The organism is Sphingomonas montana (assembly GCF_001956315.1).
Lineage (GTDB): Bacteria > Pseudomonadota > Alphaproteobacteria > Sphingomonadales > Sphingomonadaceae > Sphingomonas_R > Sphingomonas_R montana.
Genome location: NZ_MOLY01000046.1, coordinates 115344 through 342103 on the forward strand (window position 1 = coordinate 115344; position 226760 = coordinate 342103).

The 226760-nt window shown below is 68.3% G+C and carries 206 protein-coding genes, 4 tRNA genes and 2 pseudogenes (2 of these 212 cut by a window edge); 124 read left to right on the forward strand and 88 right to left on the reverse strand.

Features of this window, described 5'->3' with window-relative positions:
- The 8 genes in view from BKY59_RS15630 to BKY59_RS15665 are tightly spaced (at most 56 nt apart) and all read left to right on the forward strand, a layout consistent with a single transcriptional unit that may run on beyond the window.
- A protein-coding gene (locus BKY59_RS15630; protein WP_206362093.1) for a DUF4129 domain-containing protein crosses the window boundary here: on the forward strand, window positions 1-650 show its 3' portion. 34 nt of this gene lie to the left of the window's left edge; only the last 650 of its 684 coding nucleotides appear in the window; its start codon lies off the left edge, out of view; it ends in the stop codon at window positions 648-650.
- Entirely contained in the window at window positions 647-1864 is a 1218-nt protein-coding gene (locus BKY59_RS15635; RefSeq protein ID WP_076073080.1) for a hypothetical protein, read from the forward strand. Before BKY59_RS15630 ends, BKY59_RS15635 begins: the two co-directional genes overlap by 4 nt.
- Window positions 1861-2817, forward strand: a complete 957-nt coding sequence (locus tag BKY59_RS15640) for an AAA family ATPase (protein WP_076073081.1) — start codon at window positions 1861-1863, stop codon at window positions 2815-2817. The genes BKY59_RS15635 and BKY59_RS15640 overlap by 4 nt, the downstream gene beginning before the upstream one ends.
- Before the next feature lie 14 nt (window positions 2818-2831).
- Window positions 2832-4124: a DUF58 domain-containing protein gene (locus BKY59_RS15645; protein ID WP_338056552.1), complete on the forward strand. Its 1293-nt coding sequence runs from the start codon at window positions 2832-2834 to the stop codon at window positions 4122-4124.
- The gene (locus tag BKY59_RS15650) at window positions 4121-5143 is read left to right on the forward strand and encodes a stage II sporulation protein M (RefSeq protein ID WP_240500147.1); all 1023 of its coding nucleotides are present in this window, start codon (window positions 4121-4123) and stop codon (window positions 5141-5143) included. The genes BKY59_RS15645 and BKY59_RS15650 overlap by 4 nt, the downstream gene beginning before the upstream one ends.
- Window positions 5121-5984 (forward strand): RDD family protein, encoded by an 864-nt coding sequence (locus BKY59_RS15655; RefSeq protein ID WP_076073083.1) that lies wholly within the window; start codon window positions 5121-5123, stop codon window positions 5982-5984. The genes BKY59_RS15650 and BKY59_RS15655 overlap by 23 nt, the downstream gene beginning before the upstream one ends.
- A 56-nt stretch (window positions 5985-6040) precedes the next feature.
- Window positions 6041-6577: a DUF4166 domain-containing protein gene (locus tag BKY59_RS15660; protein ID WP_083672194.1), complete on the forward strand. Its 537-nt coding sequence runs from the start codon at window positions 6041-6043 to the stop codon at window positions 6575-6577.
- Entirely contained in the window at window positions 6570-6968 is a 399-nt protein-coding gene (locus BKY59_RS15665) for a thiol-disulfide oxidoreductase DCC family protein (protein WP_076073084.1), read from the forward strand. The genes BKY59_RS15660 and BKY59_RS15665 overlap by 8 nt, the downstream gene beginning before the upstream one ends.
- A gap of 15 nt (window positions 6969-6983) precedes the next feature.
- On the opposite strand, the gene BKY59_RS15670 is transcribed toward BKY59_RS15665, so the two are convergent.
- Window positions 6984-7925 (reverse strand): 3-keto-disaccharide hydrolase, encoded by a 942-nt coding sequence (locus BKY59_RS15670; protein WP_076073085.1) that lies wholly within the window; start codon window positions 7923-7925, stop codon window positions 6984-6986.
- A 22-nt stretch (window positions 7926-7947) separates the two neighbouring features.
- Window positions 7948-8964 carry a LacI family DNA-binding transcriptional regulator gene (locus BKY59_RS15675; protein ID WP_240500148.1) on the reverse strand — a complete coding sequence of 339 codons (1017 nt, stop codon included), beginning with the start codon at window positions 8962-8964 and terminating at the stop codon, window positions 7948-7950.
- A 141-nt stretch (window positions 8965-9105) separates the two neighbouring features.
- On the opposite strand from BKY59_RS15675, the gene BKY59_RS15680 reads away from it, so the two are divergent.
- The 11 genes from BKY59_RS15680 to BKY59_RS15730 all read left to right on the forward strand — a co-directional run bounded on the left by BKY59_RS15680 (window position 9106) and on the right by BKY59_RS15730 (window position 20303).
- A complete protein-coding gene (locus tag BKY59_RS15680; protein WP_076073317.1) occupies window positions 9106-10341 on the forward strand; it encodes an MFS transporter in 1236 nt (411 codons plus the stop codon).
- Entirely contained in the window at window positions 10338-11393 is a 1056-nt protein-coding gene (locus tag BKY59_RS15685) for a sugar phosphate isomerase/epimerase family protein (RefSeq protein WP_076073086.1), read from the forward strand. Before BKY59_RS15680 ends, BKY59_RS15685 begins: the two co-directional genes overlap by 4 nt.
- Window positions 11390-12535: a Gfo/Idh/MocA family protein gene (locus BKY59_RS15690; protein WP_076073087.1), complete on the forward strand. Its 1146-nt coding sequence runs from the start codon at window positions 11390-11392 to the stop codon at window positions 12533-12535. Before BKY59_RS15685 ends, BKY59_RS15690 begins: the two co-directional genes overlap by 4 nt.
- Window positions 12532-12918 (forward strand): c-type cytochrome, encoded by a 387-nt coding sequence (locus BKY59_RS15695; RefSeq protein ID WP_083672196.1) that lies wholly within the window; start codon window positions 12532-12534, stop codon window positions 12916-12918. The genes BKY59_RS15690 and BKY59_RS15695 overlap by 4 nt, the downstream gene beginning before the upstream one ends.
- Complete coding sequence (locus tag BKY59_RS15700) at window positions 12915-13841, forward strand: hydroxypyruvate isomerase family protein (RefSeq protein ID WP_076073088.1); 927 nt, start codon at window positions 12915-12917, stop codon at window positions 13839-13841. Before BKY59_RS15695 ends, BKY59_RS15700 begins: the two co-directional genes overlap by 4 nt.
- Window positions 13842-13867: 26 nt before the next feature.
- The gene (locus BKY59_RS15705; RefSeq protein WP_240500149.1) at window positions 13868-14671 is read left to right on the forward strand and encodes a 3-keto-disaccharide hydrolase; all 804 of its coding nucleotides are present in this window, start codon (window positions 13868-13870) and stop codon (window positions 14669-14671) included.
- Entirely contained in the window at window positions 14668-15246 is a 579-nt protein-coding gene (locus BKY59_RS15710; RefSeq protein ID WP_076073090.1) for a gluconate 2-dehydrogenase subunit 3 family protein, read from the forward strand. Before BKY59_RS15705 ends, BKY59_RS15710 begins: the two co-directional genes overlap by 4 nt.
- Window positions 15243-16076, forward strand: a complete 834-nt coding sequence (locus BKY59_RS15715; protein ID WP_076073091.1) for a sugar phosphate isomerase/epimerase family protein — start codon at window positions 15243-15245, stop codon at window positions 16074-16076. The genes BKY59_RS15710 and BKY59_RS15715 overlap by 4 nt, the downstream gene beginning before the upstream one ends.
- Before the next feature lie 21 nt (window positions 16077-16097).
- Window positions 16098-17780, forward strand: a complete 1683-nt coding sequence (locus BKY59_RS15720) for a GMC oxidoreductase (protein WP_076073092.1) — start codon at window positions 16098-16100, stop codon at window positions 17778-17780.
- Window positions 17781-17953: 173 nt separating this feature from the next.
- Window positions 17954-18571: an OB-fold-containig protein gene (locus tag BKY59_RS15725; protein WP_076073093.1), complete on the forward strand. Its 618-nt coding sequence runs from the start codon at window positions 17954-17956 to the stop codon at window positions 18569-18571.
- A gap of 34 nt (window positions 18572-18605) precedes the next feature.
- A complete protein-coding gene (locus tag BKY59_RS15730) occupies window positions 18606-20303 on the forward strand; it encodes a flotillin family protein (protein WP_076073094.1) in 1698 nt (565 codons plus the stop codon).
- A gap of 133 nt (window positions 20304-20436) precedes the next feature.
- Here the strand turns inward: BKY59_RS15730 and BKY59_RS15735 are convergent, their stop codons facing one another.
- Window positions 20437-21258 carry a hypothetical protein gene (locus BKY59_RS15735; protein WP_076073095.1) on the reverse strand — a complete coding sequence of 274 codons (822 nt, stop codon included), beginning with the start codon at window positions 21256-21258 and terminating at the stop codon, window positions 20437-20439.
- Window positions 21259-21387: 129 nt separating this feature from the next.
- On the opposite strand from BKY59_RS15735, the gene BKY59_RS15740 reads away from it, so the two are divergent.
- The 9 genes from BKY59_RS15740 (at window position 21388) to BKY59_RS15780 (ending at window position 32681) form a co-directional block, all read left to right on the forward strand.
- On the forward strand, window positions 21388-21813 hold the full coding sequence (locus BKY59_RS15740) for an SH3 domain-containing protein (RefSeq protein WP_206362094.1): 426 nt from the start codon (window positions 21388-21390) through the stop codon (window positions 21811-21813).
- A 37-nt stretch (window positions 21814-21850) separates the two neighbouring features.
- Window positions 21851-22327 (forward strand): hypothetical protein, encoded by a 477-nt coding sequence (locus BKY59_RS15745; protein WP_076073096.1) that lies wholly within the window; start codon window positions 21851-21853, stop codon window positions 22325-22327.
- A gap of 9 nt (window positions 22328-22336) precedes the next feature.
- Window positions 22337-22696, forward strand: a complete 360-nt coding sequence (locus BKY59_RS15750) for a hypothetical protein (RefSeq protein ID WP_076073097.1) — start codon at window positions 22337-22339, stop codon at window positions 22694-22696.
- Window positions 22697-22771: 75 nt separating this feature from the next.
- On the forward strand, window positions 22772-28486 hold the full coding sequence (locus BKY59_RS15755; protein WP_240500150.1) for an alpha-2-macroglobulin family protein: 5715 nt from the start codon (window positions 22772-22774) through the stop codon (window positions 28484-28486).
- A gap of 38 nt (window positions 28487-28524) precedes the next feature.
- Window positions 28525-30627, forward strand: coding sequence for a penicillin-binding protein 1C (pbpC, locus tag BKY59_RS15760; protein ID WP_076073099.1), 2103 nt, complete (start codon window positions 28525-28527; stop codon window positions 30625-30627).
- A gap of 118 nt (window positions 30628-30745) precedes the next feature.
- Window positions 30746-31165: a hypothetical protein gene (locus tag BKY59_RS15765; RefSeq protein ID WP_076073100.1), complete on the forward strand. Its 420-nt coding sequence runs from the start codon at window positions 30746-30748 to the stop codon at window positions 31163-31165.
- A gap of 76 nt (window positions 31166-31241) precedes the next feature.
- Entirely contained in the window at window positions 31242-31559 is a 318-nt protein-coding gene (locus BKY59_RS15770) for a hypothetical protein (RefSeq protein ID WP_076073101.1), read from the forward strand.
- On the forward strand, window positions 31556-32140 hold the full coding sequence (locus BKY59_RS15775; RefSeq protein ID WP_076073102.1) for a hypothetical protein: 585 nt from the start codon (window positions 31556-31558) through the stop codon (window positions 32138-32140). Before BKY59_RS15770 ends, BKY59_RS15775 begins: the two co-directional genes overlap by 4 nt.
- 64 nt (window positions 32141-32204) lie before the next feature.
- A complete protein-coding gene (locus BKY59_RS15780) occupies window positions 32205-32681 on the forward strand; it encodes an HD domain-containing protein (RefSeq protein WP_076073103.1) in 477 nt (158 codons plus the stop codon).
- A 33-nt stretch (window positions 32682-32714) separates the two neighbouring features.
- Here the strand turns inward: BKY59_RS15780 and BKY59_RS15785 are convergent, their stop codons facing one another.
- The 5 genes from BKY59_RS15785 to BKY59_RS15805 form a co-directional block, all read right to left on the reverse strand.
- Complete coding sequence (locus BKY59_RS15785; RefSeq protein WP_076073104.1) at window positions 32715-33131, reverse strand: hypothetical protein; 417 nt, start codon at window positions 33129-33131, stop codon at window positions 32715-32717.
- Between the two features lie 186 nt (window positions 33132-33317).
- Window positions 33318-33680 carry a hypothetical protein gene (locus BKY59_RS15790; RefSeq protein WP_076073105.1) on the reverse strand — a complete coding sequence of 121 codons (363 nt, stop codon included), beginning with the start codon at window positions 33678-33680 and terminating at the stop codon, window positions 33318-33320.
- Window positions 33677-34621, reverse strand: coding sequence for a DUF6999 family protein (locus BKY59_RS15795; protein WP_076073106.1), 945 nt, complete (start codon window positions 34619-34621; stop codon window positions 33677-33679). The genes BKY59_RS15790 and BKY59_RS15795 overlap by 4 nt, the downstream gene beginning before the upstream one ends.
- The gene (locus BKY59_RS15800; RefSeq protein WP_129586435.1) at window positions 34614-35291 is read right to left on the reverse strand and encodes an iron-containing redox enzyme family protein; all 678 of its coding nucleotides are present in this window, start codon (window positions 35289-35291) and stop codon (window positions 34614-34616) included. The genes BKY59_RS15795 and BKY59_RS15800 overlap by 8 nt, the downstream gene beginning before the upstream one ends.
- Window positions 35288-36433 (reverse strand): 3-oxoacyl-[acyl-carrier-protein] synthase III C-terminal domain-containing protein, encoded by a 1146-nt coding sequence (locus BKY59_RS15805; protein WP_076073108.1) that lies wholly within the window; start codon window positions 36431-36433, stop codon window positions 35288-35290. Before BKY59_RS15805 ends, BKY59_RS15800 begins: the two co-directional genes overlap by 4 nt.
- 244 nt (window positions 36434-36677) lie before the next feature.
- On the opposite strand from BKY59_RS15805, the gene BKY59_RS15810 reads away from it, so the two are divergent.
- From BKY59_RS15810 to BKY59_RS15815, 3 genes are all read left to right on the forward strand, one after another.
- Window positions 36678-37637, forward strand: a complete 960-nt coding sequence (locus BKY59_RS15810) for a hypothetical protein (RefSeq protein WP_076073109.1) — start codon at window positions 36678-36680, stop codon at window positions 37635-37637.
- Between the two features lie 150 nt (window positions 37638-37787).
- A complete protein-coding gene (locus BKY59_RS17865) occupies window positions 37788-37940 on the forward strand; it encodes a hypothetical protein (RefSeq protein WP_165374877.1) in 153 nt (50 codons plus the stop codon).
- Between the two features lie 104 nt (window positions 37941-38044).
- A complete protein-coding gene (locus BKY59_RS15815; protein ID WP_076073110.1) occupies window positions 38045-38626 on the forward strand; it encodes a hypothetical protein in 582 nt (193 codons plus the stop codon).
- A gap of 198 nt (window positions 38627-38824) precedes the next feature.
- Here the strand turns inward: BKY59_RS15815 and BKY59_RS15820 are convergent, their stop codons facing one another.
- The 4 genes from BKY59_RS15820 to BKY59_RS15835 all read right to left on the reverse strand — a co-directional run bounded on the left by BKY59_RS15820 (window position 38825) and on the right by BKY59_RS15835 (window position 42822).
- Entirely contained in the window at window positions 38825-39388 is a 564-nt protein-coding gene (locus BKY59_RS15820) for a hypothetical protein (protein WP_076073111.1), read from the reverse strand.
- A complete protein-coding gene (locus BKY59_RS15825; RefSeq protein ID WP_165374878.1) occupies window positions 39385-40251 on the reverse strand; it encodes a peptidoglycan-binding domain-containing protein in 867 nt (288 codons plus the stop codon). Before BKY59_RS15825 ends, BKY59_RS15820 begins: the two co-directional genes overlap by 4 nt.
- A 169-nt stretch (window positions 40252-40420) precedes the next feature.
- On the reverse strand, window positions 40421-41599 hold the full coding sequence (locus BKY59_RS15830; RefSeq protein ID WP_076073113.1) for a M24 family metallopeptidase: 1179 nt from the start codon (window positions 41597-41599) through the stop codon (window positions 40421-40423).
- The gene (locus tag BKY59_RS15835) at window positions 41596-42822 is read right to left on the reverse strand and encodes an NAD(P)/FAD-dependent oxidoreductase (RefSeq protein ID WP_076073114.1); all 1227 of its coding nucleotides are present in this window, start codon (window positions 42820-42822) and stop codon (window positions 41596-41598) included. Before BKY59_RS15835 ends, BKY59_RS15830 begins: the two co-directional genes overlap by 4 nt.
- A 72-nt stretch (window positions 42823-42894) precedes the next feature.
- Here BKY59_RS15835 and BKY59_RS15840 point away from each other — a divergent pair, with 72 nt between their 5' ends.
- The 4 genes from BKY59_RS15840 to BKY59_RS15855 are packed head-to-tail and all read left to right on the forward strand — an operon-like array spanning window position 42895 to window position 46819.
- The gene (locus BKY59_RS15840; protein WP_076073320.1) at window positions 42895-43809 is read left to right on the forward strand and encodes a dihydrodipicolinate synthase family protein; all 915 of its coding nucleotides are present in this window, start codon (window positions 42895-42897) and stop codon (window positions 43807-43809) included.
- 24 nt (window positions 43810-43833) lie between these two features.
- A complete protein-coding gene (locus BKY59_RS15845; RefSeq protein ID WP_076073115.1) occupies window positions 43834-44832 on the forward strand; it encodes a 4-hydroxyproline epimerase in 999 nt (332 codons plus the stop codon).
- Window positions 44833-44881: 49 nt separating this feature from the next.
- Entirely contained in the window at window positions 44882-45535 is a 654-nt protein-coding gene (locus BKY59_RS15850) for a GntR family transcriptional regulator (protein WP_076073116.1), read from the forward strand.
- 54 nt (window positions 45536-45589) lie between these two features.
- Window positions 45590-46819, forward strand: a complete 1230-nt coding sequence (locus BKY59_RS15855) for an NAD(P)/FAD-dependent oxidoreductase (protein WP_076073117.1) — start codon at window positions 45590-45592, stop codon at window positions 46817-46819.
- A 201-nt stretch (window positions 46820-47020) separates the two neighbouring features.
- Here the strand turns inward: BKY59_RS15855 and BKY59_RS15860 are convergent, their stop codons facing one another.
- Window positions 47021-48259: a CaiB/BaiF CoA transferase family protein gene (locus BKY59_RS15860; protein WP_076073118.1), complete on the reverse strand. Its 1239-nt coding sequence runs from the start codon at window positions 48257-48259 to the stop codon at window positions 47021-47023.
- Between the two features lie 293 nt (window positions 48260-48552).
- Here BKY59_RS15860 and BKY59_RS15865 point away from each other — a divergent pair, with 293 nt between their 5' ends.
- Window positions 48553-49554, forward strand: a complete 1002-nt coding sequence (locus BKY59_RS15865; protein ID WP_240500151.1) for a sensor histidine kinase — start codon at window positions 48553-48555, stop codon at window positions 49552-49554.
- A gap of 122 nt (window positions 49555-49676) precedes the next feature.
- Here BKY59_RS15865 and BKY59_RS15870 read toward each other — a convergent pair whose 3' ends face one another.
- Together BKY59_RS15870 and BKY59_RS15875 are read right to left on the reverse strand one after the other, a co-directional pair.
- The gene (locus BKY59_RS15870) at window positions 49677-50147 is read right to left on the reverse strand and encodes a hypothetical protein (RefSeq protein WP_076073120.1); all 471 of its coding nucleotides are present in this window, start codon (window positions 50145-50147) and stop codon (window positions 49677-49679) included.
- Between the two features lie 89 nt (window positions 50148-50236).
- Window positions 50237-51409: a zinc-dependent alcohol dehydrogenase gene (locus BKY59_RS15875; protein WP_076073321.1), complete on the reverse strand. Its 1173-nt coding sequence runs from the start codon at window positions 51407-51409 to the stop codon at window positions 50237-50239.
- A gap of 268 nt (window positions 51410-51677) precedes the next feature.
- Here BKY59_RS15875 and BKY59_RS15880 point away from each other — a divergent pair, with 268 nt between their 5' ends.
- From BKY59_RS15880 to BKY59_RS15890, 3 genes are read left to right on the forward strand one after another with little or no spacing between them, the layout of a single operon-like run.
- Window positions 51678-52343, forward strand: coding sequence for an HAD family hydrolase (locus tag BKY59_RS15880; RefSeq protein ID WP_076073121.1), 666 nt, complete (start codon window positions 51678-51680; stop codon window positions 52341-52343).
- Between the two features lie 46 nt (window positions 52344-52389).
- A complete protein-coding gene (locus tag BKY59_RS15885; protein WP_076073122.1) occupies window positions 52390-53406 on the forward strand; it encodes an SDR family oxidoreductase in 1017 nt (338 codons plus the stop codon).
- The gene (locus BKY59_RS15890; protein ID WP_076073123.1) at window positions 53403-54443 is read left to right on the forward strand and encodes a patatin-like phospholipase family protein; all 1041 of its coding nucleotides are present in this window, start codon (window positions 53403-53405) and stop codon (window positions 54441-54443) included. The genes BKY59_RS15885 and BKY59_RS15890 overlap by 4 nt, the downstream gene beginning before the upstream one ends.
- Window positions 54444-54751: 308 nt before the next feature.
- Here BKY59_RS15890 and gmk read toward each other — a convergent pair whose 3' ends face one another.
- Complete coding sequence (gene gmk, locus BKY59_RS15895) at window positions 54752-55435, reverse strand: guanylate kinase (protein ID WP_083672199.1); 684 nt, start codon at window positions 55433-55435, stop codon at window positions 54752-54754.
- Window positions 55436-55548: 113 nt separating this feature from the next.
- Between gmk and BKY59_RS15900 the strand changes: the two genes are divergently transcribed.
- Window positions 55549-56145: a DUF2585 domain-containing protein gene (locus tag BKY59_RS15900; protein WP_076073124.1), complete on the forward strand. Its 597-nt coding sequence runs from the start codon at window positions 55549-55551 to the stop codon at window positions 56143-56145.
- 88 nt (window positions 56146-56233) lie between these two features.
- Here BKY59_RS15900 and BKY59_RS15905 read toward each other — a convergent pair whose 3' ends face one another.
- Window positions 56234-56440, reverse strand: a complete 207-nt coding sequence (locus BKY59_RS15905) for a hypothetical protein (protein ID WP_076073323.1) — start codon at window positions 56438-56440, stop codon at window positions 56234-56236.
- 106 nt (window positions 56441-56546) lie between these two features.
- Here BKY59_RS15905 and BKY59_RS15910 point away from each other — a divergent pair, with 106 nt between their 5' ends.
- Together BKY59_RS15910 and BKY59_RS15915 are read left to right on the forward strand one after the other, a co-directional pair.
- A complete protein-coding gene (locus BKY59_RS15910; protein WP_076073324.1) occupies window positions 56547-58277 on the forward strand; it encodes a gamma-glutamyltransferase in 1731 nt (576 codons plus the stop codon).
- A 206-nt stretch (window positions 58278-58483) separates the two neighbouring features.
- A complete protein-coding gene (locus BKY59_RS15915) occupies window positions 58484-59668 on the forward strand; it encodes an acetyl-CoA C-acyltransferase (RefSeq protein WP_076073125.1) in 1185 nt (394 codons plus the stop codon).
- A 138-nt stretch (window positions 59669-59806) separates the two neighbouring features.
- Here BKY59_RS15915 and BKY59_RS15920 read toward each other — a convergent pair whose 3' ends face one another.
- Complete coding sequence (locus BKY59_RS15920; RefSeq protein ID WP_076073126.1) at window positions 59807-60889, reverse strand: glycosyltransferase; 1083 nt, start codon at window positions 60887-60889, stop codon at window positions 59807-59809.
- Between the two features lie 81 nt (window positions 60890-60970).
- Between BKY59_RS15920 and BKY59_RS15925 the strand changes: the two genes are divergently transcribed.
- From BKY59_RS15925 to BKY59_RS15935, 3 genes are read left to right on the forward strand one after another with little or no spacing between them, the layout of a single operon-like run.
- Window positions 60971-62134 carry a sugar-transfer associated ATP-grasp domain-containing protein gene (locus BKY59_RS15925; protein WP_076073127.1) on the forward strand — a complete coding sequence of 388 codons (1164 nt, stop codon included), beginning with the start codon at window positions 60971-60973 and terminating at the stop codon, window positions 62132-62134.
- A gap of 42 nt (window positions 62135-62176) precedes the next feature.
- The gene (locus tag BKY59_RS15930; protein ID WP_076073128.1) at window positions 62177-63265 is read left to right on the forward strand and encodes a D-alanine--D-alanine ligase family protein; all 1089 of its coding nucleotides are present in this window, start codon (window positions 62177-62179) and stop codon (window positions 63263-63265) included.
- Window positions 63265-64131: an NTP transferase domain-containing protein gene (locus BKY59_RS15935; protein ID WP_076073129.1), complete on the forward strand. Its 867-nt coding sequence runs from the start codon at window positions 63265-63267 to the stop codon at window positions 64129-64131. Before BKY59_RS15930 ends, BKY59_RS15935 begins: the two co-directional genes overlap by 1 nt.
- A gap of 178 nt (window positions 64132-64309) precedes the next feature.
- Here the strand turns inward: BKY59_RS15935 and BKY59_RS15940 are convergent, their stop codons facing one another.
- Both BKY59_RS15940 and BKY59_RS15945 read right to left on the reverse strand, forming a co-directional pair.
- The gene (locus tag BKY59_RS15940; protein ID WP_076073130.1) at window positions 64310-65086 is read right to left on the reverse strand and encodes a molybdopterin-dependent oxidoreductase; all 777 of its coding nucleotides are present in this window, start codon (window positions 65084-65086) and stop codon (window positions 64310-64312) included.
- The gene (locus tag BKY59_RS15945) at window positions 65083-65940 is read right to left on the reverse strand and encodes a cytochrome b/b6 domain-containing protein (RefSeq protein ID WP_076073131.1); all 858 of its coding nucleotides are present in this window, start codon (window positions 65938-65940) and stop codon (window positions 65083-65085) included. Before BKY59_RS15945 ends, BKY59_RS15940 begins: the two co-directional genes overlap by 4 nt.
- A gap of 176 nt (window positions 65941-66116) precedes the next feature.
- Here BKY59_RS15945 and BKY59_RS15950 point away from each other — a divergent pair, with 176 nt between their 5' ends.
- The 4 genes from BKY59_RS15950 to BKY59_RS15965 all read left to right on the forward strand — a co-directional run bounded on the left by BKY59_RS15950 (window position 66117) and on the right by BKY59_RS15965 (window position 72001).
- On the forward strand, window positions 66117-67451 hold the full coding sequence (locus BKY59_RS15950) for a cation:proton antiporter (RefSeq protein ID WP_129586453.1): 1335 nt from the start codon (window positions 66117-66119) through the stop codon (window positions 67449-67451).
- Between the two features lie 78 nt (window positions 67452-67529).
- The gene (locus BKY59_RS15955; RefSeq protein ID WP_076073133.1) at window positions 67530-68615 is read left to right on the forward strand and encodes a LacI family DNA-binding transcriptional regulator; all 1086 of its coding nucleotides are present in this window, start codon (window positions 67530-67532) and stop codon (window positions 68613-68615) included.
- 110 nt (window positions 68616-68725) lie between these two features.
- On the forward strand, window positions 68726-70504 hold the full coding sequence (locus tag BKY59_RS15960; RefSeq protein ID WP_076073134.1) for an IlvD/Edd family dehydratase: 1779 nt from the start codon (window positions 68726-68728) through the stop codon (window positions 70502-70504).
- A 54-nt stretch (window positions 70505-70558) separates the two neighbouring features.
- A complete protein-coding gene (locus BKY59_RS15965; protein ID WP_076073135.1) occupies window positions 70559-72001 on the forward strand; it encodes a sugar porter family MFS transporter in 1443 nt (480 codons plus the stop codon).
- A 349-nt stretch (window positions 72002-72350) separates the two neighbouring features.
- Here the strand turns inward: BKY59_RS15965 and xylB are convergent, their stop codons facing one another.
- The 5 genes from xylB to BKY59_RS15990 all read right to left on the reverse strand — a co-directional run bounded on the left by xylB (window position 72351) and on the right by BKY59_RS15990 (window position 78431).
- Window positions 72351-73136, reverse strand: a complete 786-nt coding sequence (gene xylB, locus BKY59_RS15970) for a D-xylose 1-dehydrogenase (RefSeq protein ID WP_076073325.1) — start codon at window positions 73134-73136, stop codon at window positions 72351-72353.
- Between the two features lie 11 nt (window positions 73137-73147).
- A complete protein-coding gene (locus BKY59_RS15975; protein WP_129586436.1) occupies window positions 73148-74296 on the reverse strand; it encodes a fumarylacetoacetate hydrolase family protein in 1149 nt (382 codons plus the stop codon).
- Window positions 74297-74312: 16 nt separating this feature from the next.
- Window positions 74313-75227, reverse strand: coding sequence for a polysaccharide deacetylase family protein (locus BKY59_RS15980; protein ID WP_240500163.1), 915 nt, complete (start codon window positions 75225-75227; stop codon window positions 74313-74315).
- A gap of 210 nt (window positions 75228-75437) precedes the next feature.
- Complete coding sequence (locus BKY59_RS15985; protein WP_076073136.1) at window positions 75438-77183, reverse strand: glycoside hydrolase family 9 protein; 1746 nt, start codon at window positions 77181-77183, stop codon at window positions 75438-75440.
- A 69-nt stretch (window positions 77184-77252) separates the two neighbouring features.
- A complete protein-coding gene (locus tag BKY59_RS15990) occupies window positions 77253-78431 on the reverse strand; it encodes an endo-1,4-beta-xylanase (RefSeq protein WP_076073137.1) in 1179 nt (392 codons plus the stop codon).
- A 237-nt stretch (window positions 78432-78668) separates the two neighbouring features.
- Here BKY59_RS15990 and BKY59_RS15995 point away from each other — a divergent pair, with 237 nt between their 5' ends.
- The gene (locus BKY59_RS15995; RefSeq protein ID WP_076073138.1) at window positions 78669-79289 is read left to right on the forward strand and encodes a L,D-transpeptidase family protein; all 621 of its coding nucleotides are present in this window, start codon (window positions 78669-78671) and stop codon (window positions 79287-79289) included.
- Window positions 79290-79387: 98 nt separating this feature from the next.
- Window positions 79388-80482 (forward strand): AI-2E family transporter, encoded by a 1095-nt coding sequence (locus BKY59_RS16000; protein WP_076073328.1) that lies wholly within the window; start codon window positions 79388-79390, stop codon window positions 80480-80482.
- 60 nt (window positions 80483-80542) lie between these two features.
- On the opposite strand, the gene BKY59_RS16005 is transcribed toward BKY59_RS16000, so the two are convergent.
- The 4 genes from BKY59_RS16005 to hppD all read right to left on the reverse strand — a co-directional run bounded on the left by BKY59_RS16005 (window position 80543) and on the right by hppD (window position 84057).
- Entirely contained in the window at window positions 80543-80905 is a 363-nt protein-coding gene (locus BKY59_RS16005) for a Rieske (2Fe-2S) protein (RefSeq protein ID WP_076073139.1), read from the reverse strand.
- Window positions 80902-81540: a maleylacetoacetate isomerase gene (maiA, locus tag BKY59_RS16010; RefSeq protein ID WP_076073140.1), complete on the reverse strand. Its 639-nt coding sequence runs from the start codon at window positions 81538-81540 to the stop codon at window positions 80902-80904. Before maiA ends, BKY59_RS16005 begins: the two co-directional genes overlap by 4 nt.
- On the reverse strand, window positions 81537-82823 hold the full coding sequence (hmgA, locus tag BKY59_RS16015) for a homogentisate 1,2-dioxygenase (protein WP_076073141.1): 1287 nt from the start codon (window positions 82821-82823) through the stop codon (window positions 81537-81539). The genes maiA and hmgA overlap by 4 nt, the downstream gene beginning before the upstream one ends.
- Before the next feature lie 169 nt (window positions 82824-82992).
- The gene (gene hppD, locus BKY59_RS16020) at window positions 82993-84057 is read right to left on the reverse strand and encodes a 4-hydroxyphenylpyruvate dioxygenase (protein ID WP_076073142.1); all 1065 of its coding nucleotides are present in this window, start codon (window positions 84055-84057) and stop codon (window positions 82993-82995) included.
- Window positions 84058-84142: 85 nt separating this feature from the next.
- Between hppD and BKY59_RS16025 the strand changes: the two genes are divergently transcribed.
- The 3 genes from BKY59_RS16025 (at window position 84143) to BKY59_RS16035 (ending at window position 86670) form a co-directional block, all read left to right on the forward strand.
- Complete coding sequence (locus BKY59_RS16025; protein ID WP_076073143.1) at window positions 84143-84619, forward strand: MarR family winged helix-turn-helix transcriptional regulator; 477 nt, start codon at window positions 84143-84145, stop codon at window positions 84617-84619.
- A gap of 60 nt (window positions 84620-84679) precedes the next feature.
- Entirely contained in the window at window positions 84680-85084 is a 405-nt protein-coding gene (locus BKY59_RS16030; RefSeq protein ID WP_076073144.1) for a hypothetical protein, read from the forward strand.
- Between the two features lie 155 nt (window positions 85085-85239).
- Window positions 85240-86670, forward strand: coding sequence for a PepSY-associated TM helix domain-containing protein (locus BKY59_RS16035; RefSeq protein WP_076073145.1), 1431 nt, complete (start codon window positions 85240-85242; stop codon window positions 86668-86670).
- On the opposite strand, the gene BKY59_RS16040 is transcribed toward BKY59_RS16035, so the two are convergent.
- Complete coding sequence (locus BKY59_RS16040) at window positions 86653-88815, reverse strand: TonB-dependent siderophore receptor (RefSeq protein WP_076073146.1); 2163 nt, start codon at window positions 88813-88815, stop codon at window positions 86653-86655. The two genes, BKY59_RS16035 and BKY59_RS16040, sit on opposite strands and share 18 nt — an antisense overlap.
- 121 nt (window positions 88816-88936) lie before the next feature.
- On the opposite strand from BKY59_RS16040, the gene BKY59_RS16045 reads away from it, so the two are divergent.
- From BKY59_RS16045 to BKY59_RS16055, 3 genes are read left to right on the forward strand one after another with little or no spacing between them, the layout of a single operon-like run.
- Window positions 88937-89695 (forward strand): ABC transporter ATP-binding protein, encoded by a 759-nt coding sequence (locus BKY59_RS16045; RefSeq protein WP_240500152.1) that lies wholly within the window; start codon window positions 88937-88939, stop codon window positions 89693-89695.
- The gene (locus BKY59_RS16050) at window positions 89692-91128 is read left to right on the forward strand and encodes an ABC transporter permease (protein ID WP_076073147.1); all 1437 of its coding nucleotides are present in this window, start codon (window positions 89692-89694) and stop codon (window positions 91126-91128) included. The genes BKY59_RS16045 and BKY59_RS16050 overlap by 4 nt, the downstream gene beginning before the upstream one ends.
- Entirely contained in the window at window positions 91128-92390 is a 1263-nt protein-coding gene (locus BKY59_RS16055; protein WP_076073148.1) for a DUF3526 domain-containing protein, read from the forward strand. The genes BKY59_RS16050 and BKY59_RS16055 overlap by 1 nt, the downstream gene beginning before the upstream one ends.
- Before the next feature lie 41 nt (window positions 92391-92431).
- Here the strand turns inward: BKY59_RS16055 and BKY59_RS16060 are convergent.
- A tRNA-Ala gene (locus BKY59_RS16060) sits at window positions 92432-92507 on the reverse strand.
- A 153-nt stretch (window positions 92508-92660) separates the two neighbouring features.
- On the opposite strand from BKY59_RS16060, the gene BKY59_RS16065 reads away from it, so the two are divergent.
- Window positions 92661-93653 carry an NADP-dependent oxidoreductase gene (locus BKY59_RS16065; protein WP_076073149.1) on the forward strand — a complete coding sequence of 331 codons (993 nt, stop codon included), beginning with the start codon at window positions 92661-92663 and terminating at the stop codon, window positions 93651-93653.
- Between the two features lie 118 nt (window positions 93654-93771).
- Here the strand turns inward: BKY59_RS16065 and ypfJ are convergent, their stop codons facing one another.
- Complete coding sequence (ypfJ, locus tag BKY59_RS16070) at window positions 93772-94659, reverse strand: KPN_02809 family neutral zinc metallopeptidase (RefSeq protein ID WP_076073150.1); 888 nt, start codon at window positions 94657-94659, stop codon at window positions 93772-93774.
- Window positions 94660-94854: 195 nt separating this feature from the next.
- On the opposite strand from ypfJ, the gene BKY59_RS16075 reads away from it, so the two are divergent.
- From BKY59_RS16075 to BKY59_RS16095, 5 genes are all read left to right on the forward strand, one after another.
- The gene (locus tag BKY59_RS16075; protein ID WP_076073151.1) at window positions 94855-97491 is read left to right on the forward strand and encodes a M1 family metallopeptidase; all 2637 of its coding nucleotides are present in this window, start codon (window positions 94855-94857) and stop codon (window positions 97489-97491) included.
- Window positions 97492-97523: 32 nt separating this feature from the next.
- Window positions 97524-98690: a patatin-like phospholipase family protein gene (locus tag BKY59_RS16080; protein WP_076073330.1), complete on the forward strand. Its 1167-nt coding sequence runs from the start codon at window positions 97524-97526 to the stop codon at window positions 98688-98690.
- A 162-nt stretch (window positions 98691-98852) separates the two neighbouring features.
- Window positions 98853-99638 carry a 3-hydroxybutyrate dehydrogenase gene (locus tag BKY59_RS16085; RefSeq protein ID WP_076073152.1) on the forward strand — a complete coding sequence of 262 codons (786 nt, stop codon included), beginning with the start codon at window positions 98853-98855 and terminating at the stop codon, window positions 99636-99638.
- A gap of 74 nt (window positions 99639-99712) precedes the next feature.
- On the forward strand, window positions 99713-100357 hold the full coding sequence (locus tag BKY59_RS16090) for a DUF4893 domain-containing protein (RefSeq protein ID WP_076073153.1): 645 nt from the start codon (window positions 99713-99715) through the stop codon (window positions 100355-100357).
- Window positions 100358-100373: 16 nt separating this feature from the next.
- A complete protein-coding gene (locus BKY59_RS16095; protein WP_420822102.1) occupies window positions 100374-101693 on the forward strand; it encodes an amidohydrolase in 1320 nt (439 codons plus the stop codon).
- 249 nt (window positions 101694-101942) lie between these two features.
- Here BKY59_RS16095 and BKY59_RS16100 read toward each other — a convergent pair whose 3' ends face one another.
- Complete coding sequence (locus BKY59_RS16100; RefSeq protein ID WP_076073155.1) at window positions 101943-102506, reverse strand: outer membrane beta-barrel protein; 564 nt, start codon at window positions 102504-102506, stop codon at window positions 101943-101945.
- Window positions 102507-102827: 321 nt separating this feature from the next.
- Between BKY59_RS16100 and BKY59_RS16105 the strand changes: the two genes are divergently transcribed.
- Window positions 102828-104234 (forward strand): helix-turn-helix domain-containing protein, encoded by a 1407-nt coding sequence (locus tag BKY59_RS16105; protein ID WP_076073156.1) that lies wholly within the window; start codon window positions 102828-102830, stop codon window positions 104232-104234.
- 22 nt (window positions 104235-104256) lie between these two features.
- Here BKY59_RS16105 and BKY59_RS16110 read toward each other — a convergent pair whose 3' ends face one another.
- On the reverse strand, window positions 104257-105204 hold the full coding sequence (locus BKY59_RS16110; protein WP_076073157.1) for an aldo/keto reductase: 948 nt from the start codon (window positions 105202-105204) through the stop codon (window positions 104257-104259).
- Between the two features lie 194 nt (window positions 105205-105398).
- Here BKY59_RS16110 and BKY59_RS16115 point away from each other — a divergent pair, with 194 nt between their 5' ends.
- Both BKY59_RS16115 and BKY59_RS16120 read left to right on the forward strand, forming a co-directional pair.
- Entirely contained in the window at window positions 105399-106787 is a 1389-nt protein-coding gene (locus BKY59_RS16115) for a TIGR03013 family XrtA/PEP-CTERM system glycosyltransferase (protein WP_076073158.1), read from the forward strand.
- 89 nt (window positions 106788-106876) lie between these two features.
- On the forward strand, window positions 106877-109261 hold the full coding sequence (locus tag BKY59_RS16120) for a DUF3772 domain-containing protein (RefSeq protein ID WP_076073159.1): 2385 nt from the start codon (window positions 106877-106879) through the stop codon (window positions 109259-109261).
- Window positions 109262-110075: 814 nt separating this feature from the next.
- On the opposite strand, the gene ctrA is transcribed toward BKY59_RS16120, so the two are convergent.
- Entirely contained in the window at window positions 110076-110777 is a 702-nt protein-coding gene (ctrA, locus tag BKY59_RS16130) for a response regulator transcription factor CtrA (RefSeq protein ID WP_076073160.1), read from the reverse strand.
- A 272-nt stretch (window positions 110778-111049) separates the two neighbouring features.
- On the opposite strand from ctrA, the gene wrbA reads away from it, so the two are divergent.
- The 5 genes from wrbA to BKY59_RS16155 all read left to right on the forward strand — a co-directional run bounded on the left by wrbA (window position 111050) and on the right by BKY59_RS16155 (window position 114508).
- The gene (gene wrbA / locus BKY59_RS16135; RefSeq protein ID WP_076073332.1) at window positions 111050-111649 is read left to right on the forward strand and encodes an NAD(P)H:quinone oxidoreductase; all 600 of its coding nucleotides are present in this window, start codon (window positions 111050-111052) and stop codon (window positions 111647-111649) included.
- 139 nt (window positions 111650-111788) lie between these two features.
- A complete protein-coding gene (locus tag BKY59_RS16140) occupies window positions 111789-112481 on the forward strand; it encodes an RluA family pseudouridine synthase (RefSeq protein WP_076073161.1) in 693 nt (230 codons plus the stop codon).
- Between the two features lie 117 nt (window positions 112482-112598).
- Window positions 112599-113024: an alternative ribosome rescue aminoacyl-tRNA hydrolase ArfB gene (gene arfB, locus BKY59_RS16145; protein ID WP_076073162.1), complete on the forward strand. Its 426-nt coding sequence runs from the start codon at window positions 112599-112601 to the stop codon at window positions 113022-113024.
- A 19-nt stretch (window positions 113025-113043) separates the two neighbouring features.
- Window positions 113044-113541 carry a GAF domain-containing protein gene (locus BKY59_RS16150; RefSeq protein WP_129586438.1) on the forward strand — a complete coding sequence of 166 codons (498 nt, stop codon included), beginning with the start codon at window positions 113044-113046 and terminating at the stop codon, window positions 113539-113541.
- A 121-nt stretch (window positions 113542-113662) separates the two neighbouring features.
- A complete protein-coding gene (locus BKY59_RS16155) occupies window positions 113663-114508 on the forward strand; it encodes an RcnB family protein (RefSeq protein ID WP_076073163.1) in 846 nt (281 codons plus the stop codon).
- Between the two features lie 247 nt (window positions 114509-114755).
- Here BKY59_RS16155 and BKY59_RS16160 read toward each other — a convergent pair whose 3' ends face one another.
- Window positions 114756-115211, reverse strand: a complete 456-nt coding sequence (locus BKY59_RS16160; RefSeq protein WP_076073164.1) for a universal stress protein — start codon at window positions 115209-115211, stop codon at window positions 114756-114758.
- Between the two features lie 137 nt (window positions 115212-115348).
- Between BKY59_RS16160 and BKY59_RS16165 the strand changes: the two genes are divergently transcribed.
- The 11 genes and pseudogenes from BKY59_RS16165 to BKY59_RS16215 all read left to right on the forward strand — a co-directional run bounded on the left by BKY59_RS16165 (window position 115349) and on the right by BKY59_RS16215 (window position 128928).
- On the forward strand, window positions 115349-116695 hold the full coding sequence (locus BKY59_RS16165) for a pyruvate dehydrogenase complex dihydrolipoamide acetyltransferase (protein ID WP_076073165.1): 1347 nt from the start codon (window positions 115349-115351) through the stop codon (window positions 116693-116695).
- A 189-nt stretch (window positions 116696-116884) separates the two neighbouring features.
- Entirely contained in the window at window positions 116885-117670 is a 786-nt protein-coding gene (locus tag BKY59_RS16170; protein WP_076073166.1) for a succinate dehydrogenase iron-sulfur subunit, read from the forward strand.
- Complete coding sequence (locus tag BKY59_RS16175) at window positions 117667-118167, forward strand: PaaI family thioesterase (RefSeq protein ID WP_083672205.1); 501 nt, start codon at window positions 117667-117669, stop codon at window positions 118165-118167. The genes BKY59_RS16170 and BKY59_RS16175 overlap by 4 nt, the downstream gene beginning before the upstream one ends.
- Window positions 118164-119282 (forward strand): cell division protein ZapE, encoded by a 1119-nt coding sequence (gene zapE, locus BKY59_RS16180; RefSeq protein ID WP_076073335.1) that lies wholly within the window; start codon window positions 118164-118166, stop codon window positions 119280-119282. Before BKY59_RS16175 ends, zapE begins: the two co-directional genes overlap by 4 nt.
- A gap of 195 nt (window positions 119283-119477) precedes the next feature.
- Window positions 119478-120440, forward strand: coding sequence for a malate dehydrogenase (mdh, locus tag BKY59_RS16185; RefSeq protein WP_076073167.1), 963 nt, complete (start codon window positions 119478-119480; stop codon window positions 120438-120440).
- A gap of 114 nt (window positions 120441-120554) precedes the next feature.
- Window positions 120555-120845 (forward strand): annotated as a pseudogene (locus tag BKY59_RS18160) (GIY-YIG nuclease family protein).
- 49 nt (window positions 120846-120894) lie between these two features.
- The gene (gene sucD, locus BKY59_RS16195; RefSeq protein ID WP_076073168.1) at window positions 120895-121779 is read left to right on the forward strand and encodes a succinate--CoA ligase subunit alpha; all 885 of its coding nucleotides are present in this window, start codon (window positions 120895-120897) and stop codon (window positions 121777-121779) included.
- Between the two features lie 82 nt (window positions 121780-121861).
- Complete coding sequence (locus BKY59_RS16200) at window positions 121862-124822, forward strand: 2-oxoglutarate dehydrogenase E1 component (RefSeq protein ID WP_076073169.1); 2961 nt, start codon at window positions 121862-121864, stop codon at window positions 124820-124822.
- A 38-nt stretch (window positions 124823-124860) separates the two neighbouring features.
- Window positions 124861-126096 carry a 2-oxoglutarate dehydrogenase complex dihydrolipoyllysine-residue succinyltransferase gene (odhB, locus tag BKY59_RS16205; protein WP_076073170.1) on the forward strand — a complete coding sequence of 412 codons (1236 nt, stop codon included), beginning with the start codon at window positions 124861-124863 and terminating at the stop codon, window positions 126094-126096.
- Window positions 126097-126224: 128 nt separating this feature from the next.
- Window positions 126225-127622, forward strand: a complete 1398-nt coding sequence (gene lpdA / locus BKY59_RS16210; protein WP_076073171.1) for a dihydrolipoyl dehydrogenase — start codon at window positions 126225-126227, stop codon at window positions 127620-127622.
- A gap of 667 nt (window positions 127623-128289) precedes the next feature.
- Window positions 128290-128928: a trimeric intracellular cation channel family protein gene (locus tag BKY59_RS16215; RefSeq protein ID WP_076073172.1), complete on the forward strand. Its 639-nt coding sequence runs from the start codon at window positions 128290-128292 to the stop codon at window positions 128926-128928.
- A gap of 427 nt (window positions 128929-129355) precedes the next feature.
- On the opposite strand, the gene sppA is transcribed toward BKY59_RS16215, so the two are convergent.
- A complete protein-coding gene (gene sppA / locus BKY59_RS16220; protein WP_076073173.1) occupies window positions 129356-131242 on the reverse strand; it encodes a signal peptide peptidase SppA in 1887 nt (628 codons plus the stop codon).
- A gap of 319 nt (window positions 131243-131561) precedes the next feature.
- Between sppA and groES the strand changes: the two genes are divergently transcribed.
- From groES to BKY59_RS16240, 4 genes are all read left to right on the forward strand, one after another.
- On the forward strand, window positions 131562-131849 hold the full coding sequence (groES, locus tag BKY59_RS16225) for a co-chaperone GroES (protein ID WP_076073336.1): 288 nt from the start codon (window positions 131562-131564) through the stop codon (window positions 131847-131849).
- Window positions 131850-131933: 84 nt separating this feature from the next.
- Entirely contained in the window at window positions 131934-133589 is a 1656-nt protein-coding gene (gene groL / locus BKY59_RS16230) for a chaperonin GroEL (protein WP_076073174.1), read from the forward strand.
- Window positions 133590-133751: 162 nt separating this feature from the next.
- Window positions 133752-134603: a hypothetical protein gene (locus BKY59_RS16235; protein WP_076073175.1), complete on the forward strand. Its 852-nt coding sequence runs from the start codon at window positions 133752-133754 to the stop codon at window positions 134601-134603.
- 46 nt (window positions 134604-134649) lie between these two features.
- Window positions 134650-134871, forward strand: a complete 222-nt coding sequence (locus tag BKY59_RS16240) for a hypothetical protein (protein ID WP_129586439.1) — start codon at window positions 134650-134652, stop codon at window positions 134869-134871.
- Between the two features lie 213 nt (window positions 134872-135084).
- Here BKY59_RS16240 and BKY59_RS16245 read toward each other — a convergent pair whose 3' ends face one another.
- Window positions 135085-138384, reverse strand: coding sequence for a TonB-dependent receptor (locus tag BKY59_RS16245; protein WP_076073177.1), 3300 nt, complete (start codon window positions 138382-138384; stop codon window positions 135085-135087).
- Between the two features lie 378 nt (window positions 138385-138762).
- Here BKY59_RS16245 and BKY59_RS16250 point away from each other — a divergent pair, with 378 nt between their 5' ends.
- Window positions 138763-139482 carry a prepilin peptidase gene (locus tag BKY59_RS16250; RefSeq protein ID WP_240500153.1) on the forward strand — a complete coding sequence of 240 codons (720 nt, stop codon included), beginning with the start codon at window positions 138763-138765 and terminating at the stop codon, window positions 139480-139482.
- 19 nt (window positions 139483-139501) lie between these two features.
- Here the strand turns inward: BKY59_RS16250 and BKY59_RS16255 are convergent, their stop codons facing one another.
- Window positions 139502-140527 carry an SPOR domain-containing protein gene (locus BKY59_RS16255; RefSeq protein WP_076073178.1) on the reverse strand — a complete coding sequence of 342 codons (1026 nt, stop codon included), beginning with the start codon at window positions 140525-140527 and terminating at the stop codon, window positions 139502-139504.
- Window positions 140528-140811: 284 nt separating this feature from the next.
- Here BKY59_RS16255 and BKY59_RS16260 point away from each other — a divergent pair, with 284 nt between their 5' ends.
- Complete coding sequence (locus BKY59_RS16260) at window positions 140812-142215, forward strand: SPOR domain-containing protein (RefSeq protein ID WP_076073179.1); 1404 nt, start codon at window positions 140812-140814, stop codon at window positions 142213-142215.
- Window positions 142216-142299: 84 nt separating this feature from the next.
- On the opposite strand, the gene BKY59_RS16265 is transcribed toward BKY59_RS16260, so the two are convergent.
- Genes BKY59_RS16265 through BKY59_RS16280 form a run of 4 tightly spaced genes read right to left on the reverse strand, consistent with a single transcriptional unit; the run spans window position 142300 to window position 146179 of the window.
- Window positions 142300-143523 carry a dihydroorotase gene (locus tag BKY59_RS16265; protein ID WP_076073180.1) on the reverse strand — a complete coding sequence of 408 codons (1224 nt, stop codon included), beginning with the start codon at window positions 143521-143523 and terminating at the stop codon, window positions 142300-142302.
- Complete coding sequence (locus BKY59_RS16270; RefSeq protein ID WP_076073181.1) at window positions 143520-144536, reverse strand: aspartate carbamoyltransferase catalytic subunit; 1017 nt, start codon at window positions 144534-144536, stop codon at window positions 143520-143522. Before BKY59_RS16270 ends, BKY59_RS16265 begins: the two co-directional genes overlap by 4 nt.
- Window positions 144537-144569: 33 nt before the next feature.
- Window positions 144570-145073 carry a Holliday junction resolvase RuvX gene (gene ruvX, locus BKY59_RS16275; RefSeq protein WP_076073182.1) on the reverse strand — a complete coding sequence of 168 codons (504 nt, stop codon included), beginning with the start codon at window positions 145071-145073 and terminating at the stop codon, window positions 144570-144572.
- Entirely contained in the window at window positions 145070-146179 is a 1110-nt protein-coding gene (locus BKY59_RS16280; protein WP_076073183.1) for a DUF3089 domain-containing protein, read from the reverse strand. Before BKY59_RS16280 ends, ruvX begins: the two co-directional genes overlap by 4 nt.
- Window positions 146180-146288: 109 nt before the next feature.
- Here BKY59_RS16280 and gatC point away from each other — a divergent pair, with 109 nt between their 5' ends.
- From gatC to gatB, 6 genes are read left to right on the forward strand one after another with little or no spacing between them, the layout of a single operon-like run.
- On the forward strand, window positions 146289-146576 hold the full coding sequence (gatC, locus tag BKY59_RS16285) for an Asp-tRNA(Asn)/Glu-tRNA(Gln) amidotransferase subunit GatC (RefSeq protein ID WP_076073184.1): 288 nt from the start codon (window positions 146289-146291) through the stop codon (window positions 146574-146576).
- Entirely contained in the window at window positions 146576-148054 is a 1479-nt protein-coding gene (gene gatA, locus BKY59_RS16290) for an Asp-tRNA(Asn)/Glu-tRNA(Gln) amidotransferase subunit GatA (RefSeq protein ID WP_076073338.1), read from the forward strand. Before gatC ends, gatA begins: the two co-directional genes overlap by 1 nt.
- Window positions 148048-148461, forward strand: a complete 414-nt coding sequence (locus tag BKY59_RS16295) for a hypothetical protein (protein ID WP_206362096.1) — start codon at window positions 148048-148050, stop codon at window positions 148459-148461. Before gatA ends, BKY59_RS16295 begins: the two co-directional genes overlap by 7 nt.
- A 50-nt stretch (window positions 148462-148511) precedes the next feature.
- Window positions 148512-148814 carry an AbrB/MazE/SpoVT family DNA-binding domain-containing protein gene (locus tag BKY59_RS16300; RefSeq protein ID WP_076073185.1) on the forward strand — a complete coding sequence of 101 codons (303 nt, stop codon included), beginning with the start codon at window positions 148512-148514 and terminating at the stop codon, window positions 148812-148814.
- Window positions 148811-149230: a type II toxin-antitoxin system VapC family toxin gene (locus BKY59_RS16305; protein WP_076073186.1), complete on the forward strand. Its 420-nt coding sequence runs from the start codon at window positions 148811-148813 to the stop codon at window positions 149228-149230. Before BKY59_RS16300 ends, BKY59_RS16305 begins: the two co-directional genes overlap by 4 nt.
- Entirely contained in the window at window positions 149223-150701 is a 1479-nt protein-coding gene (gatB, locus tag BKY59_RS16310; RefSeq protein WP_076073187.1) for an Asp-tRNA(Asn)/Glu-tRNA(Gln) amidotransferase subunit GatB, read from the forward strand. The genes BKY59_RS16305 and gatB overlap by 8 nt, the downstream gene beginning before the upstream one ends.
- 135 nt (window positions 150702-150836) lie before the next feature.
- On the opposite strand, the gene BKY59_RS16315 is transcribed toward gatB, so the two are convergent.
- The 4 genes from BKY59_RS16315 to BKY59_RS16330 form a co-directional block, all read right to left on the reverse strand.
- Window positions 150837-152366: a DHA2 family efflux MFS transporter permease subunit gene (locus BKY59_RS16315; protein ID WP_076073188.1), complete on the reverse strand. Its 1530-nt coding sequence runs from the start codon at window positions 152364-152366 to the stop codon at window positions 150837-150839.
- A gap of 2 nt (window positions 152367-152368) precedes the next feature.
- Window positions 152369-153529: an efflux RND transporter periplasmic adaptor subunit gene (locus BKY59_RS16320; RefSeq protein WP_076073189.1), complete on the reverse strand. Its 1161-nt coding sequence runs from the start codon at window positions 153527-153529 to the stop codon at window positions 152369-152371.
- Window positions 153530-154945, reverse strand: a complete 1416-nt coding sequence (locus BKY59_RS16325; protein ID WP_076073190.1) for an efflux transporter outer membrane subunit — start codon at window positions 154943-154945, stop codon at window positions 153530-153532.
- 207 nt (window positions 154946-155152) lie between these two features.
- Window positions 155153-157207, reverse strand: a complete 2055-nt coding sequence (locus BKY59_RS16330; protein WP_129586440.1) for a TonB-dependent receptor — start codon at window positions 157205-157207, stop codon at window positions 155153-155155.
- A gap of 176 nt (window positions 157208-157383) precedes the next feature.
- Between BKY59_RS16330 and BKY59_RS16335 the strand changes: the two genes are divergently transcribed.
- Window positions 157384-158391: a fumarylacetoacetate hydrolase family protein gene (locus BKY59_RS16335; protein ID WP_076073192.1), complete on the forward strand. Its 1008-nt coding sequence runs from the start codon at window positions 157384-157386 to the stop codon at window positions 158389-158391.
- 48 nt (window positions 158392-158439) lie between these two features.
- Here the strand turns inward: BKY59_RS16335 and BKY59_RS16340 are convergent, their stop codons facing one another.
- The 10 genes from BKY59_RS16340 to BKY59_RS16385 form a co-directional block, all read right to left on the reverse strand.
- A complete protein-coding gene (locus tag BKY59_RS16340) occupies window positions 158440-158808 on the reverse strand; it encodes a hypothetical protein (protein WP_129586441.1) in 369 nt (122 codons plus the stop codon).
- Window positions 158809-158974: 166 nt separating this feature from the next.
- Entirely contained in the window at window positions 158975-159346 is a 372-nt protein-coding gene (gene rplL, locus BKY59_RS16345; RefSeq protein ID WP_076073194.1) for a 50S ribosomal protein L7/L12, read from the reverse strand.
- Window positions 159347-159401: 55 nt separating this feature from the next.
- The gene (rplJ, locus tag BKY59_RS16350; protein ID WP_076073195.1) at window positions 159402-159917 is read right to left on the reverse strand and encodes a 50S ribosomal protein L10; all 516 of its coding nucleotides are present in this window, start codon (window positions 159915-159917) and stop codon (window positions 159402-159404) included.
- A gap of 345 nt (window positions 159918-160262) precedes the next feature.
- Window positions 160263-160961, reverse strand: coding sequence for a 50S ribosomal protein L1 (gene rplA / locus BKY59_RS16355; protein WP_076073196.1), 699 nt, complete (start codon window positions 160959-160961; stop codon window positions 160263-160265).
- 4 nt (window positions 160962-160965) lie between these two features.
- On the reverse strand, window positions 160966-161397 hold the full coding sequence (gene rplK / locus BKY59_RS16360; protein ID WP_076073197.1) for a 50S ribosomal protein L11: 432 nt from the start codon (window positions 161395-161397) through the stop codon (window positions 160966-160968).
- A gap of 151 nt (window positions 161398-161548) precedes the next feature.
- Window positions 161549-162088, reverse strand: coding sequence for a transcription termination/antitermination protein NusG (gene nusG, locus BKY59_RS16365; protein ID WP_076073198.1), 540 nt, complete (start codon window positions 162086-162088; stop codon window positions 161549-161551).
- Window positions 162089-162096: 8 nt separating this feature from the next.
- The gene (secE, locus tag BKY59_RS16370; protein ID WP_076073199.1) at window positions 162097-162300 is read right to left on the reverse strand and encodes a preprotein translocase subunit SecE; all 204 of its coding nucleotides are present in this window, start codon (window positions 162298-162300) and stop codon (window positions 162097-162099) included.
- 119 nt (window positions 162301-162419) lie between these two features.
- Window positions 162420-162495: transfer RNA gene (locus BKY59_RS16375), tRNA-Trp, on the reverse strand.
- A gap of 63 nt (window positions 162496-162558) precedes the next feature.
- Window positions 162559-164919: a putative bifunctional diguanylate cyclase/phosphodiesterase gene (locus BKY59_RS16380; RefSeq protein ID WP_083672207.1), complete on the reverse strand. Its 2361-nt coding sequence runs from the start codon at window positions 164917-164919 to the stop codon at window positions 162559-162561.
- A gap of 106 nt (window positions 164920-165025) precedes the next feature.
- A complete protein-coding gene (locus tag BKY59_RS16385) occupies window positions 165026-166762 on the reverse strand; it encodes a fatty acyl-AMP ligase (protein ID WP_076073200.1) in 1737 nt (578 codons plus the stop codon).
- A gap of 140 nt (window positions 166763-166902) precedes the next feature.
- Between BKY59_RS16385 and BKY59_RS16390 the strand changes: the two genes are divergently transcribed.
- From BKY59_RS16390 to BKY59_RS18165, 5 genes and pseudogenes are all read left to right on the forward strand, one after another.
- The gene (locus tag BKY59_RS16390; protein ID WP_240500154.1) at window positions 166903-167565 is read left to right on the forward strand and encodes a RecX family transcriptional regulator; all 663 of its coding nucleotides are present in this window, start codon (window positions 166903-166905) and stop codon (window positions 167563-167565) included.
- A gap of 103 nt (window positions 167566-167668) precedes the next feature.
- Window positions 167669-168289: a cold-shock protein gene (locus BKY59_RS16395; RefSeq protein WP_240500155.1), complete on the forward strand. Its 621-nt coding sequence runs from the start codon at window positions 167669-167671 to the stop codon at window positions 168287-168289.
- A gap of 82 nt (window positions 168290-168371) precedes the next feature.
- Entirely contained in the window at window positions 168372-168773 is a 402-nt protein-coding gene (locus tag BKY59_RS16400; RefSeq protein ID WP_076073202.1) for an NADH:ubiquinone oxidoreductase subunit NDUFA12, read from the forward strand.
- Entirely contained in the window at window positions 168770-169273 is a 504-nt protein-coding gene (gene mlaD, locus BKY59_RS16405; protein WP_076073203.1) for an outer membrane lipid asymmetry maintenance protein MlaD, read from the forward strand. The genes BKY59_RS16400 and mlaD overlap by 4 nt, the downstream gene beginning before the upstream one ends.
- A gap of 296 nt (window positions 169274-169569) precedes the next feature.
- A pseudogene (locus tag BKY59_RS18165) lies at window positions 169570-169734 on the forward strand (DUF2155 domain-containing protein); the annotation flags it as partial.
- A gap of 35 nt (window positions 169735-169769) precedes the next feature.
- Here BKY59_RS18165 and aat read toward each other — a convergent pair.
- Window positions 169770-170501, reverse strand: coding sequence for a leucyl/phenylalanyl-tRNA--protein transferase (gene aat, locus BKY59_RS16415; RefSeq protein WP_076073205.1), 732 nt, complete (start codon window positions 170499-170501; stop codon window positions 169770-169772).
- Between the two features lie 290 nt (window positions 170502-170791).
- Window positions 170792-172435, reverse strand: a complete 1644-nt coding sequence (locus BKY59_RS16420) for a M28 family metallopeptidase (protein WP_076073206.1) — start codon at window positions 172433-172435, stop codon at window positions 170792-170794.
- Window positions 172436-172551: 116 nt separating this feature from the next.
- Between BKY59_RS16420 and BKY59_RS16425 the strand changes: the two genes are divergently transcribed.
- On the forward strand, window positions 172552-173553 hold the full coding sequence (locus tag BKY59_RS16425; protein ID WP_076073207.1) for a threonine aldolase family protein: 1002 nt from the start codon (window positions 172552-172554) through the stop codon (window positions 173551-173553).
- 29 nt (window positions 173554-173582) lie between these two features.
- Window positions 173583-174515 carry a DMT family transporter gene (locus BKY59_RS16430; protein ID WP_076073208.1) on the forward strand — a complete coding sequence of 311 codons (933 nt, stop codon included), beginning with the start codon at window positions 173583-173585 and terminating at the stop codon, window positions 174513-174515.
- Here BKY59_RS16430 and BKY59_RS16435 read toward each other — a convergent pair.
- Window positions 174440-175270, reverse strand: a complete 831-nt coding sequence (locus BKY59_RS16435; RefSeq protein WP_076073209.1) for a Rossmann-fold NAD(P)-binding domain-containing protein — start codon at window positions 175268-175270, stop codon at window positions 174440-174442. The two genes, BKY59_RS16430 and BKY59_RS16435, sit on opposite strands and share 76 nt — an antisense overlap.
- A gap of 179 nt (window positions 175271-175449) precedes the next feature.
- Here BKY59_RS16435 and pepN point away from each other — a divergent pair, with 179 nt between their 5' ends.
- Window positions 175450-178038: an aminopeptidase N gene (gene pepN, locus BKY59_RS16440; RefSeq protein ID WP_076073210.1), complete on the forward strand. Its 2589-nt coding sequence runs from the start codon at window positions 175450-175452 to the stop codon at window positions 178036-178038.
- A gap of 303 nt (window positions 178039-178341) precedes the next feature.
- Here pepN and BKY59_RS16445 read toward each other — a convergent pair whose 3' ends face one another.
- From BKY59_RS16445 to BKY59_RS16460, 4 genes are read right to left on the reverse strand one after another with little or no spacing between them, the layout of a single operon-like run.
- Complete coding sequence (locus BKY59_RS16445; protein WP_076073211.1) at window positions 178342-178938, reverse strand: ABC-type transport auxiliary lipoprotein family protein; 597 nt, start codon at window positions 178936-178938, stop codon at window positions 178342-178344.
- A 1-nt stretch (window position 178939) separates the two neighbouring features.
- Window positions 178940-179911, reverse strand: coding sequence for an MlaD family protein (locus tag BKY59_RS16450; RefSeq protein ID WP_076073212.1), 972 nt, complete (start codon window positions 179909-179911; stop codon window positions 178940-178942).
- Window positions 179911-180804, reverse strand: a complete 894-nt coding sequence (locus BKY59_RS16455) for an ABC transporter ATP-binding protein (RefSeq protein WP_076073213.1) — start codon at window positions 180802-180804, stop codon at window positions 179911-179913. The genes BKY59_RS16450 and BKY59_RS16455 overlap by 1 nt, the downstream gene beginning before the upstream one ends.
- Window positions 180801-181895: an ABC transporter permease gene (locus tag BKY59_RS16460; RefSeq protein ID WP_076073214.1), complete on the reverse strand. Its 1095-nt coding sequence runs from the start codon at window positions 181893-181895 to the stop codon at window positions 180801-180803. Before BKY59_RS16460 ends, BKY59_RS16455 begins: the two co-directional genes overlap by 4 nt.
- Before the next feature lie 160 nt (window positions 181896-182055).
- Between BKY59_RS16460 and BKY59_RS16465 the strand changes: the two genes are divergently transcribed.
- On the forward strand, window positions 182056-182730 hold the full coding sequence (locus tag BKY59_RS16465) for an HAD family hydrolase (RefSeq protein WP_076073215.1): 675 nt from the start codon (window positions 182056-182058) through the stop codon (window positions 182728-182730).
- A gap of 168 nt (window positions 182731-182898) precedes the next feature.
- Here the strand turns inward: BKY59_RS16465 and BKY59_RS16470 are convergent, their stop codons facing one another.
- The 4 genes from BKY59_RS16470 to BKY59_RS16485 all read right to left on the reverse strand — a co-directional run bounded on the left by BKY59_RS16470 (window position 182899) and on the right by BKY59_RS16485 (window position 187002).
- Window positions 182899-184236, reverse strand: coding sequence for a cystathionine gamma-synthase family protein (locus tag BKY59_RS16470; protein ID WP_076073216.1), 1338 nt, complete (start codon window positions 184234-184236; stop codon window positions 182899-182901).
- Window positions 184237-184327: 91 nt separating this feature from the next.
- A complete protein-coding gene (gene pgeF, locus BKY59_RS16475) occupies window positions 184328-185089 on the reverse strand; it encodes a peptidoglycan editing factor PgeF (protein ID WP_076073217.1) in 762 nt (253 codons plus the stop codon).
- Window positions 185086-186111: a UDP-glucose 4-epimerase GalE gene (galE, locus tag BKY59_RS16480; RefSeq protein WP_076073218.1), complete on the reverse strand. Its 1026-nt coding sequence runs from the start codon at window positions 186109-186111 to the stop codon at window positions 185086-185088. Before galE ends, pgeF begins: the two co-directional genes overlap by 4 nt.
- 33 nt (window positions 186112-186144) lie before the next feature.
- Window positions 186145-187002, reverse strand: a complete 858-nt coding sequence (locus BKY59_RS16485) for an ABC transporter substrate-binding protein (protein WP_076073219.1) — start codon at window positions 187000-187002, stop codon at window positions 186145-186147.
- A gap of 401 nt (window positions 187003-187403) precedes the next feature.
- Between BKY59_RS16485 and BKY59_RS16490 the strand changes: the two genes are divergently transcribed.
- The 3 genes from BKY59_RS16490 (at window position 187404) to BKY59_RS16500 (ending at window position 190481) form a co-directional block, all read left to right on the forward strand.
- Window positions 187404-188420, forward strand: coding sequence for a FecCD family ABC transporter permease (locus tag BKY59_RS16490; RefSeq protein ID WP_240500156.1), 1017 nt, complete (start codon window positions 187404-187406; stop codon window positions 188418-188420).
- On the forward strand, window positions 188414-189187 hold the full coding sequence (locus tag BKY59_RS16495) for an ABC transporter ATP-binding protein (RefSeq protein WP_076073220.1): 774 nt from the start codon (window positions 188414-188416) through the stop codon (window positions 189185-189187). Before BKY59_RS16490 ends, BKY59_RS16495 begins: the two co-directional genes overlap by 7 nt.
- Window positions 189188-189260: 73 nt before the next feature.
- Entirely contained in the window at window positions 189261-190481 is a 1221-nt protein-coding gene (locus BKY59_RS16500) for a YihY/virulence factor BrkB family protein (RefSeq protein WP_083672208.1), read from the forward strand.
- An 80-nt stretch (window positions 190482-190561) separates the two neighbouring features.
- Here the strand turns inward: BKY59_RS16500 and BKY59_RS16505 are convergent, their stop codons facing one another.
- The 5 genes from BKY59_RS16505 to aroQ all read right to left on the reverse strand — a co-directional run bounded on the left by BKY59_RS16505 (window position 190562) and on the right by aroQ (window position 194492).
- Window positions 190562-190951 carry a hypothetical protein gene (locus BKY59_RS16505; protein WP_076073221.1) on the reverse strand — a complete coding sequence of 130 codons (390 nt, stop codon included), beginning with the start codon at window positions 190949-190951 and terminating at the stop codon, window positions 190562-190564.
- Window positions 190952-191107: 156 nt separating this feature from the next.
- A complete protein-coding gene (locus BKY59_RS16510; RefSeq protein WP_076073222.1) occupies window positions 191108-191839 on the reverse strand; it encodes a ParA family protein in 732 nt (243 codons plus the stop codon).
- Window positions 191840-192165: 326 nt separating this feature from the next.
- A complete protein-coding gene (gene accC / locus BKY59_RS16515; protein ID WP_076073223.1) occupies window positions 192166-193536 on the reverse strand; it encodes an acetyl-CoA carboxylase biotin carboxylase subunit in 1371 nt (456 codons plus the stop codon).
- A 2-nt stretch (window positions 193537-193538) separates the two neighbouring features.
- Window positions 193539-194021: an acetyl-CoA carboxylase biotin carboxyl carrier protein gene (accB, locus tag BKY59_RS16520; RefSeq protein WP_076073224.1), complete on the reverse strand. Its 483-nt coding sequence runs from the start codon at window positions 194019-194021 to the stop codon at window positions 193539-193541.
- A 30-nt stretch (window positions 194022-194051) separates the two neighbouring features.
- Window positions 194052-194492 carry a type II 3-dehydroquinate dehydratase gene (aroQ, locus tag BKY59_RS16525; protein ID WP_076073225.1) on the reverse strand — a complete coding sequence of 147 codons (441 nt, stop codon included), beginning with the start codon at window positions 194490-194492 and terminating at the stop codon, window positions 194052-194054.
- Window positions 194493-194866: 374 nt separating this feature from the next.
- Between aroQ and thiS the strand changes: the two genes are divergently transcribed.
- Complete coding sequence (gene thiS, locus BKY59_RS16530; RefSeq protein ID WP_076073226.1) at window positions 194867-195874, forward strand: sulfur carrier protein ThiS; 1008 nt, start codon at window positions 194867-194869, stop codon at window positions 195872-195874.
- 103 nt (window positions 195875-195977) lie between these two features.
- Window positions 195978-196169, forward strand: coding sequence for a CsbD family protein (locus BKY59_RS16535; RefSeq protein WP_076073227.1), 192 nt, complete (start codon window positions 195978-195980; stop codon window positions 196167-196169).
- Between the two features lie 157 nt (window positions 196170-196326).
- On the opposite strand, the gene BKY59_RS16540 is transcribed toward BKY59_RS16535, so the two are convergent.
- The 7 genes from BKY59_RS16540 to dapB form a co-directional block, all read right to left on the reverse strand.
- Complete coding sequence (locus BKY59_RS16540) at window positions 196327-196932, reverse strand: hypothetical protein (protein WP_076073228.1); 606 nt, start codon at window positions 196930-196932, stop codon at window positions 196327-196329.
- Between the two features lie 168 nt (window positions 196933-197100).
- The gene (locus tag BKY59_RS16545) at window positions 197101-198765 is read right to left on the reverse strand and encodes a thiamine pyrophosphate-dependent enzyme (RefSeq protein WP_076073344.1); all 1665 of its coding nucleotides are present in this window, start codon (window positions 198763-198765) and stop codon (window positions 197101-197103) included.
- Window positions 198766-198827: 62 nt separating this feature from the next.
- Window positions 198828-199016, reverse strand: a complete 189-nt coding sequence (locus tag BKY59_RS16550) for a hypothetical protein (protein WP_076073229.1) — start codon at window positions 199014-199016, stop codon at window positions 198828-198830.
- A gap of 326 nt (window positions 199017-199342) precedes the next feature.
- Entirely contained in the window at window positions 199343-200782 is a 1440-nt protein-coding gene (locus BKY59_RS16555) for an NAD-dependent succinate-semialdehyde dehydrogenase (RefSeq protein WP_076073230.1), read from the reverse strand.
- A 125-nt stretch (window positions 200783-200907) separates the two neighbouring features.
- Window positions 200908-200984 (reverse strand) — tRNA-Arg (locus BKY59_RS16560).
- Window positions 200985-201027: 43 nt separating this feature from the next.
- Window positions 201028-201705, reverse strand: coding sequence for an endonuclease III (gene nth, locus BKY59_RS16565; RefSeq protein ID WP_076073345.1), 678 nt, complete (start codon window positions 201703-201705; stop codon window positions 201028-201030).
- 14 nt (window positions 201706-201719) lie between these two features.
- Window positions 201720-202514: a 4-hydroxy-tetrahydrodipicolinate reductase gene (gene dapB / locus BKY59_RS16570; protein ID WP_076073231.1), complete on the reverse strand. Its 795-nt coding sequence runs from the start codon at window positions 202512-202514 to the stop codon at window positions 201720-201722.
- A 212-nt stretch (window positions 202515-202726) separates the two neighbouring features.
- On the opposite strand from dapB, the gene BKY59_RS16575 reads away from it, so the two are divergent.
- The 4 genes from BKY59_RS16575 (at window position 202727) to BKY59_RS16590 (ending at window position 208180) form a co-directional block, all read left to right on the forward strand.
- Window positions 202727-202800, forward strand: a tRNA-Gly gene (locus BKY59_RS16575).
- 448 nt (window positions 202801-203248) lie between these two features.
- Complete coding sequence (locus BKY59_RS16580) at window positions 203249-203740, forward strand: Fur family transcriptional regulator (protein WP_076073232.1); 492 nt, start codon at window positions 203249-203251, stop codon at window positions 203738-203740.
- Window positions 203741-203765: 25 nt separating this feature from the next.
- Complete coding sequence (katG, locus tag BKY59_RS16585; RefSeq protein ID WP_206362099.1) at window positions 203766-205970, forward strand: catalase/peroxidase HPI; 2205 nt, start codon at window positions 203766-203768, stop codon at window positions 205968-205970.
- A gap of 680 nt (window positions 205971-206650) precedes the next feature.
- The gene (locus BKY59_RS16590; RefSeq protein ID WP_076073234.1) at window positions 206651-208180 is read left to right on the forward strand and encodes a hypothetical protein; all 1530 of its coding nucleotides are present in this window, start codon (window positions 206651-206653) and stop codon (window positions 208178-208180) included.
- A gap of 22 nt (window positions 208181-208202) precedes the next feature.
- Here BKY59_RS16590 and BKY59_RS16595 read toward each other — a convergent pair whose 3' ends face one another.
- Window positions 208203-209378, reverse strand: a complete 1176-nt coding sequence (locus BKY59_RS16595; protein WP_083672209.1) for a TonB family protein — start codon at window positions 209376-209378, stop codon at window positions 208203-208205.
- Window positions 209379-209552: 174 nt separating this feature from the next.
- Between BKY59_RS16595 and BKY59_RS16600 the strand changes: the two genes are divergently transcribed.
- The 3 genes from BKY59_RS16600 (at window position 209553) to leuD (ending at window position 213078) form a co-directional block, all read left to right on the forward strand.
- A complete protein-coding gene (locus tag BKY59_RS16600) occupies window positions 209553-210848 on the forward strand; it encodes a serine hydrolase domain-containing protein (protein WP_129586442.1) in 1296 nt (431 codons plus the stop codon).
- Between the two features lie 212 nt (window positions 210849-211060).
- Window positions 211061-212500: a 3-isopropylmalate dehydratase large subunit gene (gene leuC / locus BKY59_RS16605; RefSeq protein ID WP_076073237.1), complete on the forward strand. Its 1440-nt coding sequence runs from the start codon at window positions 211061-211063 to the stop codon at window positions 212498-212500.
- Window positions 212497-213078: a 3-isopropylmalate dehydratase small subunit gene (gene leuD / locus BKY59_RS16610; protein ID WP_076073238.1), complete on the forward strand. Its 582-nt coding sequence runs from the start codon at window positions 212497-212499 to the stop codon at window positions 213076-213078. The genes leuC and leuD overlap by 4 nt, the downstream gene beginning before the upstream one ends.
- Before the next feature lie 18 nt (window positions 213079-213096).
- Here leuD and BKY59_RS16615 read toward each other — a convergent pair whose 3' ends face one another.
- Both BKY59_RS16615 and BKY59_RS16620 read right to left on the reverse strand, forming a co-directional pair.
- The gene (locus BKY59_RS16615) at window positions 213097-213963 is read right to left on the reverse strand and encodes a hypothetical protein (RefSeq protein ID WP_076073239.1); all 867 of its coding nucleotides are present in this window, start codon (window positions 213961-213963) and stop codon (window positions 213097-213099) included.
- Window positions 213964-214260: 297 nt separating this feature from the next.
- Complete coding sequence (locus tag BKY59_RS16620) at window positions 214261-215187, reverse strand: hypothetical protein (protein ID WP_076073240.1); 927 nt, start codon at window positions 215185-215187, stop codon at window positions 214261-214263.
- A 496-nt stretch (window positions 215188-215683) separates the two neighbouring features.
- Between BKY59_RS16620 and BKY59_RS16625 the strand changes: the two genes are divergently transcribed.
- Window positions 215684-216679, forward strand: a complete 996-nt coding sequence (locus tag BKY59_RS16625) for an SDR family oxidoreductase (protein ID WP_076073241.1) — start codon at window positions 215684-215686, stop codon at window positions 216677-216679.
- 224 nt (window positions 216680-216903) lie between these two features.
- The gene (locus tag BKY59_RS16630; protein ID WP_076073242.1) at window positions 216904-217266 is read left to right on the forward strand and encodes a hypothetical protein; all 363 of its coding nucleotides are present in this window, start codon (window positions 216904-216906) and stop codon (window positions 217264-217266) included.
- Between the two features lie 52 nt (window positions 217267-217318).
- On the opposite strand, the gene BKY59_RS16635 is transcribed toward BKY59_RS16630, so the two are convergent.
- From BKY59_RS16635 to rnc, 3 genes are read right to left on the reverse strand one after another with little or no spacing between them, the layout of a single operon-like run.
- Complete coding sequence (locus tag BKY59_RS16635) at window positions 217319-217756, reverse strand: c-type cytochrome (protein WP_076073243.1); 438 nt, start codon at window positions 217754-217756, stop codon at window positions 217319-217321.
- Window positions 217757-217767: 11 nt separating this feature from the next.
- Window positions 217768-218694, reverse strand: a complete 927-nt coding sequence (gene era / locus BKY59_RS16640) for a GTPase Era (protein ID WP_076073346.1) — start codon at window positions 218692-218694, stop codon at window positions 217768-217770.
- Between the two features lie 2 nt (window positions 218695-218696).
- On the reverse strand, window positions 218697-219365 hold the full coding sequence (gene rnc / locus BKY59_RS16645; RefSeq protein WP_076073347.1) for a ribonuclease III: 669 nt from the start codon (window positions 219363-219365) through the stop codon (window positions 218697-218699).
- Between the two features lie 28 nt (window positions 219366-219393).
- Here rnc and BKY59_RS16650 point away from each other — a divergent pair, with 28 nt between their 5' ends.
- The 4 genes from BKY59_RS16650 to BKY59_RS16665 all read left to right on the forward strand — a co-directional run bounded on the left by BKY59_RS16650 (window position 219394) and on the right by BKY59_RS16665 (window position 223481).
- On the forward strand, window positions 219394-219675 hold the full coding sequence (locus BKY59_RS16650) for a DUF4169 family protein (RefSeq protein WP_338056553.1): 282 nt from the start codon (window positions 219394-219396) through the stop codon (window positions 219673-219675).
- A gap of 66 nt (window positions 219676-219741) precedes the next feature.
- On the forward strand, window positions 219742-220335 hold the full coding sequence (locus BKY59_RS16655) for a DedA family protein (RefSeq protein ID WP_076073245.1): 594 nt from the start codon (window positions 219742-219744) through the stop codon (window positions 220333-220335).
- A gap of 183 nt (window positions 220336-220518) precedes the next feature.
- On the forward strand, window positions 220519-223092 hold the full coding sequence (locus tag BKY59_RS16660; RefSeq protein WP_076073246.1) for a sensor histidine kinase: 2574 nt from the start codon (window positions 220519-220521) through the stop codon (window positions 223090-223092).
- Complete coding sequence (locus BKY59_RS16665) at window positions 223089-223481, forward strand: response regulator (protein ID WP_076073247.1); 393 nt, start codon at window positions 223089-223091, stop codon at window positions 223479-223481. The genes BKY59_RS16660 and BKY59_RS16665 overlap by 4 nt, the downstream gene beginning before the upstream one ends.
- On the opposite strand, the gene BKY59_RS16670 is transcribed toward BKY59_RS16665, so the two are convergent.
- The gene (locus tag BKY59_RS16670) at window positions 223417-224562 is read right to left on the reverse strand and encodes a mechanosensitive ion channel family protein (protein WP_083672211.1); all 1146 of its coding nucleotides are present in this window, start codon (window positions 224560-224562) and stop codon (window positions 223417-223419) included. The two genes, BKY59_RS16665 and BKY59_RS16670, sit on opposite strands and share 65 nt — an antisense overlap.
- A 224-nt stretch (window positions 224563-224786) precedes the next feature.
- Between BKY59_RS16670 and BKY59_RS16675 the strand changes: the two genes are divergently transcribed.
- Window positions 224787-226295, forward strand: coding sequence for an MDR family MFS transporter (locus BKY59_RS16675; RefSeq protein WP_076073248.1), 1509 nt, complete (start codon window positions 224787-224789; stop codon window positions 226293-226295).
- Window positions 226296-226336: 41 nt separating this feature from the next.
- Complete coding sequence (locus BKY59_RS16680) at window positions 226337-226528, forward strand: hypothetical protein (RefSeq protein ID WP_076073249.1); 192 nt, start codon at window positions 226337-226339, stop codon at window positions 226526-226528.
- A gap of 163 nt (window positions 226529-226691) precedes the next feature.
- Here BKY59_RS16680 and BKY59_RS16685 read toward each other — a convergent pair whose 3' ends face one another.
- Window positions 226692-226760, reverse strand: the 3' end of a protein-coding gene (locus tag BKY59_RS16685; protein ID WP_129586445.1) for an amidase. 1476 nt of this gene lie beyond the right edge of the window; only the last 69 of its 1545 coding nucleotides appear in the window; the start codon falls outside the window, past its right edge — the gene reads right to left on this strand; the stop codon is at window positions 226692-226694.

Consider the following 226760-nt stretch of genomic DNA (forward strand, 5'->3'; position numbering starts at 1 on the left):
ATGCCGCTTTGCGCGCCGATCCGTCGATCCAGTTCACGCTGACGCGCGCGCCACCGCCGCCGGAAACACCGGAATGGCTGAAGGCGGTCGGGCGGGCGATTGCCGGCATGTTCCGGCCGATCGGCCGATTCTTGCGCTGGGTGGCGAGCCTGATGCCGGATGCGCCCTACGCCCGTATCCTGTTGTGGGCGCTGCTGGCGGCGCTGGCCGCGGCGGTCGTCTGGATGGTCGTCGATCGGATCCGGTCGGGCGAATGGCGTCTGCCGGCGCGGCGGCGGCGCGGCGACGAGCCCGCGTCCGATGCATCCGAGGAGGGTTGGACCCCCGATGCGGCCCCGGCCCGCGCCTGGCTGCGCGAGGCGGACCGGTTGGCCGCGGAGGGGCTTTATGCCGACGCGATCCATTACCTGCTGTTCCATTCGATCGACGATATTGCGCGTCGCCGTCCGCAATGGCGACGACCGTCCCTGACCAGCCGCGAGCTTGCGTCGGCGCCGCTGCTTCCGGCTGCCGTCCGTGCATCGTTCGCGGGCATCGCCATGCTGGTCGAACGCAGCCTGTTCGGCGGGCGCCCCGTGGCGGACGACGACTGGCAGTCCGCGCGGGCCGCCTATGCCGATCTGGCCCTGCCACGGCAGTGGCGCGCATGAGCGAGGTGGCGATCGGACGACGGGTCCCGAACGGCAATACCCTGTTCGCGCCGCGGACGATCGCGCTGCTGCTGTTCGTCGGCCTGCTGGGTTTTGCCGGTTCGATGCTGCTCGGGGCCTATGCCCCGGATTTCAGCGCCGGGCGGAGTGCGGGTCCCCATGCGCTGTCCAGGGCGGCGACCGGCTATTCCGGCATCGTCAGGTTGACCCAGGCGATCGGGCGCAATCCGCGGCTGATCCGCGCGGAAGCGGGCTGGGATACCGAGGATCTGGTCATTGCGACGCCGGAACATGGCACGGTCGATATCGGCAAGTTCGTGACCGCACGCCGCGGCCGGGCGACGCTGATCGTGCTGCCGAAATGGGCGACGACGCCGGACGAGCAGACCAAGGGCTGGGTGGACATGAGCGGCCTGTTGCCTGCGAAGGACCCGGCGGCCATGCTGGAACCGGGCACGACAATGCCGGTCACGCGGCGTCGAAGCGGTGCGCGTCCGCTCCGTCCCATGCGCTGGGTGCCGCAGTCGCTGGCGGTCGCGGCGCCGCGACCGGTGCAGACCGTCCGGTCGGCGGCGCTGACGGCGCTGGTGGAGGATGACGCCGGCGGTATCGTGCTCGGGCGGCTCAACGATACCAACATCTATATCCTGGCCGATCCCGACCTGCTGAACAATCACGGCATCCGCCGGATCGCGCGGGCGCGGGCGGCGGTCGACCTGCTCGATTTCATCAACGCGACCGGTGCGCAGGGCATGGCGTTCGATGTGACGCTGAACGGCCTGGGCCATGGCCGCAGCCCGTTGCGACTCGCGTTCGAACCGCCGTTCCTGGCGATGACGCTGGCGATCACGGCCGCGCTGGTGCTGGTCGGATGGCAGGCGCTGGTGCGGTTCGGGCCGGCCCGTCCGCCCGTGCGCGCCATCGCGTTCGGCAAGACCGCGCTGATCGACAACAGTGCTATGATCGTCCGCAAGGCAGGTCGCGAAGGGGGGCTGGGCGGACGCTATGCCGCATTGGTCCGCGAACGTGCGCGGACCATCTTCGGCGTACCCGCGCACCTGACCGACGAGGCGGCGGACGGCTATCTCGACCGGCTGCAGGGGACGGCACGGTTCACCCAGCTGGCGGCCGATGCGCAGCGTGCGTCGCATCCCGCCGATATGCTCGCGGCCGCACAGGCGCTGCATCAATGGCAACAGGAGAAGACACGGTGACGGTTGACGACGTCCGGGCACTTGGACAGGCGATCCGCGCCGAAATCGGCAAGGCGGTGATCGGCCATGACGACACCGTCGACCTGTTGCTGATCGCGCTGTTCGCGGGCGGGCACATCCTGATCGAGGGACCGCCCGGCACCGCCAAGACGTTGCTTGCGCACAGCTTCGCGCAGGCCGTGGGGTTGGCGTTCGGCCGCATCCAGTTCACCCCGGACCTGATGCCGGGCGACATCATCGGCGCGAACCTGTTCAATTTCCAGACGTCGACGTTCACGCTGACGCGCGGACCGATCTTCACGGAACTGCTGCTGGCCGACGAGATCAACCGTACGTCGCCCAAGACGCAGGCGGCGCTGCTCGAGGCGATGCAGGAGCGCACCGTGACGATCGACGGCGAGAGCCTGCCGCTGAGCAACCGTTTCACCGTGGTCGCGACGCAGAACCCGATAGAGCAGCAAGGCGTCTATCCGCTGCCCGAGGCGCAGCTCGATCGCTTTCTGTTCAAGCAGACGATTTCCTATCCGAGCGCGGACGAGGAACGGCGGATCGTGGCCGGCCATAGCGCGCAGCAGGCGGCGATGTCGCCCGCCGACTGGGGCGTGGCACGGCGCGCGGATGCGGCGATGATCGACGCGGCGGTGGAGACGGTCACGACGGTCCGGCTGGTCGATGCGGTAATCGACTATATCGTCGCGCTGATCCGCGGGACGCGCGGTGTCGCCGATCTGGAAAGCGGTGCCTCGCCGCGTGCGGGCGCGATGCTGGCGCGCGCCGCCCGCGCCCGCGCGGCACTGGACGGACGCGATTTCGTCATTCCCGACGATGTGAAGGCGCTGGCCCCCGCGCTGCTGCGCCACCGGCTGATCCTTTCGCCGGCGGCGGAAATCGGCGGACGTGCGATCGAGGATGTCGTCGCGCAGATCATCGAGACGATCGAGGCGCCGCGTTGATCTACCCGACCCGCATGGCGGTCGCGACTGCGGCGGTCGGTGCGCCGGTCACGCTGCTTGTGGCGATGATGTTCCCGGCAAGCTGGTATGCGGGATTGGCGTGGCCGCTGGCGGTGCTGCTGCTGACGATTGCCGATGCGGTGCTGAACGCGGGCGAAGCGGGCGCGACGCTGGAATTGCCGCGCTCGGCCGCGGTCGGCGTACCGCTGACCCTGACCGTCGCGGTGACGATCGCCGGGCGGCGGATCGGCAGCGCGGCGCAGCTGGCGCTGTCCGCCGACCCGCTGGTGACGATCGCCGACGACGGAACGCTGGACGTGATGCTGGTGGAAGGTCGCGGCACCGCGGCGGTGTCGATGATCCCGCAACGGCGGGGCACCGCAGTTTTCGACGCTGTCTGGCTGCGGTGGCCCGGGCCGTTCGGCCTGGCGTGGCGACAAGCGCGGATCGACCTGGGGCGCGCATTGCCGATCCTGCCCGATATCGAGACGGTGCGCCGGCAGGGTGCGCAGGTGTTCGAACGCCATGCGGTGCAGGGTCTGCTGGCGCAGGGCGACCGCGGCGACGGCACCGATTTCGAGGCGCTGGTCGAGTTCCGGCCGGGCATGGACCGGCGCAAGATCGACTGGAAGCGATCGAGCCGGCATCACAAACTATATGCCAAGGAATATCGCACCGAACGCAACAGCCAGATCGTGTTCGCGATCGATGCGGGACGGCAGATGTCCGATCCGGTCGGCGGGATCCCACGCATCGACCGCGCGGTGTCGGCCGCGCTGCTGACGGGATGGCTGGCGCTGAAGCTGGGCGACCGCGTCGCGCTGCATGCGTTCGACTCGCGCCCGCGTGTCGCGAGCGGTTTCATCAGCGGGGCGGGGGCCTTTGCCGAACTGCAACATCTGGCGGCCGCCATCGACTATAGCGGCGACGAGACGAACTACAGCTTTGCGCTTGCCACGCTTGCGGCGCGGCTGTCGCGACGGTCGATGATCGTGCTGTTCACTGAAATCACCGATCCGACGTCCGCTGAATTCATGGTGCGGGCCGTTGCCCGGTTGCTGGGAAAACATCTCGTGCTGGTTGTCGTCCTGCGCGACGATGTGCTGGAGACGATCGTCGATCGGGCGCCGGAGCAGGCCGCCGATGTGACACGGGCGGTGACCGCGGCGGCACTGCTGCGTGACCGTCGGCTGGTGCTGCTGCGCCTGCGCCATCTGGGCGTCCACGTCATCGAAAGTGCGCACGACCAGGTCGCCGAGCGGCTGGTCGAAGGCTATGTCGACCTCAAGCGGAGGAGCCTGCTGTGAGCGCGATCGTCGATGCCGCCCGGCCACTGATCAACGCAAGCCGTTTCCGCGCCGCGCACGAGGCGGAATGGATGCGGCTGGAAGCGCTGCTCAAGCAGATCGAGAAACGTTCGGTTCGGGTCCTGTCCGACGACGATCTGCTGGCCTTGCCGCTGCTGTACCGCGCGACATTGTCGTCCCTGTCGGTTGCGCGCGAAACCTCGCTCGACCGCGCGCTGACCGCCTATCTCGAACAATTATGCGCGCGCGCCTATTTCCAGCTCTACGGCGTTTCGGACCTGGCGTGGCGCGATCTGGGTCGGTTCTTCACGCAGGGCTGGCCCGGTGCCGTCGCGTCGCTATGGCGCGAAACGCTGGCCATGGCGTTCCTGACGTTGGCCGGTGCGCTGGCCGCCTATTTCCTGGTCCGGTCCGACCCGACATGGTTCTTCGGCATCATTCCCGAAGGCCTGGCGGGCGGGCGGGATCCGAGCGCGTCGGCTGAGGTGCTGCGTGCCACCTTGTACGGCAAGCAGGAGGACGGACTGGGGATCTTCGCCAGCTTCCTGTTCAATCACAATGCGCAGATCGCGATCTTCGCCTTCGCGCTCGGTTTCGCCTTCGTCGTGCCGACCGCGCTGCTGATCCTGTACAACGGGCTGATGCTGGGGGCGATGGTGGCCGTGTTCGCCGACAAGGGGCTGGGCCTCAACTTCGGTGCCTGGCTGGCGATCCACGGCACCACCGAACTGTTCGCGATCATGATCGCGGGTGCGGCGGGCACGCGCATCGGCACGGCGATCGCCTTTCCCGGCCGGCAGGAGCGGATGGCGGCGGTCGTCGCGGCGGGCCGCCCGGCCGCGATCGCCATTGCCGGCGTCGTCCTGATGCTCGCGGTCGCGGCGGTCCTCGAAGGCATCGGGCGGCAGGTGGTGACGAGCGATGCGGCGCGGGGAACGATCGGGATGGCGATGCTGGTGGCATGGCTGCTCTATTATTACGGGATCGGGAGGCGTCATGCGAACCGATCGCGCGACTAGGGCGGCCGCCACGTTACGGCGCGGTTTCGTGACCCCCGAGGGCGTCGACCTGCAGCTTGAGTTGGGCGGGGCGGGCACGCGTGCGGCGGCGTTCCTGATCGACGTCATCCTGATGCTGCTGCTGCTGGTCGCGGCAACGATCGCGCTCTTCGCGATCGATCAGGCCCTGCGGGCCGAGATCGCCGGCATCCTGTGGCTGATCGGCGCCTTCATCCTGCGCAACGGCTGGTTCGTGCTGTTCGAGATCGGTGGACGCGGGGCGACACCGGGCAAGCGGCTGATGGGGCTTCGCGTCGTCGCGCGCGATGGCGTGCGGCTGACGGCAGGGGCGGTCCTGGCACGGAACGCGATGCGCGAAATCGAGGTGTTCCTGCCCCTGTCCTTTCTCGGCGCGCAGACGGCGACTGGGACTGCGGACGCGTTCCTGACAATCTTCGCGTTACTGTGGAGCGGCATTTTCCTGCTTTTTCCGCTGTTCAACCGGGACCGGTTGCGGATCGGCGATATCGTGGCGGGGACATGGGTGGTGCAGACCGCGAACCGCACATTGTCCGCCGACATGGCCTCGGATGCCGAGCGGGTCCGCCGCGTGTTTCCGGAAGCCGCGCTGACGCTGTACGGCATCTACGAGCTGCAGACGCTGGAAGACGTGATCCGTGGCGGCGATCCGGCCGCGCAATCGGCGGTTGCGACGATGATCCGTCGCAAGACCGGTCTGGCGGACGATGCGGACGATGCGGCGTTCCTGTCCGATTATTATCTGGCGCTGTGCGTGCGGCTGGAAAGCGGGCTGCTGGTCGGCCGTCGTCGCCTCGACAAGTTCGGGACAGTCGAACAATAGAATGTTCCGGCGTCGCGGTCATCGTCTGGCGGATGGTGGCCCAACCCGGAGTTTGCGTGGTAACCCCATCGTTGTTCCGCCGCCTGCTCGGCCCTGCGATCGACGCGATGGCGCCAGCGCTGCGCGCCGTCCATGATAGCGACGCGGACCAGATCCTGTCCGGCTTCGCCACGATCGAAGCCAGCCGCGATCCGGTCGCGCGGCTGTTGTGCCGGGTGATGCGGCTGCCGGCCCCGGGTTCGGACGTGCCGGTCACCGTGCGGTTCGCGCGGCGCGGCGGGATCGAGCATTGGCACCGGACCTTCGGCGACCGGCATTACAACAGCACGCTGCACGCCCGGCGGGGCCTGCTCGTCGAGCGAATGGGGCCGGCGACCAACGTCTTCCACATATCGGTCGTCGCGGGCGCGCTGCATCTGGATCTGATCGGTTTCCGCTTTCTCGGCATACCGTTGCCGCGGCATATGAGGCCGGCCTGCAACGCGGTCGAGCGGGACCGCGACGGGGCGTTCACTTTCGATATTCCGGTCGGCCTGCCGGGTCTTGGCCGGGTCATCCACTATTGCGGTCGACTGGAGACGATCCATGACTGAGCATCCGATCATCCTGTTCGATGCCGAGTGCGTGCTGTGTTCGGCCAATGCGCAGTTCGTCCTGACATATGATCGCGCACGACGTTTCCGGCTGGCGGCCATGCAGGGTCCGGTTGGTGCGGACATTTCGCGCCGCCATGGGATCGATCCCGCGAACCCCGCTACGATACTCGTCGTCCAGGGCGGCCACGCGCTGCGCGACAGCGACGCCGTGATCGCAATCTATGCCGGCCTGGGCTGGCCGTGGCGGCTTGCCGGGATCGCGCGGCTGATACCACGGGCCCTGCGCGATCCCGCCTATCGTTGGGTGGCGCGGAACCGCTACCGGTTCTTCGGCAAGCGTACGACGTGCTGGATGCCGCGACCGGAGGATGCCGATCGCGTTCTGTAACGCTTCGGAATCCGGTCAGTCCTTCGCGATGACGATCTTCGGTAGGCTGGCAATGGGTTCGATGGTCATTGCCCGGAACCACGTCTCGGCGCCTTCCGACTGAAGCTGGATCTGTCCGTGCGTCAGTGGGCGTCGCGTTCCGTCTGGGGCGATGGTCGCGATATCCGTGACCGCCGCGACCGGTATGCCGTTCACGACATGCACGGCCCGATCGCCCAGCACGTAGAGATCGAGCGTATTCCATTGTCCGATCGGCCGTTCGGCGTCGGTGGCGGCCTCGACATTCCAGGTCGGGGTGCCGTTGACCATGTCGACCGGTCGTCCGCCGACGCGGAAACGGAGATGCGGCGCGATGATCGTAGGGTCGGACGTGACGGTCGTCCGGCCACGCACCTTGCCGCCGACGACGACGGCCATGCCGGTCGAACCCTTCATAATCTCGAATTCCAGTGATGGTTGCCATGTCCCGAACACGTCGCCCGGCGTGCCGTGCGTATGGTAGAGCAGGCCGTTGTTTGGGGGCTGCCGATCGCGCGGTGCCCAGGTCCTGGCACCCCATTTATACTGGAGCCGCAGATGGTAGTTGCCGAGGTCGGCCCGGTGGACGAGGCTGCCCCAGGTTTCGCCCTTGATCCAGATCGCCGGCCCGCCGTCGACCCGACGGACCGCGAAGTCGCCGGTCCTGCTCCGCGGCGCACCGATCGGCTTGCTGCCGGGATTGCCCTGATAGGTCACCGCCGGATCGGCGTAACCGAGCCACGGCCGCCAGTCGTCCAGCGTACGGCCGTCGAACAGCGTCATCGTCTTGCCGGTGGCCCGCGGCAGATCGGTCAGGACAAGTCGCTGACGGGCGGTAGCCGGTTCGCCGCCTATGGCCCGTGCCTGTTCGATCGAACTTTGTGCCAGGGCCGCTACGGGCAGGACGCAGACGGCAAGGAACGCCCGATATCCGAACATGACAATCTCTCCCTGAATATCGTTAACTGCGGTCCGGGGCCGCGGTGCTGTGTCTTACCACGAGTTCGTGACGGAGCGTGACCTGCTTCCGGGGACCGTCGATGCCGCGCAGGACATCGACGAGCAGTTCCACCGCGCGGCGGCCGATCATGCCCTTGGGTTGCGCGATGGTCGTGAGCGGAGGCTGGAAATAGCGGGCGAGCGGCAGGTCGTCGAAGCCGATGACCGAAACGTCCCGCGGGCAGGACAGGCCCGCGTCGCCGATCGCGCTGAGTGCGCCCATCGCCATCTCGTCGCTGAAACAGAAGATCGCCGTCACGTTGCAGGCCAGCAGTTCGCGGGTCGGGGCGACCGCCGAGCCGGCGGAATAGTCGCCGACCCGGACATGCAGGCCGTCGCGGAGGCCCGCACGGTGCGCGGCGTCGATCGCGCCGGCCAGGCGGTCGCGGCTGATCGGGCTGATCCCGGTGCCGGTGACGATGCCGATCGTGCGGTGGCCGAGCGCGATCAAATGGTCGATCGCATCGGCACCCGCGGCGGCATTGTCGATATGCACGCTGGGAACGCCGAGATCGGGGCTGTATTCGCAGCCGTTGACGATCGGGGCGGCGGCACCCTTGCGCGCCAGCAGCGGCCCAAGACTGGCGGGCAGGCGATGGCCGAGGAAGATCAGGCCGTCGACCTCGCGGCGCGACAGCATGTCGGCATATTGATCCTCGACCTCCGGATCGTGCCGCGTGTCGCCGACGACGACGGCGTAACCGGTGTCGCGCGCGGCTTCTTCCGCACCGCGGATGACGCTGGCGAAGAACGTGTTGGAGATGTCGGGTACGGTCAGCAGGATCTTGGCGGCGCGCAACGTCCGCAGGCTGCGCGCGGCGACGTTGGGGGTGTAGCCGGAAGACCGGACGATTTCGAGCACGTGCCGGCGGGTTTCGGCGGATACCTGTTCGGGACGGCTAAGCACGCGCGAGACGGTCGCGGTGGAGACGCCGGCCATCGCGGCCACTTCGATGATCGTCGGCATGCGCGTCGTCATGGATCCGGCCGTTCGCCCTGTCGATATCTATCCGATGTAATCCTTTACATGCGTTTCGTCTTTCCATAGCTTTCGCGTCGACAAGCAGTAAAACTGCGATCGGAGAGGTGGCGAATGGCCGTTGCAGACACTGCACCCCACGTGACGGCCGTGCCCCGGGCCGACGGCCTGCTGACCGGTCGCCTGAGCGTGATGATGTTCATGCAGTTCTTCGTCTGGGGCGCCTGGACGGTCACGCTCGGCCTCGTCATGCAGACGGTGGGTATCGGCTCTCTGATCGGCAATGCGTTTTCGGTCGGGCCGATCGCGTCGATCGTCGGGTCGTTCCTGCTCGGCATGGCGGCGGCGCGCTATGTCAGCCCGCGGATGCTGATGGTGATCCTGCACCTGATCGGCGGCGTGATCCTGTTCGTGCTGCCGTCGTTCATCACGCCCGCGGCCGGCAACGACTTCGTCTGGCTGCTGCTGTGCTACATGATCCTGTACATGCCGACGGTCGGCCTCGCGAACACGATCGCGCTGAAGAGCTTCGGTGAGCGGACCGACAAATTCCCGTTCGTCCGCGCGTTCGGGACGCTCGGCTGGATCACCGCGGGCCTCATCATCGGCTGGGCGGGCCTGTCCGCAAGCCCGGAGATCTTCCGCGTCGCGGCGGTCGTCTCGATCGCGCTGGGACTCTACAGTATCACGCTGCCGAACGTCACCGCGGACGCGCCGCGCGACGAGAGCGTGATGCGGCAGGTGTTCTGCGTCGAGGCGTTCGGACTGCTCCGGCAGCGCTCGTTCCTGATCTTCATGACCTGCGCGACGCTGATCTCGATCCCGCTGGCGATGTATTATGCCTATGCCTCGCCCTATATCGGCGCGGCGGGCATCAGCAATGTCGGGGGCACGCTGGCGATCGGTCAGATGTCCGAGCTGCTGTTCATGTTCTCGATGCCATGGCTGTACCGCCGGTTCGGGGTGAAGCCGCTGCTGCTGGTCGGCATGGCCGCCTGGGCGGTGCGTTATGTGCTGTTCGCGATCGGCGACGGCGGGTCGTCTCTGTGGGCGGTGTATCTCGGCGTCGCGCTGCATGGCGTCTGTTACGACTTCTTCTTCGTCGCCGGCGCGATCTACACCGGCACGATCGCGACGCCCAAGGGGGTGAACGCGCAGGCGCAGGGGATGCTGACGCTGTTCACCTACGGCGTCGGCATGTTGCTGGGGTCGCAGATCGGGGCGCTGCTCTATGCGCAGCTGCCCGCCGCGCCGACCATCGCCGACTGGCAGCATATGTGGTGGTATCCCGCCATCGCCGCCGCGGTGATCGCACTGCTCTTCCAGATCACCTTTCGTGACGACACGAAGGTCGCGACGCGGGAGTTCGCGGCATGAAGGGGCCGGGAATATTCCTTGCGCAGTTCATGGGAGATCAGGCCCCGTTCGATACGCTCGACGGACTGGCCGAATGGGCCGCCGGGCTTGGCTATGTCGGGGTTCAGGTCCCATGCAGCGCGCAGTTGTTCGACCTGAAGCGCGCCGCGGAGAGCAAGGCCTATTGTGATGACCTGCGTGGCAGGCTTGCACGGCACGGGGTCGAGGTCACCGAACTGTCGACGCATCTGCAGGGGCAGCTGGTGGCGGTCCACCCGGCATATGACACGCTGTTCGACGGGTTCGCCCCGGCCGAACTGCATGGCAAGCCTGTCGAACGGCAGGCCTGGGCGGTCGAGCAGGTCAAGCTGGCGGCGAAGGCGAGCGCCAATCTCGGCCTTTCCGCGCATGCGACCTTCTCGGGTGCGCTGTCCTGGCCCTATGTCTATCCGTGGCCGCAGCGCCCGGCCGGGTTGATCGAGGAAGCCTTTGCCGAACTCGGCCGTCGCTGGACGCCGATCCTGGACGTGTTCGCGGAAGCGGGCGTCGATTGCGCGTTCGAGGTGCATCCGGGCGAGGACGTCCATGACGGTGCCAGCTGGGAGCGGTTCCTGTCGGCGGTCGACAATCATCCGGCCGCGCGCGTCCTGTTCGATCCGTCGCATTTCGTGTTGCAGCAGCTCGACTATCTCGACTTCATCGACCGCTATCACGACCGGATCTCTTGCTTCCACGTGAAGGATGCCGAGTTCAATTCGACCGGGCGATCGGGCGTGTACGGCGGCTACGAGAACTGGATCGACCGCGCTGGGCGGTTCCGCTCGCCGGGCGACGGGCAGGTCGATTTCGGCGCGATCTTCAGCAAACTCGCGCAATATGGCTATGAGGGCTGGGCGGTGCTCGAATGGGAATGCGCGCTCAAGCGGGCCGAGGACGGCGCCCGCGAGGGCGCGCCGTTCATTCGCGACCACATCATCCGCCGGACAGAACGTGCGTTCGACGACTTTGCCGCCAGCGGGATCGACCGTGCCGCGATCCGCGCGCTGCTCGGGCTGGCCGGGGAGCGACCATGACGCGGTTGCGGCTCGGCATGGTCGGCGGCGGGGAGGGCGCATTCATCGGTGCGGTCCACCGGATGGCGGCGGCGCTCGACGGCGACTGGGACCTGGTGGCGGGCGCGTTCAGCACCGATGACGGACGCAATGCGCGGACCGGCACGTTGCTCGGGCTGGATGGCTCGCGGGTCTATCCGTCGATCGAAGCCCTCATCGCGCGGGAACGCGCCTTGCCCGCGGACGACCGGATCGACGCGCTCACGATCGTAACGCCGAACCACCTGCATGCGCCGATGGCGATCGCCGCGCTGGACGCTGGTTTCCATGTGTTCTGCGAAAAGCCGATGGCGATGAGCGTGGTCGAGGCCGAGGCAATCGCGGCCGCCGCCAAGGCGAGCGGTCGCCGGTTCGCGCTGGCGTTCACATATAGCGGCTATCCACTGATCGAGGAGGCGCGCGCGCGGGTCGCGCGCGGGGATTTCGGCGCGATTCGGCTGGTGCAGGTCGAATATCTGCAAGGGTGGCTAAGCCGACCGATCGACGTCGACGGCAACCGGCAGGCGGAATGGCGCACCGATCCCGCCCGCGCCGGGCTTGGCGGGTGTCTCGGCGACATCGGCACGCACGCGTTCCAGCTTGCCGAGCTTGTTTCCGGCCTGTCCGTAGAGTCCGTCTCGGCGGATCTCGCGGCGCATGTCGAGGGCCGCCGGCTCGACGACGATGTCAGCGCGCTGCTGCGGTTCACGGGCGGTGCGCGCGGCGTGCTTAAGGCGAGCCAGGTCGCGGCGGGCGAGGAGAACGGGCTCCGGCTGCGTATCCACGGAGAACGCGGCGGGCTGGACTGGGCGCAGATGGAGCCGAACATGCTGACGCTGCGCTGGCTCGACCGGCCGGCAGAGCTTTTGCGGACCGGCGGTCCCGGGCTGCACGACGGCGCGGCGGCGCTGACACGGACCCCGGCGGGGCATCCCGAAGGCTATATCGAGGCGTTCGCCAACCTGTACCGCGCGTTCGCAGCGGCGATCCGCGGCGAGGGCCACGACCGCCGGTTTCCGGGCGTGGTCGACGGACTGCGGACGATGCGGTTCATCGAGGCGGTGATCGCCAACGCCGGGTCTGACCGGAAATGGACGGCACTGGATTCGGGAGACTCGGAATGAAGCTGCTCATCGCCCTCGTCGCGGGAGGTGTCGCGACGGTTGCGGCGCTTACGACCCCAGCGCCCACCACCGCGCAATCGACCGCGGCCGCGCCGCCGGCGTTCGCAGGCTGCCGCGGTTGCCACACCGTGGTGAAGGGGGGGCGCAACGGCATCGGGCCGAACCTGTACGGCGTGGCCGGCCGCGCCGCCGCGGCCGCGCCCGGCTTCAACTATTCCGCTGCCTTGAAGGCGTCGAAGCTGCGCTGGGACGACAAGACGCTGAACGAATATCTGGCCGCGCCGTCGAAGAAGGTGCCGGGGACGCGCATGCCGATCGCGACGCCCGATGCCGCCAAGCGTGCGACGATCATCGCCTATCTGAAGTCGGAGGGCGCGCAATGATCGCGACGCGCAGAACGCTTTCGCGCCGGACCTTGCTTGCCGCGGGCGCGGCGGCCGCGCTGGTGCCCGCCGGGATCGCGGCCCAACGGCGGGGCGGGAACGCCGCGCGCTTTGCACTCGGCTACGCGCCGCACGAGGGCAGCTTCGCCAGCCGCGGCGGCCTGATCGAACAGATCGCCTATGCCGCGGATCAGGGCTTTACCGCCTGGGAGGATAATGAAGCCGCCGCGCGACCGGTGGCGCAGCAGGAGCAGATGGCCAGGGCGCTAGCGCAGCGCGGCATGACGATGGGCGTGTTCGTGGCGAGCATGCCGCAATGGGCGAAGTCGCGGCCGTTGCTCGGTGCGACCGACGGCGCGGAGCGCGAGGCGTTCCTGGCCGATATCCGGGCCGCGATCGATGTCGCCAAGCGGCTGAATGCGAAGCGGATGACGGTGGTCACCGGGTTTATGGACCCGAAGGTGCCGCTCGATATCCAGACCGCGCGCGTGATCGACGTGATGCGCCGCGCGGGCGACATCGTTGCGCCGTCGGGCGTGGCGATGGTGATGGAACCGCTCAACACGCGGACCAACCATCCGGGCGTCTACATGCAGACGATCGCGCAAGGTTATGCCGTCGCGCGCGGGGCCAACAGCCCGGCGGTGAAGGTGCTTGCCGATCTGTATCATGAGCAGATCCAGTCGGGGAACCTGATCCCGACGCTGGCGACGTGCTGGAACGAGATCGGCTATATTCAGTTCGGCGACAATCCGGGCCGCAAGGAGCCGACGACGGGCGAGGTCAACTTCGTGTCGGTGGTGAAGTGGCTGAAGGCACAACGCTACACCGGCGTGATCGGGATGGAGCATGGCAATTCGATCGTGGGGCGGGCGGGCGAGGACCGCCTGATTGCCGCGTACCGCGCGATCGATGCGGCATGAGGGGGACGGGCACAAAGAGCCGTCTGATGGCGGCCGTCGTTGTGGCGGTGGCCGCACCGGTCGCGGCGCAGGAGAAACCGGGCTTCAGGGATACGCCGATGCTGCCGGGCAGCCAGTGGCGGGTCCATGATGCGGACCGGCCCGCGCCGGGCGTGGTTGCGCCGGCGGCCATTCCCGGCGGCCCGCCCGCCGACGCGGTCGTGCTGTTCGACGGGCGTTCGCTCGACGCGTGGAAACCGGATCGCAGCGCGTGGCCGATCGAAAACGGCGTGCTGACGGTCCCGTCGCGCGCGACGAGCGGTGGCGAGAACAACCTCGTGTCGAAACGAAGCTTCGGCGACCTGCAGCTGCACCTCGAATTCCGATCGCCCACCCCGCCGACGAAAAGCTCTCAGGATCGCGGCAACAGCGGCATCTGGTTCATGCAGCGCTATGAGGTGCAGATCCTCGATGGATCGCAGAACCCGACCTACGCCGATGGCACGGTGGGTGCGGTCTATGGCTGGAAGCCGCCGCTGGTGAATGCCGCGCGGCGTCCGGGCGAATGGCAGACCTACGACATCATATTCGAGCGACCGCGCTTTGCCGCCGACGGGGCGCTGCGCCGTCCGGCCTATGTCACGGCGCTGCTGAACGGCGTGCTTGTCCAGAACCATCAGGCGATGCTCGGTACGACCATCTGGCGCAAGGTGGCCCGCTATACCGCGCACGGCGATGCCGCGCCGATCCAGCTTCAAGATCATGATTCGCCGGTGTCGTTCCGCAATATCTGGGTCCGTCCGCTGCCCGCGGCCGCGATCGCGCAGGACCTTGGGAGGGGCGGCAGATGATTGATCGCAGAACGGCACTGGCCGGCGTCGCCGGCATGTTCGGCAGCGCCCTGTTCGCGCCGATCGCGCGCGCCGCCGGTATCGTGCCGGTGGGCGGCATGCCCGGCGTACCTGTCATCAGCGAAGGCGCGCCGACCGTCGCGGTCTTCACGCCTGCTCAGCGCGCGCTGATGACCGCGCTCAGCGAACGCGTCCTGCCGACCACCGATACCCCGGGGGCGATCGCCGCAGGTGTGCCGGGCTATATTGAGAAGCTGCTTGCCGACTGGGCCGCGCCGGCCGACCGGGTCCCGATCCTAGCCGGGCTCGACGCGATCGAGGCGCGCAGCCTGGCGGATTACGGGGTTTCCGGCGCGCGGGCGACCGCGGCGCAGCAGGATGCGCTGCTGACGCTCGCGATGAACGACACGATCGCATCGGGCGGCGTCTTCTTCGAAGCGTTCCGGCAGATGGTCGTCACCGGCTATTACACGTCGGAAATCGGCATGACGCAGGAGCGCGAATATCTGCCGGTGCCGGGCGAGTATGACGGTGCCTTCCCGTATTCCAAGGTCAACAAGGTGTATTCCGCATGATCCTGAACCGTAGAACCCTGCTCGCCGGATCGGGCGCGGTCGCCGCACTCGCCTTCGCGCCGCCCGCCTCCGCCGCGCAGTTGAAAGCGATCGGCCTGCAACTCTACACGGTGCGCGACCTGTTCGCGAAGGACCCGGCCGGTACGCTCGAGCGGGTCGCGAAGATCGGCTACCGCGAGGTCGAATATGGCGGTGGCGGCTATGACGGCATGGACCACGCGATGCTGCGCAGGACGATGGACCGGCTGCGCCTGACCGCGCCGTCGATCCATATCGGCTATGACGCGCTGCTTCAGCGGTTCGACCAGTCGGTGGCGATGGCCAGAACGCTCGGCGCCACCACGATCGTACTGCCGTACATGACCGAAGAGCATCGCAACGAAGCGGCCTGGACCGCGGCCCTGCGGAACATCAACCGGTTCGCCGCCGATCTGAAGAAGGCCGGGCTGGGTTTTGCGTACCACAATCATGATTTCGAATTCACGACCAGGCCGGGCGGGACCAGCCTGTACGAGCGGCTGCTGAAGCAAACCGACCCCGCGCTCGTGAAGCTGGAACTCGATCTCTACTGGGCGGTGCATGCGGGCGAGGATCTGGCGACCCTGATCGGGCGGTTGTCGCAGCGGCTCTACGCCTATCACGTCAAGGACATGCGGCCCGACCGCAGCATGGCGGCGGTCGGCAACGGCACGATCGATTTCGCCACGCTGTTCAAGCTGAAGGGCAGCGGCGGCGTGCGGCATTTCTATGTCGAGAACGACCAGGCGCCCGCGCCCTATCTGCCCGATATCACCACGAGTTTCCGGACACTCCGCGCGCTGCGCTTCTGACCGATACCGGAGGGAGAACATATGGCTTCGACCAACAGGTTCGATGCGATCGTCATCGGATCGGGCGTCAGCGGCGGCTTCGCTGCGAAGGAACTGACCGAAAAGGGCCTCCGCGTCCTGATGCTCGACCGGGGCAAGATGGTCGAGCACGGTGAAGGCTACACCTATGACGGCAGGCCCGCCTATGAGGTGCCGGCGCGCAACGTCATGCCCAAGCCGTTGCTGGAGAGCGATTATTTCATCGCCAAGCACGGCTATGTCTCGCCCAGCAACCGGGAATTCTACAATGACGACCGGCTGAACCCCTATGCCTATGACGAGGGCAGCAAATTCTACTGGATCCGCCCCGCGGCGGTCGGCGGCAAGTCCATCATCTGGGGTCGCTGGTGCTTCCGCTGGAGCCCGGAGGATTTCGAGGCGAACAAGCGCGACGGGATCGATGGCGACTGGCCGATCCGGTATGACGACGTCGCGCCGTGGTACAGCTATGTCGAGAAATATATCGGCGTGTCGGGTTCACGCGAGAATCTGGCCTATCTGCCGGACAGCGAGTTCCAGCCGCCGATGCCGATGAACGTCGCGGAAAAGTGGCTGAAGCAGAATCTGGAGGTCAAGTTTCCCGGCCGAAAGCTTATCAATACCCGACTGTCGAACATGACCGAGGACAAGCCGGACCAGAACCGGACGAAATGCCAGTACCGGAACCAGTGCAGCAACGGCTGTTCGTTCGGCGCCTATTTCTCGACGCAGGCGGTGACGTTGCCGGCGGCACGCGCGACCGGCCGGCTGACGCTGAAGTCGGACGCGGTCGTCACCAACCTGAACTACGACGCCACGCGCAAGCGCGTCACCGGCGTCCGCTATGTCGATGCCAAGACCGGACGGGCCGAAACGGTCGAAGCCGATCTCGTCTTCCTCTGCGCCTCGTCGATCGCGTCGACGCAGATCCTGCTGAACTCGCGCGCGCCGGGCAGCGACCGCAGCTATTTTGACGAGAGCGGAACGCTCGGACGCTATGTCATGGATCACATCTTCCGCGTCGGGATCGAGGGAAATATCCCGGGGATGGACGAGTTCATCGAATATGGCCGGCGTCCGGGCGGCGTCTATATCCCGCGCTTCCGCAACATCGGCGGCGACGAGGGTGTCGGTTTCAAGCGCGGCTATGGCTATCAGGGCAGCGCACGGCGCGATCCGGCCGCACCGGTCGGGTTCGGTGCGTCGATGAAGCAGGGTATGCGCAGATATGCACCGTGGAAGTTCAGCATGGGCGCGTTCGGCGAATGCCTGCCCTACGTCGACAACCACGTGTCGCTGCATCAGGACAAGGTCGATCGGTTCGGGATGCCGCTCGTCCGCTTCGACGTGCGGTTCCGCGACAACGAGTTGCGGATGATGGCCGATGCCAGGGCGCAGGGCGAGGCGATGTTGAACGCCGCCGGCCTGACCAACGTCAAGAGCACGGAACGCGAGCATGTTCCCGGCGACGCGATCCACGAGATGGGCGGCGCGCGCATGGGCAGCGATCCGGCCAAGTCGGTGCTGAACGCATGGAGCCAGGCGCACGCGGCCGCCAATCTCTACGTCACGGACGGTGCGCAGATGGCGTCGGCGTCCTGCGTGAACCCGTCGCTGACCTTCATGGCGCTGACCGCGCGCGCGGCGGATCATGCCGTGCGGCAGATGAAGGGTGCCAAGGCCTAGCGGGATCATTCCGGTCATAGACGACAAGATGGGCAATGTTCTTACCGCCCCCTTCCGTTCGGCGGCTGGATCGATCGTTCATGGCGGCATCGCTCGCAACAATCAGTATTCGGGACGCCCGGGTCGGTTCGGTTCTGCCTGACACCAGTTGAACCGCATGATAGATCCTTGTCATGTTCGCGCAGTTCCTGACCCCGTCCTACCTGCCCTTCGCGATCGCGTTCGTGGTGATGATCGGCATCGGTCTGATCGAGGCGGTCGGGCTGGGGCTGGGACAGGTCGATCTCGACGTCGACATGGGGGCCGACGGCGACGGCGGGATGCTCGACTGGCTGGGGCTGGGCGACGAACTGCCGATCCTGATCTGGCTGACGTCGCTGCTCGGCTGTTTCACGCTGGTCGGCGTGGCGATCCAGCAGACGGCGACCGCGATCGGCGGCGCGCCGCTGCACTGGGGGGCGGCGATGGGCGGCGCGTTCGTCGCGGGCGGCCTTCTGAACACGCTGGCCGCCAATGGTCTGGCGCGCGTGATGCCAGGGTATGAGTCGACAGTCATATCGACCGACGACCTGCTGCAGTATCGCGGGACGATCCTGGAGGGCACCGCGCGGCGCGGATCGCCGGCGCGCGCCAAGATCATCGATCGGCACGGCCAGGCCCATTTCGTCATGGTCGAACCGCATGACGATGGCGGTGCGATCCGATCGGGTGAGACGGCACTGCTGGTCCGCCGCGAAGGCACGCTGTTCTACGCGTTGCCGGATGAGAACATGTTTCTGCAATCGATCTGATCCATGATCGTTCGATCAACGGGGGAGACCACGGGTGCCTGCATCGTTTCTGAACGTCCTGATCTATGCCGGTGTGATCCTGTTCGCGCTGGTCGTGATCGGGCTGATCCTGACCCGGCTGTACCGCCGCGCGACGAAGGACGTGGCGCTGATCCGCACCGGTTTCGGGGGGGAGAAGGTCGTGCTGAACGGCGGGATTATGGTGATCCCGGTGCTGCACGAACTGATGCAGGTCCGGCTGACCACGGTGAAGCTGGAGGTGTCGCGCCTGAACAAGGACGCGCTCATCACGCTGGACAAGCTGCGCGTCGACGTCGTCGGGTTGTTCCACATCAAGGTGAAACCCGACGCCCAGTCGATCGCCGCCGCCGCGCAGACGCTGGGTGATTCGGTCAACAGCGGCGACGCGGTGAAGTCGCTGCTGGACGGCAAGCTGGTGTCGGCGCTGCGTTCGGTCGCGGCGACGATGACGATGGAGCATCTGCACGCCAACCGCGCCGATTTCATCCAGAAGGTGCAGGAGGCGCTGATGACCGACCTGGACATGAACGGGTTCCAGCTGGAATCGGTCAGCATCACGCATTTCGACCAGACGGCGTTCGAACATTTCAACGAAAATAACGCGTTCGACGCCGAAGGGCTGACCGTGCTGACCCGCACGATCGAGGAGCGCAAGAAGATCCGCAACGACATCGTCGCGACGAACCGCGTCGCGATCGAGCAGCGCAACCTGGCCGCGAACAATGAGTCGCTCGGCATCGCGCAGGCCGCCGAACAGGCGCGGCTGACGCAGGAACAGACGCTGGCCGCCAAGCGCGCGGAACAGGCGACCGCGATCGCGACCGCGGAGGCCGAGCAGACCCGGCTGGCCGAGATCGCGCGGATCACCGCCGATCAGGCAAAGACGGTGGCGCAGACCGAGGCGGACAAGGTGATCCAGACCGCGACCATTGCGCGCGACGGGGCGATCCAGACCGCGACGATCGAGCGCGACCGGACGATCGAGATCGCCCGCATCACCACGGCCGTGCAGACCGCGCAAAAGTCCGAGGAGGAATCGACCGCGACGGCGGCGGCGAACGAGGCGCGCGCGCTGGCGGTGCGGGCCGAGGAAAGCGTCGCGACCGCCAAGGCGACCGAGATCGCGAACCGCAACAAGAATGTCGCGGTCATCGCCGCGACGCAGCGTGCGCAGGAGGAAGCGGTCGGCATCACCGTCGCCGCATCCGCCGAGAAGGAGGCGGCCGAGGCGCGCGCCAGCGCGCTGCGCGTCGAGGCGACCGCGGAGGCCGATGCCGAGATGGCCCGCGCCGCGGGACGCGAGGCCGCGTTCAAGGTAGATGCCGCGGGGCAGGCATCGCTGAACGAGGCGACCAACCTGCTGAACGAGGGGCAGACCGCCTTGCTGGTGCGCAAGGCGATGCTGGCGGCGCTGCCCGCGATCATCGCGGCGGCGAGCAAGCCGATGGAGAATATCGACCGGATCAGCATCCTGGATGCGCGCGGGCTGCACGGCGACGGCGGCAGCGGGAGCGGTGCGCCCGACGGCGGGCAGGGCAACCTGGCCGACGCCGCGGTGGCGGCGGCGATGCGCTACCGTGTCGGCGGGCCGCTGATCGACGGGCTGATGGCGGACCTGGGCATGGGGGGCGGATCGCTGAACGCGATGCTGGCGGGTTCGGGTGATGGCGACGCGTCTTCGGTACGGGGCCGGCCGGTCGACGGCGACTGATCCAGGCGCGTTCGGGTTTCGCCCCGGACAGGGACGTTGCCGCAGGCGTGTGTGGCGGCGGCAGGCGGTTGGCCGGCAGGTTTGACGGGGGACCCGATGCGTGGGTTTACGGCGCCGGATGGCGCGCGGGAGATCAGTTGAAGAGGCGGCCGATCCGGTTGAGCAGCGATCCGCCGGTGTCGCGCCGATCCGCCAGGGGGGCGTCCGGCATATGCATGGGAGGCGTGTCCGGGAAATGCAGGGCGTAATATTCCCCTTCCCGCTCGCCCGGGTTGGCGGCAAAATCAAGATAGGATGCGCGGCAATGCGGGCAGCGGAACGGGTTGAGATAGGCGAAGCGCGTCCCGTCGGGGGCGGGCGGCAGGGCCGTTTCCAGCGTGGCGAGCAGGACCGGATCTGGCGGCGCGAGCGGCACGGGCGCGCCGGCGACCCGTCCGTCGACCAGCAATGTGTATGTGCCGGACGCGGAGTAGAAATAGGCCTGTTCCGCAAATCCGGCATGGATGGAGCGAACGAGGAACGTCCGGTGGCAGGCGTCGCACGCGCAGGACAGCAGGACCGTGCCGGGCGTCACGATGCCGCGGAAATGCAGGCCGCGCGCGAACAGGCCATGGCCGGCCAGGTCCGGGACGTTCGCCGCGCCGGCGAGGAAGAACGGCTGGAACCGGACGCCGACCTCGCCTTCGCCGAGCGGAGCCCCCGCCGCATGCGTTTCCGTGTGGACGATCACCGCATCCGCCTGGCACCCGAAACCGGCATGGACGCGCACGCTGAGATGGAGCCAGCCGGTCGCGGCGGGAAGCGAATGGGCGTGCACGCGGCCCGCCGCATCCTCGAACTCCACGGTGACCGGTCCGTCGACGCGCACCTGCGGCACGATCTCGCACGGAAGCTGGTCGGCATGCAGGGTCGCGACCTGCTCGCCGTCGATCCGCAGTTTCAGAATGACCGTCATTCCGTCTGTTCCCTTGTCCGTGTTCCGAGTGCCAAAGTCTCGATTGACGACGCCGAACATTCTCGTAGGTGCGGCGGCGACGTCGGATCAAGCCCTTCGAAGCGTGGTTCGCGGCGCGGCGCGGGAACGATGCGGGACCGGTTCGGGCGGACGGTCATGATCCTGGTGCTGTCGCTTGCGCCGTCGCTGGTGGCCGCGCCGCTGGCGGCAGCGATCGCGGCGCCGGCCGTGCCGGTCCGCTATGGTGGCGATGCGGCGCGCGACGCCTGCGATACGCTGGCCACGGTCACGGGGCTCGACCCGAGGGGGGACAATTACCTGTCCGTCCGCAGCGGTCCGGGCGGCGCGGCCTACCGCGAGCAGGACCACCTGCGCGGCGGGCAGCAGGTCTGGATATGCGAGGAGAGGGGCGTCTGGCTGGGCATCGTCTATCGCCGATCGACGACGGGCGCGGACTGCGGCGTCGGCATGCCGCGGCGGCGGGCCGGCCCGTATCGCGGGCCATGCCGGGCCGGTTGGGTTCACAGCCGCTATGTCCGCACGATCGCCGGATGATCCGGCGGCGATCCAGCGACCGTCCCGGCCGGGTCGCATGAAACGCCCCGCAAAGCACGGAACGATCGCGGAGCGCGTGCGGGCCGTGCCGGCGCGCAACTGGCTGGTCGGCCTGGCTTGCGGCCTGGTCGGGCTTGCCATCACGATCGGCGCGCTGTGGCGGTTGGTCCGCTTCGTCCGGACGACGGCGGCCGGCATGCGGGTGGTGGAGACGGACAGCAGCGTCTTCGCAGGGCCGTTCTACGGGCTGATCCCGCTGATCGGGGTCGCCATCGCGCTTGTCCACCTCTGCCTGCCGGCCCGCACGCCGGCGTGGGACAGGCGCATGGGATCGGCGTTGCTGCTGTCCCTCTTCGTGGCGGTGGCGTTGTCGGCGACAGGTCCGCTGCTGGTGGATCGCTGGATGGAACAGCGCGGCTATCGTGCCTGTTCGCGGGATCAGGGCATCCGCGTGACCTTTGTCGTGTGGCTGCGGAACAGCCGGGGGGCAACCTGCCCGCCGGTGGTGGAGTAGCGGAGCGTGGTGGCGCGGCGGCAGGTCGTCCTGATCGTATCAGGCATGCTGGCGGGCCTTACCGCGGGCCTGCCGCTCGGCGTGCATCTGGGCGGCGGCAGCTGGATGTACGCCCGCGAAGTATCGCCGGACGGGACCATGGCGGTGCAGTTCTATCGCCCGGCGCGGTGGCGGCGCTTGCCCGACATGCGGCTGGAACTGGCGAGTTTCGTGCGGCTGGCGTCGTTGCCCGACGACGAGACGCTGGGCGTGAGCCCAGTCGTGAACCTGGATGGCAACGGCAATGTCCGGTGGCAGCGGGACGGCGTGCAGGTGGGCATGAACATCGTCTGCCGGCGGTCGGGCGGATGTCGGTACGTGCCGAACTGAGCGGTCCGCGCGGCGGCGGGCTGGACGCGACAGGCGTGCCGTTGCATGATCCGCGCGGGGCATGGGGGATATACAGTGCGCCGATTGGTCGCGTTCGTGGTTGCAGCAGTTCTGGCGACCGCGGTCGCGGCAGGCTTCGGCGATACGCAGCCGGCCGTGACGCTGGCCGTGCCGGGCACCGCGGGTGGATCGATCGATCGTTTCACGATGCGTTTTTCCACCGCGATGGTGCCGCTTTCGGGTGGGCCGGCGCCGTTTGCGGTCGCCTGTCCCGTGCCGGGCGACGGTCGCTGGGTGGATCCGGCAACCTTCGTCTGGGCATTTGCGCGGCCGCTTCCGGGTGGAACCCTTTGCCGCGCGACGTTGCGCGAGGGGCTGAAAGATGCCGCCGGCCGCACGGTCGACCGGGCGCGGGAATTCCCGATCGATGCGGGCGGGCCGTCGGCGCGCGCCGTGCTGGCCGGCAACGATAGCGCGATCGACGAGGACCAGACGTTCTTCGTCGCGGTGAACGGCGCGGTCGACCGCGCGTCCGTGGCGACGGGGGCCTATTGCGCCGTCAGCGGGATCGGCGAACGGATCCCGGTCGATCTGCTGCCGCCGCAGACCGTGTCGCGCGTGCTGACGGACCCGCAGCTGGCGACGTGGACCTACGAATTTCTGGACGGGGCGGGGTTGCCCGATCCGTTGCCGGCGCAGGCGGGCGCGCGGGCGGCGGCGTTGCGCGACGTGGTGGCCCTGAAATGCCGCCGGCCGTTGCCGCCGGGGCGCGACATGGCGCTGGTATGGGGTGGGTCGATCCGGTCGCCCGAGGGGCGGCTGGCCGGCGTCGACCGACGGTTCGATTTCACGGTGCGGGCGGCGTTCACCGCCCGGCTGAGCTGTTCGCGTGTCAATGCCGCGGCGGGATGCAGCCCGGTCGAGCCGGTGACGGTGGCGTTTTCCGCGCCCGTGCCGCGCGATCGCGCGCTGGCCGTGCGGATGGAGATCGGCGGGCGGCAGATCGCGCCGACCGCGGACGGCAACGGCCGTGTCGAAACGCTGACGTTCGCGGCACCGCTGCCGGGCGATACCACCGCGCGGCTGCTGATACCGCGCGACCTGCGCGACGAAAGCGGCCGGGCGTTGAGCAATGCCCGGCGGTTTCCGCTGGACGTCGCGATCGCGCCGCCGCCGCCGCTGGTGAAGTTCGCCGCATCGTTCGGCGTGCTGGAAGCCGCCGAAGGGGGAATCCTGCCCGTCACGGTCCGCGCGGTCGAACCGTCGCTGGGGCAGGCGACGAAGGCGGTGCCCGGCGGGATCGCGCGGATCGACGGCGACGATCGCGCGATCGCCGACTGGACGCGGCGCGTGGCCAAGGCGCAGGCGAGCGATATCCGCGAGGAAGCGCGCGGCCGCACGACGGTGACCGTCAACCGGACGGGAGACCGGCCGCTGCTGGCCGGTACGCCGGGCGTGCGCCGGACCACGCTCACGCTGCCCGGAGGTGGGCGGGCGTTCGAGGTGGTCGGCATCCCGCTGGAGAAGAAGGGCTTCTACGTCGTCGAACTGGCCAGCCCGTTACTGGGCCGCGCGCTGCTGGGCCGGCCGGCGACGCGCTACGTCACCGCCGCCGCACTGGTCACCGACATGGCGGTGCATTTCAAATGGGGGCGGGGTGGATCGCTGGTCTGGGTGACCGCGCTCGGCACCGGCAAACCGGTCGGCGGTGCCGCGGTGCGCGTGACCGACAGTTGTTCGGGACGGATGCTGGCGGGCGGCACCACCGATGCCACCGGCCGGCTGGTGATGCGCGGCGCGTTGCCCGATCCGTCGACGGCGACCGAATGCGCGACCGGGGCGGGCGATACGCCGCCGCTGATGGTGTCGGCGCGCACGGGGGGCGATTTCGCCTTCGTGCTGACCGGGTGGGGCGAGGGGATCCGGCCCTATGATTTCGACCTGCCCTACGGCTATTCCTCGTCCGATCCGATCTTCCACATCCTGTTCGACCGGATGCTGGTCCGCGGGGGCGAGACGGTGCGGATGAAGCATCTGGTCCGGATGCCGGTCGCCACCGGGTTTCGCCCGGTCGGACCGCTGCAGGGCACGCTGGTGATCCAGCATTCGGGGTCGGACGCCAGTTTCCGCCAACCGGTGACGATCGGTCGCGACGGCATCGGCGAAAGCGCCTGGACGCCGCCGGTGAGCGCGCCGACCGGCACGTACTCGCTGATGATCGAACGGCCGGACGGGACGATCCTGCGATCGGACAAGACCGTCGTGGTCGATGGATATCGCATCCCCACGATGCGCGCGACGGTCAGCGGGCCAAAGGCGCCCAGCCTGCGGCCGAAGCGGATGGTGGTGGATCTGTTCGCCGGCTACCTGTCCGGCGGCGGGGCGCGGGGTGCGCCGGTGCGGCTGCGCACGGCGTTCGCGCCATTGTCCGATATTCCGGCGGGCTGGGACGACTGGACCTTCGGGGGCAGCGTGCCGCAGGAAGGCACCGTGCCGATGGACGACGACGGCGGCGAGATCGGCCGGGCGGCATTGCCCAACGTATCGACCGTGCCGCTGACACTGGGGGCGAACGGCGCGTTGCGGACAATGGTGGACCTGCCGGACCTGCCGGACGGCGCGCAGCTGACACTGGAGATGGATTATGACGATGCGGACGGCGAGACGCTGACCGCCAGCCGCAGGATCCCGATCTATCCCGCCGCGATCCGGCTGGGGATCCGCCCCGATGGCTGGTTGCAGCGTGCGTCCGAACTGAAGCTGAAGGTCGCGGCACTCGACCTGGACGGCAAGCCGGTCGCCGGGCAGCGTGTCGCCATCGCGCTGTACACGCGCGAGATCCTGTCCGCGCGCCGCCGGCTGATCGGCGGGTTCTACACGTATGACAACAGCGCGCGGACCACGCGGATCGGCGCGACGTGCAGCGCCACGACCGATGCTCAGGGGCTGGCCACCTGCACTGTCGATCCCGGTGTTTCGGGCGAGGTGATCGCGGTCGCGACCACGCCGGACGGCAAAGGCAATGTCGCGCGCGCGGTGACGTCGACCTGGCTGGTGGGGGCGGACGAATGGTGGTTCGGCGGCGACAATGGCGACCGGATGGACATCCAGCCGGATGCCCGGTCCTACCGCGCCGGCGATACCGCGCATGTGCAGGTGCGGATGCCGTTCCGATCGGCGACCGCGCTGGTGACGGTCGAGCGCGAAGGCGTGCTGTCGTCGTTCGTCACGACATTGTCGGGCAAGAACCCGGTGGTCGCGGTGCCGCTGCCCGGCAGCTATGCACCCAATGTCTATATCTCGGTCATGGCGGTGCGGGGGCGGATCGGCGGCTGGCGGTTGTGGCTGGCGGACTTTGCGCGGCGCTGGAACCTGCCGTTCTTCGGTCGGGAAGGCGCCTATCCCACCGCGCTGGTCGATCTGGCCAAGCCGTCGTTCCGGATCGGGATCGCGAAGGTTTCGGTCGGCTGGGACACGCACCGGCTGGACGTCGCGGTGCGTGCGACGCGGTCGCGCTACGCCGTGCGCGAGACCGCCGAGGCGGTGGTGCAGGTGCGCGGGCCGGGCGGCCGGGTGCCGCCATCGGCCGAGATCGCGTTCGCGGCGGTGGACGAAGGCCTGCTGCAGCTCGCGCCTAACGACAGTTGGGACGTGCTGTCGGCGATGATGGCGGAACGGCCGCTGGCGGTGCTGACGTCCACCGCGCAGATGCAGGTGGTGGGCAAGCGCCATTATGGCCGCAAGGCGGTGGCCAGCGGCGGCGGTGGTGGTGGCGGCGACCTGTCTTCGCTGACCCGTTCCGATTTCCGGCCGGTGCTGCTGTGGCGCGGGCGGGTGCGGCTGGACGCGCAGGGCCGGGCGCGGATCGCGGTGCCGCTGGCGGACGCGCTGTCCTCCTATCGGCTGGTGGCGATCGCGACCGCGGGCGGGCAGTTGTTCGGCAGCGGCAGCACCACGATCCGCACGGCTCAGGACCTGACCGTCTATCCCGGGCTGCCGCCGCTGGTCCGGTCGGGCGACCGGTTCGCGGCGACCTTCACGCTGCGCAACGGCAGCGACCATGCGATGCGGGTGACCGCACGGGTGGCGGTCGATCCGGTGTTCGCGCGCGGGGCGCCGTTGACGGTGACCGTCCCGGCGGGCGGGGCCGTGCCGGTCCGCTGGTGGATCACCGCGCCGGCCGGGATGGACCGCGTCCGCTGGACCGTCAGCGCGCAGGAGGAGCGCGGCCCCGCGACCGACCGGGTCACGGTGGACGAACGGATCGTGCCCGCGGTGCCCGATGCGGTGGTGGCGGCGACGATCGTGCGGATCGGCGCATCGCCGCCGGTGCCGATCGCGATGCCGGCGGGGGCGCTCCCCGGCCGGGGCGGCGTCGACGTGGCGTTGGCCGCCACGCCGATGGCGTCGATGGACGGGGTGCGCGCCTATATGCGGACCTATCCGTGGGATTGTTTCGAGCAGCGGCTGTCGCGCGCCGTGGTGCTGGGCGACCGGGCCGGGTGGGCGCGGCTGGCAGGCGACCTGTCCGGCTATGTCGCCGGCGACGGGCTGCTGCGCTATTTCCCGGATCAGGGTGCGTCGGGATCGGTCGCGCTGACCGCCTATGCGCTGTCGATCACCGCGGAGGCAGGCTTTGCCTGGCCGGCGGATGTGCAGGGGCGGCTGATCGGCGCGCTGCGGCAGGTGGTGGACGGCCGGATCGCCGAGGGTGGCGCGGCACCTGCCGATCGCCGGCTGCTGCGACTGGCTGCGCTGGCCGCGCTCGCCCGCAACGGGGCGGCCGATGCGGGCATGGTCGGGCAGGTGGCGATCCCGCTGGCCGACATGCCGACCGGCGCGCTGGCGGAATGGATGGTGACGCTGGACCGCGTGGCCGGCACCGACCCTGCGGCGAAGGCGGCGGCGCAGGCGATGCTGCGGACGCGCATCGATTATCAGGGGGTCCGGATGGACCTGACCGACAGCGCGCGGGCGGCGTGGTGGATGATGGAGAGCGCCGACGAGATGGCGGTGAAGACGTTGCTGGCGGTGATCGGCAGGCCGGGCTGGCAGGGTGATGCGCCGCGCATGGCGATCGGCGTGGCGATGCGCCAGCGGGCGGGCCATTGGGATACGACACCGGCCAACGCGTGGGGCACGATCGCGGCGGGCCGCTTCGCGCAGGTCTATCCCGCCGCACCGGCGGGCATCGTCCGCGCAAGTCTGGGCGCGCAGACGGTGACGCAGGGGTGGCCGACGCCCGCCGCTGCGCCGCCGCTGCGCCTGACCTTGCCCGCGCGGACCACACCGCTGCTGCTGGCGCACGGTGCCTCGCCCGGGCCGTGGGCAACGGTATCGCTGCGGGCGGCCGTGCCGCTGTCGGGTCCACGCTTTGCGGGGTACCGCATCGCGCGGCAGGTGGCGTTCGTCGAGCGACGCGTGCCCGGCCGTTTGAGCCGCGGCGACGTGCTGCGCATCCGGCTGACGGTCGACGCGTCGGTCGATCGCAGCTGGGTGGTGGTCGAGGATCCGATCCCGGCGGGCGCGTCGATCGTCGGCGGGCGGGCGAACCAGTCGGCGGTGCTGGGTGGCGGGACGGGTGACGGCGGCGCATCCTATGTGGAACGCGGGCAGGATGCGTGGCGCGGCTTCTTCGGCTGGATGCCGCGGGGCCGGACGACAACGGAATATGTGGTGCGGATGAACGCGGTCGGCCGGTTCCAGCTGCCGCCGACGCGGGTGCAGGCGATGTATTCGCCCGAGATCCACGGCGCGGTGCCCAACGGCGCGGTGACGGTGACACCCTGATCGCGCGCGTCGCCGGCTGGATCGGGCGGCGGTGGCGAATGCTGCCACCGATCGCATTGCTGCTCGTGCTGATCGGTTTCGGCTGGTGGACGTCGCCGCCGACGATGCCGACCTATGCAGAAACGCGGGCCGGCTGGCGGCCGAGCGAGGCATGGCTGCGCGACCGGCACGGCCGGCTGCTGGAAACCGTGCGCGTGGATTTCGCGGTCCGGCGGCTCGACTGGGTTCCGCTCGGCGCGGTCGCACCCGTCCTGCAGGGTGCGGTGATGGCGGCGGAGGATCGACGTTTCGCCCGCCATGGCGGCGTGGACTGGATCGGGCTGGCGGGGTCGGCTTTGGGCGCGATCCGCGGGCGGCCGCCGCGCGGGGCGAGTACGCTGACGATGCAGCTGGCCGGGTTCCTGGCCCCCGAACTGGGCGAGGCGGGGCGGCGATCCTTCGTCGGCAAGCTGCGCCAGATGCGCGCCGCGTGGGCGCTGGAGCGCGGGTGGAGCAAGGACGCGATCCTGGAGGCATATCTGAACCTGGCGACGTTCCGCGGCGAGACGCAGGGCGTGGGGGCGGCGGCGCGCGCGCTGTTCGGCCGCGCGCCCGATGCGCTGGACCGGAACGACGCGCTGTTGCTGGCGGCGCTGTTGCCGGCGCCGCAGGCGCGCCCCGACGCGGTGGGGCGGCGGGCGTGCCGCATGGCGGGGGCTGCGGACTGCACTTTGCTGATCGCGGCGGCGGAAACGATGACCGGCGCCGACCGCCAGCTGGCCGACAGTCCGCGGCTCGCCCCGCATCTGGCCGCGCGCCTGCTGGAGCGGCCGGGGCAGACGGTGACGACCACGATCGATGCCGGGGTGCAGGCGTTCGCGACCGCGACGCTGGCCCGCCAGCTCATGGGCCTGGGCGCGGATCATGCCCGCGACGGGGCGGTGGTGGTGGTCGACAATGCCAGCGGCGACGTGCTGGCGTATGTCGGCGGGGCGGGGGACGGATCGACCGCGCCACAGGTCGACAATGCGAACAGCCTGCGGCAGGCCGGATCGACGCTGAAACCGTTCCTGTATGCGCAGGCGATCGAGCGCCGGTTCCTGACGGCCGCGTCGCTGCTGGACGACAGCCCGCTGCAGCTCGACACCGCCACCGGCCTGTATGTCCCCAAGGATTATGACCACCGGTTCAAGGGGCCGGTGAGCGTGCGGAGCGCATTGGCGGGGTCGCTGAACGTGCCGGCGGTGCGCACGCTGCTGCTGGACGGAGTGGAGGAATTTCGCGACCGGTTGTGGGACGTCGGCTATCACGGGCTGACCGAGGCGGGCGATTATTACGGGTTCAGCCTGGCGCTGGGATCGGCGGAGGTTACGCTGATGCAACAGGCGGCCGCCTATCGCGCGCTGGCCGATGCGGGCCGTTATCGGCCGTTGCGGATGCGGATGGACGCGGCCGGCGGGGGCGGGAACGCGGGCGTGCGGGCGGTGATGGATGCGCGTGCGACGTGGATCGTGAACGACATCATGGCCGATACCGACGCGCGGGCCGGCACGTTCGGGACGGATAGCGCGCTGCGCCTGCCCTTCTGGGCGGCGGCCAAGACGGGCACGTCGAAGGCGATGCGCGACAATTGGTGCATCGGATTTTCGGACCGCTACACGGTGGCCGTGTGGATCGGCAATGCCGAGGGCGACAGCATGGTGCATGTGTCGGGCACCAGCGGGGCAGCCCCGGTGTGGCGCGACCTGATGATGGCGTTGCACCGCGGCAGCGCCGGTCGCGCGCCCGCCGTGCCGCCGGGGATCGAGCGGCATATCGTCCGCTATGCCGACGATATCGAGCCGCCGCGGGTCGAGGCCTTCATGGCGGGGACCGGACAGGCCCGGCTGATCGCGGCCCCGGCCACCGCCCGGCGGCCGCATATCGTGACGCCGGTGGCGGGGGCGGTCTATGCGTTCGACCCAGATATTCCGATCGCCCGGCAGCGTATCCGGATCGCGACGGTCGGCGCCGTGGCGGGCGACCGGCTGTTGCTGGACGGGCGGATGATCGGGGCTGCGGGGACGGCCCATATGATCCTGGCCGGTCCGGGCCGGCACCGGATCGACCTGATTGACCGCAGCGGCACGGCGACCGACCATGTCCTATTCGCCGTGCGGTAGCGGCCGTCGGGCGGACGCGGCGGGCGGACGTCGATGCGGCCCGGCCTTCGCCCGAGGGAGGTTGCAGACGGCGTCGTGGACTGTCACCAAAGGGCCATATCCAGCCGGGAAGTCTTCCATGCCGAAGCCTGTATTCGTCGCCATCGCTCTGTTCGGCATGGTCGGATTGACGTCGCCCGTGATCGCGGCTTCGGCCAACCAGTTCGATCTGGTCTGCAAGGGTAAGGAACAGAAGAAGACGGGGGTGCCCGCCAGTGCGTGGAACGAGCGGTTCCGCCTGGATCTCGACACGAAACGCTGGTGTCGCGGCACGTGCAAGACACCGGCGGCAATCGATACGGTGACCGCCGACGAGATCAGGATTTCCGACAGTCGCGCCGCGATCGGCGGCCCGGCGGACGTCCAGCTGTCGTTCGCGCGGACGAGCGGCAAGGTGAGCGAGTCGATCATGATGGGCTGGTCCGGGTCCGGCGCCAGCCTTGCCGAGGGCAGCTGCCGGCGGGAGTTCTTCAGCGGTTTCCCGACGCAGCGTTTCTGACCCGGAGCCGCGTCCGGGTGGCGGGGCGGCCGACCTGCCGGCAAACGACATCCTGCGTGGCCGATCGGGAGGGCCGATGTTGCTGACCGCAGTCCTGGGGTACGGCGCGTTCGTGGCGATCGTCACGGGACTGGCGCGGGTCGGCCGGCCGGGATGGCCGAGGGGTTCGATCCTGCTGCTGGCCAATGTGCCGATGCCGGCCATCCTGTTGCTGGTCGGGGGCTTCCTGACGGGGCAGATTCTGCTGAAGATGCCGCCCGCGGGCGAGATCGACGCAAGCGGCATGGCGATGATGGTCTATATGGTCGGCGGTGCGACGATCGCGCTGACGATGCTGGCGGTCGGCATTCCGACGAGCCTGCTCGTGGTCCGCGCGCTGCGTCGCCGGTCATGATCGGATCGATCCTGGCGATGCTGATCGCGAGCCCCGGCGCTTCGGTCCCCCAGGCGGCGCCCGCGGGTTCGCCGCGGTCCTTTCCGCTGGCCTGCCTTTACGAAAGGCGCGGGGTCGGGATGGACGATGCCGAGCGATGCGCGGCGGAGGTGGGCGGCGTCGTCACGCTCGACCCGGCCATCGTCGCGGTGCTGGCGTATCGCCGGGGGCTGGCCAGCTATGCCGTCATCGGGAAGGGCTGGTTCCTCCGCCGGCGGGACGGGGTTACCCGGCTGATGTACACGTTCGAGGCGGGGCCGGACCATTTCGTCGAGGGGCTGGCGCGCGCATGGATCGATGGCAGGCTGGCCTATGTCGATCGCCGGCTGCGCGTGCGGTTCCGGACGCGGTACGACTGGGGCGACCGGTTCGAACGGGGGCGGGCGGCGGTGTGCATCGGATGCACCGTGCTGAAGGTGGACGGTGGCGAACACAGCGTGATGACCGGTGGGCGGTGGGGCGTGATCGACCGGCGCGGACGCGAGGTCGTGCCCGTGATCCACGACCAGCGCGCATTCGCGGCGCTACCGGTTTCGCGGTGAGGGCGGCGGTCATGCCGGCCGGAACGCGGTTTGCGCGTACCGCCCGATCGCGTAGGTTTGCGCCATGACCGACGCCCGCAGCTTTGCCATCGCCGCCCATGGGGACCAGCTTTACGGCGGGGCACCGTATGAAACCCATCTGCAGGCGGTCGTGCAGGTCGTCCGCGATTTCGGCTATGGCGACGCGTTCGAACAGGCGGCGTGGTTGCACGATGTCGTCGAGGATACGGCGATCGACCTGGCGGAGATCCGCGAACGGTTCGGCGAAGAGGTCGCGGCGATGGTCGATGCGGTGACCGGGACCGGCGAGACCCGCGCGGACCAGACCGGGCGGATCTACGCCGGTCTGGCGGCCTGCCCTGCCGCCGCGATCGTTAAGCTGGCCGACCGGATCGCCAATGTCGAAGCGGCACCGATGGGCAGCGCGCATGCCGCACGGTATCGGCGGGAGGCCGAAGCGTTCGCCGCGGTGGTGGAACCCAGAGTGCCGCCGACAATGTGGGCGCGGCTGACGCGGGCGCTGGCCCGCGCCGAGGGCTGACCGGTTGGTCGGGGTGTCGCCCGCAACGCCGGCCTAGGGGCGGCCGCGGCCTTTCGAAAAGTCGATGCGTGCGCGTTCGGCAATGCGACCGGCCTGCACGGTGCCTTCGACCAGTTCATACCCCATCAGCGCGAAGACGCGGTCGCCCAGGAAGATCGGCCGGGCATTGCCGTACCAGTCGACGCAGGACGAGGTGCAGCCATCATCGCCTGCCGCGTCCGACCGGGCAACAAGTTCGCCGGCGGGGGCGAACCGGCGATCGTCGCGGCGCAGGAAGGTGACCGCCGATCCCGATCCGAGGAAACGCCGCCGGCGGCTGTCGGCCAGATCGCGGGTGACAGGAAGGCCGAGCATGCCCGACGGCAGGCCGTCGGCGGGGGCCGGCGTCGCCACCCTGCAACCTGCCATCGCGATCGCGACGCCGATGATGCAGTAGCGCAGACTTCGCATCGCACGCACTCCCCCATGTTTCCGGCAGCATGAAGATCGTTCGGCCGGGGTCAAGCCGCCCCGATCAGTGCGGGACGCTATCGTGCACTGAAAACAACAGGAGCAACGATGCGAAGGTGGCCCGAACGAGGCCGCCGTAGATCAGGCCAGCGATCCAGCCGGCGATCCGCGAAACCCGATCTTCGGTCAGGGACCGGGCGTGCGACGGCAGGGTGTGACGGCATCGCCGCGGGGCGGCCGACCGTCGTCGTCGGACGCCGCAGCGATCCGGCAGAGGATGTCGGGTCGCCGGGCGTAGCGCCTGTTCAGCCGCCGTTCGTCCTTGCCGAGCGTGCTGCACCGCAAGGTGCGGAGCATGCCGAGGATCTGGCGCGCGCGCACCGCATCATAGGGGTCCTCGCCGCTCCAATGCGCACAGGCGATCCGCTGGGCGGAAAAGGCGCGCACGTCGGCCGGCGCTTGCGGAGCGACGGCGGACGCAGGGACCGTTGTGGCAATGGCAACCGCCAGCAGCAGCGCGAGCATCCCGCAACCGGCCCGGCCGGTCATTGCAGGCGCGGTTCCGGACCGTCGATCGTCTGCACCGGCTGCGGCGCGGTGGCGGATGCATCCGCGGCCTTCGCCTTCAGTTCGCGCAGGAAACCGTGCAGCACCTCGGTCGACAGGCCGTGCAGCACCAGCCGGAACCCGGCACCGAGCGTGGAGAAGGGGACCAGCGGATGGCGGTTGTTGATCATGGCGAGGTGTTTTTCCTCGCCCGTGATCCGCGCGACATACAGCCCGATCGTCTCGTCGAGTTGCAGCGAATTGGACGCGCGCCAGAAATCTCGATCGGTCAGCAGCATGGCATAGGCCGGCGTGTAGAGTTCGATCGCGGTCTGCAGGTCGACCAGATTGAACCGACCGTCGGGCAGCGGATCCAGCGCCACCGTGTCGCGGATGGCCGAATAGTCGATCCGGTCGATCCGCCGGACGGCGTCGCCACGCCGTTCCAGTTCCTCGTTCAACCCGATCAGGAAATTATAGATGTTGAGATCATGATTGAGGAACAGATCGTCGACGACGTCCTCGATCACGCGCGGCGTCATCGGTGCGAGCGGGGGGTGGAACCCTGGCGTCGCATTGTCCGAAATGAAGCGCAGGATCTGTGCACCAAGATGGAAATGGCGCAGGATCAGGAGGTTCGCGTCGCGTGACAGGAAATGCCGCATCCCGAACGCGATCGACCGGTGGAGCAGCCGGGGTGCGTGCGGCCAGCGCGGGCTGACGATGTGGACGAGTTGCGCCACGATGATCCACAGCCGCGCGAACGGCCGGACCAGCGGCAGCAGGAACTGTCGGCACCGCGACGACTGATCGCGGATCAGCGCCAGCTTGGCCTGCGGATCGAACGGCAGCGATCGGTCGAGCGCCAGCGCGGCCCAGGGGTCGGGATCCGCCGGATCATGGGACAGGCCGGCGGGCAGGCCGAGCGACAGCCGTTCAGACATTGTCCAGTTCCTCCAGCTGCAACCGGTAGAGCCGCGCGACGACCCGGGCGTGCCGCACGATCGTCGCCGATGCGGTCGCGTCCGTCGCCGCCAGCGCCACCGCACGGTCGAATTCCGCCATGTGGCCCGCATCGTTTTCGGCATGATAGCGCAGGAAGGTCAGCGCGTCGGGCGGCAGGTCCAGCTGTTCGGCGACGCGGTCGGCCCATGGACCGGCCAGGCGGTTGCCCAGGCTTTCGATGATGAACATCGCGCCCAGCATGCCGATCGGGTTTGGGTGCGCGGCGCTGTGATACATGAAGGCGCTCAACGCCTCGCTGCCGACATTCTTGTGCGCGGACCGGATATCCTCGAGCGTCCCGCCGGCCACGACATAATTGCGTTCGAGCAGCCGGTAGTCGCGATGTTCGGCCGCGGCGTGGACGACGAACATGGCGCGCAGATCCTCATGATCCGGCCCGAACGAGGCGGCGGCGCGGCTGATCCAGCGCCCGCCTTCGACCACCTGCTGGCGCAGGTTGCGCAGCAGGCTGCGATAGTCGTCGATCCGCAGTCGCCCGCCGACGAGGCGCGCAATGACCGGCACCTGGACCAGCGCGCTTTCGAAATCGATCCAGACCCGCGCCAGCCCGCGATGCGTGGCCGCGACCGGATCGTCGTTCGTCATCATCCAGCGTCTCCGTCCACCACGGTCAGGCCGGCATAGGCCATGATGCATTGCCCGCTTTCCGGCACCGCGCACACGATACGTTGCCCGGGGCGAAGCCGGTCCGAACGCAGCAGATCGTCCAGCAGCAGGAACAGCGCCGCAGCACCGACATTGCCCTTTTCATACAGGTTGGTGAACCACCGGTCCTCCGGAATCATGCAACCGGCCCGTTCCGCCATCCGCACCATCTCCGCGCGCAGGGAGTGGGCGGAGAAATGGCAGAGGAACCAGTCGACGCCGGCCGGATCGACCCGCCCCTCGTCGATCAGCCGCATCAGTTCGCCCAGCCAGACGGGCAGCATGCGGTGGAGCGCATCGACATCCTGCCGCAACTGGAACGCGCCGGCGCGCGCCGCCGCCACCGCACCGGCATGGTGGCTCCACGGGCGCAGCGTGCCGTCCTGCCCACGCGTGCCGCCGCCGGTCATGCACGGATCGAACCGATCGGCGAAGGAGCGGAGCGAAATCCAGTCGATCCGGAACGAAAGGCCGGTTCGCGCCGGCCGGTCCTCGACCAGCAGCGCAGCCGCGCCGTCGCTGAGCGTCCAGCGCAGGAATTCGGCATCCGCCGGCAGTGCGCCCTGCGCGTCCATCGTGCCGGTGCCGATATACTGTTCGGGGCGGAAATAGCGGCTGGCGAATTCCGCGCCCAGTGCGATCGCGGCCCGGTGCTCGCCGGCGCGGACCTGCAGCATGGCCGCCTTCAGCGCCATCATCGCACTGGCGCAGACGCTTTGCAGGCTGGCAATCTCGACCGGTGGCAGGCCGGATGCGGCATGGACGCCGCTTGCCAGCCCCGGAACCAGCAGGTCATTCTGCGTGGTGGCGGTGGCGAGGAAGCCGATCGCGCGCCGGTCGACCTCCGCCCCGGCAAGCAGCAGGCGCAAAGCGTCCGCCCCGAGGCCGGCCACCGTCCAGTCGCTCGTCCCGTCCGGCCGGATCGCATAATGCCGCGTGCGGATGCGGTTCTGGCGCAGCACCAGCCGGCCGTAGCGGTCGGACGCGGGCGACACGCTGCCGATGAACGCGCCCATCCTGTCGTTGTCGATCGGCGGACCCGGCAGGGATTGTGCGGTGCGGGTGATGAAGGCGGATCGCAGCATGGCCGTCACGCGCGGACCATCGCCGGACGTGCCCGTGCCGATGACGTCGCACGGCGTTCCCGTAGCGCTTTCTCTTGTCGTCCGGGAGGCAGGGTCATGCGGCATGTGTCGGCGCTTCTCCCCCCGCCGGTCAAGCGGTGGGCGGCCTCAACCGGCATCGACGGGTCGGGGACAGGGGATATCCGGAGGCATTCGAGTGATCGGGCGGTCGGCCGCACGCCCTATTTCGGGTAGTTACCCTGACATGATGATGTTCGTCCTTCCCGTCGTGGCCATCACGCTATTGGTCGCCACGATCAGGACCCGGCGCTGGTTCGGCGTGGCAGCGTTGATCGCGATCGGGGTTACGTACGGCGCGACGCTGGGCGCGATCAGCCTCGATCCATATTTCGACGACAATGGTTCCCGCGAATTCATCGAATGGCGTCATCGCTGGATCTGGGCGCTGATCCTCGCGGTTGCCGGTACGTGGATCGTGGCCGTCCTCGTCGGGCGCCGCGTGGCGCGTCGAAGCCTGACGTGGGCGCGCATCGGCACCGCGCTCGCCGTGCCCGCGCTGGCGCTCGGTTTCGAGGCGGTGCGTTTCCGCGTCGACGGCGCGGCCCGCCCGGGAGAGGATTGGCCGGCCATGGCCATGGCGGGGACGATGATGATGGCGCAGATCATGCTGGTTGCGACCATTCCGACGGCGTGGCTTGCGTTGGGACGTCGGAAGGCGGGGCCGGTAACGGATGATGCGGAGCCGGCCGCGGGCCAGCCGGCGATACCGGCGATGATCGGCATGACGCGGGACAGCGTCTGCATGGCCGACGATGTCCATGCGCCGCATGACGCGACGTTCGCGGTAGCCGCCGAGGACACGCTGGTCGATGTCGCGCAGGCGGTGGCGGCGACGGGTTACCTGCCCATGCCGAGCGACGCGTGGGGATGGACCATCGCGGCGGGCGGCGCGGTCGTGGCGATCCGCCCGGGGTTCGTCCGCCGCCGTGTTGTGATCCTGCAGGGCGACCCCTACGCCGTCATGGCGCGGGACCAGTCGGACCTGGAGGCGATCTACGTGCAGCCGGGCTCGCGCTGGCGCAAGGCTGCGGAGACCAAGGTCGCACGGACCAGTCGAGGCGGCTCCCGCGCATCGCAGTCGGGCAGCAGCGGCCCGCTCGAACCGGCACGCGGCCTGTCGAGGGGAACAGCCCGATATCCATGACCCGCGGCGCGTCATGGTGACGGTCGGCGGTCTTAGGTCAGTGTTTCGGGGGCTTGGACGACCAAGCTGGATGCCAACCGGATCGACATGCATGTTTCCTGTCGCAACAGCGCCGGCGTTGCGATCTTTCTACCGGCGGGGGCATTTGCAATGCGTCGCCGCGGCGACCGGGCGGCGGTCGCGCAGGTGGTGGACGTGGCCGCCTGGATCCTGACGATCGCACGGACGACGACGCGGCGCGGTCGACCATCGACAGCGACGATGGTCGTCACGACGGGCACGGGAGAAACGATCCTGACTTGAGGAAGCCGGGATGAGCGTCCAAGCCGGGGCTGCCGATCGCGGGCAACCTGTCACTACGGTATCAGGGGCAGTTCGACGGTGTCGGCGGCAACCTGGGACGACCGATGCGCGTGCGATACATCATACTGGCTGCGCTGGCGGTCGTCGGATGCAAGCGGGAGCCGGATACGCCCCCCATCGTGCGGCCCGACTGGCGTGGTGCGGCGATCGAGGGAATCGCGCCGCTGATGTCCACGCGACAGGTTCAGGCTGCGCTGGATCGGGGCGGGTATCGCCAGATCCCATGCACGTCGACCGACAGTCTGCTGGCCGATCCACTCAACGAACCACATGCACTTCCGTGTTACCAAGCGTCCGGGCGGACGATGTCGGTCAGCCTGTATTTCCTGAACCTGCACGAAGGGCGACGGCTTGCGGTCGCCAATTTCCGGGAACGCGCATCTTCGGATATGGTCGATGGCGAACGGATCGCCGCCGGACGGGCCTATGCGGCGCGGCTGCGCAAGCGGTTCGGGCCGCCTTCGTACATCACCAACCAGCCATCCTTCCGTATCATCTACTGGAACAGGCCGGGCGGGCAACCGTCGCTTCCGGACACGATCAGGACCGACATCGATCACTATCAAGGGGCGAATGCGACCCTGACCAGCATGTGGGCCTATGGCCAGGTGCCCGCATCGCAGTGAACGCAGAACCCTGCTGACGATCAACTGGCGTAGACGGCGCACCGGAGCGGGGGTCCAGCCGTGTGGCGGCGGGGCCTAACGGTGAGGAGCCGGCTTTTTGGAAGTGCGTAAACTGGCTCGACAAGAGATTTGACGCCGACTCGGACCATTTGCATCCCATCACGAACCGCGCCAGCGGGGGGAGGCGACCGGGCGGGTTCAGAACGGCAGCAGGGCGGGCCGGCGCGCGACGAACCCGATCCGACGGGGATCGTCCGGCATAGGGACCCGGAGTGCGATCTCGTTCCCGGCCGCGGCGGCCGCCACATTCGAAAAGGGGCTGAGTTGCGCGTCGATGCGGCGTTCCGCACCGGCCGGCACGTCCAGCAGGCCACTGGCGGTGCCGTCCTGGCCCCGTTCCAGAACGAGGCGTGCGTCGTCATTATCGGTGCGATCATCCAGCAGATCGGTGTTCGTCCGGTCGGCCGCGGACATTACCACGGCCTCGCCCGCGGGGCCGGTCATCGCCAGGGTGCCGAGTTCGATGCGTGCGGCGGTGCGACCGCGATTGGCATAGACGAGCATGACCGACTGCCCGCCCGTATCGGACCAGCGGGCGGTGACGCGCGCGGACACCGCACCTGCCTGGACCATAGCCACTTTGTCGCCGTCCTTGCCCTCCGACACTGTCACGCCGGGCGCCGCCACCGGCTCCAGCGGACCGCCGGTGCTACGGCTGCACGCTGTCAGGAGAAGCGCGCTCAGGACCAGCGTACGAATCATCCTGCGCGCACCAACCTGGCGGCGGGGGCAGCGAGGCGCTGGCGGGTCTGGCTGTGAGGGCCGCCCAGATCGCGATCGGGCTTCAGGCCGTTGCGACGCTGGAAGGCCTGAACCGCGTCCAGCGTGGCGCTCTGGCTTCGGCCGACAAGACCGTCGGCATGACGTGCCTCCAGGTAGCCGAGAGCGACCAGCCGGTCCTGCACGGCCTTGATCTGCGGATCGCCGCCACCGGGCAGCGTGATGGCGCGATAGGCTGCGTTGCGGTTACGTGCGCGGATGACATCGCGGATATAGGGAAAGCGCGCGTCCCAGGGCGACCGGTCGCCGCCGGTCACGCCATCGCCGAAATTCGAGATGAAGACGCGACCCGGTCCCGCCGGCCGGATCCGGTCGCGTTCCGGCATGAACCAGCTTTCGACCAGCGACGCCTGCTGTTCCACGTTGAAACTGGTCCAGCGATTACCGATCGCGGAGTGCGAGAATGTGTAGGCCGTGCTGCGGTGCGTGCCCCATCCCCGCCATTTGCGCGTTTTCCAGATATCGTGGACGCCGCTGGACAGCTGGGACCAGATGGACTGGCCCATGTAGAAGGTGGGCCAGACCCCGTTCTCGCCCTGCCAGACGTGGCAAAGTTCGTGGATGAGCGTCGCACGGCGCTCGGCATCGGTCATGACGCCGTCAAAACCTTCGGTCCAGTTCACCGTATAATCGAACTTGCCGGTCGACAGGTTCATGCCAGCAAGCGTGACGGCGGATCCGAGGTCCAGGTTCGTGAGGTAGACCCGATCGAAGGGAATGGAGGACGCATAGACCGTCCGTGCCAGTTCCATCTCGGCCGCGCTGAGCTTTCTCGACTGGATCATGCTGGGCTCCCGTCTGCAAACGAAGGAACGGACGCCAATGGCGCAGGTTCCGTTACGCCGGATTGTGGGCGGAGGGTCGTCCTCCGGCTCGAAGCGTGCTTGGCCGGCTGCGCTGGATACCGCGGGATATGCCTGGCGCGTGCAGCGGGTATCTCGCTCGGCCGGCGGGTTACCCGAACGGGCGGTCGATCGACGGCTGGGGCGGCGTGAACCAGGCGGCGCCATCGTCGGTGACGTGGAAATGATCCTCCAGCCTTACGCCGTAGCGGTCGGGGACGACGATCATCGGTTCGTTGGAGAAGCACATGCCCGGTGCCAGGACCGTGCGGTCGCCGCGCACCAGATAGGCGGGTTCGTGGATGGCCAGGCCGATGCCGTGGCCGGTGCGGTGCGGCAGGCCGGGCAGGCGGTAGTCGGGACCGAGGCCGGCGCGTTCCAGCACGGCGCGGGCGGCGGCGTCGATCGTCTCGCACCGCACGCCTGGACGGACCGCGGCGAAGGCGGCGGCCTGTGCCGCCTGTTCCAGATCCCAAGTGGCGCGGATGTCGTCGCCCACCTGGCCGAAGGCGTAGGTGCGGGTGAGGTCCGAATGATAGCCGTCGACCAGGCAGCCGGTGTCGACCAGGACAAGCTGGTCCTCCGCCAGCCGCTGATCCCCCGGCAGGCCGTGGGGGAAGGCGGTGGCATGACCGAACTGGACGGCGCAGAAGGTCGATCCGGCGGCACCCAGCGCGCGATGCGCGTCGTCGACGAAGCGCCGGACGGTGCTGGCGCGGATGCCGGGGGCCAGGATGCGCGCGGTGCGGCGCTGCACCTCCAGCGTCATGGCCATCGCCTGCGCCATCAGCGCCAGTTCGGCGGGCGACTTGCGCATGCGCAGTCCGTCGATGACCGGCGCGGCATCGACCAGCGCCAGCCCGCCACGCAGCCGTTCGGCCGTGGCGAACGGGAGCAGTGGATCGATCCCGAGCGTCGCGCCGGGGCGGAGCGCGTCCCGCACCAGCCGTTCGGGTGCGGCGTCTTCCTGCCACAGCCGGATATCGGCCGGGATGGTCAGCACGGCTTCCAGCGAACCCAGTTCGAACGCCGGGCAGATCAGGATCGGGGGGCCGGACACGGGCAGCAGCAGCGCGACGAGCCGTTCGGTCGGCGACCAGCCGATGCCGGTGAAGTAGCGCAGGCTCGGCCCCGCGGTGACGAGGATGGCGTCCATGCCGGCCGCAGCCATGGTGGCGCGAGCGGCTTCGATCCGCATGTGTCGTTCCGCCACGGCGATTGGCGGCGCGGGCGCGGGCCAGGGTGCAAGCTCGGCCAGTTCCGCTTCGATGCGCGATCCGCCGACTGTCATGATCGTACTCCGAACCGTTCGATGGCGAAGGGGGCGATGTCGATCACCGGCGCGTCGCCGCGGGCCAGCGCCGCGATGATCTGCGCGGTGACGGGCGCGAGCGTCAAGCCCAGATGCTGATGGCCGAAGGCGTAGAGCAGGTTGGGAACGCGTGTCGATCGGCCGATCGCCGGCAGATAGTCGGGTAGCGTCGGGCGGGCACCCATCCAGCGGGCGAACGGCGCGCGCAGCGGCAGGCCGAGCGCCGCGACGTGGGCCTCCAGCCGCGCCCATTTGCGCGGGTCGGGGGCGGCATCGACGGCGCCGAATTCGACGAAACTGGCCGCCTGGACGGTGTCGGCATAGCGCGTGACGATCATCGACCGGTCTTCGAACACGATCGGCGGCGTGTCGGCGGGCCAATCCCCGGCGGCGGCGCGGATGTGATAGCCGCGTTCCGCGATCAACGGCGCACGGTGCCCTGCCGGCGCGATCAGCCGGCCGCTGCGGGCACCGGCGGCGATCAGGACCAGGTCGGCGTCGTGGCCGGCAACGGCGGCCCGGCCGCCGGTGACGAGGATGTCGGCGCTGCCCGAGACGATCCGCCCCCCGGCGGACAGCACCGCGCGGGTCAGCCCGGCGGCGAGGCAATCGAGATCGACGATCCGGCCGGATCCGGCGAACCGGATCGCGCCCGCGATCGGGGCGGTGGTCAGCGCGGCGATGGCGTCGCGTTCCGCCGCTGTCGCGGCCCGGTGGCTCGCCGTGCCGGTATCGGCGGCCTCCCAGGCGGCGGCGCCGGCCCTGGCGGTCCGGGCATTTTCCCAGACGACATAATGGCCATCGTCGCGCACGACCGCCGGGTCGCCGATCGCGGTCGCCAACGCGCGCCAGGCGGGCAGCGCGTCGGAAAGCAACGCGGTCAGCGCGCGTTGTCCGGCGGCGAACCGCGCCGGCGTGCTGGCCGCGACGAAGCGCGAGAGGAAGGGCAGCCAGTGGCGGGCCTGATGCCCCGGAAGATCGAGCGCCCCACCGTTTGCGAACCGCCGCCGGTGCGCGCTGCGGATCGCGGCGAGGGAGGCGAGCGGCGCGGTCTGTTCGGTTGCGATATGGCCCGCATTGCCCCAGGATGCCGCCGATCGATCCCGATCCGCGTCGATCACGGTCACGGCGTGGCCATCGGTCAGCAGGGCGACCGCGGCACTCAGGCCGATGATGCCGCCGCCGACGATCGTGATCCGCATCGACTTTCCTCTCTTGCAGCGTTGTATACTATATCGTATACGATATCCGAGTTCAAGAACGGGAAGGGTCAGATGGCGATTGGTTGGCAGGGCGTGTTCCCGGCAGTGACGACGCAGGTGCGTGCGGACCTGTCGATCGATCTCGGCGACACCCAGCGCGTGGTCGACGACCTGATCCGCGACGGCGTGACCGGCGTGATCGCGCTTGGCACGGTGGGTGAGAACAACTCGCTGGAGTATGACGAGAAGGTCACCGTCCTGTCCGCGATCGTCGAGGTCGTGAACGGTCGCGTGCCGGTCATCACCGGCGTATCGGAATATGATACCCGCCGCGCGGTACGCTATGCGCAGGCAGCGGAGAAGGCGGGGGCGGACGGTCTGATGCTGCTGCCGCCGATGGTCTATGTGCCGAAGCCCGCGGAACTGGTCGCGCATTTCAAGGGTGTGGCGGACCAGACGGGCCTGCCGATCATGCTGTACAACAACCCGCCGGCGTACCGGACGGTCATCGACCAGGATGTGCTGGCGGCGCTGGTCGACGTGGCGAACATCGTCGCGGTGAAGGAATCGGCACCGGATACGCGCCGTTTCACCGATTTCCGCAACGTGTTCGGCGATCGCTACGTGTTGTTCGCCGGGCTGGACGACGTGGCGCTCGAAGGGCTGTACCTGGGTGCGCAGGGCTGGGTTTCGGGCCTGACCAACGCGTTCCCGCGGGAATCGGTCGAACTGGTGGCGGCGTTCCAGCGCGGCGATCATGCCAAGGCGATGGAAATCTATCGCTGGTTCATGCCGCTCCTCCATCTGGATGCCGACCATGATCTGGTTCAGTCGATCAAGCTGGCCGAGGAAGTGATGGGCCGCGGGTCCGAGCGGGTGTTGCCGCCGCGTTACATCCTGACCGGCGCACGCCGGGCCGAAGTGATCGCGATGGTGGAGAAGGCGGCGGCGACGCGCCCGGTCCTGTCGCAGGCAAAGGCCGCGTAAGGACGGCTGCAAAAGGGATCCTGCATGCGCCATACCTTCTTCTGCATCGACGGCCATACCGCCGGCAACCCGGTCCGGCTGGTGGCGGGCGGGGCGCCTTTGCTGAAGGGGGCGTCCATGTCCGAACGGCGGCAGGATTTCATGGCGCGGTTCGACTGGATCCGCACCGGCCTGTGCTTCGAACCGCGCGGGCACGCGATGATGTCAGGCGGCTTCCTCTATCCGCCGACCCGCGCGGATGCCGATATCGGCATCCTGTTCATCGAGACGAGCGGCTGCCTGCCGATGTGCGGGCACGGCACGATCGGCATGGTCACGTTCGGCCTGGAACATGGCCTGATCGTGCCCGCCATAGCCGGGCGGTTGCGGGTGGAGGTGCCAGCCGGCGTCATCGACATCAGCTATGAACGCGACGGCGATCGGGTGACGGCGGTGCGGATCGTCAACGTGCCGGCTTATGTGGCGGCGGAGGGGATTGCGATCGACGTCGAAGGGCTGGGGCCGCTGTCCGTCGACGTGGCCTATGGCGGGAATTATTACGCGATCGTCGAGCCGCAGGGCGGTTATGCCGGGCTCGACGCGCTGGGGGCCGCCAAGCTGATCGAATATGGCGGCCGGGTGCGCGCGGCGGTGCGGGCGGCGTTCGAACCGGTCCATCCGATCGACCCGACGATCCGCGGCGTCAGCCACGTCCTGTGGGCCGACGTGCCGCGCGGCGACGGGGCGGACGGCCGCAACGCCGTCTTCTACGGCGACGGGGCGATCGATCGCAGCCCGTGCGGCACGGGCACGTCGGCACGGCTGGCGCATCTGGCGGCGCGCGGGACACTGGCGGTCGGTGACCGGTTCGTCCACGAAAGCTATATCGGCAGCCGCTTCATGGGGCGGGTCGAGGCCGAGACGCTGATCGGCGACCGGCCGGCGATCGTCCCGTCGATCGAAGGATCGGCCATTGCGACCGGTTTCAACACGATCTGGATTGATCGGGTCGATCCGTTCTGGGAAGGCTTCCAGGTACAGTGACGCCGTGGCCCATCGCCCGGATGCCGGCGTCGGGCATGGAGAAGCACGCGTGAGCAGCATCGTCGTCCGAACGCTATCCGAGCGCGTGTTCGAGGTCGTCCGGGAGCAGATCGTGATCGGCCGGCTGGCGACCGACACGCCGATCCGCCAGGATGCGCTGGCCGCCGAACTGGGCGTCAGCAAGATCCCGCTGCGCGAGGCGCTGGCCCGGCTGGAACAGGAAGGGCTGCTCGTCAGCCAGGCCAATCGCGGCTATTTCGTCCAGCCGATGTCGGCCGCGCAAGTCGACGAAATCTATGCGTTGCGGCTGACCATCGAGCCGAAGGCGGCCGGCCATGCCGCGCTGGTCGCAGACGATGCGGCGCGCGAACGGGCGATCGAGGCGTTCGAGCAGCTCGATGCCGCGGCCGGGACCAACCTGGCCGACGTCGCGGTGCGCAACCGGCATTTCCACACCGCCCTGGTGCGCCCGGGCGGACGGTTGCTGACGACGCAACTGGTGGAACGACTGTCGATTCTGGCGGAACGCTATGTCGTGGCGCACCTGCAACCCGCGGGGCGCGAGACGCGGGCGCATCAGGAACATCGCGGCCTGCTCGACGCCTGGCTCGCGCGCGATGCAACTGCGCTGGAGATATTGCTGGCGCAGCATATCAGCCGGACGCTGGACGACCTGCAGCAGCAGTTCGCCGCCAGCCTGTGAGGCGGGGCCGTTCGGGATCGACGTGGCTTGTGACAGCGTGGAAGGTACGGTGCGATGGAGCAGTATGACGTCCTGATCGTGGGCGGCGGGCATGGCGGCGCGCAGGCCGCCGTCGCCCTGCGCCAGCGCAAGTTCGCCGGCACCGTCGCGATCGTGGGTGACGAGCCCGATCCGCCCTACGAACGGCCGCCGCTCAGCAAGGAGTATCTGGCGGGGGCCAAGGATTTCGAGCGGCTGCTCATTCGCCCGCGGGCCTTCTGGGACGAGCGCGCGATCACGTTGCTGCTCGGCCGGCGGGTGGCGGCGGTCGCGCCGGAGGCCCATGCCGTCACGCTGGAGGACGGCCGGACGATCGGGTACGGGACGCTCGTCTGGGCGACCGGGGGCAGCCCGCGCCGGCTGACCTGTTCGGGGCATCAGCTGCGCGGGGTTCACGGCGTGCGGACCCGCGCGGACGTCGACCGGATGATGGTGGAGCTGGCGACGGTGACGCGCGTGGTCGTGATCGGCGGTGGCTATGTCGGGCTGGAGGCGGCGGCCGTGCTGACCAAGTTCGGCAAGCAGGTGACCGTGCTGGAGGCGCAGGACCGCGTGCTGGCGCGGGTGGCGGGCGAGCCGCTGTCGCGCTTCTACGAGGCGGAACATCGCGCCCACGGCGTCGACGTGCGGCTCGGCGCGCTGGTGGAGTGCATCGAGGAACAGGATGGCGCGGCCTGCGCCGTGCGGCTGGCGGATGGCACGCGGCTGTCGTGCGAGATGGTCGTCGTCGGCATAGGGATCGTGCCCGCGGTGGAACCGCTGATCGCGGCGGGCGCGGCGGGCGGCAACGGCGTGCTGGTGGACGCGCTGTGCCGCACGACGCTGCCCGACATCTACGCGATCGGTGACTGCGCCGCGCACCCGAACCCGTTTGCGGACGGCGCGGCGATCCGGCTGGAGTCCGTGCAGAATGCCAACGACCAGGCGAACATGGTAGCCAAGATGCTGACCGGCACGGCGGAGCCCTATGCCGCCGTGCCGTGGTTCTGGTCGAACCAGTATGACCTGAAGCTGCAGACCGTCGGCCTGTCGACCGGGTTCGACCGGGCGGTGGTGCGCGGGGATATCGCGGCGCGCGCTTTCTCGGTCGTGTATCTTCGCCAGGGGCGGGTGATCGCGCTCGATTGCGTCAACATGGTCAGGGATTATGTCCAGGGTCGGGCGCTCGTCGTGGGCGGGCTGGTCGTTCCGCCGGAGCGACTGGCGGACGGCACCGTGTCGCTCAAGGAGCTGGCGGGCGCCTGACGCGCGATGACTTCGGGTGTAACCACCTCGACCCGACCATGCCAAGCGCGGTCGAGGCGCTGTCCCCCGAGCGTAGCCGAGGGGCGCTGTCGACTTCCCGGCTTCGCTCGCAGGGGCCCTCGACTCCGCTCGGGATGGGCGGTTCGATTGGAATTGGTCCGATGAGACTGAACCGAACCGCAACCGGCGCGGCCCCGCGTTTCAGTCGAGCCGTTCGGCGATGACGCCGGCGGCGATCAGGCTGGCGAGCGTCGTGTCGTCGAGGTCGAGCCGTTCGCGCAGCACGGTGACGCTGTCCTCCCCCGATCGGGGCGGGGCGCGGCGATAGTCGGGCGGCGTGGCGGAAAATCTGGCGGGATAGCCCAGGACCTGAACGACGGTGCCGTCGGACCGCGTCATCGACCGCACCAGTCCGCGTGCGGCGATCTGCGGATCGACCAGGATTTCGGGTATCTCGTTCACGCGGCCGCCGGGCAGCTTTGCGGCGTCCATCGCGGCGAGCAGCGCATCGGCCCGCCACGGCGCGATCGCGGCACCGAGCGCGGCCTGCAACGCAGATCGGTGCGTGTTACGGCCGGCATTGTCCATGAAGCGCGGATCGGCGGACAGATCGGGCCGCCCGAGCAATGTGCAGAACAGGTGAAACTGGCGGTCGTTGCCGAGCGCGACCAGCACGTCGCCGTCGGCGCAGGCGAAATCCTGATAGGGGGTCAGGGTGGGATGGTCGTTGCCGCGCCGGCCCGGGACCATGCCGCCGTTGAGATAGCCGGACGCCTGGTTGGCAAGCAACGCCACCTGCGTGTCGAGCAGGGCCATGTCGATATGCTGGCCCACGCCGGTCCGGTCGCGGTGCGCGAGGGCGGCGAGGATCGACACGGTGGCATAGAGCCCGGTCGCCAGATCGGCGACGGGCACGCCGACCTTCATGGGGCCGCCGCCAGGTTCGTCGTCCGGCCGGCCGGTAACGGACATCAGCCCGCTCATCCCCTGAATCATGAAGTCATATCCGGCCCGGTCGCGATACGGGCCGTCCTGGCCGAAGCCGGTGATCGAGCAATAGATGAGGCCCGGCATCGCGGCACCGAGCGTGGCATAGTCCAGCCCGTATTTCGCGAGGCCGCCGACGCGGAAATTCTCGACCAGTATGTCGGAGTCCGCGGCCATGCGGCGGATGAGGTCCGCCCCGCGCGGATCGGCCATGTCGATCGCCACGGACCGCTTGTTGCGGTTCGCGCAGAGATAATAGGCCGAATCATGCGATCCGTCGGCAAGGAACGGCGGGCCCCAGCGGCGGGTGTCGTCACCCTGGCCGGGCTGTTCGACCTTGATGACGTCGGCACCCAGATCGCCCAGGATCTGCGTACTCCATGGTCCGGCCAGGACGCGCGAGAGGTCCAGCACGCGGAGGCCCGCCAGCGGCCCGGTGGGTGCCGCGCTCATCGGTTCCGGGCGGCGGCGACAAGCCGAAAGTGCGGTCTGCTATACACATGCGAACCATAGCAGCGGCGATCTGAGATACGAGCGGGAAAGGATACCGGCGACGGCGTGCAGACGCGGGACGGGCGGCATCGCGCAGGGCGGCGTCCGGTTCCGGCTGGATGAAAGCGAAGCCATGCCCTACGGCCATCTTCGCAACGCGTGCCGGCCGCGATTTCCGTGCTTGGCCGGACGTCCCGGCAAGGGCTAAGGTCCGGTTGTCCGCAGTCCCGCAGAAGGCCGAGAGGATATTCGACTTGCCCACCGAAATGCCCAAGGCACATGCGTGGAAGCCGGAACATCTGCAACTGGCCGTCAACGCGGCGGGCGTCGCGCTATGGGCCTGGGACGTCGATACCGACCGGTTCACGATGGACGAGCGCGGCTTCGAACTCTGGGCGATGCCGTGGCAGCCGCAGGTGACGTTCGAACAATTGTCGGCGCATATCCATCCCTCCGACCGCGACCGGGTCCGGTCCGCATTCGCCGCTACCCGGGCGGTGCTGGGCCGGTACGAGACGGATTTCCGCATTCTGGTCGGTGAAACCGTCCGCTGGATTTCGGCGCGCGGGCAGGGCGAAGATGTCGGGATAGTCGGCCGCACCATGTTCGGCATCTTCCTGGACGTGACCGGCCGCAAGCAGGCCGAGGAAGGCAATGAACTGCTGGCTGGCGAGATGAGCCACCGCGTCAAGAACCTGCTGGCGATCGCGACCGGGCTGACCGCGATCACGTCCCGCACCGCGGCCAGCACGGCGGACATGGCGCAGGAACTGACCGAGCGGCTGACCGCGCTGGGCCGCGCGCATGATCTGGTGCGGCCGTTGCCGAACGGGCAGGGGGATGCCACCCTGCTGGGTGACCTGCTGTCCGTGCTGCTTGCGCCTTACGACGACATGGGGGCGTTCAAGGGGCGGATCCGCGTGGCCGTCGAGCGGATGGGCGTGGGGGAAAGTGCGGCGACCGGGCTGGCGCTGGTCGTGCACGAACTGGCCACCAATGCGATGAAATATGGTGCGTTGTCGGTGCCGACCGGGACGCTCGACCTGTCCAGCGTGGCCGACGGGGACGACGTCGTCCTGAAATGGCTGGAACGCGGCGGGCCGGACGTGCTGACGCCGGAGCGGAACGAGGGGTTCGGCAGCAAGCTGGTACGGCGCAGCGTGGCGGGGCAGCTGGGCGGGTCGATCGACTATGACTGGTCGGAGGGCGGGCTGATCGTGACCCTGCGGATGAGCCGGGAGCGGCTCTCGTCCTAGGCCGTGGTGGCTTCAAATTCCTCTGCGCCTGGTTCCGTTCGGGTCGGCCTTCAAGAACTCTGCGCGGCGTTCTCGACAGGCTCGAACCAAACGGACCGGGTAAGCGGGTGAACCCGGAGCGTTCAACCGGAACCGGGTTGCTTCTGCTCTTCCTCATAGGGCGCGTCCGTGCCGATCTTGCCCTGTGTTTCGGCTTCCGCGATCCCGGATGTCTCGACGACCGCGAACGTGGTGCCGGGTGCGGTCGCCTGCCGTTCCGAGCGGACCGGGGCGGGAACCGGGACCGGGCGATCGGCAGTGTCGCGATCCTCGTTCGATCCGGCCACACCGTTCGGGGCACTGCCGCCTTCATCGCCGGCCTGACCGCTGCCGAAATAGTCGTTCGGCGTCTGGCCGGTGTCGGAGAAGAACTCGCTTTTCGGATCGCCGTTGCCGGTGTGCGGATTGGGATAGGCGGCGCCGCCGCTTTCGCCTTGCGGCGACCGGCCGTGGACGCCCGGCCCATCGGTGCTGCCCGGCGCGCCAGAGACGCCGTCGGGCGCACCCTTGCTGGCCGGATTGCCGGGAACCGGCGTGGGGACGGTGTCGGACATTGAGCGCTCCTGCGGCTGTTGCGGTATGAACGGAACGGCTGGGATGGCGATGCGGGTGCGGGATTCGGCATCGCCATCGGTCAGTGTGGTTACGGGCGCAGCACGACCTTGATGACGCCGTCTTCCTTGTCGCGGAACTTCTTGTACATCTCCGGCGCGTCTTCGAGGCTGGCCGGGTGGGTGATGACGAAGCTCGGGTCGATGTCGCCCGCCTCGATCCGTGCCAGCAGCGGCTTGGTGTAGGCCTGGACGTGGGTCTGGCCGGTCTTGATGGTCAGCCCCTTGTTCATCATCGCACCGATCGGAATCTTGTCGCCCATGCCGACATAGACGCCGGGGATCGACACTGTACCGCCCATCCGGCAGCTCATGATCGCTTCCCGCAGCACGTGGACGCGGTCGGTCGCGAGGAAGGCCGCGGCCTTCACCTTGTCGATCACCGCGTCGATCGAGCCGTGGCCCGATGCCTCCGCACCCACGGAGTCGATGCAGCTGTCCGGCCCGCGACCCTTGGTGCGGAACTGCAGCTCGTCATAGACGCTGTCGACCTCCGCGAAGTTGATCGTCTCGGCACCGCCGGCCTCGGCCATCGCAAGCCGTTCGGGCACTTCGTCGATCGCGATCACGCGGCCTGCACCCAGCATCAGCGCGGAGCGGATCGCGAACTGCCCGACCGGACCGCAGCCCCAGATCGCGACGGTATCGCCCTCTTCGATGTTTGCATTCTCGGCGGCCATATAGCCGGTCGGGAAAATGTCCGACAGGAACAGCGCCTGGTCGTCGGTGACGTTGTCCGGCACCTTGATGGGGCCGATATCGGCCATGGGCACGCGCAGATACTCGGCCTGTCCGCCGCAATAGCCGCCGAGCATGTGGCTGAACCCGAACAGGCCGGCCGGAGAATGGCCCATCGCCTTGATCGCCATTTCGGCGTTCGGATTGGTCCGCTCGCAGGCCGAGAACAGCCCCTTGCGACAGAAGAAGCAATCGCCGCAACTGATCGTGAACGGCACGACGACGCGGTCGCCAATCTTCAGGTTGGTCACTTCCGACCCGAGCGCCACGACGACGCCCATATTCTCGTGACCGAGAATATCTCCGGCCTCCATCGTCGGCTGATATCCATCGAGCAAGTGAAGATCGGAGCCGCAGATGGCGCAGGCGGTCACCTTGATGATCGCATCGCGCGGATGCTTGATTTCCGGATCGGCGACCGTATCGACGCGGACATCACCTTTTCCATGCCAGACCAGTGCACGCATATTCATTCTCCAGATATTGCGGGGCGTCACCGTCACGGTGCGTTTACTGGGCGATGAACGGTCGGCCTGCGTAAAGGTCGCATCGCTAAACCTATGTGAATGAGTTTGCGATTCATTGGACAAAAAATTGAGACGGGCCGTCATTCTCGTCTTCAAGGCCGCATTTAATATCGCCGAAATCTGCACTCGTCGGGATAGATATGGCCGTCGTGCGTTCGGATTGCATCGGATCATCGGCCTCACGGTGCCGTCAGCGTCGGGAAGACTAATGCAGATCAAGGCAATATTGTTCGATATCGATGGAACGCTGGTCGACAGCAACGACATGCACGTACTGGCGTGGGAGGAGGCGTTCGGCGAAGTGGGCGCGACCTTCGATCGGCAGGTCGTGCACGACCAGATCGGCAAGGGCGCGGACATGCTTGTCCCGGCCCTGTTGCCCGCCATGGATGAGGCGGAGCAGACGGCGCTGGGCGAGCGGCATGGGGAAATCTTCAAGGCGAAATATCTGGACGCGGCCAAGCCGTTCGCGGGGGCGCACGACCTGCTGGCGCATGCCCATGGACTGAGTCAGCAGGTCGTGCTGGCATCGTCGGCGTCCGCCGCTGAACTGGAACATTATGTCGGGTTGCTGAACGCGGCCGACCTTGTCTCCGCGACGACCAGCAGCGACGATGTCGAGAAGACGAAGCCCGCGCCGGACATCTTCGCGACCGCTTTGGCGAAGCTGCCTGGAATCGGTGCCGGGGCGGTGATCGTCGTCGGCGACACGCCCTATGATATCGAAGCCGCCGGCAAATGCGGGATTGCGGCGGTCGGCGTGCGATCGGGCGGGTTCGACGATGCGGTGCTGGAACAGGCGGGGGCGGTGGCGCTCTATGACGATGTCGCCGCGCTGCTCGCGGATTATGCCGCCTCTCCGCTCGGGCGATGAGGAGCCATTCGCGCAGACGAAGCGGTCAAGCGGAAGGACACAGGACATGACGACGACATTGAAGCCATTGCGCGAGCAGGTGCTGGTGGTGACCGGCGCGACGAGCGGGAACGGGCTGGCCATCACGGAGGCCGCCGTGGCGCGCGGCGCGGCGGTCGTCGCGGTCGCCCGCAACGCCGCGGCGCTGGATGCCCTGCGGGCACGGTTGGCGGCCGACGGCGGGCGGATCACAATCTGCGTCGCCGACGTCAGCGACGCGGAAGCGGTCGAGCGCGTCGCCACGACCGCGATCGACGCGTTCGGCGGTTTCGACAGCTGGATCAACAACGCCGGGACGGGCACGTACGGGACGCTGGAGCAGGTGCCGGTGGCCGATCACCGCCGGGTGTTCGACGTCAATTATTTCGGTGTCCTGCACGGATCGCTGGTCGCCGCGCGCCATCTGCGGACGCGCGGCGGCGCGATCATCAATGTCGGGTCGATCCTGGGCGACCGGTCGATCGTCCAGCAAGGCCCTTACTGCGCGACCAAGCATGCGGTGCAGGCGCTGACCGACACGTTGCGCATGGAACTGGAGACGGCGGGGGCGGGCATCTCGGTCACGCTGGTCAAGCCCGGGGCGATCGACACGCCGTTCCCGGAACATGCGCGCAATTTCATGGACCAGCCGCCGCGCCTGCCGCAGCCGCTCTACGCGCCGCAGGTCGTGGCCGACGCGGTGCTGTTCGCCTGCGCGCATCCGCGCCGGACACTTTATGCGGGCGGCGGCGGACTGCTGGCGTCGTTGATGGCGCAGGTGGCGCCGCGGCTGAGCGATTTCGTGATGGAGGCCGGTGGAACCCGCGCGCAGCAGAAGCCGGGTGATGCCGGTGACCCGGCACGCCGCGACAATCTGGATCAGCCCCGCGCCGATGCGTTGCGCGGCAGCCGGGACGTCTTCGCGCGGAAGTCGAGCATTGCCTTGCAGATCCAGAAAGTGCCGTCGCCGTTGCTGGTCCTGGGCGTGCTGGGCGCGGGTGCGGCGGTCGTGCTCGGTCGGCGCAGGCGGGGCGCGGGGCGATGAGCGAGCGGGGCGGCGACGCCGCGGGCGCGCGCGATTTCGACGTCGTGCTGGTGCTGAGCGGTGGCAACGCACTGGGGGCGTATGAGGCGGGCGTCTACGAGGCTCTGCATGCGGCGGGGTTGCACCCGGACTGGGTGATCGGCGCGTCGATCGGCGCGATCAACGGCGCGCTGATCGTCGGGTCGCCGCCGGAACGCCGGGTCGAGACGCTGCGCGCCTTCTGGCGGCCGGGGGCGTTTCCGGTCGAGGCGCTTACGCTGCCCTGGCTGTCGCCCGCGATGGAGACGGGCCGGCGGACGGGCGCGGTGGGATGGACGGCGATGGCGGGGCGATCGGGCATCTTCGGTCCGCTGCTGTCGTCGCTCGCACCGTGGACCGACGACCGGCCGGCGATATTCGAAACGAACCAGTTGGCCGACACGCTGGCCCGGATGGTCGATTTCGATCGGTTGAACGCCGGGCCATGCCGGTACACCGCGACGGCGGTGGACGTGCAGACCGGCGACGACGTGGTGTTCGACAGCCGGGACCGCAGGATCGAACCGGACCATGTCCGGGCGAGTGCCGCCCTGCCGATCGCGTTTCCGCCGGTCGCGGTCGACGGGCGCTGGCTGGTCGATGGCGGGCTGTCGGCGAACCTGCCGCTCGATCCCGTACTCGCCGATCCGCCGCCGCGGGCGACGTTATGCATCGCGGTCGACCTGCTGCCGCTCTGCGGGCCGGTGCCGGCCACGCTGGGCGAGGCGGCGAGCCGGATGCAGGACCTGCTGTTCGCGGCGCAATCCCGCAGGACGATCGCGCGGTGGCAGGCGGCCCACGCCGGGCGCGACGACGTGCGGCTGTCGCTGCTGCGGCTGGCCTATACCGAACAGGGGGCGGAGGTGGCCGGCAAGGCGCTCGATTTTTCCGGGCCGACCATCGAACGCCGCTGGCAGGCGGGACACCAGGCGGGGATGCGTGCCGCGGCTCGGGTGGCGGCGGGCGAGTTGGGGATCGGTGCGGTCGGGCTGAATGTTGTGGAGTGTCGGGATGACTGAGTGGCACATGCGATGTTCTGGTCGGGAGGGGTAGGCTGCCCGGTGATGGTGATGGTTGGCGCGTAGATTCCTTCCGTTCGGTTCGAGCCTGTCGAGAACTTTGCGCAGGGTTCTCGACAGGCTCGAACCGAACGGGGTCGGGCGCGGGTCCATCCAAAGTCGGCATGTTCCGGAGTCGGGATTTTGTTGATTCAGCGCAGCCCGTGTGACCCTGGATCCCGGATCAAGTCCGGGATGACGAGTGTGGTGCGCGGACTTGGTACGTCAGACGTTCAAATATCTGCTATCGCAGGCGGCTGCCCCGCAGCCTACCCGCCGCCCATCAAGCCGCGGGCGAAGCCGATCAGGCCAGTCTGGCGGCTGCGTTTCAGGCGTTCGGCGCGCAGGATCAGGCGGACCTGGGCGAAGCAGCGTTCGACGTCGTCGTTGATGAGGACATAGTCATAGCCGTCCCAGTGGCTGATCTCACTGGCGGCGCGGGCCATGCGGCTGGCGACGACTTCCGCGCTGTCGGTGCCGCGGGCGGCCAGCCGGCGGTTCAGTTCCTCGACCGAGGGCGGCAGGATGAAGACGCGCACGACATCGCCGCCCGCCTGCTGAAACAGCTGCTGCGCGCCCTGCCAGTCGATGTCGAACAGCACGTCGCGCCCGCGGTCCAGGATGCCGCGGACCTGCGCCTTGGGCGTGCCGTACCGATGGTCGAAAACGTGCGCCCATTCGTAGAATTCGCCGTCCGCGACCATCCGCTTGAATTCGGGCGTATCGACGAAATGATAGTCGCGGCCCTCGACCTCGCCCGGGCGCATCGGCCGGGTGGTGGCCGAGACCGACATCGCGATCGATTCGTCCGCGTCCAGCAGCATGCGCGCGATGGTGGACTTGCCCGCGCCCGACGGGGACGACAGCACGAACAACAGCCCGCGGCGCTGATGCTCGATTTCGTGCGGACGGCGCCGCTGCGGCAGGGCAGGCGTATCGTTCGGATCGTGCATGGCCGCATCCTTGGCGTGGGCACGGCCCTCCCGTCAATCGGCGATTGCCGGGGGAGGCAGATAGCGTCGGGGCGGCGACTGGCCGCGTGGCGTCGGGTCCGGCATGATGCGGCATGTCCCATCAGAACATCCGTCCGAACAGCGACCCGAACAGCCGTCCGCAGATCGGCCCAATTCTCGTCATCCTGGCCATCGTCGGCGCGGCGGCGGCCGGCCTGCTGGCGATGGGGCGGCCGCCAATCTGTACCTGCGGGACGATCGACCTGTGGCATCCCGCGCTCGATGCCGGCAACAGCCAGCATGTCGCGGACTGGTACACGCCCAGTCATGTCATCCACGGTTTCCTGTTCTACGCGATCGGTCACTGGCTGCTCCGCCGCCGGCCGGGCAGCGTCCGCCTGACGCTGGCAGTCGTGATCGAGGCGGGCTGGGAACTGCTGGAGAACTCGCCTGCGGTGATCGATCGCTACCGGACGGCGACGATGGCGCTGGGCTATACGGGCGACAGCGTGCTGAACTCGGTCGCGGACATCGGCTGGATGGCAGCAGGTTTCCTGATCGCGGGACGGTTACCGGTGATGGTGACGGTCGCGCTGGCGATCGGGTTCGAACTGCTGACGCTGGTCACGATCCGCGACAATCTCACGCTCAACGTCCTGATGCTGGTGGCGCCGATCGATGCGATCCGTTTATGGCAGGGGGCGCAGTGACCCCTGTGGTTCAATAAAAAGGGACCGGAACGCCAGTGCGCGCCGGTCCCTGGGTCATTCCGACGACGGCCCCTGGGCCGTGACGGGATCAGTAGCCGCGTGGGCCGCGCGACGCCTTGCGCCGGTCATATGCCTTCTTGGCGACATAACCGCCGCCGAGCAGCATGCCGAGCGGGCCGAGCCGGCGCAGCCCGCCTGCCGCGGCCATGCCGAGCAGCGCACCCTTCGCGCCACCGCTGCCATCGCCCCGGTCGATCTCGCGGCCCACCAATGCTCCGATGATTTTACCGATCATGCGCCTGTCCTCCATAGCTGTGGCGCAAGAGCGCGGGACGGGCCGGTTCGGTTCCAGCGTGCTGCAATGCGGTGGACCTTTTGTCGCGCGGGCCTATCGTGGCGGCATGATCCTGAAAGCCCTGCCGCTCGCGGCGTTCCTGCTCACCGCCTGCGCCGGCGACCTGCCGGCCCCGGCCCCCGCGCCGGTCGCGCCCGTCGGCGCGGCTTCCCGCGACGCCAGCCTGGCGCCCCATGCCATGGTGGCCGCCGCGAACCCGATGGCGGTCGATGCGGGGCTGGAGGTGTTGCGCGCCGGCGGCAGCGCGGTCGATGCGGCGGTCGCGGTGCAGGCCGTGCTGGGGCTGGTCGAACCGCAAAGTTCCGGTATCGGCGGGGGCGCGTTCCTGGTCCATTACGACGCCCGAACCCGCGTCGTCACCGCCTATGACGGCCGCGAAACCGCGCCGGCCGCCGCCACGCCCGCGCTGTTCAGCGAAGCCGACGGCCGCCCCGAACCATTCGTGTCCGCGGTCCTGTCCGGCCGATCGACCGGCGTGCCCGGCGCGATCGCGATGCTGGCCATGGCGCATGCCGATCATGGCAGGCGGCCATGGCCCACGCTGTTCGCGCGCGCCGCGCGGCTGGCGACGGACGGTTTCGTCGTGCCGCCACGGATGGGGGCCGCCATAGCCGGCCGCGCACCGCAGGCCGGGACACCGGATGCCGTCGCCTATTTCACCAAGCCGGACGGGACCCGCTATGCCGCCGGCGATACGCTGCGCAACCCGGCCTATGCCGCGACGCTGCGCCGGATTGCGGCGGAGGGTGCGGCCGGCCTGCTCGAAGGGCCGATCGCCGCGGCCATCGTGGCCCGCACGCATGAGGGCGCGCGGCCAGGGGCGATGACGCTGGCGGACCTCAAATCCTATCGCCCGCGACGGACGGCGGCGCTGTGCCGGCCGTACCGCGTGCATATCGTCTGCACGTCGGCCACCCAGTCCGGCGGGATCGGGTTGCAGGAGGCGCTGGGCATCGTGGTGACCACCGATATCGGTGCGCGGGACCCGGCCGATCCGCTGGGCTGGTTCCAGATCGCGCAGGCGAGCCGGCTGGCCTATGCCGACCGCGACTATTTCGTGGGCGATCCCGCGTTCGTGGCGGTGCCGGTCGCCGGGCTGCTGGCACCGGACTATCTGGCGAAACGCGCCGCGTTGATCGGGACGGTCGCCGGCCCGGCGCCCGATCACGGCACGCCGCACGCCGCCCCGGCACCCGGCGTCGATGCGACGGTGGAGCCGGGCGGCACCACCCATTTCGTGATCGTCGACGCGCAGGGCGACGTGGTGTCGATGACCACGACGGTCGAAAGCATCTTCGGATCGGGCCGGATGGTGGGCGGGTTCTTCCTGAACAACCAGCTGACCGATTTCAGCTTCGCGCCGATGGGCAAGGACGGCCGGCCCGCCGCCAATGCGGTGGCCGGGGGCAAGCGGCCGCGATCGTCGATGGCGCCGACCATCATCCTGGACCGGCAGCGCGCGTTCGTGGCCGCCGCCGGATCGCCGGGTGGTCCGGCGATCCAGGCGTATAATCTGAAGGCGATCGTCGGGTTGCTCGACTGGAAACTGGGTGCGCAGGCAGCGGCGGCGCTGCCCAACCTGGTGGCGCGGGGCGATCGGTTCTCCGGCGATACCGCGCTGTTCGCACCGTCCACGGTGGCGGGCCTGGCGGCGCGCGGCATCGTGCTGCGGCCCGACGACCGGGAGAATAGCGGCGTCCACATCGTCCGGCGCCGGCCCGGCGGGTATGAGGGCGGGGCCGATCCGCGGCGTGACGGCGTGGCGCGGGGGTATTAGCGCCGGTTTCGATCAGCTCTGGCTATCACCGTCGTCATCCCGGACTTGATCCGGGATCCAGGGTCTCACGCGCAGCGCCCGCGACTCTGGATCCCGGATCAAGTCCGGGATGACGATTGGTTTAGCTCAGCAATACCAACTCGCGCTCAGCTTAGAAAATGCGCGCTTTGACCTTATATCGGCCGAAACAAAGTGAGGATGCCGATATGCCTGCCAACGACCCCGTCGTGATCGTCAGCTATGCCCGGACGCCGATGGGCGGGTTTCAGGGGGCGCTGTCGTCGGTGAAGGCGACCGAGCTGGGGGCCGCCGCGGTGCGGGCTGCGGTGGCGCGCGCGGGCGTCGATCCGGCGCGGATCGACCAGATCATGATGGGGTGCGTCCTGCCCGCCGGGCTGGGCCAGGCACCCGCGCGGCAGGCAGCGCTGGGAGCGGGTCTACCGGATTCGGTCGAGGCGGTGACCGTCAACAAGATGTGCGGGTCGGGCATGCAGGCGGCGATCCTGGCGCACGACACGCTGGCCGCCGGGTCCGCCGACATCGTGGTCGCGGGCGGGATGGAGAGCATGTCGAACGCACCCTATCTGTTGCAGAAGATGCGCGGCGGCGCGCGGATCGGCCATCAGGCGGTGCAGGATTCGATGTATCTGGACGGGCTGGAGGATGCCTATGATCCGGGCAAGCTGATGGGGCATTTCGCGGAGGACAGCGCGCAGGCCTATCAGTTCACGCGCGCCGAACAGGATGCCTATGCGCTGCGCTCGCTGGACCGGGCGACCGCCGCCATTGCCGACGGCGCGTTTGCGGGTGAGATCGTGGCCGTAGAGGTCAAGGGGCGCCGCGGCACAGAGGTCGTGGCGCAGGACGAACAGCCGGGCAATGCGAAGCCGGACAAGATTCCGACGCTGAAGCCCGCGTTCACGAAGGACGGGACGATCACCGCGGCCAATGCATCGTCGATCTCGGACGGTGCGGCGGCGCTGGTGATGACGCGGGCCAGCGTGGCGGCGGCGCTCGGCCTGCCCATCGCGGCGCGGGTGGTGGCGCATGCCGCACACGCCCATGCCCCCGCGCTGTTCACGACTGCGCCGGTTGATGCGATCCGCAAGGTGCTGGCCAAGGCCGGCTGGTCGGTGGACGATGTCGACCTGTTCGAGGTGAACGAGGCGTTCGCGGTCGTCGCGATGATCGCGGCGCGCGACCTGGGCATCGCGGCGGACCGGCTGAACGTGAATGGCGGGGCGACCGCGCTGGGCCATCCGATCGGTGCATCCGGCGCGCGCATCATCGCGACGCTGGTCGCCGCGCTCACCGCGCGCGGGCTGACGAAGGGGGTGGCGGCGCTGTGCATCGGCGGGGGCGAGGCGACGGCGTTCGCGGTGGAGATTTAAGAGAGCGGTGATTGCAGATCGAACCACTGCGACACCCGTTCAAGCCGAGCGTAGCCAAGGGGTGCTGTTGGCCGTCTCGGCTGCGCTCGACAGGCCCCTCGATTTCGCTCGGGATAGGCGGTCTGGGTCTGAAGTGGCCTAGCCGCCCGCCGCGGCGATCAGTACGTCGCGGTAGGCCGTCATCATGCCGGTCTGGTCATAACGCCGGATGCGGTCGCCCGGCAGGATCGGATCATCGCCGGCCTGGGCGAGGAGGGCCGCGGCGAAGGCGGCGGGATCGTCGGGGGCGGCCAACGTGCCGTAGCGGCCGTCGTCCAGGATTTCGACGGCATCGCCGGCTGTCGTGCTGGCGACGATCGGCAGGCCGGCGTCCAACGCCTCGAGCAACGCGATCGACGATCCTTCCCACCAGGACGCGATGGCGAACAGGCGGGCGGCGTGCAGCCACGCATAGACATCGTCCGTCACGCCGGCGAACAGGACGCGATCGGCGATGCCATGGTCCCGCGCCCGCGCGTGCAGGGTGTCGCGATACGCCGGATCGCCACTGCCGAGGATGACCAACCGCAGCGGGCGGACGCGGTTGGCATGGGCGACGGCATCGATCAGCCCTTCGAAATTCTTCTGGTGGTGAAGCCGGCCGATCGCCAGCACGGTCGGTTCCACGCCCATCATTGCGTCCGGCACCGGCGACCGGCCCTGACCGCGGCGCGGGATGCCGTTGCGGATCAGGACGACCCGGCCGGCCGCGATGCCGGGCGCGAAGGCGCGATCGTCCGCCAGGTTGCGCCCGACCACGATCGCCCGCGCGGCGGCCGCGATCAGGACGCGGCTCTTGACCAGCCGCCAGCGGTTGCGCAGCGGTTGGCCCGCGCGCTCCATGGGGTTGCTGAAGACGAGCACGAGCGGGATGCCGAGCCCGCGGCTGGCCGCCCACAGGCTGACATGGCCGTGATTGCCACCCGACAGCACCATTTCGGGCGCCACCGCGCGGATCGAGCGGCGCAGCGCGGGGACGACGCCCGCCTGTGATACCGATGCACCAGCGGTCGCCGCGACGAACCGCGCGGGTGCGACATCGGCTGCGGTGAAATGCCCGGCCGCCGATCCCGCGATCAGGACCGCGTCGTCGCCCTGTTCGGCCAGGAAGCGGGCCAGCGCGATCATCGCGCGGACGACGCCGCTGGCGCGCATGTCGTGGACGTAGATCGCGATCCGCATGCCGCCCGATAGGGCGCGGGTGTGACAGTGGCGTGCCGGTCCTGCCATCACGGCGTAACATGGCGGGGCAAAGCGGGTGCCATGCTGTCGACCACCGAACTCTGGTATCGCGCCAAGAAGCTGTTCGCGCTGTACCCCGGGGTCCGCGCGCCGGTTTCGGGGCGGTTCCTGGCCGATCATTATGCGCGGCGGCAGCGGGCGCGGGGGCCGTTGCGCGCGGCGCTGGACGCGGTGACGGGGATCGGCTTTCACGCGTGGATCCCGTTCCGCGCGCGCGCCGTGCAGGGCAAGTACGCGATGGATGCGGCATGGCGGGTGCGGACCACCGCGATCGCGCATGCCGCGTTCGCCGACCCGAACGACATCGCGCTGTTCCGCATCGACGATGCCGCACAGCTGGACGGCTATATCCGGCGGTTCGAGGATGCCGACCTGAACCGCCATATCAATCCGCGCGCCTGGGGCCGCGAATGCGTACTGGCCGACAAGATCGCCTTCTACCGGCGGTGCGCGGCGCATGGGTTGCGGCACCCGGCCGTGGTCGCGACGATCGTGGATGGTCATGTCGACGTGCTGGCATCGCCGGCCGGACAGGCGTTGCTGCTGAAACCGGCGCGGGGCGAGGGCGGTGCCGGCGTGGCGCGGGTCGACGGCGCGCCCGACGATCCGGTGGCACTGGCCGGCTGGGTGGCCGCGCGGTTCGGCAGGCGGCGGCATGGCTGGCTGGTGCAGCACCGGATCGTGCCGCACCCGACGCTCGTCCCGTTCGCGCTGGGTGCGTTGCCGACCGCGCGGATGACGACGATCCTGGACGAACAGGGCGTGCCGGAACTGGTGAGCGCGGTGCTGCGCGTTCCGTCCGACCCCGCCGCCGTGGTCGATAACATGAAGGCGGGCGGGCTGCTCAGTCCGATCGATCTTGCGGACGGGACCCTGGGCATTGCGTGCAAGGGCTATGGCGGGGGCGATTTCCGGACGCATCCGGTGACGGGCGCGACGATCCCCGGGCTGTGCCTGCCCGACTGGGCGGCGGCGCGGGCGCTGGTCGCGGCGGCGCATGGCGGCGCGTTCGGCGATTATGCGATGGTCGGATGGGACGTGGGTTTCGCGCCCGACGGCCCCGTCCTGATCGAGGGGAACGGCAAGCCGGGCGTGCTGATGCCGCAGCGCGCGGCGCGGCAGGGGCTGGGCGTAGGGCGCTACGGCGTGCTGCTTGCGCATCATCTTGCGCGAGATTGTCACTGACCTGCCCGAAAAGTTTCGCACGATTTGCCTAATTCCCCGGCCATGAACCAGCGCCTGATCGATGCCCGCCCGTCCACCATAACCGGCAAGGCGAAGAAGTGGCTACGCCTGCTCTACATCGCCAAGCACGCCCTGTCGGAGGGGCAGGCCGACGCGCAGGACGGCACGCACGCGACCTATCATGCCGAGATTCGCGACGTCCTGCGCGGGATCGGGCTGAACCTGATGGTGGCGGACCGGTACGAGATACTGTTCGACCGGCCGGACGTGGACTTCGTCTTTCCGCTGCTCAATCGCGGCGGCTTCCTCAATTCGGAGATGATGCTGCCGTTGCTGTGCAACCGGCTGCGGCTGCCCTATCTGGGCGGCAGCCCGATCATCCGCGGCCTGTCCGACGACAAGCATCTGACCAAGACGGTCGCGCGGGCACGCGGGCTGGCGATGGCGGACTGGGCGATCTACCGCCGGCTGACGCCCATCGATCCGGCGCGCTGCCCGCGGGCCGACCGCTATGTCATCAAGCCGAACGCATCGTCGGCAAGCTGGGGCATCCGATCCGCCTATGACTGGGCCGGGGTGCGCGATGCCGTCGCCGCGATCCACGGCGAAGGGCATGACGCGATCGTCGAACCGTTCATCACCGGCCACGACATCGAAGTGTCGGTCATCACGGTCGGCGGCAAGCCGGTGCTGCTGCCCGTCATGATCGTGGAACAGGCCGATCCGGCGGTGCTGCGCAGCTATGCCGAGAAACGCGATCTGGCCGGCGGCGTGCAATCCTATGCGATCCAGCCGTTCAACGATCATGCCCGGCTGGCGGAGATCGAGGCGGCGACGCGCGCGCTGATGCCCGAGTTCATGCCGTTCGATTATGGCCGGTTCGAATTTCGGATCGATGCGGGGACGGGGCAGATCCGGTTCATGGAAACCAACCTCAACTGCAACCTGTGGTCGCGCAAGACGATCGCGATGGCGGCGCGGCTGGGCGGGTGGAGCCATGCCGAACTGATCGAGACGATCGTCGCGGAAAGCCTGGAACGCCACGGACTGATCGATCGTGCGAAGACCAGACCGGTCCCGGCCTGGCAGATCGCGGCCGCCGCCAAGACGCCCGCCTTCGCCGGTTCGTGATGCTTTCCGCGAATGATCCGACCACGGCCATCGTCATGGCGGGGCGGCGGGAGGGGAGCATCGACCCGCTTGCCGCGGCCGCCGGGCTGGCCGACAAGTGCCTGGTGCCCGTCGCCGGACGGCCGATGATCGACCATGTGATCGCGGCGCTGGGCGATACGCCGACGATCGGGCGGATCATCGTGTCGATCAACGATCCGGCGTTGCTGGATGCGGTGCCGGCCGCGCGCGCGCTGATCGATGCCGGCCGGCTGGTCGCGGTGCGGGCGCGGCACAATCTGGTCGACAGCCTGTTCGCGGCAATCGAGGGGCAGGCGTTCCCGGTGCTGGTGACGACCGCGGACAATGTGCTGCTGACGCCCGGTGCCATCGCGACGATCGGTGCAGCGGGCATGGCGGCGGGCGAGACGTCCGTCGCGGTCGCCTTTACGCGCCGTGCGTCGGTGCTGGCAGCGCATCCGGACGGCCAGCGGCGCTTCTACCGGTTTCGCGACGACAGCTATTCCAACTGCAACGCCTATTGGATCGGGAGCCCGGCGGCGCTGGCGGTGGCGGAGGTGTTCCGGTCCGGCGGGCAGTTCGCGAAGCATCCGATCCGCATTTTCCGCGCGCTCGGGTTCTACAATCTGATCGCCTTCCGGTTCGGGCTCGGCACGATCGACGGGGCGTTCGGGCGCTTTTCGCGGCGCTTCGGCTTTCCGATCCGCCCCGTCATCCTGGACGACGGCGCGGTGGCGATCGATGTGGACAATGCGCGCACGCTCGGGGTGGCGGAGGCGATCTTTGCGACGCGCACGGGCGGGGCAGGGATGGCATCGACGCCAGTTCAACCCGCCGATCGCGAGAGTCGCCAGGCGGGGCTGTAAGCTTCTCGACTACGCTCGAAGGCTCCCTCGACTGCGCTTGGGATGGACGGGGTGTGCAGCGGCGGAGTCCGTCAGCCGATCCGTTTGGTTGGAGCCTGTCGAGAACTCGGCGCGGGGTTCTCGGCAGGTTCTAACCAAACCGGGCGGGAGGCGCGGATCTACCGGATCACAGGTCGGGTCAGATGCCGGCATACCATTCGTAATCGTTGGTATCCTCCCACAGCCCGCCCTTGCCGCCGTAGCTGGTGGCGAGCGTGGCGACGGCCTCGATCCGGGTGATGTATTTCGCCTGCTTGTAGCCCAGTTGCCGCTCGACGCGGAGCCGCAGCGGGGCGCCGTTGCCGACCGGCAGCATCCGTCCGTTCAGCGCCCAGGCCAGGATTGTCTGCGGATGCAGCGCGTCGATCATGTCGATCGATTCATAATATGGGCGCGCGCCATACAGGTCGGCGCAGTGGAAGATGAGGTAGCGCGCGGTGTTGCGCACGCCCGCCGCGTCCAGCAGCAGCTTCAGAGGGGTGCCGGTCCAGCGGCCGATCGCGCTCCAGCCCTCGACGCAATCGTGGCGCGTCGTCTGCTCACGCACCGGCATCGCCCCCAATTGCGCCAGCGAGAGCGAGAGCGGTCGTGCGACCATGCCGTCCACCGCCAGCCGCCAGTCCGCGAAGCCGCCCGCCAGCCACGCGGCATAGTCCGGCGTGCCGGGCATCCGCGTGCCGTTCGACCGGAATATCGGGCTGATATCGCCGCCGTCATATTCGCGGGCGAGCGCGGTGCGGTCCGACACCAGCCGCTGCGCGCCCATCGTCACGCGTTCGCCCAGCCGCAACGTTTCGCGGAAGGCGGGCGACTGGTCCAGCCGGTCGCAGCCGGGCAGCAGCAGGCCCGCCCCGGCCAGCCCCGCGCCGGCGATCAGGCTGCGCCGGGTGAGTGGTGATTTGGTCGGGATGGTCATGCCACTTCCTCCGCCTTGGCGTCCGCGCGTTCGGCCGGCAGCCTGAACCGGCCGGTCACCATCGATCGTATCTCGTTATACGGGCCGGCCAGCACGACCATCAGCAGGTGGACGACGATGAACGCGGCCAGCAGAACCATCGCGATGAAGTGCAGCGACCGCGCCGACTGCCGCCCGCCGAACAGATCGAGCAGCCACGGCCACGCCGCATTCATCGCCGGCGACATGGCGAGGCCGGTAAGGACGAGCAATGGCAACAGGCCGAACACGACGCCGGAATAGGAGAGTTTCTGAAGGATGTTGTATTTCAGCGCGGCCTGCCCCGCCGGAAAGCGCAGCCGGGCATGGTTGCGGATATCGGCCCAGACATGGCGGGGCGCAAGTTCGGTCCGCATCGGCAGCAGCGCGCGGGCATGGCCGCCGACGACGCTCCACAGCCAGAACAGCAGCCCGGGCACCACCAGCAGCCAGGCGAAGAACAGGTGCCAGCGGCGGGCGGCGGACAGGCTGTACGCGGTCGGGATCGTCGCCCAGCCAGGGAAGGCGCGGCGTTGCACCACGCCTTCGCCGTTCCGCCAATAGCCCAGCACGCCGGTGGTCGGCACGCGGACGGAGCCGAGCTGGAGATAGCCGGCGTCGGCGGTCGACCCGATTTCCAGCCAGGCGGCATCGGTGTTGGCGCCGGACTGCCCCCAGTACAGCCGGCCGTGCGCGTTGAAGATCATCAGCCCGCTCATGAGCATGACGATCACGACGACCGCGTTGATCCAGTGCCAGACGCGCACCGGCCAGCCATGCCTTTTCACGAGCGGTCGCCCGTCCGTCACACTGTCCGTCCTGATGCGCGTCGCCATGCCCGTCTCCTGCCCGACCCATGATACGGGACCGCGGCGCAAAGGGTTACAGCTTTCCTGCACGGCCGTTCCGCTTGTGCGCGGTCCGGTCCGGTGTGATAGCGTTCGCAGAAGCCGGCGCATGACCGGTGGCGTGGCCGGAGTGCCACCGGGCGGGGTTCATGATTGGGGGGATGATGGCACGCTGGCTGGACAGCCTTGGGGAAACGGCATCGGGCGTGCTCGCGCCGCACGGGCCGGCCATCCGGACGGCTGCGCACGGCTATACGCCCGGCGACTACAGCATCCATTTCTTCCTGCAACTGGCAGTGATCCTGCTGATGTGCCGGGTGGTCGGGTGGCTGGGCAAACGGCTGCTCGGCCAGCCGCAGGTGGTGGGCGAGATGATCGCCGGGGTCCTGCTGGGGCCGTCGCTGCTCGGGCTGGTCGCCCCCGGATTGCAGGCCGCGATCTTTCCCGATGCGACACGGAACATCTTGTATGTCGGGGCGCAGCTCGGCGTCGGGCTGTACATGTTCCTGGTCGGCACGACGCTGCGGCTCGACCATTTCCGGGCGAAGGCACGGAGTGCGCTGACCGTATCGATGGCGGGCATCGTCGTGCCGTTCGTGGTGGCCGCGCTGATCGTGCCGTTGCTGATCGGCGTGCCGGGGCTGTTCGCGAACGGGATCAGCCAGCTGAACGCGACGCTGTTCCTGGGGGCCTGCATCGCGCTGACCGCCTTCCCCATGCTGGCACGGATCATCAACGAACGCGGCCTTGCGGGGACGTCGCTGGGCACGCTGTCGCTGACCGCGGGGGCGTTCGACGACGCCTGTTCCTGGTGCGTGCTGGCGATCGTGCTGTCGACGTTCGGGGGCGGGCCGGGGGTGGCGATCCTGGCGATCGGCGGCGGGTTGATCTGGGCGGCGTTCGTGCTGATCGCGGGGCCACGCCTGCTCGCGCCGCTGGGCCGGATGGTGGAACGCGACGGCGAATTGACGCAGCGGAACCTGGCGCTGGTGCTGATCGCCTTCTGCACATCGGCGTTCCTGATGGACGTGGTCGGCATCCATGCCATCTTCGGCGGGTTCGTGCTGGGGGCGGCGATGCCACGCGGGTTGCTGGCGGTGGAGATCAAGCGCAAGCTGGAACCGCTCACGGTTGTCCTGCTGCTGCCGCTGTTCTTCACCTATTCGGGGCTGAACACGCGGATGGACATGGTCAATTCCGGGTCGCTGCTGCTGATCGCGACCGGCATCCTGTTCGCATCGATCCTGGCGAAGGGCGGTGCCTGCTACTTGGCCGCGCGGCTGTCGGGAGAGGACAACCGGACCGCACTTGGCATCGGCGCGCTGATGAATTCGCGCGGCTTGATGGAACTCATCATCATCAATATCGGCCTGCAGAAGGGGATCATCGGGCCGACGCTGTTCGCGATGCTGGTGCTGATGGCGATCGTCACGACGATGATGACCAGTCCGCTGCTGCACCTGTTCTACGACGAGAAACCGCTGCCCGCCGGTCGATAGCGCTATCATGCCAGCCTGCCGTACCGTCCCGCACCGGGTTCCGCTTGCCGCGACGGCGGTTTCCGCTAGGTTCCAGGGATGAGCCCAGACGGATCCGGAAAGGCGCGGTCTTCACGCCGTACGGGCGGCGCCCCGACCATCAGCGACGTCGCCCGCCGGGCGGGCGTGTCGCCGATGACGGTGTCGCGCGTCATCAACGGCGTGAACAACGTCCGGCTGGTAACGCGGGACGAGGTGAACAAGGCGATCGCGGCGCTGAACTATGCGCCCAACCCCGCCGCGCGCAGCCTGGCCGGGGCGGGCCAGACGCGGATCGGCCTGCTCTACAGCAATCCCAGCGCCGGGTATCTGAGCGAGTTCCTGCTGGGCAGCCTGGACCAGGCCGCGCGCAGCGACGTGCAGATCATCGTCGAGAAGTGCGAACTGGGCGATCACGAGATCGAGGTGACGCGCCACCTGATCGACGGCGGGATCGACGGCATCATCCTGCCGCCGCCGCTGTGCGAGACCGCCGCGATCCTTGACCTGCTGGCCGCGGCGGGGGTGCCGACCGTATCGGTGGCGAGCGGGTTGCCGGCCGAGGCGATGCTGGCGATCCGGATCGACGATCGGGAAGCGGCGCTGACCATGGGCCGGCACATATTGGCGCTGGGCCACCGCCGGATCGGGTTCATCGCCGGCAACCCCAATCTGTCCGCCAGCGCACGCCGGCTGGAGGGATATTCGGCCGCGTTGCAGGAAAGCGGGATCGCGATCGACGACGGGCTGATCGCGCAGGGGCTCTACACCTATCGGTCCGGGCTGGACGCGGCGGAACAGCTGCTCGACCGGGGCGATCCGCCGACCGCGATCTTCGCGTCGAACGACGACATGGCCGCGGCCACGGTGGCGGTGGCGCATCGGCGCGGACTGGACGTGCCGGGCGACCTGACGGTCTGCGGTTTCGACGATACGACGCTGTCGACTGCGATCTGGCCCGAACTGACGACGATCCATCAGCCGATCGCCGACATGTCGCGCGCCGCCGTCGAACTGCTGGTGTCCACCATCCGCCGGCCGCGCGGCACGGATGGGCCCGACCGACACCGCCTGCTCGACTATACGCTGATCCGGCGGCAGTCAGATGCCCCGCCACGCCGGAGGCCGCGCGACCGCGCATCGTGACGACGGTTCGGACGCGCGCGTGCCGCTTGACGATGGACCGCTATCTGTTAGCGATATCAGGAAGATGGTGCGCCTGACATTCGGGCGATGCCGGGCGGGAGAGCAGCAGCGTGGAACGACAACCGGTTCGGCCCTTCCGATCGCGCGACTGGTTCGCGGACCCGGCGCGGTCCGACATGACGGCGCTGTATCTGGAACGCTTCATGAATTACGGGCTGACCCCGGCCGAGCTGCGGTCCGGGCGGCCGATCATCGGCATCGCGCAGACCGGGTCCGACCTCAGCCCCTGCAACCGCATCCACCTGGACCTCGCGCGGCGCGTGCGCGACGGGATCCGCGATGCGGGCGGGATCGCCATGGAGTTTCCAGTCCACCCGATCTTCGAAAACTGCCGCAGGCCGACCGCGGCGCTCGACCGTAACCTCGCCTATCTCGGGCTGGTCGAGACGCTGTACGGCTATCCGATCGACGCCGTCGTGCTGACCACCGGGTGCGACAAGACGACGCCGTCGGGCATCATGGCGGCGTCGACGGTCGATATTCCGGCCATCGTCCTGTCGGGCGGGCCGATGCTGGACGGGTGGCACGACGGCGAACTGGTCGGGTCGGGCACCGTCATCTGGCGGTCGCGGCGCAAGCTGGCCGCGGGCGAGATCGACGAGGAGGAGTTCCTGCAACGCGCGACGGACAGCGCGCCGTCGGCCGGCCATTGCAACACGATGGGCACCGCATCGACCATGAACGCGGTGGCCGAAGCGCTGGGCCTGTCGCTGCCCGGCTGCGCGGCGATCCCGGCGCCGTACCGCGAACGCGGGCAATATGCCTACGAGACCGGCCGCCGGATCGTCGAGATGGCGTATGAGGACCTGCGCCCGTCGCGCATCCTGTCGCGCGAAAGCTTCCTGAACGCCATCCGGGTCGTCACCGCGATCGGTGGTTCGTCCAATGCACAGCCGCATATCCACGCGATGGCGCAGCATGCCGGGATCGAAATCGTGGCGGCGGACTGGTCTACCTACGGGTACGACCTGCCGTTGCTGGTCGACGTGCAGCCGGCGGGGCGGTTCCTGGGCGAACGGTTCCACCGCGCCGGCGGCGTGCCGGCGGTGATGACCGAACTGCTGGGGGCGGGGAAGCTGGACGGCAACTGCGCGACCGTGACCGGGCGCACGGTGGCGGAGAACATCCTGGGGCGCAGCGCCACCGACCGCGAGGTGATCCGCGCGTTCGACACGCCGTTGAAGGAACAGGCCGGGTTCCTGGTGCTGACCGGCAACCTGTTCGATGTCGCCATCATGAAGACCAGCGTCATTTCCCTCGCCTTTCGTGCGCGTTACCTAGAACGGACGGGTGCGGAGAATATCTTCGAGGCGCGCGCGATCGTGTTCGAGGGATCGGACGATTATCATCACCGGATCAACGACCCGGCACTGGATATCGACGAGAACTGCATCCTGGTCATCCGCGGGGCGGGGCCGATCGGCTGGCCGGGTTCGGCAGAGGTCGTGAACATGCAGCCGCCGGACCATCTGATCCAGCGCGGGATCATGGCGTTGCCGACGCTGGGCGACGGGCGGCAGTCCGGCACGTCCGACAGCCCGTCGATCCTGAACGCCAGCCCGGAAAGCGCCGTCGGTGGCGGGCTGTCCTGGCTGGCGACCGGCGACATCATCCGGATCGACCTGACCGCCGGCCGGTGCGATGCGCTGGTCGACGAAGGCGAGATCGCGCGCCGCCGGGGCGGGCCGCCGCCGCCCATCCCGCCGAGCAACACGCCGTGGGAGGAACTGTACCGCGAAAAGACCGGGCAGCTGGGCGAGGGCGCGGTGCTGGACTTCGCCGTGAAGTATCGCGGCATCGCGGCACGCACGCCACGCCACAACCACTGATACCGAACAGACCGGCACGGCCGGCACGAGGGGAGAGCGACGATGACGGACAGGATGCGGGATTTGCCCGGGGACGGACGAACCGACGGGCGCGCCGACGGCGGCATGGTGAACCACGGTTTCATCGCGGCGATCGTCGCGGTGGCGACGATCGGTGGTTTCATGTTCGGCTATGACTCGGGTGTCATCAACGGCACGCAGAAGGGGCTGGAGGCCGCGTTCGGGCTCGGCCGGCTGGGGATCGGCGTGAATGTCGGCGCGATCCTGGTCGGATCGGCGATCGGCGCGTTCGGGGCGGGGCGGTTGGCCGACCGGATCGGGCGGCGCAACGTCATGATGATTTCGGCGGTGCTGTTCCTGTTCAGCGCGGTGCTGGCGGGGGCGGCGACCGGTTCGGCGATCTTCATCTTCGCGCGGATCGTCGGCGGGCTGGGCGTGGGTGCGGCCAGCGTGATTTCCCCGGTCTATATTTCCGAAGTGACGCCGGCGGCGATCCGCGGCCGATTGTCCAGCGTGCAGCAGGTGATGATCATCGCCGGGCTGACCGGTGCGTTCGTCGCGAACTTCGCGCTGGCCCGCTATGCCGGCGGTTCCACGGCGGACTTCTGGCTCGGCTATCCGGCGTGGCGCTGGATGTTCTGGTTGCAGGCGATCCCGGCCGCAATCTACTTCTTCGCGCTGCTGGTGATCCCGGAAAGCCCGCGGTTCCTTGTCGCCAAGGGGCGGGAAACGGACGCGCACACCGTGCTCACCCGCCTGTTCGGCAGTGCGGAGGCGGACCGCAAGGTCACCGAGATCCGCAATTCTCTGGCGGCCGATCATCACAAGCCCAAGCTTTCCGACCTGAAGGACAAGGCGACCGGCAGGATCCGGCCAATCCTGTGGGCCGGTATCGGTCTGGCCGTCTTCCAGCAGCTCGTCGGCATCAACGTCGTCTTCTATTACGGCGCGACATTGTGGGAAGCGGTGGGGTTCACCGAGGACAATGCGTTGCAGATCAACATCCTGTCGGGTGTCCTGTCGATCGCGGCCTGTCTGTTCACGATCGCGACCGTCGACCGGATCGGGCGCAAGCCGTTGCTGCTGGTCGGGTCGGCCGGCATGGCGGTGACGCTGGCGACGGTGGCCTATGCCTTCTCGACCGCGGTAACGGGGGCGGACGGTGCGGTGTCGTTGCCGGGCAATAACGGCATGATCGCGCTGATCGCGGCCAACCTGTACGTCATCTTCTTCAATGCCAGCTGGGGCCCGGTGATGTGGGTGATGCTGGGCGAGATGTTCCCCAACCAGATCCGCGGTTCGGGGCTGGCGGTGGCCGGCTTCGCGCAGTGGATCGCCAATGCCGCGATCTCGGTCAGCTTCCCCGCGCTGGCGGTGTCACCCGGGCTGGCGGTGACCTATGCGGGCTATGCGATCTTCGCGGCGATCTCGTTCTTCTTCGTCAAGGCGATGGTGGTCGAGACGCGCGGGCGGGAACTGGAGGATATGCCGGGCTGAGCCTGACGGGCAGGGGGTTGGATTGGTCGTCCCTACTCGTCATCGTCATCCCGCCGCAGGCCGGGGATCTCCCTTGGGCTTGGGGTGCGTGTTTTACCGCAGCGAGATCCCGGCCTTCGCCGGGATGACGGTTTGGGGGCTGGGGGGCTGATCGGAGTTCGGGCTTCGATCGCGCGGATGCTTACGGTAGGATGACTGTGGGTGAATCCATCCCAGATCCGACCATGCCGAGCGCAGTCGAGGCACGTTCCCCGAGCGTAGCCGAGGGGCGATGTTGACGTTTCGGCTACGTTCGACGGATCCCTCGACTTCGCTCGGGATGGGCGGATCAAACCAAAGTCATTGTGGTCTAGCGCCAGCCGGCGTCGACCCAGTAGTTGTGGCCCGTGCACATGCGCGCGTCGTCCGATGCCAGGAACAGCGCCATGGCCGCAATGTCCGACGGCTGAATGCGTGCGTCGAGGCATTGCGCGGCGACGATCTCCGCCTCACCCTCCGGCGTGTACCACTTCTCCTGCCGCGGGGTCTGGACGTTGCCGGGCACGATGCAGTTGACGCGGATGCCGTCGCGGCCGAGATCGCGGGCCAGACTGCGCGTAAGGCCCTCGGTCGCGGCCTTTGCGGTCTGGTAGAGGATCAGGTCCGGCAGCGCGAGGTGCCAGCTGATCGATCCGAAATTGACGATCACGCCGCCCTTGGCCGCCTTCATCGCGGGGATCACCGCCTGCGCGGCGAAGAAGGCGTGGCGCAGGTTCACGTTCATGCGCTGGTCCCAATAGGCCGGGGTGACGTCCGCGATGACGTGGCGATCGTCGTTGGCCGCGTTGTTGAGCAGCACATCGACGCCGCCCAGTTCGGCGACGAGCTGCGCGAAGACGGTCGTCAGCGCATCGAGATCGGTCAGGTCGAGCGGCCGGAAGATCGGCGCATGCGCGGCGTCCGGCGAGAGGCGGGCGACCAGCGCCTCGCCGTCCTGCACCGCGACATCGACGAACGCAACATGTGCGCCCTGGCGGACGAACGCCTCGACCAGCCCGGCGCCGATGCCGGACGCGCCACCGGTGACGATCACGCGTCTGTCGCGCAGCGAGGGATAGGCGGCGGACTGCGAAACGCCGGTCGCGTGTTGGGGCATGGGATCTTCCATCAGCTACGGTCCGCCAGCAGACCGCGGGCGGCAAGGTTGCGGGTCAGCGCCGTGACGCCGAACGACCAGGGCGGTGCAGCCTTCGACGTGGTCACGCCGTTCACGAGGCGACCGAGCCGGGGCGAGGCGATCGCGACGGTATCGCCGACCTTGTGCGTGAAGCCGCCACCGGGTTCGTCGCGATCCTTGGTCGGCGCGAACAGCGTGCCGAGGAACAGGACGAAACCGTCGGGATATTGATGCTCGCTCAGCGTCTGGCGCACCAGTTCGTCCGGATCGCGGCTGATCTGGTCCATCGCGCTGGCGCCGTCGAGGACATAGCCGTCCGCCCCCTCGATCCGCAGCGTAACCGCCGCGCGGCGGACATCGTCCATCGTGAAGTCGTCGTCGAACAGGCGGACGAAGGCACCCAGCGCGCAGGATGCGTTGTTGTCTTTCGCCTTGCCGAGCAGCAGGGCGGAGCGCCCTTCGAAATCGCGCAGGTTGACGTCGTTGCCCAGCGTCGCGCCGACGGTGCGGCCGGCGGGATCGACGAGCAGCACGACCTCCGGTTCCGGGTTGTTCCACGTCGAATCGGAACGGATGCCGACCGCGGAACCCCAGCCGACGGTCGAGAGGATCGCCGCCTTGGTGAACACCTCGGCATCGGGGCCGATCGCGACCTCCAAATATTGCGACCAGAGGCCCTCTTCGATCAGCGCGGCCTTGAGTGCGGCGGCCTCTGCCGAGCCGGGGACGACGCCGGCGAGACCGCCGCCGACGCGGGTTTCGAGCCGGGCGCGCACCGCGACCGCCGCACCTGCGTCGCCGCGCGCGCGTTCCTCGATCACGCGTTCCAGCGCGGAGACGGCGAAGGTGACGCCGGCGGCCTTCACGCACTGAAAATCAATCGGGCTGAGCAGCCGCGGCGTGCCGTCCGGCGACAGGCCGAGCGCGGCAAGATCGCCGATCACCTCGCCTGCGGCCGGATCGAAAATGCCGCCCGCCACCAGTTCCGCGACGGTCGGTGCGACGCGTGCCATGTCATGCGCGATACCGCCGACAACGAGGATCGGGGACGGGCCGTCGCCGCGGTCGATGCGGCCGAGCCAGCGGCCGCTGCGCCATTCGGTGCCGAGCGCGTCGGCGGGGTCGAAGTTGGGGATCACGCGATTGGTCTCCGTTTCACGAGCAGGATGCGGCGGCGGGTGGACCGGCCAGCGGGGGAATAGCGGGCAGGCCGGCCAGCGACGGCGTCGGCCCCGGCCGCGACAGGTCCATCGCCGCTGCGTAATAGGGATCGGCTTGCGCCTCGGCTAGCGTCACGAACCGGAACTCCAATTCACGGTACAGGGCAAGCAGCCGCGGCAGCATGTGCGCGTCCATCGCCCCGACATGCATCAGCAGCACATAGGGAACGTCGCGCCCGACCTGGGCCTGCGCACGGGCGCGGGCGGCAAGCGCCGCGGCGCGCGCGTCGGCGAGGAAGCCGGCTTCGAGCAGCGCGACCGCGCGCCGGTCCCGCCGGTCGGTGCAGGCGGCGAACGGTGCGGCCCAGCGATAATCGGCGAAGTCCATCGTAACGGCAGCGACGCGGTAACCGCGCGCGTGCAGGGTGGCGCGCGCGGCATCACGCATAGCGGGCACGCTGCCTTCCGCGAGGAATGGATAGCGGAACCAGTGCCAGTCCTGCCCACGTGCCGCCGCGGCCAGCGGGGCTTCGTTGCGGACGATATCGGCAACGAAGGCCGGCGCGCCGACCCGGTCCAGATTGAGGTGGCCATAGCCGTGATTGCCGAGCGGCAGCCCCGCCGCGCGCCAGGCCGTGACCGCATTTCGCGCGGCAGGATCGTCCAGCCCGAAACCGGCGTTGAGGAAGCCGAAGGCGGGGGCCTTTGCCCGGCGCAACGCCGCGGTGATGGCGCGAATGACGCCGACCCGCGTCTGACCGCGGGGCAGCGGGCCGTGAACGGGAATATCGTCGAAGGTCAAAGCGATCGCGGGGCGCGGTGCAGGCGTCCGCGCCATGGCCGCGCCGTACGCGTCGACTGATGCTGGAAAGGACAAGGCGAGCAGCAGCCGCAACGACAAAGATTTCATCACGCCTCCCCTCCTGTCACCTTCGATAGCGCTATCAATTCGCATGGGCGAGTCCGGACCGCAAGCGTTGCCGCCGCGACAGCCACGCACCCGAACGGCGGCACGGCGGGCGATCCGCCCAATGCGCGCGGACGGGGCGTGCTTCAGTCCGGATCGACATCCGGCTTTCATGGCCGACGCGCGCGTCGTCCGCTCGAATGGCGACCCGTCCTAGTCCGCGTCGAGATAGGCGGCGACCCAGACGAGCGGCGCGTTCCAGTTGATCGCCATCTCGTTCAGCGCATAGGCGTTGATATCATCCGCCCAGCAGCGCTGCGGCGCGCACCGCCCTTTCAGACGCAGCGCCACGGGATCGGCCATCGCCGTGTTGTTCGGTCCGCCGGACAGGACGCCGGGCGGCGGCGGGGGGAAAGCGGGGTCGGCCTGATGCGCCCAGAAACGATGATGCGGATTGCGCAGCGGTTTCCAGCCCGCCCCCGAGACATAGGATTGCCCGAGCGGGTTGCGCCCCAGGACATAGTCGGCGGCATCGACCGCCCCCGCCCGGTAGCGCGGTGCCCCGGTGAAACGCGCGGCGAGGCCGAGCAGCATAGCCCGGTTCAGGATCGTGGCGTTCGACCCCCAGCTATAGGCCGTCGCGGCATAGGGGATGCGATATCCGCTGCGTGCCGTTTCGGCCAGGAACCCGTCCGCGGCGGCGACGATGCGCGCGCGTGCGGCGGCACGGATCGCGGCCGGCACCCCCGCCGCGGTGGCGAGCGTGATCGTGCCGAGCGGCGCGACGTCGGCCCAGCCGGGCGTGGTGACGGGGCCGAGCGGCAGGGCTGCGCGATATTGCGCCTCCCCCGTCGTGGCGAACAGTTCTGCCGCCGCCCAGGCGCGTTCGTCGCCTAGCTGCGTGTCGCCGTAGCCGCCGCTGCCGGTGAAGGACTGTACCGCGAAGATCGCGGGATTGCGCGCGGCCGCATCCCACGCCAGTCGCGCGGCGGCCAGGCAGCGCGCGGCAAAGGCCGGGTCGATCGGACGCCACAACCGTGCCGCCTGTGCCGCGGCGGCCGCAAGGTTCAGCGTCGCGGCGGTGGAGGGGGGATAGAGCAGCCGCGGTTCGCGGTCGGCGGCCGGCGCCGTCGGGATGGTCGTCCAGCGCGCGTCGGCGACCTTCTGGAACGCCATGCCGCTCGCGTCGACGGGGGTCAGGACCAGCCGGCCCGAATCGGGGGTCGGCCCGATGGGCAACGCCATGCGGGTTGCGGCCGGCAGCTGCATCCGCAGCATCCATTCGATTTCCCAGCGCGCTTCGTCGAGCAGGTCGTCATGGCCGTTGCCCGCTTCCGGCAGGCGGGCCTCGCCATCGGCGAAGAGCCGCCGCGCCATGCCGGTTTCGTACAGATTCTGCAGCGTCCACACCGCGATGCCCGCGTTGACGACATATTTGCCGTGATCGCCGGCATCGTACCAGCCGCCCGTCACGTCGCGCGGGGCGGGGCAGCCGGGCCAGCGATTGCCCTTCTGATCCGGACCGGAGAAACAGGCGGCGATTTCCGGTGCGTGGCCGGCGGCGCGCGCCCAGCGGGCCCCGACGAAGCGTGCCTCGATCGGCGTGCCTGCCCGCTGCTGGTAGAAGACCGACAGTGCGTTGCGGGCGAGCGGGGCGTAGATGTCCCGTCCGATCCGGAAGGTGCCGCTGTCCACCCCTGCGACGCGTAGCCGGTACGCGCCGGGTGTCGCCAGCGCGGTCAGATCCGCATGGTGGACACGGTCGCCCGAAACCGGATCGTCGGCCCCCGGCGTCGTCCGGCCGCGCAGCACGACGGCACCGCCCGCATCGACGACCTGCCAGTCGAGTGCGGCCGGCGGGGCGGCGGCGATGACCGCCTGTTTGCGGTCGGCGGGCCGGAAGCCGAGCTGGTTCAGGTTGATCGTCGTGGCGGCGAGCATGAGGAAGGCGGAGAACATGGCGGGTCCTAAGGGAGAGCTGCGTTCGAATGGGCACCGGCCCGTCAGGCACGGCGTCCGGCGGTCCGGTCAGCCGCGCATCGGGGCGGCGGCAATGGCGGCGGCGATCGCGGCCCGCATCGGCTTGGGCACGAAGCCGGCGTCATAGGGGCAGGGGCGGCGTTTCACGCCGTCGGGACGCGGTTCCAGCCCCTCGATCCAGCTGTAGCGATCGGTCATGCCCCAGAGGAGCACATCGCGCAACGCGGGGTAGCCGAACATGACGTCGAGATAGCCGCGCGTGAAATCCGCCACCGCGGTGTCGCGCGGGCCGATGGCGGCGGGCAGGGCGTTGTCGCGCACGTCCAGTTCGGTGATGACGAGGCCGTACCCCATCGCGGTCACCGCATCCAGAAACCGCCGCCAGTCGCCTTCGAGCGCCGCGATGGCGCCGCGCGTATCGAGGCCCTGCGTAACGATGTGCGACTGCACCCCCAGCGCATCGACGGGGACGCCGCGCGCCTTGAACCCTTCGAGCAGTTTCAGCACGCCGGCATGGTGCCGGGCGTTGCCGGGTTCCCAGCCCATATAGTCGTTATAGACGAGTTGCGCGCCGGGCGCGGCGGTGCGCGCGGTGCGGAAGGCGAGGTCGAGCGTCGCCTCCGGCCCGCCCAGCGCACGCGACAAGGCCGTCTGGTACAGGCCGCCGTCGGCTGGGTTCACGGCTTCGTTGACCACGTCGTAGCTGCGGATGCGCGTGCCGTAGCGCCGGCAGACGGTGGTAATATGATCGACGAGCAACCGCTCCGCCGCGCGGGCGGGGGTGGCGCCGAAGTCGTGGGTTTCGGCCCATTGCGGCATCCATTTCGGCTGGTGCCACAACAGGTTGTGACCGCGTACCGGCAGGCCGTTCGCATCCGCCCAGTTGATCATCGCGTCGAACCGGCTGAAGTCGAACCGGGTCGCGTCCGGCCGCAATGCCTGCCACTTCATCTCGTTTTCGGCGACCAGCAGCCCGCAATCCCGTTTCAGCAGCGCCGCATAGGCCGGGTTGGCGAAGGACCCGCGATCGTCCCCTGGCGCACCCCAGGCGAAGCAGGACCCGACTCGCAGACCGCGGGCGGTTGCCGCGGCATGCAGTCCTGCCGGCGCAGCTGGCGGGCCGGAACCGCCGAGGCCGGCCAGCCGCGCGGCGCCGCGCGGCCCATCGCAGGCCGCAACGGCCGCGGCGCCGAGCAGCGCGAGGCCGTTTCGTCGGCTGAACTGCATCGATCCGCTCCGCATTTTTCGTTGTAACGCTACCATGACAGTGCGCGTCGGGCTGTCAATCGGGGCCGTACCACGCGCCCGGTGATCCGCGGCGGCAGCGCGACCCGCCGTGGCGTTTCGATAACGCGACGAGACGGTCGCCACTGGCCTAGCGGCGATCGGTTGCGCTACGCTCCGCCGCGCTGCCGGCCCCAGGTTCACGCCAGCCCCGCGGGTCGCGCGCAGCACGGAGGATCGATGACGCGACTGTGGCCGACTCTCGTCGCGGCGGTGCTGGCCCTGTCCGGGTGCGGCGGGCCGCCGGTCCTGCCTGTCGACCCCGCGGCGCTGGACGACCGGCACTGCGCCGGCGGCGGGGTGCGCGAATGCACGTTGCTGGCGACGGGTGACGGCACTTTCGTGCTGGCGGTGCCTGGGCTGCCGACGCGCCCGGCACGGCGGGTCGCACGACCTGCTTCGGTGGCGGCGGCAGGCGGTGGCGGCGTGCGGGTGCTCATCAGCCTGCCGCAGCAGAAACTTTATGCGTTCCGGGGTAAGACTTTGGTCGCGACGTCGCCGGTGTCGACCGGCAAGCGCGGGCATGCGACGCCGGCCGGCACGTTCCGCGTGCTGCAAAAGGCGGTGACCCATCATTCCAATCGCTACAGCAATGCGCCCATGCCCTATATGCAGCGGCTGACGACGTACGGGATCGCGATCCACGCAGGCGCGCTGCCCGGCTATCCGGCGTCGCATGGCTGCATCCGCCTGCCGCGCAGTTTCGCGCGGACGCTGTACCGGATGACGCGCAACGGGACGGTGGTGACGATCACGCGGGCGCGGCCGGGCACGACGGCACAGGCGCTCGCATTGTCCTGAACCCCCCGGCGGGCGATGCGTGCGGGGTTGCGCCGCCCATGTTTTTGGTCCGTAGCGGGCGGACATTTCCGGATGACGCGTGGCAGGACGATGAAGGCATGACAATCGATCGACAGCGGCTCGAACAAGGCGGGCTGATCCTGTTCGTGGCACTCATAACGCTGGCGATGGGCGCAGTGGTGTCGGGCTTTGCCGCGGCCCTGCTGTGGAGCATGCTGGCGGCGATCCTGTTCCAGCCGCTGTACCACCGGCTGCTGGAACGGAGCCCGGGTCACGAGAACCGCGCGGCGGGGCTGACGATGCTCATCATCACCGTCGCGGTCGTCATCCCGACGCTCATCATCGGCACGATGGTGGTCGAGCAGGCCAGCACGGTCTATACGAACATCCGGTCCGGCCAGATCAATTTCGCATCCTATTTCCAGCAGGTGCACGACGCGCTGCCGAACCGGGTGCAGCGCCTGATGGACGGGGCGGGTCTCAGCAGTTTCGAACGGACGCAGGCGCGGCTGTCGAACGTGATCGGCAGCCGGGTCAGCGGGATCGCGACGCAGGCACTTTCGATCGGGCGGGACGCGTTCGCGTTCCTGCTGGCCTTCTGTATCGCGCTGTATGTCAGCTTCTTCCTGCTGCGCGACGGGCAGGCGCTCGGGGCCGCGGTGCGCCGCGCGCTGCCGCTGGAACGATCGGTGACCGAACGGCTGGTCGACAAGTTCGTGGCGGTGGTGCGCGCGACCATCAAGGGATCGGTGATCGTCGGGCTGGTGCAGGGCGGGCTGGGGGCGATCACCTTCTGGATCGTGGGCGTGCCGGCGGCGTTGCTGTGGGGCCTGCTGATGGCGGTCACGTCGTTGCTGCCGGCGCTCGGGCCGGCGATCATCTGGGTTCCGGTCGCGATCTACCTACTGGCGACAAGTGCGATCTGGCAGGGGATCGTGGTGATCGCGTCCGGCGTGGTGGTGATCGGCATGGCCGACAACATCCTGCGCCCGATCCTGGTCGGGCGCGATACCGGTATTCCGGACTGGGTGGTACTGGTGACCACGCTGGGCGGGATCGAACTGTTTGGGTTGAGCGGCATCGTGATCGGGCCGGTAGTGGCGGCGCTGTTCATCGCCGGGTGGCAGATCCTGACCGAGCAGCGCGGCGTGGCAGTCGGGAACGCAACTGCCGCAGAGAATGGGGCGGGGTAGAACGGGCGTCGATCAAGTCCGGGATGACGATAGTTTCGATATGGCTTGCCGACCGATCGGTCAGGCGGTGACGATCGTCCCGTCCACCACGGTTACCGGCCATGGGGTAAGCCGCTGGCCGGTGCAGGGGCCACCGACGCACAGGCCGGTGTCGATCGCGAACAGGGCGGAGTGCCAGCTGCATGCGATCAGGTCGCCGCGCGGCGTCAGATAGTCGTCCAGTTCCTTGGCGAGCGGCACGCCCATGTGCGGGCAGCGATCGACATAGCCGAACAGGTCCGCGCCCTGCCGCACGACGAACCCGTGGAAGCGGCCGGCGCGCAGTTGCAGGACGAAGTTGCGCGCCGCGCCGTCCGCGATGAGGGCGACTGCGCCGAGTTTCACGCTGGGCGGCGTCGCGAAGATGCGTTCGGTGGATGTCATGCGGGATCGGCGTCGGGCTGGCGGTCGGGATGCGCGGCGGCGAAGGCGGGAAGGTCGGCGGCGCGGGCATCGACCGCGACGAGCGCGGGGAAGGGCGCGAGATCGACCGCGAAACGGCGCGCGGCGTAGAGTTGCGGGACGAGGTGGCAGTCCGCCAACGTGGGGGTGTTGCCGTAGGCGAAGCCGGCGCCGTGGCGCTGGACCAGTGCCTCGAGCGCGGCGAGGCCGTCGCCGATCCAGCGGGTGATCCAGCGGTTGATGGCGTCCGGGGTGGCGTCGAACTCGGTGCGCAGCGTGTCGAGGACGCGGAGGTTGTTGAGCGGATGGATGTCGCACGCCACTATCGCGGCCATGGCGCGGACGATCGCGCGGGCGTCCGCGGTAGCGGGAAGCAGCGGCGGGTCGGGATGGCGTTCGTCGAGCCATTCGAGGATGGCGGGGCTCTGCGTCAGGACCGTGCCGCCGACGTCGAGTGCCGGGACCAGCGGTTGCGGGTTGAGCGCGGCATAGTCGGGCGCGCGCTGTTCGCCGCGGCGCAGGTCGTGCGTGACCTGCGCATAGGCCAGGCCTTTCAGCGCGAGCGCGATGCGGACGCGGTAGGCGGTGCCGGAGCGCCAGTAGCCATGCAGGATCATAGGGGCAGCTGCGCCTTGGCGAAACCGGTCCAGACCGCGTCGTAATCGAGCTGCATCGTCGGGGTTTCGACGGCCCAGCGCGTGGGGCGGACGACGTGGCGCGTTTCGAACATGAAGGCCATGGTGTCGGCGATACGGTGGGGGACGAGGTCGGCGGCGACCGCCTTGTCGTAACTGGCGCGGTCGGGACCGTGGCCGTTCATCTGGTTATGCAGCGACGCGCCGCCGGGGGCGAAGCCGCCTTCCTTGGCGTCGTACGCACCCTGGATCAGGCCCATGAACTCGCTCATCACGTTGCGGTGGAACCAGGGCGGGCGGAACGTGCCCTCCGCCACCATCCAGCGCGGCGGGAAGATGACGAAGTCGCAATTCGCGGTGCCGGGCGTGTCGCTGGGCGCGGTGAGGACGGTGAAGATCGACGGATCGGGATGGTCGAAGCTGACCGTGTTGATGGTGTTGAAGCGGGTAAGGTCGTAGCGGCAGGGGACGAGGTTGCCGTGCCAGGCGACGACGTCGAACGGCGAATGGTCGAGCGTGGTAGTCCAGAGCTTGCCCTGGAATTTCTGAACGACGTCGCACGGCGCGTCGCTGTCCTCGTACCACGCGACCGGCGTTTCGAAGTCGCGCGGGTTGGCGAGGCCGTTGGCGCCGATCGGTCCAAGATCGGGGAGGCGGAACAGCGCGCCGTAATTTTCGCAGACATAGCCGCGCGCCTGACCGTCGGGCAGCGCGATGCGGAACCGGACGCCGCGCGGGATGATCGCGATCTGGAGCGGCGCGAGGTCGATGCGGCCAAGTTCGGTGTCGATCGCGAGCCGGCCCTGTTCGGGGACGATCAGCAGTTCGCCGTCAGCCGAGAAGAAGGCGCGGTCCATGTCGCGGTTGGCGGCATAGAGGTGGATGCCGACGCCGCTCTGGTCCGCGACGCTGCCGGTGCCGCCATAGCTGACGAGGCCGTCGAGCCAGTCGACGGGGTCGGCCGGCATCGGCAGCGGGTCCCAGCGCAGGCGGTTGGGGGAGGGCGGGACGTCGTCATAGGGGGCGGACTTGAAGAGGGTCGCGCCGGGGTAGGCCGTGAAGGCCGGGTGGTTGGCGGTCGGGCGCAGGCGGTAGAGCCAGCTGCGGCGGTTCTCGCTGCGCGGCGCGGTGAAGGCCGTGCCGGAGAGTTGCTCGGCATAGAGGCCGAAGGGGACATGCTGCGGCGAGTTGCGGCCGATGGGGAGCGCGCCGGGCACGGCCTCACTGGAGATGTGGTTGCCGAAGCCGGGTTGGTAGGTGTGCATTGTGGTTCTCCCTTCCCGCCGGCCCGTCTTCAGCGAGACTTGCATAGAAATCCGTCCATGCCGAGCGCCGTCGAGGCGCCCCCCGAGCGTAGCCGAGGGGTGCTGTTGGCTTCTCGACTGCGCTCGAAGGGTCCCTCGACTTCGCTCGGGATAAGCGGGTTTTGTTTGGTCAGGCGTCGACGGTGATGACGCCCCGACGGATCTGGTCCAGTTCAATGCTCTCATACAACGCCTGGAAATTCCCGTTGCCGAAGCCTTCGTTGCCCTTGCGCTGGATGATTTCGAAGAAGATCGGGCCGAACATCGTCTCAGTGAAGATCTGGAGCAGCAGACCTTCCTCGCCGACGTTGCCGTCGATCAGGATGCGGTTGCGGCGCAGGCGTTCCAGGTCGTGGCCGTGGCCGGGGACGCGCTTGTCGACCAGTTCATAATAGGTTTCGATCGTGTCCTGCAGCTTCACGCCGCGGGCGCGGAGCTTTTCGACGGTGGTGAAGATGTCGTCGGTGGTGAGGGCCAGATGCTGGATCCCCTCGCCATTATAGTCGCGCAGGAATTCCTCGATCTGGCTGTGATCGTCCTGGCTTTCGTTCAGCGGGATGCGGATCGCGCGGTCGGGGGCGATCATCGCCTGGCTGAACAGGCCGGACGCCTTGCCCTTGATGTCGAAATATTTCTGTTCTTCGAACCCGAAGATGCGGCCGTAGAATTCGGCCCAGGTCCGCATCTGCCCGCGGCGGACATTGTGGGTGAGGTGATCGAGCAGGTCGAGCCCGACGCTGTTCTCGGCTTCGGCCTCCGCCGCGCCCGGGACCGGGGTCCAGTCGTCGTACAGGCTGCCGGCTGAACCGTGGCGGTCCACCAGATAGAGGATCGATCCACCGATCCCCTCCACTGCGGCCACGCCGTCGAGCGCGGCACCGGCGGGCGCCGGCTTCGCGCCCGCCGCGATGGCGTTGGCATAGGCGGCCTGGCTGTCGCGGACGCGGAACGCCATCGCGCTAGCCGACGGGCCGTGTGCGGCGCGGAATTCCGCGGCATGGCCGACCGGTTCGCGGTTGAGGAGCAGGTTGATGCGGCCCTGCTTGTAGCGGGTGACCGCCTTCGTCGGATGGACGGAGGCGGGTACGAAGCCGAACTGTTCCAGCTGCGCGGCCATCCGGTCGGGATCGGGCGAGGTGAATTCGGCGAACTCGAACCCGTCCAGCCCCATCGGATTGACGTCCATATGATCCATATCCGCGATCCTCCTCCAAAACTGGTATCTTATGAAACCAACATGCGTCTTTCGCCAGATCGTGTCAACTGATACCAGATGGCGGATGTCCAGCCCGCCGCTCGTCCTCGACGACTTCATTCCGTTCCGGCTGTCGTTCACGTCGAACCTGGTGAGCGACACGATCGCGCGCGCCTATGAAACGCTGTTCGGGCTGACCATTCCGGAATGGCGGCTGATCGCGGTCGTGGCGGAAGGCGGCATCACGCAGGCGGCGGTCGGGGCACGGACGCGGATGGACAAGGTGACGGTCAGTCGCGCCGCGATCGCGCTGGTCGGCCGCGGGCTGCTGCACCGGGTGCATAATCCGGACGACGGGCGGTCGCATCTGCTGGGCCTGACCGACGCCGGGCGCGAACTGCACGGCCAGATCGCGCCCAAGGCGCTGGAACTGGAGAAGCGGATCTTCGCGCGGATCGACCCGGACGAGATCACGCGGTTCGTGGCGACGTTGCGGCGCATCGACGCGATCACGCTGGCGATCGGCGCGTCGGCCGGCGAGCCGGGACCGCATGCCGATTGACCATGGCGTGAGGCATTATAGCCGGATGACATACGAAGGTGCAGCGCATATCGAGCGATCGTGACACCGCTCCGCCACGTCCTGCTGCATCATCGCCGGTCATGCGCGTGGCTGATCGCGGCGGCGTTGCTGATGCGGTTGCTGGTGCCCGCCGGGTTCATGCCGGTTATGTCCGCGGGCGGGGTCGGGGTGGCACCGTGCAGTGGTTATGCCGTGCCGACGATGGCGATGCCGGGCATGACACATCATCCGGATGCGCCGGACAAGCCGGACCATCAGGGCAAGGGCGTGCCGTGCGGGTTCATGGCGCTGACTGCGGCGGGTCTGGCGGCGGTCGATCCGCTGCTGCTGGCCGGCGCGGTCGCGTTCGTGCTTGCCGCGCTGTTCCGTGCGGTGCCGGCCGAACGGATCATCGCCGCCGCCTGTTTCCGGCCGCCGTTGCGTGGGCCGCCGCCGCACCGCTGATCGCCTGATCCGGCCGGGAACCCCGTGCCGATCATGACGCAGCGTCCGCGTTGGGTGCGACCGTGATCGCCGGCATGGTGTGCCGGGGCGCGGCACCGCGTGGGCGCGGCGCGACCCGACAAGACCGAAGCATTCTTCGAACCGGAGCGACCCCGATGGCGACCGCCCGCCCGACCCATGACCGCGCCTATCGCGCGATCTGGCGGTGGCATTTCTACGCCGGCCTGATCGTGGCCCCCTTCCTGCTGATCCTGGCGGTGACGGGCGCGATCTACCTGTTCAACGACGAAATCGACGATGCGCTGTATCCGCAGCTGCGGTTCGTGGCGGCGCATCAGCAGCAGGCCCCGCCGTCGCGGATGATCGCCGCGGCGCTGGCCGCGCATCCGGGTGCTGCGACGCGGATCGACCTGCCGGCCGCGGGTAACCGGGCCGCGGTGGTGTTCGTGACGCCGGATCGCGGCGATCCGGTGCGGGTGGCGGTCGATCCGGGCACGGCGCGCGTATTGGGGGCGACTGTCTATGACGCTACGCTCATCGGGTTCGCGGAGGCGGTGCACGGATCGCTGACGCTGGGGACGGTGGGTGACCGGATCGTGGAACTGGCGGCCTGCTGGGCGATCGTGCTGATCGCGACCGGCCTGTACCTGTGGTGGCCGCGCGGGCGGGGCGGCCGGGGACTGGCGGGCATCCTGTACCCCCGGTTGGCGCGCGGCGGACGCGCGTTCTGGCGCGACCTGCATGCGGTGACCGGGTTGTGGAGCGTCGCGCTGATCGCGTTCCTGCTATTGACCGGACTGCCGTGGGCCGGGGTTCAGGGCGACCTGCTGAACCGTGGGACGGCGTTGCTGGGCATCGGCTATCCCGCGGCGGACCGGACCCGGTCCGGGCCGGCACCGGCGGCGGCCGTCCCGATGCGGACGGCGCTGGGCGCGGTGCCGTGGACGATGGAACTGGCCCCGATGCCCGCGTCCCGGCCCGCGGTAGATGATGCCGCGGACCATGCCGGGCATGTCGGCCATGCGATGCCGGCGGCGGGGTATGACGACGCCGCCGTCGTCGCGAGCGACGGCATTGCGGCGACGCTGTCGCGTCGGCACGGGCTGGCCGGCGGATACCGGCTGTTCCTGCCCGACGGGCCGACCGGCGTGTTCACCGCCTCGACCTATCCCGATCGGCCGCAGGGGCAGCGGACGCTGTCCTTCGATCGCTGGTCCGGCGATCTGATCCGCGCGGTCGGCTATCGCGACTATGGTTGGGCGGCCAAAGCGATCGAGCTTGGCGTGCAGTTGCACATGGGGAATTATTTCGGGCTGGCGAACCAGGTCGTGATGCTGGCGACGTGCATCGCGATCGTCATGCTGGTCGTCAGCGGGATCGCGATGTGGTGGAAGCGCCGCCCGGCCGGCCGGCTGGCGGCACCCGCCCGCATGCCCGACGCGCGGATCGGCGGGGCGATCGCGATACTGGTCGTGGCGGGCATGCTGTTCCCGTTGCTCGGGCTGTCGCTGCTGGTCATCGTCATCGTGGATCGTTGTGCGCTGTTCTGCATGTGGGGCGATCCGCGGTCAGAAGCTGGCGCGTAGCCCGACCGTGGCGGTGCGCGGTGCGCCGGGTTGCACCCAGACGGGGGAGTAGCTGTTGGCGTACCAATGTTCGTTGAACAGGTTGGTGACGGAGCCGAACAGCTGCACGCCGTCGACGATGTCGGCCTGGCCGAAGACCCGGACCAGCGTGTGCGAGGGCAGCGCGAAGTCCGATCCGGTCTCGCCATTGCGGGCGCCGACATGTTGGACGCCCGCACCGATCAGGGCATCGCGTGCTGCAACGCGGAGGCGTTTCGCCGCCTGCACGTTCAGATTGTGGCGCGGGATGTTGATGAGCGGATCACCGGGTTCGATCTGGAACGAGAAGCTTGGGTCCAGCACGCGCGATCGCGCTTCGGCATCGGTATAGGCATAGCTCAGCAGCAGTTCGATGCCACCGGGCAGACGACCGTTCAGATCCGCTTCGATTCCGCGACTGCGCGCCTTGCCGATCGCGACCGCGAAACCGGGATTGAGCGTGTCGGTGGCCAGCACGTTGGACTTTTCGAGCTGATAGGCCGCGAGCGTCCCCGTCAGCCGGCCGCCCAGCGCGGTCAGCTTCACGCCGGCCTCGATCGACCGGCTGGTTTCCGGTTCGAACACGTTGCCGGCCGCATCCGCGCCGATATTGGCGCGATATCCCTCGCCATAGGCGGCATAGAGCGAAAAGGGCTTGCCGAGTTCATAGACGATGCCGGCCTGCGGGCTGAAGCGGCTGCGCTTCCGCCGGCCCAGCACGTCGGTAAGGCGGTTGTCGACGCGCAGCAGGAAGTCATCATAGCGCCCGCCGATCCGGACCTGCAGCCGATCGGTCAGGCTGATCTGGTCCTGCACATAGGCGCCCATCGTCCGCTGGACATCGAGCCGGTTGGTGATCGGGGCGGTGGCGGGCGGCGGAAAGCGGCCATATACCGGGTTCTGCAGATCGAGGACATAGCCGGCCTGGTCGGTCGTGGCGGGTGTCACCACCGGGCCGCGATAGCGCGTGAACAGCTGATCCGTGTCGAAATGGTCGAAATCGCCGCCCATCAGGACGCGGTGGCGCAGGGTGCCGGTGTTGAATTCGCCGGCGACCTCGGCCCGCAGCACGCTATGTTCGGAGGTGTAGCGTCGCGAGCGGCGCTGACGCGACAGCGACCGGCCGTCGACATAGAGCTTCTGGCGCGACCGCACCGTCTCCGCATCGGAAGAAGAGCCGGTCAGCCGCGTGTCGCGGTGGCTGGCACCGACCGATACGCTCCACCGCGTGTTGAAGTCATGCTGGAGGCGCAACTGGTGCCCGGTGGCGCGGGCGACGGTGTCGCCGTCGCCCGGCTCACCCAGGAAACGCGATCGGGGGACGGTGTCGAAATCGTCGTTCAGCACGACGATGCCGCGATCGAACGGCACCGCGACGCGCGTCAGTTCGAAATCATAGGTGAGGCGCGTCGCGGCCCCCAGCTTGAGGCCGACCGACGGCAGGAACCCCCAGCGTTTCTGCCGGACCGTATCGCGGAACGTGTCGCCGCGCTCGGCATAGCCGATCAGCCGCACGGACAGCGTGTCGGTCAGCGACAGGTTCGCGTCCCCCTCGGCGCGCAGGGTGTCGAAGCTGCGATGTTGCAGCGATGCGGTGCCGAAGGTGCGGCCGAGTTCGGCCTGCTTGGTGACCAGGTTGATCGACCCGCCCGGTTCGCCGCGCCCCAGGACCGCCGCCGCCGGTCCCTTCAGCACCTCGACCCGCTCGATCCCCGCCACGTCGCGCTGCCCGCTGAACCCGCGCCCGGCGTTGAACCCGTTGACCAGATAGCCGCTCGGCAGATTTTCGTCCCCCGCGAACCCGCGCACGGCGAAGCTGTCCCACAGGCCGCCCAGCGTGTTCTGCCGCACGACGGAGGCGTTCAGGTCCAGCGCGTCGGTCAGACGCAATATGCCGTTCTGCGCGATGACCGTTTCGTCGATCGTCGCGATCGCCTGCGGGATCTCGCGCAGCTTGAAATTGCCGCGATAGGGCTGGCGGACGCCGGTAATGGTGATCTCGGCACGCTCGGACTCGGCGGGTCCGACCTCGTCCGCCTGCGCGAAGGCGGGTGCGCAGGACAGCGCGACGGCGAGCGGAAGGGCACCGGCCCCGGAGCCGGCGCGCATGAACAGACGCAAGATCATATCCCCCTTGATGACATGGACCGGACACAGTGCGGCCCTGGCAGGAGACGCTATGCAAGATATGATGTAACATTGCTAATGATACCTTGTCACATGCAAAAGGGTGCGGCATTGGGCGGTCATGACCCATGCCGAGACGGTGATGCCGCCGACCCCCGACCCGATCCTGATCGAGGATCTGATGCTGGCCTATGGCGCGCAGCGCGTGCTGGACGGCCTGTCGTTGCGCGTGCCGGCGGGCAGCATCACCGCGCTGCTGGGCGGCAACGGTGCCGGCAAATCGACCACGCTTTCGGCATTGCTGGGCTTTACCCGTACGCAATCGGGGACGATCGCGGTATGCGGGATCGATCCGGCGGCGGATCCCGACGGCGCCCGGCGGCGCATCGCGTACCTGCCCGAGAATGTCGCGCTGTACGAGCATCTGACCGCGGTCGAGAATGCCGATTATCTGCTGGCGCTGTCCGGTGAACGGCAAGGCCGCGGTGCGATCACGGACGCGCTGGCCGCGGCAGGCTTGCAGGAACGGGCTTGGGACCAGCGGTTGGGCGGCTTTTCCAAGGGCATGCGGCAGAAGGTCGCGATCGCGGTCGCGCTGCTGCGCCGGGTGCCGGTGCTGCTGCTCGACGAACCGACATCGGGCCTCGATCCGCGCGCGACCGCGGATTTCAACGGGTTGCTGGTGCAGGTCCGCGCGCGGGGGACCGCGGTGCTGATGGTGACGCATGATCTGCTGTCCGCCGCCGACGTCGCCGACCGGATCGCGTTCCTCGAGGCCGGGCGCGTCGCGCACGAAGTGAAGGCGAGCGGGCCGGACCGGTTCGACGTGCGGGCGCTCCATGCGCGTTTCCAGACCGGCAGCGCACGGATCCCGGCATGAGCGTCGTCCGCCTGATCGCGCGCGACGAATTGCGGCTGATGGCGCGAAACCGCGTCGCGGTCATCGCCTTCGTGCTCCTGATTCTGCTGACCCTGGTCGCAGCGGCGAGTGCCTGGACGCATCAGCGCGGCATCGCCACGCTGCGGGCGCGCCACGCCCACGCCGCCGAGGCCGCGTTCAAGGGGCAGCCGGACCGGCATCCGCACCGCATGGTGCATTATGGCACGTTCATCTTCCGTCCGCTCGGCCCGCTCGCCGCGTTCGATCCGGGTGTGGATGCGTTCACCGGCAACAGCATGTTCCTGGAGGGACATCGGCAGAACAGCGCGAATTTCGGGGATGTCCGGCAAAGCTCGCTGCTCGTCCGCTTCGGCCAGCTGACGCCCGCCTTCGTGCTGCAGGTCGTCGCGCCGCTGATGCTGATCTTCCTGGGTTATGGGGCGCTCGCCCGCGAGACGGAACGTGGCACGCTGCGGCTGCTGATGTTGCAGGGCACCAGCCGTGGGCAGGTCGTCGGCGGCAAGCTGCTGGCGTTGGGCACGGTGGCGCTGCTCGGCGGGTTGCCCGCGATGATCGGGCTGGTCGCGATCGCTGCCGAACCCGGGGCGCTTGCCGTGCCGATGCTGGTCATCGCGCTTGGCTATGCGGCGTATCTCGCGCTCTGGGCGGTGCTGATCCTGCTCGTTTCCGCGCTGGTCGGCCGCACCCGCGACGCGCTGCTCGCGCTCGTCGCCCTGTGGGCGGTGACGGTGGTGCTGCTGCCACGTGTCGCGCCCGACCTGGCCGGTGCCGCGGTCCCGCTGCGTAACCGGCTCCAGACCGAGGTAGCGGTCGCGCGCGACCTGCGGACGATGGGCGACAGCCACAACCCCGACGATCCGCACTTCGCCCGTTTCAAGCAGGCGGTGCTGGACCGCTACGGCGTGGCAACGGTCGAACAGCTGCCGATCAACTACAAGGGTATCGTCGCGATCGAGGGGGAGCGGCTGACCGCATCGCTGTACGACCGCCATGCGAAGGCGAGCTACGCGGCGCAGGCCCGCCAGATCGGGCTGGTCGATCGGGTCGGGTTGCTGAGCCCGGCCATCGCGCTGCGATCGCTGTCGATGGCGGCCGCCGGGACCGGTTTTGCCGGGCACCGCCGTTTCCTGGAACAGGCCGAGGCGTATCGCTATGCCCTGGTCCAGCGGCTGAACCGGATGCAGATGGAGGCCGTCAGCTATGCCGACGATGGCGCGACCGATGCCGGTGCGGACCGGCGCAAGCGCGTCGCCGCGCACAACTGGCAGGCCGTGCCCGATTTCCGCTTCGTTGGACCGGACGGCCATGCGCTCGCCGGCGATGCGCTGCCCGGACTGGCGGTCGTTCTCGGCTGGCTGGCGGGCGCCTCGGGCCTGCTGGCGCTGGCGACCCGTCGTCTGGGTGCGCGGTGATGCGGTTGTTTCGCCATGAATTCCGGCTGCTCCTGCGCCAGCGGCTGACGGTCGGCGCGCTCGCCCTGCTGGCACTGCTCACCGTTGCCGCCCTCGCGACCGGCATGGCCGAGATCGCCCGCCAGCGCGGCGCGATCGCCGCGATCCCGGCGGCGCAGGCGGAGGATATCGGCGCCGTCGCCGAGTATGTCGATCGGACCAAGGACGCCGGCAGCGCCGCCTATTACAGCTTCCATCCGACGTGGGACGCGCCCGCGCCGCTCGCTTTCGCCGCGCTGGGCATGCGCGATGTCGCGCCCTTCATCGTCCGCGTCCGCGCGCTGGGGATCGAGGCGCAAATCTATGATGGCGACATGTTCAATCCCGAACTCGCGCTGCCGGGTCGGTTCGATTTCGCGTTCGTGCTGGTCTTCCTAGCACCGCTGTTCGTGATCGCGCTGTTCCACGACCTCGTTTCCGCCGAACGCGAGGCGGGGCGGCAGCGGATGCTGGAGGCACTGCCGAACGGCGGGCGGGCATTGTGGCGGCGCAGGACGGTGCTGCGCCTGCTGTTGCTGTGGGCGGTCATCGGCGTGCCGTTCGCCGTCGCCGCGGCGATGGCCGGCGTCGCGTTCGGGCAGGTGCTGATCGTGGTCGGGTTGGTCGCGGCGTATCTGTTCTTCTGGGTGGCGCTCGCGGCGCTCGTCGGTCGGCTGCGCTGGAGTTCGGTCGCAAACGCCGCGACGCTGGCGGCGGCGTGGCTCGTGCTGGTGCTGATCGTGCCGACGCTGGGCAATGTCGCGATCAACGGCGCGATCCCGGTCAACCAGGGGGCAGAGATCGCGATGGCGCAGCGGGAGGCGGTGAACGGCGCGTGGGACGTGCCGCGCGATGCCACGATGCGGCGCTTCTACGCCCGGCATCCGATATGGGCGGATTCAGCCCCGCTCGGCCCGGCGTTCCACTATAAATGGTATCTCGCCTTCCATCAGAATGGGGACGAGAGCGTCGCGGATGCGGTCCGGGCCTATCGCGACGGACTCGATCGTCGCGATGCGGGTGGCCGTGCGCTCAGCCGGCTGCTGCCGCCGATCGGCGTGCAGGCATTGCTGATGCGGATGGCGCGCACCGATCTGCGTGCGCAACTGGCCTATCAGGACCGCATCCGTGCGTATCACGAACGACTGCGGTCCTTCTATTACGGCTATCTGTTCCGCGACCGGCCGTTCGGGAAGGCCGATTTCGATCGCGCGCCGCGCTTCGCGGATACGCCCGGCGGCTGATGATGAAGGGAAGATAAAACGCGGGCATCCGCGGTGGGGGCTGGTGGAGCTGAGCGGAATCGAACCGCTGGCCTCTGCAGTGCGATTGCAGCGCTCTCCCATCTGAGCTACAGCCCCAGACCCGTAGGCGCAGTCTGTAACGACCGCGCCGGGGACTGGCAACGGGCCGAATCATTTTTCGTCAGTGGCGGCGGCGCCGTTCGTCACGCTCTGCTTTACGTGCGCGTAAGGGAGGCCTAGGTCCGTCCGATCACTTCGAGAGGATATGACATGGCTCGCGCCTGGACCCTGACGTCGCGCCCGAACGGCATGCCTGCCGCCGGCAATTTCGCGCTGATCGACCTGAGCCTGCCCACGGTGGAAGACGGGATGATCCGCGTCCGCAACCGGTGGCTGTCGGTCGATCCCTATATGCGCGGGCGGATGAACGACACGAAAAGCTATGTCCCGCCGTTCGCGATCGGGGAACCGATGCAGGGCGGCGCGGTGGGCGAGATCGTGGAGAGCCGCGCGGACGGGTTCGCGGTCGGCGACCATGTCGTCCACATGGCCGGATGGCGCGACGAGGCCGTGCTGCCCGCCGCCGCGGTGCAGAAGATCCCGGCCGGCGATATCCCCGTCCAGCGGTATCTGGGGCATCTGGGCATGCCGGGGATGACCGCATGGTTCGGGCTGCTGTCCGTGGCGGAAGCGAAGCCCGGCGAAACGGTGTTGGTGTCTGCGGCGGCCGGTGCGGTCGGATCGGCGGTGGTGCAGATCGCCAAGGCCAAGGGCATGACGGTCGTCGGTTCGGCGGGTGGCGCGGCGAAGGTGGCCTTCGTTGAATCGCTCGGGGCGGATGCGGCGATCGACTACAAGTCGGACGGGTCGCTGGTGGAGAAGCTGAAGGTGGCCGCACCGAACGGGATCGACGTCTATTTCGACAATGTCGGGGGCGGGCATCTCGATGCCGCGCTGGCGACGGCGCGCGACGGTGCGCGGTTCGCGATGTGCGGCATGATCGAGGGCTATAACGGCGCGGACCCGGTGCAGTTGCGCTACCTGATGCGGATCGTGGCGGCGCGGATCCGGCTGCGCGGCTTTATCGTCAGCGACTTCCAGGCGGAAGCCGACACGTTCCTGCGCGAGATGGGCGCATTGGTACAGGCGGGCAAGATCCGGAGCGAGGAGACCGTGCATGACGGTCTTGAAGCGACGCCGGAGGCGTTCATGGCGCTGTTTTCGGGCGGGAACAGCGGGAAGATGCTGGTGCGGGTGGCGTAGGGCGTCGACTTAGGGGCGATTACCCCGGACTTGATCCCGGATCCCGCTGTCCTCCGGCAGAAGGGAAGAAGCGGGATCCCGGATCAAGTCCGGGATGACGGCGATTAAGGGCGGTGCTTCAGGCGAAGGTGTCGCACTGCGCCGGGTCGCCGCTCTTCAGGCCGCGTTCCAGCCACTGTTTGCGTTGCGCGGCGCTGCCATGGGTGAAGCTTTCGGGGCGGGCACGGTCGCCCTGCAACGTGTCGTCGCCGATCGCGGCCGCGGCGGTCAGCCCTTCCTGCACATCGCCCGGCGACATGATGCCCGGGTTGCGGGCGGCCCAGACGCCGGCGTAGCAGTCCGCCTGAAGCTCGACCTTGACCTGCACCGCGTTGCCGGCGGTTTCGGACGTCGCCTGCTGCGCCTGACGCGCCTGCGCCAGCGTGCCTTCCAGGTCCTGGACATGGTGGCCGACCTCATGCGCGATGACATAGGCCTGCGCAAAATCGCCGGGTGCGCCGAACTTCTGCTGAAGCTCGGTGTAGAAGGCGGTGTCGAGGTAGATCTTCTTGTCGGTCGGGCAGTAGAACGGACCCATTGCCGACTGCGCCTGGCCGCAACCGGAGTTGCCGGAGCGGTCGTAGAAGCTGAGGCCGGCCGGGGTGTATTGCCGGTTGCGTTCCGCGAACAGCTTGGCCCAGGTGTCTTCGGTGCTGGCGAGAACCTGGCAGGAGAATTTCTGGGCGGCATCGGCAGAGCAGGCCTCGGCCGCATTGGTGGTGGCCCCGGTGCGCGGTCCGCTGGACGTCGCGCCGCCGCCGAGCATGGACAGCGGGTTCATGCCGAGCAGCATCGCGCCGATCGCCAGTACGACGATGCCGCCGATGCCGAAGCGGCTGGCCACGATGCCGAACAGCAGGCCGAAGATGCCGCCCCCGCCACCGCCGCCGCCAAAACCCCCGCCGCCGCCATTGCCGGACCCCTGGTCTTCGACATTGTCGCTGGTCCGATAATCGTCGAGCCGCATGATGAAACCCCTTTCGCTGCCGTTACAATGTCCGGCATCGCAAACCGGTTGCATCCCATGGCGGGTGAATGCGTTGCAGGGATCGTACCGCAGCGGCGTCCCGCTTGTGGCGCGCGTCAAGCCGGATTAGTCATGCGCGTTCACGGCGCATGCCCGTTTGCGGGCCGCCTATCCTGTACAAGGAAACATCATCCGATGCCATCGATCGCCCGGCTGTCCGTCCTGCTTCTCGCCTCCGCCACGCTGATCGGGGCCGCGCCCGCGCCGGTGCGGCCCGTGCCGGCAGTGAACGGGCAGCAGCCGGGGCGACTGCCGCCCGGCGTCACGCCGGTGCATTACGACATCATGGTCGAACCCGACGCGCAGAAGCTGGTGTTCAGCGGCAGCGAGACCGTGACGATCGCGGTCGCGCGCCCGACCACGCGGATCGTGCTGAACGCCGCGGACCTGGCGGTGGGCTATGCCAAGCTGGACAACAGCCTGACCCCGACCAAGCTGGCGCTGGATGCCGCGGCGCAGACGCTGACGCTGGATTTCGCCAGCCCGATCGCCGCCGGTACGCACCGGCTGGCGATGAGTTTTTCCGGCAAGATCAACGAGAGCGCGGCCGGCATGTTCGCGGTCGATTATCAGGACGGCAATGCGCCCAAGCGGATGGTCGTGACACAGTTCGAACCGGCCGACGCGCGCCGCTTCGCGCCGATGTGGGACGAGCCGGGTGCCAAGGCGACATTCAGCCTGACCGCGGTGACGCCGAAGGGACAGTCGAGTTTCTCCAACATGCCGATCACGACGCAGGCCAGGCGCGCCGACGGCAAGACGGTGGTGACGTTCGCCAAGAGCCCGAAGATGTCGAGCTACCTGCTGTTCCTGGGACAGGGGGAAATCGAGCGGAAGGCGCGGATGGTAGGCAACACCGAAGTGGGCGTCATCACGCGCAAGAGCGCGCTGGCGCAGGCGGACTATGCGCTGGATGCCGCGGCGCGCATCCTGCCTTATTACAACGACTATTTCGGCGTGCCCTATCCGTTGCCCAAGATGGACATGATCGCGGCGCCGGGTTCCAGCCAGTTCTTTTCCGCGATGGAGAATTGGGGTGCGATCCTGTATTTCGACCGGGCGGTCCTGCTCGACCCGAAGCTGTCGACCGAGACGCAGCGGCAGGACATCTTCAACGTGGTCGCGCATGAAATGGCGCACCAGTGGTTCGGCGACCTCGTCACCATGCAGTGGTGGGACGATCTGTGGCTTAACGAAGGTTTCGCATCCTGGATGGCGGCCAAGGTTACGGGCGACCTGAACCCCGACTGGAACGTGCCGGCACAGGATGTGGCCGGTGCGCGACAATCCGCGTTTGCGGTGGATGCGCGCGCGTCGACTCACCCGATCGTGCAGAAGATCGGGACGGTGGACGAGGTGAGCCAGGCGTTCGACACGATCACGTACCAGAAGGGGCAGGCGGTGATCCGCATGCTGGAGGGTGCTGTCGGGGCCGATCCGTTCCGCAATGGCGTGCGCGCCTATATGGCGAAGCATCAATATGGGAACACGGTGACCGACGACCTGTGGCGCGCGGTGTCCGCGTCCGCCGGGCGGCCGGTCAAGCCGTTCATGGACAGTTTCACGCTGCAGGGCGGCGTGCCGCTGATCCGTGGGACGGAGCCGGTCTGTTCGGGCGGCCGGACCCGGATCGGGCTGAGCCAGGGGCGGTTCGGACTGGATGCGGCCTCCAAGGTGCAGCAGCGCTGGATCGTGCCGGTCGAGATGACGACGGGCGGGGTCGCGACCAGCGCGATGATCAGCGGTGCCGCGCGGCAGCCGGCGACGGCGGCCGGGTGTGGCCCGCTGGTCATCAACCCGCGCCAGCAGGGCTATTACCGCACCTTGCCCGCGCCCGGTCATTTCGAGGCGCTGTCGCGCGGTTTCGCGCGACTTGCGCTGACCGATCAGCTGGGTCTGATGGGCGACAGCGTCGCGCTGGCCAATGGCGGTTACGCGCCGCTCGGCCGCTACCTGACGCTGGTCGACCGGATCCCGCAGGGCGCATCGCCGATCGTGTGGGATCTGGCGGCGACGCAGCTGGGTTCGCTGGATGCATTGCTCGATGGCGATCCGGCGCAGGCGGCCTATCGCACGCGGGCGCGCGGCCTGCTGGCGCCGCAGTTCCGGCGGGTCGGTTTCGCCGCACGGGCGGGTGAATCGCCGTCGGACAGCATCCTGCGCGAAACGCTGATCCAGGTGCTGGGCGGCATGGGCGATCCGGACGTCGTGGCGGGCGCGCGCAAGCTGGTGGCCGGCGGGCTGGACGATATTCCGGGCGCGGTGCGCGAGCCGGTGACGAGCGTATTCCTGTCCAACGCGACCGCGCAGCAGTGGGACGCGATGCGGAAACTGGCGGCTGCATCGAAGGACGCCGGCGTGCGGCGCAGCCTGTATTCGCGGCTGGGCAATGTCGCCGATCCGGCGCTGGCGCAGCGCGCGCTCGACCTGGCGCTGACCAACGAGGCGACGGTGCCGGACCGGGCGAACCTGATCCGCGGGGCGGCACAGGCGCATCCCGGCATGACGTTCGACTGGGCGGCGGCACACAAGGATCAGGTGAACGCGCTGGTCGAGGCCAGTTCGCGGCCGCGCTACATTGTCGGGCTGGCCGCGCAGGCGTCCGACCCGGCGGTCGCAACGCGGGTCGCAAGCTATGCGCAGGCCAATCTGCCGCCCGCGTCGCGGCAGGGGGCGGACACGACCGTGTCGCAGATCCGGTATCGCGCGGGGCTGAAGGCGATGCAGCGTGCGCCGCTGGCGGCATGGGCGCAGTCGGCGGCGGCGCGCTGACCGTGGCGGATCGCGATCCGACGGCCGGCAATATGCAGGCCCGCAAAGCCCCGGCGCGCGATCCGGCCGCGCGGCGGGCGGCGCGGCGGGGGGATGCACCACTGCCGTTGCCGGACGAGGTCGCTCTCGTCCTGCAGGGCGGGGGTGCGCTCGGTTCCTACCAGGCCGGCGTGTACGAGGCACTGGACGAAGCGGGCGTCTCGGTCGACCATGTCGCCGGGATATCGATCGGCGCGGTGAACGCCGCGATCATCGCCGGCAATCCACCCGAACGGCGCGTGGAACGGTTGCGCGAATTCTGGACGATGCTGTCGGGCATGCTGCCCAGTTTCCCGATCTGGCAGACGACCGATGCGCGCGAATGGCTGCATGAATGGTCCGCGGGCATGGTTGCCACGTTCGGGGTGCCGGGGTTCTTCAAGCCGCGCATGGTGCCGCCGATGTGGGCGATCCCGGGCACGCCGGACGCGCTGAGTTTCTACGATACCGCGCCGCTGGCCGACACGCTGAACGGGTTGATCGACTGGGACCTGCTGAACGACGGGCCGGTCAGGGTTTCGGTGGGCGCGGTCGACGTCGACAGCGGCAATTTCCGCTATTTCGACAGCGGGATCGAACGGCTGGATGCACGCCACATCATGGCGTCGGGCGCGCTGCCGCCGGGCCTGCCGCCGGTCGAGATCGACGGGCGCTGTTACTGGGACGGGGGACTGGTGTCGAACACGCCGCTGAGCCATGTCCTTGATACGCAGTTCGCCGACATGCTGGTGTTCCAGGTCGACCTGTTCCCCGCGTCGAACGAGCATCCGCGCACGATCATGGACGTCGCGGCGCGCGCGAAGGAGATTCAGTTCAGCAGCCGGACGCGGCAGGTGTCGGACATGATGATCCGGCTGCGCCGCGAACGCGAACTGATCCGCGCGGTGCTGGTGAAGCTGCCGGCCGAGCTGGTGGACGATCCCGACGTCGCCGCGCTGCGCGATGCGGCGCGGGACTATGCCGCGAACGTGGTGCAGCTGATCTACCGCGCCAATGCGTGGGAGGGCGGATCGCGCGACTATGAATTCTCCGCGCGGACGATGGACGAGCATTGGGCCGCCGGGCGCGTGGCCGTGGCCGAGACGATGACGCATAGCGGGCTGGTCGCGCGCAACATCCTGGATGGGAAGACCGCCGCGTTTGATCTGGGGAAACGGTAGGTTTTACGTAAGAACATCCCTCTCGACCGTCATCCCAGCGGACGCTGGGATCCATTATCGCTACGGTTGGGGGTGTCTGCGCCGTAGTGATAATGGATCCTGACTTCTGTCAGGATGACGGTTTCGAAGTTGTGTCCCGACTAACTTTACCGGAGATCCGCCATGTTCCTCAAAGGCAAGACCGCGCTCGTTACCGGGTCCACGTCCGGCATCGGCCTCGCTTATGCGAAGGCGCTGGCGGCGGAGGGGGCCGCGGTGATGATAAACGGGTTCGGCGATGCCGACGCGATCGAGACGGAGCGCGCCGGGCTGGAGACGTTGTCGGGCGCGAAGGCCGCCTATAGCGGCGCGGACATGACGCGGCCGGACCAGATCGCGGCGATGGTGGCGGAATGCGCGGCGACGCTGGGCGGGCCGGACATCGTCATCAACAATGCAGGTATCCAATATGTCGCGCCGATCGAGGAGTTCCCGATCGAGAAGTGGGACGCGATCCTGGCGATCAACCTGACGTCCGCATTCCACGTCCTGCGCGCCGCGGTGCCGGGGATGAAGGCCAAGGGGTGGGGGCGGATCATCAACACTGCGTCCGCCCATTCGCTGGTCGCGAGCCCCAACAAGGCGGCCTATGTCGCGGCCAAGCACGGGCTGGTCGGGCTGACCAAGACGGTGGCGCTGGAAGTGGCGCAGCACGGCATCACCGCCAACTGCATCAGCCCCGGCTATGTCTGGACCCCGCTGGTCGAAAATCAGATCCCCGATACGATGAAGGCCCGCGGCCTGACGCGTGAGCAGGTGATGGAGGACGTCCTGCTGGCGGCACAGCCGACCAAGGAATTCGTGACGTCCGAACAGGTGGCGGCGCTGGCGCTGTTCCTGTGCGGGGATGCGGCCAAGGCGATCACCGGTGCGAACCTGTCGATGGATGGCGGCTGGACCGCGGCCTGACCGCCGCGATGCCGCGGGCCGCGATGAGTTGCGCGCGGGCCGGTTCCGGTTATGCTCGCCCTCGGGGAGCCCGCATGCGTCAGATCTCGTTGAGTTTTCCGATCCTGAGTCTGCTGGCGGCCGCATGTGCGGGCGGCGGCGGCCGTGCCGATCCGCCCGTCGCGCCGCCCGCCCTGCAGCCGGCCGGGGGGTGGCGCGCAGTCATCAGCGATGCAGACCGTGCCCGGTTGCGCGGCTGGCGGGAGAGCTGGGTCGCCGCACTCGCCCGCGCCAACGCATCGGGCGCGCGCGCGAAGGTGGCGGCGGAAGGGGCGTTGCTGCAACCCGACCGGGCATTGCCGGGGGTGCTGCCGCCGGTCGGGCTCTATCGATGCCGCACGACCAAGCTGGGTGCGCGCAGCCCGGGGTTGCTGGACTATGTCGCCTATCCCGCTTTCTCGTGCCGGATCGCGGCGGGGCCGAACGGGACGCTGAGCCTGGTCAAGCTGAACGGATCGCAGCGGCCGGTCGGCACGCTGTATCCGCAGGACGACCGGCGGATGATCTTTCTGGGCACCATGATGCTGGGCGACGAGCGGCGCGCGCTGGAATATGGACGCGACCCCGAACGCGACCTGGTGGGCGGGATCGAACGGATCGGGCCGCTTCGCTGGCGGTTGCTGCTGCCCGCGCCGCGCTGGGAATCGCTGTTCGACGTGGTGGAACTGGTGCCGGCGTGACGGGGGGAAGACGATGATGCGACGATCGGCATGGACGGGTCTCGCGGCGGTGATGGTCTGCTTCGGGGCGGCGGCGGCGGCGGACCCGCTGACCACCGCGGTGCGGGGCGACATGCCGCAGTTGCTGGATATCTACCGCGATCTGCACGCGCATCCGGAACTGAGTTTCGAGGAAGTGCGGAGCGCGGCGATCCTGGCGGCGGAGGCCAGGCGGCTGGGTTTCACTGTGACGACCGGGGTCGGCCGGACGGGTGTCGTCGCGGTGATGAAGAATGGCGCGGGGCCGGTGGTGCTGTTGCGCGCGGACATGGACGCCTTGCCGCTGATCGAGCGGACCGGGCTGCCCTTTGCCAGCAAGATCACCGCGAAGACGCGTGAGGGGGCGACCACCGGCGTGATGCACGCATGCGGGCACGACACGCATATGACCGCATGGATCGGCACCGCGCGGCGGATGGCGGCGATGAAGGATCGCTGGTCCGGTACGCTGGTGATGGTGGCGCAGCCGGCCGAGGAGATCGGATCGGGCGCCAAGGCGATGCTGGACGACGGCCTGTACACGCGGTTCCCAAAACCGGCCTTTGCCGTGGCGTTCCATGACAGCGCGGCGTTGCCGGCCGGCACGATCGGTTATGCCGACGGTTACACGATGGCGAATGTCGATTCCGTCGATCTGCTGGTGAAGGGGGTGGGCGGGCATGGGGCCTATCCGCAGTTGGCGAAGGACCCGGTGGTGCTGGCCGCGCGGATCGTGACCGCGTTGCAGACACTGGTCGCGCGCGAGATCGACGCGCAGGAGGCGGGCGTGGTGACGGTCGGCAGCTTCCTGGCGGGGACGAAGCACAACATCATTCCCGACGAGGCGAAACTGCAACTGACGGTGCGCAGCTACACGCCCGCGGTGCGCAAGATCCTGATCGACGGGATCGCGCGGATCGCACGGGGCGAGGCGATCGCGGCCGGCATGCCCGACGACCGGATGCCGGTGATGGTGGTAAAGGACGAATTCACCCCCGCGACGTTCAACACGCAGCCGGTGACCGGACGGGTGACGACGGCGTTCACGAACCGGTTCGGCAAGGCGCGCGTGCAGCAGTTGCGCGCGCAGATGGGCGGCGAGGATTTCAGCCGATTCAGCCTGGACCAGGACGGCGTGCAGAGCCTGCTGTTCTGGGTGGGCGGCGTGCCGCAGGCGAAATGGGACGCGGCAGGGGGTGATGTGACGAAGCTGGCGTCGATCCACAGCCCGTTCTGGGCGCCGGATGCGGCGGTGACGATCGAGACGGCGACCGAGGCGATGGTGACGGCTGCACTGGAACTGATGCCCAAGGGGTGAGGGGGGGCGGGCTGGATCGCCTGCCCGCCAGTCCGTTCGTGCCGCGCAGGGACCGAGTAGCGCCCTTGCGCGTATCGCGAACTCGTATCGAAACAGGGTTCCGTCTTCCCTGCGCTCTTCCCGGAGGGGTGAGGGGGTTTGGTCATGCCCATGACGCGGGCGCGCTCCGCATAAACGAGAACGGGCGCGGTTTCCGGAGAAACCGCGCCCGCGTTCGTCATGTCGCGGCCCATGCGGGCCACGCCGTGATTACAGGTGGAAAACCACGCCGGCCATCGGACGGATGCTGTGGAAATCATAGGTCGTGGCTTCGAGGCGGAGACGCGCGCCCGAGTTGCCGGTCAGGCCGCCGAGACCGATGTCCTTCGGACCGACTTCGACGCCCATGCCATAGGCCCAGTTGTCGTCCTTGCCCTTGTCCTTGGTGTCGACCCACTGGTAGCCGAACTTGCCGTAGATCAGGCCGGATTCACCGGCGCGGGCGCCGACGCGGCCCATGACGCCATATTCCCAATCAAGGCCCTTGAAGCCCTTCGCGACGTTGCCTTCGACACCGACGAAGCCGGGGCCGACCGCGACGTTCACGCCGGCGAAGCCTTCGACCAGGCCGCCGTCGGGGCAGCCCGACGCGCCGTTGCAGTTGGACGTCAGCGGACCACGGTTGTCGCTGTCGAAATCATGATAGCCGCCCTGGACGCCGAAATACGGCTCAAGCGCAAATGCCGCGGTCCCGTCGGGAGCGGTGTCCTGCGCGAATGCCGCGGCGGGGATCATGGTCGCGCCGACGAGCGCGGCGAGGAGGAGTTTCTTCATCGGATAACCTTCCGTAGTAAGCGATATACATCGCCACCGCCGGCCCAGAGCCGTTGGTGGCAGCATCGTCGAAACAGACCAGTCGGATCGCGGTTGCGAGACCGCGCGGAACAAATCTTCGTGTTGCAACGAGAGCACAGTTTTAACCGGGCGGCGACGAGTCGGCCAACACGGATGCAGCCCGCTAGCACCCTGCCGTTCAAAAAGCGACCCGCTGCAATGCAGCAGGCGATCGGCTGTTGCATGCAGGCAACTATGCGTCGGCCGGCGCGACTTGTCAGGACGGGGGAAATCCAACATCGTATTGGCCGGGGGCTGGCCATGACGGAACGAAAAATCTTCGCGGGCGCGCGGATCCGGCGGTTGCGGCGCACGCGCGGGCTGACCCAGGCGGCGATGGCCGACGCGCTGGGCGCGAGCGCCAGTTACCTGAACCTGCTGGAACGCAACCAACGGCCGTTGACCGCCGCGTTGATGCTGAAGTTCGCCGATGCGTTCGATATCGACCCGCGGCTGCTGGCGGCAGATGCGCCGGGCGGCGGCAGCGACGCGATGCGCCGGCGGCTGGCGGACCCGATGTTTGCCGACCTGGGCATCGACCGGACCGAGATCGACGAGTGGCTGGCCGCCGCACCCGGCGCGGCGGAAGCGTTCGCAAGGATGTTCGACGCGCTGGGTGATGGGGCGAGCGATCGGGGGGGTGGCGTGGCCGCGGTGCCGGTATCGGATGATCCGACCAGACCCGTCCGGCGCGAGATCGAACGCTGGCGCAACCATTTCGCGGATCTGGATACGGCGGCGGAGGCGCTGGCGGACGAGCTGCGGCTGGGGGCCGCTGATCTCTATGCCGCGATCGCCGAGCGGCTGCGCGTCCGGCACCAGATCGCGATCCGCATCCTGCCCGTCGACGTCATGCCGGACCACCTGCGGCGGCTGGACCTGCATGCCCGGCAGCTGCAGCTGAGCGAGATGCTGGCGCCGGCGTCCCGGCTGTTCCAGGCGGCGTATCAACTGGCGTTGCTGGAGGCGAAGGGCGAGATCGACGCGCTGGCGGCGGGAGCGGGATTTGCCGACCGGGCGGCCGAACGACTGTTCCGGCGACATCTGGCATCCTATTACGCTGCCGCCATGATGATGCCTTATGGGCGCTTCCTGCGGGCCTGCGAGGCGACCGGCTATGACATCGACGTGCTGCAGGGCCGGTTCGGCGCGAGCTATGAAATGGTGGCGCACCGGCTGACGACGCTCGGCCGGGTGGGGGCGCGCGGCCTGCCGTTCTTCATGCTGCGGATCGACCGGGCGGGGCAGGCGAGCAAACGCTATGCCGGTACATCGGCCGCCCCGCTGGTTGAGGCCGGGCGATGCCCGCTGTGGCGGCTGGCGCAGGCGTTCGACCGGCCGGGGGAGGCGACGACGGACCTGGTCGAACTGGAGGATGGCCGGCGCTGGTTCACGATCGCCCGCACGGTACGTCCGGCGACACGATCCGCAGCGGGGATCCGGGCGGAGCATGTCGTCGGGCTGGGGTTGCCGGCGGCGATGGCGGCGGGACTGATCCAGGCGCGGGGGCGGGACCTGATGGCGGGGCCGGCCACGCCGATCGGCCCGGGTTGCCGCCGGTGCCTGCGCCCCGCCTGTCCGCAACGCGCCGAACCGCCCGCCGGACGCCCGCTGCTGTTCAACGAACGCGAGCGGGGGACCGTGCCGTTCGGGTTTGCGGGCGACTGAGTTCGGAAGACCGGGCGACCGGTCAGGCCCCGGCGGCATCCAGCGCGGCGATGTCGTCCGCGGTCAGCGCGATGGTCATGGCGGCGATCAGGTCCGCCACCTGGTCCGCGCTGGTGGCGCTGGCGATCGGCGCGGCGACGCCGGGTTTGGCCATGAGCCAGGCAAGGGCAATGCGCGCCGGGTTGGCGACATGGCGGGCGGCCACCATGTCCAGCGCGCCGAGTACCGCCAGACCGCGTGCGTCGAGATATCTGGCGGCACCGGCCCCGCGCGCGCCGACCAGATCATCCGTGCGACGATATTTGCCGGTCAGGAACCCGGCGGCCAGCCCGTAATAGGGCAGCACGCCGAGCCTGCGTTCCGCCACGACGGGCAGCAGATCGGTTTCGAACTCCGCACGTTCGAGCAGATTGTAATGCGGCTGGACGACGCTGAAGGGGGTCAGGCCATGCGCGGCGGCGACGCCGGCCGCCTCCTCCAGCCGCGGACCGGTGAAGTTGGATGCGCCGATCGCGCGGACCTTGCCCACCCGGACCAGCCGGTCGAACGCGCCGAGCATATCGGCCAGCGGCACCGCCGGGTCGTCGCAATGCGCGTAATACAGGTCGATCCGGTCCGTGCCGAGCCGGGCGAGCGACGCATCGACCGCAGCGGCGACCCGCGCCGGGGCCAGACCAGTGCCGCCGTCCCCGGGCAGCATGCCGACCTTGGTCGCGATCAGCACGTCGTCGCGCCGCCCGGACGCACGCAGCCAATCACCGATCATCCGTTCGGATTCGCCGCCGGTATGGCCCGGTGCCCAGGCGGAATAGAGATCGGCGGTATCGATCATCGTGCCGCCGCCCGCGACGAACGCGTCGAGGACGGCGAAGCTGGCGGCACGATCCGCGGTCCAGCCGAATACATTGCCGCCGAGGACGAGCGGCGCGATCGTCAGGCCGCTGTTGCCGAGGGGGCTGGTCGTCGTCATGCGTACGCTCCTGTACAACCCTGCTACTGGAATGAACGAGGCGGGCGGCGCGGCCGTTCCGGCATAGGGCGCAACCCGCCGCGACGTGGGCACCGGTTCGTCGCGATATGCGTCTTGGCACTGGTTTCTAAGGAATTGTTTGCAAAGTTGGGGCAGAATGGTCGCGAAACCGGAGCATCGCGGGCGACAATCATGTGATCAGACTGTTCAAACATTATGTGCCCTATGCGGTTCTCCTGCTCGCCTTCATCGAGTTCGGGCTGCTGCTGTGCTGCGCGGAGGCAGGCTGGCAGCTGCGGATCTGGCAGCTGGGGTCCGTCGCGTTGCCGGTGCATACGCGGTTTGTGCAGCTGCTGAGCTTCGCCGTTTCGATCCAGCTGGCGATGATGGCGGTCGGCGCATACGGTCCGCAGGCGTTGCAATCGATGCGGTTCGCGGCGGCGCGGCTGCTGGTGGCCATGGCGCTGGGGCTGGCGTTCCTGGCGCTGCTGTTCTTTCTGCTGCCCTGGCTGACATTGTGGCGGTCCAACTCGGTCTATGCCGTCGGCGCGGCGTTCGTCGTGCTGATGCTGTTCCGCGCGCTGTTCGGCGGGATGATCGGCGGGCATGCGTTCAAGCGGCGGATCATGGTGCTGGGTGCCGGCCGCCGTGCCGAACGGATCCGCGACCTGGCGAAGGTGCCGGGATCCAGTTTCCTGGTGGTCGGCTATATCGGCATGACGCAGGATCCGCCGCGGATATCGTCCGCAATCCACCGCGACGCGATCGAAAGCCTGGCCGAGCATGTGGTGAACCTGAATGCCAGCGAGGTCGTGCTGGCGCTGGACGAGCGGCGCAACGCGCTGCCGCTGGCCGATCTGTTGCGGATCAAGACGACCGGCGTCCATGTCAACGAACTGTCGAGCTTTTTCGAGCGCGAGACGGGCCGCGTCGACCTGGACAGCGTCAATCCGTCCTGGCTGATCTTTTCGGACGGATTTTCGTCGGGGCAGCGCCTGTCGAAGGTGGCCAAGCGCGTCTTCGACCTGATCGCCAGCCTGATCCTGCTGATCCTGTCGGCGCCGATCGTCCTGTTGTGCGCGGCGATCGTGAAGATGGAGAGCCGCGGCCCGGCCTTCTACCGCCAGCACCGCGTCGGGCTGTACGGCGTGGAGTTTCCGATCGTGAAGCTTCGGTCGATGCGGCAGGACGCCGAAGTGGGCGGGCAGGCGGTGTGGGCGGAAAAGGACGATCCGCGGATCACGCGCGTCGGCCACATCCTGCGCAAGCTGCGGATCGACGAACTGCCGCAGGTGTGGACCGTGCTGGCCGGGCATATGAGCTTCGTCGGGCCGCGCCCCGAACGGCAGCAGTTCGTGACCGACCTGGAATCCAAGCTGCCCTTCTACGCCGAACGGCACATGATGAAGCCGGGCATCACCGGCTGGGCGCAGATCAACTATCCCTATGGGGCGAGCCTGGACGATGCGCGCCACAAGCTGGAATATGACCTTTATTATGCGAAGAACTACACGCCGTTCCTCGACCTGCTGATCCTGTTGCAGACGGTCCGCGTGCTGTTGTGGAACGACGGCGCCCGCTAAGCTGCGGTGGGGCGAGCGAGCGGAAACCGGCGGTGGCGCGGGTCACGGCCGGCTCGTCAGGCCACGACCGAGCGGTTAGGAGGACGGCCATGCGCCTGTTGATCGCCCTGTTCCTGATCCTTGCCGCGCCTGCCGCCGCGCAGGTGACGGTCCGTACCACCGCCGCGGAGGGCGCCCTGGCGATCGCCACGGCGGAGCTGAAGCGCGTCGACGCCGCGTTCGATGCGTCCGCCAGTGCCGAGGTGCAGGCGGCACTGCGCGACCGGGCCGCCGCGGTGAAGGCGCGCGCGGACGCGGCGGTGACCCAGCTGACCCCCGAGCTCGCGTTGATCGATGCGCGTATCGCGGAACTTGGCCCGCGCCCGGCGACCGCGGAAGCGGCCGACATTACCGCGCAGCGCCGGACGCTGATCGCATCGCACGCCACGGTGGACGGGGCGATCAAGCGCGGCCGGCTGTTGTCGGTGGAGGCCGCGCAGCTGGCGGACGAGATTGCGGGCGCACGCGCCGAACAATTTGGCGAACGGGTGTCGGCCCGCGTGGCATCGCCGCTGAGCCCGGCCTTGTGGGCCGCGATCTGGCGGGATCTGCCGCGCGACGGGCGGCGGGTCGTGCGCTTTGCCGACGATTCGGGCGCGGTGTTCGGCCGCGCGCTGACCGGTCGCAAGGCCTGGATGATGCTGGTCGGGCTGGTGCTGGCAGGGCTGATCGCGTTTCCGTTGCGCCTCTGGCTGCGCCGCGCGGGGCGCGCCTATGCGATCAACAGCGCACCGGGCAGCCGGGCGCGGCGGACCGGGCTGGCGCTGTGGTTCCTGCTGGTCGGTACGCTGGCCAATGCACTGGCGCTGGCGGTGCTGGTGCTGGGGTTGCGCTGGGCCGGCGCGCTGGGGCCGCGGGCGGACATGCTGGCGACCAGCCTGCAAGTCGGCGGGAGTGTCGCGGGGTTCGTCGTCGCGCTGTGCGGGTGCCTGCTGCTGCGGCGGCAGCCGTCATGGCGGCTGCTGGCGATCGGCGACACGGCGGCGCAGGCGCTGCATCCATGGGGATGGGCCGCGGGGCTGGCGCTGATGACGGACGCGGTGGTGAATGCCGGCAGCCGGATCGTCGGACTGTCCACATCCGCCCGCGTGGCGGGGGAGGGGGTGACGGCGCTCGCCTATGCCGCGCTGATCGGCGGCGTGCTGGTGACGATCGCGCGGTTGCGCGCCGCGCGGGACGACGGACGGGCGGGCGACGGGCGGGCGGGCGGCGGGACGGACGCCGAAGCGCCGCGCGGCGCGGCGATCACGCTGGTCCTGCTCGCCGCGTGGGGCGTGGTGGTGGTGGCGCTGGCGGCGATCCTGCTGGGCTATGTCCCGTTCGCGCTGTTCGTGATGCGGCAGACGCTGTGGATCGCGGTCGTGGCCGGCGCGGTGACGCTGCTGCTGGCCGGGATCGACGATATCGTGACGACCCTGCTGTCGTCGGGCAGCCGGCTGGGCCGTGCGGCGCAGGCCGGCACCGGCGTGCGCGGGCAGACGATCGACCAGCTCGGCGTCCTGCTGTCCGCGCTGCTGCGCGTCGCGCTGATCGTGCTGGCGGTGGCGGCGGTGGCGGCGGGGTTCCAGTCCGACCTGATTTCGGCGGTGGACCGGGTGCGCGATGCCGCAGCGGGCATCACCATCGGTCAGGTGACGATCGCGCCGGGTGCCATCCTGCGCTCGCTGGCCGTGCTGCTCGTCGCGCTGGCGGCGATGCGCGCGATCGGCCGGTGGCTGGAAACGCGCTACCTGCCGGCCACCGCGCTGGATGCGGGCGCGCGCAACTCGGTGGCGACGATGGTGCGCTATGCCGGCATCCTGCTGGCGGTGCTGTGGTCGCTGGCCTCGCTGGGCATCGGCATGGAACGGATCGCGCTGGTGCTGTCCGCGCTGTCGGTGGGCATCGGTTTCGGTTTGCAGGCGATCACGCAGAATTTCGTGTCGGGGCTGATCCTGCTGGCCGAACGGCCGGTCAAGATCGGCGATCTCGTCCGGATCGGCGACCAGGAAGGCGACGTTCGCAAGATCAGCGTGCGCGCGACCGAGATCCAGATCGCGGACCGGTCGACGCTGATCGTGCCTAATTCGGAACTCATCACCAAGACGATCCGCAACATGACGCTGGCCGACCCGATCGGCCGGATGCAGATCGATTTCGCGGTGCCGGTGGGGACGGATGCGAAGGCTGTGCGCGATATCCTCGCGGCGATCTATGCCGACAATGGCGACGTGCTGGCCGACCCCGCCCCGGTGATCTTCATCGACGCGCTGACCGGCGGGCAGGTGACGTTCAGGAGCTTCGCCTATGTCGCCGGCCCGCGCGCGGCATATCCGACGCGCAGCGCGGTGCTGTTCGAGATGATCGACCGGTTCGCGAAGGCAGGGATCCACTTGGAGACGCCGGCGCAGGAGGTGCGGTTGACGCGTGCAGGGAAGCCGGACCCGACAGGGTAGCTGCCCATCCGGCGTGGTCCAATATGACGGCCGTTTTGCATCGGCATTGTGCATCAGAAAATATGAGCGGCTCTCGTCACTTCGAGACGATGCAAAACTTGTGAGTTTTGCATCACGAGTAGGCAGGGTTCGATGGAAATTACCCATAGACCGGCGTAGTAATCCTCAATGTTCGTGATCGAAGATGAGTGGCACGCTGAGTGGATCGGCGAATATGCTAGCCGAGAAGAGGCCGATGCGGAGCTTCGGCGACTGGCTGATCTGCCTTGGGACGAAACGCCCAACCGATGCCCCTGTATGAGTTGGCGCACCTGTGGACGGCGCTATCACATAGTCCAGTTCGACACTTCGGGTGAGACGTGGAGAAGCCTCAACGATCAGGTGCTTCTTGAGGTATCATCAAAGGCAACGTCGTGGCTCTCCGCCTCGACCGCAGGGAGCTAGACTGAAGGTTTACAATTGGTGATTCCGCCGGTCTAATCAGCCCACGAGTTGATGCAAAATTTTTAAGTTTTGCATCACAAGCGGACGAGCGACGTCGCGTCAAACCTCGGTTCATCAGTTTCGGCGGGAGAGGCCCCGTCGGTAAGGCCAAGCGAACAATTTCTATTTCGGGCATAACCCGGTCACCGGCCGGGCGATGCGCTTGCCCTTGGTGCGGCCGGTCAGATGGAACCGGTGGCAACGATCGCAGCGGTAGGGGCGGAGCGGGAAGGGCGCGGCAGTGGCGGCCGCCTGCGCGTCCTGTTGGGTCGCGAAGCCGCGTTTGCGCGCGCAGACGCTGGCCCGGGTGCGGATCGAAGTGGCCTCCGCCTCACGCCACCCGGGCGACGCTCATTTCGTCCGGGTCGCGCAGGACGTAGCCGCGGCCCCAGACGGTTTCGATGTAGTTTTCGCCGCCGCAGGCCAGGCTGAGCTTCTTGCGCAGCTTGCAGATGAAGACGTCGATGATCTTCAGTTCGGGTTCGTCCATGCCGCCATAGAGGTGGTTGAGGAACATTTCCTTGGTCAGCGTCGTGCTCTTGCGCAGCGAGAGCAGTTCCAGCATCGCATATTCCTTGCCGGTCAGGTGGACGCGGCTGCCGTCGACCTCGACCGTCTTGGCGTCCAGATTGACCGCCAGCTTGCCGGTGCGAATCACGGACTGGCTGTGGCCCTTGGACCGGCGGACCACGGCGTGGATGCGCGCGATCAGTTCCTCGCGGTGGAACGGCTTGGTGATGTAGTCGTCGGCCCCGAAGCCGAGTGCGCGGACCTTGGAGTCCATTTCGCCGATGCCGGACAGGATCATGACGGGCGTCTGCACCTTTGCGACGCGCAGCTTCTTCAGCACGTCATAGCCGTGCATGTCGGGCAGGTTCAGGTCGAGGCAGATGATGTCGTAATCGTACAGCTTGCCGAGATCGAGGCCTTCCTCGCCGAGATCGGTGGCGTAGACGTTGAAGCCTTCGCTGTGCAGCATCAGTTCGATCGCCTTGGCGGTCGTCGGCTCGTCTTCGATCAACAGCACGCGCATGGTGAGGCCCCTGTCTGCTCGCCGATGCCTTCCGGGCTGCGGCGTCATCTCGTTTATTAACCATCGGACGAATGAAGGCAAAAGGTTAACAGCGATTTAATTGGCCGGGCCGGAGCCAGGCGGGCACGATATATTGTAAGGATCGATCGGGATCGGGCCGATTTACGGGCGATGAAAGCATGATCCGGAACCGGTGCATTGCCGACGTTTCCGTTTTCAACGTCGCCCAAGCGCTTCATGATCGCCCCGACGATTCGAAGAAGGAACATGCGATGGCGAAAGTCCTGGTGCTCTATTATTCCGCATACGGCCATATCGAGACGATGGCGGAAGCGATTGCCGAGGGTGCGCGCGCCGCGGGGGCGACCGCCGACGTGAAGCGCGTGCCCGAACTGGTGCCCGAAGACGTCGCACGCAGCAGCCATTACAAGCTGGACCAGGCCGCGCCGATCGCGACGGTCGACGAGCTGGAAAGCTATGACGCGATCATCGTCGGTACGGGCACGCGCTATGGCCGGATGACGTCGCAAATGGCCAATTTCTGGGATCAGACCGGCGGGCTGTGGGCGCGTGGCGCACTGAACGGGAAGGTCGGGGCCGCGTTCACGAGCACGGCCAGCCAGCATGGCGGGCAGGAGACGACGCTGTTTTCGATCATCACCAACCTGCTGCACATGGGCATGACGATCGTCGGGCTGGATTACGGGTTCCAGGGGCAGCTGGGGCATGAAAAGGTCGTCGGCGGCGCCCCTTACGGCGCGACCACGATTGCGGGCGGCGACGGCAGCCGTGCGGTCGGCCAGGAAGAGCTGGACGGCGGGCGTTACCTGGGCAAGCGCGTGGCGGAAACCGCGGCCAAGCTCTTCGGGTGATATGACGGGCGGGGGCCGAGGTTCCTGCCATCTTCTGCTTCGTCATCCCGGCTTTCGCCGGGATGACGGTCCAAGGTAGCGGCCGCCACGATCGGGCAGTCCGGTTGCGCGGCGTGGCGAAGGCGACCATAGGCGCGCGATGCTTTCAGACAACGTCCTGTTCATCGATGCCGAAGCGATCGTGGTCGACAAGCCTTCGGGCCTGCCGGTCGACGAGCCGCGCGACGGCGTCACGTCGGTCGCGAACCATCTCGAAAGCCTGCGGTTCACGTTCCTGCGGTGGCCGACGATCGTCCACCGGCTGGACCGCGACACGTCGGGATGCCTGTTGCTGGCGCGGACGCCGCGGGCGCACAAGCAGTTCCAGATCGCGTTCGAGGCCGGGACGGTCGAGAAGCGCTATCTGGCGGTGGTCGAGGGGGTTCCGGACGCGGAAGCGGGCGAGATCGCGCTGCCGCTGGCGAAGGTTTCGACCGCGGAGGCCGGCTGGCGGATGGTGGTCGACGAACGGCGCGGCAAGGGCAAGGCAGCGGTCACCGGATGGCAGCGGATCGCGACGCGCGACGGGCGGTCGCTGATCCTGTTCACGCCGAAGACCGGCCGGACGCACCAGTTGCGCGTGCATGCCGCGACCGGCCTCGGCCTGCCGATCGTGGGGGACCCGGTCTATGGCCGGCATGGTCAGCACGGCCCGCGGATGATGCTGCACGCCTGGACCATCCGGGTGCCGCGGGGCACGAAACCGGCGGTGTCCGCGGTCTCGCCGCTGCCCAAGGCATTCGCCGGCTGGGACGCGCCGCTGTTGGACGCTGCGCCGGGTGGCGCAGGCTAGGCTCTGCCTGCATCGGCGGAAGGCGCTGACACTGGTCCGTCATCCCGGCGTCCGTAAGGATGACGGCGTTGGCGAGCCGATGTAGACTGCACGCGCCCGCCCCGATATCGCGTCGCCATGGTCACCGTTCCCATCACCCGTTCGATCGCGATCGACAGCGACGAGATGGTGGAGTCGTTCACCCGGTCGTCCGGGCCGGGCGGGCAGCATGTCAACACGACCGACAGCGCGGTGATGCTGCGGTTCGACCTCGCCAATTCACCCAGCCTGCCCGAAGCAGTGAAGCACCGGCTTGCCGTACTGGCGGGATCGCGGCTGACGCGGGAGGGCGTCGTCGTGCTGCGCAGCGAAGGGTCGCGGTCGCAGTTGCTCAACCGGCAGGAAGTGCGTGACCGGCTGGTCGAGATGATCCGGGAGGCGACGGTCGTTCCCAAGAAGCGCAAGCCGACCCGGCCGACAAAGGGATCGCAGACGCGGCGGATGGAGGGCAAGGCGATCCGCGGCGCCGTGAAGCGCGACCGCGGCCGGCCGTCCCACGACTAGCATCAGGAAGGACGACACGATGTTCATGTTCGATATCGCCGGCGGCGGCGACAAGGCGGCGCTGTACCGCGATCTGGGGCGCGCCCTGGACGCGCTGACGGCGGACGAACCGGATGCGATCGCCAACATGGCCAATGCAGCGGCACTGTTGTGGGAATATCTGCCCGAGCTGAACTGGGCGGGATTCTACCGCGTGGACCCGCGCCGCGCGGACGAACTGGTGCTGGGTCCGTTCCAAGGCAAGGCCGCGTGCATCCGCATCGCGTTCGGCAAAGGCGTATGCGGGGCGGCGGCGGTGACCGGCACGACGCAGCGGATCGCCGACGTGCATGCCTTTCCCGGCCACATCGCCTGCGACGCGGCGTCCGCGTCGGAACTGGTGGTGCCGATCATGGTCGCCGGCCGGCTGTTCGGCGTGCTCGACCTAGACAGTCCGGTCCCCGGTCGGTTCGACGCGGCGGACCAGGCCGGATGCGAGGCGCTGGTCGCGATGCTGGGGCCACGGATCGCGGGCTGACGCTGCCCCGAATCGGGACGTCGCGGTAACTGGAGCTTGATCGGCCGGAGTGTTACGAAACCCTTAAGCATCGCGTCCGTTACGGACCGCGATCAATGGGCAGCGGCAGGGAAACGCAGACATGGCAGACATCGCGACGGACGTCGGGAAACGGATCGGGACGATTGGTCTGGCGGCGCTGTTTCTGGCGGTGCCGGCGATGGCCGCCGCGGCAGGTGTTCCGGCGACGGGCGGCTGGACCGAACAGGGGTGGACCGGTCCGGAGGATGGCCCCGACATGCGCCGCAAGACGGTCGACCGTCGCGACGACGATGTGTCGCGTGAGATGCCGCGCCCGGCGATGCGCGACGATCACCGGTTCCGGTCGATCGATCCCGCCGCGACGCAGTTCAGCCGCGCGCCGCAGTTCAACGGATCCTATGTCCGGCCGTATCGCGGCGGGATGGTGCCGTCCTATTTCGCGACGCCGGCGTTCCGCGTCCGCGATTTCGCCAACTGGGGGCTGACGCCACCGGGCGCGGGCCGCAACTGGGTCCGCTACTATGATGACGCGGTGCTGATCGGTGCGGACGGCCGCGTCGCCGACGTGCGTTACGATATCGACTGGAACCGGACCGGACGGATGGCAATGCGCGAACCGGACCATGGCATGCCGCGCGGTGGACCGCGCGGGGCGATGGTCGAGCGGGCCTATGACGATGGTTATGACGACGGGTACGACGATGGCCTGGACCGCGCGGACGACGCGGTAACCTATGGCGGGCAGTGGCAGGGCGGGCGTGCGATCACGCAGGGCGGTTATTATGCGCCCGGAACGGTGGTCGTCACGACGACGCCGGGGACGATCACCACGACGACAACGGTAACCGAGGATGTCGTTACCAGCGGGGGGACGCGCCGTTCGTGGCGATCGGTGCCGGTCCGGCGCAAGAGCTGGGCGGCTCCCTCAGCGCGCTGGAGCCGCTGAGGACGGATTGAGGGGCTGATCCATTTGGTTCGAGCCTGTCGAGAACCCTGCGCGGACATGTGGTCTTGTGCGAGTATCCGTACCCACGTGGTCCCGGACTTGATCCGGAATCCAGGGTTTCAGGCGACAGCGCGTGTGGCTCCGGATCCCCGATCAAGTCCGGGATAACGGACGTGGCATCCAGTGGCGATGCCTCACGCGTAGGCCGTTCCGGCCTGGTTGGGGCAGGCGGCCGGCCGACAGGGTCCTAGCTCAGCAAGTCTATCGCGGCCTCGTCAAGCGATCCGGGAACGATCATCAGCGGGCAGCTGAGCGTGCCCGCGTCAGCGCCGGCGAAATGGGTGACCAGCGTACCGGGGCCGGGGCCGACCGCGGCGCCGAGGACAAGTGCCGCGATCGGCGGTTCGTGGCGCAACCGTTCGCGCACGCAGGCGACCGGTTCGCCCTGCACCACGATGACCGCGGGACGCAGGCCGGTTTCCTCGATGAGTTCGCCGGCGACCTGCGCGATCAGCGCGTCGATGCGGGTTCGGGCTTCTTCCTCCATCGCGGACTGGACCGCGCCCCACTGGACGAAGTCGGGCGGGGCGATCGGGGCGAGTATCTCGATTCCGCCACCCGTCTTGGCCGCGCGCCGCGCCGCGAAGCGCAGCGCGACCCGCGCCTCGTCGCTTTCGTCGATCACCACCAGATAGGTCCGCATCGCTTTTCCCCGTCGTTCCGCCGAGTCGTGCGCGATCGCGCGCCGCTTCGCAAGGCCGGCAGCCGGCTCGGGTCTTGACCGGTGCCCCCCCGATAGCGGATGGACGGGGCCACAGTCTGCCCCAAGAGGTTCTCCGGATGCCGATCGAGCTGAAAATGCCTGCACTGTCCCCCACCATGGAGGAGGGCACGCTGGCCAAATGGCTGGTAAAGGAAGGCGATACCGTCGCGTCGGGCGACCTGCTGGCCGAAATCGAAACCGACAAGGCGACGATGGAGTTCGAGGCGGTCGACGAAGGCGTGATCGTCAAGCTGCTGGTGGCCGAAGGGGCCGACGGCGTGAAGGTCGGCACGGTCATCGCGATCATCGCCGAAGAGGGCGAGGATGCGTCCGCCGCGGCGGCACCCGCGTCGGCGACGGAATCGCCTGCCGCGGCGCCCGAGCCGATCGCGGCCGCATCGGCCGCATCGCCACCGGTGGCCGAGAAGGGCTATGGCGCGAATCCGGAGACCGACACGCCGCCGGCGACGAAGGAAGAGATTGGCGGCGCGCAGCCGGCGTCGGGCGGCGACCGGATCAAGGCCAGCCCGCTGGCCCGCCGGCTGGCCGATGCCGCGGGCGTCGACCTGGCGTCGCTCACCGGATCGGGGCCGAAGGGCCGCATCGTCAAGGCCGACGTCGAAGCCGGCCCGAAGGCGAAGCCTGCGGCCGCGGCGACGCCGGCACCCAAGGCGGAAGAGGCCAAGCCTGCGCCGGTTGCAGCCGCGCCGGCGCCGGCATCCGCCCCGGCGGGCGTGCCGTCCGAAACGATCAAGCTGTCCAACATGCGCAAGACGATCGCGCGCCGGCTGGCCGAGTCGAAGCAGACCGTGCCGCATTTCTACCTAACGGTGGATTGCAACCTGGATGCGTTGCTCAAGCTGCGCGGCGAGCTGAATGCCGGGCTGGAAAGCCGGGGGATCAAGCTGTCGGTCAACGACCTGCTCATCAAGGCGCTGGGTGTTGCGCTGACTGAAGTGCCGGATGCCAATGTGCAGTTTGCCGGCGATACGTTGATCAAGTTCGGCCGTGCCGACGTGTCGATGGCGGTCGCGATCCCCGGCGGATTGATTACCCCGGTCATCACCGACGTGGCGAACAAGCCGCTGTCGAAGATCGCGAGCGAAGCCAAGGACATGGCGGCGCGCGCCCGCGACGGGAAGCTGGCACCGGAGGAGTATCAGGGCGGCACCGCGTCGATCTCCAATCTGGGCATGTTCGGAATCAAGCAGTTCGATGCAGTCATCAATCCGCCGCAGGCGATGATCCTGGCGGTCGGCGCGGGCGAGCTGCGCCCTTATGTCGTCGGCAAGGAACTGGTCGTCGCGACCGTCATGACCGCGACCGGCAGCTTCGATCACCGTGCGATCGACGGCGCGGTCGGCGCGCAGCTGATGGCGGCGTTCAAGCGGCTTGTGGAACGGCCGATCGGCATGCTGGCCTGATCCTGTCCGCATGTTCGCGTCGTCCCGGCCTGCGCCGGGACGACGACTCCAGGCGGGGCAGGTGCCTGCGGTTCACGGGGATCGCCGAACCTGTGACAGAATGCCGCAGCACGGCATTTCGGCGTTATTCGTCTTTAATCGCGGCACGTTCGTCGCTATCTGGGAATCAGACACAAGGACGCATGCCCGATGGCCGAATTCGCGCTACCCACGAACAGCAAGATCCGATCGAAGGGGAAGGTGCACAAGGCGGCACCCGATGCGACGGCGGTCAAACAGTTCAAGGTGTATCGTTACGACCCGGAAACGGGCGAAAACCCACGTTACGACACCTTCGAGGTCGATACCGCGACGTGCGGTCCGATGGTGCTCGACGCGCTCATCAAGATGAAGAGCGAGCAGGATCCGACGCTGACGTTCCGGCGCTCGTGTCGCGAAGGAATTTGCGGATCCTGTTCGATGAACATCGACGGTACGAACACGCTGGCCTGTACCAAGGCGATAGAGGACGTAAAGGGCGAGGTGAAGATCACGCCGTTGCCGCACATGGACGTGATCAAGGACCTGGTGCCGGACTTCACGCATTTCTACGCGCAGTACAGTTCGATCAAGCCCTGGTTGCAGACGGTTACGCCGCCGCCATCGGGCAAGGAGCGGTTCCAGTCGCCCGAGGATCGCGCGAAGCTGGATGGTCTCTACGAGTGCATCCTGTGTGCCTGCTGCTCCTCGTCCTGCCCGTCCTATTGGTGGAACAGCGACAAGTTCCTGGGGCCGGCGATCCTGTTGCAGGCCTATCGCTGGCTTGCCGACAGCCGCGACGAGATGACCGGCGAGCGGCTCGACGAGCTTGAGGATCCTTTCCGGCTCTATCGCTGCCACACCATCATGAACTGCGCGAATGTGTGCCCGAAGGGGCTGAATCCGGCCAAGGCTATTGCCGAGGTCAAGAAGATGGTCGTCGAGCGGCAGATTTGAGCATCTCGACGGTGGCCGGTGACGGTGTCGGCGAGAATGCCGGCATCGTCGAACGGCTGGCGCTGGACGAGGTCGTTGACGTCGACGGATTTCGCGCTTTCCTGCCGGTTGCGGCCGGGCGGTTCCTCGACAGTTTCGGCACGATCCGTGTCCGGGCCGAGGGAGGCAGCGTACGCTGCCGCGTCGAGACGGGGCGCGCACAGTCGAACGTATCCGACAACGTCCATGGCGGCTTCATTCTGGGCTATGTCGATCAGGTGATGTTCTGTGCCCTGCTGGCGCAGGACCGGTTGCCGCGTGGCGGCGCCGTGACGTTGCGGGCGGGGATGGACTTCATCGGTGCGGCCAAGGCTGGCCTGCCGATCGATGCGGTGGTCGAGATCATTGGCGAGACCGGGCGGATGATCTTCCTGCGCGGGTTGATCGAGCAGGCCGGCGTCACGATCGGGTCGTTCGAGGGCACGCTGCGCAAGGTGAAATGGGCCGGCGCGACATGAGTCGGGTGGCCGCGCGCTATGCGGCATTGCTGGCCGGCGGCGAGCTGAAGCCCGATCCGGACCAGGCCGGTACGGTCGCGCGACTCGATGCGCTGGCGACGGCGCTTGAGACGGCGTCGGCCCCGCGTGGCGGTCTGTTCAGCAGGCTGTTCGGCGGTGCACGGGCGCCTGCGCCACGCGGTCTATATATGTGGGGCGGCGTCGGGCGCGGCAAATCGATGCTGATGGACCTGTTCTTCGATTGCGTGGACGTGGCGCCGAAGCGCCGGGTGCATTTTCACGAGTTCATGCTGGAGGTGCACGATCGGTTGCGGGTCGAGCGCGCGAGCGAGAAGGGCGACCCGATCGCGCCCGTGGTCGACGATCTGGTCGCGCAGGCGCGGTTGCTGTGCTTCGACGAGATGGTGGTGAACAACATGGCGGACGCGGCGATCCTGTCGCGGCTGTTCACCGGCCTGATCGAGCGCGGCGTGACCGTGGTCACCACGTCCAATCGCCCGCCGGCCGATCTCTACAAGGACGGGCTGAACCGTCAGCTGTTCCTGCCGTTCATCGCGTTGATCGAGGGGCGGCTGGACGTGCTGCCGCTGAACGGTGCGACCGATTATCGTCTGGAACGGCTCGGCGGGTTCCCGACCTGGTACGTGCCCAACGGCGCGGCGGCGACCGAGGCGCTGAGCCGGGCCTTTTTCCGGCTGACCGATTTTCCGGTCGAGGACCGCGCCAACGTGCCGTCCGAACAGATCGCGGTGCCGGGCGGGCGGACGTTGCGCGTGCCGAAGTCGATCAAGGGCGTCGGGGTGTTCGCCTTCTCCAAGCTGTGCGGCGATGCGCGCGGCGTGGCGGACTATCTGGCGATCGCGCGGCGGTTCCATACCGTTATCCTGGTAGGCGTGCCCGTACTGGGGCCGGAGAAGCGCAACGAGGCGGCACGGTTCAAACTGCTGATCGATGCGCTGTACGAATATCGCGTGAAGCTGCTCGCCGCGGCGGACGCGGCCCCCGTCGCGCTCTATCCGGCCGGCGACGGAGCGTTCGAATTCGAGCGGACCGTGTCGCGGCTGATGGAGATGCAGTCGGCCGAATATCTGGCCGCCGGCCACGGCACCGACTGACGGGATCGTCCGCCCCGCGTCGTCCGAAGCGGCCCGCCACTGTGTTACAGACCATGTCCGGGGCGCTTTTCTGAACGTCCACGGTTGCCCCGATGCTGCCATGCAGCTAAGCGACGCGGCGACGATTGGTGGCCGCGGCCTTGGGGCACGCGACTTCCGCTATCGGAATCTTGGACGGTCGAGGACATTCTCCACATGGCTCGTAAGAAGATCGCGCTGATCGGCGCTGGCAACATCGGCGGCACGCTCGCGCATCTCGCGGCGCTGAAGGGGCTGGGCGATATCGTCCTGTTCGACGTGGCCGAGGGTGTGCCGCAGGGCAAGGCGCTCGACCTGTCGCAGTGCAGCCCGGTCGAGGGTTTCGACGCCACGATCACCGGATCGAACGACTATGCCGACATTGCGGGCGCGGACGTCATCATCGTGACGGCCGGCGTGGCGCGCAAGCCGGGGATGAGCCGCGACGACCTGCTCGGTATCAACCTGAAGGTCATGAAGGCCGTTGGCGAGGGCATCAAGGCCAACGCGCCGGACGCGTTCGTGATCTGCATCACCAACCCGCTCGATGCGATGGTATGGGCGCTGCGCGAATTCTCGGGCCTGCCGCATCACATGGTGGTCGGCATGGCAGGCGTGCTCGACAGCTCGCGATTCAGCCATTTCCTGGCGGACGAATTCAAGGTTTCGGTCAAGGACGTGACGAGCTTCGTGCTGGGCGGCCATGGCGACACGATGGTCCCGGTCATCAGCTACTCGACCGTGTCGGGCATCCCGATCCCCGATCTTATCGCGATGGGTATGTCCACGCAGGAGAAGATCGACGCGATCGTCCAGCGCACCCGTTCGGGCGGGGGCGAGATCGTGGCGTTGCTCAAGACGGGCTCGGCCTATTATGCGCCGGCGACGAGCGGGATCGCGATGGCGGAAGCGTATCTGTACGACCAGAAGCGCGTCCTGCCCGCGGCGGCCTATGTCGACGGTCAGTACGGGTTGAACGACCTGTATGTCGGCGTGCCGGTGGTGATCGGTGCGGGCGGCGTCGAGAAGATCGTCGAGATCAAGCTGGACGAGGAGGCGAAGGCCAATCTCGCAGTGTCGGTCGACGCGGTGAAGGAGTTGCTGGTGGCGTGCCGCGGGATCGATGGGACTCTGGCCTAAGCCGATTTTGCACGGTGACGCGGTTGCGTACCCCCGCGTAGGCGGGGGTCCAGTTCCGCGCTCCGGTCTGGACCCCCGCCTACGCGGGGGTACGCCAAGGTTCGAAGCGTGTTTATGGATAAAACGGGTTTCGTGTACATCATGGCGCGCGCGCGGAACGGCACGCTTTATATTGGTGTCACCAGCCAGTTGATTTAGCGCATCTGGCAGCACCGCGAGGGCATCGTAGAAGGGTTCACGCGGAAGTACGGTTGCAGGACGCTCGTATGGTATAGGGATTGCGGCTCGATCGACGCCGCCCGGACCATCGAGTTGCAGATGAAGAAATGGCGTAGGGGTTGGAAGCTTCGGGCGATTGAAGCGCTCAACCCGGAGTGGGAAGATCTCTTTCCGACGCTGACATGAATTTGGCCCGCGCAGTGCGGGGGCGGCATAAAAGGACGGCAGGACACCCATGAGCATCCTCGTCAACAAGAATACCCGGGTCATCACCCAGGGCATGACCGGCAACACCGGCACGTTCCATACGGAGCAGGCGCTGGCGTACGGCACGCAGATGGTCGGCGGCGTCACGCCGGGCAAGGGCGGCACGACCCATATCGGTCTGCCGATCTTCGACTCGGTGGCCGAGGCCGTCCAGAAGACGCAGGCCGATGCGACGGTGGTCTATGTGCCGCCGCCCTTCGCCGCGGACTCCATCCTAGAGGCGATCGACGCCAAGGTGCCGCTGATCGTGTGCATCACCGAGGGCATTCCGGTGCTTGACATGGTCCGCGTGAAGCGTGCGCTGCAGGGTTCGTCGTCGCGGCTGATCGGGCCGAACTGCCCGGGCGTGCTGACGCCGAACGAATGCAAGATCGGCATCATGCCGGGTTCGATCTTCTCGAAGGGATCGGTCGGGGTCGTGTCGCGGTCCGGCACGCTGACCTACGAGGCGGTGTTCCAGACGACGAACGAGGGCCTGGGCCAGTCGACCGCGGTCGGCATCGGCGGCGATCCGGTCAACGGCACGAACTTCATCGACGTGCTCGAGCTGTTCCTGGCGGACGACGAGACCAAGTCGATCATCATGATCGGCGAGATCGGTGGTTCCGCGGAAGAGGAAGCCGCCCAGTTCCTGATGGACGAGGCCAAGCGTGGCCGCAGCAAGCCGATGGCCGGCTTCATCGCCGGGCGCAGCGCGCCTCCCGGTCGTCGCATGGGCCACGCCGGTGCGATCGTGAGCGGCGGCAAGGGTGGCGCGGAAGACAAGATCGCAGCCATGGAAGCGGCCGGTATCCGCGTTGCGGCAAGTCCGTCGGAACTGGGTACGACGTTGTCCGCTTTGCTGAAAGGCTGATGAAAGGCTGAAGTCGTAAGGCACGGTCCCCATATCGGACCATGCCGCCGGTTGGCCGGCACGCAGATTGGGAAGACCCGAAGTGGGAAATGATGCCGTGGATGTAGCCGAAGTGGAGGGCGTGAGCCCGTCTTTCGTGGAGGCGCTGTACCGCCGCTATCAAGAGGCGCCGGAGGCGGTCGAGCCGAGCTGGCGGACCTATTTCGCCGGATTGGGCGAAACCATTTCGGGACCGAGCTGGGCCCGCAAGAACTGGCCCCCGACCGACACCGACGCGCTGACCGCCGGCCTCGATCCGACGCAGATGCAGCCGGCACCGAAGCCCGCAAAGGGTGGCAAGCCGGCCCCGGTCGCCGCGCCTCCCGCGCCTGCATCGGGCGGCATTTCGGATGCGGACCTGAAGCAGGCGCTGACCGACTCGATCCGCGCGATGATGCTGATCCGCACCTACCGGGTGCGTGGCCATCTGGCGGCGGAACTCGATCCACTGGGCCTGGCGCGGCGCGATCTGCCGGCCGATCTCGGTCCGGAATTTCATGGGTTTTCCGAAGGCGATCTCGATCGTCCGGTTCACCTCGGCGGATCGCTGGGACTGGAACGCGCGACGGTGCGCGAACTGGTCGAGATCCTGCGGCGCAATTATTGCGGGCATGTCGGCCTGGAATATATGCACATCGGCGACATCGAGGAGCGCCGGTTCCTGCAGGAGCGGATGGAGGGGCGCGACAAGGCGATCACGTTCAGCCCCGAAGGCAAGAAGGCCATCCTGGCGAAGGTCATCGAGGCCGAACAATGGGAGAAGTTCCTCGGCCGGAAATATGTCGGCACGAAGCGGTTCGGGCTGGACGGGGGCGAGTCGATGATCCCGGCGCTGGAAAACGTCATCAAATATGGCGGCGCGGTGGGCGTTACCGAGATCGTGATCGGCATGGCGCATCGCGGCCGGCTGAACGTCCTGGCCAACGTCATGCAGAAGCCGTATCGCGCGATCTTCTCGGAATTTGCGGGGGGTTCCGCCAATCCGGAAGATGTCGGCGGGTCGGGCGACGTCAAATATCACCTTGGCACGTCGACGGACCGTGAGTTTGACGGCAATCGCGTCCACCTGTCGCTGGCGCCCAACCCGTCGCATCTGGAGGCGGTCGACCCGGTCGTACTGGGCAAGGCGCGCGCCAAGCAGACCGAAATCGACGATACCGAGCGTTCCAAGGTCCTGCCGGTCCTGCTGCACGGCGATGCCGCGTTTGCGGGTCAGGGCATCATCATGGAATGCTTCGGCTTTTCCGGGCTGGTCGGCTATTCGACCGGCGGCACGTTGCACTTCGTCATCAACAACCAGGTCGGGTTCACGACCAGCCCGCAATTCGCGCGGTCGTCGCCCTATCCCTCCGACATCGCCAAGATGGTGCAGGCCCCGATCCTCCACGTGAACGGCGACGACCCGGAAGCGGTCGCGTTCGCAACGCGGATCGCCACCGAGTTCCGCCACCAGTTCAAGCGCGACGTCGTGGTCGACATGTGGTGCTATCGCCGCTTCGGGCACAATGAGGGCGACGAGCCGGGCTTCACGCAACCGCTGATGTACGATGCGATCCGCTCGCATCCGCCGGTGTCGTCCGTCTATGCGGCGCGCCTGAAGGCCGAAGGCGTGATCGACGACGCCTGGGTCGACAGCGCGGCGTCCGATTTCGTCGCGACGCTGGAAGCCGATTTCGAGGCGGCCAAGGGCTACAAGGTCAACAAGGCCGACTGGTTCGAAGGCGTATGGAGCGGCTTTGCCGCGCCGCGCGAGAAGATCACCGAGCGGCGCGCGGCTGCAACGGGCATTGCGCAGGACCGCGTCGATGCACTGGCGCAGGTGCTGACCACGCCGCCGGCCGACCTGACGATCCACAAGACGCTGGCGCGCATCCTGGACGCGAAGAAGCAGATGTTCGCCAGCGGCGAAGGCATCGACTGGGCGACGGCGGAGGCGCTGGCGTTCGGGTCGCTGTTGCAGGACGATTACGGCGTCCGCCTGTCGGGTCAGGATGTCGGGCGCGGCACGTTCAGCCAGCGTCACGCCGTCTGGGTCGACCAGAAGGACGCGCACAAGTATATTCCGCTGTCGACGATGAACCGCAAGTTCCAGGTGCTGGACAGTCCATTGTCCGAATTCGGCGTGCTGGGATTCGAATATGGCTATGCCGGCCAGGCGCCCAACACGCTGGTACTGTGGGAAGCGCAGTTCGGCGATTTCGCGAACGGTGCGCAGGTCATCATCGACCAGTTCATCGCGGCGGGCGAGGCAAAGTGGCTGCGTGCCAACGGCCTCGTGATGCTGCTGCCGCATGGTTATGAGGGGCAGGGGCCGGAGCATTCGTCCGCACGGATGGAGCGCTACCTGCAACTGTGCGCCGAGGATAATCTGCAGGTCGCGAACTGCACGACGCCGGCGAACTATTTCCACATCCTGCGCCGGCAGATGCTGCGGAATTTCCGCAAGCCGCTCATCATGATGACGCCGAAGTCGCTGTTGCGGCACAAGTCGGCGGTCTCGAGCATCGCGGACTTTACGGGCGACAGCCATTTCCGGCGGATCCTGTCCGATCCGAACGCACCGGCCGATCAGGACGTGCGCCGGCTGGTTCTGTGTTCGGGCAAGGTGTTCTACGACCTGGCGGACGCGCGCGATGCGAGCGGGGACAAGACCACGACGATCGTGCGGGTGGAGCAGGTCTATCCGTTCCCGTCCGACGCGCTGGTCAAGCGGCTGGCACGCATGCCCAACCTCGAAACCGTCGTCTGGGCGCAGGAGGAACCGAAGAACAACGGATCGTGGTTCTTCGTCGAGGACCTGATCGAGCAGTCATTGAAGGATGCGGGCAAGCCGATCCGTCCGATCTATGCCGGCCGCAAGGCGTCGGCGGCCACCGCGACGGGTCTCGCCCGCAACCATGCCAAGCAGCAGCAGGCGCTGGTGGCCGAGGCGCTTGGCGAACCGCAGGGCGAGGTGGCCGACGCGATCGGTGCCGGCGTCCAGTCCAAGCAGCAGGCGGGCTGAGCGGCCCCGCGACCTCATCGGAATATAAGGAAGACGACATGGCGACCGAAGTAACCGTACCCACGCTGGGCGAGTCGATCACCGAAGCGACGCTGGGACAGTGGCTGAAGAAGCCGGGCGAAGCGGTGAAGGCCGACGAGCCGATCGCCAGCCTGGAGACCGACAAGGTCGCGGTCGACGTGCCGTCGCCGGTGGACGGCGTGATGGGCGAGCAGGCGGTGGCCGAGGGCGATACCGTGCTGGTCGGCGCGGTGATCGCGCTGATCGAGGCGGGGTCGGCATCGACATCCGCCACGCCAGCGGCCGAGAACAAGACCGCGGTGGCGCAGGCCGAGAAGGCTGCTCCGCCGGAGCCGGGTGCGGCGCCGACGACAAGCGCTGGCACCAACGATGCGCTGTCGCCGTCGGCGCGTCGTGCGGTGCAGGAAACCGGGATCGATCCGTCCACGGTCGATGGTTCGGGTCGCGATGGTCGCGTGACCAAGATGGACGTGCAGGCAGCCGCCGCGAAGCCCGCGCCGTCGATCTCCACGCCGGCCCCCGTCGCCGCAGCGCCTGCTTCGACGGCGAACGGCCGCAACGAGGAGCGGGTTCGCATGACCCGCCTGCGCCAGACGGTGGCCCGCCGTCTGAAGGAGGCGCAGAACACCGCTGCGATGCTGACGACGTTCAACGACGTCGACATGACCAACGTCATGGCGGCGCGTGCCAAGTATAAGGATCTGTTCGAGAAGAAGCATGACGTCCGGCTGGGCTTCATGGGTTTCTTCGTGAAGGCGGCGGTTCAGGCGCTGCGTGACGTGCCGTCGGTCAACGCGTCGATCGAAGGCGACGAGATCGTGTACCGCGACTATGTCGACGTGTCGGTCGCGGTGTCGGCGCCCAACGGTCTGGTCGTGCCGGTCATTCGCGACGCGCAGACATTGTCCGTCGCCGGGATCGAGAAGACAATCGGTGATTTCGGCAAGCGTGCCAAGGACGGCACGTTGAAGATGGACGAGATGAAGGGCGGCACCTTCACCATTTCCAACGGCGGTGTGTTCGGATCGCTGATGTCGACGCCGATCATCAACCCGCCGCAGTCCGCGGTGCTGGGGCTGCACCGCATCGATCAGCGCCCGGTGGTGCTGGATGGGCAGATCGTCGCGCGGCCAATGATGTACCTGGCGCTGAGCTACGATCACCGCCTGATCGACGGACGCGAGGCGGTTACCTTCCTGGTCGCGATCAAGAATGCGATCGAAGATCCGACGCGTCTGCTGATCGACCTGTAGGGTCACAGTCCGGGGACGTTGGACTTTGGTTCGGCGTCCCCATCTAGCATGAAGAGAGCCAGCCGCCCTGAGCACCGATCGAGATGGCGTCGCGGCAGAACCGAACCGCTTGAAAGGCGAGCTTACCCATGGCTGATTATGATTTTGACGTTCTGGTCATTGGTGCCGGTCCCGGCGGCTATGTCGCGGCCATCCGCGCGGCGCAGCTGGGGTTGAAGACCGCCTGCGTCGAAAGCCGCGAGACGCTGGGCGGGACCTGCCTGAACGTCGGTTGCATCCCGTCCAAGGCGATGCTGCACGCCTCCGAACTGTTCCAGGAGGCATCGTCCGGCGCGCTGGCCAAGTTCGGCGTGAACATCACCGGTGCCTCGCTTGATCTCGACCAGATGCACGCCGAGAAGTCGAAGGCGGTCAAGGAATTGACCGGCGGGATCGAGGGGCTGTTCCGCAAGAACAAGGTCGAATGGCTGAAGGGCCGCGCGGCTTTCACGGCGGTCGATACGGTCGATATCGCCGGGCGCAGTGTGCGCGCGAAGAACATCGTGATCGCGACCGGATCGTCGGTCACGCCATTGCCGGGTGTCGAGGTGGATCAGAAGATCGTGGTCGATTCGACGGGTGCGCTGGCGTTGCCGACGGTGCCGAAGCATCTGGTGGTGATCGGCGGCGGCGTGATCGGGCTGGAACTGGGTTCCGTCTGGAAGCGGCTGGGTGCCGAGGTGACGGTCGTCGAATATCTCGATCAGATCCTGCCCGGCATGGACGGTGAAGTCCGCAAGGAAGCGACCAAACTGTTCAAGAAGCAGGGATTTGCGCTGCGCACGTCGACCAAGGTGACCGGCGTCGCGGTGCATGGTGAAGGTGCCACGCTGACGGTCGAGCCGGCGGCGGGTGGCGCCGCCGAGACGATCGAGGCGGACGTCGTGCTGCTCGCGATCGGGCGACGGCCGAATGTCGACGGGTTGGCGCTGGACAAGGCGGGGTTGGAGTTGAACGCGCGCGGCCAGGTGGCGGTCGACCATGATTTCCGCACGGCGACCGCGGGCGTCTGGGCGATCGGCGACGTGACGCCCGGTCCGATGCTGGCGCACAAGGCGGAGGACGAGGGCATCGCCGTCGCCGAGAATATTGCCGGCCAGACCGGCATCGTGAACCATGCGGTGATCCCGAGCGTGGTCTACACCCATCCGGAATATGCCAGCGTCGGGCAGACCGAGGAGGCGCTGCGCGAAGCCGGGACGGAGATCAAGATCGGTAAGTTCCCGTTCCTGGCGAACAGCCGTGCCAAGACGAACCGCGATACGGACGGTTTCGTAAAGGTCATCGCGGATGCCAAGACCGACCGCGTCCTGGGCGTACATATCGTGTCGTCGCTGGCCGGCGTGCTGATTGGGCAGGCCGCGCAGGCGATGGAGTTCGGCGCGACGAGCGAGGACATCGCCTACACCTGCCATGCGCATCCGACCCATTCGGAAGCGTTGAAGGAAGCTGCCATGGCGGTGACAGGCAAGCCGATCCACATGTAAGATCGCCGTTTCGTACCTGATCCGGACGCGTTTCGTTCGGGTCGGTTGCGACACGGGCATGGCTGCTGTCACGGATCCCCAGGTCTTGCCTAGTTTTCCAATCGACGATGTCGGGCGGCAAGCGCGATAGGGTAGGTCAAGAACGGTGCGTTCGGACGGGCCTTGAACGTGGTGCCGTTGGCGCTCCGGGTATCCGGTCGTGCCATGGCGCCATCTGGGCCGGCGATGTCGCGCGGCGGGGTCGGAGTGGAACTCCAACGGTCGCGTTCCGATGTGTTCCAGCCACAGGTCGACGCCCGGGGGCAGGTCCACTGGCTGACGCCTTCGGTGTCGCAGCGTTGTCAGGCGGGGGAGATCATGTGGGGCGGCACGAGTTTGTCGCTGGTGTTTTGCGTCCTGTGTCTTCGCCGGCCTGACAATATTCAAGGACGACGGGCGTCGTTGCAGGACCTGCCGGCGATCCCGGTCTGTCGGCGGGGTGATGGCTCACCATTGTAGAATGCCGGCTGACCAGGCGCGGTCCGTAATACGGGCCGAGCGGCCGCACTCGGTAAACCGCGCGGCGGGGAGGCCGGACAGGTTGTTCGATCGGGTCCGCGGGGCAGCCGTTTGGGATATGCGTGATCGCGGGTAGGCGCTGTCCCATGTCCCGGTGTAGGAAGCGCGGATGATAGCCGCGTATCCTGCTACTGTCGCGGCCGCGCTGCCCACGACATTTGCCGCGCTCGATCTGGCCGGACTGGCCGTGTTTGCGGCGTCCGGCGCGCTGGCGGCGGCGGGACGGCGGCAGACGCTGGTGACGTTCGCGTTCTTTGCGGCGGTGACGGGCACGGGCGGTGGGACGTTGCGCGACTTGTTGATCGGGGCGCCGGTATTCTGGCTGCAGGATGCGCGTGCTATCGCGGTCTGTCTGGGCGTCGCAGTGCTGGTGTGGTTCACGCCGCAGCGGATCTGGAGTCCGAAGGCGCTCGACTGGTTCGATGCCGTCGGGTTGGCGGCCTATGCAGTGTACGGCGCGGCCAAGGCGCTGAAGTACGGCGTGCCGCCATTGCCGGCCGCGGTGATGGGCGTCGTGACCGCGTGCATGGGCGGCGTGATCCGCGACGTGCTGGCCGGCGAACCGTCGATCATCCTGCGGCCGGAACTCTATGTGACGGCGGCCGCGCTGGCATCGGTACTGTTCGTGGGGCTGACGCTGGTCGGGCTGCCGTTCTGGGCGGCGGCGGCACTGGGCGCAGGGGCGGGGTTCCTGCTGCGAGCCGCGGCCATTGCGCATGGGCTGGCGCTGCCGGTGTATCGCGGCTGAAGGGTGTGTCTTGCGTTGATGGAGGCGCGGCGATCGGGACGCGCGGATATTTCGCCACCCGTGCGGAAAGCGCGGTGACGTTGGGTAGGCCCGAGAGCTGCCTGTCAGTCAACACCGATGACTGCGATTCGAGCCGCCCTGCCGTTCCACTGGGTGCGCGCAGATTGAGAATTTTACGAAGGGTTCTCGACAGGCTCGAACCGAACGGATTGGCAGTGGCGCTCCGTCCCTAAAGCCACACACGCCGTGCGTGGACGCTGTCCCGTATTACGTCCGGGATGACGAACGTTGAGTTCGCGCGATTGGGGAGGTCTCTTGTTCCGGCGGAGAGGCGCCGGACATATGTGCTTTTTCCGCCGGCCGGGTTGCAACGGCCCCTGATGCCGCACTGGTCGCAGTCGTCGCGACCAGTGCGGCGGCCGTTCGGTTACAGCCCGAGTCGCGTCAGGATCAGTCTGGCCAGCGCCCCGTCGCGGGGTGGGGGGGTGGTCCGGGCGACCGGGCATTCGAGGCAGCGGACCTGGATGGCGGGGCCGTTTGCGATGCGGCGGGCATCGCCGAGAGCCTGGCCCATCAGCCGTTCGGGGTTGCCGGCCAGCCGCGACCAGGGATCGGTCGCCGCCTGGTCGCCCGGGCTGCCGTCGTTGCGGAACATGTCGGTGGCGAACTGCTTGAACGCGTTGGGTTCGCGTTCGATGAACAGCGGATATGCGTCTGCCGGGGCGACCTTAGCGGCGCGGGCGGCATACGCGATGGCGTCGTCCAGACCGCCGAACTGATCGACCAGGCCGATCTGGCGCGCGATGCCGCCGGGCCAGACGCGACCCTGGCCGATCTGGTCGACACGCGCCTGGGGCAACCCGCGCGACCTGGCGACAAGGCCGGTGAAGCGACGATAGGCATCCTCGATCCCGAGCTGGATCAGCCGGTCGAACTGCGGGCTGGTGCCGCGCAGCACGTCCGGCTGACCGGACAATGGCGTAGTGGCGACGCCGTCCGCGGACAGGCCGAGCTTCGTGAGGGTGCCCTGGAAGGTCGGGATGATGCCGAAGACGCCGATCGAGCCGGTGATGGTGGACGGTTCGGCGAAGATGCGGCTGCCCGGCGTGGCGATCCAGTAGCCTCCGGACGCCGCGACATTGCCCATCGATATCACGACGGGCAGCTTGCGGCGCTTCGCCTCCAGGATCGCCTGGCGGATCTGTTCGGATGCGGTGACCGATCCGCCCGGGCTGTCGACGCGGACGACCAGCGCCTTGATCCGGCCCTTGGCCAGTTCCTTCAGGATCAGGTCGGCAATGGTCGTGCCCGCGGCGGTGCCGGGACCGGCCTTGCCATCGACGATCTCCCCAGCGACCGTCACGACGCCGATCGGCGTGCCGCTGCTCCGTTCGGGGTGCCCCGCGACCCAGCCTTCGAACGGTATCGCCTGATAGGATCCGGCGATACCCATGCTGCCGATGCCGGCCCCGGTGACCTGCGCCACGCGCCGGCCGAACGCGATCCGGTTCCCCAGTCGATCGACCAGCCCGGCGCGGACCGCGGCGGTCGCCATGTCGCCACCGGTCGTCGCCGCGATCTGTTCGGGACGCGCGAGATAGGAAGCAAGCTGCGCCTTCGGCCGGGCCTGCGCGACATTCTGGTTCCAATCCGCCCACAGCGCATCGGCCAGCAGCTGGTTAGCCGCGCGCGCGGCCGGCGACTGGTCGGTGCGGGTGAACGGTTCGACGGCGGACTTGAACTCGCCGACGCGGTAGACCTTCGGCGTGACGCCGATTTTGTCGAGGAGGCCCTTATAATATAGCCGCGATCCGCCCGGGCCGGTCAGCAGCACGGCGCCGACCGGGTTCAGCCAGACTTCGCTGGCATGCGCGGCCAGCAGATAGCTGTCGTCGGTATAGCCGGTGGCATAGACGAGGACGGGTTTGCCCGCGCGCCGGACGCGGTCCATTGCTTCGCCCAGCGTGGCGAGGCCGGCCTGACCGCCGCCGACGAACCGATCGAGATCGAGGACGACGCCCTTCACGTTCGCGTCGCTGGCCGCGCCGTCGACGGCGCGGGCCACGTCGCGCAGGCGATATTCGCGGGTGACGGGGGCGGCGCCGGCGATGGCGGCGAAAGGATCTGCATCGGACGGCTGTTCGACCAGCGATCCGTCGAGTGCCAGGACCATCGCGCCCGTAGCCGGCACGCGGGGATTGCCGCCGACTGACAGCGCGGCGAACAGCGCCCCGAAGAACAGGAGCATCAGGAGCAGGACGAGCCCGTCCTTGATGGCGACGAGCAGTTTCCAGAAACCGCGAAGGATACGCATGGGGGCCGGCTTTCGATAGACACTCTGCGGCTATCCGGTCGGGCGGTTGAACGCCAGCGTCATCATGGCATCTTCGTCGCAGACAAAACGTCGCACACAAAAACGTCGCAGGCCGGAACGGGAGACTGTCGCGTTCCGCCACCGCCCTGTCACGCCGCTGAAAAAGTTGCCGTGCACGGGCTTGATCCGGCGGTACTTAAGTCCATATGCCTGTCGCTGGCACTCACCGATGGGGAGTGCCAATAATTTCGACCTGTGGGTCGGGGCGGGCCGGGCGATGACGCCGAACCCTTCCCCGCCCGAAAAGGAGGCAAGCGCCATGAACTTCCGTCCGTTGCACGATCGCGTGCTCGTCAAGCGTATCGACGCCGAGGAAAAGACCGCCGGCGGGATCATCATTCCGGACAGCGCCAAGGAAAAGCCGCAGGAAGGCGAAGTCGTCGCCGCCGGCACCGGGCTGCGTTCCGACGATGGCAAGATCACGCCGCTGGACGTCAAGGCCGGCGACAAGATCCTGTTCGGCAAATGGTCCGGCACCGAGGTCAAGGTCGACGGCCAGGACCTGCTCATCATGAAGGAAAGCGACATTCTGGGCATCGTCGGCTGACGCTGACCGGTTCGGCCTTCCCGCCTGAGCCACTCCGGATTTTCGACGACCTGATCCATTCCCCATACTGAAAGGGTTTCCATCATGGCAGCCAAAGACGTCAAATTTTCCCGCGACGCCCGTGAGCGCATTCTTCGCGGTGTCGATATCCTGGCCGACGCGGTCAAGGTGACGCTCGGCCCCAAGGGCCGCAACGTCGTGATCGATAAGTCGTTCGGCGCGCCGCGCATCACCAAGGACGGCGTCACCGTCGCCAAGGAAATCGAACTCAAGGACAAGTTCGAGAACATGGGCGCGCAGATGCTGCGCGAAGTCGCGTCGAAGACGAACGACATCGCCGGCGACGGCACCACCACCGCGACCGTGCTGGCCCAGGCCATCGTGCGCGAAGGTATGAAGTCGGTCGCAGCGGGCATGAACCCGATGGACCTGAAGCGCGGTATCGATCTGGCCGTCGTCAAGGTCGTCGAGGACCTGAAGGCGCGTTCGAAGCCGGTTGCCGGCAGCCATGAAGTCGCGCAGGTCGGCATCATTTCTGCCAATGGCGACACCGTCGTCGGCGAGAAGATCGCCGAAGCGATGGACAAGGTCGGCAAGGAAGGCGTCATCACTGTCGAGGAGGCCAAGGGTCTCGAGTTCGAACTCGATGTCGTCGAAGGCATGCAGTTCGACCGCGGCTACCTGTCGCCCTACTTCATCACCAACCCCGAGAAGATGGTCGTCGAGCTTCAGGATCCCTACATCCTGATCCACGAGAAGAAGCTGTCGAACCTGCAGGCGATGCTCCCGATCCTGGAAGCTGTCGTCCAGTCGGGTCGCCCGCTGCTGATCATCGCCGAGGATATCGAGGGTGAGGCGCTTGCCACGCTGGTCGTGAACAAGCTGCGCGGCGGCCTGAAGGTCGCAGCGGTCAAGGCGCCCGGTTTCGGCGATCGTCGCAAGGCGATGCTGGAAGACATCGCGATCCTGACGAAGGGCGAGATGATCTCCGAGGACCTCGGCATCAAGCTCGAGAACGTCACGATCGAAATGCTCGGCACCGCCAAGCGCGTGTCGATCGACAAGGACAACACCATCATCGTCGATGGTGCGGGCGACGGCGAGAACATCAAGGGCCGCGTTGACGCGATCCGTCGCCAGATCGAGAACACCGCGAGCGATTACGACCGTGAGAAGCTGCAGGAGCGTCTGGCCAAGCTGGCCGGCGGTGTCGCAGTCATCAAGGTTGGCGGTTCGACCGAAGTCGAAGTCAAGGAGCGCAAGGACCGCGTCGACGACGCCCTGCACGCCACGCGCGCAGCCGTCGAAGAAGGCATCGTCCCCGGTGGCGGTACGGCCCTGCTGTATGCGACCAAGGCGCTAGAGGGCATGAAGGGCGTCAACGACGACCAGACCCGCGGCATCGACATCATCCGTCGCGCGCTGCAGACGCCGCTTCGCCAGATCGCACAGAATGCAGGCTTCGACGGCGCAGTCGTCGCAGGCAACCTGCTTCGCGAGAATGACGAGACGATGGGCTTCAACGCATCGACCGACGTGTACGAGAACCTCGTCGCGGCCGGTGTGATCGACCCGACCAAGGTCGTTCGCACCGCGCTTCAGGACGCAGCCTCGGTTGCCGGCCTGCTGATCACGACCGAAGCGGCCGTTTCGGACGCAGCGGAAGACAAGCCATCGTCGGGCGGCATGCCCGGCGGCGGCATGGGTGGAATGGGCGGCATGGGCGGCATGGACTTCTAAGTCCCGCCATCCTGACAACCAACCGACAGGAAGGGCTGGGGAGCGATCCCCGGCCCTTCTTGCGTTCGCCACGCTTACGCGCCGGCGCGTGCCGTTAGCTTCTCATTAACCCTTTTTCGGCAAGCATCGCACCCGAAGCGGGGGGCAGCGGGAGCCGGACGGATGACCAACAGCAACAGCCTGCGCCGATGGACGGCGGCCGCATTTGCCGGCGTATCGGTTCTGGCGCTGGACGGATGTGCGACGCGCGGCGTGCCAGTCGCCGCGTTGCCCGCTCCAGTGCCGGTCGCCGCGCTGCCGCGCCCGGTCCTGCCGGCCGGTATTCCGGAGCGGCTGGCGGTTCCGATCAGGGATGCGGCCGGTACCTATCGCACGATCAACTATGCGCTGACGCCGGATCAGGTCGCCTGGCATGTCCGGTCGGCGCTGAACGTCGCGGTGCTGTCCTGCCGCGGGCCGGATGAGGCGGTGATTACCGCCGACTATAATGCGTTGCTCAAGCGGCAGAAGCTTGTGCTCGCCGCCGCGTATGAGCGGGTACAGGCACAGTTTCGGCGCACAGGCGGTGCTGGATGGCAGTCCGCGCAGGACGCCCATTCGACGCGGGTCTATAACTTCTTCGCGCTGCCGCCCGCCAAGCCGGGATTCTGTGCCGCAGCGACCGCGCTGCTGACCGAATCGCGGAGCGTGGAGCCGGCGACGTTCGCCAGCTTCGCGGAGGCCGCACTGCCCCGGCTGGAGGCGCCGTTTACCGACGTCTATCGCAGCTATGACGGATACCGCCGCGAACTGGCGGCATGGGAGGCACGCCAGCCCGGCGTGACGATGCAGGCGCAGGCTTTGCCGACCCCGGCACCGGCCCCGCAGGCGGCCGTCGCGACGAAGGTTGCTGCACCGGCCGCGGCCGCGGCGCGCACGGCGTCACCGCGGCTGGAATATGTCGGGCTCGACACGCTGATGGATTGGCAGCCGGTCGCGGTGCGTCGGAACGAGCAGCTCGCCGCGATCCACTGAGCGATTCGGATGTGAACCGGTGGGGACGTTCGGCGTTTTTGTCCGCATGAAGAATGATATCGCAAAGTCCCGCTCCGCGCCGGACAGGCACCGTGCGAAGCTGCGGCTTCGTGCGGGCAAGCGCGTTTCGCTGACGCTGCAGCTTGATGTGAGCAGCGGTGGACTGTTTTCCATCGGTGTGCTGGTTTCGAGCATCCTGCTGTCCACCGCGATCGTGGTCCGTTCCGCGAAAACGTTACCTTTTGCCGCGGCCGACGACGAGGCCTGAGCGCGCGCGACGGTGGTCGCGACCCATCAACGCTGACGGCGGTTGCCGGCCAGGCTGATTTCCGCGGGCTTCGCCAAGCGGCAAGTCAGCCGACCATCTACTCTCCCGATAGTTCGAGACGTCTCGCAATAGACGGGATCGCGTTCGGCCTTTCCAGACACAGGAACGCCGGCAAGACGATGTCTTGCCGGCGTTCGATGCTTGGGACCGGTCTTAGAAGCTGAAGCGTGCGCCGACCCGGACCGAGTAGAGCGAGAGGTTGGGCAGCAACGCGGCCCTCGGCTCGCTCGGCGACGAGTAGACGTAGCGACCGCAGGTGTTGGCACCAACCGCCTCGCAGGCAACCCGGATCGGGGTCTCCGTGTAGGGGAAGCCGAACTGGCGGAGCGAGCCCCACTTGTTGTTCAGCAGGTTGCCGAGGTTCTCGATGTCCGCGAAGAGCGAGAAGCGCGATGTCCCGATGAATGCCGGAACTTCCTGCTCGACGTGAAGATCGATCTTCGTGAACCAGGGCGAGCGGAACGCGTTACGCGGTGCGATCTTGCCCTGATACTTATTGAGCTTGCTAGTGGTGATCAGGTTTTCAAAGCGCGCCTGCGTAGCCGCATTGTCGTATCGTACCAACGGATCGCCGCCGACCGTCGGGACGTAGAGCAGGTTTCGCCCACCGACGCCGACGACACCGAACACCGCACTGCGACCCTGAGAGGGATCGAACGTCGTGTAGCTGAAGGGACGACCGCTCCGGGTTTCGCCGAACAGGGTCGCCGAGGTGTTGAAGTCGCCGAAGAAGGCTCGGACAAAGCTGACGTTGTATTTGACCTGATATTTGGTTTCTTCGTTCGACGTGCCGTAGGTCGCCTGATTGCTCCCGTTGAAGGCGCCGCTGTTGTAGTTCGAGCCTGCCGTCGACGAGGTGGCGGGGGCTTCGTCGGTTACATCCTGATACGTGAAGCTTGCACCAAAGCTGAGCCCGAGATCGAACGATTTTTCGAAGCGGGCGACGGCGACGTAGCTGCGGCCACGCTTTACGTTCGTCAACAGGATGTCCTGGTTGGTATCGGCAGCGAGGAGCGCGTCGGTCAGGCCGGCTTCCGCGATACGCCGGTAACGCTGGCGACCATCCGGGGTGAGCGAGCCGGGGATCGGCACCGACCGGATGTCGCGGAACGCGACCTGGTTGCGCACAGCCGAGTAAAGGAAGTCGACGCCGAAGTTCCACTTGTCACCAAGCGGGCCAAGATCGGCTGAATAGTCGGTCGACAGGGTGGCACGCCACTGCGACGGCAGCTTGAAGTTCGGATCGAGCGCATTCGTGGTCGCGGTCGTGGCGAGCGTCCCGTTCTGCAGCAGCGTACCTGCAGCCGGGGCGATGGCAGTGCCGTTGACGTTGGTCAGGATCGCCGAACCCTGCGCCGGCGTTGCGCCGGTGTAGGAGGTGGAGTTGTTGTTCTGACGGACGTCGATCGAATTGGTCAGGATGCCCGTGTTCGAGAAGCTGTTCGAAATATAGACGTCCGGCGCGCCGCCGGCGAAGATGCCGACGCCACCGCGGAACAAGAGGCGCTGCACCGGCTTGAAGTTGAAACCGATGCGTGGCTGGAACACACCGCGACCGTTGATGAAGCTGGTGTTGTCGAACCCGTAGCGTGCCAGGAAGTTCGGGTTCTGCCTCGCAGCGCTGTGGCCGCCAAACAGATCGTAGCGCGCACCGTAGGTGAGGGTCAGCATGTCGTTGACGCGCCAGTCGTCCTGGATGCCGAACGTGTAGGTCTGGTACCCGAACTGTGCTGCGGCGTCATTTTCGTTGAGCGTGGTGGCGTTCTGGTAGCGCAGACGCTGTGCGTTGCCGGCCGCGAAGTCGGCGATCGAGTCGAAGTAATAGTCGCCGGCCGAACGCTGCAGGAACTGGTTGAACGTGTCGTTGTCCTGATATTCCGCGAGGATCTTCAGTTCGTGACCGTTGAGCGTCAGGCGCGCCAGACCGGAGAAACCGTAGGTCTTGCTGGTCAGCGCGTTCGACTGGCGGGAGATGTCCGGACCGAACGAGACGGTAGGCACGCCGTTCGGGCAGACGGTCGACAGGGACGTAGTCGTCAAAGCCGAACCGGTCGCCGTGCCGCGATCCGAGGTCGGCGCGGTGCAGACCTGGAACTGACCGAAACCACGACCCAGGATCGGGTCCTGACCGCGCTTATAGTCCTTGTAGAAGCCGCGGATTTCGGTCGAGAACGTGTCGGACCAATCCGAGTTCAGCTGCGCGATGCCGGAGTGGAGGCGGTTGGAGGCGCGATAGCCGTTCGACCGAAGACCGAGCGACGGCGTCGCCGTGCTGGTCGACGAGTTCTGGCCGATCAGGATCGAGTCCTTGGTGTAGGTGTAGGTCAGCGAGGCGCGCTGCGTATCCGAAAGGTTCGCGTCAAGCTTGGCGACGACACGGTCGTCGCGATCGTCCGAGTTGCTGAGCACGCCGCCGGTTTCGTAACCGTAGCGGCTCTGTGCGATCTGGGTGACCTGATCGATCAGCGCGGTGGTGAGGTTCGGGATGCCGACGCCGGCGCCGCCGTCGCTTGCACCTTCGAAGATCGGCGTGCCGGCACGGATCCGTTCACCGGCAACCATGAAGAACAGCTTGTCCTTGATGATCGGGCCGGACAGCTGGACGCCGTAATCCTCGGACTTGAAGTTGGGGATGACGACCCGGCGGTTGCCGATCGTCTTGTCGCCGTTCAGTTCGTCGTTGGTCTGGCTGTAGAAGCCGGTGCCCTGGAAATCATTGGTGCCGGAGCGCAGCACGATGTTGATGGCGCCGCCCTGGAAATTGCCTTCGCGAATGTCGAACGGCGCGATCTTGACCTGGAACTGGCCGATGGCGTCGAGCGGCACGGGGCCGCGACGGCTTGGCAGACCATCCGGGTTCAGACCGAAATTGTCGGAAACCGCGACGCCGTCGACCGAGAAGCGGTTGAAGCGCGGGTTCTGACCGGCGAACGACACGGCACGGTTGTTGGCGAGATCGAGCGAGGCGAACGGATCGCGGCGGGCGAGATCGCGGATATCGCGGTTGATCGAGGCGACCTGAGCGATCTCGGTCCGGCTGAGCACCGTGCTGGGGCCCTGCGACACGCTGCTGGCGTTCGACGCGGAGGCGGTGATGACGACTTCTTCGCCCGCATCGGCGCTGTTCGCCGCGGTCAGGGTGATCGGAACCTCATAAGCCTGGCCGACGATGGTGAAGATGTCGGTGATGGTGGCATCGGTGTAGCCCGGCGCGCTGACAGCGACGCTGAACGGGCCGCCGACGCGCAGGCCGTTGGCGTTGAAGCTGCCCGACGCATCGGTCGTCAGCGTCGAGCGGGTGCCCGTCGACGGGTTGGCGACGACGACGGTCGCACCGGCAACCGGCGCGCCATTCGCGGTGACGGAACCGCGGATGATCGACGTGGTTTCCTGCGCATAGGCCGCCGGCGATGCGAGCGCGACGACCGCGCAGCCGATCAGAAACTTGTTCATGTGCGTGCAATCCCCAAGCATGTACGCGACATCTGCCAGTCTGGCTTCGACCCTGGCACCGTTCGCCTTGGCCCTTTGGCCTTAGGTTCCGAGCGATGCGGGCCGCGATGTGGCGCTGCAACGACACGGCCGGTAGCCGAGTCCGATGGGGTAACCAAGGCTTGTGAACGCGGCGTGATTCGCGGCAGGCCGGTCATACGACGCGATATATAAGTCTCGGAATGGCGGAAAAGCGGGACTTTTCAGGGCTGTCATTCCAGCGTCACATATTACGCTATGAGAGCAGGGTTGCGGCTCGGGCGGTCTGGTTCCACGATCAACTATCGAATATCCGAGGCTGTGATTTTCGCGCAACACACCGGGTCGGCTTTCCTCCTGTTGGCAGGGCTCTTCGGGCTGATCGTGGGTAGCCATCTTGCCACGATCGCGCTGCGCTGGCCGGTCGGGCGGTCGTCCGCCATGGGGCGTTCGGCCTGCGACGGATGTGGACGAACCCTGCGAATCGCTGAACTGGTGCCGCTGCTGTCCTGGCTGATACTGCGCGGGCGGTGCCGGCGGTGCAGTGCGCGGATCGATCCGCGTCATCCCGCCGTCGAGGCCGCTGCCGCCGGGCTGGCCGTGCTGATGGCCTGGACCCTGCCGCCGGCCGCCGCGATCGCCGGGATGGGGCTGGCGTGGACGCTGCTGCTGCTGACCGTGCTGGACCTGGACCATTATTGGCTGCCGGACCGGTTGACGCTGCCGTTGCTGGCGGGTGGTCTGGCGGTTGCGGCGGGGGGCGTCGGGCCGGACCTGACGGACCGGGCCATCGGCGCGGTGGCCGGCTGGGGGGTGCTGGCCGCGGTCGCGCTGATATATCGCCGGTGGCGCGGCCGGGACGGGCTGGGGGGGGGCGACCCAAAATTGTTCGGCGCGGTGGGCGCCTGGGTCGGGTGGCAGATGCTGCCGACGGTGCTGACGATCGCCAGCGTCACCGGGTTGCTGGTCGTGCTGGCGGGTGCGGTGGCGCGTCGGCGCATTTCGGCGGCGACGCAGATGCCGTTCGGGCCGTTGCTGGCGCTGGGGGCGGTCGTCGGCTGGGTGTGGGTCGGACGGTGAGGGCGCGCAACCCCCGATATCAGGACGCGACGGGGAAGCAGGCCGGTGCGCGCGACGCCGTGCAGATCCGGTTGGCGGCGGCACGATCCGCGATCGGCCCGAGTTGCAGGCGGACGACCGCGCCGGCCTTCTGATAGGTGGGCACGAGGTTCGCGAGGGCGGGCGAGCGCGCACGCAACGCGGTCCATGCGGTGCGCGCAGCCGCTTCGTTGCCGTAGGCGCCGACCTGAACGCGCCAGCGGCCACCGGCGGCCGGTGCCGCGGGCTTGGCTGCCGCGACCTTTGGCGCGACGGGTTTCGGTGCCGTTGGCTTTGCGGCCGGTGCGGGCGCGCGATCGGCGGTGCGGACCGGCACCGGTTTTGGAGTTGGGCGCGGTGCTGCTGGAGCCGGACGCCCGGTTCGCGATGCGGTGGCGACGCGCGTGGTGGCGGGCGGGGCGGACTTGCGCATGCCGGCGGCCAGCTTGAGGCCGCGGGCGCGCTCGGCCGCCGGGATGAACTGGTTCATCTGCTGCAGCGTGGCGGTGGCCTGCGGCAGGCCGGCGGCGGCGGACGCGGTCATCATCGCATAGGCGCGCGGCCAGTCCTTGGCGACATTCTCCCCGTTGAACAGCGCTGTGCCGTAGAGATATTGCGCGCGGGGATCGCCGCGGTCAGACGCCTTGGACAGCCAGGGGAGCGCGCCGACACGGTCGCCATTCTGGAACATGATGAGGCCAAGGTAGCCGCCGGCCTGTTCATGGCCCTGTTCGGCGGCCTTGCGATACCAGCTTTCCGCGATCCGCTGGTCCGCTGGAACACCGCGGCCGAGCTTGTAGGCTTGCGCCATGTTGAACTGGGCGTCGGCATCGCCGCGTTCGGCCGGACCGCGCCATGCGGCGATCGCGCCCGGATAATTGCCGTCCTGCCACAGATCGACCCCGCGTTTGACCACCGGATCGGCCGGAACCGGTTCGGGGGGCGCCGTGGGTGCGCGTGGCGCCTGCGCGACCGCGGCGGCGGCGGAAAGGGCGATCAGCGTCGCGGCAAGACGGGCAGGATGCATCGGATTCCCCGGAATAAGCGGCACGGCCAAGCGTTTCGCATAGCAGGGGCGCGGTTAACAGCCCGTTTGTCCGGGCCGCCCGCATGTCCGCCGGCCGGTCCTTAACGCTTTGTTCGCCTTCCGCAGCGCATGTTCCGGCGGAACGAAGGGGACGGACCTGTGCGCGACGTCAAGTCAGGACATGATGGTGCCGACGGACCCGGCGTGGCCGTGGATCGGCACAAGCCCGCGCCCCGCCGGCAATATCGTCTCGCCGCCGCCCCTGTCTGCTGGAAGGCATCCGCATGAATACCCGGTTTCTGAACCACGTCGCCGTCTGCGCGCTGGCCACCACGCTGCTGGTGGTCGGGTGCAAGCCGGGCGGCGAGGCGCGCGTCGCATCGGCATCGTCGCGGGCGCCGTCGGCGGGGAAGGTGGCGGCGCAGTTCGCGGCGATGGGCGAAACCGCGATGCGGAATCGCAACGGGTCACTGGCCGTGGCGATGGCGGAGCGCGCGGTTGTGTCGCAGCCGGGAAGTGCGCGATATCGCGCGCAGCTGGGCCAGTCCTATCTGCTGGCGGGTCGGTTCGCGTCGGCCATCGATGCGTTCCGCGATGCGGCGGCGGTGGCACCCGACGATGGCCGGGTGCTGCTTGGCATGGCGCTGGCGCAGGGGGCGCTGGATCGGCAGGCGGCGGCGCGCGCGTCGATCGCGGCGGCGGACGGCAGGATCGGTGCCGCCGATCGCGGCCTTGCATTGGCGCTGGCCGGCGACGGGGACGGCGCGATCGCGCTGCTGGAACCGGCGGCGCGAATGGCGGATGCGACGCCCAAGACGCGGCAGAACCTGGCGCTTGCCTATGCCCTTGCCGGACGGTGGGACGAGGCGCGCGCGGTCGCCGCACAGGACCTGCCGGCGGACGCGGTGGATGCGCGCATGCGGGCCTGGGCAGCGCTTGCCAAGCCGCAACCGCGCGTCGACCGCGTCGCGGCGTTCCTGGGCGTGACGCCTGCGGCGATCGACGCGGGCATGCCGACCCAGTTGGCGCTGGGGGGGCCATCGGTCGTGCCGGCCGTGCCGATGATCGCGACGCCTGCACCGGCACCCGTTGCGGTTGCGGCAGCGGACCCGGTTCCGGTGCGGGCGGTGATACGGGCCGCCCCCGAACCGGCGCCTGCGGCAGTGGCGATGGCGACTGGCGAGGTTCCGGAAGCAACGCTGCTGATCGCGCGGGCGGAGGATGACGTGCCGACGGCCGCGGCCAGGACACCAGCTACGCCTCCGGCGTTGCTGATGGAACGGCAGCCCGAGCCGGCGGCCATGCCGGAGCGCGTCCGCCGGCGGGTTGCGCCACCCGCGATGCTGATGCGGGCGGCCTATGTCGCACCGGCGCCGAAACGCGGGCAGTGGGCAGTGCAGCTAGGCGCATTTTCCAGCGGCCGATCGATTGAGGACGCCTGGGACAAGGTAAGCCGGACGGTGCATCCGGTGGCGGGCATGGTGCCGCTGTCGTCGACCGTCCGCACGCGCGGGACATTGTTCCAGCGATTGGCCGTCGGCGGGCTCGCCAGTCGCGCCGACGCGGTGGCGCTGTGCATGCAGGTGCGCGCGGCGCGCGGCGTATGTTTCGTCCGGACCACGGATGGCGAGGCGCCGGTGCGGATGGCGGATCGCAAGGTCGCCGCGACGAGACTGGCGTCGCGTTAGAGCGCGACCCGTAGCGGCTTGCGGTATCGACCTCGGCTCCGTTCGGCTTCGTGGCATCTTTCGAAGCCGCTTCTGCGGCGCATCCTACAGGACGCGGCCGCCCTTGATGACGGTGCGGACGCGGCCCTGGACGGGAAGGCCGTCGAAGGGCGTGTTGCCGGCGACCGCAGCCATCCGGTCGCCGCGGATCTGCCAGGGGGCGTTTTCGTCAACGAGGATCAGGTCGGCTTCCGACCCCGGGGCCACCGATCCACCGGGCAGGCCGAAACGCCGCGCCGGGCCGGCGGACAGCAGGTCGAACAGGCGGGGCAGCGTGATCAGCCCGTCGCGGACGAGGCCGAGCGAGAGGGTCAGCAGCGTTTCTGCACCCGCCATGCCCGGTTCCGATTCGGTGAAGGGCAGTCGCTTCTCCTCCGAACCGCGCGGATCATGGCCGGAACAGAGCATGTCGATCGTACCGTCCGCGACCGCGCGCCGCGCCGCCTGACGATCCGCCTCGCACCGCAGCGGGGGGGATAGCCGGGCGAAGGTGCGGAACGGGCCGATCTCCGTATCGGACAGGTACAGATGGGCCGGTGTGATGCCGCAGGTAACGGGCAGGCCGCGGGCCTTTGCCGCCCGGACCAGATTGAAGGCCGCGGCGGTCGTCAGCTGCCGGAAATGGATGGGCGCACCAGTCGCCTCGGCCAGCATCAGGTCGCGCGCGACGGCCATCGCCTCCGCGATGGCGGGGGCGGAGGGGAGGCCGAGCCGGGTCGCGGTTTCGCCGTCGGTGGCGACGGTGCCGCGGACCATGCCCTCGTCCTCGGCATGGGCGATTGTGACGAGGCCGAGTGCGGCCGCATAGCGCATGACGCGGTGCATTACGCGCGCATCCGCGATCCGCGCGCGTCCGGTGGAAACCGCGACCGCACCAGCCGCCGCCATCAGCCCGATTTCGGCAAGGTCGGTGCCGGCCAGCGCATGGGTGGCGGCGGCGATGGGATGCACCCACAATGCCGGTTTGCCGGCGGCGAGTGCGCGCTGGACCAGCGCGCCGTCGTCGATCGGGGGCGACTGGTCGGGCATCAGGGCGATGCGGGTGATGCCGCCGGCCGCGAACGCCGGCATGTCAATGGCGAAGCAGCCGATGTCGACGATGCCGGGCGCGATCAGGCTGCCGCGTGCATCCAGCGTTTCGGCACCGGGCGGCATGTCGATCATGCCGACCTCCGCGATGCGGCCATCGCGGATCAGGACGCCGCCGGGGATGACAGACCCCGCGACGGGATCGACCACACGACCGTTCAGGATGGCCAGGACGGTCATGCCCAGTCCGCGATCCCGCGGCGACCGCGGGTAAGAACGTCGAGGCAGGCCATCCGGACGGCGACGCCCATTTCGACCTGTTCCGTGATGGCGGACCGGTTAAGATCGTCGGCCACGCTGGACGCGATCTCGATGCCGCGGTTCATCGGGCCGGGATGCATGACGAGCGCATCGGGCTTGGCACGTTTGAGCCGTTCCGGTGTCAGGCCGTAGAGCGCGTGATATTCGCGCGGGGAGGGGACGAAGCCGCCGGCCATCCGCTCGCGTTGCAGGCGGAGCATCATGACCACGTCGGCCCCGGCGAGGCCCGCGTCGAAATCGGTATAGGGGCGCACGTTCATCCGTTCGATCGCGGGTGGCAGCAGCGTGGGCGGCCCGACGACGCGGACGTCGGCACCGAGCGCGGTGAGCGCCAGGATGTTGGAGCGCGCGACCCGGCTGTGCAGCACGTCGCCGCAGATCGCCACGACCTGCCCCGCGATGCTGCCGCGACGGCGGCGGATGGTGAGCGCATCGAGCAGGCCCTGGGTCGGGTGCTCGTGCTGCCCATCGCCTGCGTTCAGGACGGGGCAGTCGACCTTGTCGGCGATCAGCTGGACCGCGCCCGACGCATCGTGGCGGATGACGATGACGTCGGCGCGCATCGCGTTCAGCGTGACCGCGGTGTCGATCAGCGTCTCGCCCTTCTTCGTGCTGGACGTGGCGGCATGCATGTTGACGACGTCCGCGCCGAGCCGCTTGCCGGCGATTTCGAACGACAGGAGCGTGCGTGTGCTGTTTTCGAAGAAGGCGTTGATCTGGGTCAGGCCGGCGAGGCGGCCGTCATGCTTGGACGCGGCCCCGCGGTTAAGGGCGATCCAATGTTCGGCCTCGTCCAGCAGGAAGGTGATCTCATGCGGTTGCAGCCCCGCAATGCCGGTCAGATGGCGGTGCGGGAATATCGGATTGCCAGGGGGGGGATTGCCGGCGCGCGGGGGTGGGGCCGATCGGCGGGCGGCGGGCGGCTGTTCCATCGGCGGGCGGTGTAGCCCGGCGGGGCGGGTGGCTCAAGCCGTCCCGGTGTCCCCGTCGATTGGGTCGAGGCGCACCATGGTTGTCAGCCGGTCGATCGCGCCTTGCAGGATGTAGCTGGCGGCGAGCTTGTCGACCAGTTCGCGGCGGCGGGCACGGCTGGCGTCGGCGGCGATCAGCGTGCGGGTAACCGCGGCAGTCGACCAGCGTTCGTCCCACAGCAGGATCGGCAGGTCGAGCCCGTCGAGATTGCGGGTGAAGGCGCGGACCGACTGGGTGCGCGGCGAGTCGGTGCCGTCGAGACTGAGCGGCAGGCCGATGACGAGGCCCTTGGCGTTCTGTTTGGCCAAGACCGCCTTCAGCAGCGCGAGGTCGACCGCGAATTTCGTGCGGCGGATGGTTTCGGCCGGGCTGGCGATGTTCCACATGGCATCGCAGATCGCGATGCCGATCGTCTTGGTGCCGACGTCCAGCCCGGCCAGCCGCCCGCCATGGGGGATGTGATCGCGAAAGGCGAACGGATCCGTGGTGGCGATCATGACGGGTGGAACCGGGCCAGGCGGGTCGCGACGTCGGCCCGGATGTTGGCCCAGAACATGGCGTAGTCGAACACATGATAGTTGTTGCCGGGCAGGACGAACCGACCGAACCCTTCGGGTGCGGTCCCGACCGAGAGCAGCCCCTCCGGGCGGCAGGCGGCCGGTACGCGCCCGGCCACGATATCGGCACTGCCGAGCGCCGCGTCGGGAACCAGCGCGCCGCGGTTTGCGGCGGCGGGGGCGGTGCCGTCGCGCGTACCGGTCAGCGGGTTCGTGCACAGCATCGCGGTGCCGCGGCGTGGGCGGCCGGTGAAGCCGGTGGTCCGATCGTAGAGCGAAAGGATCTGCGACGGATCGGCCGGTTCGGCGAAACTCTGCCACGACAGGATGCAGCTGCTGTCGGTGGCAGTGGTGCAGGCGGGCAGGCCGAGCGCGGGGAGGTCCGCGGTGACCGACACCGGCCAGCCGACCACATAGGCCGCGACGATGCGGCGGGCGAGCAGGGTGCCGGCGACACGGTCGTGCAGCAGGCGGGTGAGGTGGAGCGAGCCCTGGCTGTGTCCGGCGAGGATGATCGGGGCGTCCGCCGGCACCTGCGCCATGAACGCGTCGAACGCGCGCAGGACATCGCGATAGGCGAAGTCGAGCGCGCGGGTGGCGTCGGCCTTGTCCGTCAGGAACGCGCCGATCGTCGCCTGTCGGTAGCGCGGTGCCCAGACCTGCGTGCTGCCGTTGAAGGCGCTCGCCTGGCTGGAGGCGAACAGGTTGAGCCGGCCGTTGGCGGCGGCGTCGGTCAGGTCACCGTTCCAGCGGCTGCGGTCGAGCGCGGTGGTGGGGGTGATGAAGAAGGTCTGCGCCTTCGGGGACTTGGCGAGGTCGTAGCCGGGTGCGGTCCAGCGCGATGGATCGTTCGCAAAGCCGGGGCGCGAGAGCCAGGCGGCGGGCGTCGCATAGTCGGGCGCGGAGGCATCGGATTGCGGCGTAAACGGCACGGTCGGGACAAGTGCTGCGGTCATCAGCTGTTTCTGGAACAGCGCCCAGCCGATGCCGGCGACGATGACCAGCGTGATGAGCGCAGCGATGACGTAGAGGAACTTGCGGACCACCGATGCGATCTCCGGCCGAGGGGTGCGACCGTGCCTAGCAGTCGCATTGCGCGTGCGCCACGGGACAGCGGCCTTGAAGCTATGCGGTCGCGGTGATAGCCGGACGGCCATGTCAATCGATGCCACCACCGTCCGCAAGATCGCCGGGCTAGCGCGCATTGCCGTCACCGAACAGGAGACGGCCGCGATGGTCCCCGAACTCAACAATATCCTCGGCTGGATCGAGCAGCTGGGCGAGGTCGACGTGACCGGCGTCGAGCCGCTTGCCGCGGTGATCCCGAACCATCTGCGGCTGCGCGACGACGTGGTCACCGATGGCGGCATCCGCGACGCCGTGCTGGCCAACGCACCGCAGGCCGAACATGGCTTCTTCGCGGTTCCCAAGGTGATCGAATGATGACGGACCTGACCGACCTGGGAATCGTGGAGCTGCGCGACGGGTTCGCCGCGGGCGACTTCTCCGCGCGTGAGGTGGCGACGGCATTCTCCACCGCGGTAAGTGCCGGCAAGGCGCTGAACGCGTGGATCGTCGAGACGCCGGAGCATGCGCTGGCGGCGGCGGATGCGGCTGATGCGGACCGTGTGGCGGGCACGCTGAAGCCGTTGTCGGGCGTTCCGCTGGGCATCAAGGATCTGTTCTGCACCAAGGGCGTGCAGACGACCGCGGCGAGCCACATCCTTGACGGGTTCGTGCCCGAATATGAGTCGACGATCACGTCGAAGCTGTTCGCGGCGGGCGCGGGGATGCTCGGCAAGCTGAACCTCGACCAGTTCGCGATGGGATCGTCGAACGAGACGAGCGCGTACGGCAATGTCGTGTCGCCGTGGCGGCGGGCGGGCAGCGATGTGGCGATGGCGCCGGGCGGATCGTCGGGCGGATCTTCGTCCGCGGTCGCGGCGCGGATGGCACCGGGTGCGACGGGCACAGATACGGGTGGTTCGATCCGCCAGCCGGCGGCGTTCGTGGGGATTTCGGGCATCAAGCCTACCTATGGCCGCTGTTCGCGCTGGGGCGTGGTGGCGTTTGCGTCGTCGCTCGACCAGGCCGGGCCGATGGCGCGATCGGTCCGCGATTGCGCCGCGTTCCTGGAACAGATGGCCGGGTTCGATCCGAAGGATTCAACTTCGCTCGACCTGCCCGTGCCCAAGTGGGAGGCGGCATTGTCCGGTGATCTTCGCGGCAAGCGGATCGGCGTGCCGAAGGAGTACCGTGTCGACGGGATGCCGGCCGCGATCGATGCGTTGTGGGAACAGGGCATCGCCTATCTCCGCGATGCGGGGGCGGAGATAGGCGACGTCTCGCTGCCGCATACGAAATACGCGCTGCCGACCTACTACATCATCGCGCCCGCCGAAGCGTCTTCCAACCTCGCCCGCTATGACGGCGTGCGGTACGGCGAACGTGAGTTGCCCGAGGGTGCGAACCTGCAGGAAATGTATGCCGCGACGCGGGCCGCGGGGTTCGGACCGGAGGTGAAGCGTCGCATCCTGATCGGCACCTACGTGCTGTCGGCGGGCTATTACGATGCGTATTATACGCAGGCGCAAAAGGTGCGGACGCTGATCGCGCGTGATTTCGAGCGGGCCTGGGGCGCGTGCGATCTGCTGCTGACCCCGACCGCACCGTCCGCCGCGTTCGCGCTGGGCGAGAAGTCGGACGATCCGCTGGCGATGTACCTGAACGACGTCTTCACCGTGCCGTCGTCGCTGGCGGGGTTGCCAGCGATGTCGGTGCCGGGCGGGCTGGATGCCGCCGGACTGCCGCTCGGGTTGCAGATCATCGGCAGGCCGCTGGACGAGCAGGGCGTGCTGAACGCCGGGCTGGCGATCGAGGAGCGCGCGGGCTTCACGGCGCGGCCGGGGGCCTGGTGGTAGGCGACGCCAGGTTTCGAAGGCGCAACGCCGAGACGCTGCGCGAGGCGCAGAATGCGCTGAACGTGGCGTTCGGGGCGATCCTGTCCGCCTATGTCGGCAATTCACTGGCGGATATCGACAATCGGCCGTTCGACCATGTCCGGCTGGCTGGGTTCTTCATCCTGATCGCGGTGTTCATCCTGGGGCTGTGCGTCAGCAACGTGATGATGATGCGCCGCGAATGGGCGCTGAGCGCATTCTTCCTGGGCGGAGGGCTGGTCGCCGCAGTCTTCGCGCACGAACTGGGGCGTGAGGTCGGGTTCGAGGTCGTGGTGCTGCGGATCCTGACGCTGTGCTGGGTGGTGGCGCTGCTCGGCAGCAACGCGATGCTGACGCTGATCGTGTGGCTGCACCACCGGTGGGGATAGTTTGTCGGGGTGCACGGTATGTGTTACCGTCGGTAACACTGGAAATTGCCATGAATATGCAGAATGATGTGCGGACCGTCACGCAGGTCAACATGACCAGCAAGGGGCAGGTGCTGATCCCGAAAGAAGTGCGTGACGCGCTGGGCCTCGTGCCGGGGCAACCTGTATCCGTTGGTATTAACGACCGAGGCGAGGCTGTGATCCTGCCCGAAAGAGGGGTGGAAAGCGCAGAACAGCGAAGTGCGCGGATTGGTGCTGCCATCGCCAGGCTCCGTGGCACGATCGACACCGGGTTCGCGACAACAGACGAATATATGGACTTTATCCGGCCGCACAGGCTGGACCCCGAATGACGTTCGTCGATACGAACATCCTCATTGATATCTTTCAAGACGATCTCGATTGGTGTCTCTGGTCGGCCGGGCGGTTGCAGGCGGCGACCGAGGCGGGACCGGTGATGATCGATGCAATCATCGTCGCCGAACTCAGCCGTAATTATCCATCGCTGGCGGATCTTATGGCACCCATCAAGGCGCTTTCGCTGGATATCGCACCGATCGATGCCGAGACGGCGCATATGGCAGGCCGGCGTTTTGCGGCCTACAGGAAACAACGGCCGGCGGGCGCGCCGCCACGGCCATTGCCGGACTTTTTCATCGGCGCCCATGCGATTACGCAGAGCGTGCCCTTGCTGACGCGCGACGCCAGCATCTACCGGACCTATTTTCCCGAACTCACCCTGATAACACCCGAGGACGAGCATGACTGACGCATCCCCCTACACCGTCAAGGGTGCCACCGGCGATTGGGAGGTCGTGATCGGGCTGGAGGTCCACGCCCAGATCACGTCGCAGGCCAAGCTGTTTTCCGGCGCGTCGACCGCGTTCGGATCGGAGCCGAACGCCAACGTCTCGCTGGTCGATGCGGCGATGCCGGGGATGCTGCCGACGCTGAACGCGGAATGCGTGCGGCAGGCGGTGCGGACCGGCATGGCGCTTGGCGCGCAGATCAATCGCCGGTCGCAGTTCGATCGCAAGAACTATTTCTACGCCGATCTGCCGCAGGGGTACCAGATCAGCCAGCTCTACCATCCGATCGTGGGTGAGGGCGTCCTGGAGATCGAGCCGGCCGATGCAGCACCGAAGCAGATCGGGATCGAGCGGATCCATATCGAGCAGGACGCCGGCAAGCTGATCCACGACCAGCATCCGACGCAGTCCTATGTCGACCTGAACCGGTCGGGCGTGGCGCTGATGGAGATCGTGTCGAAGCCGGACATGACGTCGCCCGAGGAAGCCGGGGCGTATGTGAAGAAGCTGCGCTCGATCCTGCGCTATGTCGGGTCGTGCGACGGAAACATGGACCAGGGATCGATGCGCGCCGACGTGAACGTGTCGGTGCGCCGGCCGGGCGAGGGGCTGGGCACGCGGACCGAGACGAAGAACGTCAATTCGGTACGCTTCGTGATGGCCGCGATCGAGCATGAGGCGCGCCGCCAGGTGGCGCTGATCGAGGAGGGCGGGACCGTGGTGCAGGAGACCCGGCTGTTCGATCCGGACCGCGGCGTCACCCGGTCGATGCGGTCGAAGGAGGATGCGCACGACTATCGCTACTTCCCCGACCCGGACCTTTTGCCGCTGGAGCTGAGCGAAGAGTTCCTCTCGGAATGCAAGGCGAGCCTGCCCGAACTGCCCGATGCGAAGCGCGCGCGTTATGTCGCGGCCGGGGTGCCGGTGTACAACGCCGCGGTGATCACGGCCGATGTCGAGACCGCGCGGTGGTTCGAGGCGCTGGTCGCGGCGAGCCCGAAGTCGTTCGAGGCAATCGCGAAGCCGGCGTCGAACTGGCTGATCTCCGACCTGTTCGGGGCGCTCAACCGGCTGGGGCGTGATATTGCGGACAGCCCGGTATCGCCACGGCAGGGCGGCGAGCTGCTGTCGCTGGTCGCGGACGGGACATTGTCCGGGTCGCTGGCCAAGCAGGTGTTCGAGATCATGCTGGAGACCGGCGAGGATGCCGGCGCGATCGTCGAGGCGCGCGGGCTGAAGCAGACGAGCGACACCGGCGCGATCGAGGCGGTGGTCGCCGGGATCATGGCGGCCAATGCGGACAAGGTGGCGGACTACCGTGGCGGCAAGGACAAGCTGTTCGGGTTCTTCGTCGGCCAGACGATGAAGGCGATGGGCGGCAAGGCGAACCCCGGCGTCGTGAACGATGTGCTGAAGACCATGCTGGGGTAGGTTCGGACGCTTTTCTAAGAAGGTTCGTCATCCCGGACTTGATCCGGGATCCAGAGTTTTAAGCGCTGCGCCTGGTGCCGTGGATCCCGGATCAAGTCCGGGATGACGATGGGCTGAAGCGGAACGATACCGAACCTAATGCGCGGCCGACGTGTCCGCCTCGCGCTTCGGGCGGGGGGCGAACCAGACGGTGATCGCCGCGACGAAGAATAGGCCCGCCGCCGCGAGGAAGACCTGATCGACCGCGAGCGTGGCGGCCTGCACCTCGACCAGTCGGTCGAGGACGGAGCGTGACTGGTCCGGGGTCATGCCGCCGGCTTGCAGGGTCGACAGCAGGCTGCCCGGATCGTTGAGCGTGGAGACGAGATCGCTGCGGTTCAGCCGCTCGCGCTGTTCCCAGATCGTCTGGGCAACCGACGCACCGATTGCGGCGGACAACGTTCGCAGGAAGCTCAACAGCCCGGCTGCGGACGTTGTCTCGCGCGGCAGGACCGAACCCAGTGCAAGTGTGGTGATGCCGATGAAGAAGAACGGCATGCCGAGCCCCTGCACGAGTTGCGGCAGGGCGAGCGTCCAGAAGTCGGACCCGGCCGTCCAGCGCGCACGCATGAGCGAGGTGGCGCCGAGCCAGACGATGCCGAAGCAGATGAGCAGGCGCACGTCCGCCTTGGGGATCAGCCGCGCGGCGATCGGTGACATGACCACAGCGAAGACGCCGACGAAGGCGGTGACATGGCCCGAACTGGTGGCGGTGTAGCCCAGCACCCCCTGCAGCCAGAGCGGGATGAGGACGATGGTGGCGAAGAAGGTGCCGAATGCGAGGGCCATGGTGACCGTCGCCATGCTGAAGCCCAGATGGCGGAAGATTCGCAGGTCGACGATCGGGTTCTTCTCGGTCAGTTCCCAGATGACGAATGCAACGAAGCCGACCGCCGCGACGATCGCGCCGCCGACGACGACCGGGGATGCGAACCAGTCATGTTCGCGACCGGTATCGAGGACGATCTGGAACGCGGCGACCCAGGTGACGAGCAGCGCCAGCCCGATGACGTCGATCGGTTGCCGTTCTGTGGGCGTTTCGAAAGCGCGCAGTTTCGGGACGGCGACCGTGAGGCAGACCGCCACGATCGGCACGTTGATGTAGAAGATCCAGGGCCACGACCAGTTGTCGCTGATCGACCCGCCTAGGATCGGCCCGAGGATCGGTGCGACGACGGTCGTCATCGCCCAGATTCCGAGCGCGACGGCCGCCTTGTCCTTCGGGAAGATGCGCAGCATCAGCGACTGCGACAGCGGCATCAGCGGGCCGCCGGACAGGCCCTGGAGGATGCGGAAGGCGATCAGCATCGACAGGCTGGACGACAGGCCGCACAGCATGGAGAAGAGCGAGAAGCCGCACAGGCCGAAGGTGAAGGTACGGACCGCGCCGAAGCGGTTGGCGACCCAGCCGGTCAACGGCACGCTGATCGCTTCTGCCACCGCATAGCTGGTGATGACCCAGGTGCCCTGCGTCGGCGATACGGCTAGGCCGCCGGCGATATGGGTGACCGAAACGTTGGCGACCGTCTGATCCAGCACGACGGTGAAATTGGCGAGGCCGAGCCCGACCGCGACGATCGCCAGCGTCGCACCGGTCAGCGCCTTCGGAGCCGTGCCGTCCGCCATCGTCAGCGGTCGAGGTGGACGGTGACGTCCATCGACAGGCCGACGCGGAGCGGATGGGCGGCCAGTTCGCGCGGATCAAGCGTGATGCGGAGCGGCAGGCGCTGCACGACCTTGATCCAGTTGCCGGTCGCGTTCTGCGCCGGGATGACCGAGAAGGCCGCCCCGGTCCCGCCCGCGAAACCCGCGATACGGCCGTGGAACACCACATCATCGCCGTAGAAGTCGGAGACGAGTTCCGCGCGCTGCCCCACGCGGACCTTGGCCAGCTGCGATTCCTTGAAATTCGCGTCGACATAGGCTTTGCCGACCGGGACGATCGTCATGGCGGGGGTGCCCGCGGCGACGCGTTGCCCGACCTGGACGTTGCGGCGGGCCACGATCCCATCGATCGGCGCGCGAATGACGGTGCGTTCCATGTCGAGCCGGACCTGATCCAGCCGGGCCTGCGCGGCGGCGACTTCAGGGTTGGAACGCGCGGTGGTGCCGTCGGTCAGCGCACGGTTCGCGGCAAGCTCCCCCTGCGCCGACGTGCGCGTCGACGCGGCCCGCCGGACATCGGCCGCAGCCTGCGCATAGGCGGCGGTGGCATCGGCGAAGGCGCTGCGGGCGCTGGTCAGTTCCTCGCCCGAGACCGCACCGGTAGGCGCGAGTTTCTGGCGGCGCTGGAGATCGATCCGCGCACGATCGAGGTTGGCCGCGGCCGCATCCAGCTTCGCGCGCGACTGGCTGATATCGGCGTCCCGCGCCGCGACGGTGGCGCCGAGCGCGGTGTTGTTCGCAGCGGTCTGGTCGTAACGCTGCCGCGCCTGTGCGAGCGACGCCTGCGCGGTCGCAAGGGCGATGCGGGCATCGGCCGAATCGATCGTCATCAGGATGTCGCCACGCCGCACCGGCTGCGTATCGGCGACGCGGACCGAGGTAACGGCACCGGCCACCAGCGGGGTCACCTGCGCCACGTCCGCGCCGACATAGGCATTGTCGGTGGTCACCCGGGTCGAACCGACGAGCAGATACCAGGCCAGCCAGGCGGCCAGCCCCAGGATCGTGACCACCGCGAGGATGAGGAGCAGGCGTTTGCGCCTGGACGGGGCGATGGCGGGGGCTTCGTCCGTGCTATCCTGCGACATCGACTGCGGCTGCTGCGTTGCTTGTGCCTCGGCCATCTATTTCTGTCCTTCGCGGTAGCCGCCGCCGAGTGCGCGGACGAGGGCGATATCAAGCATCAAAGCGCGCGCCCGTGCATCGACGAGCTGGCGACGACGGGTGAGCAGACGATCCTCGGCCGTCAGGACGCTGAGCCGGGCGGACAGGCCGCCTTCATAGCGTTGTCGCGCGATCGTGTAGGCGGCTTCCGCCCCCTGCAACGCGGCGGCCTGGTCGGCGATACGGCCATCGATCGCGTCGAGGCCCGCCGCGGCGTCGGCGACTTCGCGCAGCGCGGCGAGCACCGTCTGGTCGTAGGCGGCGATGGTCTCGTCATAGGTGGCGCCCGCATTCCGGTAGCGGGCGCGCAGCCGGCCGCCGTCGAAAATCGGGAGCGAGAAGGCGGGGCCGGCGGACCCGATCGACGAGCCCCGTTCGATCAACTGGCCCAGCCCCAGCGATTGCAGGCCGATCAGCGCCGACAGGCTGAGGTCGGGGTAGAAGCCGGCGCGCGCGACCTTGATGCGATCCGCGGCGGCCTCCGCGCGCAGGCGGCGGGCGACGATATCCGGCCGGCGGCCGATCAGCGCGATACCGGTATCGGCAGGCACGCGGCCGGCGGGCGGGGGCCGCAGCGTGGGTCGGGTAATGCGGAGGCCGCGGTCCGGCGTCGTGCCGACCAGATAGGCGAGCCGGTTGCGGGCCTGCGCGATGGATTCGTCCAGCTGGTTCAGGGCCGCGCGGGCGGCGGGCACGTCGCCCTCGGCCAGCCGCACCTCGCCCTGATTTTCCAGTCCGCCGGCCGCACGATCCGCCACCAGTCGGCCACTGTCGCTACGGATGCGCAACGCGGCCGCCGCGACATCACGTTCGGCGAACAGCATCGCCAGTTCGGCATAGCCATCGGCGATGGCGGTGGTGAGCGTCAGCGCGGCCTGATCCGCATCGACCCGCGCCGCCAGCGCATCCGACGTGGCAGCCGCAAGCGCGGCGCGGTTCCGGCCCCACAGATCGAGATCGAATCGCCCGGACAGCGCGATGCGGCCCGTGTCCTTGAACCCCTTCGGCACGAACTGGCGCGGGATGCCTAGATTGTAGCTTTGCTTGGTAACGCCGACGTTGCCGTCGGCAGTAAGGCTGGGCCGGTCGGCCGCGCCGGTTTCGTCGGCGATCGCCTCTGCCTGACGCAGGCGGGCGGCCGCGACCGCGACGTCCGGCGACCCGGCCAGTGCCTCCGCCATCAGCGAATCGAGCTGCGGATCGCCATAGACGCGCCACCAGCCGGCCCCCGGCCATGCGGCGGCCGCGTCGGTACGGGGCAGGACGGCGGCATCGATCCGCCGGGCCGTAGCGGCCGGCGGCACCGACGGCACGCTGGCGCAGCCGGCCACCGAAGCGAGACAGACGAGAGCGATACGGTACAGCCGAGCAGACATGAGCGCGCCTTTACGCGTTCGGCAGGCGATGGTCGATGGTATCGACCGTCATCATACCGTCTTTTCAACGTCACGGATCCGTGGTTCCATGCACGTATAAAATCCCGAACCGACGCGCGGACGCGGCGGATCGGGACATCATTCGTGAGGGGTGCGCGATGATCGGACGTTTGCGACTATGCTACCAGATCTTCGTCCTGCTGGCGGTCAGAAGGTAACCCGCATCGTCGCGCGCAGATCGCGACCGGCGAGCGGCGCATAATCCTTCAGGAAGCTCGCATGGCGGCGGGCAACCGTGTCGAAGATGTTGTTTGCCGACAGGACCAGCGTGGTGCGATTGCTGGCAAAGGGCTGTACTGTCACCGCCGCGTTCACCAGCGTGAAAGCATCCGTATTGGTTTCGAACGGCTGCGTGCGATCCTGCGCGTCGGACCATTCCACCTCGACCCGGGCGGAGCTGCGGGGGGCCTTCAGCTCGACCCCGCCCAGCAGACGGAGCGGCGGGATGCGCGGGGCGGGCCCGGACCCCACGATGCGCGCGCGGACATAGTCGGCGCTGCCGTCGGCGATCAGGTCATACTCACCGAACTTCGCCAGCGTGGCGCTCGCCTCGACTTCGAATCCGTAATATCGGGCCTTGGCCTGGTTGTACTGGAACACGGGCAGCTCGTCGCGAACCTCGCCGGTCTGGGTCTCGTATATATAGTTGTCGAACCAGCTGTGATAGACCGACGCCGACAGCGCGAACCGGTCGAACTTCGCGCGCGCCGTCCCTTCCAGGCCCCAGCTGGTTTCCTTTGCGAAATCGGGGCTGCCGACCTCGAACGATTGCGTGCCGGCGTGCGGGCCGTTGGCGAACAGTTCCTCGGCCGATGGGGCGCGTTCGGTGTGCGACCCGTTCAGGCCAAGGCGGATGCCGTCCGCCACGCCGATGCTGGCCCCCAGCGAACCGGAATAGGCGTCGTAGCGCCGGTCGAGCGCGGGATTGCCGAGCGTGTCGTTGGCGACCGCGGTCAGGATCGAATGTTCGTACCGACCGCCGGCTTCCGCCTTGATCGCGCCGATCGTGAATTCCTGGAGCGTGAACACGCCATATTGCTGCGTCTCGTTCTTCGGCAGGAAGGCTTCGTCGCCGACGACGTTGAAGTTGCGGATCATCATCTGGCCACCGACCGCGCCGCGCCAGCCGCCATGCTGCGCCTGGACGAGTTCGAGGCGCGCCTCGTAGCTGTCGTTGAAGAAGCGCGTGCCGACCTCGCCCGTGTCTTCGATCTCGGCATGTTCATAGTCGGCATGACCGGCGCGGAAGCGGATCTTTTCCAGCACGGTGCCGCCGGTATCGACCTCGGCGCGCATATCCTCGCGGGTCTGCTTCATCTTCAGGCGGACATTCTCGGCCTCGACCGCGGGGTCGAGCGAGAAGCGGACGGGCACGCCGTAGAAATTGTCGTAATGCGACACGGAAACACCGAAATTGCCGGTGTCGGTCACGATCGCGGCACCGCCGGCGACTTCCCAGGTTTCCGCAGCGGAGTTGGGCAGCCGGCCGCGCAATCCGGCCAGATCGCGAACGCCGGCATCGGTGCTGGCCGCGGCCTGCGCGCGCAACCCGGGGCTGAGCAGATAGCCGCCCGTCTCCAGATCGCCGGTCTTGGTATAGCTGCCGTCGACGTGGAACACGATCTTGCCGAGCAGCGGTGCCTCGATCGCGCCCGACGCAGACCGTTCGTTCGCGGCCGATCCGTAGCTGGCGAGCGCATCGATATGGACCGGTTCGTCGGGCACGCGGCGCGGAATGCGACTGTCGATGACATTGACGACGCCACCGATTGCGGACGAACCGTAGAGCAGCGCCGAAGGCCCGCGCAGCACTTCGATCCGGTCGGCAGTCAGCGGGTTGATGACGACCGCATGGTCGACCGAGGTATTCGAGACGTCGAAGCTGCCGATGCCGTCGGTCAGCACGCGGACGCGGTCGCCCTGGAACCCGCGGAGTACCGGGCGCGATGCGTTCGGGCCGAACGACGTGGCCGAGACGCCGGGTGTGCGGGCCAGCGTCTCGCCGATGGTCGGACGGATCTCGCGGACCAGTTCGGCCCCCGACAGGATCGTGACTCCCGACAGTGCACTGTCGGCATCGCGCGCGAAGGGTGCGGTGACAACGATGTTCTGCGGCGCATCATCGTGGAAGGCGGTGGCGGGGACGGGGGGCGCGGCGGCGAGCGCTGCAGCGGCGGTGGTGGTGAGCAGAGAGAGGATCATCGCGCTACGGTCCAATCAGGAAACAACGGCACGCGCTGCCTAAAGACGGTGTGATAGTATATCAACGCATTTGGTTTGGTATTGCTCGTGATTTGCCGCCGCTTTCGCATTCCGGTGGATGGCGGCGCACGATGGATGCGGCTATGTTGCACAAAACACACAGAGGAGAGGCTGCAATGAAGCTGGGATCGCTGAAATCGGGGCGTGACGGTCGACTGGTCGTAGTGAGTCGCGATCTGGCATGGTGCGCGGATGCGGGCCATATCGCGCCAACGCTGCAGGCGGCGCTGGACGACTGGGACCGGGTCGCGCCACTGCTGCGGAATTTGGCGACCGATCTGGCGCATGAGGCGATCCCGATGATGCGGTTCCACGAACGGGCGGCGGCGGCACCGTTGCCGCGCGCCTATCAGTGGGCGGACGGATCGGCCTATGTGAACCATGTCGCATTGGTGCGGCAGGCGCGCGGTGCGACGATGCCCGACAGCTTCTGGACCGATCCCCTGATGTATCAGGGCGGGTCCGATGGGTTTCTGGCGCCGCGCGATCCGATCCGGCTGGCGGACGAGGCCTGGGGGTGCGACCTAGAGGCGGAGATCGTGGTCGTGACGGGGGACGTGCCGCAGGGGACCGATGCAGTCGCGGCGCGCGACGCGATCCGGCTGGTCGGGCTGGTCAACGACGTGTCGCTGCGCAACCTGATCCCGGCGGAATTGGCGAAGGGGTTCGGCTTCGTCCAGTCGAAGCCTGCCTCCGCGCTGTCGCCGGTGTTCGTGACGCCGGACGAACTGGAGGGCGCGTGGAACGGCGGGAAGCTGTCCGGTGCGCTGAAGGTGGACCTGAACGGTCAGCCGTTCGGGCGGGCGGATGCGGGCGCGGACATGACGTTCGATTTCGGCGTGCTGATCGCGCATCTGGCGAAGACCCGCTCGCTGGTGGCGGGCACGATCATCGGCTCGGGCACCGTATCGAACCGCGGGCCGGACGGCGGACCGGGGCGGAGCGTGGAGGACGGCGGCGTCGGCTATAGCTGCATCGCGGAGGTGCGGATGGTCGAGACGATCACCGGCGGGGCGGCGGTGACGCCCTTCCTGAAGGTCGGCGACAGCGTGCGGATCGCGATGGAGGATGCACAGGGGCACCCGATCTTCGGGACGATCGAGCAGGTCGTGGAGGGGGTTTGAAGCTTCTTCTCCCTCCCCCCGGTGGGGGAGGGTTTCATCTGCTTCCGCTCACCGGCTTTGCAGTTCTTTCGCCAGGCCGCAGCGGCCGAAGGATTGGCTGTCGTCGCAGCGGCGGTCGCGGACGGCTTCGCTGGCGCGGCCGCGGCCGGTGGTGTCGCGGGCGTAGCGCGGGGTGCGCGGTTCGGAGATCGGATCGCCGTTCCAGGCGCGGTAGCGGTCCTTGGGACCGGGCGCGCAGACGATGATATCGTCGCTGTCGGCGGTGTTGCGCTTGCACATCGGCAGCGCGCTGGTGAGTTCGCGGTAGCGGCGCAGCGCTTCGTTCGCCGTGATCAACTGCCTGGCAGTGGGGGGTGGGGGCGTCAGCAGCACCGGGACCGGATTCGCGGCCAGCAGCGCAAGAACGAAAGCGAACATGGATCGCTTGTGCGTCAGCGCCGACACGAAGGCCAGAGGCTTTGCGGGCGGTCACATCTTGTTACAGGGATATGAAAAAGGGGGCGGCCCTTGGCAGGCCGCCCCCCGATCCTGTTCCGTCCCCCGGCTGGATCCCCACCTGCGCAGGGGTCCAGCCGGGTTGGACTTACTTGAGTTCGACGGTCGCGCCGGCTGCTTCGAGCTGGGCCTTGGCCTTCTCGGCTTCGTCCTTCGAAACGCCTTCCTTGACGGCCTTCGGAGCGGACTCGACGAGCGTCTTGGCTTCGGTCAGGCCCAGGCCGGTCATGGCGCGGACTTCCTTGATGACGTTGATCTTTTTGCCACCGTCGCCGGTGAGGATCACGTCGAACTCGGTCTTCTCTTCGACGGCCGGGGCAGCGGCGCCGGCAGCGGCCGGTGCAGCAGCAGCGGCGGCAGCGGAAACGCCCCACTTCTCTTCGAGCAGCTTCGAAAGCTCGGCTGCTTCGAGGACGGTCAGTGCGGACAGGTCTTCAACGATCTTGTTCAGGTCAGCCATGATATTCTCCGTGGCGGGCGCGTGCCCGCATAATGTTCAAACGAGAAAGCGCTCTTCAAGCGGCTTCTTTTTCCGCATAGGCGGCAAGCACGCGCGCGATCTGCGCGGCCGGCTCCTTGACGACGCGGGCGATCTTGGTCGCAGGTGCCTGCACCAGACCGATGATCTTCGCGCGCAGTTCGTCGAGCGACGGAAGCTCGGCAAGCGCCTTGACCCCATCGATGTCGAGCAGCGTCCCACCCATCACGGCGCCCACGATTTCCAACTTGTCGTTGGTCTTCGCGAACTCAACGATCACCTTGGCCGGGGCCACGGGATCGGTGGATGTGCTGAGCGCCGTCGGGCCGACCAGCAGGTCGGACAGATCGGCATAGGGCGTGCCTTCAAGCGCGATGCGGGCAAGCTTGTTCTTGGAAACCCGGTAGCTGGCGCCCGCTTCGCGCATCCTGTTCCGCAGCACAGTGGACTGTGCGACGGTCAGACCAAGATTCTTGGTCACGACGACGACCTGGGTCGTGTCGAAGATGCTCTTCAGTTCGGCAACCAGTCCGGCCTTTTCAGCCCGATCCATAGTTACACTCCATTCACATGGGTCCCGAAACATCCGGGACCCGGTTTGAACCACAGGACCGATACGCCGTCCTGCGGCTGTCCGTGGGGGGAGTGACTGGATCGGCACGGGGCCGATGGCAGACCCGCCTGCCGCGATGGCAGGACGGTAATACTCTTCCCCGTCTTGGCGGGAGATTAAGCAACCCGGAGGTCGCACCCGCTGTCTCGGACGGTACAGTCCCGAGTCCTTGACGGACCCGGGAGGGAAAGGGGCTTCTACTTTTCTTTTCGCAGGATGCAAGAAAAGAGAAGAAGAAGCCCCTCTCCCCTCCCTCTCCCCCGAGGGGAAGAGGGAGAAGGCAGATCAGACGCCGGCGATTTCGGCGACGTCGACCTTCACGCCCGGGCCCATGGTGGAGGAGACCGCCACCTTCTGGAGGTACTTGCCCTTGGCGCCGGTCGGCTTGGCCTTCACGATCGCATCGACGAACGCGTCGAAGTTGGCGCGCAGATCTTCGGCCGGGAACGATGCCTTGCCGATGCCGGAGTGGATGATCCCGGCCTTTTCGACGCGGAATTCGACCTGGCCGCCCTTGGCAGCCTTGACCGCTTCACCGACGTTCATGGTCACGGTGCCCAGCTTCGGGTTCGGCATCAGGCCCTTGGGACCAAGCACCTTACCGAGGCGGCCGACGAGACCCATCATGTCCGGCGTCGCGATGCAGCGATCGAAATCGATCGTGCCACCCTGAACCTGCTCAAGCAGATCCTCGGCACCGACGACTTCCGCGCCGGCAGCGCGGGCTTCGTCGGCCTTGGCGCCGCGGGCGAACACGCCGACGCGGACGTCCTTGCCGGTGCCCTTGGGCAGCGTCACCACGCCGCGGACCATCTGGTCGGCGTGACGCGGATCGACGCCGAGGTTCAGCGCGACTTCGATCGTCTCGTCGAACTTGGACGTCGCGTTGGTGCGGGCCATCGCGATGGCCTCGTCAACGCCGTACAGCTTCAGGACGTCGACGGCCTGTGCCATCGCCTTGTTCTTCTTGCTCAGCTTGGCCATCGGATCAGCCCTCCACCACTTCGAGGCCCATCGCGCGAGCGGAGCCTTCGATCGTCTTCGTTGCCGCGTCGATATCGTTCGCGTTCAGGTCCTTCATCTTGGCCTGGGCGATTTCCGCGAGCTTGGAGCGCGCGATCGTCCCCGCACTGATCTTGCCCGGCTCCTTGGAACCCGACTTCAGATTGGCGGCCTTCTTGATGAGGTAAGACGCCGGGGGCGTCTTGGTCGCGAACGAGAAGCTGCGGTCGGCATAGACGGTGATGACGGTCGGGAGCGGGGTGCCCACTTCCTGGTCGCCGGTCGACGCGTTGAACGCCTTGCAGAATTCCATGATGTTCACGCCGCGCTGACCCAGCGCGGGGCCGATCGGCGGCGACGGGTTGGCCTTGCCGGCCGGAACCTGCAGCTTGATGTAACCGGTAATCTTCTTCGCCATGATGATCTCCTATGGCTTAGCGGTACATGCGGCAGGTTTGACGCTGCCTCCCGCGGACTGATCCGGGTAGAACCCGGAAACCTGGAACAGGACGTTGCGTCCCGCTGAAACTATCTTGCGGAGTTGTCAAAGTTGCGGTGTTCGAAGCACCTTACTTTGCGCGTTCCACCTGTTCGAATTCGAGTTCGACCGGGGTGGCGCGACCGAAGATCGACACCGACACCTTGACGCGACCGCGGTCGAAATCGAGTTCCTCGACCAGACCGTTGAAGCTGGCGAACGGACCGTCGAGGACCTTCACCGAATCACCGATCTCGTAATCGACCTTCAGCTTGGCCTTCGGTGCGGCGACCGCGGCTTCTTCCTTGGTGTTCAGGATGCGGGCGGCTTCGGCTTCGCTGATCGGCTGGGGCTTGCCCGACGAGCCGAGGAAGCCGGTGACCTTCGCGGTGTTCTTGACGAGGTGATAGACCTGGTCGCTCATGTCGAGCTTGGCCAGCACGTAGCCGGGGAAGAACTTGCGGTCCGACGTGACCTTTTTCCCGCGGCGGACCTCGGTGATCTTCTCGGTCGGCACTTCGACCGATTCGACGAGATGTTCCAGCCCGAGCCGGGTCGCGTCGGCGAGGATCGCTTCGCGCACCTTGTTCTCGAAACCGGAATAGGCGTGGATGATGTACCAGCGGGACATGCTCTACCTTAACCCTTGCTCGCCAGCGACAGCAGGAACTGCACGATCTGGCTGAAGATCGCATCGACGCCGAAGAAGAACAGGCCGAGCGTCAGCGTCATGATGACCACCATGATGGCGGTCGTGACGGTTTCCTTGCGGGACGGCCACACCACCTTGGCGGTTTCGGCGCGGACCTGCCGGATGAATTCGCCGGGATTAACCTTGGCCATGTCCAACCTTCGCGAAACGACGATAACGAGGCACACGCACCCTTTCGGACCCTATCAGGCCCCGAAGGTGCGCCCGCCTCGTCTTCATTCTTACCGACCCGAACATCCACCCGGTGGGGTGGCAGGAGTAGGGGGACTCGAACCCACGGCCCTCGGTTTTGGAGACCGATGCTCTACCAACTGAGCTATACTCCTCCGGGTCGGAAGAAGGGCGTGCTTAGCGGGCGCTGCGCCCGAGTGCAAGCATGGCGTGACGGTTCACGCGACCGAACGGCGCGCGTCGGCCGGCGATATGATCGCACAGCGCGTCACGAGCCCGCGTGCGTCGTCCGCCGCCATCGGCGAACCGGCGAAATGCCCCTGGATCCGGTCGAGCCCGAGCGCCCGCATCCGGGTGAGGTCCGCATGGCTTTCCGCTCCCTCCGCCACGGTGGCGACGCCAAGCGCGTCGGCCATGGCGACGCCGGCCCGCACGATCGCGAGGCTTTCCCGGCTGCCGTCCGCCGCGCCGCGCACGAACCGGGTGTCGATCTTGATCGCGGAGAAGCGGCCGTACCGGATGTGGTCGAGTGCGGTGTAGCCGACCCCGAAATCATCGAGCGCCAGCCGGACGCCGAGCGACTGGACCGCATCCAGCACCGCGACGATCGCCGGATCTTCCTTCAGGAAGAAGGATTCGGACACTTCCAGTTCGAGCCGGTGCGCTTCCAGTCCGGCATGCGACAGCGCGGACAGCACGGTCGATGCGAACTGGCGATCGTGGAGCTGCGCCAGCGCCAGATTGACCGACAGCCGGATATCGTCGGGCCAGGACGCCGCTTCGAGGCAGGCGGTGCGCAGGACCCATTCGCCGATCCGCCCGGCCAGCCGCGCCTCCTCCGCCACAGGCAGGAAGTCGACGGGTGGCACGTCGCCCAGCGTCGGATGGTTCCAGCGGATCAGCGCCTCGAAACTTTCGATGACCCCGGTCGCGGTGGATACGACGGGTTGGTAGACGAGCCGGAACTGGTCGCCGCCCTCGATCGCCTCGCGCAGCGCGGTTTCCATCGCACGGCGGCGTTCGGCCTGGATCAGCAGCGAGGGATCGTAGCGCCGCAGCGTGCCGCGGCCGTCGTCCTTTGCCCGGTACAGTGCGAGATCGGCATTGCGGACGAGCGTTTCGACCGAGCGTCCGTCCCGCGGGGCGAGGCCCGAGCCGATGCTGGCCCCGATCCGGATGACGTTGCCGTCGATTTCGAACGGCGTGCCGAGTGCGGCGATCACGTTGCCGCCCATCCGTTCGATCGCGCCGGGCGTGACGCGCGCGATGAGGATCGCGAATTCGTCGCCCCCCAGGCGACCGCAGATATCGTCATCGGCGATCAGGCCGCGCAGCCGTTCCGCGACCAGTTTCAGCAGCCGATCGCCGATCGGATGACCCAATGTGTCGTTGACCGGCTTGAACTTGTCGAGATCGATCAGCAGCAGCGCGCAGGGTTGCCGATCGCCGAGGGCACGACCGATGCTGGCCCGCAACGAATCCATGAATTCCCGCCGATTGGGCAGACCGGTCAATGCGTCGAAGCGCGCCAGCCGATCGATCTTTTCCGCCGACCGGCGTTGTTCGGTAATGTCGGACCCGACGCCGCGATAACCGAGAAAGGCACCGTCGCCGTCGAACCGCGGGGCGGCGGACAGGCTCCAGGAGCGGACCTCGCCGCCGATCGTAATTTCGAACACAAGGTCGGAGAAGCGTTCACGGCCGTTCATCGTCTGGACGAGGTGGCGCAGCGCGCTGGTGCCGTCGGTGCCGCCGGTGCCGCGGCCCGGATTGTCGGACAGCAGGCGGAGCAGCGGCACCCCTTCAAGCTCGGTCGGTTCACAGCCGGCGGCATGCGCGAAACGCGCCGATACCGACACCAGCCGCTTGGCGCTGTCGACCTGCCACAGCCAGTCGGCACCGCTGTCTTCCGCTTCGCGCAGCAGCAGCCGGACGACCTCGCTCTTGTCCTCCAGCGCCTGATCCGCCCAGTGGCGGGCGATGAAGGCGCGCGCGGTGCCCAGGCCGCTTGCCGCCAGCAGCGCCGCGTAGAAGGGCGGCAGCAACGCCAGCGACGGCGACCCGGTGCGGGCGAGCATGATCGACAGGCCGATCGATGCGGGCGCCAGATACAACAGCAAAATCGCCGGGACCGAGCCGGTGGTGAGTGCGGCAAGCGCCATCAGCGCGCAGGACAGCAGGCAGGCGGCCAGTTGCTGGTCCGTGCCGCCGCCGATCGCGAAGACGGCGGGCGGCAGTGCCCATAGCAGGCCGAGCCCGATACTGCGGCTGCCGTGGCGAAGCAGACCGTCCGGGGCGCCCGCACGGCCGGACGGCGCGCGCAGGGCAGCCGACCCGAGCAGGACGACGTTCGCGGCCAGCCAGCCGAGCAGGTGCAGACGCGGAACCGACGTGGCGAACAGCACCGCGGCAAGCAGTGCCGCGGCACCGAAGGCAAGCGATGTCATCGGCAGGGCGCCAGTGAGTTCGGCATATTGCGCCGCCCGGACCTGCCGCCAGTTCGGCAGATCGGGATCCGCGAATCCGACGATGACGCGCCAGGATCGGGCAGCGGGGGGAATGGTGTGCGGGTCGGTCATATCCGGACCGGTATGGCGGCTGTTCGTTTATGATCGGTAAGTGAAAATCCAAAGTTTTCGAACGCTTCCCGACAGAAACGAAATGCCGCCGCGCGGTCCGATCCGGTCAGGCGGCGACCGCATAGGGCTGGATCTCGCCCGACAGATACAGGTTGCGGGCCTTCGCGCGGCTGAGCTTTCCCGAACTGGTGCGTGGCAGGGTCTTGGGCGGAACGAGTTCGATGACGCAGTTCATGCCGGTGATGGCGCGGACGCGGTCGCGGATCTCCTCGCGCAGGCGGGCACGTTCGCTGTTGTCGGACGTGCGGCACTGGACCAGCACGGCCGGCGTCTCCTCGCCACCCGGCGTCGTGATGGCAAAGGCGGCGATGTCGCCGGCCTTGAAGCCCGGCAGCTGTTCCACCGCCCATTCGATATCCTGCGGCCAGTGATTCTTGCCGTTGATGATGATCATGTCCTTGGCCCGGCCCACGATGTAGACGTAGCCGTCCGACAGGTAGCCCATGTCGCCGGTGTCGAGCCAGCCATCGACCAGACAGGCGGACGTGGCCTCGGGATCGCGGAAATAGCTGTGCATGACCGATGCGCCGCGACACCAGACCTTGCCGATCGCGCGGTCGGGCAACGATGCGCCGTCCTCTTCGCGGATCTGGATCTCCATTCCGCGTGCCGGGCGGCCGCAATTGACGATCGCACGGTAGCGTTGCGGCCGGTCGCACGCGGCGTCGCCCCCGGACAGCTCGGTTTCCTCGACCAGTTCGACCACGATGCCTTCGCCCGGCGGCATGATCGACACGGCCAGCGTCGCCTCCGCCAGCCCGTAGGACGGCAGGAAGGCGGAGGCCTGGAACCCGGCATCGGCGAACGCATCGACGAAGCTCTGCATCACGTCCGGGCGGATCATGTCGGCGCCGTTGCCCGCCACGCGCCAGCGCGACAGATCGAACCGGTCCGACGCGCGCGTCTGGCTGGACATGCGGCGTGCGCAGATGTCGTAGCCGAAGGTGGGCGAATAGCTGAGCGTCGTACCGGGGTTGCGGCTGATGAGGTCGAGCCACGCCAGCGGGCGGCGGGCGAAATCCTCGGTCTTCAGATAGTCGGCAGAAACCTGGTTGGCGACCGGCGACAGCAGGCAGCCGACCAGACCCATGTCGTGATACCAGGGCAGCCACGACACGCAGCGGTCGCCGGTGCGCACCTCCATGCCGATCGAATGGGCGGCCAGGTTGCTGAGCAGCGCTTCGTGCGTGACGGCGACGCCGTGCGGGAAGCGGGTCGATCCGCTGCTATATTGCAGATAGGCGATGTCGGCAGGGTCGGCCACCGGGAAGATGATGTCCGACGGCGCATCGCGCGTGGCGAACGCTTCCCACGACAGGCCTTCGACGCCGCAGCGATCGGCGGCTGCGGCAGCCATCGTCGCCAGTTCGGCGGGGTAGAACAGCATGCGCGGATCGGAACTACCGAGCTGGACCGCAAGCTGATCAATGTAGCTGTCACGCCCGCCGAAGGAGGTGGGAAGGGGAAGCGGGACCGGCCATGCGCCGGCGATCACCGTGCCGAAGAACAATGCCGCGAAATCCGGACCGGTTTCGGCGAGCATCGCGATGCGGTCGCCCGGCGCGACGCCGGCCGCGATCAGCCGGCGGGCGACATCCTGCGCATCGGCGCGCAGTTCGGCATAGGGATAGGCGCGTGTCAGTTGCCCGCGCGGATCGTGGAAGTTCAGCCCGCAGGTGCCGGCCGCCGCATAGTCGAGCGCATCGCCGAGGGTTGCGAAATCCGCGAACCGGCGCACCCGGCCACCGTCGCTGGGCGTAGCGTCGCGCGCGTCCTTCGCCATGTCCGCAACCTTGTCGAGCACTCAGTCCAGCTCCCGTCCCCGTCACCGCCGCGCACACCGTCTGGCGCGGTCGGTTCCAATTTGCATAAAGTCGTCGGGCACGTTCAAATTCCGACCCGACTGTGGCACAAACATGGCGCGTGGCACGACATTCATCAAACCGCAACCCGGACAGGGTCCGCCCGCCGCTGGACCGCGAAGCCCTGGAGCGACTCGCACTGCACTATCTGGGGCGGTATGCGACGACCCGCGCGAAGCTGGCCGCCTATCTGAACCGCAAGCTGGACGAGCGCGGCTGGGCGGAGGCGGGGACCGGGATGGACGGCGCGCCGGGTGCGCCGCGGCCGGTCGACGCGATCGTCGCGCAGATGGCAGAGCTGGGCTATGTCGACGATCGGGTATTTGCCGAGATGCGCAGCGCGGCGCTGGGCCGACGGGGGTATGGGCGGCGGCGGCAGGTCGATGCGTTGCGGGCAGCAGGCGTGGGCGACGAGGACCGCGACGCCGCGCTGGCGGCGGCGGACCAGGACGGTGGCGCTGGCGGTGGCAGTTTTGGCGTCGGTTTTCGTGACGATCATGACGACCGTGACGACCATGATCGCGAGGAGGAGGGGCGCACGAGCCGCGACCATGCCGCCGCGCTGGCGTTCGCGCGGCGCAAGCGAATCGGTCCGTTCGCCACCGGGCCGACCGACCCGGACGTACGACGCAAAGCGCTGGCGGCGATGATGCGGGCGGGGCATGATTATGGCCTGGCGCGCCGGATGATCGATTGCGCGCCCGGCGAAGTGCCCGAGATTTAGGTCGTGCGCCGCGGGACGCTTGCATCCGCGCGGCTTTCATGGTGCGTTCGGTACAGCTGCGGGCCGGGGGCTGTCCGTCGCGGGTAAACGGGGCGTGCAAGCGATGGGGGGCGACACCATGATGCCGGCCGAGGGCGCGGCCGGGGCAGGCATGCCGGCCGATATGCTTGCGCCGGGCGATATCGCCGGCGCGCTGGATCTGGCCGACATGGCCGCGGACGAATCGGCGATATCCGGCGTCGTGAAATGGTTCGACATGACGCGCGGGTTCGGTTTCATGGTGGGCGACGACGGGGCGGGCGACGTGCTGCTGCATTTTTCGGTGTTGCGCGACCATGGCCGCCGCACCCTGCCCGAAGGGACGCGGGTTGCGTGCATCGCGTCACGCCGCGAACGCGGCCTGCAGGCGCGGCGCGTGCTGACGATCGACATGAGCTGCGCCACCGGTCCCGACGCGGACATGATCGCGCAGCGCCAGCGGATGCGGACCGACCCGACCCATCTGGAGGCGGAGGCCAGCCCGTTCGAACCGGTGACGATCAAGTGGTTCAACCGGCTCAAAGGCTATGGCTTCGTCCTGCGCGACGGGGACATGAGCGACGTGTTCCTGCATATGGAAGTCGTGCGGCGCGCGGGTTTCGACCAGCTGATGCCGGACCAGCGGCTGCGGGCCCGGATCGCGACGGGGCCGAAGGGGCCGGTGGCGGTGGTACTGGCCGAGTAGGCGCACCCGATCCGGGGGGGGGGTCGGTCGGGCAGGCTCTGCGCCATTGCAGGGCGCGGGCATCGCGGCTAAGCCGCCAGACATGACAGTCCTTGGCAGCATCTTCACCTGGTGGAACGGCGCGACGATCGGAACGCGGCGGCACACGCGGCGGTTCGGTGGCGAAGTGGGGCAGGACATGCTCGGCAACGTGTATTTCCAGGCGAAGAAGCCGGATTCGCGCGGGCTGTTGCGTCGCTGGGTGATCTACAACGGCGCGAACGACGCCAGCCGGGTGCCGCCGGAATGGCATGGCTGGTTGCACAACACGATCGAGGAGGTCCCGGAAAAGGGATTGCCGGCCGCCCGCGTGTGGGAAAAGGCGCCCTTGCCCAACCTGACCGGAACACGCGACGCCTATCGCCCGGCCGGGTCGCTGGACGCAGGCGGCAGACGGGCCGCGGCGACCGGCGATTATGAGGCCTGGAGCCCGGATCAGGCATGAAGACGGTCGTGCGGGAAAACGGCGTCGAGGCGCTGGTCGGTTTTGCAGTATTGGTGGTTGCGATCTGGTTCGCGCTGTTCGCGTGGGGCCGGACCGGAGGCGGCGGGGCGGCAGATGCGATCCACGTCAGCGCGATGTTCCCCAACGCCAGCGGCGTGACGGTGGGCACCGACGTGCGCGTCGCGGGCCTAAAGATCGGCAGCGTGACCGGGCAGAAGCTTGATGCCGCCAGCTATCAGGTGTCGATCACGCTGGCGCTGGACCCGACGGTGAAGCTGCCGTCCGACAGCAGCGCGGCAATCACGTCCGAAGGGCTGCTGGGCGGTACGTTCATCGCGTTGCAGCCGGGCGGATCGACCGAAATGCTGAAGGACGGCAGCGTCATCCTCGACACGCAGGGATCGGTCGACCTGATGGGTCTGATCGGTTCGTTCATCAACCGCCCGGCCGCCCCCGCAGCCGACGCGCCGGCCGACGCGGCGGCAACGCCGACGCCGTGAAGACCATCGCGGCCGGGGCCGTGATCGCCGCCGGGCTGGGTCTGGCCGCGTGGACCGGTGTATCGGCGTTGCAGGGGCGGGAAGCGGCGCCGCCGCAAACCGCGGCACCGCGGGCATCGCCCGAAGCAGGATCCGCGACGCCGCCACTTTCGCCGTCCCGGCAACGGCAGGCCGCCAGGGCCGGCGCCACGGCGACTGTCGAGCCGCCGTCGAAGGTCGCGACGCCGATGGCACAACGGGTTGGGGTGCTGGGCGTGCTGAACAAGCGCAACGGCCTGTCGCGCGACCTGTCGCTGATGCCCGGCCAGGCGGTGCGGCTCGGCGATCTGGTCGTGCGGTTGCGCGCGTGCGAGGAAACCGCGCCGTGGGAAGCCGAGCATATGACCGGCGCGTTCGTGCAGACCGACGTGCTGGGCCGCGATGCGAAATGGCGGCGGGTGTTTTCCGGCTGGCTCTACAAGGAGTCGCCGTCGCTGAACGCGGTGCAGCACCCGATCTACGACGTCTGGCCCAAAAGCTGCACGATGCGGTTTCCCGATACCGGGCCGGAAACGGTCGCGGCCGGGTCCGACGCGGCGGCGGCATCGTTGGCCGGGTCAGCGAGACGGTCCAGCGCGCGGAAGTCCCCGACCACGCGCCCGCCCGTCGAACCGACGCCCAGCGCCCCGTCCAGCAACGAGACATAGGCCGCGCGCGCAATCTCGATCGCGCCGAGCGATGCCAGATGATCGGTGATGAACTGGCAGTCGAGCAACCGGTAACCGCCGACGCGTAGTCGCGCGACGAGGTGGGCGAGGGCGACCTTGGACGCATCGCGCCGCCGGCTGAACATGCTTTCGCCGAAGAACGCGCCGCCCAGCGTCACGCCGTAAAGCCCGCCGACCAGCGCACCGTCGACCCAGGTCTCCACCGAATGGGCATGGCCACGCGCGTGGAGCGCGGCATAGGCGCGCTCGATCTGCGGGTTGATCCAGGTATCGGGCCGGTCGTCCGTGCTTTGCGCGCACTGCGCCACGACATCGGCGAAGGCGGTATCGGCGGTGACCGTGAAACGGTCCGAACGCAGCGTCTTGGCCAGCGACCGCGACAGGCGGAACCCGTCGAGCGGCAGGACCCCCCGCTTGCGCGGTTCGACCCAATAGATGTCGCGCGCATCGCGGCTGTCCGCCATCGGAAACACCCCGATCGCATAGGCGCGCAGCAGCAGGTCCGGATCGAGCGCAGTCATGCTGTCCAGAATGGCGGTCAGCGGGCGGGTTGGGAAGGGCTAGGGGCGGAATGAGGTGATTTGTCCGGGCACGGGCGGGTGATCGGGGGGCTTTGAGGGACGAGCTGTCGGATTGGCTGTGGGTGCAGCGGTCCTTGACGGTACGTCCCCGAGCCAAATCCGTCACCCCGGCGGAGGCCGGGGTCTTGTTTTAGGTGGATGTCAGCGCAAGCAAGGTGGAGATCCCGGCTTTCGCCGGGACGACGGGGTGGTCGGGCTTTCTGTCTTGCCTCCTCCGGCGCTGATCGCGACTACTTGCGGGCGCTGGCGGTCTTGTCGCGTTCGGCCTTGAACTCGCTGTCGGCGCTCCAGTTGGGCCAGACGGTGCCAGTGGCGAGGTCGCGGCCAACGGCGTAGAGCAGGCCGAGGTCGGCGGTCATGCCGGACAGGTTCCAGCTCGCGCTCCATTCGTCGGCGGGTTGGTGGTAGCGATCCCTGGTATAGGCCTGCGCGAACGCCTCGCCCGCCGCGGCGCCGCCGGTGACCAGATCGCTGCCGCCGTCGAACGAGACGGCGGGGACGCCGCGCTTGGCCATTGGGAAGTGATCGGAGCGGTAGAAGCCGCCGGCCTCCGGATGCGGTTCGGGCGAGAAGGTGCGGTTGCGCTTGGCGCCTTCGGCGGTCAGCATGTCGAGCAGGCCAAGCTTCGCGCTGCCCGAAATCCCGAAGTCGCGCGCCGGACCGGCGACCGCCATCGAATCCATGTTGAGAACGCCGACGGTCTTGCCGAGCGGGTAGACTGGGTTGGCGGCGTAATATTCGGAGCCGAGCAGACCCTTCTCCTCCGCCGTGACCGCGAGGAAGACGAGCGAGCGTGCGGTGCGCGGGGCCTTTGCGAAGGTGCGGCCGAGTTCGAGCAGCGCGGCGATGCCGGTCGCGTTGTCGACCGCGCCGTTATAGATGCGGTCGCCCTTCGCATCGGGCGCGCCGACGCCGAGATGGTCCCAGTGCGCGGAGTAGATGACGGTTTCGTCGGCCCGGGTGGTGCCGGGCAGGCGGCCGAGGACGTTCTTCGACGTGATGACCTGTGCATCGACCGCATAGTTGGCGGCGAGCGTGGCCTTCAGCGGCACGGCGCGGAAGTCGCGGGTGCGGGCCTTGGCCTTCTCCGCATCGAAATCGAGGCCGGACGCCTTGAACAGCGTGACGGCGAGGTCGCGCTGTATCCAGCCTTCCAGCGGCGTGTGGCTGGCAGCGGGGTTCTGCCGGACGATGTCGAACATCGTATTGGTGTTGCTGTTCTTGACGGTGGCCCAGCCATAGGAGGCGGGCGCGGTTTCGTGGACGATCAGGATGCCCGCGGCCCCGCGGCGGGCGGCTTCCTCATATTTGTAGGTCCAGCGACCATAATAGGTCATCGCCTTGCCGCCGAAATCGCCGTCGCCGGTTTCGAAATCGGGGTCGTTGACGAGGACGACGGCGATCTTGCCCTTCAGGTCCTGCCCCTTGAAGTCGTCCCACTTCCGTTCCGGCGCGGTGACGCCGTAACCGACGAAGACAAGCGGGGCGTCGGCGATCGATACGGACTTCTGCCCCGTCAGCGCGGCGCGGACGGCGATCTGGTCGCCTTGGGTCAGCGGCGTGGGCGTGCCGGCGATCGCCATCGACAGCGTGGGGGAGCCGGTGATCTGCGAACGGAGGAGCGGCACGTCCTGCGTCCAGCCGCGCTTGCCGTCGGGGGCGGCGGTGCCGCCGGGCTGGAGGCCGCCGGCCTGCATCTGTTTGACGATGTAGGCGACGGTCTTGGTTTCGCCGAGGGTGGCGGGGCCGCGGCCTTCATAGGAGTCGCTCGACAGTGTCTTGACGTCGGCGGTGATGCGGGCGGGGTCGAAGGTCTGTGCCGCGGCGATGCCGGCGGTGGCGGCGAGAAGCGTGGCGAGGAGGGGACGGTGCATGGGTGACTTTCGTATGGCGTTTGGGGGAAGGTGCAACGGCGGGGCAGGGAACGCAACCGGGGCGGGCGAAGGCTTTCCCGCTTTATAGCGGCGGGCGGGGCGGCTAGACGCCGGCCATGCGCTTCTTCTCAGACAATGCCGCCCCGGTTCATCCGGCCGTGCTCGATGCCATCATGGCCGCCAATGCGGTCGATACCGCCTATGACGGCGATGCGTTGTCCAAAGCGATGGACGGCGCGTTTTCCGCGCTGTTCGAGACCGACGTGACGGCGATGTGGGTGGCGACGGGCACGGCCGCCAACGCACTGGCGCTCGCGGCGCTGGTGCCGCCGCACGGCGGCGTGCTGTGCCACCGCGACGCGCATATCCAGAATGACGAGGGCGGCGCGCCGGAGTTCTACACGCATGGCGCCAAGCTGATGCTTGTCGACGGCGTGGGGGCGAAGCTGGATCCGGCGGGCGTCGCGGCGGCGGCCGATGCGATCGCTGACGACGTCCACCGGGTGCAGCCGCACGCTCTGTCGATCACCAACGCGACCGAATATGGGCTGGTCTACGCGCCGGACGAGGTCGCGGCGCTGGGCGCATTGGCGAAGGAGCGCGGCTGGGGGTTCCATATGGACGGCGCGCGGTTCGGCAATGCGATGGCGCATGCCGGCTGTTCCCCCGCGGACATGACTTGGCGGGCCGGCGTCGACATATTGAGTTTCGGCTTCGTCAAGAATGGCGGGATGGCGGCGGAGGCGCTGGTCTTCTTCGATCGCGGGCTGGCCGCCGATACGCTGCGCCGACGGAAGCGGGCAGGGCATCTGTTGTCGAAGGGGCGGTTCGCGGCGGCGCAGATCCTGGCGCTGGTCGCCGAAGACCGCTGGCTGGATACGGCGCGCGCGGCCAATGCGGGCGCCGCAGCGCTGGGTGCGGCGGCGGGTGCGCGCGCGCTGCATGCCGTGCAGGCGAACGAACTGTTCCTGCGCGCGACGCCGGCGGAGGCCGCGACGTTGCGGGCACAGGGCTTCGACTTTTACGACTGGGCGGCGGGCGAGGTGCGGATGGTGGTGTCGTGGAACCAGCCGGAGGCGGAGATCGCGGCACTGGCCGCGGCGATCGCGGCGCTGTGACTGGTGCATGACCGCCGGATGATCGGGGCATGAGCGCGCCGCCGTTGCCGCAGGCGACCGTCGGGCGCGTGGCGGTGCCGTTCCTGCTGGTAACGCTGATCTGGGGATCGACGTGGCTGGTGATCCGCGACCAGATCGGCGTGGTGCCGGCCAGCTGGTCGGTCACCTACCGGTTCATCGTGGCGACGGTCGCGATGTTCGGCGTCGCGGTGGCGACGCGCGCGCCGCTGCGCATAGGCGGGGCGGGACTGGCCATCGCGGCGGTGGTCGGGTTCTGCCAGTTCTTTGCGAATTTCAACCTGGTGTACCGCGCCGAGGCGTCGGTGACGTCCGGGCTGGTGGCGGTGGTGTTCGGGTTGCTGGTGGTGCCGAACGCAGTGCTGGGGCGCGTGATGCTGGGGCAGAGCCTTTCACGGCCGTTCCTGGCCGGATCGGCGGTGGCGATGGTGGGCGTGGCGATGCTGTTCGACCATGAACTGCGCCGCGGGCCGGGCGCGGGCGGGGGTGCCGACATGGCGGCGGTGGCGGGCGGGATTGCGCTGACGCTGGCCGCGGTGCTGACCGCGTCGATCGCCAATGTGGTGCAGGCGACGCCGGCGGCGCGGCGGGTGGCGGTGATCCCGCTGATCGCATGGGCGATGCTGTTCGGGACGATCGTGGACGGCGGCTATGCCTGGGCCACGGTGGGTGCGCCGGTGATGGAGTGGCGCTGGGGCTATGGCGCGGGGATCGCCTATCTGGGGCTGGCGGGGTCGGCGCTGGCGTTTCCGCTCTATTACCGGGTGATCCGCGCGATCGGGCCGGCGCGGGCGGCCTATTCCAGCGTGCTGGTGCCGGTGATCGCGATGACCCTGTCGACGCTGTTCGAAGGATATCGCTGGTCGGTTCAGGCCGGCGTGGGTTCTGCGCTGGCGATGGCGGGGCTGGTCGTGGCGTTGAGGGCGCGCAACCCGGCGCGGTAGTTGGGAAAGGCGGGGCGCCAGCCGAGGACGCGTTTCGCCTTGCCGTTCGCGACGCGGCGGTTTTCCGCATAGAAGCCGCGCGCCATGGGGGAGAGATTGGCCGCGTCCAGCGATTGCAGCACCGGCCAGGGAACCCCGAGCAGGTCGCAGGCCGCCTCGATCACTGCATTCTGGCTGGACGGCTGGTCGTCTGCGAGATTGTAGACGCCGGGCGGGCCGTCCATGCCTGCCAGGACGCCGGCGACGATGTCGTCGACATGGACGCGGCTGAAGACCTGATCGGGCAGGTCGATGCGGTGCGCGCGGCCTTCGCGGACGCGGTCCAGCGCGGAACGGCCGGGGCCGTAAATGCCGGGCAGGCGGAAGATCTGTGCGCCCGGCAGGGTCTGCCACGCCAGATCGGCGGCCGCGCGCGCGTTGCGGCGGCCGGTGCCGACCGGGGCGGTTTCGTCCACCCATGCGCCGGCCGCGTCGCCATAGACGCCGGTCGAGGACAGATAGCCGAGCCAGCGCGTGCGGAGGAGGGCGGGGCCGTAGCGGTCGAGCACCGGGTCCCGTCCGTCCGTCGGCGGGACGGAGGACAGGATGTGCGTGGCGGCGGCGATTTCGGCGCGGACCACAGGTTCGTCGTCGAACGCGATCGTGTTCGCCGTGGCGGTGCGGCGGGTGGCCGCGATGTGCCAGCCTTCATGGCTCAGCCGGTCGGCAAGGCGGGTGGCGGTGTAGCCGAGGCCGAAGATCAGGAGGCGGGACATGAGACAGCTTTCGTTGCGTGTACGCCCTCTCCCATCGGGGGGAGGGTTGGGTGGGAGAGAGTGGCTTGTGGCTACCTTACCCCAAGCCAAGCCCCCCAACCCGGCCCTCCCCCCGGTGGGGGGAGGGGGAAGATGGTGTTGCCTTGTGAACCCTTTGGCTCCGGCCTAGTTTCGTCGCCATGGATATTCGCACCCAGCCGCTCGCCGCTCCGCCGGTCGCCATTCACCGGGCCGATTATGTGCCGCCCAGCTGGACGGTGCCGGACATCGCGCTCGATTTCGATCTGGACCCGGTGCGGACGCAGGTGACGGGGCGGCTGTCGGTGGTGCGGCAGGGTGCAGGGCCGTTGCGGCTGGATGGCGACGCGCTGGTTGCCGAGACGGTGACGGTGGACGGTACGCCGGCCGAATGGGCGATGGAGGGCGGGCAGCTCGTCATCGACCTTGTCGGCGACGCGCATGTCGTGGAGATCAGCGTCACGATCGCGCCGGAGGCGAATACGCAGCTGATGGGCCTATATGCGTCCGACGGGTTACTGTGCACGCAGTGCGAGGCGGAGGGGTTCCGCCGGATCATGTTCTTCCCCGACCGGCCCGACGTGCTGGCGCGCTATTCGGTGCGGATGACGGCGGACCGGGCGCGGTATCCGGTGCTGCTGTCAAACGGCGACCATGTCGGTTCGGGGACGTTGCCGGACGGGCGGCATTATGCCGAATGGCGCGATCCGTTCCCGAAGCCCAGCTACCTGTTCGCGCTGGTGGCCGGCGACCTGGCGGTTAATCGCGACAGCTTCGTCACAGGGTCGGGCAAGATCGTGGAACTGGGCATCTGGGTGCGCGCGGGCGATCTGGCGCGGACGGACCATGCGATGCACGCGCTGAAGACCGCGATGGCGTGGGACGAGCGCGCCTATGGCCGCGAATATGATCTGGGCGTGTTCAACATCGTCGCGGTGAGCGACTTCAACTTCGGCGCGATGGAGAACAAAGGCCTCAACATCTTCAATTCGCGCTACATATTGGCCGACCCCGATACGGCGACCGACCTGGACTATGACGCGATCGCGACTGTGGTGGCGCATGAATATTTCCACAACTGGTCGGGCAACCGGGTCACGTGTCGCGACTGGTTCCAGCTGTCGCTGAAGGAGGGGTTCACCGTCTTTCGCGACCAGCAATATAGCGCGGACCAGGGTTCGGCGGCGGTCAAGCGGATCGAGGATGTCCGCGTGCTGCGCGCGGCGCAGTTCCCGGAGGACGGCGGGCCGCTGGCCCACCCCATCCGGCCGAACAGCTATATCGAAATCAGCAATTTCTATACCGCGACGATCTACAACAAGGGTGCGGAAGTGATCCGCATGTTGCACACGATGCTGGGCGAAGCGGCGTTCCGGGCCGGATCCGACCTGTATTTCGACCGGCATGACGGGACCGCCGCGACGTGCGAGGATTTCATCGTCGCGATGGAGGACGCGTCGGGCCGCGACCTGAGCCGTTTCCGGCTGTGGTACAGCCAGGCGGGGACACCGCGGGTTCACGCCGCGCTGGACCATGACGCGCCGGGTGGCCGCGCGCGGCTGCGGTTGCAGCAGGCGGTGCCTGCGACGCCGGGTCAACCGCACAAGCAGGCCATGCCGATGCCGCTGCGCATCGCACTGTTCGGCGAACTGTCCGGCACCAAGCTGTTGCCCGAACAGACGGTGATCTTCGACGGGGCGCATCAGGAGATCCTGTTCGAAGGGATCGGGGAGCGGCCGATGCTGTCGATCAACCGCGGCTTCTCCGCACCGGTGACGATCGAGAGCGATCGGTCGGCGGCCGAACTGGCGTTCCTGTCCGCGCATGACGACGATCCGTTCGCGCGGTACGAGGCGATGCAGCAGCTGATGGTCGATACGCTGGTCGAGGACGTCGCGACGGGCACGGCCGACCATGCGGCGGTGATCGCGGCGGTGAAGGCGACGCTGGCCGACCCGGGGCTGGAGCCGGCGTTCGTGGCGGAGGCGGTGACGCTGCCGTCCGAGGCGTATCTGGGCGACCAGATGCTGGTGGTCGATCCGCAGGCGGTGACGCGCGCGTGGGACCGGTTGCGCCGCGCGCTGGGCGAGACGCTGATCGCGGACTGGCGCGGCACGCATGCGGGCATGGCGGCGGCGGGCCATGCCTACACATCGGCGGGCAAGGGGATGCGGCGGCTGCGCGGCGTGGCGCTGGGCTATATCGTGGCGAGTGGGGTGGAGGACGGCCCCGCGCTGGCGGCGGCGCATTTCGCGGCAGCGGACAACATGACCGACCGCCAGACCGGGCTGAGCGCGCTGGCGATGACCGCGTCCGCACAACGCGATGCAGCGTTCGCGGCGTTCCATGCGCGCTATGCCGACAATGGGCTGGTGCTGGACAAATGGTTCCAGACGCAGGCGCTGGCCCCGCGCGACGATACGATCGACGTGGTCGAACGGCTGGCGACGCATCCGGATTTCGTGCTGACCAACCCGAACCGGCTGCGGTCGCTGGTCGGGGCGTTCGCGATCAATCAGCGGGCGTTCCACGACGCGTCAGGGCGCGGATACCGCTTCCTGGGCGACATGGTGGTGACGATGGACCGGCTGAACCCGCAGACTGCGGCAAAGCTGGTCCCGCCGCTCGGCCGCTGGTCGCGGTTCGAGCCGGTGCGGAGCGGGATGATGCGTGCCGAACTGGAGCGCGTGCTGGCGACGCCGGGCCTGTCGAAGGATGTGTTCGAGCAGGTTTCGAAGAGCTTGGGTTGAGGGGGCGGGGTCTTGTTCTGGCTTGGGGTGATGCCTGAGCCGAGGGAGACCCCGGTTTTCGTCCGGATGGTGGCGTGGGATGGCACTGGTGGTGTTCCGCTTGAGTCGTGGATGTTGTCATCCCGACGCGGGCTGGACGCTCGTTGCGCCTTTAGTTGGTGGTCGACCGAAGGGAGATCCCAGCCTTCGCCGGGATGATGGATAAGGTGATCGGAAAGGATTTGCCGGCACCGTCGTGGCCGACGGCGGCGTCGCTCCCCTTCTCCCAACCCTCCCCCCGGTGGGGGGAGGGCTGAAGAACCGTCACCCGCCGATCCAGGTGGCGACTTCGGTCGCGACCTGGTTGGCGGCCTGCGTCAGGGCGGAGGCGATGGTGGGGCCGTCCTCGGTAGTGACGGGTACGCGGGCCTCGAACCGGCGGGTCGCAACGGTGTCGGTCTTGCCGCGGGCAAGCGAGGCGTCGTAGGTGACGACCGCCATGCGGGTGGCGGCATCGAGCCCGAAGGATTGCAGCCGGCCGCCCAGTCGCAGGCCGGGCGTCACGTTGGCGCCGCGCGGTTCGAGCACGACGCGGCCGGTGCGCGCGGTGACCGTTTCGGCCAGCAGGTTGCGGAACAGCCGCGCGGGCGCATCGGTCCACTGCGCATCCTTCACATAGGCGATCTCGGTCGGCGTGGTGCGGACCGGGATGCGAAGCGCGCCGAGTTCGGCCGGTACGCCGGGCACGCCGATCAGGATCGCCTGACCGTCGCTGGCGCTGCGCGCGGTGCCGGGCTGGACCTGTGCGGTGGACGGCAACGCGAGCAGCGAGGCCGGCACTTTGGGACCGAAGCTGCACCCGGTGAGAGCGAGGCCGATCAGGGCGGTGCCGAGCAAGGCGGGGGAGAGGGACAGGCGCATATCAGTTCCTCGGCTTGTAGTCGGGCAGCTTGCCGCCGCCGATCAGGGCGCCCGCGCCGCCGCGGTCGAGCTTGTTGGCGACCGACGTCAGCGATTCGGCCATTTGCGACAGATCGCGAACGAGCTGGTTGGCGTTGGGGATGGTGTCGTTGGTCAGCGTCTTGATGCCGGGGCGGGCCTCGGCCATCGTCGCGTCGATCTGCGCCAGCGTGCGGTTCGCGTTGGCGGCCGCCTTGTTGAAGTTCGCCATGGCAGGGCCGACGTCGCGCTGCATCACGCCGTCCGCCGATGCCGCAAGCCGGCCGATCTGTTCGGCGGCGTCGCCCGCCTGGCGGACCGCGATGCGCGTTTCGACCAGCGTCTGCGCAATTTCGGGACCGCGATCGGCCAGCGAGCCGGACAGCCGGTCCATGTTGGCGAGGATACGCCCGATCGAATTCTGGTTGTTCGGGTTGAGCAACTGCCCCAGCCGGTCGGTCAGCGTGGTGACGCGTTCGAGCAGAACGGGGGCGGAATTGAGCAACTGGCCCAGCGCACCGGGCTTGGTCGGGATGACAGGATAGCCGTCCGGACATTTCGGATCGGATTCCAGGTTCGGGTCGCACGCGATCGGCGGTGCGCCCTTTACCGCGCCGTCCAGATTGATCTGGCTGACCCCGGTGAAGCCGACGCCGGCGATGGTGGCGGTGGTGCCGCGCAGGACCGGTACGCCCTCCTTCACCTTGATCCGCACGCGGACAAATTCGGGCGAGGCGGGCATGATGGCGATATCCTCGACATTGCCGACCGGCACGCCCGAGAAGGCGACGACCGAGCCCTTGGCCAGCCCGTCGACGGAGGACCGGAAGAAGATGTCGAATTTCTGGTCGTTGGGGCCGGAGAAGCCCGCCATCCAGACCAGGAAGCCCAGCGTGATGACCAGCAGCGCCAGCACGACGCCCCCGACCAGAACATGGTTTGATCGGTTTTCCATCAGCCCCTCGCGTCCGCCTGCACGGCCGGCGGAGCGGCGCGGGATGCCCGTTCCTCGGCTTCTTCGTGCAATGTCTCGGCCCCCTTGGCGGCGGTGCGTCCGCGCGGGCCGTTGAAATATTCCTGGATCCACGGCTGGTCGAGCGCCAGCAGTTCCGGGATGGTGCCTACGGCGACGACCTTGCGGTCCGCGATCACCGCCACCCGGTCGCAGATGGCGTAGAGCGTGTCGAGATCGTGCGTGATGAGGAAGACGGTGAGCCCCAGAATGTCCTTCAGGCTCTTGATGAGCGAGTCGAACGCGGCCGCGCCGATCGGATCGAGCCCGGCGGTCGGTTCGTCCAGGAACAGCAGTTCGGGATCGAGCGAGAGCGCGCGGGCAAGGGCGGCGCGCTTCCGCATGCCGCCGGACAGTTCGGACGGATATTTCGGCCCGGCTTCGGGGCCGAGGCCGGACATGGCGATCTTGTAGCCGGCGATCTCGTCCAAGAGGGTCGCATCGAGCCGGCGATAATATTCGCGCAGGGGAACCTGGACGTTTTCCGCGACGGTCAGCGTGGAGAACAGCGCGCCGTTCTGGAACAGCACGCCCCAGCGGCGGCGGACGTTGCGCGCCTCGGTCTCCTCCCGCCCCAGCATCTGTTCGCCGAAGACCGTGACCTCGCCCGCGCTGGGCGTCTGGAGGCCGATGATCGAGCGGAGCAGCACGGACTTGCCCGTGCCGGAGCCGCCGACGACGCCGAGGATCTCGCCGCGCCGGACATCCAGATCGAGATGTTCGTGGACGACCTGTTCGCCGAACTGGTTGCGCAGGCCCCGGACGCAGATGACCATGTCGTCGTCGTGCGGGGCGACGGATGCGGGCACGGCTGGCTTGGCGAGGATCGCGGTCATACCCAGCCGATCGATGCGAAGAACACCGCGAACACGGCGTTGATGATGATGACCAGGAAAATCGACTGGACGACGGCGGACGTCGTGCGCAGGCCGACCGCCTCCGCGCTGCCTTCGACCTGCATGCCCTGGAAACAGCCGGCCATCGCGATGATGAGGCCGAACACCGGCGCCTTGATGAGGCCGGTCAGCACGTCGGTCAGCGGCACGACCTCGCGGATGCGGGTGATGAAGGTGATCGGCGGGATGTCGAGCGAGATCCAGGTGAAAAGCCCGCCGCCAAGCAGCGCCAGCAACGAGGCATAGAAGCCGAGCAGCGGCATGAGGAGGACGGTGGCGAGCACACGGGGGAGGACCAGTGCCTCCATGGGCGAGACGCCGATGGTGCGCATGGCGTCGACCTCCTCCGCCAGCCGCATCGAGCCGATCTGGGCGGCGAAGGCGGAGCCGGACCGACCCGCGACCATGATGGCCGTCATCAGCACGCCCAGTTCGCGGAAGGTGATGCGGCCGATCAGGTTGATGGCGAACACCTCCGCCCCGAACTGGCGAAGCTGGATCGCGCCCTGTTGCGCGATGACGACGCCGATGAGGAAGCTCATGAGGCCGACGATCGCCAGCGCCTCGACGCCCACGACCTCGAACTGGCGGGCGACCGCATTGTAGCGGAAGCGCCGCGGATGGCGGATCACGCCCCAGGCGGCGATCAGCGTGGCGCCGAAGAAGCCGGTAAGCCCGATCAGCGTATGGCCGGCGGTGCAGACCGCGTCGCCAATCTGTTTCAGGACGCGGACGAACGACGGGGTCTTGTCGGGTCGGACCTTGACTGGCTGATCCGCGGCGGCGACCTGTTCCAGCAGGCGGGCGGTGTTGGCATCGGCGCCTTCGACCGGAATGTCGTTGTCGCGCACCAGCCGGTGGACGATCCAGGCGCCGACGGTATCGATCCGTTCGAGGCCGGACAGGTCGATCGCGGTCGGGCGGCCGTCGATCGCGGCGACCCGGTCGGCCACGTCACCCAGCCGGGCGAGCGTCAGGACTCCGCGAAAGCGCAGGACGCCGTTGTCGTTGGTGAAGTCTGCGCCGCTCATGAAAGGAGACGATGACGGCTAAAGGCGAAAGGGGCAAGCATGCGATGCTGATACGTACGATAGCGGACGTTGGTTGCCGTGCGGACAGCGCACCCGCAGCGGTGCGCGGTGTGGCGACCGGAGCCCTTGCCTGCCATCCGGATTGCGTTACGTCCGCCACATGACCGAACTTGCGATCTACGACATGGACCGGACGATCACGCGGACCGGCACCTACACGCCGTTCCTGATCCATGCGGCGCTGCGGCTGGCGCCGTGGCGGTTGCTGCTGGTGCCGTTCGTACCGCTGGCGATGCTGACCTATGTGGCGGGGATCATCGACCGGAAACGGTTGAAGGAAGTGAACCAGCGCCTGTTGCTGGGCGGCGGGGTGTCACCGGCGAAGCTGGCCCCGGTGACGGCGTCGTTCGCGGATGCGGTGATGCGGACCAACATCCACCCGGGCGCGCTGCGGCAGATCGCAGAGGACCGCGCGGCGGGGCGGCGGCTGGTGCTCGCGACCGCGTCGTACCGGCTGTACGTCTCGGCGATCGCCGAACGGCTGGGGTTCGACGATGTCATCGCGACGGGCACGATGCACGGGCTGGACGACCGCATCCTGCCGAAGGTGGACGGCGAGAATTGCTACGGCCCCGCCAAGCTGCGCATGATCGAGGCATGGCTGGGCACGCAGCAGCTGGCGCGGGGCGACGTGCGGGTGCGGTTCTATTCGGACCATGTGTCGGACGGGTGCGTGCTGGACTGGGCCGATGCGCCGTTCGCGGTGAATGCGAGTGCGAAATTGCGGGTGATGGCGGGGCAGAAGGGGTGGCCGTTGCTGGACTGGGGCGTGTGACGACTGAGCCCTCCCCCCACCGGGGGGAGTTTGGTCGCGCCGCCCGTTCTCGTCGTCATCCCAGCGGACGCTGGGATCCACTATCATTACGGTCATGGCTGGACCCGGCGTAGTGATAATGGATTCCAGCGTCCGCTGGAATGACGGTCATAAAGTTTCGGGGTGGAATCACACCGCCCGCAACGCCCGGTCGCAGTCGGCGATGAGGTCGTCGGCGTTTTCGACGCCGATCGAGATGCGGACGAGGTTGTCGGTGATGCCGAGCGCCTGCTTGCGGGCGTCGGGAACGGACAGATGCGTCATGCCGGCCGGGTGGCTGGCGAGCGTTTCAGTGCCGCCCAGGCTGACCGCGAGCTTGGCGATGCGGAGCGCGTCGAGGAAGCGGAAACTCTCCGCCTCGCCGCCTTTCAGGAACAGCGAGAAGGTGGAGCCGCCGCCCATGCAGTGGCGGCGGTAGATATCGCCCTGCCGGCTGGCGGGATCGAGGAAGCCGAGATAACCGACATGTTCGACCTTCGCATGATCGCGCAGGAAGGCGCAGACCTTTGCCGCATTCTCCCCCGCGCGGCTCATGCGCAGTTCAAGCGTTTCGAGCGAGCGGAGCAGCATCCAGGCGGTGTGTGGATCGGTGATCGTGCCGATCGTGTTGCGCATCGACCGGATGACGTCGATCTGCGCCTTCGACCCGACCGCGCCGCCGGCGACGAGATCGCTGTGCCCGCCGGCATATTTGGTGAGCGAATAGAGGACGAGATCCGCGCCGTGACGGAGCGGTTTCTGCCAGAGCGGGCCGAGAAAGGTGTTGTCGATGACGACCGGCGGCTTGTCGGGCAGGTCGGCGAAGATTTCGTTGCGCGATGCCACGACCGCTTCGATATCGACCAGTGCATTGGTGGGGTTGGCGGGACTTTCGAGATAGACCATCGCGACGCGGCCGGCGGCGTGCGCGCGTTCCATGACGGCATCGATTTCCGCGCGGGTCGCACCGGCCGGGAAATCGAGCCAGTTGACGCCGAACCGGCCGAGGATCTTGCCGATCAGCGTTTCGGTGGCCGCATAGAGCGGGGCCGAGTGGACGATCGTGTCACCCGGCCGGCAATGGGCGAGCAGGACGGTGGCGATGGCGGACATGCCGGAGGAGAAGGTGAGCGCGTCCTCCGCATCTTCCCAGATGCCGAGCCGGTCCTCGAGGATTTCCTGGTTGGGGCCGTTGAACCGGGAATAGACCAGCCCCTCCGCGCCGCCGGGACGCTTGCCCGTCACGCCTTCGAAATGGCGTTTGCCGGCCGCGGCCGATTCGAAGACGAAAGTGGAGGTCAGGAAGATCGGCGGTTTCAGCGCGCCTTCGGACAGCATGGGGTCGTAGCCATGGCCCATCATCAGCGTTTCGGGGTGCAGGCGGCGGCCGTCGATGTCGAGCGGTTGCGAGCGCGGGCGGCGGCGCGGGGTGGCACCGGTCAGGTCGGCTTCGGTCGGGGTTTCGGTCGGGACGGTGTCGTCGGACATGGGAATTCCTTCGCTACGCTGTGACCGGGAGGTGGGGTGTTTCGGTCGGGGTTATTAGCCCCTCCCCTGAAGGGGAGGGGCTTAGTAAGGTCTACGCAGCAATCAGGCTGATCTGCCGGCCGTAGCCCGGCTCCGCGCGGTGGGTGGCGCGGCGGTAGCTGTAGAAGCGGTTGGCGAGAGCGTAGGTATCGAGGCCGAGGGCGTCGATACGGGTCACGCCGGCGGTGGCGAGGCGGTGGGTGACGTAGGCTTCGATGTCGAACTGATGATGCGCGTCGCGGCGGCCTTCGCGGAAGAAGCGTTCATTTTCCGGGTCGGCCTGTTCGAACCGGAGGCGGAAGGCGGCGTCGACCTCGTAGGAGGCGCGCGCGATGCAGGGGCCGATCGCGGCGACGATGCGGGTGCGGTCCGCGCCGAGCGCCTCCATGGCGGCCAGCGTCGCATCGGTGACGCCGCCGAGCGCGCCCTTCCAGCCGGCATGGGCCGCCCCCACGATGCCGGCTGCCGGATCCGCGAACAGGACGGGGACGCAATCGGCGGTCAGGATACCGAGCAGCAGGCCGGGCCGGTCGGTGACGAGCGCATCCGCCTGCGGCCGGGCGTCGTCCGGGCAGGCGGCGGTGACGGTGACCGCATCGGCGGAATGGACTTGGTAGAGCGTCACGAGCCGCGTGTCGGGGGCGACCGCGGCGACCGCGCGGCGGCGGTTTTCCGCGATGGCGGCGGGATCGTCCCCCGACCCGAGGCCAACGTTCAGGCCGGCAAGGATACCGGTCGATACGCCCCCGCTGCGGCCCAGGAAGCCGTGGCGGATGCCGTCCAGCGCGGCGGATCGGACGACGTCGATGCTCATCGTCCGTCGGCTTCGCGACCCTGGCGGACGGTGCCTTCCCACGCGAGCGCGTGGCCGACGATCAGGTCGAGATCGTCATGGCGGGGTCGCCACGGAAGCCGTGCGAGGATGGCGCTGTTGTCCGCGATCAGCGCGGCCGGGTCGCCCGCGCGGCGCGGTTCCATGGTGCGGGTGAGCGTGACGCCGGCGACGCGGTCGACCGCGTCCAGCACCTCCAGCACCGAGAAGCCGCGGCCATAGCCGCAATTGAGCGTCAGGTTCTCGCCGGGCGAGGCCTCCAGCGCCTCCAGCGCGTGGAGATGCGCGTCGGCCAGGTCGGTGACGTGGATATAGTCGCGCACGCCGGTGCCGTCCGCCGTGTCGAAGTCCGTGCCGAACACCGCGACTGCGGGGCGCTTGCCAAGCGCGGCTTCGGACGCGATCTTGATGAGGTGGGTGGCGCCGGCGGTGGATTGCCCGGCGCGACCCTGCGGATCGGCGCCGGCGACGTTGAAGTAACGGAGCGCGCAATAGGTTATCGGGTGCGCGGCGGCGACGTCGGCCAGCATCTGTTCCGACATCAGTTTCGACATGCCGTAGGGGTTGATCGGACGCTTGGGGTCGTCCTCCCGAACCGGCACCCGCTCGGGCGTGCCATAGGTGGCGGCGGTGGAGGAGAACAGGAAATGCCGTACCCTGCCGGCGACCGCGGATTCGATCAGGGTGCGCGTCGCGGCGGTGTTGTTGCGATAATATTTGAGCGGGTCGGACACCGATTCCGGCACGACCACGGAGCCGGCGAAGTGCAGGATGGCGTGGACCCGGTGATCGGCGATGACGCGGGCGACGAGATCCGGATCGGACACGTCGCCTTGCACGAAGGCGGCGCGCGGATCGACCGCATCGGCGAAACCGGTGACGAGATTGTCGAGGACGACGACCTTCCGCCCTGCATCGAGCAGCGCCAGCACCGCGTGGCTGCCGATATAACCGGCGCCGCCGGTGACGAGGACGGTGCCGTTTACGGTGGTCGGGTCGGTCATGCGGCGCTCCGGCGGCTCGGGTTCGGGGCGGTCTTAGGGCGTGGCGCGTGCGGAGGGAATAGCAGGGGTCGCGGCGCGCACCTGCGTCGCGATCGCTGCGATGGCACGCGGATAGGAGGGGGTGGCGCAGGTGACGAGCGCGCCGGGCACATGCAGCCGGCGGGCGGGCGGCACGGCGCGGGCGACGGCGGGATGGACCAGCAGTTCGGTTCCCCGGTCGCGGACCGGGCCGTCCTCCGCGAACAGGAAGTCGGGCGGGGTGGCGACGAGCCGTTCGACCGACAGCCGCGACAGGGCCGGACGACCGAGCCGGGTGGCAAGGTTCACCAGGCCCGCGCGGCGCAGCATGTCGTCCACCAGCGTGCCGCCGCCGGTCAGGAAGCCGCCGCGCTGCCAATAGGCGGCGGTCCTGCCGCGACCGGGCGGGGGCCCTAGCGCCCGCAGTTCGGCATCCATCCGGGCGGTGAGCGCGCGACCGCGCGCGGGGTGGCCGACGAGCGCCGCCACCTGCGCGATGGTGGCGCGGATACCGGGATAGTCGGACGCGTCGGGCACGTCGACGATGCGGACACCGCGACCCTTGAGCAGTGCGGCGACCTCGGACCGCCGCCAGGGGCTGGTGACGACCATATCGGGGCGCAACGCCAGCAGTTCCTCCGCGGTGCCGCGGCTGATGGGGAGCGTTGCGGCCTGCGCCGCGACGGTGGACATGGCGGGATCGCGCGCGAAACGGGTGAGCGCCGCGATCTGCCCGCGATCGGCCAGCGCCACGAGATACTGGTCGGCGCACAGGTTGAGCGAGACGATCCGCAGCGGGCGAGGCGATGCGGCGGTTGCCGACAGGGGGAGCAGCGCGGCGAGCGCGGCGAGGGGGAGGTGACGGCGGGCCATGCCGGTGGCGATGGGCGTTGCGGGGCGGCGGCGCAAGCTGTGGATGCGGGGTGGCGTCGTTGCATCTTTCCAACGTGGCGAAGCAGGGTGTCGGCCGTCTCGGCTGCGCTCGACGGGTCCCTCGACTTCGCTCGGGATGGGCGGGTTGTGTGGCTTTGCTTCGGGTTGGGTGGGGCGTGGGCCTATGCGAAACCTGGACCTGCCAGAAGATCGCTTCCGGGACCGCAAAACCACGTCATCCCGGACTCGATCCGGGATCTCGCTTCTTCTGGCGCGTCAAAGGCAGCGGGATCCCGGATCAAGTCCGGGATGACGGTTGATAGGGCGGGGATAATCGACACGGGTGCTTGCCGGTCGTGCGGTCCTGCGTCCAAGACGATCACGATGAGGGCGGGACAGCCATGGGAAAGACGATGATGCCTGCCGCCGCAGTTCGCCGGGCGTGGCTGATTCCCACGCTGATCCTGCTGGCGGCTGGGCTAGCGGTGCTGTCGCTGGCGACGGGGCAGGTGCCGCTGAGCGTGGGGCGCGTGCTGACGGTGCTGGGCGGGCGGGGCGATGCAGTGGCGGCGACGATCGTGCTGGACCTGCGCCTGCCGCGGACGCTGCTGGCGCTGGGGGTGGGGGCAATCCTCGGCCTGAGCGGGGCGGTGATGCAGGGATATCTGCGCAATCCGCTGGCCGAACCGTCGGTGCTGGGCACGTCGAACGCGGGCGCGCTGGGCGCGGTCATCGCGCTGTATTACGGGCTGGATTTCGCCGGGGGGGCGACGTTGCCGCTGCTGTCGGTCGCGGGCGCGGTGGCGGGGCTGGTGCCGCTGATGCTGATCGCGGGGCGGACGGCGGGGCCGCTGGCGCTGATCCTGGCCGGCGTGGCGGTGTCCGCGCTGGCGGGCGCGGGGATCAGCCTGGCGCTCAATTTCGCGCCGAACCCGTTTGCGGCGGTGGAGATCATGACGTGGCTGATGGGGTCGCTGGAGGACCGGTCGTTCCGTCATGTCGCGATCGCGGCCCCCTGCCTGTTCGTGGGCGCGGTATTGCTGGCGTGGGACGGGCGCGCGCTGGATGCGCTGTCGCTGGGCGAGGATGCGGCGCGGACGCTGGGGGTCGACCTGCCCGCGATGCGCGCGCGGATGCTGGCCGGGCTGGCGATCGGCATCGGCGGGGCGGTGGCGGTGTCGGGTGCGATCGGGTTTGTCGGGCTGATCGTGCCGCATCTCGTCCGCCCGCTGACCGACCGGGCGCCGTCGTCCGCGCTGCTGCCGTCGGCGCTGGGCGGAGCGGTGCTGCTGACCGCGGCGGATCTGCTGGTGCGGGTGGTGCCGACCGAGCAGGAATTGCGGCTGGGTGTGGTGACCGCGGTGCTGGGCGTGCCGGTGTTCCTGCATCATCTGTTGAAGGAACGGCGCGGATGGTGACGATCGCGATGACCGACCTGTCGGTGCGGCTGGCAGGGCGGACCGTGCTGGACGGTGTGACCGCGACCGTGCCGCCCGGTGCGCTGGTGGGCGTGGTCGGGCCGAACGGGGCGGGCAAATCGACGCTGGCACGCGCGGTGGCCGGGTTGCTGCCGCCATCGGCCGGATCGGTGCGGATCGACGGGCGCGACGTGGGCGCGGTGCCGGCGGGCGATCGGGCGCGGACAATCGCCTATCTGCCGCAGGGCCAGATACTGGAATGGCCGCTGAGCGTCGCGCGGCTGGTGGCGCTGGGGCGGCTGCCCTACCTGACCGCGGCGGCGCGGATCGCACCGGCGGACGCCCAGGCGATCGAACGCGCGCTGGCGACGGCCGACGTCGCGGACCTGCGCGACCGGGTGGCGACGGAGCTGTCGGGCGGGGAACGCGCGCGCGTGCTGCTCGCCCGTGCGCTGGCAGTGGAGGCGCCGGTGCTGATCGTGGACGAACCGCTGGCGGCGCTGGATCCGGGTCATCAGTTGCATGTGATGGCGATGCTGGAGGGCTTGGCGCGCGGCGGGGCGACCGTGCTGGTCGTGCTGCACGACCTGGGGATGGCACAGCGGTTCTGTGCGCGGCTGCTGATGCTGGATGCGGGCCGGCTGGTCGCCGACGGACCGCCGGAGATGGTGCTGACGGCGGAACGGCTGGCGGCGGTCTACGGCGTGCGGGCGTGGGTTGGCGTGGTCGACGGGCGGCGGACGGTGGTGCCGGTGGCGCGGATCTGAGCCTATCGACGTTCCATTCCGGAACACATGCTGCCGCGGACCGGTTCAGCCGGGACCGACACGAAGGACCGCCATGACCGACACCGCATCCGCCGCCCATGATCCGCGCGGCCGCGACGCCATTTCACCCTGGGCGTTGCCCGCCAGGGGGTGGAAGGACGTGCTGGTGCGCACGTTCAAGGAGACCGGGCACGACAATATCGGGCTGATCGCGGCGGGGGTGGCCTTCTATTCCTTCCTGTCGATCGTGCCGCTGCTGGGTGCGATGGTGCTGAGCTACGGCCTGATCGCCGAACCGGCGACCGTGATGGGCAATATCAAGGCGCTGACCGAAGTGATGCCGGCGGACGCAGCACGGCTGATCGGCGAACAGTTGCTGAACGTGGTCACGACGTCGGGCGACAAGAAGGGGTTCGGCCTGCTGCTGGCGCTCGGTCTTGCCTTCTACGGCGCGATGAAGGCGGCGACAGCGGTCATTACCGCGCTCGACATCGCCTATGAGCAGGAAGAGACGCGCGGGTTCATCAAGCTGAACGCGCTGGCGCTGGCGATCACGGTGGGGGCGGTGCTGAGCGCGATCGCGGCGATGATCGCGATCGCGGCGCTGGGGCATCTGGAGGCGTTGCTGCCGGGGCTGCCCGCGCCGTTGCTGTGGCTGGGCAAGGCGCTGTCCTATCTGGTGATGGGGGCGGTGGGCGCGGCCGCGGCGGCGACGCTGTTCCGTTACGGGCCGGACCGTGACCGGGCGCAGTGGACGTGGCTGACGCCGGGGTCGCTGCTGTCGACGCTGCTGTGGCTGCTGCTGACCCTGGGGTTCGGGACCTATGTAGCGAATTTCGGCAATTATGACGCGACCTACGGGTCGCTGGGCGCGGTCGTGGTGCTGCTGACCTGGATCTGGCTGTCGGCTTATGTCCTGCTGCTGGGGGCCGAGCTGAATTCGGAACTGGAGCATCAGACTGCCGCCGACACGACGCGTGGGCCAGCCACGGTGATGGGCACGCGCGGCGCGACAGTGGCGGACAGCGTGGCCGGCGTTCCGATCATCCCGGACAAACCAGTCGCCGGCGTTGCTACGGCGCAGCCGGAAGAGAGCAGGGCAGGCCGGACGTTGCTGGCCGCGGGACTGGGCAGCCGGGCGGGACGCGTGGCAGGCGGCGGCGGGGCGGGGATGGTGCCGACGCTGCTGGTGACCGCGGGGCTGAGTTGCCTGCGCCGCGACCGACGGGCGGGGATCGGTGTGCTGTTGCTGGCGGCAGGTGGGGGACTGGCCTGGATCGGCCGACGGCGATGAGAGCGGCGTGACCGGGTTCGCAGAATAAAGAGAAGGGCGACCCGTTTCCGGGCCGCCCTTTCAAAGTCGCGTCGGGTCGATCAGCGACCGCGGCGGTTCTTGCAGTTATCGGTGACGGTGCGCGAGCAGGTCGGATAGTCCTTCATCGACGCCTGGGGCGCGGCGGCGGTGCTTTCCATCGGCGCGGGTGCGGCCATCGGCGTGGCGGGCTCGGCGGGTGCGGCAGCCGGCGGGGTCATCGGTGCGGCGGGATCCGTCTGCATTGCAGGATCAGCCGGGGCCGCGGGGTCGGCGGCCATCGGCGGTGTTGCCGGATCGGCCGGCATCGGCGTCGCGGGGTCGGCCGGCATCGGCGGTGCGGCCGGATCGGGCATCGCGGTTCCGGCGGGAGGTGTCGCCGGCTGCGCCATGTCCTGCGCGACGGCGGGGGCGGCCAGCATGAATGCGGCGGCGATCAGCATGGACTTCATGATATTTCTCCTAAAAATGGCGTATAATACCGTCTTCAGAAGCCTTCAAACTCATGAACGCCCGTTCGGACGCATGGTTAAGCACAATTTTCCATGAATTCCTCATTTCGACCGGCAAACCGATCGCGGCCATGTCGAGCCGGTCCTTCCGGCAGGTCAGGTCGGTTGGGCGAGGCGCCGTTCGATACCGGTCCAGATCGCGGCGAAGGCCTGCGCCCCGGCCGATCCAGGCGCGAAGGCCGCGACGGGCGCGCGGTGCAGGGTCATCTGTTCGACCGCGCTGGCCATCGGGATCCGTGGCCAGTCCGGTGCGGCATCGATCGTCGCGAGATGCAGCGCGCGGCGGCGGTCGACCATCGAGAAGACGGGCAGGATCGGCGCATGGCGACCGGGCGCGGTGGCGAAATGGGCGACCACATCGTCGAACGCCCGGCGGGCGAGCGGGGATGGGATGACCGGGGCCACGATCAGCGTCGCGGCGCGGGCCACCTGTTCGCTGGTTTCGGTCAGGCCCGGCGGACAATCGAGAATGATGCGGTCGTAGCGCTGGTCGAGTTCGTTGAGCAGCCGGAGCAGCCGCTTGCGCTTGCCCAGCGCGCCGAAGAACGTATCGAGCCGGCGGAGCGACGCGTCGGCGGGCAGCAGGTCCAGCCCGTCGATCGCGGTCGGGCGGATCAGGCGTTCGGGGGGCACGGCGCGGGCGAACACCGCCTCGGCCGGGTCGGCGGCGGGGCCGTCCGCGCCGAGCAGCCAGGTGGACGCCGCCTGCGGATCGAGATCCCACAACAGCGTCCGGCGGCGGGTGAGTGCCGCGGCGTGGGCCAGGTTGACCGCGAGCGAGGTCTTTCCGACGCCGCCCTTGAGGCTGTAGATCGCGATCGTCGCCATGGCATGCTCCTCTTCGGGCTGGCTTGTGAGGTTCTGGAACGCGATCAGTTCAGGCTTATCGGTTTTCTTAACCCCGTTTACGCGCGGGTCCGTCCGAGGTCATCGTCCCTCGGAACGGCGGTTTCTTCAGATCGGGCTACTCGTAGGCTTCGTCCTGCCCCGAGCGTGGCCGGGGGGGTGCTGTTGGCTTCCCGGCTACGCTCGAAGGGTCCCTCGACTTCGCTCGGGATGGGCGGGTGTGTGAGCGATTACCCTGTCGAGAGCGACGTGCAGGGTTCTCGACAGGCTCGAACCGAACGGGCTGACGGACGGGGCCTCTCCGCCGGTCAGACGCCGGCCGCCTTGTCCGCCGCGTCCTGGCGGGCCAGCCATTCCTCCAGCCATTTGATCGTATAGTCGCCGCGCTGGAACTCCGGATCGTCGAGCAGCGCCTGATGGAGCGGGATCGTCGTCTTGACGCCCTCGACCACAAATTCCTCCAGCGCGCGCCGAAGCCGGCGAAGTGCGCCGTCGCGGGTGGTGCCGTACACGATCAGCTTGGCGATCATCGAGTCGTAGTAGGGTGGGATGCGGTAGCCGGCGTAGAGCCCGCTATCGACGCGCACGTTCATGCCGCCCGGCGCGTGATAGCCCTTCACCAGCCCGGGCGAGGGCAGGAAGGTGCGCGGATCTTCCGCGTTGATGCGGCATTCGATGGCGTGACCGCGGAACACGACGTCTTCCTGGCGCAAGGTCAGCGATTTCCCGTCGGCGATGCGGATCTGTTCGCGGACGAGATCGAGGCCGGTGATCGCCTCGGTCACCGGATGTTCGACCTGGAGGCGGGTGTTCATCTCGATGAAGTAGAATTCGTTGTTTTCATACAGGAATTCGATCGTGCCGGCGCCGCGATAGCCCATGTCGGCCATCGCCTTTGCCACGATGCTGCCCATGTCCATGCGCTGCGCGGCGGAGATGACGGGGGAGGGGGCCTCCTCCAGCACTTTCTGGTGGCGACGCTGGAGCGAGCAGTCGCGTTCGCCCAGATGGATCGCGTTGCCGCGACCGTCGCCGAACACCTGAAATTCGATATGGCGCGGATCGCCGAGATATTTTTCGAGATAGACGGTCGCGTCGCCGAACGCGGCCTTCGCCTCGCGCCCCGCCTGCATCATCAGCGTTTCGAGCTGCGACGGGTCGGTGCAGACCTTCATCCCGCGGCCGCCGCCGCCGGATGCCGCCTTGATGATGACGGGGTAGCCGGCGGCCTCGGCGATCGCCTTGGCCTCGTCGATGTCGGAGATAGGGCCGTCGGAACCGGGGACGAGCGGGAGACCGAGCGCGGCGGCGGTGCGCTTGGCCTCGATCTTGTCGCCCATCGTGCGGATATGTTCGGGTTTCGGCCCGATCCAGATGATGCCGTGGCTCTCAACGATTTCAGCAAAGCGTGCGTTCTCGCTGAGGAAGCCGTAGCCGGGATGGATCGCGTCGGCATGCGTGATTTCGGCGGCCGAGATGATGTTCGGGATGTTGAGATAGCTGTCGGCCGCCGCGGGGGGGCCGATGCAGACCGCCTCGTCCGCCAGCCGGACGTGCATCGCATCCTCGTCCGCGGTGGAATGGACCGCGACCGTCCTGATGCCCATTTCATGGCAGGCGCGGTGAATGCGGAGCGCGATTTCGCCGCGGTTGGCGATCAGGACCTTGGTGATCGCCATGCTTATTCGACGATCGCGAGCGGCTGGTCGAATTCGACCGGCTGGCCGTTGTCGACGAACAGCTGGCGCACGGTGCCGGCGCGCGGGGCGACGATCGGGTTCATGACCTTCATCGCCTCCACAATCAGCAGCGTGTCGCCGGCGGCCACCGACTGGCCGATGGTGGCGAACGGCTTGGACCCCGGTTCGGCCGCCATGTAGGCGGTGCCGACCATCGGCGATTTCACGACGCCGGGGTGATCGGCGGGCTCGATCGCCAGCGGGGCGGGGGCGGTCGCGACGGGTGCCGGCGCAGCAGCGGGGGCCGGGGCGGGTGCCGCCTGCATGACGGGCGCGGTGATCGCGGCGGCCTTGCGCACCACGCGGATGCGGCGGTCGCCGTCGGACACCTCGATTTCGGTCAGGTGCGTATCGTCGAGCAGTTCGGCCAGTTGCTTCACCAGGTCGACATCGACCTGCATCGCGCCGTTGGGGGTATCGGTCATCTTCGGAGTCCCTGTTTTGGCGCGCAAATGTCAGAGCTTGGCGGCGGCGTCCAGCGCCAGCACGTAGGAATGCGCGCCGAAGCCCGCGATCGTGCCCTTCGCGGCCATGCCGACATAGCTGATGTGGCGGAAGGTTTCGCGGGCATGCGGGTTGGACAGGTGGACCTCGATTACCGGCACGGACACCGCCTTGATCGCATCGTGGATGGCGATGGAGGTATGGGTGAAGGCGCCGGCGTTGAGCAGCACGGCCTTTGCCCCGCGCGCGTTCGCTTCCTGGATCCAGTCGACCAGCAGCCCTTCGTGGTTGGTCTGCCGCATGTCGATTTCGAGACCGATCTCCTGCGCGCGGTCGTCCAGCATCCCGGCGATGTCGTCCAGCGTGTCGGACCCGTAGATGGCGGGTTCGCGCAGGCCCAGCATGTTCAGGTTGGGGCCGTTCAGGACATAGACGATGGGGCTGTCCGGCATTGCGGGCTTTCTGGTGGCGTGGAGGGACGCATCCTACAACGGACGGGCGGGCGAGGCAAAGCTGTCGTCATCCCGGACTTGATCCGGGATCCCGCTTTATCTCGTCCGCGGCGAAGGCAGCGGGGCCCCGGATCAAGTCCGGGGCGACGTGGAGGCAAAGTGCAGTTTGGCCCGCCTCCCTTTCAAGGGAGGGGTTGGGGTGGGTGCTGCCGCGAAGACGGCAGCGCGTGAACCAGCGTCGGAGCGGCGAGTCTGCGCTCGCCGACCCACCCCCGGCCCCTCCCTTGAAAGGGAGAGGGAAGAAGATGTTGTCCCGCTACCGTTTGAACATCGCCCCTCGCGTCTCTAGATCGCGGGTTAGGACGGAGACGCAGATGCATAGCGACGGTACGATCACACTCAGCGTGAATGGCGAGCATAAGCGGGTGCGCGCCGGGATCACGCTGGCGGAGCTGGCGTCGGAGCTGGGGCTGGTGCCGGAAAAGGTGGCGGTGGAGCGCAACCTGGAGGTGGTGCCGCGGTCCACGCTGGGACAGGTCGTGGCCGAGGATGGCGACGAGCTTGAGATCGTGCATTTCGTGGGCGGGGGCGACCATGTCGCCGCGCCGGCGAAGGACGACAGCTGGACCGTCGCGGGGCGGACGTTCCGGTCGCGGCTCATCGTGGGGACGGGCAAGTACAAGAACTTTGCGCAGAATGCGGCGGCGGTGGAGGCGGCGGGCGCTGAGATCGTGACCGTGGCGGTGCGCCGCGTGAACGTGTCGGATCGCAATGCGCCGGTGCTGATGGACTATATCGACCCGAAGAAGGTCACGTACCTGCCCAACACCGCGGGTTGCTTCACCGCGGACGAAGCGATCCGCACGCTGCGGCTGGCGCGCGAGGCGGGGGGCTGGGACCTGGTGAAGCTGGAGGTGCTGGGCGAGGCACGGACTCTGTACCCCGACATGGTCGAGACGATCCGCGCGTGCGAGATCCTGGCCAAGGAGGGGTTCCTGCCGATGGTGTACTGCGTCGACGATCCGATCGCGGCGAAGCGGCTGGAGAATGTCGGCGCGGTGGCGATCATGCCGCTCGGCGCGCCGATCGGATCCGGCCTCGGCATCCAGAACCGCGTGACGATCCGGCTGATCGTGGAGGGGGCGAGCGTGCCGGTGCTGGTCGATGCGGGCGTGGGCACCGCGTCGGAGGCGGCGGTGGCGATGGAACTGGGCTGCGACGGGGTGCTGATGAACACCGCGATCGCGGAGGCCAAGGACCCGGTGATGATGGCGACCGCGATGCGCCATGCGGTGGAGGCGGGGCGGCTGGCCTACCGCGCCGGGCGGATGGGACGGCGCATGTACGCCGACCCGTCGAGCCCGCTGGGCGGGTTGATTTGAGCGGGTGGCGCGGTGCGGCGGAACCGGGATGCGCGCGGTCAGTTCTAACATAGGTCAATGGGATCGCGCCCGTCGGGGCGCGGCGACAGACAGGAGAATTGACATGGGTGAATTCACCGACAAGCTCAAGGGCGCCGCGAACGAGGCCATCGGCAACGTGAAGCAGGCCATCGGCGAAGGTACGGACAACCACGACCTGAAGGCCGAGGGCCATGCGCAGGAAGCCAAGGGCGAGATGCAGCACGCCAAGGGCGACGTGAAGGGTGGCGTTAAGAACGTGGTCGACAAGATCTGATCTTCGCTACCGACGAATGACGAAACGCCGTCGCAGTTTACACTGCGGCGGCGTTTTGGCGTGTGGGGGTGTTTCAGATCTGATCGCACAAATGTGGGATGTCTGGGGGCATCGTCTGCTTTTGAACGCGTAAACGTTCCCGGCGGGCACCGGACCGTTAGTGGAGCCCCAGCGTGTGGCGATGCGCGGTGATGAGTTGCTCGACTTCCGTTCTGAACCCGGCTGGATCGGCAAGCAGCGTGCTCACCCGCGCTACGGCGGGTTGGACGCGGGGGTCTTGGACGGACTGGAACAGGGCGGTGGCGTCCGCGGTGCGGCCCGCCATCTCCGCAGCCATCCCGGCATGATAGGCGGACCAGCTGCCTCTCGCAGCCTTCGGGAGAGCTCTCTCCCTTGCGACGAGCACCCTCGCCACGTCGTCGGGAGAACGGAAGGTCTGATCGAGAAGCGTCGCCTCATCTGCGGCCGCCTGTGCCAACCGGATGGCTTCGGGCCCGAATTGCGTGTCGGACACATAGTCGACGAAGGTCTCGACCCGGCCGCCATAGTCGAAGCTCAGATGATCCTGTTCCACCCAAAGCCAATGTGCTGCAACGTTCAGATAGCTGCCCTTCGCCCATCCGCTCGGTTGAAACTCGACGATGGTCAGCCGGGAACCATGATCTGCCATCCAGATCCGGGACCGGCCCTTGCGGCGGAACCCGAGCGGACCGAGTATCTGCCTGGCAGCAGCGGCAAGCAGCGTGTCATGTGGGTTCGGCATGGGCAAATATTATGCCAGCGTTTCCAGCGGAACAATGTCGGCTTTCAGGGCGGCCGCGATGGTGCCGTTCGACCGCAAGTGTGCGCTCGTGGTCGTCTGCACGGATGAAAGGGATATTGTTCCGCAGAGTGCGGTGCGCTGCATATTGGCGTTCGCGAGCGGCGGTGTTCAGGGCTTGGCGGGGGTGCGGAGTTTGGTGAGGGTCAGGCCGGGGGCGAGCTGTTCGATGTCGGTCTTGAGGTGGAGGAGGGACACGCCGGGCTGGGCTGCGGCCTCGGCCAGCGCGGGGGCGAAGTCGGCGGTGCGGGTGACGGTGGTGCTCCAGGCGCCATAAGCGCGTGCCAGGGCGGCAAAGTCCGGGTTGGCTAGGGTCGTGCCGGAAATACGGCCGGGGTAGCGCCGTTCCTGGTGCGTGCGGATCGTGCCGTAACTGCCGTTGTCGACGACGACGATCAGCAGGCGGCAGCCGAGTGCGACGGCGGTCGCCAGTTCCTGGCCGTTCATCAGGAAATCGCCGTCGCCCGCGATGACGATGACCTGGGTATCGGGTCGGCGGCGCGCGGCGGCGATGCCGGCGGGCAGGCCGTAGCCCATCGCGCCGGCGGTGGGGGCAAGCTGGGTCGTCGGGCCCTGGTAGCGCCAGTAGCGATGCCACCAGCCGGAGAAATTACCCGCACCGTTGCAGATAATGCTGTCCGCCGGCAGCACGCGCTGCATCTCTGCCACGCAGAGGGCGAGATCGAGCGTGGCGTCGCTGGGCGCGGGCGTCGCCCACGCTTTCCATTCGGCATGGGCCTCCGCCCCGTCGGCGAACGCGAGCAGATCATCGTCCCAGCCGGCGGCGGTTTCGGCAAAGTCGTGGCAGTCTGCACAGATGGCCAGATCCGTGCGGTAGACCGAATGGAGTTCGGCCGGGTCGGGGTGGATGTGGACGATAAGCTGGCCGGGATGGTCGGGCGTGACGAGCGTGTAGCCGTCGGTCGTCGCCTCCCCCAGCCGCGCGCCGACGACGATCAGCAGGTCGGCGGCGCGGACGCGGGCGAGCAGCGCGGGGTTGGGTCCGTAGCCGAGATTGCCGGCATAGACGGGACAGTCGTTGGAGATCGCATCCTGCCGGCGGAAGGCGGCGGCGACGGGCAGCCCAATCCGCATCGCCCAGGCTGTGAAATAGACCGCGGTCGCGGCATCCCAGTCCGCGCCGCCGACGATCGCGAGCGGGGCGGCGGCATCGCGCAGCAGGTCGACCAGCGTGTTCATCGCCAGCGCGTCGATCGGTTGCGGGGGGCGGACGACCAGCGGGCGATCGGTCGCCGTCGCCAGATCGCACAGCATGTCTTCCGGCAGCGCGAGGACGACGGGGCCGGGCCGGCCGGAGATGGCGGTGGCGTAGGCGCGGGCGACATATTCGGGGATGCGCGCGGCGTCGTCGATGCGCGCGGCCCATTTAACGAGCGGGCGGAACATGGCGACCAGATCGACCTCCTGGAACGCCTCGCGGTCGCGGTCGGCGCGCGCGACGTCGCCTACGAACAGGATCATCGGAACAGAGTCCTGCATCGCGACATGGACGCCGATCGACGCGTTGGTGGCGCCCGGCCCGCGCGTGACGAAGGCGATGCCGGGCCGCTGGGTCATCGCGCCGTCCGCCGCCGCCATGAATGCGACGCCGCCTTCCTGCCGCGCGACGACGAGGTCGATCGCCGGCGTGTCGTGCAGTGCGTCGAGCACCGCGAGATAGCTTTCGCCGGGCACGCAGAAGATGCGGTCGCACCCCTGCGCCACGAGCTGATCGACGAGGATGCGGCCGCCGGTGCGGGAGGGTGCGGATGTCATGGGCGCGATCATAGCGGGATGGGCCGTGCGGGAAAGTGCGATCTGGCGGTGCGATCGGGCGTCTAGTGGGCCGGCAGCCCGGATTCCTGCGCGGCCTGCGCCGGCAACTGCGCACTGCCACGCGCCGGCGCGGACCGCGATTCGAGATAGGCAAAAACCGCAACAGCGATCGTGATGAGGACCACGCCTACGACCACCGCATAGAGCGCGCGTGCGCCGCGGCCGGGCGAACCATCGGGTCGTGCAGGCATGCGATGATCCTTCGTGCGGCGGTTTAAGACCGGTGGCGTAGCATGGGCGGGTAGGGTGGCGCGTTAACCGCGATCAAGTGGTGGAATGCTGCGCCGGAGGATCTCATTGTGGGTCATCCCGGACTTGATCCGGGATGACGGGTGGCCGGCGCCGGTCTGATTCGGGCGGAGTGCGAATAGATCCTGACCTTCGTCAGGATGACGGCAGTCGGGTCGGGGCGGGGGTAGTGCCGGGACGGCAGTAGTGTCGGGACGGGGGAGGGGTGGTGGTGGTGCCTTCGGTATCGGCATTGCCACGGACGAAGGCGCCAGATCGGGTCCGGGGTTCAGAACATGTGGACGGTCTTGGTCGTCAGATGCGCCTGGACGCCCTCGGGGCCGTCTTCCGATCCGTGGCCGCTGTCCTTCATGCCGCCGAACGGGCTGTCGGGGAAGCTGAGCCGCACGCCGTTGATCGCGATCATGCCGGCTTCGATCGCATCGCCCAGCAGGTTCTGGCGGCGGCCGTTTTCGGTGAAGCAATAGGCCGCGAGGCCGAAGGGCAGGCGGTTGGCCTGTTCGATCGCATCGTCGACGGTGGCGAACGGGCGGAGGAGCGCCACCGGGCCGAACGGTTCGTCGTTCATGGCGCGCGCGGTGAGCGGCACGTCGGCCAGCACGGTCGGCTGGTAGAAGAAGCCGTTGCCCGCAGCCCGTCGTTCGCCGCCCGCGAGGAGCCGCGCGCCGGCGGACAGCGCGTCCTCGACCAGGCCGGCGATCGCGTCGGGGCGGCGGGGGTTTGCCATCGGCCCCATCTGGCTGGCGGCGTCCATGCCATCGCCCACCGCCATCGCGCGGGTGCGGGCGGCGAAACCGGTGGCGAAGGCATCGTATATCCCCTCCTGCACATGGAAGCGAGTTGGGGCGACGCAGACTTGGCCGGCATTGCGGAATTTATGCGCGACCAGCGTGTCGAGCGTCTTTTCCAGATCGCAATCGTCGAACACCAGGACCGGGCCGTGGCCGCCCAGTTCCATCGTCGTCTTCATCATCGTTTCCGCCGCGAGCGCCGCCAGATGCTTGCCGACGGGCACCGACCCGGTGAAGCTGAGCTTCCGCGTGACGGGCGAGGCGAGCAGCTGGCGCGAAACCATGTCGGGCACGCCGAACACGCATTGCGCGACATCGCCGGGCAGCCCCGCATCCTGGAAGCAGCGCAGCACCTCGACCGCCGAACCTGCGGTTTCTTCGGATGGCTTGATGACGATCGAGCAGCCGGCGGCGAGCGCGGGGGCGAGTTTGCGCACCACGTTCATCACCGGGAAGTTCCATGCGCAGAATGCGGCGACCGGGCCGACCGGCTGGTGGAGGACGAGCGAGCGGGTGCCGGCCGGCCGCGGCAGGACCCGGCCGTAGACACGCAATGCTTCGCCGGCGTGGAAATCCAGCAGGGCGGCGGCGAACGCGATCTCGCCCTTCGCCTCGGCCAGGATCTTGCCCTGTTCGGTGGTGGCGATCCGTGCAATGCGGTCGGCCCGTTCGCGCAGGAGGACGGCGGTCTTCTGCAGGATGGCGGCGCGGGCATCGGGGGCGGTGGTGCGCCACGCCTTGAACCCGCGATCGGCGGCGACGAGCGCCTCGTCCAGGTCAGCGACGGTCGCCAGCGGCAGATGCCCGAGCGTTTCGCCGGTGGCGGGGTTCAGGACGGCGTGGGTGTCGCGCCCTTCGCCGGTGCGCCAGGTGCCTCCGATGTAGAGGCCGAGCGTCGTGTCATATGCGGGTGCCATGCCGTCTCTCCGATGATTTTCGCCGTTGGCTTTCGGAGTCCATCGCATGGGCGCGCGGCACTGTCATGCCCGGCGTGGCGGGCGGTGCCCCGGGCGGGATGGCGTGCGGCATATAATTGGGGGAGTGGTGCACCGAGAGGAATTCGAATCCCCGACCCCTGCCTTCGGAGGGCAGTGCTCTATCCAGCTGAGCTATCGGTGCGCTGTCGGGCCGTTTAGCAAAGGGGCGGGCGGCGGGATAGACCTTAATTGACGGGGGCGGGCGGCGTCGTCGTGGACGGCGCGGGCGGGGCGGGGGTCTTGGGCTTGTAGCGGCAGAGATCGGCCACCGGGCAGCGCCAGCAGAGCGGGGTGCGCGCCTTGCAGATGTAGCGGCCGTGCAGGATCAGCCAGTGATGGGCATGGCGGCGGAACGGCGCGGGGGTGACGCGTTCGAGCCGGTTTTCGACCGCGACGACATCCTTGCCGACCGCCAGCCCGGTGCGGTTGCCGACGCGGAAGATATGCGTGTCGACCGCGATCGTTTCCTGCCCGAACGCGACGTTCAGCACGACGTTGGCTGTCTTGCGCCCGACGCCGGGCAGCGACTCGAGCGCGGCGCGGTCGGCCGGCACCTGTCCGTCGTGCAGCGCCACGAGCCGTTCGGACAGCGCGATGACGTTCTTCGCCTTGGTATTGAACAGGCCGATGGTGCGGATGTGGGTCTTCAGCGCCGTCTCGCCCAGTTCGACCATCGCGGCGGGTGTGTCGACCGCGGCGAAGAGCGCGCGGGTCGCCTTGTTCACGCCGACGTCGGTCGCCTGCGCCGACAGCGCGACCGCGACCAGCAGCGTGTAGGGATTGGTATAGGCCAGTTCGGTCTGCGGTTCAGGATCGGCCTCCGCCAGCCGGCGGTAGAATTCGAAGATGTCCGCGCGCGGCATCGGGCGCATCGGCGTCAATCCGCGAAGATGTCGGGCATCGCGTAGCGGCCGGGCGCGCGGCCCGCCAGCCAGCCCGCCGCCCGCACCGCGCCGCGCGCGAAGATAGCCCGGCTTTCGGCGCGGTGACCCAGTTCGATCCGTTCGCCGTCACCCGCGAACACGACCTGATGATCGCCCGCGACCGAGCCGCCGCGCAACGCAGCGAAGCCGATCGTGCCGTCCTCCCGCGCCGATGGCCCCGGCGGCGGGCCGGCGGCCGCGCGGTCGCAGCGCGACAGGTCCGCCAGCGCCGCCCCGCGGCCCGTGGCGGCCGCGGTGCCGAGCAGCAGCGCGGTGCCCGATGGCGCGTCGCGCTTGTGGCGATGATGCATCTCGACGATTTCGATGTCCCAGTCGGGGCCGAGCCGGGTCGCGGCCTGTTCGACCAGCCAGGCGAGGATGTTGACGCCGAGCGCGGTGTTCGCGGCCTGCAGCACGGGGATGGTGCGCGCCGCGGCGTCGATCGCGGCATGGTCCGCCGCCGACAGGCCGGTGGTGCCGATCACGATCGCGGTGCCGGCGGCGCAGGCGGCGGCAAGATTGCCGGCCAGCGCGGCGGGGGTCGAGAAATCGACGAGGACGTCGCAGGCGGCAGCCAGCGCGGCGACGTCGGCATGCGGCCCGATGACCGCGCCGTCTCGCCCGATCCCACCGGCGACCACGACCCCACGGTCCGCCGCGACCGCCAGGATCGCCTGCCCCATCCGCCCGCCGGCTCCGAGCAGGCCGAGGCGGAAGGCGGGAGGGGTGGCGGCGGGCGTCGGATCCATGACCGTCCATGGCAAATCCACATGACAAGGAACAGGATTATCGTCGGGGGAGGGCGGCACCGGACGATCCGGATGATCGCAGCCGGGCCACCTACGGGCTTGCGGACGGACCGGCTTTGCGGCTATCGGAGCCAAGCAGTTGGACGCGCGTCGGTGACGAAGTTGGACAATCTGCCCTGTCGAGCGAAAAAGCCCATGCTTTTTAACGACATGCGGGTGTAGCTCAATGGTAGAGCTTTTGCTTCCCAAGCAAGTGACGAGGGTTCGATTCCCTTCACCCGCTCCACTTCTCCTTTGCCAGTTTCCCGACCGATCCGTTGCGACGTCGATCGTACTTCGACAGGGCCAGGCGGATTGCGGCCCGGGTTGGATCGACACACCATATTCGTAGTGGATGTGCGCACAACGTCCGGCCGGAAGCGATCGAAGGTTGATCCGGACATCGGCCGTACTTCGTTGTCTGCGCGCGCAGGCCGGTCGAATGTAGATCGGCCTGGAGCGCGGCCGCATTGGGTTGACTCGCTCTGCCTTCCACCCGTTCGGTTCGCGCTTGCCCGGAATCCGGCGCGCGGTTCGCGACAGGCTCGAACCAGACGGATTGGCGCGTGATCCGACTCGATGCGGTCGTGCCCCGAGACTTCGGTCCGCGATCCCGGGGGCGGAGCGAGCGGTACAGGCTCGTTGCGGCTTCAGTCTAATCTTGACTCATTCCAGAAAGGGCTTAAGTTCCTCCCATGACTGGGACAGACCATGCCGGCTCCAAGAGCCTGATCCGTGCGGCGGGTCTGCGGGTCACGCGTCAGCGTGTGGCGGTGTTCGATGCCGTGGACCGGGCGCCGCACATGAGCGCCGCCGCGGTGTTGGGCAGCGTGACGGCGGTCCTGCCGTCGGTTTCGCATCAGGCGATCTACGATTGCCTGGCACATCTGACGGATGCCGGCCTGTTGCGGCGGATGGCGGTCGATGGCGGCCCGGCGGTCTACGAGACGCGCACCCATGACAATCATCATCACTGCATCTGTCGTGGATGCGGACTGGTGGTGGACGTCGATTGCGCGGTCGGTTCCGCGCCATGCCTGGACGTGGCGGACGCCGCCGGTTTCGTCATCGACGAGGCGGAGATCACCTATCGCGGACTGTGCCCGGCATGCCTTGCGGCGCGCGGCACGGCGACCCTGGTTCCCAACGATAATATTCCACAGGAGAATGACATTGGCCGAAGTTAAGCATGACGACGCCGTCGTCGCCGAAATGAACGTCGATGGCGCCGTAGCCGGTGGCCAGAAGTGCCCGATCGCGCATGACCGGGTCGCGCACCCGGCGCAGGGCGGGACCAACCAGCAGTGGTGGCCGCGCGCGCTGAACCTGAAGATCCTCGCCAAGAACCCGCCGGCGGGCAATCCGCTGCCGAGCGATTTCGATTATGCGAAGGCATTCGAGGCGCTGGACCTGGACGCGGTGAAGGCGGACATCGCCGCGCTGCTGACCGAGTCGCAGCCCTGGTGGCCTGCCGATTTCGGGAATTACGGCCCGTTCATGATCCGCATGGCCTGGCACAGCGCCGGTACGTACCGCGTGGCGGACGGCCGCGGCGGTGCGGGCGAGGGGCAGCAGCGGTTCGCGCCGCTGAACAGCTGGCCCGACAACGCCAATCTGGACAAGGCACGCCGGCTGATCTGGCCGATCAAGAAGAAGTATGGCCAGTCGCTGTCGTGGGCCGACCTGATCGTGCTGACCGGCAACGTGGCGCTGGAGTCGATGGGGCTGAAGACCTTCGGCTTTTCGGGCGGCCGCGCCGATGTGTGGGAGCCGGACCAGGACGTCTACTGGGGCCCAGAGAATGAGTGGCTGGGCGACGAGCGCTATACCGGCGACCGCAAGCTGGAAGAGCCGCTCGCCGCGGTGCAGATGGGTCTGATCTACGTCAATCCGGAAGGCCCGAACGCCAATCCGGACCCGGCGGCGTCGGCCCGCGACATCCGCGAGACGTTCGCCCGCATGGCGATGGGCGACGAGGAGACGGTCGCGCTGATCGCCGGCGGCCATACGTTCGGCAAGACGCACGGCGCGGCGAACCCCGAGGGCGTCGTCGCGGAGGAGCCGGAAGGCGCGCCGCTGGAGCAGCTAGGCCTCGGCTGGAAGAACAGCCATGGCACCGGTCATGGTGGCGACACCATCACCAGCGGGCTGGAGGTCACCTGGACGCAGGAGCCGACCAAGTGGACAAACCTGTATTTCAAGAACCTGTTCGAACATGAGTGGGAGCTGACCAAGAGCCCGGCGGGCGCGCATCAGTGGGTTGCCAAGGATGCGGCCGAAGACGTGCCCGATGCGCATGATCCGACGAAGCGCCATCGCCCGACGATGCTGACCACCGACGTCGCGCTGCGCGTCGACCCGGTCTATGAGGAGATCTCGCGCCGCTTCCTGAACGACCATGACGGGTTCGCCGACGCGTTCGCGCGCGCCTGGTTCAAGCTGACGCATCGCGACCTGGGTCCCAAGACGCGCTATGTCGGCAAGGAAGTTCCGGCCGAGGAGCTGGTCTGGCAGGATCCGCTGCCGGCCGCGACCGGTCCGGCGCTGGATGCGCAGGATGTCGCCGACCTGAAGGGCCGGATCGCCGGTTCGGGCCTGACCGTGACGCAACTGGTCGAGACGGCCTGGGCGTCGGCATCGTCCTATCGCCACAGCGACCGCCGCGGCGGCGCGAACGGCGCGCGCATCCGGCTGGAGCCGCAGCGCAACTGGCCGTGCAACAACACGGCCACGATCGATGCGGTCGTTCAGGCGTATGAGACGATCGCGGCTGACTTCAAGGCGGCATCGACCGCGGGCAAGACCGTTTCGATCGCCGACCTGATCGTGCTGGGCGGCAGCGTGGGCATCGAGATGGCGGCGAAGGCGGCCGGCCGGACGCTGGACGTGCCGTTCACGCCGGGCCGGACCGATGCGACGCAGGAGCAGACCGACGTCGCGTCCTTCGCCCAGATGGAGCAGCGGGCCGATGCGTTCCGGAACTACAAGAGCCCGGACAGCCGCCTGCCGGCGGAATATCTGCTGATCGACCGGGCGAACCTGCTGAATCTGACCGCCCCGGACATGACCGCGCTGGTCGGCGGGCTGCGCGTGATGGGCGTCACGCACAAGGGCACGAAGCAGGGCGTGCTGACCGACCGCGTCGGCCAGCTGACGAACGACTTCTTCGTCAACCTGCTCGAACTCGGCACCACGTGGCGGCCGCTCGACAAGCAGTCGGAGACGTTCGAGGGTCTGGTCGACGGCGAGGCGAAGTGGACGGGTACGCGCGCCGACCTGGTATTCGGGTCCAATTCCGAACTGCGCGCGCTGGCCGAGGTCTATGCCAGCGACGACGGCGCGGAGCGGTTCGAAAAGCAGTTCGTCTCCGCCTGGGTGAAGGTGATGGAGGCCGACCGGTTCGACCTGCACCGGTGACGGATCATGCCCGGGGGTCGGTGATGGTCCCCCGGGTAGTGACCTTGGTGGCGGCGTCGGATTGTTACGACGCCTGTCTGCCGGTGGTGTCGGTTGTGCCGGTTGTCCCGGCATAGCGGGAATCTACTTTGGAGGTCGTGATTCCGATTAGCGGCTCACGGCCTTTGTCGTGTCGGTGAAAGCGAACAGCTGTGAGCTTCAGCGCGATGACTTCAAATGAAGCATGCCTAAACTCGCCCATCTCAAGCGTAGTTTGAAAATCGCTGTTGGCCGTCTCGGCTTCGCTCGGGATGGGCAGTTTTGGTTACGTTAGCACGCCTAAGAGCGCGACCGGGTCAAACCGATTTGCTTGCTGCCATTCCGTTTGGTTCGAGCCTGTCGAGAACCCAGCGCAAGGTTCTCGACAGGCTTGAACCAAACGGATCGGGGATTGAACCAGTCGGTTCGGCCAAGCGCGCGGCAGGCGTCGTCCCGGACCGATCGGGGGCCAGGGGCGCAAGGACAGCGCTTGTGACTCGGGATCCCGGATCAGGTCCGGGATGACGGGGGCTGGTGGCGGGACTTCACCGAGGGCGAGATACTTCCCCGGACGACGATCGGTAGTTCGCGGATACCAAAGCTCTTCGCCGGCCGAGGTCAGGGTTAACCGGGCGGTAGGGCGTTTGCGGTAGGCGGGCGGCATGGCAGGTCTTGCGTATGCGCCACGGGTGACCGAGCGGCCGGAGGGGCGGGTATTGTTGCGGGTGCTGATCGTCGGCGGGTGCCTGGCGGTGCTGGGCGTGCGGCTGTGGTTGGTCCCGGGCATCGCGCTCTGGTATGACGAGACGTGGACGCTGATGATCGTCGCGCAGCCGGATCTGGCCGGGTTCGCGCGCGAGGTATGGCTCGATCCCAACGCGCCGCTTTATTATCTGCTGCTGCGGCTGTGGACGGGGATCGTCGGCACCGGGAACCTTGCGCTGCTGCTGCCAAGCCTGTCGTGCGTGATCGCCGCGGCCGCGCTGCCGCTGATATGGCGGGTGGACGGGCTGTCGGGGGCGGGGCGGGCGACGTGGGGCGCGTTGCTGTTCTGTTGGGTGCCGGGCATCCTGTTTTCGGTCGAGGCGCGCTGTTACGGACTGCTGCTGCTACTGGCGACGGCCGGGACGATCGCGTTTGCGGACGTGCTGGCCGTGCCGAGCCGGCGTCGAGCCGCGATCTGGTGCGTCATCGGTGCCACGGCGATGCTCACCCATTATTTCGCGGTCTTCCCGGTGGCGGTGCAGGGCGTGATCTATCTGGCGCGGCACCGGCGGGCGGCGGTGCGGACCTGGCCGGCGCTGGCGGCCTACCTGCCGGTCGCGGCGTGGGGGCTGTATCATCTGCCGCGCCTGCTGCACTGGAGCGCGCCAGACGTGGCCTGGTATGGTCGCGTGACCCTTGCGACCGCGTGGCAGTTCGTGGCGTTCACGGTCGGGCCGCTGACGCCGGTGTTTCCGGCGATGGTGCTGGCGATCCTGATCGTTGCCGCCTGGGCGGGGCGCCGCAAGACAATGGACGGGGCAGGCGCGGCGCTGGTCTGGGTCGCGGCGGCGGGGGGGATCGCGCTGCTGGTGGTCATGGGCGTGGGTACGGCGCGGCCGATGCTGTCGCCGCGCTACCTGACGCCGGTCGTGCCGGCGATCCTGCTCGGGCTGGTGCTGATCGTAGAGCGCGTGCCGCAGCCACGGATCGGATTCGCGCTGCTGCTCGCCCCGTTCCTCGCGTTCGCGCTGAAGGCGGGGGCGCTGTCCGCGTTCATCGCCGAACAGAGCCGGTCCGGGTGGGAGGATGCGTCGGACTTCATCGCGCCCGCGCGGCCCGACCGGCTGGTGTTCGCAGCCGACACTCCGGGAACGAGCGGGGCGGATGCAGGATCGCTGGCGCAACTGGGCGCGGCGTTCCTGACCCGCGCCGGGCAGCATCCGGCGGTGTCGTCCGTGACGCTGGCCGGTGAGGGCGATCCGCATCCGCGGTTGATCGCGGCGACCCGCGGGGCCGTGCGCCCGGCGATCCTGTGGTATTATGACCGCCGGCGCGGTGTGGCGGCGCGGTTTCCGCCGGAGATCGCCGTGCGCTATCCCGGGTCGCCCGGTTCGCCCGGTTCGCCCGGTTCGCCCGGTCGGCCCGGCTGGCGGTGCTGGCACCGGGTGAGCGAGGCGACCGGCGTGATGGCGTGCGTGCGGCGGTGAGCCAGGCCGGGTCGCGCCGGATTCAGTCGGGTGCCAGCCACGCGCCGGGCGCCGCGGTGTCGCCCCGATCCGGCAGGCGGAAACGGACCGTCGAGACGCAACCGCGATAGCCGCTGGGGCTGGGCACGATGGTCGCCTGCTCGATCATCATGCGCGCGGTTCGTCCGAACGCTTCGGCCGGTTCGGCCGTCAGCACCGTGACATTGCCGGTCTTGCCCCAGGACGCGACGTCGAACCGCACGGTGGCCGAACCGGTGATGCCGCGCCGCATGAAGCCGGGTGGGTAGGGGCGGCCGGGCGGCAGGGTCATTACCTGGCGCAGGTCCGCCGGGCAGTCCGGTCCCTTGGTGGCGACCGGTGCGGCGGATGCGGCGGGTTCGGGCATCGGCGCGCTGCCGCTGTGATAGCGCATCAGGCAACCGCTGCGGACGCCGGGTTCGTACCGGTTGCGGGCGAGCGCCGCACGCGCGGCGGCGTCGAACGCCGCGTTGCCGCTGGATGCGATCGTCCGTACCGCGACAGGCTTGCCGGCTGCGTTGATATCGTAGCTGAGATAGATGTGGTTCCAGTCGCCATTCGGTTCGGTGAAGCGTTCGAACGGGGGATAGTTCATCGACCGGACGTTGGCGCGAGGCGGGTCGTAGCAGGTCGTGCCTGCCGGTTTGAGCCGCGCGAAGGCCGTGGCACCGGCGGGGCCGACGGTCGGCCCGGCCAGCAGGCGGGCGAGCGAAGCGACGGGCGCACGGTCGATCGGCGTGGTCGTGACCGCGAAACCGACGGTGCAGGCGGTGCGCGCCGCCCCGGCGGGGAACCGCCACGCGGCCAGCGCGGGCGCGAGATCGCCATCGTCGCCGAAATGTTCCGGCGCAGGCGGGCGTTGGCGGATGGTAACCGGGCGTCCGGCGGTGTCGATCGCGAAATCGAACATGCGGACGCCGGCAGCGGGTCGCGGCCGCAGCAGGCCGGTGGGTCGGGCGTAGCGGGCCGTGCTGGTGTCGAACGGCGTGACGACCCGTTCCGGCCGGACGGCGGCAAGATCGCAGCGGACCGGGCCGGGAACAAAGCTGACCAGATCGTAGGTCGGGGCGGCGCTTGGGAAGAGCGGGAAATCCTGCGCCCGCACGATGTGTGGCGGGGTCATGGCCGGCGGGGGCACCTGGACGACAAGGAGCGCGAACAGGGTTCTTGCAAGCGTCATGTCGGTCTCCGTCGGCGGAGTGCGGGCGGTGCAGGCATAGCGTGGCCGGTGCCGCGGCGGAAGCGAATTGCAGGCGGGGCGGGGCTGCGCCGACGATCCGTGCCCGGCCCAGCGGAGCGCTTAGCGCGCCGAGCGGAGCTTTTGCCCAATGGCGGCGGGGGTTAGAGCGAGGTCATGAAATTCACCAGAGCGACAGGCCTGACCTCGCGCACCGGACGCCGGCCGATCGGGACCAGGGCGGCCGTTGCCGGGGCGGCGCTGATGATCGGCGTGGCGGCCATCGCCGGGTGGCAGGGCGGATCGGCGACCGATACGCCGGGCGCGCAGCCCGGGGCCGCGGCGGTGATGCCGGACGCGGCGCGCGCAAGCAGCGGGCGGATCGCGACGGTGGAGGCGGGGCGGAACCGCGTGGATTATGCGCGGCTGGACCGCCGCATCGAAGGGTTGATGCGGACGCCTGGAATGACCGGGCTGGGCGTCACGGTAGTCGAGGGATCGCGCGTCACCTTCGTCAAGGGATATGGCCGGACGGAACCGGGGGCGGCGGGCGATCCGGTGACGTCGCGCACGGTGTTTCGCTGGGCATCGCTGTCCAAGACAGTGGCGGCGACGACGGTCGAGAAGCTGGCGGCGGACCGCAAATTGTCGCTCCTGTCGCCGGTGACGCAGTACCGCACCACGCTGCGCCTGCCGAACGGCAAGGAACGGTTCGCGACGATCGAGGACGTGCTGTCGCACCGCCTGGGCATCGTGAAGAACGCCTATGACGACAAGCTGGAGGACGGGATGGACCCGGCCCTCATCCGCGGAATGTATGCCGCGCTGCCGGCCGTCTGTTCGCCGGGCGCGTGTTTCGCCTATCAGAACATCGCGTTCGACACGGTGACCGAGATCGTCGCGAAGGTGACCGGACGGAGTTATGCCAGCACCGCGCAGTCGATGCTGTTCGGTCCGCTGGGAATGGTGAACGCATCGATCGGGCGGGCGGGGCTGACCGGGGCGGCGAGCTGGGCGCGGCCGACCAAGGGCACGCGCGTGCTGACCGTGGAGGAACCCTATTACCGGGTGCCCGCGGCCGGGGGCGTGAACAGTTCGATCGGCGACCTCGCGCTGTGGCTGAAGGCGCAGATGGGCGGGAGCCCGCGGGTATTGCGGCAGGCGCTGCTCGACGACCTGCACCGCCCCCGCATCAAGGTGCCGCGCGGGCGGCAGGGGACGTTCGACCGCACGATGACGGACGGGCGTTATGCGCTGGGCTGGCGCAACCACCGGCTGGGCGGGCATTTGCTGGTCGGGCATCGGGGGGCGGTGTCGGGGTATCGGTCGCTGATCCTGTTCGACCCGGTCGAGAGGGTCGGGATCGCGATGCTGTGGAACAGCGAGAGCCCGAAGCCGGTGGGATTGCCGCTGGAACTGTTCGACGCGTTGTACGGGTTGCCGGCGACGGATTATCTGGAGTTGGGAAAGTAGGGTCGCGTTAGCGCGCTGCCGTCTCGACTGTCATCCTGACGGACGTCAGGATCCATAATCACTGCGGTCATTGCCGGTGGTGACGGAGTGATAATGGATTCCGGCGTTCGCCGGAATGACGGGGGCGGGGGCAATGCGGGGGTTCGCAGGTGCTTTGCCATCGATACACCGAAAGTGTACGGCGCGGGCAATAGCTGCCGAGGCCCCCCGCGATGACCGAACCGAAGACGCTGTATGCCAAGATCTGGGACGCGCATGTCGTCGATACGCGCGCCGACGGCACCGCGCTGATCTATATCGACCGGCACCTGGTTCATGAGGTGACGAGCCCGCAGGCGTTCGAGGGGCTGCGCGCCGCGGGGCGGACGGTGCGGCGGCCGGACCTGACGCTGGCGGTGCCGGACCACAACCTGCCGACGACGCGGCGGGTGGACGCGCAGGGTCAGCGCCTGCCGATCGCCGACCTGGAGTCGGCCGCGCAGCTGGCGGCGCTGGCCCGCAATGCGCCGGCGGCCGGCATCCGCTATATCGATGCGGTCGCCGCCGAGCAGGGGATCGTGCATGTCGTGGGGCCGGAACAGGGCTTCACCCTGCCGGGCACGACCGTCGTCTGCGGCGACAGCCATACCGCCAGCCACGGCGCGCTGGGCGCGCTGGCGTTCGGGATCGGCACGTCGGAGGTGGAGCATGTGCTCGCCACGCAGACGCTGCTGCTGCAACGGTCGCAGTCGATGGAGGTGCGTGTGGACGGCGTGCTGGGCGCGGGGGTGACGCCGAAGGACGTGATCCTGCACATCATCGGGCGGATCGGCGCGGCGGGCGGGACCGGCCATGTGATCGAATATACCGGCAACGTGTTCCGCGAGATGTCGATCGAGGGGCGACTGACGGTCGCCAACATGTCGATCGAGGCGGGCGCGCGCGCCGGGCTGGTGGCGCCGGACGAGACGACCTTTGCGTATTTGAAAGGCCGACCGATGGCGCCGGTGGGCGCGCAGTGGGACGCGGCGGTCGCGTGGTGGCGGACGCTGGCGACCGATCCGGGTGCGGCGTACGACAAGGTGGTGGTGATCGACGCGGGCGAGATCGCGCCGAGCCTGACCTGGGGGACGAGCCCGGAGGACGTCGTGCCGATCACCGGCGTGGTGCCTGATCCGATGAGCTTCGCCGATCCGTCGAAGCAGGCCGCAGCGCAGAAGTCGCTCGACTATATGGGCCTGGTGCCGGGCACGCGGATGCAGGATGTCGGCGTCGACATGGTGTTCATCGGCAGTTGCACGAACAGCCGGATCGAGGACCTGCGCGCCGCGGCCGACGTGGTGCGCGGGCGGCATGTCGCGCCGGGCGTGGCGCAGGCTTTGGTCGTGCCGGGGTCGGGACTGGTGAAGCGGCAGGCGGAGGCGGAGGGGCTGGACCGTGTGTTCGTGGACGCGGGCTTCGAATGGCGCGAGCCGGGCTGTTCGATGTGCCTGGCGATGAACCCGGACAAGGTGCCGCCGGGGATGCGCTGCGCATCGACCAGCAACCGGAACTTCGTCGGGCGGCAGGGGCCGGGGGCGCGGACGCATCTGCTGTCCCCCGCGATGGCGGCGGCGGCGGCGGTGACCGGGCGGCTGACCGATGTGCGGGAACTGATGGGAGCGGCGGCATGAACCCGGTCGTGAAGGTCGAGGGCCGCGCGATCCCGTTCGGGCGGAAGAATGTCGACACCGACGTCATCATCCCGGCGCATTATCTGAAGACGATCAGCCGGTCGGGCCTGGGCCGCGGCGCGTTCGAGGTTGTGCGGCGCGAGCCGGGGAACGTGTTCGACGACCCGCGTTACGTTGGGGCGCCGGTGCTGATCGCGGGCGACAATTTCGGTTGCGGGTCGAGCCGCGAACATGCGGCCTGGGCGCTGGGTGACATGGGCGTGCAGGCCGTGATCGCGCCGTCCTATTCCGATATTTTTTCCGGCAATGCGGTCAAGAACGGGATCGTGCCGGTGGTGTTGCCGCAGGATGCGGTCGACCGGCTGATGGTGGTCGCGGCGGAGGGCTTGCCGGTGACGGTGGACCTGGAAAGCTGCACCGTGACGACGCCGTACCAGGACCGCTACAGCTTCACGATCGACCCGTTCCGGCGCGACTGCCTGATGCACGGGCTGGACGAGATCGGCCTGACGATGGCGCAGGGCGATGCGATTTCGGCCTATGAGGCGAAAGTGGGCGCGGAGCGGGGCTGGGTTTGAGCCCCGCGCCGCCCGGCTTCAGTTTTCGCCGGCCACGGTCGGATCTGCGGGCAGAACGACACGCTGTTTCGCGACATCGTCGATGATCCGCGTGCGTTGCAGCGGCACGGCCAGGTTCTGATCGACGGCATAGGTGGCGGCCAGCAGCGACCGATCGAGCCGGGTGCGTTCGGGTAGCAACGGCCGGCCCGCATCGCGATCCGCGAACAGCGACAGCAGCGTCGTGCCGGTGGGAAAGGTCGCGTCCATCTTCGGATTGGCGAAGGAGACGAGGCCGATATAGTCGCCAAGCTGTTTCCAGCTGAGGCCGTTCAGCTTGTCCATGTCGAGGATCACGACGCTTAGCAGTTTGTCGGCACGCGCCGGCGCCTGCAGCCGCCACATGCCGCCGGAAGTCCCCTTAATGTCGGTGACATCAAACCACCGCACCGGCCGCGATTTGCGAAGGGCATTGATCAACGACCGGGGGGCCATGCCGCGTTCGGGATCGCCAAACAGCATCGGATGGTCGCGTGTCAGCTTTTCGGCAAAGCCGTCCGGATCGGGCGGAGCGACAACGAGCAGGTTGGGCTGGCACCGCCCGGTCCGCTGACGAACGGCGGCGTCCTTTGCCACCTGTCGGATGCGGTTTTCCAGGATCCGTTTGAATTCCGGCTGGAGTCCTTCGACAGAGACGCACAGCCAGTTACGAAACTTGGAGATCGGGGTTCTTGGCCTGGCCTGGATCATGACGCTGACGACGTCGTTCAACCGTTCGCGCGTCAGTCCATCGATGATGACGGCGTCGTCCTGCATCACCGGCGCGACGGCGGTGGTGCGTTCGGTCTGGGCCGCCGCAGGGGCGGCAGCCAGCAGAAAAACGAAGAGGGTGGCTGCGCATTTCATGGTACGATCGCCTCGTCCGGCTGCACGTTGTCGAGAAGATACCTCATTCAGCGCATATTGAAAGCGGGATGACCTGGAGTCGGTCAGCGTGCCGATGCGGCCAGACAGGCAGTGCCGTCGGCGCGGTCCCGAGCGTCGCGAAGGCCGTGCTGATGCCCAGATCCCGCCAGCCGAAGCCAGGGCGGCGCTACAGGCGAAACGCGGGTAGCGCTGGACGACGCGATCTCCGTCTAGGAGGCGAAGGTGGACGCGGAGGGGGCTGGGTTTGAACCGGGCCGCGCGCCGCCCCGCCCGGCGTCAGTTTTCGCCGGCAGCGGTCGGATCTGCGGGCAGAACAACCCGCTGTTTCACGACATCGTCGATAATCCGTGTGCGTTGCAGCGGCGCGGACAGATTTTCATCGACGCCGTAGGTGGCGGCCAGCAGCGACCGATCGAGCCGGGTGCGTTCGGGGAGCAACGGCCGGCCCGCATCGCGATCCGCGAACAGCGACAGCAGCGTCGTCCCGCTGGGAAAGGTCGCGTCCATCTTCGGACTGGTGAAGAAGACCAGGGCGATATAGTCGCCGAGTTGCTTCCAGCTGAGGCCGTTCAGCTTGTCCATGTCGAGGATCACGACGTTCAGGAGCTTGTCGGCCCGCGTCGGTGCCTTGAGCCGCCACATGCTGACGAGGCTGACTGTCGGCGTCGCTAACATGGACGAGCTGCCAAGGCTGGCGGTGGTCTGAATGTAGGTGGCAGCGAACCAGCGCACCGGCCTGGGCTTGCGCAGGGCGGTGATCAGCGACTGGGGTGCCACGCCGATAGCGGGATCGCCGAACAGCATCGGGTGATCGCGCGTCAGCTTGTCGGCGAAACCGTCCGGATCGGGCGGCGCGACGACGAGCAGGTTGGGCTGGCACCCTTGAGTCCGCACCCGTATGCGGGCGTCCTGTGCCACCTGTCGGATGCGGTTTTCGAGGATCTGTTTGAATTCGGGCCGAAGCCCCTGGACCGCGACGCAGAGCCAGTCGCGGAATTTGGCGATGGGCACCCCGGGTTCGGGCTGGATCATCGCGCTGACGACGTCGTTCAGGCTTCTGCGCGTCATGCCCTGGACGACGACGGCATTGTCCGTGTCGGCCGGCGTTGCCGTAACAGGGGTAACGGGGGTGGTCGATGCGGTCTGGGCGACCGCGGGGGCGGCAGCCAGCGCCGCGAGAAGGGAGAGGATTGCGCGTTTCATGTCACGATCACCTTGGGCCCTTACATATCGCTTCCGAAACTAACGCTTCCAAGGCTCATGGAAAGCGGTTTCTGCGGAGTCGGTCAGCCTGCCGATGCGGCCAGATAGGGCGCGGTTCTGAGCGTCGCGGAGGTTGGGAACGCCGTGTTCGTGCCCGGGGCATTGTGTGCGGGGTGGTCAGCCAGGCGTCGAGCCGTAGGGTGTCCCGATCCCGCAACGCGGCCAGGGCTGCGGCACAGGTGAAGCGCGGACGGCGGAGCTGAAGGGCGGCACCGTGACGACGCCGTACCAGGACCTACAGCTTCACGATCGACCCGTTCCGGCGCGACTGCCTGATGCACGGGCTGGACGAGATCGGCCTGACGATGGCGCAGGGCGATGCGATCTCGGCCTATGAGGCGAAGGTGGGCGCGGAACGGGGCTGGGTTTGAGCTTGGCCGTCTGAACGTCTGGCCGCGTCGTCCGTTGAGGGGGGACACGGATACGGAGACGGCAGATGGACGGCGACGGCACTTCGCGACGGACGGTTCTGGGCGGCGCAGCGGCGGGGATTGCGGCGGCGACCGCAGCGCCGGGGCTGGCGCAGGCGGGCGTTGGTGGTGGCGCGGCACCCTCGCTGCGGGATCCGCGGACCAAATATACCAACACGCCGTTTCCCGAGCAGCGCCAGCCCTGGCCGGCGCTGGCGAGCAAGATGACGCCGAAGCCGGACCATGGCGAGACGAGCTACCGCGGGTCTGGCAAGCTGACCGGGCGCAAGGCGCTGATTACCGGCGGGGACAGCGGGATCGGCCGGGCGGCGGCGATCGCGTTCGCGCGCGAGGGAGCCGACGTCGCGATCAACTATTACCCGACGGAGGAGCCGGACGCGCGCGAGGTCGTCGCGCTGATCCGCCAGGCGGGGCGCAAGGCGGTGGCGATCCCGGCCGACATCCGGACGCTGGAGGCGTGCGAGGGGATCGTGCGCAAGGCGATCGCCGGGCTGGGCGGGCTGGACATCGTGGTGAACAATGCCGCGTACCAGCAGAGCAAGGCGGACATCCTGGAGATCACGGACGAGCAGTTCGACCGGACGTTCAAGACGAACGTCTATCATGTGTTCCGGGTGAGCAAGGCAGCGGTCCCGAGCCTGCCGCCGGGATCGGTCATCATCAATACGATCTCGGTCAACAGCTACGACCCGGGCGAGGAGCTGATCGACTATGCCGCGACCAAGGCGGCGATCCTGAACCTGACGAAGGGCATGGCCAAGCAGCTGGCGAAGAAGGGTATCCGCGTGAATGCGGTCGCCCCCGGTCCGATCTGGACGCCGTTGCAGGTGGCTGGCGGGCAGTTGCCCGGCACGATGGGCGAGTTCGGACAGGACACCCCGCTCGGCCGCGCGGGGCAGCCGGCGGAACTGGGCAGCCTGTACGTGGCGCTGGCATCGGACGAGGCGAGCTTCAGCACCGGCACCGCGGTCGGGGCGCATGGGGGAAAGGGACATCCGTGAGTATCGGCCCGCGACCGGCGGGATGAACATGGTTTACCGCCGATAACCGAGCAGGCGACGCAATACCCGTCGCGTTACATGGCGTGGTTAACCGCTGTACTTTCGGTCGATCCGTAGCGGAATGCGGTTGACGGACAATCGCAACGGCTGTTGTATCGCCGCGTCAACAGGCGTCGCCATCGGCGTGTGGTGACCGCGTGATGAACTGGGGCGGGGGATTGCAGATGACGGCGTTCTTGACGAAAACCTTTGGCGGGCTCAGCCGGCAATATTATCTGCGCCAGCTGTTCTTCGGTTTCCTGATCGCCGCCGGGATCTTCTGGTTGCAGACGGTGGGTCGCCCCGCGACGCCGGGCCTGCTGGTCTGGCTTCTCGTCAATACCCTGCTCTATCCTTATGCGAGGTTCGTCTGGGAAGGGTGTTTCCGGTTCGTGTTCGGCGACAACATCTTCTTCATGCCCGCACTGATCCTGATGGTCCTGAAGCTGGCGACCATGATGATATGCTGGATGATGGCGATCCTCATCGCCCCGGTGGGGCTGGGCTGGCTGTACTGGCATCACAGCCGCAAGGCGCCCGCCGAATGACGCAGCGTCGCGTTGCCGCGGATCTTGCGGACGGAGCGACCGGTCAGGCGCGTTACCGGGTCCGAAGATAGGCGATGACGTCCGCCCGGTCCTGTGGATCGGGCAGGCCGGCGAACGCCATGCTGGTTCCGGGCGCGACCGCGCGGGGGTTCGCCAGCCACGCGTCGAGGCGGGTGGGCGTCCAGGTGCCGCCGACCGCGGCGAGCGACGCGGTGTAGGCGAAACGCGGGCGGCGTCTGGCGATCGGCTGGCCGACGACGCCGTGCAGGTTCGGGCCATCGGTGTCACCGCCGTTCGCACCGACGGTATGACAGGCGGCGCAGCGCCGAAAGATGCGTGCGCCGTTACCGGCGTCGGCCGCCGCGAGACGACCGTCGAGCGAGGCCGCGACCGGCCCGGTCCGCCGTGCCGGACCATGCGGCACGAACAGCAGCGTCGCGACGAGCGCCATCGCGGTGCCGCCGATCAGCAGGAGCGGGACGCGCGTCATGATCGACGGTCCTACTCCACCCAGTCCAGGCCGATTTCCTTGTAGAGGCCGCGGTCTTCCTCCCATTTCGGGTTGACCTTGACGTGCAGGAAGAGGTGGACCTTGCGGTCGAGGAGATGTTCCAGCTCGGCGCGGGCGCGGGTGCCGATTTCCTTGAGGCGGACGCCCTTTGCGCCCAGCACGATCGCCTTCTGCGTGTCGCGGCCGACGTGGATCTGCTGGTGGATCACGACGGAGCCGTCCTTGCGTTCCTCATATTTCTCGGTCTCGATCGCCGAGGCGTAGGGCAGTTCGGCGTGGAGCTGGAGGTAGAGCTGTTCACGCGTGACCTCGGCCGCCATCATGCGGTCGGTGGCGTCGCTGACCTGATCCTCCGGGAAGTGCCAGGGGCCGGCGGGGACGCGTGTGGCCAGCGCGGCCTTGAGGCCGGCCACGCCGTCGCCGGTGCTGGCGGCGATCATGAAGATCTCCTCCGGGTTCAGCAGTTCCTGGAGCCGCATGGCGAGTTCGAGGAGCTTCTCCTTCGGGGTGACGTCGACCTTGTTGAGGATCACCAGCTTGGGTTCGCGGCGTTCGGCCAGCGATGCGACGAGCGGTTCGAGGCGCTTCGTCAGGCCGGTCTTGGCATCGATGACGAAGGCGATGACGTCGGCGTCCTGCGCACCGCCCCAGGCGGCGGCGACCATTGCGCGGTCGAGCCGGCGGCGCGGTTCGAAGATGCCGGGCGTATCGACGAGCAGGACCTGGGACGCGCCTTCGAGTGCGACGCCCATCAGCCGGACGCGGGTGGTCTGCGCCTTCGGGCTGACGATGGCGACCTTCTGCCCGACGAGCGCGTTGACCAGCGTCGACTTGCCGGCATTGGGCGCTCCGACGACGGCGACGAACCCGCAGCGCTGGTCGGAGATATCGGGGGCTTGGTCGTTGGTGTCGGGCAGGCTCACGTCAGGGACTCCAGTAATTTGGTGGCGGCCTCGGTCTCGGCCTCCTGTTTCGATGCGCCGTCGGCCTGTGCCTCGGCCCGGCCGGGGATGGCGACGGCGACGGTGAAGCGCGGGGCATGGTGCGCGCCGGTGCGGCCGACCAGCGTGTAGACGGGCGGGCGGCAGCGGTGGGCGGCGGCCCATTCCTGCAACGCGGACTTGGGGTGGCGCGGGGCCTGCGCGTCGGCATCGACCAGCGACCCCCAGGCGCGCCGGACGAACGCGGCGGCGGCGGGCAGCCCGCCTTCCAGATACAGCGCGCCGATCAGCGCCTCCACCGCGTCGCCCACGACGTTGCCGCTGTTGACCGCGCCGTCGTCGCGCGCCTGCTTGCCCAAACGGAGCATGCGATCGACACCGATCGCGCGGCCGACGACGGCGCAGGTTTCGCGGCTGACGATCGCGTTGATGCGGCGCGACAGCGTGCCCTCGGGCTCATCGGGGAACAGGCCGTAGAGCCAGTCCGCCGCGACGAGGCCGAGCACGCGGTCGCCGAGGAATTCGAGCCGTTCGTAGGTGGCCCCGGCATGGCTGCTGTGCGTCAGCGCGCGGCGGAACAGGGCGATGTCGCGCGGCTGGTGACCCAGCGCGTCGGGCAGCCAGGCGGCAAGGGGATCGGCGGTCATTCCCGCGGCCATAGCGCAGGGAGGGGCTTTGCGTCGATGGCCCGATGGCGGTATCGCCGTGCGCATGGGCGAGATCGTGAACCTGCGGCAGGCGCGCAAGGCGAAGGCACGCGTGGTGGCGGCCGAGACGGCGGCCGTGCGCCGGGCGCAGTTCGGGCGGAGCAAGGCGGGAGTAGCCGGCGAAAAGGCGGAGCGGGCGCGGGCGGCGCGGGTGCTGGATGGGGCCCTGCTGGAGGTGGACGTCAAGTCCGGACCGGCGGATGAGACAGTTCCAGGGGAGCCGTCGCCCCCAACCCAACCCTTCCCCTGAAGGAGAGGGGCCAAGAAGTTTGTTGCGTTGTGGCGGACGGCGCGGAGTTCGGGCAGTGTCGGCGGCATGTCGATCGAAAGCCTGGTGGCCCAATATGGCCTGATCGCGCTGTTCGTGGGTGCCGGGCTGGAGGGGGAGACCGTGGTCCTGACCGGCGGGGTGCTGGCGCACCGCGACCTGGTGCCGCTGTGGGGGGCGGCGCTGGCGGCGGCGGGTGGATCGTTCACGTCCGATCAGGTCTTCTTCGCGCTGGGCCGGCGGTATCGCGACCATCCGCGCGTCCGGCGGATTATGGTGCGGCCGGCCTTCGCGCGTGCGCTGCGGACGCTGGAACGCCATCCGGTCGGGTTCATCCTGGCGTTCCGGTTCCTGTACGGGTTGCGCACGGTGAGCCCGGTGGCGATCGGGACGTCGCAGGTGCCGGCGCTTCGGTTCGTGGTGCTGAACGCGGTTGCGGCCCTGTTGTGGGCGGCGACCTTCACCGGGCTGGGCTATGCCTTCGGCGAGTGGATCGAGGAGCTGGCGGGGCGGTTCCGGGCGCACTTGCCGGCGTTGCCGACATTGCTGGCGGCGGCGGCGGGCATCGCGGCGGTCGCCACCGGGGCACGCTTCCTGTGGGTGCGGCACGTGGCCCGGATGCCGGAGGACGGGCCAGGATGATCCGAGTGTAAAACTTCGATGCGGCTGCGTTCGATGCGTCTTTCGACTTCGCTCGGGATGATCGGTTCCGGGCTGGCGCGGGTGATTTTGCATCGCGGCCGATAAGGCGATACGTTGCCAACCGGGGGCAATGCGGTGTCGCGCGTGAACAGGAACGCGGCGCGCGGAGCGGGAGGGTCTGTCGTGGACAGGATAGCCGAACTGGGCCTGGCCGAACCGCCGGCCCGTCCGAAGGGAACCCGGTTCCTGCTGGCGGCGGTGATCGCCACGCTGCTGCTCGTGCTGGGCGGGCTCGGGATCGGATCGGAATATAATCGCACGCTGAACGCGCGGGCGAAACTCGTCCTCGCCTATCAGCGGCGGATCGTCGTGGCGGACCTGTTGGCGCAGTTGAAGGACGCGGATACCGCGCGGCGCGGTCATGCCATCACCGGCGATCCGGCCTTCCTGCTTCCCTATCGCCCCGCGGTCGCGGCGATCGCCCGGCAACGTCGCGCGCTGGAGGCACGTCTGATCGACGTGCCCCAGCAGGCGGCGCGGTACGCCGACCTCGGCCGCGCGATCGATGCGCGGCTGGACGAACTGCGCCATACGCCGGCGACCAATGCGGCGCGTAACGTCGGGTCCGGCGGGCAGGCGACAATGGCGCGTGTGCAGGCCATCGGTGCGGCGATGATGGCCGAAGAAGACCGCATGATCGACCGGCGGATCGCGATGCACGCCAGCCGCGTCGCGTCCGTGAAACAACATCTCGTGCTGTCGGTGGCCGTCCTCGCGCTGCTCGCCGCGCTGGCGCTGGCCCGCGAATGGCGCGGGCGGCGGTCCCGCTACACGCTGGCGCGAAAGGCGCAGGCGGCGGAGATGCGGCTGCGCGGTGTGTTTGCCGCGACGAGCGATGCGGTGGCGCTGATCGACGAGGACGGCGTGATCCAGGCTGTGAACCCGGCGGTCGAGCAACTGGTCGGCCGTCGGCCGGAGGCGCTGGTCGGCCGGGATATTTCGGTGCTGGTCGATGTCGTGCCGGCCGAGGGGCCGTTCTTCCGGCGGCTGGGCGTGGCCGACGGACGGTTGCGCGAACCGTTCCGGACGGACAGGGTGGCGCATCATGTCGACGGGCACGGCGTGCCGGTGGACGTTGCGCTGGGCCTGATGCCGGTGGCCGGCGGGGTGCATGTCGTCGCCGCGATCCGCGACATATCGGAACGCAAGAGCGTGGAGCGGATCAAGGATGAGTTCGTGGCGACGGTGAGCCACGAACTGCGCACGCCGCTGACGTCGATCGTCGGCGCGCTGGGCCTGCTGCGGGCGACCGCCGGCGCGACACTGCCCGAAGCGGCGCGGCGTCTGGTGCGCGTGGCCGAGGAGAATTCGCAGCGCCTGATCGACCTCATCAACGACCTGCTGGATATCGAGCGGATGGAGGTGGGCGGCCTGCGCTTCCGCGACGATCCGCTCGACCTGGCGGACATGTTGCGCCGGGTGGTGGACGGCAACGAGGCGCTGGCGACGGTGCGCGACGTGCGGATCGAGCTGGCGATCGCATCGGGCGATATTGCGGTGCGCGGCGACGAGGGGCGGCTGGCGCAGGTGACGACGAACCTGCTAGCCAACGCGATCCGGTTTAGTGCGCCCGGACAGACGGTGACGATCACCGCCGAACGGCTGCAGGGCCGCGCGATGGTGACCGTGGACGATCGCGGGCCGGGCGTGCCGGATGCGTTCCGGGAACGGTTGTTCACCCGGTTCGCACAATCCGAAAGCGGCGGCCGCGCGGGGGGCACCGGGCTGGGCCTGGCGATATCGCGGCAGATCATGCGGGCGCATGGCGGCACGATCTGGTTCGAACCGCGTCCCGGCGGGGGCGCGCGGTTCGGTTTCGCGATCGACCTGCGCGACGGGAGCAGCGAAACGCCGCATCTGCTGATCTGTGCGGACGACGCCGCGGTCGTCTGCGGCCTGCGTCGGCTGGCGGATGCCGGCGCGTGCAGCGCCGACCGGGTGGCGACCGTGGAGGATGCGCATGCGGCGATCCGGTCCGGAACCTACGACGCGATCCTGATCGATCTGGACGGCGACAATTCCACCGGCGCGCGCCTGCTGGCCGGGTTGTCGGACGGTGCGGGGGAACGCCGGTTGCCCGTTCCGGTGGTGGCGCGCACCGGCGGCACCGTGTGGCTGGGCGCGCATCAGGGCGACGGATCGTGGCAGGCGCTGGATGCCACCGACGGTGCGCTGGCGGCACAGGTGCGGGCGTTGCTGGACGGGATCGGCGCCGCGCGCCCGTTGATCCTGCATATCGACGCGGATGTGGCGACCATCGGCCGGACCGCGGGCGCGCTGCAACGGCGGGCCAGGCTGCGTCGTGCATCCGACCTAGCCACGGCCACCGCGCTGCTGGACCGCGAACGGCCGGTGCTGCTGATCCTGGACCAGGACCTGCTCGACGGGCCGATCGCCGCGTTGCTGTCGCGCGTCGCCAGGGAGGGACGCCACAAAGCCGGGGCGCGGGTGGCGACGATCCTGTATACCGGCCGGCCCGTGAGCCGGCAGCTGGAAGGGTTGGTCGATTGCGTCGTATCCAAATCGCAGCGGTCGTCGCCCAACCTGATCGCGGCGGTCGACCGGCTGCTGGCGCGGGCGGGGGTCGAGGCGGCATCCTGCGAGGCCGAGGACGACGGCGCGGCCGAACGGTCGACGTTCAACGATGCGGAGCGGGTCGGCGTCGGCGCAGCGCGCGTCATGGGGGCGGAGCAGTGAGGCCGGACCGGTTACATGTCCTGCATGTCGAGGACGACCCCGACATCCGCCTGATCGCGGGCCTGTCACTGGCGCTGGACGACGCCATCGTGCTGCGGTCCGCGCCGTCGGGCACGGCGGCGCTGGCGATGCTGCGCGGCGACGCATGGCGGCCGGACCTGCTGCTGCTGGACATGATGATGCCGGAAATGGACGGGACCGGTCTGGTGACGCGGATCCGCGCGATCGACGGGCTGGCATGCGTGCCGGTGGTGTTCCTGACGGCGCGTGCGCAGCCCGGCGATATGGAACTCTACCGCGTGGCAGGGTCGCTGGGGCTGATCGTCAAGCCGTTCGATCCGCTGACGCTGGCGGCGCGGTTGCGGGCGATGGTGACGCAGATGGCGTGACCGGCCAGTCGCCATCGGCCGGCGCGATGCGCCTGCGCAGCAGGGCTTCCGGCATTTCTGCCGCGATGTAGGCGAGCAGCGCCTCGCGCACCGCGCAGCGCAGGTCGAACGCGGTCGGTCCGTCCTTCGCGGTCATCAGCGCGCGGACCTCGATCATGTCGGCCTTCATGTCGGTGACCTGCAGATTGTGGAAGCGCCGGTCCCACAGCGGCATGCGGTCCATCACCGTCGCCAGATGGGCGCGCAGCCGGGCGATGTCGGCCGTGGGATCGAGGTAGAGGACGATGTTGCCGAGCAGCTGGGCGGACTCCCGCGTCCAGTTCTGGAACGGCTGTTCGAGGAAGCGCGAGACGGGCACGACCAGCCGGCGATCGTCCCAGATCCGGATGACGACATAGGTCAGCCGGATCTCCTCGATCCGGCCCCATTCATTGTCCAGCACGACGACGTCGTCGATCCGGATCGGTTCGGTGAACGCCATCTGGATGCCGGCGATCAGATTCTTCAACGCCGGTTGCGCGGCGGCACCGACCGCGAGCGCGGCAAGGCCGGCCGATGCGATGAGCGTGACGCCGATCGACCGCACGCTGGGGATCGAGATCAGCATCATGCACAGGGTGATGACCAGCACCAGGAACACGGTGATGCGGTGGAGGATGCCGGCGCGCGTCCGCTTCCGCCGGGCGCGCAGATTATCCTCGACGGTGATGTCGGTGCGGGCGATCATTACGTCCTGCAACGCGTTCAGGATGGCGATCAGCAGCCAGCCCATGAGCGCGGGCACGCCCAGCCCGAAGACACGTTGCCAGATGTCGGCCGCATCGTCGTTCAGCCGCAGCGCGGGCAGGACGGCGGTGAGCGCGATGGCGCAGAAGATCCAGCGGAGCGGCAGTGCCAGCCGCTCGACGATCAGGTCGTCGGTGGACGAAGGTGTGCGCGCAGCAGCCTTGCGCCCGACCAGCATCAGCAGGTGATGCGCCAGCAGCGCGAGCAGGACGGCCCCGGCGGCGATCGCGGTGCCGGCGGCGATGTGGAGCGCGACGCCGTCATAGGCGGCGATGATCCGGTCGATCCTGTTCATCGGTGCGTCCGGGTGATATTGCGGTGCAGCATTTTTATGGAACGGGAGAGCGGTGGGGCGGTTCCATCGCGTATCTCCTCCGGTTCGCGCGCGGGCGGGAACGCGGTCAGCACCGGCGCAGTCAGTCCGGCGAACGTCCGTCGGAATGACTGCCGAGGGTGGGTGCGGGCGGAAGGGAATGTGGCGATGCAGGGACGGCACGATCGGACGGACGGGGTCCTGGCATGAGGCTGCGCCGTCGCGGGCTGGCGTCGATCAATTCGGAGGTGCGCGACGGCATCCTGCCGGCGGCGGACGCGGTGGCGCTGGTGCCGCGCGACCCCGCGGCCGGGGACATGGCGCAGGGCAGCGTCCGCAACTACCGCGTCGTGGCGCTCATCATCGCCTGCGCGCTGTTCATGGAACAGATGGACGCGACGGTCCTGGCGACCGCATTGCCGACGATGGCACGCGATTTCGGGGTGCAGGCGACCGCGATGAGCGGCGCGCTGACCAGCTACCTGCTGGCGCTGGCGGTCTTCATTCCGGCCAGCGGCTGGGCGGCCGACCGGTTCGGATCGCGCACGATGTTCCGGCTGGCGATCCTGCTGTTCATGGGCGGATCGCTGCTGTGCGGACAGGCGACGAGCCTGCCGTTCATCATGGGCGCGCGGTTCGTGCAGGGCCTGGGCGGGGCGATGATGATCCCGATCGGGCGGCTGGTCCTGCTGCGCAGCGTGAACAAGGAAGACCTAGTGTCGGCCATGTCGTGGCTCATCATGCCCGCGCTGATCGGCCCGATCCTGGGGCCGCCGGTGGGCGGGTTCATCGTGACCTATCTGGACTGGCGCTGGATCTTCTGGCTGAACCTGCCGATCGGTGTGCTGGGCGTGGTGCTGGTGACGCGGTTCATCGGCGAGTTTCGCGCGGAACGGCGCGCGGCGTTCGATGTCGCGGGCTTCCTCCTGTCGGGCATCTCGCTCGGTTGTCTGCTGTTCGGGTTCGAGATGGCAAGCCGGTCGGGCGAAGCGGCGGCAGGGGCGGGGCTGGCGGCGGTGGGGCTGGTGTCCGGCCTGCTGTATATCCGCCACGCGGCACGCGTGGCGGACCCGATCCTGGATCTTTCGCTGATGCGCGTGCCGTCGTTCCGGCTGTCGGTGATCGCTGGGTCGCTGACCCGCATCACGCAGGGCGCGCAGCCGTTCCTGCTGCCGCTGATGCTGCAGCTGGGGTTCGGCATGACCGCGGCGGCGAGCGGATCGATCACGGTGGCGGGTGCGATGGGGTCGCTGGCGATGAAGGGGCTGGCGCCGCGCGTGCTGCGGCGGTTCGGGTTCCGCCGCGCGCTGGTGACCAACGGGCTGATCGCGAGCGCGGGCTATGCGGTGTGCGGGCTGTTTCGGCCGGACTGGCCGGTGGCGGTGATCTTCGCCACGCTGCTGGTGTGCGGGTTCTTCATGTCGTTCCAGTTCACGGCGTACAACACGATCGCCTATGACGAGATACCGAAGGACAGGATGAGTGCGGCGACCAGTTTCTACGCGACGTTCCAGCAACTGATGCTGTCGCTGGGGATCTGCATCGGTGCGGCGGCGCTGCATGCCGGCATGCTGGTGTCGGGCACGAGCGTGCCGCGCCTCGGCGACTTTACCGCAGCGTTCCTGGTGGTGACGGCGATTTCGGCATCGGCGACGATCTTCAACCTGCGGTTCGCGCGCGATGCCGGGGCAGAGCTGAGCGGGCATCGCGGCTGAACGGCCTTTCCGAACGGGGCGGCATCTGGCAGGTTGGCGGGATGACAGAGCAGACCATCATCTCCGTGCCGCTTTCGCCCGAAACGCTGGCCGCGCTGGACGCCTGGATCGCGCGCGCCAAGGGGACGCCGTCGCGCGGCGAGGCGGTGGCGTCGCTGCTGGCGGGGGCGCTGGGGAGTCATTCGCCGTCGTCGGTGGTGCCGAGCCTGGTGACGGGGCGGGATATCGTCTGAGGGGGCGTCCTTACGCGTCGCCTTATCCCAGAGCTTTTCAGACGGGTCATGGTCTCCGACGCCCATATCCCTTCCAACCGCATACTGATCCGTCTGGTTCGAGCCTGTCGAGAACCTTGCGCCACGTTCTCGACAGGCTCGAACCAAACGGAACAGCGCGAGATCATGACGGCCTGACGGTCCTGTCTGGCGGCAGCAGCAACGGCGCGACTTCCGGGCTCGTCTCGACCGA

Excerpts from the sequence above, each read along its gene's own strand:
- BKY59_RS15635 (WP_076073080.1), top strand. The coding sequence starts at position 647 with ATGAGCGAGGTGGCGATCGGACGACGGGTCCCGAACGGCAATACCCTG.
- BKY59_RS15645 (WP_338056552.1), top strand. The coding sequence starts at position 2,832 with ATGGCGGTCGCGACTGCGGCGGTCGGTGCGCCGGTCACGCTGCTTGTG.
- BKY59_RS15655 (WP_076073083.1), top strand. The coding sequence starts at position 5,121 with ATGCGAACCGATCGCGCGACTAGGGCGGCCGCCACGTTACGGCGCGGT.
- BKY59_RS15665 (WP_076073084.1), top strand. The coding sequence starts at position 6,570 with ATGACTGAGCATCCGATCATCCTGTTCGATGCCGAGTGCGTGCTGTGT.
- BKY59_RS15670 (WP_076073085.1), bottom strand. The coding sequence starts at position 7,925 with ATGTTCGGATATCGGGCGTTCCTTGCCGTCTGCGTCCTGCCCGTAGCG.
- BKY59_RS15675 (WP_240500148.1), bottom strand. The coding sequence starts at position 8,964 with ATGACGACGCGCATGCCGACGATCATCGAAGTGGCCGCGATGGCCGGC.
- BKY59_RS15685 (WP_076073086.1), top strand. The coding sequence starts at position 10,338 with ATGAAGGGGCCGGGAATATTCCTTGCGCAGTTCATGGGAGATCAGGCC.
- BKY59_RS15690 (WP_076073087.1), top strand. The coding sequence starts at position 11,390 with ATGACGCGGTTGCGGCTCGGCATGGTCGGCGGCGGGGAGGGCGCATTC.
- BKY59_RS15695 (WP_083672196.1), top strand. The coding sequence starts at position 12,532 with ATGAAGCTGCTCATCGCCCTCGTCGCGGGAGGTGTCGCGACGGTTGCG.
- BKY59_RS15700 (WP_076073088.1), top strand. The coding sequence starts at position 12,915 with ATGATCGCGACGCGCAGAACGCTTTCGCGCCGGACCTTGCTTGCCGCG.
- BKY59_RS15705 (WP_240500149.1), top strand. The coding sequence starts at position 13,868 with ATGGCGGCCGTCGTTGTGGCGGTGGCCGCACCGGTCGCGGCGCAGGAG.
- BKY59_RS15710 (WP_076073090.1), top strand. The coding sequence starts at position 14,668 with ATGATTGATCGCAGAACGGCACTGGCCGGCGTCGCCGGCATGTTCGGC.
- BKY59_RS15715 (WP_076073091.1), top strand. The coding sequence starts at position 15,243 with ATGATCCTGAACCGTAGAACCCTGCTCGCCGGATCGGGCGCGGTCGCC.
- BKY59_RS15720 (WP_076073092.1), top strand. The coding sequence starts at position 16,098 with ATGGCTTCGACCAACAGGTTCGATGCGATCGTCATCGGATCGGGCGTC.
- BKY59_RS15725 (WP_076073093.1), top strand. The coding sequence starts at position 17,954 with ATGTTCGCGCAGTTCCTGACCCCGTCCTACCTGCCCTTCGCGATCGCG.
- BKY59_RS15735 (WP_076073095.1), bottom strand. The coding sequence starts at position 21,258 with ATGACGGTCATTCTGAAACTGCGGATCGACGGCGAGCAGGTCGCGACC.
- BKY59_RS15740 (WP_206362094.1), top strand. The coding sequence starts at position 21,388 with ATGCGGGACCGGTTCGGGCGGACGGTCATGATCCTGGTGCTGTCGCTT.
- BKY59_RS15745 (WP_076073096.1), top strand. The coding sequence starts at position 21,851 with ATGAAACGCCCCGCAAAGCACGGAACGATCGCGGAGCGCGTGCGGGCC.
- pbpC (WP_076073099.1), top strand. The coding sequence starts at position 28,525 with ATGCTGCCACCGATCGCATTGCTGCTCGTGCTGATCGGTTTCGGCTGG.
- BKY59_RS15765 (WP_076073100.1), top strand. The coding sequence starts at position 30,746 with ATGCCGAAGCCTGTATTCGTCGCCATCGCTCTGTTCGGCATGGTCGGA.
- BKY59_RS15770 (WP_076073101.1), top strand. The coding sequence starts at position 31,242 with ATGTTGCTGACCGCAGTCCTGGGGTACGGCGCGTTCGTGGCGATCGTC.
- BKY59_RS15775 (WP_076073102.1), top strand. The coding sequence starts at position 31,556 with ATGATCGGATCGATCCTGGCGATGCTGATCGCGAGCCCCGGCGCTTCG.
- BKY59_RS15780 (WP_076073103.1), top strand. The coding sequence starts at position 32,205 with ATGACCGACGCCCGCAGCTTTGCCATCGCCGCCCATGGGGACCAGCTT.
- BKY59_RS15785 (WP_076073104.1), bottom strand. The coding sequence starts at position 33,131 with ATGCGAAGTCTGCGCTACTGCATCATCGGCGTCGCGATCGCGATGGCA.
- BKY59_RS15790 (WP_076073105.1), bottom strand. The coding sequence starts at position 33,680 with ATGACCGGCCGGGCCGGTTGCGGGATGCTCGCGCTGCTGCTGGCGGTT.
- BKY59_RS15795 (WP_076073106.1), bottom strand. The coding sequence starts at position 34,621 with ATGTCTGAACGGCTGTCGCTCGGCCTGCCCGCCGGCCTGTCCCATGAT.
- BKY59_RS15800 (WP_129586435.1), bottom strand. The coding sequence starts at position 35,291 with ATGATGACGAACGACGATCCGGTCGCGGCCACGCATCGCGGGCTGGCG.
- BKY59_RS15805 (WP_076073108.1), bottom strand. The coding sequence starts at position 36,433 with ATGCTGCGATCCGCCTTCATCACCCGCACCGCACAATCCCTGCCGGGT.
- BKY59_RS15810 (WP_076073109.1), top strand. The coding sequence starts at position 36,678 with ATGATGATGTTCGTCCTTCCCGTCGTGGCCATCACGCTATTGGTCGCC.
- BKY59_RS17865 (WP_165374877.1), top strand. The coding sequence starts at position 37,788 with ATGCGTCGCCGCGGCGACCGGGCGGCGGTCGCGCAGGTGGTGGACGTG.
- BKY59_RS15815 (WP_076073110.1), top strand. The coding sequence starts at position 38,045 with ATGCGCGTGCGATACATCATACTGGCTGCGCTGGCGGTCGTCGGATGC.
- BKY59_RS15820 (WP_076073111.1), bottom strand. The coding sequence starts at position 39,388 with ATGATTCGTACGCTGGTCCTGAGCGCGCTTCTCCTGACAGCGTGCAGC.
- BKY59_RS15825 (WP_165374878.1), bottom strand. The coding sequence starts at position 40,251 with ATGATCCAGTCGAGAAAGCTCAGCGCGGCCGAGATGGAACTGGCACGG.
- BKY59_RS15830 (WP_076073113.1), bottom strand. The coding sequence starts at position 41,599 with ATGACAGTCGGCGGATCGCGCATCGAAGCGGAACTGGCCGAGCTTGCA.
- BKY59_RS15835 (WP_076073114.1), bottom strand. The coding sequence starts at position 42,822 with ATGCGGATCACGATCGTCGGCGGCGGCATCATCGGCCTGAGTGCCGCG.
- BKY59_RS15840 (WP_076073320.1), top strand. The coding sequence starts at position 42,895 with ATGGCGATTGGTTGGCAGGGCGTGTTCCCGGCAGTGACGACGCAGGTG.
- BKY59_RS15845 (WP_076073115.1), top strand. The coding sequence starts at position 43,834 with ATGCGCCATACCTTCTTCTGCATCGACGGCCATACCGCCGGCAACCCG.
- BKY59_RS15855 (WP_076073117.1), top strand. The coding sequence starts at position 45,590 with ATGGAGCAGTATGACGTCCTGATCGTGGGCGGCGGGCATGGCGGCGCG.
- BKY59_RS15860 (WP_076073118.1), bottom strand. The coding sequence starts at position 48,259 with ATGAGCGCGGCACCCACCGGGCCGCTGGCGGGCCTCCGCGTGCTGGAC.
- BKY59_RS15870 (WP_076073120.1), bottom strand. The coding sequence starts at position 50,147 with ATGTCCGACACCGTCCCCACGCCGGTTCCCGGCAATCCGGCCAGCAAG.
- BKY59_RS15875 (WP_076073321.1), bottom strand. The coding sequence starts at position 51,409 with ATGCGTGCACTGGTCTGGCATGGAAAAGGTGATGTCCGCGTCGATACG.
- BKY59_RS15880 (WP_076073121.1), top strand. The coding sequence starts at position 51,678 with ATGCAGATCAAGGCAATATTGTTCGATATCGATGGAACGCTGGTCGAC.
- BKY59_RS15885 (WP_076073122.1), top strand. The coding sequence starts at position 52,390 with ATGACGACGACATTGAAGCCATTGCGCGAGCAGGTGCTGGTGGTGACC.
- BKY59_RS15890 (WP_076073123.1), top strand. The coding sequence starts at position 53,403 with ATGAGCGAGCGGGGCGGCGACGCCGCGGGCGCGCGCGATTTCGACGTC.
- gmk (WP_083672199.1), bottom strand. The coding sequence starts at position 55,435 with ATGCACGATCCGAACGATACGCCTGCCCTGCCGCAGCGGCGCCGTCCG.
- BKY59_RS15900 (WP_076073124.1), top strand. The coding sequence starts at position 55,549 with ATGTCCCATCAGAACATCCGTCCGAACAGCGACCCGAACAGCCGTCCG.
- BKY59_RS15905 (WP_076073323.1), bottom strand. The coding sequence starts at position 56,440 with ATGATCGGTAAAATCATCGGAGCATTGGTGGGCCGCGAGATCGACCGG.
- BKY59_RS15910 (WP_076073324.1), top strand. The coding sequence starts at position 56,547 with ATGATCCTGAAAGCCCTGCCGCTCGCGGCGTTCCTGCTCACCGCCTGC.
- BKY59_RS15915 (WP_076073125.1), top strand. The coding sequence starts at position 58,484 with ATGCCTGCCAACGACCCCGTCGTGATCGTCAGCTATGCCCGGACGCCG.
- BKY59_RS15920 (WP_076073126.1), bottom strand. The coding sequence starts at position 60,889 with ATGCGGATCGCGATCTACGTCCACGACATGCGCGCCAGCGGCGTCGTC.
- BKY59_RS15925 (WP_076073127.1), top strand. The coding sequence starts at position 60,971 with ATGCTGTCGACCACCGAACTCTGGTATCGCGCCAAGAAGCTGTTCGCG.
- BKY59_RS15930 (WP_076073128.1), top strand. The coding sequence starts at position 62,177 with ATGAACCAGCGCCTGATCGATGCCCGCCCGTCCACCATAACCGGCAAG.
- BKY59_RS15935 (WP_076073129.1), top strand. The coding sequence starts at position 63,265 with ATGCTTTCCGCGAATGATCCGACCACGGCCATCGTCATGGCGGGGCGG.
- BKY59_RS15940 (WP_076073130.1), bottom strand. The coding sequence starts at position 65,086 with ATGACCATCCCGACCAAATCACCACTCACCCGGCGCAGCCTGATCGCC.
- BKY59_RS15945 (WP_076073131.1), bottom strand. The coding sequence starts at position 65,940 with ATGGCGACGCGCATCAGGACGGACAGTGTGACGGACGGGCGACCGCTC.
- BKY59_RS15950 (WP_129586453.1), top strand. The coding sequence starts at position 66,117 with ATGGCACGCTGGCTGGACAGCCTTGGGGAAACGGCATCGGGCGTGCTC.
- BKY59_RS15955 (WP_076073133.1), top strand. The coding sequence starts at position 67,530 with ATGAGCCCAGACGGATCCGGAAAGGCGCGGTCTTCACGCCGTACGGGC.
- BKY59_RS15965 (WP_076073135.1), top strand. The coding sequence starts at position 70,559 with ATGCGGGATTTGCCCGGGGACGGACGAACCGACGGGCGCGCCGACGGC.
- xylB (WP_076073325.1), bottom strand. The coding sequence starts at position 73,136 with ATGCCCCAACACGCGACCGGCGTTTCGCAGTCCGCCGCCTATCCCTCG.
- BKY59_RS15980 (WP_240500163.1), bottom strand. The coding sequence starts at position 75,227 with ATGAAATCTTTGTCGTTGCGGCTGCTGCTCGCCTTGTCCTTTCCAGCA.
- BKY59_RS15985 (WP_076073136.1), bottom strand. The coding sequence starts at position 77,183 with ATGTTCTCCGCCTTCCTCATGCTCGCCGCCACGACGATCAACCTGAAC.
- BKY59_RS15990 (WP_076073137.1), bottom strand. The coding sequence starts at position 78,431 with ATGCAGTTCAGCCGACGAAACGGCCTCGCGCTGCTCGGCGCCGCGGCC.
- BKY59_RS15995 (WP_076073138.1), top strand. The coding sequence starts at position 78,669 with ATGACGCGACTGTGGCCGACTCTCGTCGCGGCGGTGCTGGCCCTGTCC.
- BKY59_RS16000 (WP_076073328.1), top strand. The coding sequence starts at position 79,388 with ATGACAATCGATCGACAGCGGCTCGAACAAGGCGGGCTGATCCTGTTC.
- BKY59_RS16005 (WP_076073139.1), bottom strand. The coding sequence starts at position 80,905 with ATGACATCCACCGAACGCATCTTCGCGACGCCGCCCAGCGTGAAACTC.
- maiA (WP_076073140.1), bottom strand. The coding sequence starts at position 81,540 with ATGATCCTGCATGGCTACTGGCGCTCCGGCACCGCCTACCGCGTCCGC.
- hmgA (WP_076073141.1), bottom strand. The coding sequence starts at position 82,823 with ATGCACACCTACCAACCCGGCTTCGGCAACCACATCTCCAGTGAGGCC.
- hppD (WP_076073142.1), bottom strand. The coding sequence starts at position 84,057 with ATGGATCATATGGACGTCAATCCGATGGGGCTGGACGGGTTCGAGTTC.
- BKY59_RS16025 (WP_076073143.1), top strand. The coding sequence starts at position 84,143 with ATGTCCAGCCCGCCGCTCGTCCTCGACGACTTCATTCCGTTCCGGCTG.
- BKY59_RS16035 (WP_076073145.1), top strand. The coding sequence starts at position 85,240 with ATGGCGACCGCCCGCCCGACCCATGACCGCGCCTATCGCGCGATCTGG.
- BKY59_RS16040 (WP_076073146.1), bottom strand. The coding sequence starts at position 88,815 with ATGATCTTGCGTCTGTTCATGCGCGCCGGCTCCGGGGCCGGTGCCCTT.
- BKY59_RS16045 (WP_240500152.1), top strand. The coding sequence starts at position 88,937 with ATGACCCATGCCGAGACGGTGATGCCGCCGACCCCCGACCCGATCCTG.
- BKY59_RS16050 (WP_076073147.1), top strand. The coding sequence starts at position 89,692 with ATGAGCGTCGTCCGCCTGATCGCGCGCGACGAATTGCGGCTGATGGCG.
- BKY59_RS16055 (WP_076073148.1), top strand. The coding sequence starts at position 91,128 with ATGCGGTTGTTTCGCCATGAATTCCGGCTGCTCCTGCGCCAGCGGCTG.
- BKY59_RS16065 (WP_076073149.1), top strand. The coding sequence starts at position 92,661 with ATGGCTCGCGCCTGGACCCTGACGTCGCGCCCGAACGGCATGCCTGCC.
- ypfJ (WP_076073150.1), bottom strand. The coding sequence starts at position 94,659 with ATGCGGCTCGACGATTATCGGACCAGCGACAATGTCGAAGACCAGGGG.
- BKY59_RS16075 (WP_076073151.1), top strand. The coding sequence starts at position 94,855 with ATGCCATCGATCGCCCGGCTGTCCGTCCTGCTTCTCGCCTCCGCCACG.
- BKY59_RS16080 (WP_076073330.1), top strand. The coding sequence starts at position 97,524 with ATGCAGGCCCGCAAAGCCCCGGCGCGCGATCCGGCCGCGCGGCGGGCG.
- BKY59_RS16085 (WP_076073152.1), top strand. The coding sequence starts at position 98,853 with ATGTTCCTCAAAGGCAAGACCGCGCTCGTTACCGGGTCCACGTCCGGC.
- BKY59_RS16090 (WP_076073153.1), top strand. The coding sequence starts at position 99,713 with ATGCGTCAGATCTCGTTGAGTTTTCCGATCCTGAGTCTGCTGGCGGCC.
- BKY59_RS16095 (WP_420822102.1), top strand. The coding sequence starts at position 100,374 with ATGCGACGATCGGCATGGACGGGTCTCGCGGCGGTGATGGTCTGCTTC.
- BKY59_RS16100 (WP_076073155.1), bottom strand. The coding sequence starts at position 102,506 with ATGAAGAAACTCCTCCTCGCCGCGCTCGTCGGCGCGACCATGATCCCC.
- BKY59_RS16105 (WP_076073156.1), top strand. The coding sequence starts at position 102,828 with ATGACGGAACGAAAAATCTTCGCGGGCGCGCGGATCCGGCGGTTGCGG.
- BKY59_RS16110 (WP_076073157.1), bottom strand. The coding sequence starts at position 105,204 with ATGACGACGACCAGCCCCCTCGGCAACAGCGGCCTGACGATCGCGCCG.
- BKY59_RS16120 (WP_076073159.1), top strand. The coding sequence starts at position 106,877 with ATGCGCCTGTTGATCGCCCTGTTCCTGATCCTTGCCGCGCCTGCCGCC.
- ctrA (WP_076073160.1), bottom strand. The coding sequence starts at position 110,777 with ATGCGCGTGCTGTTGATCGAAGACGAGCCGACGACCGCCAAGGCGATC.
- wrbA (WP_076073332.1), top strand. The coding sequence starts at position 111,050 with ATGGCGAAAGTCCTGGTGCTCTATTATTCCGCATACGGCCATATCGAG.
- BKY59_RS16140 (WP_076073161.1), top strand. The coding sequence starts at position 111,789 with ATGCTTTCAGACAACGTCCTGTTCATCGATGCCGAAGCGATCGTGGTC.
- arfB (WP_076073162.1), top strand. The coding sequence starts at position 112,599 with ATGGTCACCGTTCCCATCACCCGTTCGATCGCGATCGACAGCGACGAG.
- BKY59_RS16150 (WP_129586438.1), top strand. The coding sequence starts at position 113,044 with ATGTTCATGTTCGATATCGCCGGCGGCGGCGACAAGGCGGCGCTGTAC.
- BKY59_RS16155 (WP_076073163.1), top strand. The coding sequence starts at position 113,663 with ATGGCAGACATCGCGACGGACGTCGGGAAACGGATCGGGACGATTGGT.
- BKY59_RS16160 (WP_076073164.1), bottom strand. The coding sequence starts at position 115,211 with ATGCGGACCTATCTGGTGGTGATCGACGAAAGCGACGAGGCGCGGGTC.
- BKY59_RS16165 (WP_076073165.1), top strand. The coding sequence starts at position 115,349 with ATGCCGATCGAGCTGAAAATGCCTGCACTGTCCCCCACCATGGAGGAG.
- BKY59_RS16170 (WP_076073166.1), top strand. The coding sequence starts at position 116,885 with ATGGCCGAATTCGCGCTACCCACGAACAGCAAGATCCGATCGAAGGGG.
- zapE (WP_076073335.1), top strand. The coding sequence starts at position 118,164 with ATGAGTCGGGTGGCCGCGCGCTATGCGGCATTGCTGGCCGGCGGCGAG.
- mdh (WP_076073167.1), top strand. The coding sequence starts at position 119,478 with ATGGCTCGTAAGAAGATCGCGCTGATCGGCGCTGGCAACATCGGCGGC.
- sucD (WP_076073168.1), top strand. The coding sequence starts at position 120,895 with ATGAGCATCCTCGTCAACAAGAATACCCGGGTCATCACCCAGGGCATG.
- odhB (WP_076073170.1), top strand. The coding sequence starts at position 124,861 with ATGGCGACCGAAGTAACCGTACCCACGCTGGGCGAGTCGATCACCGAA.
- lpdA (WP_076073171.1), top strand. The coding sequence starts at position 126,225 with ATGGCTGATTATGATTTTGACGTTCTGGTCATTGGTGCCGGTCCCGGC.
- BKY59_RS16215 (WP_076073172.1), top strand. The coding sequence starts at position 128,290 with ATGATAGCCGCGTATCCTGCTACTGTCGCGGCCGCGCTGCCCACGACA.
- sppA (WP_076073173.1), bottom strand. The coding sequence starts at position 131,242 with ATGCGTATCCTTCGCGGTTTCTGGAAACTGCTCGTCGCCATCAAGGAC.
- groES (WP_076073336.1), top strand. The coding sequence starts at position 131,562 with ATGAACTTCCGTCCGTTGCACGATCGCGTGCTCGTCAAGCGTATCGAC.
- groL (WP_076073174.1), top strand. The coding sequence starts at position 131,934 with ATGGCAGCCAAAGACGTCAAATTTTCCCGCGACGCCCGTGAGCGCATT.
- BKY59_RS16235 (WP_076073175.1), top strand. The coding sequence starts at position 133,752 with ATGACCAACAGCAACAGCCTGCGCCGATGGACGGCGGCCGCATTTGCC.
- BKY59_RS16240 (WP_129586439.1), top strand. The coding sequence starts at position 134,650 with ATGAAGAATGATATCGCAAAGTCCCGCTCCGCGCCGGACAGGCACCGT.
- BKY59_RS16245 (WP_076073177.1), bottom strand. The coding sequence starts at position 138,384 with ATGAACAAGTTTCTGATCGGCTGCGCGGTCGTCGCGCTCGCATCGCCG.
- BKY59_RS16255 (WP_076073178.1), bottom strand. The coding sequence starts at position 140,527 with ATGCATCCTGCCCGTCTTGCCGCGACGCTGATCGCCCTTTCCGCCGCC.
- BKY59_RS16260 (WP_076073179.1), top strand. The coding sequence starts at position 140,812 with ATGAATACCCGGTTTCTGAACCACGTCGCCGTCTGCGCGCTGGCCACC.
- BKY59_RS16265 (WP_076073180.1), bottom strand. The coding sequence starts at position 143,523 with ATGACCGTCCTGGCCATCCTGAACGGTCGTGTGGTCGATCCCGTCGCG.
- BKY59_RS16270 (WP_076073181.1), bottom strand. The coding sequence starts at position 144,536 with ATGGAACAGCCGCCCGCCGCCCGCCGATCGGCCCCACCCCCGCGCGCC.
- ruvX (WP_076073182.1), bottom strand. The coding sequence starts at position 145,073 with ATGATCGCCACCACGGATCCGTTCGCCTTTCGCGATCACATCCCCCAT.
- gatC (WP_076073184.1), top strand. The coding sequence starts at position 146,289 with ATGTCAATCGATGCCACCACCGTCCGCAAGATCGCCGGGCTAGCGCGC.
- gatA (WP_076073338.1), top strand. The coding sequence starts at position 146,576 with ATGACGGACCTGACCGACCTGGGAATCGTGGAGCTGCGCGACGGGTTC.
- BKY59_RS16300 (WP_076073185.1), top strand. The coding sequence starts at position 148,512 with ATGAATATGCAGAATGATGTGCGGACCGTCACGCAGGTCAACATGACC.
- BKY59_RS16305 (WP_076073186.1), top strand. The coding sequence starts at position 148,811 with ATGACGTTCGTCGATACGAACATCCTCATTGATATCTTTCAAGACGAT.
- gatB (WP_076073187.1), top strand. The coding sequence starts at position 149,223 with ATGACTGACGCATCCCCCTACACCGTCAAGGGTGCCACCGGCGATTGG.
- BKY59_RS16315 (WP_076073188.1), bottom strand. The coding sequence starts at position 152,366 with ATGGCGGACGGCACGGCTCCGAAGGCGCTGACCGGTGCGACGCTGGCG.
- BKY59_RS16320 (WP_076073189.1), bottom strand. The coding sequence starts at position 153,529 with ATGGCCGAGGCACAAGCAACGCAGCAGCCGCAGTCGATGTCGCAGGAT.
- BKY59_RS16325 (WP_076073190.1), bottom strand. The coding sequence starts at position 154,945 with ATGTCTGCTCGGCTGTACCGTATCGCTCTCGTCTGTCTCGCTTCGGTG.
- BKY59_RS16330 (WP_129586440.1), bottom strand. The coding sequence starts at position 157,207 with ATGATCCTCTCTCTGCTCACCACCACCGCCGCTGCAGCGCTCGCCGCC.
- BKY59_RS16335 (WP_076073192.1), top strand. The coding sequence starts at position 157,384 with ATGAAGCTGGGATCGCTGAAATCGGGGCGTGACGGTCGACTGGTCGTA.
- BKY59_RS16340 (WP_129586441.1), bottom strand. The coding sequence starts at position 158,808 with ATGTTCGCTTTCGTTCTTGCGCTGCTGGCCGCGAATCCGGTCCCGGTG.
- rplL (WP_076073194.1), bottom strand. The coding sequence starts at position 159,346 with ATGGCTGACCTGAACAAGATCGTTGAAGACCTGTCCGCACTGACCGTC.
- rplJ (WP_076073195.1), bottom strand. The coding sequence starts at position 159,917 with ATGGATCGGGCTGAAAAGGCCGGACTGGTTGCCGAACTGAAGAGCATC.
- rplA (WP_076073196.1), bottom strand. The coding sequence starts at position 160,961 with ATGGCCAAGCTGAGCAAGAAGAACAAGGCGATGGCACAGGCCGTCGAC.
- rplK (WP_076073197.1), bottom strand. The coding sequence starts at position 161,397 with ATGGCGAAGAAGATTACCGGTTACATCAAGCTGCAGGTTCCGGCCGGC.
- nusG (WP_076073198.1), bottom strand. The coding sequence starts at position 162,088 with ATGTCCCGCTGGTACATCATCCACGCCTATTCCGGTTTCGAGAACAAG.
- secE (WP_076073199.1), bottom strand. The coding sequence starts at position 162,300 with ATGGCCAAGGTTAATCCCGGCGAATTCATCCGGCAGGTCCGCGCCGAA.
- BKY59_RS16380 (WP_083672207.1), bottom strand. The coding sequence starts at position 164,919 with ATGACCGACCCGCACACCATTCCCCCCGCTGCCCGATCCTGGCGCGTC.
- BKY59_RS16385 (WP_076073200.1), bottom strand. The coding sequence starts at position 166,762 with ATGGCGAAGGACGCGCGCGACGCTACGCCCAGCGACGGTGGCCGGGTG.
- BKY59_RS16395 (WP_240500155.1), top strand. The coding sequence starts at position 167,669 with ATGGGGGGCGACACCATGATGCCGGCCGAGGGCGCGGCCGGGGCAGGC.
- BKY59_RS16400 (WP_076073202.1), top strand. The coding sequence starts at position 168,372 with ATGACAGTCCTTGGCAGCATCTTCACCTGGTGGAACGGCGCGACGATC.
- mlaD (WP_076073203.1), top strand. The coding sequence starts at position 168,770 with ATGAAGACGGTCGTGCGGGAAAACGGCGTCGAGGCGCTGGTCGGTTTT.
- aat (WP_076073205.1), bottom strand. The coding sequence starts at position 170,501 with ATGACTGCGCTCGATCCGGACCTGCTGCTGCGCGCCTATGCGATCGGG.
- BKY59_RS16420 (WP_076073206.1), bottom strand. The coding sequence starts at position 172,435 with ATGCACCGTCCCCTCCTCGCCACGCTTCTCGCCGCCACCGCCGGCATC.
- BKY59_RS16425 (WP_076073207.1), top strand. The coding sequence starts at position 172,552 with ATGCGCTTCTTCTCAGACAATGCCGCCCCGGTTCATCCGGCCGTGCTC.
- BKY59_RS16430 (WP_076073208.1), top strand. The coding sequence starts at position 173,583 with ATGAGCGCGCCGCCGTTGCCGCAGGCGACCGTCGGGCGCGTGGCGGTG.
- BKY59_RS16435 (WP_076073209.1), bottom strand. The coding sequence starts at position 175,270 with ATGTCCCGCCTCCTGATCTTCGGCCTCGGCTACACCGCCACCCGCCTT.
- pepN (WP_076073210.1), top strand. The coding sequence starts at position 175,450 with ATGGATATTCGCACCCAGCCGCTCGCCGCTCCGCCGGTCGCCATTCAC.
- BKY59_RS16445 (WP_076073211.1), bottom strand. The coding sequence starts at position 178,938 with ATGCGCCTGTCCCTCTCCCCCGCCTTGCTCGGCACCGCCCTGATCGGC.
- BKY59_RS16450 (WP_076073212.1), bottom strand. The coding sequence starts at position 179,911 with ATGGAAAACCGATCAAACCATGTTCTGGTCGGGGGCGTCGTGCTGGCG.
- BKY59_RS16455 (WP_076073213.1), bottom strand. The coding sequence starts at position 180,804 with ATGACCGCGATCCTCGCCAAGCCAGCCGTGCCCGCATCCGTCGCCCCG.
- BKY59_RS16460 (WP_076073214.1), bottom strand. The coding sequence starts at position 181,895 with ATGAGCGGCGCAGACTTCACCAACGACAACGGCGTCCTGCGCTTTCGC.
- BKY59_RS16465 (WP_076073215.1), top strand. The coding sequence starts at position 182,056 with ATGACCGAACTTGCGATCTACGACATGGACCGGACGATCACGCGGACC.
- BKY59_RS16470 (WP_076073216.1), bottom strand. The coding sequence starts at position 184,236 with ATGTCCGACGACACCGTCCCGACCGAAACCCCGACCGAAGCCGACCTG.
- pgeF (WP_076073217.1), bottom strand. The coding sequence starts at position 185,089 with ATGAGCATCGACGTCGTCCGATCCGCCGCGCTGGACGGCATCCGCCAC.
- galE (WP_076073218.1), bottom strand. The coding sequence starts at position 186,111 with ATGACCGACCCGACCACCGTAAACGGCACCGTCCTCGTCACCGGCGGC.
- BKY59_RS16485 (WP_076073219.1), bottom strand. The coding sequence starts at position 187,002 with ATGGCCCGCCGTCACCTCCCCCTCGCCGCGCTCGCCGCGCTGCTCCCC.
- BKY59_RS16490 (WP_240500156.1), top strand. The coding sequence starts at position 187,404 with ATGGGAAAGACGATGATGCCTGCCGCCGCAGTTCGCCGGGCGTGGCTG.
- BKY59_RS16495 (WP_076073220.1), top strand. The coding sequence starts at position 188,414 with ATGGTGACGATCGCGATGACCGACCTGTCGGTGCGGCTGGCAGGGCGG.
- BKY59_RS16500 (WP_083672208.1), top strand. The coding sequence starts at position 189,261 with ATGACCGACACCGCATCCGCCGCCCATGATCCGCGCGGCCGCGACGCC.
- BKY59_RS16505 (WP_076073221.1), bottom strand. The coding sequence starts at position 190,951 with ATGAAGTCCATGCTGATCGCCGCCGCATTCATGCTGGCCGCCCCCGCC.
- BKY59_RS16510 (WP_076073222.1), bottom strand. The coding sequence starts at position 191,839 with ATGGCGACGATCGCGATCTACAGCCTCAAGGGCGGCGTCGGAAAGACC.
- accC (WP_076073223.1), bottom strand. The coding sequence starts at position 193,536 with ATGGCGATCACCAAGGTCCTGATCGCCAACCGCGGCGAAATCGCGCTC.
- accB (WP_076073224.1), bottom strand. The coding sequence starts at position 194,021 with ATGACCGATACCCCCAACGGCGCGATGCAGGTCGATGTCGACCTGGTG.
- aroQ (WP_076073225.1), bottom strand. The coding sequence starts at position 194,492 with ATGCCGGACAGCCCCATCGTCTATGTCCTGAACGGCCCCAACCTGAAC.
- thiS (WP_076073226.1), top strand. The coding sequence starts at position 194,867 with ATGCATAGCGACGGTACGATCACACTCAGCGTGAATGGCGAGCATAAG.
- BKY59_RS16535 (WP_076073227.1), top strand. The coding sequence starts at position 195,978 with ATGGGTGAATTCACCGACAAGCTCAAGGGCGCCGCGAACGAGGCCATC.
- BKY59_RS16540 (WP_076073228.1), bottom strand. The coding sequence starts at position 196,932 with ATGCCGAACCCACATGACACGCTGCTTGCCGCTGCTGCCAGGCAGATA.
- BKY59_RS16545 (WP_076073344.1), bottom strand. The coding sequence starts at position 198,765 with ATGACATCCGCACCCTCCCGCACCGGCGGCCGCATCCTCGTCGATCAG.
- BKY59_RS16550 (WP_076073229.1), bottom strand. The coding sequence starts at position 199,016 with ATGCCTGCACGACCCGATGGTTCGCCCGGCCGCGGCGCACGCGCGCTC.
- BKY59_RS16555 (WP_076073230.1), bottom strand. The coding sequence starts at position 200,782 with ATGGCACCCGCATATGACACGACGCTCGGCCTCTACATCGGAGGCACC.
- nth (WP_076073345.1), bottom strand. The coding sequence starts at position 201,705 with ATGCCGCGCGCGGACATCTTCGAATTCTACCGCCGGCTGGCGGAGGCC.
- dapB (WP_076073231.1), bottom strand. The coding sequence starts at position 202,514 with ATGGATCCGACGCCCGCCGCCACCCCTCCCGCCTTCCGCCTCGGCCTG.
- BKY59_RS16580 (WP_076073232.1), top strand. The coding sequence starts at position 203,249 with ATGACTGGGACAGACCATGCCGGCTCCAAGAGCCTGATCCGTGCGGCG.
- katG (WP_206362099.1), top strand. The coding sequence starts at position 203,766 with ATGAACGTCGATGGCGCCGTAGCCGGTGGCCAGAAGTGCCCGATCGCG.
- BKY59_RS16590 (WP_076073234.1), top strand. The coding sequence starts at position 206,651 with ATGGCAGGTCTTGCGTATGCGCCACGGGTGACCGAGCGGCCGGAGGGG.
- BKY59_RS16595 (WP_083672209.1), bottom strand. The coding sequence starts at position 209,378 with ATGACGCTTGCAAGAACCCTGTTCGCGCTCCTTGTCGTCCAGGTGCCC.
- BKY59_RS16600 (WP_129586442.1), top strand. The coding sequence starts at position 209,553 with ATGAAATTCACCAGAGCGACAGGCCTGACCTCGCGCACCGGACGCCGG.
- leuC (WP_076073237.1), top strand. The coding sequence starts at position 211,061 with ATGACCGAACCGAAGACGCTGTATGCCAAGATCTGGGACGCGCATGTC.
- leuD (WP_076073238.1), top strand. The coding sequence starts at position 212,497 with ATGAACCCGGTCGTGAAGGTCGAGGGCCGCGCGATCCCGTTCGGGCGG.
- BKY59_RS16615 (WP_076073239.1), bottom strand. The coding sequence starts at position 213,963 with ATGAAATGCGCAGCCACCCTCTTCGTTTTTCTGCTGGCTGCCGCCCCT.
- BKY59_RS16620 (WP_076073240.1), bottom strand. The coding sequence starts at position 215,187 with ATGAAACGCGCAATCCTCTCCCTTCTCGCGGCGCTGGCTGCCGCCCCC.
- BKY59_RS16625 (WP_076073241.1), top strand. The coding sequence starts at position 215,684 with ATGGACGGCGACGGCACTTCGCGACGGACGGTTCTGGGCGGCGCAGCG.
- BKY59_RS16630 (WP_076073242.1), top strand. The coding sequence starts at position 216,904 with ATGACGGCGTTCTTGACGAAAACCTTTGGCGGGCTCAGCCGGCAATAT.
- BKY59_RS16635 (WP_076073243.1), bottom strand. The coding sequence starts at position 217,756 with ATGACGCGCGTCCCGCTCCTGCTGATCGGCGGCACCGCGATGGCGCTC.
- rnc (WP_076073347.1), bottom strand. The coding sequence starts at position 219,365 with ATGACCGCCGATCCCCTTGCCGCCTGGCTGCCCGACGCGCTGGGTCAC.
- BKY59_RS16655 (WP_076073245.1), top strand. The coding sequence starts at position 219,742 with ATGTCGATCGAAAGCCTGGTGGCCCAATATGGCCTGATCGCGCTGTTC.
- BKY59_RS16670 (WP_083672211.1), bottom strand. The coding sequence starts at position 224,562 with ATGAACAGGATCGACCGGATCATCGCCGCCTATGACGGCGTCGCGCTC.
- BKY59_RS16675 (WP_076073248.1), top strand. The coding sequence starts at position 224,787 with ATGAGGCTGCGCCGTCGCGGGCTGGCGTCGATCAATTCGGAGGTGCGC.
- BKY59_RS16680 (WP_076073249.1), top strand. The coding sequence starts at position 226,337 with ATGACAGAGCAGACCATCATCTCCGTGCCGCTTTCGCCCGAAACGCTG.